The sequence below is a fragment of the Mycobacterium gallinarum genome, from assembly GCF_010726765.1.
In the GTDB taxonomy this organism is placed as follows: domain Bacteria; phylum Actinomycetota; class Actinomycetes; order Mycobacteriales; family Mycobacteriaceae; genus Mycobacterium; species Mycobacterium gallinarum.
Map to the genome: position 1 here is coordinate 1 of NZ_AP022602.1, position 211,674 is coordinate 211,674.

At 65.1% G+C, this 211,674-nt stretch carries 202 protein-coding genes and 7 pseudogenes; 102 read left to right on the forward strand and 107 right to left on the reverse strand.

The window, feature by feature from the left end:
* Window positions 1-657: 657 nt before the first annotated feature.
* From G6N42_RS29860 to G6N42_RS29885, 6 genes and pseudogenes are all read left to right on the forward strand, one after another.
* Window positions 658-1,104: pseudogene (locus tag G6N42_RS29860) on the forward strand (prevent-host-death protein).
* A 2-nt stretch (window positions 1,105-1,106) separates the two neighbouring features.
* Window positions 1,107-1,449 (forward strand): annotated as a pseudogene (locus G6N42_RS29865) (hypothetical protein).
* Between the two features lie 1,138 nt (window positions 1,450-2,587).
* Window positions 2,588-2,833, forward strand: a complete 246-nt coding sequence (locus G6N42_RS29870) for a hypothetical protein (protein ID WP_163738611.1) — start codon at window positions 2,588-2,590, stop codon at window positions 2,831-2,833.
* Window positions 2,830-3,189 carry a type II toxin-antitoxin system PemK/MazF family toxin gene (locus G6N42_RS29875; protein WP_163738614.1) on the forward strand — a complete coding sequence of 120 codons (360 nt, stop codon included), beginning with the start codon at window positions 2,830-2,832 and terminating at the stop codon, window positions 3,187-3,189. The genes G6N42_RS29870 and G6N42_RS29875 overlap by 4 nt, the downstream gene beginning before the upstream one ends.
* A gap of 20 nt (window positions 3,190-3,209) precedes the next feature.
* The gene (locus G6N42_RS29880; RefSeq protein ID WP_163738617.1) at window positions 3,210-3,713 is read left to right on the forward strand and encodes a hypothetical protein; all 504 of its coding nucleotides are present in this window, start codon (window positions 3,210-3,212) and stop codon (window positions 3,711-3,713) included.
* Window positions 3,706-4,407 carry a hypothetical protein gene (locus G6N42_RS29885; RefSeq protein WP_163738619.1) on the forward strand — a complete coding sequence of 234 codons (702 nt, stop codon included), beginning with the start codon at window positions 3,706-3,708 and terminating at the stop codon, window positions 4,405-4,407. The genes G6N42_RS29880 and G6N42_RS29885 overlap by 8 nt, the downstream gene beginning before the upstream one ends.
* A gap of 137 nt (window positions 4,408-4,544) precedes the next feature.
* Here G6N42_RS29885 and istB (G6N42_RS29890) read toward each other — a convergent pair whose 3' ends face one another.
* Both istB (G6N42_RS29890) and istA (G6N42_RS29895) read right to left on the reverse strand, forming a co-directional pair.
* Window positions 4,545-5,360: an IS21-like element helper ATPase IstB gene (gene istB / locus G6N42_RS29890; protein ID WP_163738622.1), complete on the reverse strand. Its 816-nt coding sequence runs from the start codon at window positions 5,358-5,360 to the stop codon at window positions 4,545-4,547.
* Window positions 5,357-6,616 (reverse strand): annotated as a pseudogene (gene istA, locus G6N42_RS29895) (IS21 family transposase). Before istA (G6N42_RS29895) ends, istB (G6N42_RS29890) begins: the two are co-directional and overlap by 4 nt.
* 138 nt (window positions 6,617-6,754) lie before the next feature.
* Here istA (G6N42_RS29895) and G6N42_RS29900 point away from each other — a divergent pair.
* The 4 genes from G6N42_RS29900 (at window position 6,755) to G6N42_RS29915 (ending at window position 9,140) form a co-directional block, all read left to right on the forward strand.
* The gene (locus tag G6N42_RS29900; protein WP_163738625.1) at window positions 6,755-7,066 is read left to right on the forward strand and encodes a hypothetical protein; all 312 of its coding nucleotides are present in this window, start codon (window positions 6,755-6,757) and stop codon (window positions 7,064-7,066) included.
* A 73-nt stretch (window positions 7,067-7,139) separates the two neighbouring features.
* Window positions 7,140-7,598 (forward strand): hypothetical protein, encoded by a 459-nt coding sequence (locus tag G6N42_RS29905; RefSeq protein WP_163738628.1) that lies wholly within the window; start codon window positions 7,140-7,142, stop codon window positions 7,596-7,598.
* Between the two features lie 291 nt (window positions 7,599-7,889).
* On the forward strand, window positions 7,890-8,396 hold the full coding sequence (locus G6N42_RS29910) for a hypothetical protein (protein WP_163738631.1): 507 nt from the start codon (window positions 7,890-7,892) through the stop codon (window positions 8,394-8,396).
* 237 nt (window positions 8,397-8,633) lie between these two features.
* Window positions 8,634-9,140, forward strand: a complete 507-nt coding sequence (locus G6N42_RS29915) for a hypothetical protein (RefSeq protein ID WP_163738634.1) — start codon at window positions 8,634-8,636, stop codon at window positions 9,138-9,140.
* Window positions 9,141-9,179: 39 nt separating this feature from the next.
* Here the strand turns inward: G6N42_RS29915 and G6N42_RS29920 are convergent, their stop codons facing one another.
* The 3 genes from G6N42_RS29920 to G6N42_RS31380 form a co-directional block, all read right to left on the reverse strand.
* On the reverse strand, window positions 9,180-10,187 hold the full coding sequence (locus G6N42_RS29920) for an ATP-dependent DNA ligase (RefSeq protein WP_163738637.1): 1,008 nt from the start codon (window positions 10,185-10,187) through the stop codon (window positions 9,180-9,182).
* A gap of 434 nt (window positions 10,188-10,621) precedes the next feature.
* Window positions 10,622-11,137, reverse strand: coding sequence for an MPT63 family protein (locus G6N42_RS31035; RefSeq protein WP_174262313.1), 516 nt, complete (start codon window positions 11,135-11,137; stop codon window positions 10,622-10,624).
* 148 nt (window positions 11,138-11,285) lie between these two features.
* Window positions 11,286-11,747, reverse strand: a complete 462-nt coding sequence (locus G6N42_RS31380) for a hypothetical protein (protein WP_232076817.1) — start codon at window positions 11,745-11,747, stop codon at window positions 11,286-11,288.
* Window positions 11,748-12,364: 617 nt separating this feature from the next.
* On the opposite strand from G6N42_RS31380, the gene G6N42_RS29940 reads away from it, so the two are divergent.
* A complete protein-coding gene (locus G6N42_RS29940; RefSeq protein WP_232076819.1) occupies window positions 12,365-12,772 on the forward strand; it encodes a hypothetical protein in 408 nt (135 codons plus the stop codon).
* 122 nt (window positions 12,773-12,894) lie between these two features.
* Window positions 12,895-13,194 (forward strand): hypothetical protein, encoded by a 300-nt coding sequence (locus G6N42_RS29945; protein WP_163738640.1) that lies wholly within the window; start codon window positions 12,895-12,897, stop codon window positions 13,192-13,194.
* Window positions 13,195-13,278: 84 nt separating this feature from the next.
* Here G6N42_RS29945 and G6N42_RS31385 read toward each other — a convergent pair.
* Together G6N42_RS31385 and G6N42_RS29955 are read right to left on the reverse strand one after the other, a co-directional pair.
* A pseudogene (locus G6N42_RS31385) lies at window positions 13,279-13,506 on the reverse strand (helix-turn-helix domain-containing protein); the annotation flags it as partial.
* Entirely contained in the window at window positions 13,490-14,689 is a 1,200-nt protein-coding gene (locus G6N42_RS29955) for a hypothetical protein (protein ID WP_163738642.1), read from the reverse strand. The gene G6N42_RS29955 and the pseudogene G6N42_RS31385, both read right to left, overlap by 17 nt.
* Window positions 14,690-14,791: 102 nt before the next feature.
* On the opposite strand from G6N42_RS29955, the gene G6N42_RS31390 reads away from it, so the two are divergent.
* The 5 genes from G6N42_RS31390 (at window position 14,792) to G6N42_RS29975 (ending at window position 17,470) form a co-directional block, all read left to right on the forward strand.
* Window positions 14,792-15,622: a ParB/RepB/Spo0J family partition protein gene (locus G6N42_RS31390; RefSeq protein ID WP_232076822.1), complete on the forward strand. Its 831-nt coding sequence runs from the start codon at window positions 14,792-14,794 to the stop codon at window positions 15,620-15,622.
* Between the two features lie 161 nt (window positions 15,623-15,783).
* A complete protein-coding gene (locus G6N42_RS31395; protein ID WP_232076824.1) occupies window positions 15,784-16,374 on the forward strand; it encodes a hypothetical protein in 591 nt (196 codons plus the stop codon).
* A gap of 271 nt (window positions 16,375-16,645) precedes the next feature.
* The gene (gene nrdH, locus G6N42_RS29965; RefSeq protein WP_163738645.1) at window positions 16,646-16,897 is read left to right on the forward strand and encodes a glutaredoxin-like protein NrdH; all 252 of its coding nucleotides are present in this window, start codon (window positions 16,646-16,648) and stop codon (window positions 16,895-16,897) included.
* Between the two features lie 31 nt (window positions 16,898-16,928).
* Window positions 16,929-17,216 (forward strand): hypothetical protein, encoded by a 288-nt coding sequence (locus G6N42_RS29970; protein WP_163738648.1) that lies wholly within the window; start codon window positions 16,929-16,931, stop codon window positions 17,214-17,216.
* An 11-nt stretch (window positions 17,217-17,227) separates the two neighbouring features.
* Complete coding sequence (locus G6N42_RS29975; protein WP_163738652.1) at window positions 17,228-17,470, forward strand: hypothetical protein; 243 nt, start codon at window positions 17,228-17,230, stop codon at window positions 17,468-17,470.
* A gap of 115 nt (window positions 17,471-17,585) precedes the next feature.
* Here the strand turns inward: G6N42_RS29975 and G6N42_RS31525 are convergent, their stop codons facing one another.
* Entirely contained in the window at window positions 17,586-17,720 is a 135-nt protein-coding gene (locus G6N42_RS31525; protein ID WP_286201669.1) for a hypothetical protein, read from the reverse strand.
* On the opposite strand from G6N42_RS31525, the gene G6N42_RS29980 reads away from it, so the two are divergent.
* On the forward strand, window positions 17,710-18,021 hold the full coding sequence (locus tag G6N42_RS29980; protein ID WP_163738655.1) for a hypothetical protein: 312 nt from the start codon (window positions 17,710-17,712) through the stop codon (window positions 18,019-18,021). The two genes, G6N42_RS31525 and G6N42_RS29980, sit on opposite strands and share 11 nt — an antisense overlap.
* A 135-nt stretch (window positions 18,022-18,156) precedes the next feature.
* Here the strand turns inward: G6N42_RS29980 and G6N42_RS29985 are convergent, their stop codons facing one another.
* Window positions 18,157-18,660, reverse strand: a complete 504-nt coding sequence (locus tag G6N42_RS29985; protein WP_163738657.1) for a hypothetical protein — start codon at window positions 18,658-18,660, stop codon at window positions 18,157-18,159.
* Between the two features lie 332 nt (window positions 18,661-18,992).
* Complete coding sequence (locus tag G6N42_RS29990) at window positions 18,993-19,466, reverse strand: hypothetical protein (protein WP_163738660.1); 474 nt, start codon at window positions 19,464-19,466, stop codon at window positions 18,993-18,995.
* 393 nt (window positions 19,467-19,859) lie between these two features.
* On the opposite strand from G6N42_RS29990, the gene G6N42_RS29995 reads away from it, so the two are divergent.
* The 4 genes from G6N42_RS29995 to G6N42_RS30010 all read left to right on the forward strand — a co-directional run bounded on the left by G6N42_RS29995 (window position 19,860) and on the right by G6N42_RS30010 (window position 23,120).
* Entirely contained in the window at window positions 19,860-20,981 is a 1,122-nt protein-coding gene (locus tag G6N42_RS29995) for a tyrosine-type recombinase/integrase (RefSeq protein ID WP_232076826.1), read from the forward strand.
* Complete coding sequence (locus G6N42_RS30000; RefSeq protein WP_163738663.1) at window positions 20,971-21,303, forward strand: helix-turn-helix domain-containing protein; 333 nt, start codon at window positions 20,971-20,973, stop codon at window positions 21,301-21,303. Before G6N42_RS29995 ends, G6N42_RS30000 begins: the two co-directional genes overlap by 11 nt.
* Window positions 21,304-21,431: 128 nt before the next feature.
* The gene (locus tag G6N42_RS30005; protein ID WP_232076829.1) at window positions 21,432-22,763 is read left to right on the forward strand and encodes a hypothetical protein; all 1,332 of its coding nucleotides are present in this window, start codon (window positions 21,432-21,434) and stop codon (window positions 22,761-22,763) included.
* A 129-nt stretch (window positions 22,764-22,892) separates the two neighbouring features.
* Window positions 22,893-23,120, forward strand: a complete 228-nt coding sequence (locus G6N42_RS30010) for a hypothetical protein (protein WP_163738666.1) — start codon at window positions 22,893-22,895, stop codon at window positions 23,118-23,120.
* Between the two features lie 46 nt (window positions 23,121-23,166).
* On the opposite strand, the gene G6N42_RS30015 is transcribed toward G6N42_RS30010, so the two are convergent.
* The 6 genes from G6N42_RS30015 to G6N42_RS30040 form a co-directional block, all read right to left on the reverse strand.
* Window positions 23,167-24,168, reverse strand: coding sequence for an alkylmercury lyase family protein (locus tag G6N42_RS30015; RefSeq protein WP_163738670.1), 1,002 nt, complete (start codon window positions 24,166-24,168; stop codon window positions 23,167-23,169).
* Window positions 24,165-24,572: a MerR family transcriptional regulator gene (locus G6N42_RS30020; RefSeq protein ID WP_163738673.1), complete on the reverse strand. Its 408-nt coding sequence runs from the start codon at window positions 24,570-24,572 to the stop codon at window positions 24,165-24,167. Before G6N42_RS30020 ends, G6N42_RS30015 begins: the two co-directional genes overlap by 4 nt.
* A gap of 67 nt (window positions 24,573-24,639) precedes the next feature.
* Window positions 24,640-25,440 (reverse strand): arsenite methyltransferase, encoded by an 801-nt coding sequence (gene arsM / locus G6N42_RS30025; RefSeq protein WP_163738676.1) that lies wholly within the window; start codon window positions 25,438-25,440, stop codon window positions 24,640-24,642.
* Window positions 25,437-25,790, reverse strand: coding sequence for a hypothetical protein (locus G6N42_RS30030; protein WP_163738679.1), 354 nt, complete (start codon window positions 25,788-25,790; stop codon window positions 25,437-25,439). The genes arsM (G6N42_RS30025) and G6N42_RS30030 overlap by 4 nt, the downstream gene beginning before the upstream one ends.
* 115 nt (window positions 25,791-25,905) lie before the next feature.
* A complete protein-coding gene (locus tag G6N42_RS30035) occupies window positions 25,906-26,811 on the reverse strand; it encodes an alpha/beta fold hydrolase (protein ID WP_163738682.1) in 906 nt (301 codons plus the stop codon).
* The gene (locus G6N42_RS30040; RefSeq protein WP_163738685.1) at window positions 26,808-27,185 is read right to left on the reverse strand and encodes an ArsR/SmtB family transcription factor; all 378 of its coding nucleotides are present in this window, start codon (window positions 27,183-27,185) and stop codon (window positions 26,808-26,810) included. Before G6N42_RS30040 ends, G6N42_RS30035 begins: the two co-directional genes overlap by 4 nt.
* A 174-nt stretch (window positions 27,186-27,359) precedes the next feature.
* Here G6N42_RS30040 and G6N42_RS30045 point away from each other — a divergent pair, with 174 nt between their 5' ends.
* From G6N42_RS30045 to G6N42_RS30075, 7 genes are all read left to right on the forward strand, one after another.
* Window positions 27,360-28,145 (forward strand): MerR family transcriptional regulator, encoded by a 786-nt coding sequence (locus G6N42_RS30045; RefSeq protein WP_163738688.1) that lies wholly within the window; start codon window positions 27,360-27,362, stop codon window positions 28,143-28,145.
* Window positions 28,142-28,441 (forward strand): mercuric ion transporter MerT, encoded by a 300-nt coding sequence (merT, locus tag G6N42_RS30050; protein WP_232076831.1) that lies wholly within the window; start codon window positions 28,142-28,144, stop codon window positions 28,439-28,441. Before G6N42_RS30045 ends, merT begins: the two co-directional genes overlap by 4 nt.
* Window positions 28,442-28,514: 73 nt before the next feature.
* A complete protein-coding gene (locus G6N42_RS30055) occupies window positions 28,515-29,087 on the forward strand; it encodes a redoxin domain-containing protein (RefSeq protein WP_163738691.1) in 573 nt (190 codons plus the stop codon).
* A 22-nt stretch (window positions 29,088-29,109) separates the two neighbouring features.
* Entirely contained in the window at window positions 29,110-30,012 is a 903-nt protein-coding gene (locus tag G6N42_RS30060) for a cytochrome c biogenesis CcdA family protein (RefSeq protein WP_163738694.1), read from the forward strand.
* Between the two features lie 104 nt (window positions 30,013-30,116).
* Window positions 30,117-31,106 (forward strand): arsenic resistance protein, encoded by a 990-nt coding sequence (locus tag G6N42_RS30065; protein ID WP_163738696.1) that lies wholly within the window; start codon window positions 30,117-30,119, stop codon window positions 31,104-31,106.
* 198 nt (window positions 31,107-31,304) lie between these two features.
* A complete protein-coding gene (gene mobF / locus G6N42_RS30070; RefSeq protein WP_163739081.1) occupies window positions 31,305-37,142 on the forward strand; it encodes a MobF family relaxase in 5,838 nt (1,945 codons plus the stop codon).
* Window positions 37,143-37,256: 114 nt separating this feature from the next.
* The gene (locus G6N42_RS30075) at window positions 37,257-38,678 is read left to right on the forward strand and encodes a type IV secretory system conjugative DNA transfer family protein (RefSeq protein ID WP_163738699.1); all 1,422 of its coding nucleotides are present in this window, start codon (window positions 37,257-37,259) and stop codon (window positions 38,676-38,678) included.
* A 65-nt stretch (window positions 38,679-38,743) separates the two neighbouring features.
* Here the strand turns inward: G6N42_RS30075 and G6N42_RS30080 are convergent, their stop codons facing one another.
* Genes G6N42_RS30080 through G6N42_RS30130 form a run of 11 tightly spaced genes read right to left on the reverse strand, consistent with a single transcriptional unit; the run spans window position 38,744 to window position 50,754 of the window.
* Window positions 38,744-40,384, reverse strand: coding sequence for a serine/threonine-protein kinase (locus G6N42_RS30080; protein ID WP_163738702.1), 1,641 nt, complete (start codon window positions 40,382-40,384; stop codon window positions 38,744-38,746).
* Window positions 40,385-40,391: 7 nt separating this feature from the next.
* Entirely contained in the window at window positions 40,392-41,045 is a 654-nt protein-coding gene (locus tag G6N42_RS30085; protein ID WP_163738705.1) for a hypothetical protein, read from the reverse strand.
* Between the two features lie 2 nt (window positions 41,046-41,047).
* Window positions 41,048-42,838, reverse strand: coding sequence for an AAA family ATPase (locus G6N42_RS30090; RefSeq protein WP_163738708.1), 1,791 nt, complete (start codon window positions 42,836-42,838; stop codon window positions 41,048-41,050).
* 3 nt (window positions 42,839-42,841) lie between these two features.
* Window positions 42,842-44,923, reverse strand: coding sequence for a hypothetical protein (locus tag G6N42_RS30095; protein WP_163738712.1), 2,082 nt, complete (start codon window positions 44,921-44,923; stop codon window positions 42,842-42,844).
* Window positions 44,920-47,463, reverse strand: a complete 2,544-nt coding sequence (locus G6N42_RS30100; protein ID WP_163738716.1) for an ATP-binding protein — start codon at window positions 47,461-47,463, stop codon at window positions 44,920-44,922. The genes G6N42_RS30095 and G6N42_RS30100 overlap by 4 nt, the downstream gene beginning before the upstream one ends.
* Window positions 47,447-47,824 carry a hypothetical protein gene (locus G6N42_RS30105; RefSeq protein WP_163738719.1) on the reverse strand — a complete coding sequence of 126 codons (378 nt, stop codon included), beginning with the start codon at window positions 47,822-47,824 and terminating at the stop codon, window positions 47,447-47,449. Before G6N42_RS30105 ends, G6N42_RS30100 begins: the two co-directional genes overlap by 17 nt.
* A gap of 2 nt (window positions 47,825-47,826) precedes the next feature.
* The gene (locus G6N42_RS30110) at window positions 47,827-47,964 is read right to left on the reverse strand and encodes a hypothetical protein (RefSeq protein ID WP_163738722.1); all 138 of its coding nucleotides are present in this window, start codon (window positions 47,962-47,964) and stop codon (window positions 47,827-47,829) included.
* Complete coding sequence (locus G6N42_RS30115) at window positions 47,961-48,242, reverse strand: hypothetical protein (protein WP_163738725.1); 282 nt, start codon at window positions 48,240-48,242, stop codon at window positions 47,961-47,963. Before G6N42_RS30115 ends, G6N42_RS30110 begins: the two co-directional genes overlap by 4 nt.
* 58 nt (window positions 48,243-48,300) lie before the next feature.
* Window positions 48,301-49,230, reverse strand: coding sequence for a conjugal transfer protein (locus tag G6N42_RS30120; RefSeq protein WP_163738728.1), 930 nt, complete (start codon window positions 49,228-49,230; stop codon window positions 48,301-48,303).
* A 1-nt stretch (window position 49,231) separates the two neighbouring features.
* Window positions 49,232-50,347, reverse strand: coding sequence for a discoidin/SUN/FTP domain-containing protein (locus G6N42_RS30125; protein ID WP_163738731.1), 1,116 nt, complete (start codon window positions 50,345-50,347; stop codon window positions 49,232-49,234).
* Complete coding sequence (locus G6N42_RS30130; RefSeq protein ID WP_163738734.1) at window positions 50,344-50,754, reverse strand: hypothetical protein; 411 nt, start codon at window positions 50,752-50,754, stop codon at window positions 50,344-50,346. The genes G6N42_RS30125 and G6N42_RS30130 overlap by 4 nt, the downstream gene beginning before the upstream one ends.
* A gap of 115 nt (window positions 50,755-50,869) precedes the next feature.
* Here G6N42_RS30130 and G6N42_RS30135 point away from each other — a divergent pair, with 115 nt between their 5' ends.
* Window positions 50,870-51,244: a helix-turn-helix domain-containing protein gene (locus G6N42_RS30135; RefSeq protein ID WP_163738737.1), complete on the forward strand. Its 375-nt coding sequence runs from the start codon at window positions 50,870-50,872 to the stop codon at window positions 51,242-51,244.
* Window positions 51,234-52,016, forward strand: a complete 783-nt coding sequence (locus G6N42_RS30140) for a hypothetical protein (protein WP_163738740.1) — start codon at window positions 51,234-51,236, stop codon at window positions 52,014-52,016. Before G6N42_RS30135 ends, G6N42_RS30140 begins: the two co-directional genes overlap by 11 nt.
* 71 nt (window positions 52,017-52,087) lie before the next feature.
* Here G6N42_RS30140 and G6N42_RS30145 read toward each other — a convergent pair whose 3' ends face one another.
* From G6N42_RS30145 to G6N42_RS30250, 22 genes are all read right to left on the reverse strand, one after another.
* Entirely contained in the window at window positions 52,088-55,483 is a 3,396-nt protein-coding gene (locus G6N42_RS30145) for a helicase-related protein (protein ID WP_163738742.1), read from the reverse strand.
* Complete coding sequence (locus G6N42_RS30150; RefSeq protein WP_163738745.1) at window positions 55,480-59,445, reverse strand: hypothetical protein; 3,966 nt, start codon at window positions 59,443-59,445, stop codon at window positions 55,480-55,482. Before G6N42_RS30150 ends, G6N42_RS30145 begins: the two co-directional genes overlap by 4 nt.
* A gap of 412 nt (window positions 59,446-59,857) precedes the next feature.
* A complete protein-coding gene (eccE, locus tag G6N42_RS30155; RefSeq protein ID WP_163738748.1) occupies window positions 59,858-61,405 on the reverse strand; it encodes a type VII secretion protein EccE in 1,548 nt (515 codons plus the stop codon).
* A complete protein-coding gene (gene mycP, locus G6N42_RS30160; protein ID WP_163738752.1) occupies window positions 61,402-63,063 on the reverse strand; it encodes a type VII secretion-associated serine protease mycosin in 1,662 nt (553 codons plus the stop codon). The genes eccE and mycP overlap by 4 nt, the downstream gene beginning before the upstream one ends.
* The gene (eccD, locus tag G6N42_RS30165) at window positions 63,060-64,577 is read right to left on the reverse strand and encodes a type VII secretion integral membrane protein EccD (protein ID WP_163738755.1); all 1,518 of its coding nucleotides are present in this window, start codon (window positions 64,575-64,577) and stop codon (window positions 63,060-63,062) included. The genes mycP and eccD overlap by 4 nt, the downstream gene beginning before the upstream one ends.
* A complete protein-coding gene (locus G6N42_RS31400; RefSeq protein WP_232076834.1) occupies window positions 64,574-66,412 on the reverse strand; it encodes a MinD/ParA family ATP-binding protein in 1,839 nt (612 codons plus the stop codon). Before G6N42_RS31400 ends, eccD begins: the two co-directional genes overlap by 4 nt.
* Before the next feature lie 121 nt (window positions 66,413-66,533).
* On the reverse strand, window positions 66,534-67,490 hold the full coding sequence (locus G6N42_RS30175; protein ID WP_163738759.1) for an ESX secretion-associated protein EspG: 957 nt from the start codon (window positions 67,488-67,490) through the stop codon (window positions 66,534-66,536).
* Between the two features lie 13 nt (window positions 67,491-67,503).
* A complete protein-coding gene (locus G6N42_RS30180) occupies window positions 67,504-67,797 on the reverse strand; it encodes a hypothetical protein (protein ID WP_163738762.1) in 294 nt (97 codons plus the stop codon).
* Between the two features lie 37 nt (window positions 67,798-67,834).
* Complete coding sequence (locus G6N42_RS30185; RefSeq protein ID WP_163738765.1) at window positions 67,835-68,137, reverse strand: hypothetical protein; 303 nt, start codon at window positions 68,135-68,137, stop codon at window positions 67,835-67,837.
* A gap of 79 nt (window positions 68,138-68,216) precedes the next feature.
* A complete protein-coding gene (locus G6N42_RS30190; protein ID WP_163738769.1) occupies window positions 68,217-69,593 on the reverse strand; it encodes a PPE family protein in 1,377 nt (458 codons plus the stop codon).
* Between the two features lie 4 nt (window positions 69,594-69,597).
* The gene (locus G6N42_RS30195; protein ID WP_163738772.1) at window positions 69,598-69,897 is read right to left on the reverse strand and encodes a PE domain-containing protein; all 300 of its coding nucleotides are present in this window, start codon (window positions 69,895-69,897) and stop codon (window positions 69,598-69,600) included.
* Between the two features lie 187 nt (window positions 69,898-70,084).
* A complete protein-coding gene (locus G6N42_RS30200) occupies window positions 70,085-70,495 on the reverse strand; it encodes a helix-turn-helix domain-containing protein (protein WP_163738775.1) in 411 nt (136 codons plus the stop codon).
* Complete coding sequence (gene eccCa / locus G6N42_RS30205) at window positions 70,488-74,642, reverse strand: type VII secretion protein EccCa (protein WP_163738777.1); 4,155 nt, start codon at window positions 74,640-74,642, stop codon at window positions 70,488-70,490. Before eccCa ends, G6N42_RS30200 begins: the two co-directional genes overlap by 8 nt.
* 5 nt (window positions 74,643-74,647) lie before the next feature.
* Window positions 74,648-76,126: a type VII secretion protein EccB gene (gene eccB / locus G6N42_RS30210; protein WP_163738780.1), complete on the reverse strand. Its 1,479-nt coding sequence runs from the start codon at window positions 76,124-76,126 to the stop codon at window positions 74,648-74,650.
* 161 nt (window positions 76,127-76,287) lie between these two features.
* Entirely contained in the window at window positions 76,288-77,286 is a 999-nt protein-coding gene (locus G6N42_RS31405; RefSeq protein WP_232076836.1) for an EspK C-terminal domain-containing protein, read from the reverse strand.
* 2,391 nt (window positions 77,287-79,677) lie between these two features.
* Window positions 79,678-80,352 (reverse strand): hypothetical protein, encoded by a 675-nt coding sequence (locus G6N42_RS31410; protein WP_232076838.1) that lies wholly within the window; start codon window positions 80,350-80,352, stop codon window positions 79,678-79,680.
* Between the two features lie 82 nt (window positions 80,353-80,434).
* Window positions 80,435-80,839 carry a YbaB/EbfC family nucleoid-associated protein gene (locus tag G6N42_RS30225; protein ID WP_163738787.1) on the reverse strand — a complete coding sequence of 135 codons (405 nt, stop codon included), beginning with the start codon at window positions 80,837-80,839 and terminating at the stop codon, window positions 80,435-80,437.
* Entirely contained in the window at window positions 80,836-82,632 is a 1,797-nt protein-coding gene (locus G6N42_RS30230) for a hypothetical protein (protein ID WP_163738790.1), read from the reverse strand. Before G6N42_RS30230 ends, G6N42_RS30225 begins: the two co-directional genes overlap by 4 nt.
* Window positions 82,633-82,643: 11 nt before the next feature.
* On the reverse strand, window positions 82,644-82,943 hold the full coding sequence (locus tag G6N42_RS30235; RefSeq protein ID WP_163738792.1) for a DUF2694 domain-containing protein: 300 nt from the start codon (window positions 82,941-82,943) through the stop codon (window positions 82,644-82,646).
* A gap of 7 nt (window positions 82,944-82,950) precedes the next feature.
* Window positions 82,951-83,265: a type VII secretion target gene (locus G6N42_RS30240; protein WP_163738796.1), complete on the reverse strand. Its 315-nt coding sequence runs from the start codon at window positions 83,263-83,265 to the stop codon at window positions 82,951-82,953.
* Window positions 83,266-83,298: 33 nt separating this feature from the next.
* Window positions 83,299-84,915: a DUF4226 domain-containing protein gene (locus G6N42_RS30245; protein ID WP_163738799.1), complete on the reverse strand. Its 1,617-nt coding sequence runs from the start codon at window positions 84,913-84,915 to the stop codon at window positions 83,299-83,301.
* The gene (locus G6N42_RS30250; RefSeq protein WP_163738802.1) at window positions 84,915-85,058 is read right to left on the reverse strand and encodes a hypothetical protein; all 144 of its coding nucleotides are present in this window, start codon (window positions 85,056-85,058) and stop codon (window positions 84,915-84,917) included. Before G6N42_RS30250 ends, G6N42_RS30245 begins: the two co-directional genes overlap by 1 nt.
* 326 nt (window positions 85,059-85,384) lie before the next feature.
* On the opposite strand from G6N42_RS30250, the gene G6N42_RS30255 reads away from it, so the two are divergent.
* From G6N42_RS30255 to G6N42_RS30265, 3 genes are all read left to right on the forward strand, one after another.
* Complete coding sequence (locus tag G6N42_RS30255) at window positions 85,385-85,834, forward strand: hypothetical protein (RefSeq protein WP_232076840.1); 450 nt, start codon at window positions 85,385-85,387, stop codon at window positions 85,832-85,834.
* A 243-nt stretch (window positions 85,835-86,077) separates the two neighbouring features.
* Window positions 86,078-87,256, forward strand: a complete 1,179-nt coding sequence (locus G6N42_RS30260; RefSeq protein ID WP_232076842.1) for a helix-turn-helix domain-containing protein — start codon at window positions 86,078-86,080, stop codon at window positions 87,254-87,256.
* 123 nt (window positions 87,257-87,379) lie between these two features.
* Window positions 87,380-87,700, forward strand: coding sequence for a hypothetical protein (locus G6N42_RS30265; protein ID WP_163738804.1), 321 nt, complete (start codon window positions 87,380-87,382; stop codon window positions 87,698-87,700).
* Here the strand turns inward: G6N42_RS30265 and G6N42_RS30270 are convergent.
* Window positions 87,659-88,603 carry a DUF2637 domain-containing protein gene (locus G6N42_RS30270; protein ID WP_163738807.1) on the reverse strand — a complete coding sequence of 315 codons (945 nt, stop codon included), beginning with the start codon at window positions 88,601-88,603 and terminating at the stop codon, window positions 87,659-87,661. The genes G6N42_RS30265 and G6N42_RS30270 overlap by 42 nt on opposite strands.
* Window positions 88,604-88,846: 243 nt before the next feature.
* Window positions 88,847-89,101: a hypothetical protein gene (locus tag G6N42_RS30275; RefSeq protein ID WP_163738810.1), complete on the reverse strand. Its 255-nt coding sequence runs from the start codon at window positions 89,099-89,101 to the stop codon at window positions 88,847-88,849.
* Window positions 89,102-89,216: 115 nt separating this feature from the next.
* Here G6N42_RS30275 and G6N42_RS30280 point away from each other — a divergent pair, with 115 nt between their 5' ends.
* The 5 genes from G6N42_RS30280 to G6N42_RS30300 all read left to right on the forward strand — a co-directional run bounded on the left by G6N42_RS30280 (window position 89,217) and on the right by G6N42_RS30300 (window position 94,742).
* Entirely contained in the window at window positions 89,217-89,546 is a 330-nt protein-coding gene (locus G6N42_RS30280) for an ArsR/SmtB family transcription factor (protein WP_232076845.1), read from the forward strand.
* 816 nt (window positions 89,547-90,362) lie between these two features.
* Complete coding sequence (locus G6N42_RS30285) at window positions 90,363-91,079, forward strand: ParA family protein (RefSeq protein WP_163738814.1); 717 nt, start codon at window positions 90,363-90,365, stop codon at window positions 91,077-91,079.
* Entirely contained in the window at window positions 91,079-91,981 is a 903-nt protein-coding gene (locus G6N42_RS30290; RefSeq protein ID WP_163738817.1) for a ParB/RepB/Spo0J family partition protein, read from the forward strand. Before G6N42_RS30285 ends, G6N42_RS30290 begins: the two co-directional genes overlap by 1 nt.
* A gap of 466 nt (window positions 91,982-92,447) precedes the next feature.
* Window positions 92,448-93,593 carry a lysozyme family protein gene (locus tag G6N42_RS30295; RefSeq protein ID WP_163738820.1) on the forward strand — a complete coding sequence of 382 codons (1,146 nt, stop codon included), beginning with the start codon at window positions 92,448-92,450 and terminating at the stop codon, window positions 93,591-93,593.
* Between the two features lie 66 nt (window positions 93,594-93,659).
* Window positions 93,660-94,742 (forward strand): VldE C-terminal domain-containing protein, encoded by a 1,083-nt coding sequence (locus G6N42_RS30300; protein WP_163738823.1) that lies wholly within the window; start codon window positions 93,660-93,662, stop codon window positions 94,740-94,742.
* A 21-nt stretch (window positions 94,743-94,763) separates the two neighbouring features.
* On the opposite strand, the gene G6N42_RS30305 is transcribed toward G6N42_RS30300, so the two are convergent.
* A complete protein-coding gene (locus G6N42_RS30305; protein WP_163738826.1) occupies window positions 94,764-95,420 on the reverse strand; it encodes a helix-turn-helix domain-containing protein in 657 nt (218 codons plus the stop codon).
* A 386-nt stretch (window positions 95,421-95,806) separates the two neighbouring features.
* Here G6N42_RS30305 and G6N42_RS30310 point away from each other — a divergent pair, with 386 nt between their 5' ends.
* The 9 genes from G6N42_RS30310 to G6N42_RS30350 all read left to right on the forward strand — a co-directional run bounded on the left by G6N42_RS30310 (window position 95,807) and on the right by G6N42_RS30350 (window position 109,848).
* Window positions 95,807-96,190, forward strand: a complete 384-nt coding sequence (locus G6N42_RS30310) for a WhiB family transcriptional regulator (protein WP_163738829.1) — start codon at window positions 95,807-95,809, stop codon at window positions 96,188-96,190.
* Window positions 96,191-96,532: 342 nt separating this feature from the next.
* Window positions 96,533-96,799: a hypothetical protein gene (locus tag G6N42_RS30315; protein ID WP_163738832.1), complete on the forward strand. Its 267-nt coding sequence runs from the start codon at window positions 96,533-96,535 to the stop codon at window positions 96,797-96,799.
* On the forward strand, window positions 96,796-97,305 hold the full coding sequence (locus G6N42_RS30320) for a hypothetical protein (RefSeq protein ID WP_163738835.1): 510 nt from the start codon (window positions 96,796-96,798) through the stop codon (window positions 97,303-97,305). Before G6N42_RS30315 ends, G6N42_RS30320 begins: the two co-directional genes overlap by 4 nt.
* The gene (locus tag G6N42_RS30325) at window positions 97,302-97,556 is read left to right on the forward strand and encodes a hypothetical protein (protein ID WP_163738838.1); all 255 of its coding nucleotides are present in this window, start codon (window positions 97,302-97,304) and stop codon (window positions 97,554-97,556) included. The genes G6N42_RS30320 and G6N42_RS30325 overlap by 4 nt, the downstream gene beginning before the upstream one ends.
* 14 nt (window positions 97,557-97,570) lie before the next feature.
* Window positions 97,571-98,332: a hypothetical protein gene (locus G6N42_RS30330; RefSeq protein ID WP_232076847.1), complete on the forward strand. Its 762-nt coding sequence runs from the start codon at window positions 97,571-97,573 to the stop codon at window positions 98,330-98,332.
* Between the two features lie 131 nt (window positions 98,333-98,463).
* Entirely contained in the window at window positions 98,464-103,818 is a 5,355-nt protein-coding gene (locus G6N42_RS30335) for a helicase-like domain-containing protein (RefSeq protein ID WP_163738844.1), read from the forward strand.
* Window positions 103,819-104,109: 291 nt separating this feature from the next.
* Window positions 104,110-107,502, forward strand: a complete 3,393-nt coding sequence (locus tag G6N42_RS30340) for a serine/threonine-protein kinase (RefSeq protein ID WP_163738848.1) — start codon at window positions 104,110-104,112, stop codon at window positions 107,500-107,502.
* A complete protein-coding gene (locus G6N42_RS30345) occupies window positions 107,499-109,268 on the forward strand; it encodes a S1 RNA-binding domain-containing protein (protein WP_163738851.1) in 1,770 nt (589 codons plus the stop codon). Before G6N42_RS30340 ends, G6N42_RS30345 begins: the two co-directional genes overlap by 4 nt.
* 73 nt (window positions 109,269-109,341) lie before the next feature.
* Window positions 109,342-109,848 carry a hypothetical protein gene (locus G6N42_RS30350; RefSeq protein WP_163738854.1) on the forward strand — a complete coding sequence of 169 codons (507 nt, stop codon included), beginning with the start codon at window positions 109,342-109,344 and terminating at the stop codon, window positions 109,846-109,848.
* Window positions 109,849-109,932: 84 nt separating this feature from the next.
* Here G6N42_RS30350 and G6N42_RS30355 read toward each other — a convergent pair whose 3' ends face one another.
* Together G6N42_RS30355 and G6N42_RS30360 are read right to left on the reverse strand one after the other, a co-directional pair.
* Entirely contained in the window at window positions 109,933-110,973 is a 1,041-nt protein-coding gene (locus tag G6N42_RS30355; protein ID WP_163738857.1) for a hypothetical protein, read from the reverse strand.
* Window positions 110,974-111,275: 302 nt separating this feature from the next.
* On the reverse strand, window positions 111,276-112,127 hold the full coding sequence (locus G6N42_RS30360) for a DUF4226 domain-containing protein (RefSeq protein WP_163738860.1): 852 nt from the start codon (window positions 112,125-112,127) through the stop codon (window positions 111,276-111,278).
* Between the two features lie 130 nt (window positions 112,128-112,257).
* On the opposite strand from G6N42_RS30360, the gene G6N42_RS30365 reads away from it, so the two are divergent.
* Window positions 112,258-112,527, forward strand: a complete 270-nt coding sequence (locus tag G6N42_RS30365; RefSeq protein ID WP_232076849.1) for a hypothetical protein — start codon at window positions 112,258-112,260, stop codon at window positions 112,525-112,527.
* A 15-nt stretch (window positions 112,528-112,542) separates the two neighbouring features.
* Here the strand turns inward: G6N42_RS30365 and G6N42_RS30370 are convergent, their stop codons facing one another.
* The 6 genes from G6N42_RS30370 to G6N42_RS30395 all read right to left on the reverse strand — a co-directional run bounded on the left by G6N42_RS30370 (window position 112,543) and on the right by G6N42_RS30395 (window position 117,663).
* Window positions 112,543-114,345: a winged helix-turn-helix domain-containing protein gene (locus tag G6N42_RS30370; RefSeq protein ID WP_232076852.1), complete on the reverse strand. Its 1,803-nt coding sequence runs from the start codon at window positions 114,343-114,345 to the stop codon at window positions 112,543-112,545.
* 170 nt (window positions 114,346-114,515) lie between these two features.
* The gene (locus tag G6N42_RS31415) at window positions 114,516-114,806 is read right to left on the reverse strand and encodes a thermonuclease family protein (RefSeq protein ID WP_232076854.1); all 291 of its coding nucleotides are present in this window, start codon (window positions 114,804-114,806) and stop codon (window positions 114,516-114,518) included.
* Between the two features lie 193 nt (window positions 114,807-114,999).
* Window positions 115,000-115,389 carry a type II toxin-antitoxin system VapC family toxin gene (locus G6N42_RS30380; RefSeq protein WP_163738869.1) on the reverse strand — a complete coding sequence of 130 codons (390 nt, stop codon included), beginning with the start codon at window positions 115,387-115,389 and terminating at the stop codon, window positions 115,000-115,002.
* Window positions 115,386-115,631 carry a type II toxin-antitoxin system Phd/YefM family antitoxin gene (locus G6N42_RS30385; protein ID WP_163738872.1) on the reverse strand — a complete coding sequence of 82 codons (246 nt, stop codon included), beginning with the start codon at window positions 115,629-115,631 and terminating at the stop codon, window positions 115,386-115,388. The genes G6N42_RS30380 and G6N42_RS30385 overlap by 4 nt, the downstream gene beginning before the upstream one ends.
* A gap of 408 nt (window positions 115,632-116,039) precedes the next feature.
* Window positions 116,040-116,405: a hypothetical protein gene (locus G6N42_RS30390; RefSeq protein ID WP_163738874.1), complete on the reverse strand. Its 366-nt coding sequence runs from the start codon at window positions 116,403-116,405 to the stop codon at window positions 116,040-116,042.
* Between the two features lie 67 nt (window positions 116,406-116,472).
* Entirely contained in the window at window positions 116,473-117,663 is a 1,191-nt protein-coding gene (locus tag G6N42_RS30395) for a helix-turn-helix domain-containing protein (RefSeq protein WP_163738877.1), read from the reverse strand.
* Window positions 117,664-117,967: 304 nt separating this feature from the next.
* Here G6N42_RS30395 and G6N42_RS30400 point away from each other — a divergent pair, with 304 nt between their 5' ends.
* Both G6N42_RS30400 and G6N42_RS30405 read left to right on the forward strand, forming a co-directional pair.
* Window positions 117,968-118,198: an OTU domain-containing protein gene (locus tag G6N42_RS30400; protein ID WP_174262314.1), complete on the forward strand. Its 231-nt coding sequence runs from the start codon at window positions 117,968-117,970 to the stop codon at window positions 118,196-118,198.
* The gene (locus tag G6N42_RS30405) at window positions 118,195-118,500 is read left to right on the forward strand and encodes a type II toxin-antitoxin system PemK/MazF family toxin (protein WP_163738880.1); all 306 of its coding nucleotides are present in this window, start codon (window positions 118,195-118,197) and stop codon (window positions 118,498-118,500) included. The genes G6N42_RS30400 and G6N42_RS30405 overlap by 4 nt, the downstream gene beginning before the upstream one ends.
* Window positions 118,501-118,565: 65 nt before the next feature.
* Here G6N42_RS30405 and G6N42_RS30410 read toward each other — a convergent pair whose 3' ends face one another.
* The 5 genes from G6N42_RS30410 to G6N42_RS30430 form a co-directional block, all read right to left on the reverse strand.
* Window positions 118,566-119,603: a tyrosine-type recombinase/integrase gene (locus tag G6N42_RS30410; protein ID WP_163738884.1), complete on the reverse strand. Its 1,038-nt coding sequence runs from the start codon at window positions 119,601-119,603 to the stop codon at window positions 118,566-118,568.
* 461 nt (window positions 119,604-120,064) lie between these two features.
* On the reverse strand, window positions 120,065-121,411 hold the full coding sequence (locus tag G6N42_RS30415; RefSeq protein ID WP_163738887.1) for an MBL fold metallo-hydrolase: 1,347 nt from the start codon (window positions 121,409-121,411) through the stop codon (window positions 120,065-120,067).
* 23 nt (window positions 121,412-121,434) lie between these two features.
* A complete protein-coding gene (locus G6N42_RS30420) occupies window positions 121,435-122,220 on the reverse strand; it encodes a sulfite exporter TauE/SafE family protein (protein WP_163738890.1) in 786 nt (261 codons plus the stop codon).
* A gap of 37 nt (window positions 122,221-122,257) precedes the next feature.
* On the reverse strand, window positions 122,258-122,668 hold the full coding sequence (locus G6N42_RS30425; RefSeq protein WP_163738893.1) for a DUF302 domain-containing protein: 411 nt from the start codon (window positions 122,666-122,668) through the stop codon (window positions 122,258-122,260).
* Between the two features lie 34 nt (window positions 122,669-122,702).
* A complete protein-coding gene (locus G6N42_RS30430; protein WP_006246851.1) occupies window positions 122,703-122,972 on the reverse strand; it encodes a metal-sensitive transcriptional regulator in 270 nt (89 codons plus the stop codon).
* Window positions 122,973-123,152: 180 nt separating this feature from the next.
* On the opposite strand from G6N42_RS30430, the gene G6N42_RS30435 reads away from it, so the two are divergent.
* Window positions 123,153-123,293, forward strand: a complete 141-nt coding sequence (locus G6N42_RS30435; RefSeq protein WP_163738608.1) for a hypothetical protein — start codon at window positions 123,153-123,155, stop codon at window positions 123,291-123,293.
* On the opposite strand, the gene G6N42_RS30440 is transcribed toward G6N42_RS30435, so the two are convergent.
* A complete protein-coding gene (locus G6N42_RS30440) occupies window positions 123,290-124,003 on the reverse strand; it encodes a DUF1326 domain-containing protein (protein WP_163738896.1) in 714 nt (237 codons plus the stop codon). The two genes, G6N42_RS30435 and G6N42_RS30440, sit on opposite strands and share 4 nt — an antisense overlap.
* A 273-nt stretch (window positions 124,004-124,276) precedes the next feature.
* Window positions 124,277-124,849, reverse strand: a complete 573-nt coding sequence (locus tag G6N42_RS30445; RefSeq protein WP_232076858.1) for a copper resistance CopC family protein — start codon at window positions 124,847-124,849, stop codon at window positions 124,277-124,279.
* Window positions 124,850-125,112: 263 nt separating this feature from the next.
* Here G6N42_RS30445 and G6N42_RS30450 point away from each other — a divergent pair, with 263 nt between their 5' ends.
* The 3 genes from G6N42_RS30450 to G6N42_RS30460 are packed head-to-tail and all read left to right on the forward strand — an operon-like array spanning window position 125,113 to window position 127,111.
* Window positions 125,113-125,307 carry a hypothetical protein gene (locus tag G6N42_RS30450; RefSeq protein ID WP_163738901.1) on the forward strand — a complete coding sequence of 65 codons (195 nt, stop codon included), beginning with the start codon at window positions 125,113-125,115 and terminating at the stop codon, window positions 125,305-125,307.
* A gap of 26 nt (window positions 125,308-125,333) precedes the next feature.
* Window positions 125,334-125,744, forward strand: a complete 411-nt coding sequence (locus G6N42_RS30455; RefSeq protein ID WP_163739103.1) for a hypothetical protein — start codon at window positions 125,334-125,336, stop codon at window positions 125,742-125,744.
* A complete protein-coding gene (locus tag G6N42_RS30460) occupies window positions 125,741-127,111 on the forward strand; it encodes a hypothetical protein (protein ID WP_163738904.1) in 1,371 nt (456 codons plus the stop codon). The genes G6N42_RS30455 and G6N42_RS30460 overlap by 4 nt, the downstream gene beginning before the upstream one ends.
* Window positions 127,112-127,477: 366 nt before the next feature.
* Here G6N42_RS30460 and ctaE read toward each other — a convergent pair whose 3' ends face one another.
* Window positions 127,478-128,071 carry an aa3-type cytochrome oxidase subunit III gene (ctaE, locus tag G6N42_RS30465; RefSeq protein ID WP_163738909.1) on the reverse strand — a complete coding sequence of 198 codons (594 nt, stop codon included), beginning with the start codon at window positions 128,069-128,071 and terminating at the stop codon, window positions 127,478-127,480.
* 291 nt (window positions 128,072-128,362) lie between these two features.
* Here ctaE and ripC point away from each other — a divergent pair, with 291 nt between their 5' ends.
* Window positions 128,363-129,457 (forward strand): peptidoglycan hydrolase RipC, encoded by a 1,095-nt coding sequence (gene ripC, locus G6N42_RS30470; protein WP_197905592.1) that lies wholly within the window; start codon window positions 128,363-128,365, stop codon window positions 129,455-129,457.
* Here ripC and G6N42_RS30475 read toward each other — a convergent pair.
* Window positions 129,454-130,686, reverse strand: coding sequence for a L,D-transpeptidase (locus G6N42_RS30475; protein WP_163738912.1), 1,233 nt, complete (start codon window positions 130,684-130,686; stop codon window positions 129,454-129,456). The genes ripC and G6N42_RS30475 overlap by 4 nt on opposite strands.
* Window positions 130,687-130,888: 202 nt before the next feature.
* On the opposite strand from G6N42_RS30475, the gene G6N42_RS30480 reads away from it, so the two are divergent.
* The gene (locus G6N42_RS30480) at window positions 130,889-131,617 is read left to right on the forward strand and encodes a TlpA family protein disulfide reductase (protein ID WP_434059634.1); all 729 of its coding nucleotides are present in this window, start codon (window positions 130,889-130,891) and stop codon (window positions 131,615-131,617) included.
* A gap of 133 nt (window positions 131,618-131,750) precedes the next feature.
* Complete coding sequence (locus G6N42_RS30485) at window positions 131,751-132,680, forward strand: cytochrome c oxidase assembly protein (RefSeq protein WP_232076880.1); 930 nt, start codon at window positions 131,751-131,753, stop codon at window positions 132,678-132,680.
* A gap of 65 nt (window positions 132,681-132,745) precedes the next feature.
* Here the strand turns inward: G6N42_RS30485 and G6N42_RS30490 are convergent, their stop codons facing one another.
* The gene (locus tag G6N42_RS30490) at window positions 132,746-133,450 is read right to left on the reverse strand and encodes a DUF305 domain-containing protein (protein WP_163738918.1); all 705 of its coding nucleotides are present in this window, start codon (window positions 133,448-133,450) and stop codon (window positions 132,746-132,748) included.
* A gap of 69 nt (window positions 133,451-133,519) precedes the next feature.
* Between G6N42_RS30490 and G6N42_RS30495 the strand changes: the two genes are divergently transcribed.
* The gene (locus G6N42_RS30495; protein WP_163738921.1) at window positions 133,520-133,723 is read left to right on the forward strand and encodes a hypothetical protein; all 204 of its coding nucleotides are present in this window, start codon (window positions 133,520-133,522) and stop codon (window positions 133,721-133,723) included.
* A gap of 121 nt (window positions 133,724-133,844) precedes the next feature.
* Here the strand turns inward: G6N42_RS30495 and G6N42_RS30500 are convergent, their stop codons facing one another.
* The 3 genes from G6N42_RS30500 to G6N42_RS31420 form a co-directional block, all read right to left on the reverse strand.
* The gene (locus G6N42_RS30500) at window positions 133,845-134,789 is read right to left on the reverse strand and encodes a M56 family metallopeptidase (protein ID WP_163738923.1); all 945 of its coding nucleotides are present in this window, start codon (window positions 134,787-134,789) and stop codon (window positions 133,845-133,847) included.
* Window positions 134,786-135,172, reverse strand: coding sequence for a BlaI/MecI/CopY family transcriptional regulator (locus G6N42_RS30505; protein ID WP_163738926.1), 387 nt, complete (start codon window positions 135,170-135,172; stop codon window positions 134,786-134,788). Before G6N42_RS30505 ends, G6N42_RS30500 begins: the two co-directional genes overlap by 4 nt.
* A 101-nt stretch (window positions 135,173-135,273) precedes the next feature.
* Complete coding sequence (locus G6N42_RS31420) at window positions 135,274-135,930, reverse strand: M23 family metallopeptidase (protein WP_232076860.1); 657 nt, start codon at window positions 135,928-135,930, stop codon at window positions 135,274-135,276.
* A gap of 800 nt (window positions 135,931-136,730) precedes the next feature.
* Here G6N42_RS31420 and ctaD point away from each other — a divergent pair.
* The 3 genes from ctaD to G6N42_RS30525 all read left to right on the forward strand — a co-directional run bounded on the left by ctaD (window position 136,731) and on the right by G6N42_RS30525 (window position 141,873).
* The gene (gene ctaD / locus G6N42_RS30515; protein ID WP_163738932.1) at window positions 136,731-138,476 is read left to right on the forward strand and encodes an aa3-type cytochrome oxidase subunit I; all 1,746 of its coding nucleotides are present in this window, start codon (window positions 136,731-136,733) and stop codon (window positions 138,474-138,476) included.
* A gap of 92 nt (window positions 138,477-138,568) precedes the next feature.
* Window positions 138,569-141,151, forward strand: coding sequence for a heavy metal translocating P-type ATPase (locus tag G6N42_RS30520; RefSeq protein WP_163738934.1), 2,583 nt, complete (start codon window positions 138,569-138,571; stop codon window positions 141,149-141,151).
* Between the two features lie 2 nt (window positions 141,152-141,153).
* Window positions 141,154-141,873, forward strand: coding sequence for an adenylate/guanylate cyclase domain-containing protein (locus G6N42_RS30525; RefSeq protein ID WP_232076865.1), 720 nt, complete (start codon window positions 141,154-141,156; stop codon window positions 141,871-141,873).
* Between the two features lie 24 nt (window positions 141,874-141,897).
* On the opposite strand, the gene G6N42_RS30530 is transcribed toward G6N42_RS30525, so the two are convergent.
* Window positions 141,898-142,836, reverse strand: coding sequence for a L,D-transpeptidase (locus tag G6N42_RS30530; RefSeq protein ID WP_163739116.1), 939 nt, complete (start codon window positions 142,834-142,836; stop codon window positions 141,898-141,900).
* Between the two features lie 177 nt (window positions 142,837-143,013).
* Here G6N42_RS30530 and G6N42_RS30535 point away from each other — a divergent pair, with 177 nt between their 5' ends.
* Both G6N42_RS30535 and G6N42_RS30540 read left to right on the forward strand, forming a co-directional pair.
* On the forward strand, window positions 143,014-143,784 hold the full coding sequence (locus G6N42_RS30535) for a cytochrome c biogenesis CcdA family protein (protein WP_163738940.1): 771 nt from the start codon (window positions 143,014-143,016) through the stop codon (window positions 143,782-143,784).
* Between the two features lie 46 nt (window positions 143,785-143,830).
* Complete coding sequence (locus G6N42_RS30540; RefSeq protein ID WP_163738943.1) at window positions 143,831-145,753, forward strand: bifunctional copper resistance protein CopD/cytochrome c oxidase assembly protein; 1,923 nt, start codon at window positions 143,831-143,833, stop codon at window positions 145,751-145,753.
* A 96-nt stretch (window positions 145,754-145,849) separates the two neighbouring features.
* Here the strand turns inward: G6N42_RS30540 and G6N42_RS30545 are convergent, their stop codons facing one another.
* The 5 genes from G6N42_RS30545 to G6N42_RS30565 form a co-directional block, all read right to left on the reverse strand.
* Complete coding sequence (locus G6N42_RS30545) at window positions 145,850-146,509, reverse strand: DsbA family protein (protein ID WP_163738946.1); 660 nt, start codon at window positions 146,507-146,509, stop codon at window positions 145,850-145,852.
* A 203-nt stretch (window positions 146,510-146,712) separates the two neighbouring features.
* Window positions 146,713-147,294 carry a hypothetical protein gene (locus G6N42_RS30550; protein ID WP_232076867.1) on the reverse strand — a complete coding sequence of 194 codons (582 nt, stop codon included), beginning with the start codon at window positions 147,292-147,294 and terminating at the stop codon, window positions 146,713-146,715.
* Between the two features lie 14 nt (window positions 147,295-147,308).
* Window positions 147,309-147,650, reverse strand: coding sequence for a DUF3703 domain-containing protein (locus G6N42_RS30555; protein WP_163738949.1), 342 nt, complete (start codon window positions 147,648-147,650; stop codon window positions 147,309-147,311).
* A gap of 81 nt (window positions 147,651-147,731) precedes the next feature.
* Window positions 147,732-149,843, reverse strand: coding sequence for a heavy metal translocating P-type ATPase (locus G6N42_RS30560; RefSeq protein WP_163738952.1), 2,112 nt, complete (start codon window positions 149,841-149,843; stop codon window positions 147,732-147,734).
* Window positions 149,836-150,219, reverse strand: coding sequence for an ArsR/SmtB family transcription factor (locus tag G6N42_RS30565; protein ID WP_163738957.1), 384 nt, complete (start codon window positions 150,217-150,219; stop codon window positions 149,836-149,838). The genes G6N42_RS30560 and G6N42_RS30565 overlap by 8 nt, the downstream gene beginning before the upstream one ends.
* A gap of 181 nt (window positions 150,220-150,400) precedes the next feature.
* Here G6N42_RS30565 and G6N42_RS30570 point away from each other — a divergent pair, with 181 nt between their 5' ends.
* Together G6N42_RS30570 and G6N42_RS30575 are read left to right on the forward strand one after the other, a co-directional pair.
* Entirely contained in the window at window positions 150,401-151,162 is a 762-nt protein-coding gene (locus G6N42_RS30570) for a serine hydrolase (protein ID WP_163739122.1), read from the forward strand.
* A gap of 298 nt (window positions 151,163-151,460) precedes the next feature.
* Window positions 151,461-152,129, forward strand: a complete 669-nt coding sequence (locus tag G6N42_RS30575) for a DUF305 domain-containing protein (protein ID WP_163738960.1) — start codon at window positions 151,461-151,463, stop codon at window positions 152,127-152,129.
* 9 nt (window positions 152,130-152,138) lie between these two features.
* On the opposite strand, the gene G6N42_RS30580 is transcribed toward G6N42_RS30575, so the two are convergent.
* Window positions 152,139-153,329, reverse strand: coding sequence for a sensor histidine kinase (locus G6N42_RS30580; RefSeq protein WP_163738964.1), 1,191 nt, complete (start codon window positions 153,327-153,329; stop codon window positions 152,139-152,141).
* Window positions 153,326-154,072, reverse strand: coding sequence for a response regulator transcription factor (locus G6N42_RS30585; RefSeq protein ID WP_174262315.1), 747 nt, complete (start codon window positions 154,070-154,072; stop codon window positions 153,326-153,328). Before G6N42_RS30585 ends, G6N42_RS30580 begins: the two co-directional genes overlap by 4 nt.
* Window positions 154,073-154,644: 572 nt before the next feature.
* On the opposite strand from G6N42_RS30585, the gene G6N42_RS30590 reads away from it, so the two are divergent.
* Both G6N42_RS30590 and G6N42_RS30595 read left to right on the forward strand, forming a co-directional pair.
* Window positions 154,645-154,854, forward strand: coding sequence for a hypothetical protein (locus tag G6N42_RS30590; protein WP_163738971.1), 210 nt, complete (start codon window positions 154,645-154,647; stop codon window positions 154,852-154,854).
* Window positions 154,854-155,774, forward strand: coding sequence for a M56 family metallopeptidase (locus G6N42_RS30595; RefSeq protein WP_163739125.1), 921 nt, complete (start codon window positions 154,854-154,856; stop codon window positions 155,772-155,774). The genes G6N42_RS30590 and G6N42_RS30595 overlap by 1 nt, the downstream gene beginning before the upstream one ends.
* A 321-nt stretch (window positions 155,775-156,095) precedes the next feature.
* On the opposite strand, the gene G6N42_RS31425 is transcribed toward G6N42_RS30595, so the two are convergent.
* Window positions 156,096-156,248 (reverse strand): hypothetical protein, encoded by a 153-nt coding sequence (locus tag G6N42_RS31425; protein WP_232076885.1) that lies wholly within the window; start codon window positions 156,246-156,248, stop codon window positions 156,096-156,098.
* On the opposite strand from G6N42_RS31425, the gene G6N42_RS30600 reads away from it, so the two are divergent.
* Window positions 156,183-156,716: a winged helix-turn-helix transcriptional regulator gene (locus G6N42_RS30600; RefSeq protein WP_232076881.1), complete on the forward strand. Its 534-nt coding sequence runs from the start codon at window positions 156,183-156,185 to the stop codon at window positions 156,714-156,716. The two genes, G6N42_RS31425 and G6N42_RS30600, sit on opposite strands and share 66 nt — an antisense overlap.
* Window positions 156,717-156,774: 58 nt before the next feature.
* Here the strand turns inward: G6N42_RS30600 and ripB are convergent, their stop codons facing one another.
* Window positions 156,775-157,437 (reverse strand): NlpC/P60 family peptidoglycan endopeptidase RipB, encoded by a 663-nt coding sequence (gene ripB / locus G6N42_RS30605; RefSeq protein WP_434059635.1) that lies wholly within the window; start codon window positions 157,435-157,437, stop codon window positions 156,775-156,777.
* A 475-nt stretch (window positions 157,438-157,912) separates the two neighbouring features.
* Between ripB and G6N42_RS30610 the strand changes: the two genes are divergently transcribed.
* Window positions 157,913-158,488 (forward strand): MPT63 family protein, encoded by a 576-nt coding sequence (locus G6N42_RS30610; RefSeq protein ID WP_163738977.1) that lies wholly within the window; start codon window positions 157,913-157,915, stop codon window positions 158,486-158,488.
* Between the two features lie 84 nt (window positions 158,489-158,572).
* Here G6N42_RS30610 and G6N42_RS30615 read toward each other — a convergent pair whose 3' ends face one another.
* Window positions 158,573-159,325 (reverse strand): AraC family transcriptional regulator, encoded by a 753-nt coding sequence (locus G6N42_RS30615; RefSeq protein WP_163738980.1) that lies wholly within the window; start codon window positions 159,323-159,325, stop codon window positions 158,573-158,575.
* Window positions 159,326-159,442: 117 nt separating this feature from the next.
* On the opposite strand from G6N42_RS30615, the gene G6N42_RS30620 reads away from it, so the two are divergent.
* From G6N42_RS30620 to G6N42_RS30635, 4 genes are all read left to right on the forward strand, one after another.
* Window positions 159,443-160,351, forward strand: a complete 909-nt coding sequence (locus tag G6N42_RS30620) for a sterol desaturase family protein (protein WP_163738983.1) — start codon at window positions 159,443-159,445, stop codon at window positions 160,349-160,351.
* A complete protein-coding gene (locus G6N42_RS30625; RefSeq protein ID WP_163738984.1) occupies window positions 160,348-162,078 on the forward strand; it encodes an amidohydrolase in 1,731 nt (576 codons plus the stop codon). The genes G6N42_RS30620 and G6N42_RS30625 overlap by 4 nt, the downstream gene beginning before the upstream one ends.
* A gap of 276 nt (window positions 162,079-162,354) precedes the next feature.
* Window positions 162,355-163,110, forward strand: coding sequence for a L,D-transpeptidase (locus tag G6N42_RS30630; protein WP_174262317.1), 756 nt, complete (start codon window positions 162,355-162,357; stop codon window positions 163,108-163,110).
* Between the two features lie 81 nt (window positions 163,111-163,191).
* Window positions 163,192-166,368 (forward strand): multicopper oxidase family protein, encoded by a 3,177-nt coding sequence (locus G6N42_RS30635; protein WP_163738987.1) that lies wholly within the window; start codon window positions 163,192-163,194, stop codon window positions 166,366-166,368.
* A gap of 42 nt (window positions 166,369-166,410) precedes the next feature.
* Here the strand turns inward: G6N42_RS30635 and G6N42_RS30640 are convergent, their stop codons facing one another.
* The 4 genes from G6N42_RS30640 to G6N42_RS30655 form a co-directional block, all read right to left on the reverse strand.
* On the reverse strand, window positions 166,411-167,784 hold the full coding sequence (locus G6N42_RS30640) for a hypothetical protein (protein ID WP_163739134.1): 1,374 nt from the start codon (window positions 167,782-167,784) through the stop codon (window positions 166,411-166,413).
* Window positions 167,785-168,177: 393 nt separating this feature from the next.
* The gene (locus G6N42_RS30645) at window positions 168,178-169,041 is read right to left on the reverse strand and encodes a L,D-transpeptidase (protein ID WP_163738990.1); all 864 of its coding nucleotides are present in this window, start codon (window positions 169,039-169,041) and stop codon (window positions 168,178-168,180) included.
* Between the two features lie 421 nt (window positions 169,042-169,462).
* Window positions 169,463-170,206, reverse strand: coding sequence for a hypothetical protein (locus tag G6N42_RS30650; RefSeq protein WP_163738993.1), 744 nt, complete (start codon window positions 170,204-170,206; stop codon window positions 169,463-169,465).
* Window positions 170,207-170,426: 220 nt separating this feature from the next.
* On the reverse strand, window positions 170,427-172,445 hold the full coding sequence (locus G6N42_RS30655) for a heavy metal translocating P-type ATPase (protein WP_163738996.1): 2,019 nt from the start codon (window positions 172,443-172,445) through the stop codon (window positions 170,427-170,429).
* A 99-nt stretch (window positions 172,446-172,544) separates the two neighbouring features.
* Here G6N42_RS30655 and G6N42_RS30660 point away from each other — a divergent pair, with 99 nt between their 5' ends.
* A complete protein-coding gene (locus G6N42_RS30660) occupies window positions 172,545-172,904 on the forward strand; it encodes an ArsR/SmtB family transcription factor (RefSeq protein ID WP_163738999.1) in 360 nt (119 codons plus the stop codon).
* Window positions 172,905-173,042: 138 nt separating this feature from the next.
* Here G6N42_RS30660 and G6N42_RS30665 read toward each other — a convergent pair whose 3' ends face one another.
* Both G6N42_RS30665 and G6N42_RS30670 read right to left on the reverse strand, forming a co-directional pair.
* Window positions 173,043-174,119 (reverse strand): cation diffusion facilitator family transporter, encoded by a 1,077-nt coding sequence (locus G6N42_RS30665; RefSeq protein WP_163739004.1) that lies wholly within the window; start codon window positions 174,117-174,119, stop codon window positions 173,043-173,045.
* Window positions 174,116-174,538 (reverse strand): ArsR/SmtB family transcription factor, encoded by a 423-nt coding sequence (locus tag G6N42_RS30670; RefSeq protein WP_163739007.1) that lies wholly within the window; start codon window positions 174,536-174,538, stop codon window positions 174,116-174,118. The genes G6N42_RS30665 and G6N42_RS30670 overlap by 4 nt, the downstream gene beginning before the upstream one ends.
* A 165-nt stretch (window positions 174,539-174,703) precedes the next feature.
* Between G6N42_RS30670 and G6N42_RS30675 the strand changes: the two genes are divergently transcribed.
* The 6 genes from G6N42_RS30675 (at window position 174,704) to G6N42_RS30700 (ending at window position 181,124) form a co-directional block, all read left to right on the forward strand.
* Window positions 174,704-174,916 (forward strand): heavy-metal-associated domain-containing protein, encoded by a 213-nt coding sequence (locus G6N42_RS30675; RefSeq protein ID WP_163739010.1) that lies wholly within the window; start codon window positions 174,704-174,706, stop codon window positions 174,914-174,916.
* The gene (locus G6N42_RS30680; protein WP_163739014.1) at window positions 174,913-175,884 is read left to right on the forward strand and encodes a DUF8832 domain-containing protein; all 972 of its coding nucleotides are present in this window, start codon (window positions 174,913-174,915) and stop codon (window positions 175,882-175,884) included. The genes G6N42_RS30675 and G6N42_RS30680 overlap by 4 nt, the downstream gene beginning before the upstream one ends.
* A gap of 41 nt (window positions 175,885-175,925) precedes the next feature.
* Window positions 175,926-178,229 carry a heavy metal translocating P-type ATPase gene (locus tag G6N42_RS30685; protein WP_163739017.1) on the forward strand — a complete coding sequence of 768 codons (2,304 nt, stop codon included), beginning with the start codon at window positions 175,926-175,928 and terminating at the stop codon, window positions 178,227-178,229.
* Window positions 178,230-178,237: 8 nt separating this feature from the next.
* Entirely contained in the window at window positions 178,238-178,513 is a 276-nt protein-coding gene (locus G6N42_RS30690) for a YHS domain-containing protein (protein ID WP_163739020.1), read from the forward strand.
* Between the two features lie 70 nt (window positions 178,514-178,583).
* Window positions 178,584-178,913 (forward strand): metal-sensitive transcriptional regulator, encoded by a 330-nt coding sequence (locus G6N42_RS30695; protein ID WP_163739023.1) that lies wholly within the window; start codon window positions 178,584-178,586, stop codon window positions 178,911-178,913.
* Window positions 178,914-179,000: 87 nt separating this feature from the next.
* Complete coding sequence (locus G6N42_RS30700) at window positions 179,001-181,124, forward strand: heavy metal translocating P-type ATPase (RefSeq protein ID WP_163739026.1); 2,124 nt, start codon at window positions 179,001-179,003, stop codon at window positions 181,122-181,124.
* 1,568 nt (window positions 181,125-182,692) lie between these two features.
* On the opposite strand, the pseudogene G6N42_RS31430 reads toward G6N42_RS30700, so the two are convergent.
* Both G6N42_RS31430 and G6N42_RS30705 read right to left on the reverse strand, forming a co-directional pair.
* Window positions 182,693-183,124: pseudogene (locus tag G6N42_RS31430) on the reverse strand (SRPBCC family protein).
* 323 nt (window positions 183,125-183,447) lie between these two features.
* Window positions 183,448-184,992, reverse strand: coding sequence for a fused MFS/spermidine synthase (locus G6N42_RS30705; protein ID WP_163739029.1), 1,545 nt, complete (start codon window positions 184,990-184,992; stop codon window positions 183,448-183,450).
* 101 nt (window positions 184,993-185,093) lie between these two features.
* Between G6N42_RS30705 and G6N42_RS31435 the strand changes: the two genes are divergently transcribed.
* From G6N42_RS31435 to G6N42_RS30740, 7 genes are all read left to right on the forward strand, one after another.
* Window positions 185,094-185,225: a hypothetical protein gene (locus G6N42_RS31435; RefSeq protein ID WP_434059636.1), complete on the forward strand. Its 132-nt coding sequence runs from the start codon at window positions 185,094-185,096 to the stop codon at window positions 185,223-185,225.
* A 649-nt stretch (window positions 185,226-185,874) separates the two neighbouring features.
* A complete protein-coding gene (locus G6N42_RS30715; RefSeq protein WP_163739032.1) occupies window positions 185,875-186,336 on the forward strand; it encodes a prevent-host-death protein in 462 nt (153 codons plus the stop codon).
* A gap of 2 nt (window positions 186,337-186,338) precedes the next feature.
* On the forward strand, window positions 186,339-186,686 hold the full coding sequence (locus G6N42_RS30720; RefSeq protein ID WP_163739035.1) for a hypothetical protein: 348 nt from the start codon (window positions 186,339-186,341) through the stop codon (window positions 186,684-186,686).
* Window positions 186,687-187,831: 1,145 nt separating this feature from the next.
* Window positions 187,832-188,077, forward strand: coding sequence for a hypothetical protein (locus tag G6N42_RS30725; RefSeq protein WP_163738611.1), 246 nt, complete (start codon window positions 187,832-187,834; stop codon window positions 188,075-188,077).
* Window positions 188,074-188,433 carry a type II toxin-antitoxin system PemK/MazF family toxin gene (locus tag G6N42_RS30730; protein ID WP_163738614.1) on the forward strand — a complete coding sequence of 120 codons (360 nt, stop codon included), beginning with the start codon at window positions 188,074-188,076 and terminating at the stop codon, window positions 188,431-188,433. Before G6N42_RS30725 ends, G6N42_RS30730 begins: the two co-directional genes overlap by 4 nt.
* A 20-nt stretch (window positions 188,434-188,453) precedes the next feature.
* Window positions 188,454-188,936: a hypothetical protein gene (locus G6N42_RS30735; RefSeq protein ID WP_163739038.1), complete on the forward strand. Its 483-nt coding sequence runs from the start codon at window positions 188,454-188,456 to the stop codon at window positions 188,934-188,936.
* A 265-nt stretch (window positions 188,937-189,201) separates the two neighbouring features.
* On the forward strand, window positions 189,202-189,651 hold the full coding sequence (locus G6N42_RS30740; RefSeq protein WP_163739042.1) for a hypothetical protein: 450 nt from the start codon (window positions 189,202-189,204) through the stop codon (window positions 189,649-189,651).
* 105 nt (window positions 189,652-189,756) lie between these two features.
* On the opposite strand, the gene istB (G6N42_RS30745) is transcribed toward G6N42_RS30740, so the two are convergent.
* Window positions 189,757-190,602 (reverse strand): IS21-like element helper ATPase IstB, encoded by an 846-nt coding sequence (istB, locus tag G6N42_RS30745; RefSeq protein ID WP_163739045.1) that lies wholly within the window; start codon window positions 190,600-190,602, stop codon window positions 189,757-189,759.
* Entirely contained in the window at window positions 190,599-191,858 is a 1,260-nt protein-coding gene (gene istA, locus G6N42_RS30750; protein WP_163739048.1) for an IS21 family transposase, read from the reverse strand. The genes istB (G6N42_RS30745) and istA (G6N42_RS30750) overlap by 4 nt, the downstream gene beginning before the upstream one ends.
* Before the next feature lie 139 nt (window positions 191,859-191,997).
* On the opposite strand from istA (G6N42_RS30750), the gene G6N42_RS30755 reads away from it, so the two are divergent.
* The 4 genes from G6N42_RS30755 to G6N42_RS30770 all read left to right on the forward strand — a co-directional run bounded on the left by G6N42_RS30755 (window position 191,998) and on the right by G6N42_RS30770 (window position 194,384).
* Complete coding sequence (locus G6N42_RS30755; RefSeq protein ID WP_163738625.1) at window positions 191,998-192,309, forward strand: hypothetical protein; 312 nt, start codon at window positions 191,998-192,000, stop codon at window positions 192,307-192,309.
* Window positions 192,310-192,382: 73 nt separating this feature from the next.
* A complete protein-coding gene (locus tag G6N42_RS30760; protein ID WP_163739050.1) occupies window positions 192,383-192,784 on the forward strand; it encodes a hypothetical protein in 402 nt (133 codons plus the stop codon).
* Between the two features lie 347 nt (window positions 192,785-193,131).
* The gene (locus G6N42_RS30765; RefSeq protein WP_163738631.1) at window positions 193,132-193,638 is read left to right on the forward strand and encodes a hypothetical protein; all 507 of its coding nucleotides are present in this window, start codon (window positions 193,132-193,134) and stop codon (window positions 193,636-193,638) included.
* Between the two features lie 77 nt (window positions 193,639-193,715).
* On the forward strand, window positions 193,716-194,384 hold the full coding sequence (locus G6N42_RS30770) for a hypothetical protein (protein WP_163739054.1): 669 nt from the start codon (window positions 193,716-193,718) through the stop codon (window positions 194,382-194,384).
* Window positions 194,385-194,423: 39 nt separating this feature from the next.
* On the opposite strand, the gene G6N42_RS30775 is transcribed toward G6N42_RS30770, so the two are convergent.
* The 3 genes from G6N42_RS30775 to G6N42_RS31440 form a co-directional block, all read right to left on the reverse strand.
* On the reverse strand, window positions 194,424-195,431 hold the full coding sequence (locus G6N42_RS30775) for an ATP-dependent DNA ligase (RefSeq protein ID WP_163738637.1): 1,008 nt from the start codon (window positions 195,429-195,431) through the stop codon (window positions 194,424-194,426).
* A 33-nt stretch (window positions 195,432-195,464) separates the two neighbouring features.
* Window positions 195,465-196,382, reverse strand: a complete 918-nt coding sequence (locus G6N42_RS30780) for an MPT63 family protein (RefSeq protein ID WP_163739057.1) — start codon at window positions 196,380-196,382, stop codon at window positions 195,465-195,467.
* A gap of 148 nt (window positions 196,383-196,530) precedes the next feature.
* Window positions 196,531-196,992 (reverse strand): hypothetical protein, encoded by a 462-nt coding sequence (locus tag G6N42_RS31440; protein WP_232076817.1) that lies wholly within the window; start codon window positions 196,990-196,992, stop codon window positions 196,531-196,533.
* 479 nt (window positions 196,993-197,471) lie between these two features.
* Here G6N42_RS31440 and G6N42_RS30795 point away from each other — a divergent pair, with 479 nt between their 5' ends.
* Both G6N42_RS30795 and G6N42_RS30800 read left to right on the forward strand, forming a co-directional pair.
* On the forward strand, window positions 197,472-198,017 hold the full coding sequence (locus G6N42_RS30795) for a hypothetical protein (RefSeq protein ID WP_163739060.1): 546 nt from the start codon (window positions 197,472-197,474) through the stop codon (window positions 198,015-198,017).
* Window positions 198,018-198,134: 117 nt separating this feature from the next.
* Window positions 198,135-198,434: a hypothetical protein gene (locus G6N42_RS30800; protein ID WP_163738640.1), complete on the forward strand. Its 300-nt coding sequence runs from the start codon at window positions 198,135-198,137 to the stop codon at window positions 198,432-198,434.
* Here the strand turns inward: G6N42_RS30800 and G6N42_RS30805 are convergent.
* Together G6N42_RS30805 and G6N42_RS30810 are read right to left on the reverse strand one after the other, a co-directional pair.
* A complete protein-coding gene (locus G6N42_RS30805) occupies window positions 198,415-198,672 on the reverse strand; it encodes a helix-turn-helix domain-containing protein (RefSeq protein WP_163739062.1) in 258 nt (85 codons plus the stop codon). The genes G6N42_RS30800 and G6N42_RS30805 overlap by 20 nt on opposite strands.
* A gap of 61 nt (window positions 198,673-198,733) precedes the next feature.
* Window positions 198,734-199,933 (reverse strand): hypothetical protein, encoded by a 1,200-nt coding sequence (locus tag G6N42_RS30810; protein ID WP_163738642.1) that lies wholly within the window; start codon window positions 199,931-199,933, stop codon window positions 198,734-198,736.
* A gap of 102 nt (window positions 199,934-200,035) precedes the next feature.
* Here G6N42_RS30810 and G6N42_RS30815 point away from each other — a divergent pair, with 102 nt between their 5' ends.
* From G6N42_RS30815 to G6N42_RS30830, 3 genes are all read left to right on the forward strand, one after another.
* The gene (locus G6N42_RS30815; protein WP_163739065.1) at window positions 200,036-201,616 is read left to right on the forward strand and encodes a ParB/RepB/Spo0J family partition protein; all 1,581 of its coding nucleotides are present in this window, start codon (window positions 200,036-200,038) and stop codon (window positions 201,614-201,616) included.
* Between the two features lie 271 nt (window positions 201,617-201,887).
* The gene (gene nrdH, locus G6N42_RS30820) at window positions 201,888-202,139 is read left to right on the forward strand and encodes a glutaredoxin-like protein NrdH (RefSeq protein WP_163738645.1); all 252 of its coding nucleotides are present in this window, start codon (window positions 201,888-201,890) and stop codon (window positions 202,137-202,139) included.
* Window positions 202,140-202,468: 329 nt separating this feature from the next.
* The gene (locus G6N42_RS30830) at window positions 202,469-202,711 is read left to right on the forward strand and encodes a hypothetical protein (protein ID WP_163738652.1); all 243 of its coding nucleotides are present in this window, start codon (window positions 202,469-202,471) and stop codon (window positions 202,709-202,711) included.
* 115 nt (window positions 202,712-202,826) lie between these two features.
* Here G6N42_RS30830 and G6N42_RS31530 read toward each other — a convergent pair whose 3' ends face one another.
* Window positions 202,827-202,961: a hypothetical protein gene (locus G6N42_RS31530; protein WP_286201669.1), complete on the reverse strand. Its 135-nt coding sequence runs from the start codon at window positions 202,959-202,961 to the stop codon at window positions 202,827-202,829.
* On the opposite strand from G6N42_RS31530, the gene G6N42_RS30835 reads away from it, so the two are divergent.
* Window positions 202,951-203,262: a hypothetical protein gene (locus G6N42_RS30835; protein WP_163738655.1), complete on the forward strand. Its 312-nt coding sequence runs from the start codon at window positions 202,951-202,953 to the stop codon at window positions 203,260-203,262. The genes G6N42_RS31530 and G6N42_RS30835 overlap by 11 nt on opposite strands.
* Before the next feature lie 135 nt (window positions 203,263-203,397).
* Here G6N42_RS30835 and G6N42_RS30840 read toward each other — a convergent pair.
* Both G6N42_RS30840 and G6N42_RS30845 read right to left on the reverse strand, forming a co-directional pair.
* Window positions 203,398-203,900, reverse strand: a pseudogene (locus tag G6N42_RS30840) (hypothetical protein).
* Between the two features lie 301 nt (window positions 203,901-204,201).
* Window positions 204,202-204,699, reverse strand: a complete 498-nt coding sequence (locus tag G6N42_RS30845) for a hypothetical protein (protein ID WP_232076875.1) — start codon at window positions 204,697-204,699, stop codon at window positions 204,202-204,204.
* Between the two features lie 1,308 nt (window positions 204,700-206,007).
* Here G6N42_RS30845 and G6N42_RS31655 point away from each other — a divergent pair.
* From G6N42_RS31655 to G6N42_RS30865, 4 genes are all read left to right on the forward strand, one after another.
* Window positions 206,008-206,217 carry a tyrosine-type recombinase/integrase gene (locus G6N42_RS31655; RefSeq protein WP_350310140.1) on the forward strand — a complete coding sequence of 70 codons (210 nt, stop codon included), beginning with the start codon at window positions 206,008-206,010 and terminating at the stop codon, window positions 206,215-206,217.
* On the forward strand, window positions 206,207-206,539 hold the full coding sequence (locus G6N42_RS30855) for a helix-turn-helix domain-containing protein (protein WP_163738663.1): 333 nt from the start codon (window positions 206,207-206,209) through the stop codon (window positions 206,537-206,539). Before G6N42_RS31655 ends, G6N42_RS30855 begins: the two co-directional genes overlap by 11 nt.
* Before the next feature lie 330 nt (window positions 206,540-206,869).
* Window positions 206,870-207,997: a hypothetical protein gene (locus tag G6N42_RS30860; RefSeq protein ID WP_232076877.1), complete on the forward strand. Its 1,128-nt coding sequence runs from the start codon at window positions 206,870-206,872 to the stop codon at window positions 207,995-207,997.
* Window positions 207,998-208,126: 129 nt separating this feature from the next.
* The gene (locus G6N42_RS30865; protein ID WP_163738666.1) at window positions 208,127-208,354 is read left to right on the forward strand and encodes a hypothetical protein; all 228 of its coding nucleotides are present in this window, start codon (window positions 208,127-208,129) and stop codon (window positions 208,352-208,354) included.
* 46 nt (window positions 208,355-208,400) lie between these two features.
* Here the strand turns inward: G6N42_RS30865 and G6N42_RS31445 are convergent.
* From G6N42_RS31445 to G6N42_RS31460, 5 genes and pseudogenes are all read right to left on the reverse strand, one after another.
* Window positions 208,401-208,732, reverse strand: a pseudogene (locus tag G6N42_RS31445) (alkylmercury lyase family protein).
* A gap of 165 nt (window positions 208,733-208,897) precedes the next feature.
* The gene (locus G6N42_RS31455; RefSeq protein ID WP_232076879.1) at window positions 208,898-209,398 is read right to left on the reverse strand and encodes an alkylmercury lyase; all 501 of its coding nucleotides are present in this window, start codon (window positions 209,396-209,398) and stop codon (window positions 208,898-208,900) included.
* A complete protein-coding gene (locus G6N42_RS30875; RefSeq protein ID WP_163739067.1) occupies window positions 209,395-209,769 on the reverse strand; it encodes a MerR family DNA-binding protein in 375 nt (124 codons plus the stop codon). The genes G6N42_RS31455 and G6N42_RS30875 overlap by 4 nt, the downstream gene beginning before the upstream one ends.
* Before the next feature lie 99 nt (window positions 209,770-209,868).
* Complete coding sequence (gene arsM, locus G6N42_RS30880; RefSeq protein ID WP_163738676.1) at window positions 209,869-210,669, reverse strand: arsenite methyltransferase; 801 nt, start codon at window positions 210,667-210,669, stop codon at window positions 209,869-209,871.
* Between the two features lie 9 nt (window positions 210,670-210,678).
* Window positions 210,679-211,674 (reverse strand): hypothetical protein (locus G6N42_RS31460; RefSeq protein WP_434059637.1); only part of this gene is annotated, 996 nt, incomplete at its 5' end.

The window sequence follows — 211,674 nt, forward strand, 5'->3', positions numbered from 1 at the left end:
CGCACCGTCGGAGTCATAAGCACCTGGCCAAAGGCTACGGATGGGCCGTCTAATGAGTTGTCTCCTCGCCTCGATTTGGATGGAAGCGAGGAGGGCACCCAACTTTCGGCTTTGCAGACCTCTCTTCAGCCACTCCTCGCGGGGCCTCACCATCCGAGGCACAAGCCGTCTAGGAGTCAACCCACGGTCGTGGGCGACAGGTATGAGGCGAGCGATCTCGGATCGGTGCTCGGTGATCAGCCGTCAGGAATGTGGTCCTGGCCGGTAGAGCCACAGTTGTGGGAGGGCCCTGTACCGGTCGTGTGAGGACTGCCGCCAGGACCTGATGGCGGCCCATAACCGGCTCTCGAAGCTATTGCTGCGCAGGGGCATCGTCTACTACGGCGGGACGCCCATTAGATGGCGACATTTACCGGTAACTCGCCGTATTCGATTCCGCCGTATTCCCGCATTGGGCTGGTGGTCAGAGGTTTTGGGAACGGTTGGTGATTATCTAGTTGAGTGCCAGTACGGCGGCACGTATTGACTCCTGGTGAGGTTGGCGGCCAGGGGAGTTGATTGTTTGCTAGTGGAACGACGGCCTTGGACCTGTCGGTAGATTAGGGAGGCCGTGGGCTGCACATTGGACTTCCGAACATTTCCGAATACCATGGCGGCATGACTACGACAGCTCTTCGCGCCTCCACGCGCGCGGACCTGAGCAAGCACTCCGCTGAGGTGTTCGCCGAGGCTGAGGACCACCCGTGACGGTGACCCGCCGTGACGAGGCGCTCGTGCTCATGTCGCAGCGCGGAGGGTCGCGCCCGCCTGCTCGAGTTCGCCGCGCAGCTCATCGGCGTAGCTGTGGACGACGACGGTCCGCTCGCCGAGCGGATGTCACGGGCGTTTCCGTGGATGCTCGCGCTGTCCCTGGAGGACCGGGCCACCTGCGCTCAAGCCCTCGTTGACGCCGCTCGGGCGTCGTTCTCCACCGACCAACCGCACTTGGCGCTCGCGGAGCTGACCTCGTGGCGGGAGACTGCGACCGCCATCGCCGCTGGTCTCGGCCGTGCCGACCTGGATTGGTTGGACTCTGACGATGATGAGCTTGTGGAGCGGCCGTAGCGGTGGCCGGCAAGCGCGGCGAGCTCGTCCCTCGTCCTCCGAAGAAGATGGAGTACGAGATCCGCTTCGCGACCACCAACGCCCGCAGGGGTGGCAGGACCTCGCCGCGACGATCCGGAATCCGGCCGAGGCCTGGGACTTTTGACCCGGACGCCCCTGGCTAAGACCCCGTCGAACTACCCGTTGCGCGGCGAGCTCGGCACGATCACTCGCGGGGACAAGGTCCATGAGCGTTGGCAGCACAAACCGACGATCAAGGGCACCGCCCGCATCTGGTTCTTCGTCGACGGCCGTACGGTGTACTTGGAGCAGGTGCACACCAGTCACCCGAATGAAACGAAGTAGGGCGACACGCGACACATCGGATTCCGCCAAATCTATTGTGAAAACCGCCAGATGGATCGAGACCAGACAGACACCGTCGGGTGAAAACAATTGGGGGGCAGCGCAATAGGATGTTATCTACCGGTAAACCGCCGTATTCGACTCGGCCGTATTCGTCGTGCGATCGGTGCCGTCGTGCTTGCCCACGACCGTTAGGTGACATAGCGCGCCCCAGTTGAACAGCGAGTTGGGCATGCGCTCCTACATCATCACCAGCCCGTTCGCCGCAGCGATGGCGCTGAGTGGCATCCGATCGCTCCCTGGGGCCAGCACTCGGCGGGGCCGGAACGCATTTCCGCAGCGAGGAAGTTCGGACGCGCAACCTCGCCGGCGCTTGGTATCCGTCGCGACGCCGCTTGTTGTCGCAATCTGCCTGGCGATGGCTCCATACGGAATGGCCTAACCGAAATACGCCCCCAGGAATACGGGCCTCGGGGCCGTCCTCGATCCCGATCCCAACAATGTCTCCGAGAGGACGGCATACGAGAAGGCGCTCGCAGCTCAGTTCGTAACCGAACGCGAGGTCGCTCGTTGCTCGACCGGATGAACCTGCTCGATGGGTCGGCGATCAACGACCCTGTCTACGCATCTCGCTGATTGCGGCATCAAGCGGCCGCGCTACGACCCACCCGCTCTCGCACCCTGCCGTCAACCCGAATACCACTGGCCAACAGCAGCATTCGGTCAATAGAAGCGACGGTCGCACCGGCGGGCGGCGGCAACCGGTTGATTCATCAGATGAAAACGGCGGGATCATTCATGGATAATAGAGATTATCCATGAGAGTGGAAAGTGTTGGTGCACAGCAGGTTTAGAGACTCGGGAACCGTCACAGTGACGTAATTGCCCCGCGGGAGGAATGCCGTCAGGCTCGGATTTGAAGACTTTTCGGTCCTTCACGCGGCCGCTCTCGGTCAGTGTCGCATCGCGATCGACAATCATTTGCTAACGGCCCCGAACGCGCGGTCGCTACAACGACGGACGCATCGGGCGAGCGCAGGCGGCAGCGCCCGGATGCCCGCGCCCTACTTGACCATAACGGAGCTTATCGGTATACCAAAAGTATCCATAACAAGGATACCTCTGATAGACTAGCCGTATGGCGGAACTCACGACGATCAAGGTGTCCAAGCCGTTGCGCGAGCGCATCAGTGCCGCCGCAGGACAAGAAGACGCCACGGTGCAGAAATTTCTGGAGCAGCTCATGGACGAGCACGATCGACACAAGCGCATCGCGGCTGTGGCCGAGGCCATCCGCAGCGCCGACGAACCGGCGCTGGCCAGCTGGCGTGCGGAAACCGCCGACTGGGCCGCGGTCGACGTCGACACCGAGGCGAATCAGTGAATGTTCCCGTGCTGCCCGGCTCGGTGGTGTGGGTCGACCTGAACCCCACCGTGGGCCGCGAACAAGCGGGGCGCCGGCCCGCGGTCATCGTCGCCTCGTCGGGCTACTTGGACGCCGTCACCGAGTTGGCCATCGTAGTTCCCGCCACAACCACTGACCGCGGCTGGCCGCAGCACGTCCAGCTCACTGGCCCCACCCTGGCGCTGCCCCGCCCTACCTACGCGATGACCGAACAACCACGCACCATCAGCCGGCAACGGATCGCCAGCGTGGCCGGGACGATCGACAGCAGCTGTCTGGCCTCAATACGTCGGTGGCTCAACGACTTCCTCAATGACGACGTTTTGTCACCGTGACGAATATAGAAGGGGTCGCCATGACTGTCCCACCGCCAATGGTCCTGGTGGAACTCACATTCTGGGGCTCGCATGAGCCGATCTACTGGCCGGTCGAGCGGTTGACCGAACACTTCGGGTGGTGTCCCGGCGTCGAACCCGACGCTCGGGGCGAATGGCATTACGCGCCACGCTGGTGGCTGTTGTGTCACATGTGGATCGACGAGTTCGGAAAGCCCGCGGCGCGCCGGATTGTCGTCGTCGAGCAGGCGCTACCGCCCAGCGACCTGATCGATCGGCCGTCGCTGGCGGTCGACCCCGAAAGGGTGCGCACCTTCGCGGCCTGGCTTGAACAGCAACGTGATTGGTCATCCCACACGGCATCCTCCGACCTTTCGGAACTACCGGCTGAGATCCGAGATGAGATCGACCGGTTTTACGCCTCTCAAACCTCTGGGAGATCCCTGCGCGAGGTGCTCTTAATCCGTCACGACCGCAGCTTGACCCCGCTGAGGATTCATGAACTCCGCAATGGATATGAGTAGTTTTCTTCGTGCCCGGGCAGATCACTTCCCGCCCTCCATCGACGCCCGCGGATTTCTCGAATTCGGTGCTCCCCGAATGCATTACGAGAGCCGCGATTCCTGGTCAGGAACGGTGTCGTGCTGTCTTGACTGGCGCGCGGAACTCTCGCTCTCTGCACTCGACGCCGCCGCTGGTGCTCCCGACGTCGTTGTGGGCTCCGTGGACTTCCTGCTCCTGCGCCTAGGCTATGAGCCGGCGGCACAGGTGTTGGCGCTCTACGGCGACCAGGCCGAGGCATTCAGTGAGCTTTTCGACGGGGAATGGCTTGCCCCCGACCTCGATGAGAACGACACCCTCACCGCTGGCATGCCGATCAGCGTGGCGCTGCTGGTCCTCGACGCCACCGTAGATGACACGGTGGAAGCTGGCGACCTCCGCGCCTGGGCGGTGTCGCAAGTCGCCTACACGATGCTGCCCACCACCGCAGGGCTCCTGGCGATGTCGTCGTTTGCGCCGCCGGCATCCGAAGGCCGACCCGCACGCCGGCTCGTCTCGACCGACCGCGTCGACCCGGACTGGCCGCGCGTCGGCTGCATCAGCATTCCTGGGCACCCGCAGTTCTTTGGGCAAGCAACCGCGTACACATATCTCGACGACGCGCGGGCCTCGCTGGACATCTGTCGCGAACAGACCATTCGCGTCCCCGTGGTCTGACTCGGTTCCCAATTTGGGTGCCAGGGAAGGATCAACCATCCCGAGTTTCATGCACCCTCGGGGTTCTGCGAGCCGGCTGTCAACGACGGTCGAAAATTGACCCCTTTACGACGGTTGAAAATTGACCCCCTTGGTGTTCATTCTTCGGTGGTCGATCCCGGGACGCGCCCGAGATCTCGGTCTTTGATGCGGTAGGAGTCTCCTTTCAGGGCGATCACTTCGGCGTGGTGGACGAGGCGGTCGATCATGGCGGCGGCCACGACGTCGTCGCCGAACACTTCACCCCACCGGCCGAACGGTTTGTTGGAGGTGACGATCAACGAGGCTCGCTCGTATCGGGACGACACCAACTGGAAGAACAGGTTGGCGGCCTCGGGCTCGAATGGGATGTAGCCCACTTCATCGACCACGATCAGCGGGTAGCGGCCCAGCCGGACGAGTTCGGGTTGCAGCCGGCCGCTGTGGTGGGCCTCGGCTAGCCGGGCCACCCATTCCGACGCGGTGGCGAACAGCACCCGGTGCCCGGCTTGGCACGCCCGGATCGCAATCCCGATCGCGAGGTGGGTCTTGCCGGTGCCCGGCGGGCCGAGGAAGACGACGTTGTCCTTGGCGATGACGAAGTCCAGGGTCCCCAGGTGGGCGACGAGGTCTCGTTTGAGGCCACGCGCATGATCGAAGTCGAACTCCTCCAATGACTTTCGTGACGGGAATCGAGCCGCCCGGATACGGCCCTCACCGCCGTGAGATTCCCTGGCGGAGACCTCGCGCTGCAGGCACGCCACCAGGAACTCCTCGTGGGTCCAGGACTCGGTGCGAGCCCGCTCGGCCAGCCGGGTGACCGCCTCGCGCATCGTGGGGGCCTTCAGGGCGCGGGTCAGGAAACCGATCTCGGCGGACAGATCGCGATGGCTCGACGAGGTGGCCGCGGTCTTGGTCGTGGTCTTGGTGGTCATGACACCAGCCCGCCGTCGCCCAGATCGATTCCCAACGCTGCGTCGTAGTCACTGAGCAGCCGCTGCTCGACCATCACCTGGTCGGTGGGCTCACCAACCGGGCGCAGAGCGTTGATCCTGTTATGGCGCAGCATGTTCGCCGCCACGCGATGTTCTGGGTCGGTGACGGTCTGATGCCACGCCCAGACCCGTTCGTGATCGGCGACGGTCGTGCCGTCGCAGAACACCCGCACCCAATCCAAATCCGCGGTGACCTCGATGCGGCGCCCGATCACTGCGGGTGCACGGAGTAGTCATTGGAGTCCAACCGCACGTAATGATCACGCGCCAACCGCGTGGAGTTACGCCAGCCCACCTGCGGCGCCACCGGCGGCAGGGTCAACATCGCCTGGCGGTCCGCGCCGATCCGATCCGTGGGTGCACACCCCAGCACCCGGCGCCGCCGCCCGTTGACCACGTGCAGCCACGCGCCCAGCTGGTGGTTGAAGTCCCCCGGACCGGTGAAGGTGCGGCCGGGCAGAAACGACCGCTCCAAGTAGTCATGGGCCCGTTCGATGATCCCCTTGTGTTCCGGTTCGCGCGGTTTGAGCACCACCACCTTGGTGCCCAGCACCCCGCGGAACCCCCTGACAGTCCCCGGTCAACTCGGTGCGACCGGACCGCCACCGCCCGATCGCGCCCTCGCCGTCCCAGACCAGGGTCCGTGGCACCGCGCCCAGGGCGCTGATCAGCTGCCACCACCCGGTGAACAGATCCTCGGCACGCCGCGACGGCAACAGGATCGCGGCAAGCCACCGCGAATAACCCAGCACCATCGTCAGCACCGGCAACTGCGTCGGTGAACGTCTCTGCCCGTACCCGACCGGGATCGTGGTCGGAGGAAACCACAAGTCGCACTGCGCGATGTCACCAGCGTCATAGATCGTGCGCCCCGTCGGGTCCGGCGGCAGATACGCCGGACGCAACTCGCGCACCCGTTCGTTGAACACCGTCATCCCGCGCGTCCACCCGACCCGCTCAGCGATCACCGAGGCCGGCATCGTCGGCACCACGGTGAGTTGAACACGGATCGCGGCATCGAACTCATCCACCGCCGACCCCATCGGCTTGCGCTCGTACTTCGGCGGCCCCTCACTGGCCAACGCCGTGCGCACCGTATTCCGCGAGATCTTCAACGTCCTGGCGATCAGCTTGATCGGTAACGCCTCCGCTCGATGCAATCTGCGGATCTCAGCCCAGTCCTCCACTGACAACAACTCCTTCTCCTCTCGGCTCACAAGCCGAGACTCAGACGAAGGGGGTCAAAATTCGGGCGTCGACACGGGGTCAGTTTTCAGACGACGCCGACACCGGCCGGCTGGCTGGCGTCGAGTTGATCGTAAGAAGGGGTCACAATGGGATGGGATGCGATTCCTGGAACTGAAACCCGCGCTCGGCCGCGCCTATCGATCACCGCAGCACTCCAGCGTGAATACCCCAACGCCATCGCAATCGACGCGAGTGTGGCCAAGGGGCGCGCTTATCTCGCACTCCGATGCGACGACGGCGAAGTCCGACCCATGTACCTACTGCTTGACCGTGAGGGCTTCAAGCACTTGTTTGATCCAGGTGACGACCCTGTGTACTCCAAGGACTATCCCCTCGACGAGTCTCCTATTCGCTGGCCAAGGAAGGTGGCCCAGGCGCTCACGACCTGGGAATGGTGAGGTGCGCAGCCAGCAGGTGAACATCGACGATCCAGTCGAGTACCGAGAAGTCCGGTAAAGGTCGAAGAAGACGATGGCCCACCGATTTGTGATCCGCCGACTGGGCTCGCTGCCCTGGCCGCCCGGCCTGGGCAAGAACGCGGGCCCGAGCCACCCCTACAAGCAACTGGAGCGCCGGCTACGCGCCCACCTCGGCAGCGACCGCCATTACAGCGCTGCGGCCCACAAACACGCCTATCTGACGGGCGATCCCGAGTATCGACGGATCGTTCTGCACGCGCTCTGTCAGATGCCGTGGGCCGCGGGCCTGCTCGATGACGTCGAGGCGGCGACCGCTCTCTCACGGTCAGCGCCGCTGCTCGATCGACCGATCGCCGTCGATTCGCAATGGGACGATTGGGCCCGTCCTCATTGCCTCGCTGTGGGCCTATCGCGCGCCTGGCTGGCAAGCCCGCTTCGGGTCTGCAATCAGATGATTACAGACGGCCGACATCACCTCACTTACTTGCGATCACCGCCCACCCGACCATGAAGTCTTGGTACGCCTAGACACCTAGACCCGTCCGCGGAAGCGCTCGACGACGCCGAGCCTTGGCTGCGCCGCTCCGTCCCTCACGGGCACCGCGAGTGCTACCTCGCTGAGCTCCTCGGAGACGCGCACCGGCGAGCTCTCCGGCGGCGGTGGTCCAATGACCGATCGTGCGTTCGGTTCGAGAGCGCACATATGGCACGCCGCGGTGGAGGGCCGCGCAGAACTCAGCGGCGCGCCCTAAGCGGCGTGTATTTAGGCGTGATTTACGGCGCATCCTGACATCGTTGCGGCATGGTCAACATCAGCCCTAGCCGCATGCGCTCGGTGAGCGAGGCGCGGAACGGGTTCAACTCTCTGATTGCAGATGCCGGCGACGGCTTAACGACTCACGTCGTGAAGGGTTCTGCCGTAGTCGCGCACATCTTTCCGCCAGACGCGCCAGTGCTTGATGATCCACTCCTGAGAATCGCCATGATCTCTGCGCTGGCCGAACAGGAAGCTGCTGCAATCGCCGAATCAGAGTGGTACGAAGGCAAACTCGCTCACGCCGGAGACCCAATGGGCCGCCTGTTGGCCTGGGCGTGGCGCACCGATCCCAAACTGTGCATGCGCGCACTCGCGCATTTCCACAAGGTTCTTCAAAGCGCCGTAGGTCACCCAGTGGGGCTCGGCGCAATATGGGGTGGCGTGAGCACTGCCCTGCGGGTGAGCCTCGACAGTGGCGAAATCGCTGCGGCATTCCGTTACCTGGACCGCCACTATGACGATTACTACTCCCTTCCCCTTAGCGACCTCTAGACCCAACGGCGATCCGTTGCCGCCATAGTGACGAAATATGTTGTTAAGTCGATGTTTTCACGGAGGTGCTTCCCGCGATGACCTATCCGTTCCCGAACCCGAGTGCGGAACTCGGCCAGATAAACTTCCGCTTGTATTACGGCGAGGTCCTGCGGCAAGCGTTGCAAAGCTCGCGACGGGGAGCTCGATCACCGGTGGCGCCAGAACACCGCACACAGCAGCGTTCTCGCTGGTCTGGTGACCGGTGCCGACCCGTACGGCGTCCACGCGGCAGTCGTGACGGCAATCAACGAGATGCCTTCAGCGGCCTGGGAACCCGGACACTCTCCGGGATGGCGAGCAGCACTGGACAGTTGGTTTGACGACGCCCGCGCAGCACTTATTGAGCACCGTACGATGTCGCTAGCCCAACATGCCACCTCTGCGAAACTCGGCGCGTCCATGCCGGTAGCCGCACGAGTCGCCACCTCGCCGTCCGTTATCGACGCTATTGCGCTTATCACGCGCAGCGACGCCATGAATGATCAGACTGCCCGACAATCGTTGTCGACATTTATGGTGCAGCGCGACATGCTCACCGCCTCATACATGGCGGCCCTATGCGCTGGCGGCGTGAACTCCGATTGGCGGTCATGGCTCGAAGCCCGCATCAAGAATTGGGACCACAGTATGGCCGCAGAAAACGCCAGAAGGACTATGCGCCAAGACCATTCCTACCTAGAGCGGTTACCGCCTTACTGGTGACCGTGCATGCCCCGGCTGGCAGTGCGAAAGCACGGTGGCTCAGGCCGCAGTCGGCACCCGCGCGCTGGAACTCGCGACATCGCGGAGTCCCTTCCACGACGGGTGACGCAGCCAGCGGCCCGGCGTGTACTCGCGATAGGCGATCTCGCCGACGTATCGCGGAGCCACCCATCGCACGCCAGCGACCGCCGCCGGGTTACTCACCGGCGGGTGCGAAATCTCGATGGGATCGAGTAGCTCAAACAGCCTTCGCCGCTCACGCTGGCTCATCCCGGTGCCGACTTGGCCGACGAGCAGCAGATCGCCGCTGTCGTCGTATCCGGCCACCAGCAGCGTGCCGACACTTCCGCCCGCCGAGCGTGTGTCGATGTGTCCTACGATCGCCAGCTCAGCGGTAGCGCGCACCATCGTTTTCACCCACAGTGGGGATCGGCCGGGTCGGTACGGTGAGTCCAGGTGCTTGGCGACGATGCCTTCCATCGCGTTGGCCGCGCACACTTCGAGCATGTCGGCCGGCGGCACATCCACCCAGTGCCGGGGAACGGTCATGGCCGGCGACTGATCAACGACCATGACCGCATCGAGGATTTCCCGGCGGCGGCCGTAGGGTTCGCCGGTGACATCGACACCATCGATGGCCAGGACATCGAAGGCTAAGAAGCGCGTAGGCATCTCGCGGACCAACTCCGCGCTGGGTCGTCGCTGTTGCGGCCACCGGCGCTGTAGCCGAATGAATGACGGTCGCCCGTCGCTGCCGACCGCGACGATTTCGCCGTCCAAGATGACGCGGCGACCGCCGACCGCGCCGCGGATCCCGGCAAGTTCAGGGAAAGTCCGCGACACCTCCGCGCCATTGTGAGTAAAGACAGCAAGTCCGTCGTCGTCGAGGACCACCAGGCCGCGCTGCCCGTCGTACTTCACTTCAACAGCAAAATCATCCCCGGTGGGCGGGCGGCCCAGGGTAGCCAGCATCGGCACCGGAGCCTGCCGGCGCAGGCCCCTAGTTCTGCCGTTCTCCACCACACCGAGGTTACGCAGGCCCCTCATGTGCCCTAAGGCATCGCCGCGGCTTCTGACACGTCAGGGCACTGGCACAGGCGTCGTCGTGACTGGCGAGACGGGCGCGGCCTCACTCGCGGACGGCGCGGCTGGCGGGACCGTAGCCGGCGACAGAGGTGTGCCAGCGCTGCCAGCGGGCACCGTGGTGGGCACTGCCGGCGCAACAGCCGGTGCTGGCGGCCCAGTCGGCACGGGCGTTCCTGCGGCGGTGCCGGGTGTGGTTGCCGGAGTCGGAGCCACCCCGGGGGTGGTGCCCTCCGCAGGAGGCAACGGAGTCCCCGCGCTACCGGGCAGCGGGGTACCGAAACTAGTTGTTGGCAAGGGACTTTCCGGATTACTCGCGGGTGCCGGTGCGATGGGTGTTTCACCCTCCGGCGATTCCGCCGCTTCAGCGGGTGCCATGTCCTGTGAACGGCCCGGGTTCAAGACCGGGCCGGGGCGATAGGAGGGGGAACTCCCTGCTGGCGGTGCGGCAGGGTTACCCAGATCGCAAGGTCACGAGCGCCGTCGTTGTAGACCAGGCTGTCAGGCTGAGCGCCCGTGACGTCGAAGTACAGCGTGCCGGTAGTGTGCTGCCCCTGGGCGAGGGTGGCGGGATTGACGCCCTGAGGCGTGGCCGCGCCGAAGAGGACGCGGTAGGTGTCTCCGTTGCGGGCGCGGGCGTTGAAGTTGGACACGATCGGGGTGACCGAACCCGCGATGGCGGTGTCGGTGGCGGTGGCCTCCCACAGCACGCCACGCACTGGGTAGGGGATGACGTCGCTACTAGGCTTGAGATCCTTGACCGTCCACGCTTGCACGACCGGACCGTGAACCAACTCGGCGGACTGCCCCAACGGCACCAGGGTCGGAGATGGGTTGTCCGCGTGTGCGATTGGTGCACTCAAGACGGCACCGGCGACCGCCGCGGTCGTGGCCAATACGGTCGTCAACTTCACGTGGTCGGCTCCTTCTGTCGGCTAAGACGGTAGCGCGTACCGGGCCAAACATACGCCGAGCGTGGCCTCAAGCTATCAGCAGCGCCGCGAGCTCGCGCTGAGCTGGTCCATGGACCGCGCCAGAATTCTCCGCGCATTGTCAAAGTGCTCAGATTGCAATGCCCGGCTCGTTACGCTCGGGCTCGACGTGCTGCCGACGCGCAGAAGCTTCGACAGTCCTGTCGAGCATCCGCCCGTAACCAATCACTTGACGTGCTGCGGCTCGTTCGTCGTCGGAAATGTCGCGATGGCGCGTCGCTTGGCGGGCCTTACTCACTGCCGTCCGAGCCAGCTCGCGCCGGCGTTGTGGATCGGTGTTGTTGCGAGCCTCCACGAGGATCGCTCGAGACTCGCGCAGCAGGCTGCGGGCGGTCAGGGTCATGGCCTCTTGCGTCAGCGCCACTGCCCGTTCGCGATCGGCGCGGCTCACTGCGTTGTCCAAGGCCACTTCTGCGGCGGTGTCGGCGGCCGATCTGGCGTACTCACCCTGCCGGTGCGGGTCGGCTTCGGATAATGCGATCTGCAAGTCGCTTTCGGCGCTCTGCAGACTCGCTGGTCCCGGTGTGGTCATGGCTGGGACGCTACGGAGAGCGCCGCGGCGGAGTCCACCACCAGAGGCACATTCGCGGCCCACCCCATTCTCGGGAAGTGCAGGGCGCGTTTGCATACAGGGCTTTCCTGCAGGAAGCCAAGTCCACCACCAGGCAGCTTCGCGTCCAGAACAGCTCGGCACTCCCGGTCAGCTGAGTCCAGGACCGCCGGCTGAAGGAACTTGCGTCGGCTGTGGCTGTGGCCGGCGTGCGGGTGAGGAGGGGCAGCTTGCATGCAGGCCCGTCTCCAGCGGGGGCGCCAGCGCCGCGCCACTCTGTTCAGAGATTCTCCCCCTTTGCTCGACGCGGCGGCGTACCCGGTGGTCGAGAAACGAAAGGCCCTGACACGGAGGGTGTTTGGCGTGAAGTGACACGCATGAAAGGTCATTAAAAGTGTTGCTAGACAGTGCTTTTCACGATAGACTGTTGCTTATAAGCAACATCCACTGAAAGGCAGTCTGATGAAATCTCGTTCCGCCGAAGCCCATGTGACCCCCGCCGCATTGGTGAGCCACACGATCGTCCGAGTACAGGGTGAGCAGAACGGCGACATCGCCGTAAATCACGCCTGCTCCCCCAACGCCCGTCTACGGCTGCAATGGGGTGGACTGCTCATGACGATGCTGTCAGCGCAGGCCGTGCAGGGCGTACTGGAGGGGTTCTGCGCGGCACGATCGGCGATGACGCTCATCCCCCGACAGATCCCGGCGCCCGCCCGGCGACGGCCGAGCCCTTCGCATTGCCGACCGTGGCCATCGACTGGATGCGCCGACCTGCCTATGCGGTCGTGCCCCGACAGGAGCTGTCGCGGGACCGCGCACGCCAACTCCGCTGGCTCGACCTGCACATGGGACCAGTCACGTTCCAGATCCTCGATCAGGCTGGTGGTATCAGCGCCGTGGAACTGTTGACCACGGCCCATCGCACCGGGGTGCAGGTCTTCCTTGACGGCCCGGACTTCGCCGCAGATCCCCGCGAACGGGACTACGCGCCGCCGAACGGCTAGCAGTTATCCACAGCCGCGCCGAGCCGGGTCTGTTTATCCACAACCGTGGAGGGCAGGCCCGGCTTTTGGCGTTCAGCCGCTCACAATCGGGCCCAGGACACCGACGCAAGGGAGACAGCACAATGACCGTTCTTTGGTCACTGGCGATGATAATCGACGGCCGCGTCGACACGATCATCGACACCGCAGAGGGCCACGAAAACGCGGTGACGGCCGTCCTGGCCGCCACACTCGACGCCATGCATGACGCGCGGATCGATGAGTTGCCGCAGGCACCGCGCTACGAGCTGCGGGCCGATGGCGACCTGGTGGCACTCATTCGGACGGGCACCGACGAAGCTGGGCGTGCCGACCACGCCGAGGCCGCCGCACTGATACAACGCATCGAGGCGGCGCGCAGCCTCAGTGTGTCGCCTCGCTGAGCGGCTGCGTCTGCAGCAGGACCGCGGGTCGACGCCAAGGCCGCGGGCCAGATGGACCAGCACCACTACGGTCGGGCTCTTGCGGCCGCCCTCAATGTGATTGAGGTGGGGACGGCCGATGCCCGCACGCTCGGCAAGCTGGGCCTGCGTCAGGCCGGCGGCGGTGCGGTGTTCGCGGATGGCCGCACCGAGTGCGGCGAGGATGAGCGAACCGTCATCGGAGGGTGTCGCCTCCATGCCCATCCCCTTTTGGCGTTGCCCAAAGGCTACACCGGCGGGGTGGACGTGGGTGTACTCAGAACAGCACAGCATCGGTCGTCGCCTCCTGCCACCACGCTTCGAAACCCGGTCGTTGCTTGCTGTCCACTACGGCCGGGCACACGACGAAGAAGTGTTGCAACGCCGGAAGCTGATCGTCCCTCTCACGCAGGACCTGGCGCACGATCCCATCCGCACCGATTTGTCGCTCACCGGCGTGGCTGCCAAGCTCCTCGTCCATCTGCCTGCGCGAGCCACGAGCCACGGCCCGCACCGAGCGCGCAGTGATACCGCGGCCTTGGGCCCGGCTGGAGGACCTGCGGGTGAGCCGGCGGACCTCGTAAACGGCGTGTTCACACTCGTCGAGCATCGCGTCGAAGCGGGCCCGCACCTGGGTCAACCCGGCGGAGGCCACCAAGTCTGCCGCAGAGCTGCCCTCGATGAGGGTTTGGCGTTCGTTGAGGCTGCGCGCGACGTGCTCGAGGAACAGGGCTTGAGCACCCTTCTCTGGTTCGCGGCGCCACCGTTGGACAACGCTGCTTCGCCCGGCTTCGGTGCGCATCGCGAACGGGCAGTATCCGCACGCTGACTTCGACCAGCGGCGCCCAGTGATCTCGGCAATGAAATCGGAGCAGCGTGTTCTATCCCAACCCCAGTCGCGCAGCGGGTACCAGCCGGTGCGGCGGTCGGTGTTGAACAGCGCGTCCTTGACGGCCCGGGCGCCCTCATGACTTTCGAATCCCACGACGTGGCGATAGCGACGTCCGGCCGTCACCGCAGCGATGATGGGATCCAGGCAATTGCCTTTGGCGTGGATGGAACACATGCGCGTGCCGCCGATCTGCGGAACCGTTCCGGCCGAAAGCATTTCGTCTGCCAATGTGTAGGCGGCGCTGTACAAGCGCGTGGGCTCGATGGAGTCCTGCAGGACCGCGACGCCATCCCCGTTTGCGGTGGTCTTGCGCTTCGATCGGCCGACCTGGATGAAACGAACCCGATGACGACGCAATTCGGGAAGCACGACTTCCTCGACGTCGCTGATCGTCTGTTCGAACTCTCCCCCGGTGTCGGCCGTGACGACGATGAGGTCTTGCAGGTCGAAGTCTCGGCTGGACGGGTCGGTAAGCCAGCGGAGCAGGATCGCGGTGGAATCGACGCCCATGCCGTAGCTCATCACCACCGTTGAGCCGCAGTCGGTTTCAGCGAAGCCGGGGAGCTGGTCGAGGCTCACACTCATCGGGAATCGACCCTTCTCATCAAACAAATGTGTTGCCTATAGGCTACATCATGGTGTAGCCTATAGGCAACAGGTTCGACCGACTGAGAAAGGAACCCCCCGATGACCACCATCGCCACCCCCGAGCTTCTTCACCTGCACCCCAACGACATTGAGATCGAAGACAACGTTCGACTGGACCCCCGACTGGATCGCGAGTTCCTCGCCTCCATTGAGGAACACGGAGTCCTCGTCCCCGTGCTTGCGGTGCGGATCGACGGGCAGGACAAGCCCTTCGTGCGCGAGGGACAGCGCCGCATCCAGGCGGCCCGCCAGGTCGGCTTGACCTCAGTGCCGGTGTACGTACGCACCCTCGACGGCACCGACACCGGCGTTCGCGCCCAGCGTGTCATCGAACAGATCGTGGCCAATGATCACCGCGCACCGCTCACCGAAGCCGAGCGCGCTCGGGGTATCAACCAGCTGCTGCTAGACGGGGTGTCGCTCACCAAGGTGGCCAAAGGACTGTCCACCACGAAGGACGCCGTCGCCGCAGCCAAGGTCGCCATCGAGTCCGAGAAGGCCATGAGCGCTCTGGACACCGGGCAGCTCAACCTGGTGGAGGCCACCAGCTTTGTCGAGTTCGACGGCGACGACGCGGCCCAGGCCGAGTTGATCAAGGTGGCCGGCACCGACCAGTTCGACCACCGCGTCGCTCAACTGCGTGCCGAGCGCGAAGACCGACGCCGCTACGAGGAGAAAGCAGCAGGGTTCACAGCGAAGGGCTACACGGTGCTGGATCGCCGCCCAGGCTGGTCCGACAAGGCCTACATCCCGACCAACTACCTGCGGGACGCGGAGGGTAAGACCCTGACCGACGAGACGATCGCCGCGATGGACCCCCCAGCACTGGGCAGTCGTCCTCGAAAGCGAAGAAGTGTTCCTCGACGTTGAGACCGGCGAACCGGTAGATGAGCACGACATCGACTTCGAGACCGCCGACGATCCCACCCTGGAACCGGCCGAGGGCTACCGGCACATCCGAACCGTTACCGAGACCACCGCGTGGAGCCCGGAGTACTACTGCTGCAACCCGCGCGGCGCCGGGGGTCACCATGCCCGACTGGGCGGCTCGCCAGTACGGCTTCGACGCCGACCGCCTCGCCGATGCCAGCGACCCTGACGGTGCAGCCGACCGCGAGCGGGCTCGCCAGGAAGAGGCCGAGAAGGAACGCGCGGAACGCCGCAAGCTCATTGCCTTGAACAAGCTCGGCGAAGCGGCGGCGATCGTGCGCCGCGAGTGGGTGCGCGACAAGCTGCTGTCCCGCAAGACCGCACCGAAGGGCGCGGCCCTCTACCTCGCTGATGTGATTGTCAACCGGCCCGATTTGTTCAACGACTACCACGGCCAGAAGCTCGCGCCCGAGCTGCTCGGCCTGGCCGATAACGAGACCGCGAAGATGGCCGTCGCCAAGCTGCCGGCCACCGGCGACGGCCGCGCGCTGGTGATCCTGCTCGGAATGGTGCTCGCCACAACTGAGGCCCGGACGGCCAAAGACGCCTGGCGCGCACCCCAAGAGATCACGAAAAAGTATCTGACCTGGCTTTCTGAGGTCTGCGGGTACCCCCTCAGCGACATCGAGCAGGTGATCCTCAGCAAACGCAAAGCCGACACCGTGTACCGACAGGCTTGCAAAGAGGACTAGCGGCCGACGAAGGCCCCGGGAGTAGCTGGGCTCCCGGGGCCTTTCGTCCGTTCGGGTAAAGAACAAACGCCAATAATAGAGAATTGCAAGAATGGTTCCTAGTGCGAAAACAGAAGGGGTCCTAGTGCCATTAATAGCGTTCGCCAATAAGGTCTAGTCACCGCCGAAAGTGGGCGCTCTAGTATGCTCTATGCGTTGCCGAATTAACGTTCAGCAATTAGAATCGAAGCTACAGAAAGAACCCGCAATACCGACGATTAAGGAGCGCGAAATGAGCACCACCGCCACGGTCACCGTCTACACCAAGCCCGCCTGCGTCCAATGCAACGCCACTTACAAGGCGCTCGGCAAGCGGGGCATCGCCTACGACGTCGTGGACATCAGCACCGACCCCGAAGCCCGTGACTTCGTGATGGCCCTCGGCTACCTCCAGGCCCCCGTGGTGGTGGCCGGCGACGACCACTGGTCAGGTTTCCGGCCCGATCGGATCAGGGCCCTCGCCCACGCCACCGCCGCCGCATAAGACCCCGCCACAGAGCCGACAGGAGCCACCCATGTACACGTTGACCATCGACGAGCACGGCCGCGACGTAAGCACGCAGCACGACACCCCAGAAGCCGCCCAGGCCGCCCTGCACGCGTACCTGGTGATCTCGGACTACTACCACCGACCCACTCAGCTCAGCGCCACTCACACGGCGTTCGAGCTCCTCTCCCTCGCCGAGGCACGGCCCCGCGTCGTCGGCGTGGCCACCATTGAGCCCTACTCCGAACTCGACGCCCGCCGCGACCTCAAGACCGTCTTCGCCGCCGCCAGCCCCATCCACGCACTCGCGTCTTAAGGACCCCCGGAATGACAACCGTCTTCCTCGCCAACGTTCGGACCGCCGTGGAGGCGACGGCCATCGCCGAGACCGCCGACAACGCCGCCAGACTCGCATGCGAGAAGGCCATGGAGTACTTGCAGAGCGTGCATGGAGATTTGGGATACGACGACCCCATGCTGGTCGGGCAATACTTCGGAGTAGACGTGCTGGCGTTCGAGGTTGGCGGCCCGGCACAGTTCACGCGCCGCTCCACGCTGCTGGCGCCCTAACCCACCGACGTCCGCATGGCCTACTACCTCCTCAGGGTCGACGAGCTGCCCTAACCCCCACGGCATGGGAGTGCGATGGCCAGAGATGGGCGGGCCATCCAACTGCCCGATGGAGCTAGCACAGCTGAAGGCAGTCCTGGGCACCGATCCCGGGCAGGACGGCTACCGCGAGCTGTTCGGCGACCCCGCCATGGTTGGCCGCCGCCAGAGCTGTCACGTACACGAGGGCGTGGACCATCGTGCTGGCCACGGTCCAGAACTTCCTTGCGCCCTTCCCGGCAACGGCCGATCCCGTCGTCATCGAACACGCGAGTCTCGACGATCCACGCATCGCCGGCCTAGCCGATGCTGATCGTCGCCTGGCGCGCTCACTCGTCCACGCGCGAGAACACATCAAGTACGTCGTCAAACGATCCGGCTCGGCCGTGCTGGACAGCGGGCAGCACCGCAACTGCTGGGCGCGCACAGCCGAAGTCGCTGCGATGCCCGTGTGGTTCGACGCCGCCACTGCGGCACCGCCGCGCGACGCGGTGCTCCTGCAGCGAGGCTAAGCGCCGACGCGCGACATCACCGCCGCACACCCCCTCCAGCCCTCCAGCCCGGCGCTGCGACACCGTGCCCCACACCACCCAGCTCGGCACACCCGGCGACATGTTTCACCGGACCTCGACGAGCTCTGGCCGACCTCACCACAGCGTGGCTTGGTCGCCCAGCAGGGCCGCCTGCACCGCAGCGGCATCCCAACCGTGGCGCACCGCTTCGCGCAGCGCCACCGAGCGTTGCCTACGAACGCCGCGACTATCGAAGCGTCGCACCGCATATCGGCCGCCGCCACGGCGCATCCGCGCCATGCGTTCCATGTTGTCGCCCTGCGACCCCGACACGACGTGCTGGCGGGGATCTGTCACCGCCGCGACCTTGACGCACACTGGGTTGTCGCACTCGTGGAGCCCAAGCACCCCAGCGGCCACCACACCGGACACGATGGCCAACGCGTAACGGTGCGGACGAACGCACAGACCCGAGCCCGCTCGAGTGAGGTAAAAGCGACCGTAGCCATCGGCGCCGATCGCCCCGGTCCAAATGTTGCAGTCCGAAGCCGTTGGCCCACAGACGACATGGCTGTGAAAGCGCGCGATCTCAGCAGCGTGCACACGCCGATCAACGATCAGCTTCCCTGCGCTTCTCATGGCCGATGAACCTAGCCGTCGACACCGACATTCAGAGCGTCGACCGCGGCCCGCTCCCCCGGTGCTGTGAACGCACTCCCGAGCCGCACCGCTGTGCGGTCATGCAACCGCCGCATACCGAGCGACCGGAGCCGCGATGCCCAGATACCCTGCGACGCAATCAACGAACGCCTCTCGCCGCATGATGCGCAACCGGCTAGCGCGGCCGCGGCGCGGCCGGCGGAGCGGCCGGTCGACATCACGCCAGGCGCACGGGCCGACCGGCGCCACCGGGGCGCGCTCCCCCCGTGCACCGTCGACCTCGCCTCACCACGGCGCAACGCCCGCACCATTCACGCCGAGACGGCATCGGCCGGCGGCTCGCCGGAGTAGGGGCCAGCAGCCTTCAACGGCCCGCCATCCACACCACCCCCGCCTAGTGCATGCGAACCGCCCCCGGCCGAGGGGTTCTCGGGTTTCGGAGCATGCCGCGCCATGGTGCGAACAACTCCGATCCCCACGTCTGTCCGCGCGGCGATCGTCGTCAGCGTCTCACCGCGGCCCTGCATGCGTGCGATCGCCGCGCCGGCTTTGGCCCGATGGACAGCCACCCGCTTCGCGGCTTCCGCGTCGACCTGCGCGCGCAGCTGAGCCAGGCGCTCCTTCTTCCAGGACTCGACCTCGGCGATCTTGCCGACCGCCACGAGAAAGTCCGCGGCGTCGTCGATGTTCGCCTTGTCCCGCGCGGCGCGAGCCTCGTTGGCGCGCCGGGTCGCCTCATGCGCCCGCTTCCGGGCCTCAACCTTCGATATCCGTGGTGCTGTCATGGTCGGGACCCTAAGAGCCGACAGGCCGACCGGGCCACCACCACAGCCACATTCGTCATCCCTCAATTTTTTCCGTCGCTCCTGCCGCACTACCGCCGCTACCCTCACCACACCGCCGCCCGCTCCTCTCGCCACCACCGCACAGCCCCCTCCACCTCTCTGCCTTGACCCCCCTTCCACAGCCCACCGACAGACCACACACCTCTTGCACTCAGGAAAAGACTGCCGCGAATCAACTCAGAGTGGACGGAGCCTGGTGGTGCATCGGGGTGGGTTCCTCGTGGGCACTTTAGTCACGTTTCCGTTTGGCCTGGTGAATCAATAGCGTCGGGGACGTGGTAACTTTCCGTTGTCAATGTCCACTTTAAGTTTACGTCCGCAGTGGAGGTCGGAGTGAGTGTTCCGGGTTCGGCTCACTTGGTTCTGGCGCCTGGTGTGGTGCATCTGAATGAGCCGGCGGCGGTGTTCGAGGCGATGCTTTCAGGATGGGGGCGCCAACAGAAGTCGAGACTGCTGGCTGACGCCACGATCGAACCGCGGATCGCCTTGCTGCGAAGGTTCACTGCGTTCGCCGAATCGCTGCCCTGGGACTGGACGGCCGGTGACGTCGAGGACTTCACTGCCAGTTTGATGTCCGGCACCGATCGTCTAGCGCCGTCCACGATCCGCGGCTATCACCTGACGTTGCGGATGTTCTGCGACTACCTTCTCGACGGCCGCTACGGCTGGACCTCCCAGTGCGAGCAACGGTTCGGCAGGATCCCGTCGCAGATCTGTCACGACTACAACACCGCCGCGCATCTGGTCGAGTACGAGGGCAAGCCAGCCCGGCGACCGTTCTCCTACGACGAGGTGGAAACCTTGTTCGGCTTTCTCGATGACCGCGTCGAGACGGTCGCGCGGTCGGGTCGCAAGGGCGCGTTAGCGGCGCTGCGAGACGCACAGATGATCAAGACGGCCTACGCATTCGGGTTACGCCGCCGGGAACTGTGCTTCCTGGACGTCGTCGATCTGCGTCCGAACCCGCGGATGCCGGCGTGGGGAACGTTCGGTGCCGTCCACGTCCGTTACGCGAAGTCCAGCCGCGGCAGCAACCCGCGGCGTCGCACCGTGTTGGCCGTCCCGGAGTTCGACTGGGTGATCGACGGACTGCGCCAGTGGGTCGAGCAGGCCCGGCCGCTGTTGAGTCCCGGACCGCGTGAGGAGCTGTGGCTGACCGAACGCCAGCAGCGGGTGTCAACGAAGACGATGGACAAGCGGTTCGCGTTCTTGCGGGGGCAGGCCGGTCTGCCGAAAGACCTCACCTTGCACTGCCTGCGGCACTCCTATGTCACCCACCTGATCGAGTTCGGCTACCCGGAACGGTTCGTCACCGAACAGGTCGGGCACTCCTATGCCTCGACCACTGCGATCTACACCTCGGTGTCGAACGATTTCAAGACCAAGACCCTGCAGGCGGCGCTTCGTCGCGTCTACGGATCCACGACGACAACCGGGAGCCGGAATGAGCACTAGAACGGTAATCCGTTGGAACCTGCGCCAACTGATGGCGGAGAACGGCATGTTCGCGACCACCGACCTGGTCGAGCCGCTGCACGAGCGTGGCGTGGAGATCTCCCGACAGATGGTTCACCGGGTTGCGACGAAACCGCCGCAACGGATCAATCTCGACTTGCTGGCGGCCCTCTGCGACATCTTGGCGTGCACGCCCAACGATCTACTCGAGCTCGCCCAGGAACAGATCCGCGAGGCGCCCGCGGTCAACGACAGCGGACCCGGGATTGGCGACCTGCGGCCGATCCGCGCCAAGATCCGCCGCCCCGGCGACAGTAGGTGAATCACTGCGTCTGCTGGGAGTGCGGAAGCACCAACGGCTTGAGTCGACTCGCGCATGGGCGGAGGATCTGCATCGGCTGTCGCCGGCGACGGCACTACCACCCCGAAGCCTGCCCGCAGTGTGCCGTCGTGCGGCCGCTGGCATGGCTGCGCGGCGAGATCGTCGTCTGCGCGTCGTGTGCCGGTGTCGAGTCGATCTTCGCGTGCCGTGACTGCGGCCGCGAGGAACACCCGTACGGCGACAGTCGGTGCGCTCGCTGCTTCCTGCGCGAACGGCTCACCGACCTGCTAACCGACCCAGCGACCGGTCAAATCCATCGCCGGTTGCGTCCGGTGTTCGACGAATTGGTGAACTCCGAACGCCCGCAGACCGGACTGTGGTGGCTGCGCAAGAAACCCGGTATCGGTCCGCAACTGCTAGGCCAAATGGCGTGCGGCGCGCTCGAGATCAGCCACGACACCTTCCGCGCCCTGCCCTCGGATCGATCCCACGACTACCTGCGCAGCCTGCTCGTCGCGGTCGGCGTCCTGGATCAGATCGAGATCCGAATCGAAAGGATGCTGCCCTGGATCGAGAACGTCGTAGCCCAACTGCCCTTCGAGGACGCCGCCCTGATTCGCCGGTTCGCTCACTGGCATGTGCTGCGGCAGATGCGCAAAGCCGCCCGCGAAGACCGATTGACCAAAACCATGGCCGACGCGTGTCGCCGACGTATCCGCGTCGCTATCGAGTTAGTGGCCTTCCTCGCCGCTCACGACGCCAGTGCGGCCACCGCGACCCGGGATCTGTTGGAGCGCTACCAGGCGCACGTCGGCAGGACACTTGGCCACGAATACGCCTTCGTGGTCTGGCTGCGCGACTCCCGGATCAACACTAAGCTGACCGTTCCCGATGTCCCGCGGCCGCCGCCGGCAGTGACTGTGTCCGATGCGCAGCGCTGGGCGGCCGTCGAGCGTCTGTTGCACGACTCGACCTTGCGCCGCTACACCCGCATTGGCGGTCTGCTCACTCTGCTTTTCGCTCAATCCCTTTCGCGCATTGTGGCGATGCGAACGAGTCAGGTCACCATCACCGATGACCGGGCCGTGCACGTCACCTTCAGCTCGATTCCAATTCAGATGCCTCCCGTCCTCGACGATCTGATTCGCGAACACCTCGAGCACCGAGGCAAGAGCCTCTACGCCTCCCGCGAGACCGGATGGCTGTTTCCTGGCGGTAACCCCGGCCGCCACCTTGCCACCGAAAACATCCGGTCCCAGCTCGTCGCCATCGGCATCAAACCCTACGAGAACCGCAAAGCCACTCTCTTCCAACTCGCCGGCGACATGCCCGCACCCGTCCTGGCCGAGCTCATCGGGATCACCAACAACAACGCCGCCGCCTGGGCCACACTCGCCGCCCGCGACTGGACCGAATACATCGCCGAACGAGCCCAACTTCCTTCTACCCGTAGGCGGTGACGGTGGTGCACGCCTTCGGTTTTGATTCGGTTCAGGGTTGCTTGGATGCCTCGGGGCGGAGTTGTAACCTTCGGTGTCGGGACCGCCGCTACGATCCCGACGTCGGACCGCGTGGGCAGGAGAAGCACGATGGCAGGGTTCAAGATGGATCCGAACTTCGAGAAGAACGTCACCAAGCAAGTCGCGAAGAATATGCAGAGCGACATCGATGCGGTCTTCCGGCAGCACAAGGGCCAATCGGTCGACGCTGTGAAGCGGGCGCTGCAGAGGAAGCTCGGCACCGCCCTCGTAGAACCTGCCCTCACCACCGTGGCCGAATCGATCAGCCGAGGCGAAAAGGTCACGCTGAAGCTCTAGCGCCTGGTTGGCGTTGGCCCGTACTCCGATGCGGTTTCATGTGTCGTCAGCTGTTGAGCAAGCCGCGGAAGATGGTTTGGCCGAGACGCGCGGCCTCGGAGAGTCCCAGAATTCCGCCCACCACGTGGGGATTCAGATCCGCCCACGCGTGGGTGGATGGGCGATCGGTGAAGAAGTTGAGGTAGTCGCAGCAGGTGTCGGCCGAGGGGCCCGTTCCGGATCGGACGCCGACGAAGACCACTGCGGTGCTGGGCTGCCCGATCGGCTCGCCGCGCTCGACAGTGATCGTGATGGGATTGCCGTTAACGGGGTCCGAGGACTCGATCACCGTGTCGGTGTCGAGCATGAAGGCGATCCCGAGAGCGTCGACCGCGCACATCGAATATGCCTCGCCGCCATGGGCGAGGCGGACCCGGTGGCGAGTCGGAACAGCGGAGAACGGGTAGGCGACCTCGATGAGTCCACTGGTGCCGAGCCGGATCACGTCCGAGGCATGTAGTCGAGTCAAAATCTCCTCCACTGGTGACTCGAAAGGCGATGCTGCGCTAGCGAGTTCGGCCATCGAGGGCGCAGCGCCGTGCTTGGCGAAGGCTCGCAGAATGCACTGATGCACGGCGGTCTCGCCAGGATCGCTGGGCGCGGCTCGAAACCGCGCTGAACCCAACGAGGCGGCCGCCGAATCGGCCCCGGCAGCCGGGGCGCAGCAGGCATCTGCGGTGTGATCGGCATCGTCGCCGGCTCGGGCAGTAAGGCCGAGTGCGTCTCGCAGGGCAGCCACTGACGGCGCACCGGCTACGGCGCCGCGCTCGTCGCGGTAGAGCCTGCACGACAGACTGGGTGGTTCGCCGGCCACAGCGAACGGATCACAACCGTCCACTAGCAGCGTCGGCGAGCCCACCATTCCAGCCGCGGTAGCGTCCTGCGGGTCATCGATCACCCGGTGGACCAGCGTCACCTCGGTGGTCTCCCCGGCAAGTGCCTGTTCGAGCCGGCGCTGCAGCACCGCAACATTCGGGCAGTCGGGAACCTGCAGAATCTCCAGTCTCATTGGTGCCCTTCTTCGTTGGTGTGCAATGACGACAGCATCGGGCAGCGCCGGTCGCGACGGGGAAACTCGCAGGTCGACACCAATTCAGCGAGGGAATCCCTCACGCGGTTGAGGTCGAGGATGCGTTGCGCGAGTTCCTCCATCTTGACCTCGGCAAGGATCCGTACCTGGTCGCAGTCGTCGGGACCGCCGTTGGCCAGGTGGAGCAGCTCATCGATCTCATCGAGACTGAATCCCAGCTCTTGGGTGCGCTTGACGAACCGCACCACCTCGACAGCACTGTCGGGATACGCCCGGTAGCGCCCTACCGATCGAGGTGGTTCGTCCAGCAAGCCGCGCCGCTCGTAGTAGCGCAGCGTCTCGGCGTTCACCCCGGCCAGTGCGGCAACCTCACCACGTCGCATACACCCATTCTCAACCCTGTACCTGGGTACGGAGTCAAGGTACTTCAGCGCCGCTGCGGCTCGACCGCTACTGCGGTTTGGTCGCTCGGATGATGGTGGAGTGCAGCCCCTCGGTGACGGTGTGGCTGCGGGTGAGGGTGATCTCGGTGAATCCCGCATCAGCAAGATCGCTGGTGTATTCAGCGGCGGTCAGCGCGCCTGCGATGCAGTCGGCGTGGGTGCCCAGGCGGGCGCGGTCCTCGGTGGTGAGGTGATCGTCGGCGACCAGGTCGCTGATGCCGATGCGGCCGCCGGGTGTCAGGACGCGGTAGATCTCGCCGAATACGGCGGGTTTGTCCGGGGAGAGGTTGACGACGCAGTTGGAGATGACGACGTCGATGCTGGCGTCGGGCAGCGGGATCGCTTCCATATGGCCTTTGACGAATTCGACGTTGGTGGCACCGGCAGCCGCGGCGTTGGCCCGGGCGAGGTCGAGCATCTCGTCGGTCATGTCCAGGCCGTAGGCGCGGCCGGTGGGCCCGACCCGGCGGGCCGACAGCAGCACGTCGATGCCGCCGCCAGAACCCAGATCGAGCACGGTCTGGCCCTCGTGGAGTTCGGCGACGGCGGTGGGGTTGCCGCAGCCCAGGCTGGCCAGCACCGCGTCGACGGGCAGTTGGTCCAGGTCGATGGTGTCGTATTGGCTTGCGCCCAGGCCGGACTCGTTCGGGGCGATCACCGAAGCGTTGAGGTGGCTATCGCTGCCGATGGTGCTGGTGGTGCCGCAGCACGCACCGGTGTTCTTGTTGATGACGGCCAGCGCGGCAGCTGCGTACTGGGCGCGGACCTGGTCGAGGATGCTGTCGGCGGCTGGGGTGTGATCGGTCATGTGTAGTCCTTACTTCTGGGCCGTTGTCGGTGTGGAGTGTCGGAGCAGCGCGCGGGTGATGAGGGAAGGCCGATTGCGGCGGGAAGGATCCAGAAAGTGCTGCGCGGCAGCAGGTTCCACACCGGCAGTTTGGGCCCGTTATCGACATAGAAGGTGGTCAGCAGCGCGATGTAGGCGATGCCCATGGCAGCGATGTGGTGGCGTATCCAGCCATGCCAGCGGATCCGGCGTGCGGTGAAACCGGTCGCGGCGGCGAGCAGGGCGATGCTGCCGGGGATGAGCAGGTAGGCGGTGTGGGGACGCGCGGCCACGATCCCCAACGCGGTGGCGAACACGATCCCGATGGCCACCAAAAACACGTGTCCGCTGCGGGGTGCCGACCAGCCTGCTTGGGGGCCAACATGGCGGTCAGGCCGGCGATGACCGCGGTAAGGCCCGCTGCGATGTGGATTGCGATCACCGCGGTCAGCATCGCGGCGCGTCCTTCGGGCCGGATCGGGTTGTGGTGGTGAGGAATTCGCGAATCAGGCTGGCGATGTGATCTGGCTGTTCCTCCATCAGCAGATGCCCGGTTGCGGGCAGCGTTTCCACCCGCGTGGTGCCGGGGATGTCGGCGGCCAGGCGCCGCGCCCAGACGGGCGGGAAATGGACGTCGCCTTCGCCCCACAGGATCAGCGTCGGGACCTCGATCTTGTGTAGTGCGTCGGCGAGGTGGTGGGTGTGGGCTTGATTGGCGGGGTCGAGTTGGGTGGCGAGAAATCGTCGGGTCTTGGCCCGCTTGTGGGCGGTGGCGAGGTTGGCGGCGATGTAGCCGTCCACGAGGTCATTGGTCAGCACGGAGCGGTCGTAGACGGCTTTGCCTTCTCCCAGTGCCCACCGAAACAGTGGCCGCCGCGACCAGGCCCATAACACCAACGGCCCGATCACCGGCAGTTGGGTAACACGAATGAACGGCAACTCCTCGGCGGAGGGCCAGTTGTCGTAGGCCTCGGCGTCGGCCAACACCAGCGCGGACACCCGGCCGGGGTGGTGGATGGCGATCAGTTGCGCGATGGCGCCGCCCTGGTCATGGCCGACGATCGCAACCCGCGCAAGGCCCAGCCGATCCAGCAACCCAATGATGGCATCGGCTTGGGCCGGAAGGCTCCAGTCGGCGCCGGCGGGAGTTTCTGTGTCTCCGAGTCCGAGCAGATCAGGTGCAACACAGCGGAAGTGTTCGCTCAAGCGAGGAATCACGTTGCGCCAGACGAATTTCGAGAACGGGCAGCCGTGCAACAGCAGCAGCGGCGGACCGTCGCCGCCCGAGTCGCAATAGGCCACCGAAGCGGAGCCAACATCGAGTCGACGCGCTACGGGTGCGGTGGTGGTCACGGCCGGGCCGCGCTTTCCTCGATTAGGCACAACGCCAAGTCCAGCACTGCGGGAATGCACGGGTCGGCGATCGCGTACCAAATCCGGGCGCCGTCTCGGCGTGTGGTCACCATGCTGCGATCCGAGAGTCGCTGCAGCTGATTGGACACTGCCTGCACCCGCAGACCCACCTGTTGGGCCAGCTCACCGACGGTCACTTCACGCTCGCGGTGCATCGCATGCAGCAGCCGCAGCCGGGTGTCGTTGCCCAGCACCTTGAACAACCCGACCACCTCGGCCGCCTGCTCCGGCGTCACCAGCGGCCGGTCGGCAAGGGCCGGCTTGCCCGCCGCTCCCGCCGGACCCGTCGCAGCACACTCGGTCAATCTGCTCATCATTCCACTATTACACTAGATCATGTAGTTATGGAAGATCTAAAGTAGCCCGGGTTCGTAGGAAATGAAGCGTCCCGCGAGTGATGTGAGGTCCGGTCCTTGGGTCGCTGGCGTCGATGTGTGGAGGATTCGTGCTTGACCTTCGACTCCACTTGAAGGTTTACGGTCTGTGGTGTGAGTAGTTATCGCATTTCGCAGTTGGCTGAGCGGTCGGGCGTGCCGGCGACAACGCTGCGGTTCTATGAGAGCGCAGGCTTGTTGTCGGCCCAGCGCACCGCTTCGGGGTACCGCATCTATGACGATGCTGCGGTGGACCGGCTGGCGTTCATTTCCGCGGCCAAGCTACTCGGCCTGCCGCTGGAACAGATCCGGGATCTGTTGGGGGTGTGGGAGCAAGGTGTGTGCGCGCACGTCCGGGCCAGGCTGTTGCCGTTGGTGGTTGCCGGGATCAGCGATGCCGAACATCGGATCGCCGAGTTGAGTGCGTTCAGTGCGCACTTGTCCCGGGTTCACGAGGACTTGCTGGCGCCGGCACCCGAGGGTGCGTGCGGGCCGGGTTGCGGGTGCGTGCCGGCGGCTACCGGACCGGTTCTCCTCGACTTGTCGTCACGGGCGGACCTGGGATCATCCGCTCTGCCGAGAGCGGGTGTCGGCGACGGGCAGGAGGTTGCGGTGGCCTGCACGCTGTCGGGGGCGGAGCAGACCGGACGTGTCGACGAGTGGCAGCGGCTGCTGACCTCGGCTACGGGCCGCTCACAGATCGCCGACGGTGTGCGGCTGGAGTTTCCCTGTGATCCCGACCTTGTCGCTGCGGTGGCCCGGCTGGCCGCCGCGGAGCAGAAGTGCTGCGCCTTTTTCGACTTCACGCTGCACCTGACTGCTTCGACGCTGGTGGTGACCGTGCGCGCCCCCGAAGCCGCCGGACCGCTGATGGCCGAACTGTTTGGTGTTTCGGCATGAACGAGTCGCAGCGGCGTGCCCGCAGGTGGTCGGGCGCCGGCGCCGCGGTTGTGGCGGCGTGTGCGCTGTGTTGCGCCGGCCCGCTCCTTGCCATCCTGGGCAGCATCGGTATCGGCTCCGCGGTCGGCGCCATCTGGCTACCCGGGCTGGCCGCGCTCACCGTCGTAGCGGCCATCGGCGCCCTCTGGCTGCGCCGACGCCGACGGGCGTCGATCTGTCAGGCGGGGCGCGTTGATGTCAGCATGCCCACCATCGGAAAGCCGGGCTGGGACACCGCGCCGACTCGACATCTGTGAGCACCACCAGCGGGACTCGCACCTTACGAGTCGCCCGCATTCACCCAGTTACCCACTCATTGCGGAGGTCTTCATGTGCTCATCTCGCTTCGTCGTGACGGCGGTTGCGGCCGCCCTGGCGTTGACTGCCTGCGCAAGCACCGGCGGCGACCCAGCCCCGGCCGCGCCCCCCGTCGCGTCGACGACGCAAGCCTCCGTGGTGTCGCCCCCGGTTGTCACGACACCAGTGGCCGCCATACCGGAGCAGTTGCAGTTCAGTGCCACGACGGTCGACGGTGCCCCGTTCGACGGCGCGTCGCTGGCCGGCAAGGACGCCGTCCTGTGGTTTTGGGCGCCGTGGTGCGGAGAGTGCCGCCGCGAAGCACCCCATGTCGCTGCCGTGGAGTCAGCGACCAAGGGCCGGGTCGCGTTCGTCGGTGTCGCCGGACTCGGCCCGGTCACCGACATGCAGTCATTCGTCGAGACCTACGACGTCGGGGCGTTCCCGCACATCGCTGATGCCGACGGTGCGGTGTGGAAGAGGTTCGGGGTCATCCAGCAGCCCGCGTATGCGTTCATCGATGACTCCGGTGAGATCACCGTGGTGCGCGGAGAACTCGGCGAGCAGGGCTTGACCGAGCGGGTAGCCGAGCTGAGCGCCAACTAGTGGATCACGGACGCCTGAGTCGATGACCGAGACGCTGTCGTTCGCCCTGGCCGCCGGTGCGTTGGCGGCGATCAACCCGTGCGGTTTCGCGATGCTGCCCGCCTACCTGAGCTTGTTCATCGCGACCACTCCCGACACCACCCGGCGGGCAACACGGCTGGCGGCGCTCGGCCGGGCATTGACGGCGACGGCGGCCATGACGGCCGGGTTCCTGGCGGTGTTCGGCACCTTCGGGCTCATCCTCGCTCCGGTCGCATCCGTCGTGCAGCGGTGGGCGCCGGCGGTCACCGTCGTGATCGGGGTCGCGCTGCTGATATTGGGCGCCGTCATGCTCACCGGCCGCGAACTGCTGCTGCGCACCCCGAAGCTGCAGTCGGCCATCAATCCCACGGCCGGACTGCGGTCGATGGCGCTCTACGGCGTGTTCTACGCGATCGCGTCGCTGGGTTGCACCATCGGTCCGTTCCTCGTGGTGACAACGACGACCTTCAAGTCCGGTGACCTCGCCCTGGGTGTGGCCGCCTACGCCGCGTATGCCGCCGGGATGGGTCTGGTGGTGGGTGTCCTGGCGGTCGGCGTGGCACTGGCACAACAGTCCGCGGCGCGGGTGCTGCGCCGCGTGCTGCCCCACGTCCCCCGCATCGCCGGGGCGCTGCTGGTGATCGCCGGTGCATACGTCGCCTGGTACGGCGTCTACGAGCTTCGGGTGTTCGCCGGCGGTAACCCCGACGATCCGATCGTCGCCGCCGCCGCACACATCCAGAACGGGCTTGTCTGGATCGTCGACTGGGTTGGGCCAGCAGGGTTTGCTACCGTCCTGCTCGTTCTGCTGCTCACCAGCGGTGTCGCGGCCGTGATCGGCCGCCGCCGCGCCAGGAACAGGCAACGCACGCGCGCCGAGCGGAACGCGATCGCACCTGCTTAACTTTCACGGCCCCCGTCTGCCGTGTCGATTGACCGGGACTCCCACGACGGTCCTCGAAGAGCGTGTCAAGGCCCAAGGAAGAGAAGGAAATTCGCGGAATGCGTATGCGACGAACGGATCTGATAGCGAGGCTGGAACGCCATCAGGTCGCCCTCTACGTCGCGGCGATGGCGGCTGGCGGACTGCTCGGTTGGGTTGCGCCCGCCGCTGGGCCGAGTTTGGAACATGCCATCAATCCGGTGTTGGCTGCGTTGTTGTACGTGACGTTTCTGCAGGTGCCCGCAGCCGAGCTGGTCCGCTCGCTGCGAGCGGGCCGGTTCCTCGGCGCCGCCCTGTCGATCAACTTCGTCGTGGTGCCACTGGTCGTCGCCGCACTGTTCAGCTTCCTGCCCGCCGACCAAGCGATCAGGGTCGGAGTGCTTCTGGTGCTGCTGACCCCGTGTGTGGACTACGTCATCGTGTTCACCGGACTGGCCGGCGGGAGCAGTCAACGATTGCTGGCCGCAACCCCGTTGCTGCTAATTGTTCAGATGCTGCTGCTGCCGCTGTTTCTCTATCTGTTCATGGGATCCGGGCTGGCAGACGTCGTCGAGGTCGCCCCTTTCCTGGAGGCATTCCTAGTTCTCATCGTCATACCGCTGTCCCTGGCCTGGTTGACCCAGGCATGGGCCGCCCGCAAACCCGCCGGGCAGAAACTGGCAACCGGTGCTGGCACGTTGATGGTGCCGCTGATGATGGCGACCCTGCTGATCGTGGTCGCCTCCCAAGTCCCGAAACTGGGCGACAGCCTCGGCGACGTCCTGCGGGTCGTGCCCTTCTACGTCCTGTTCCTGATCGTGATGGCCGGAGCCGGCCTGCTGGTCGCACGTCTATTCCGACTGGACGCCGCTGACGGCACGGCCATCGTGTTCACCGGCGCTACCCGCAACTCGCTCGTCGTCCTTCCACTGGCATTGGCGCTGCCCGACAACCTGGCCCTCGCCGCAGTCGTGATCGTCGCCCAAACCCTCGTCGAAGTCATCGGCATGGTCATCTACGTCCGCACCATCCCGCGACTGCCGTGGCGCAACGAACGCGCACAGCTCGCCGACTAACTGCCGGGACCGGGACCGCATTACCGCCGCAATGCTAGATAACCAGCACCAGGCCCCCCCGGATTCGACCCACCCGAATACGACCCCTGCGCCAGTACCCGCCGTTTGAGACTTTTCTAAGAACCTCCGGTTTGGTGGTGGCTTCGCCACCCGGCGAGTTCGTAGCGTGCGGCGCATGCGGACGCGTGCGTGCGCGTCATGGTGATGACGTTGCACAAGCTGACCGCCGGGGACGGATACCTGTACCTGGTGCGGCAGGTCGCTGCCTCCGATAGCACCGAGCGTGGCCGCTCCACGCTGGCCGACTACTACTCGGCCAAAGGTGAATCGCCCGGTCGGTGGATGGGTCGGGGCTTGGCCGCTCTGTCTGACACCGGCCGCTGCGAAGCCAGTCCGCAAGCCCGCGAGGAGATTTGGACCGTCGATGAGGGATCGGGCGTCGGCGAGGCGCAGATGCGCGCCCTCTACGGATTGGGTCTGCACCCCAACGCCGAGCGCATCGAGACCTACGTCATCGGCCGCAGCATGGGCTCGGGGCGCGCGGCCAGCCGACTCGGGCGTGAGTTCCTGGTACGCGACGGCGAACCGGAGTACGCGCGGCGTCTGGCGGTGGCCTTCCGCGACCACAACGCCGAGAACGGCGCACACTGGAACGCCACCATCGCCCCGGAGATCCGCGCGCAGATCCGCACCCGCGTGGCTGTGGAGCTGTTCGCCGAGGAGTACGGCCGCCCGCCCGCCGATGATCGCGAACTGTCCGGATTCATCGCTCGCAACACTCGCGCCCGCACGACCGCCGTCGCCGGATACGACCTGACGTTCTCGCCGGTGAAATCAGTGTCGGCGTTGTGGGCCATCGCCCCGCTATCGGTGGCCGAGCAGATTGAAGCGGCCCATGATGCGGCCGTCGCCGACGTGCTTGAGTGGCTGCAAGATCAAGCCACCTTCACCCGCACCGGTGCCGGCGGCGTCGCCCAGGTCGACACCGAAGGACTCATCGCCGCAGCGTTCACCCACCGCGACTCACGCGCCGGCGACCCCGACCTACACACCCACGTCGCGATCTCCAACAAGGTGTCCCACGTGGACGCCAACGGCGTGCGCCGGTGGCTCGCCCTGGACGGTCAACCGCTGCACCGGGTGACGGTCGCGGCCTCGGAGTTGTACAACACCCGCCTCGAAGCCCACATGATCGACAGGCTCGCCGTGTCGTTCGTCGAACAGTCCCGCGGACTAGGGAAGCGGCCCGTCCGCGAGATCGACGGAATGTCACCAGAACTGATGACACGGTGGTCGAGGCGGCGGGCCGCAATCAAGGCGCGCACAGCCGAGCTCGCCAAGCAGTTTCAAGCCGATCACGGCCGCGAACCAACCAACACCGAAATCATCGCGTTGGCCCAGCAGGCGACGCTGGAATCGCGCGAGGCCAAACACGAGCCGCGCTCGCTGGCCGAGCAGCGCCACGTGTGGCGCACCCAAGCCGTAGAAGTCCTCGGGCGAGACGGGCTGCATCGCATGTTGGCCGGTGTCCTGGCCGGTCCCGACCGAACCCGCACCACGCCCGTCGTCGACCATGAATGGGTCGCGTCGCGTGCTGGCGAACTGATTGCCGCGGTGTCGGAATCGCGGGCCGCTTGGCAGCGTCACCACGTGCGTGCCGAAGCGCTGCGAATCGCTCGGTCGCACGGCGTGGCGCACGATGTCGCATTGATCGAACGACTCACCGATACCGCTCTGTCAGAAGCGTTTTCGGTGCCGCACGCCCGCATCGTCGACACCGAGTTGGGCGAGCCTGTCGCGTTGCGTCGCCGCGACGCTGCCAGCGTCTACTCCCGCCACGGCGTGGCGCTCTACACCAGCCGCGACACACTGGCCGCTGAGCGGCGCATTCTGGCCGCGGTGCATCGCTGCGACGGCCGCGCCGCCACCGCCGCCGATGTCGAACTGGCGCTGGCAGATTCGGCGGCGCGCGGACGCACACTCAACCCCGGCCAGGCCGCTTTGGTCTCAGAGATGGCGAGCACCGGGCGCCGTGTCGCGCTCGCGCTCGCGCCCGCTGGAACCGGCAAGACCACGGCCATGGCGGCGCTGGCGCATGCGTGGCGCAGCTCGGGCGGACACGTCATCGGTTTGGCCCCGACAGCCGACGCGGCGATCGTGCTCGGGGCCGACCTGGGCGCCACCACCGACACCCTCGACAAGTACGTCTGGTCAGCCGATCCGGACAAGGCCGCGGCCTCCGGCGTGCCCGACTGGTTTAAGCGGGTCGGTCCCGACACGCTCGTCATCGTTGACGAGGCCGGCAAGGCCGCCACGGCCGGCCTGGACGCGATGATTACCGACGCGCTGCGCAAGGGCGCGAGTGTGCGCCTGGTCGGTGACGACGGCCAGTTGTCGTCCGTCTCGGCCGGCGGTGTTCTGCGCGACATCGCCGAAGCCACCGACGCGCTCACGTTGAGCGAAGTCGTGCGATTCAAGTCACCGGCCGAAGCCGCCGCCGGGCTCGCGCTGCACGACGCAGACCCGGCAGGCATCGGCTTCTACATCGACCACCAGCGCATCCACGTCGGCACCGACGAGACCGCCGCCGACATGGCCTATCAGGCATGGCGGGCCGACCTGGCAGCCGGCGCAGATTCCATCCTGCTCGCACCGACCAACGATGTCATCAACGAGCTCAACGCCCGCGCCCGCGCTGACCGGCTGGCCGCCGATCCCGACGCGGCCACCGCGGCCACGGTGGTGCTGGCAGATCAGCTGCACGCCAGCGTCGGAGACACCATCCGCACCCGGAAAAACAATCGCCGAATCACCATCGGGCGCAGCGATTTCGTGCGCAACGGCTACCGCTACACCATCACCGAGGTCCTCACCGATGGCAGCGTGAAAGCCCGCCACCTGCGTAGCGGACGCATCGTCACGCTGCCCGCCGACTACATCGCCGAACATGTCACGCTGGGCTACGCGGCCACCATCGACTCCGCCCAAGGCCTGACCGCAGGACGGCGCGATGCCAAGGGCACCTGCCACATCGTCGGCTCAGACATGCTGACCCGCCAGCACCTCTACGTCGCGATGACGCGCGCCACCGACGAAAACCACCTTTACCTGTCCACCGCCGAAGGCGATCCCCACCGGCTGCTCTCCCCCAAGGCCACCCACCCTGACACCGCCGTCGATGTCCTGACCCGCGCCCTGGCCCGCGACGGCGCCCAGGTGTCGGCGACCACCGCAGCCCGCCGCGCCGAGGATCCGGCGACGCGGCTGCAGGCTGCGGCCGACATGTTTTACGACGCCTTGGGTGTGGCAGCCGAAAATCAGCTGGGAGCAGGTGCGCGGGATCGGTTGGACGTCATCGCTGATGACGTAATCCCCCGGCTGAGCCAGCGCGAGGCCTGGCCGGTGCTGCGGCGCAACCTGTCTGTCCTGGCGCTCGGCGGCGCTGATCCCCGCGAGCTGCTGACCGTAGCGTTGGCCAAGGGCAGTGTCGATGACGCCGCCGACCCCGCCGCGGTCCTCGATCACCGCATCGATCCCGCCGGCACCCACTCCGCCGGCATCGGGGTGCTGCGCTGGCTTCCCGCCATCCCGCCGGTGCTGGCCGACGATCCGCACTGGGGTGCCTACCTGGCCCGACGCGAGCAACTGGTCCAAGGCCTGGCCGAGCAGATCCGTGAGCGGGCGCGGGCATGGACCAACGCGACCGCCCCCGCCTGGGCGCGGCCGCTGATCACCGTAAATCCGGCACTGACCGCCGAGATCGCGGTGTTCCGTTCCGCCACCGGCGTCGAGGACGCCGACACCCGTCTCACCGGCGCGCGCCAGTACCCCGTGCGGACCCGCGCCGTGCAGGCCACCCTGCAGCGCTACGCCGCCGCAGACATCGGCCGGCGCAGTGCCGACACCACCCGCTGGAACGACCTCATCGACGCCATCGACCCGCGCCTGCGCGCCGATGCCTACTGGCCACAGCTGGCCGCCCAACTCGCCCAGGCCACCCGCACCACCGCCGACCTGCGGCAGATCATCACCACCGCTGCTCGCCAAGGCCCGCTGCCTGACGAGCTGCCCGCCGCCGCACTCTGGTGGCGCATCGCCGGCGCCCTGTCCCCGACCGCCACACTTGCCACCACGCATTCGCGACTGCGTCCGGCCTGGATCACCGACGTCGACGCCGCGTTCGGGGCCGCGCTGACCGAGACCATCACCTCCGATCCGGCCTGGCCCGGGCTGGTCGCCGCGATCAGCGCGGCAGACCCGGCCACCTGGACCCCGCGCGACCTGCTCCACGTCGCCGCCGAACACCTCGCCGACGCCGACCACCCAATCCCCCCGGGCGACTACGCACGCTTGATCACCTACACCGTCGATGCGTTCACCCACCGGCTGCAAGCGCGTCTCGGCATCGACGTCGAAGACCTGCCCACCCCGGAGGACGCTCCACCGCACCCCGACGAGGAAGCACTGTTCCCGCCCGACCCTGAAAGCCCCTTCGCCGACATCGACCAAGCCCCTCCCTTCGACGACCACTTCGACGCCGCCCCGCCCGATGGCTCATTCGAATACACCTCCGAAGAATTCGGAGATTTGCAATTCGAAGATCTCTCAGCAAACCGCCCTGTACCCGAATTAGGCATCACCATGAATTTGGTCACCACGCTTCAGAAGGAATACCGCGAGGTTTGCGAATCAATCAAAAGCTTGGACGCGGAAATTCGCGCAGGAAATGGGCCCGCTATGCGCGCTGCGGCCGACGAGCTGTTGCAGATGCGCCGCCAAGTCGACGCCGATCGACCCTACGGCCACGCCGTCACCGCGGTGATGGAGCAGTGGGCCGATGCCGACACCGCCTACAACGACACCCTGCGCCTGATCGAGCACGCCCGCACTCAGCTCGACCTTCTACGGGCCAACCCCGATGCCGACGAACTCGACATCGCCTCAGCCCAAGCCGATCTGGCCTTCCACACCCGCCGCCTGCCCGAACAGCCACCGTCGCATCAGTTTCACCAGGCCTTCGCCGAGGCGCAGGCTGCGCGTACCGCGGCCGCCGGCGGCCACAAGATCGTCACCGAGCACGACATCGCCACCGCACGCGGCGACGCCGAGCGCGCGGACCTAGCCGCCCGCGCGCAGCTGCGCGACCGCCGCCAGGCGCTGCGCCGCGAGCTCGACCGCGCTGAGCGCGACGTCGCCGGTGCCTTCGCCGCGGCCCAGACCACCACCTCCGACACTCTCGAGCAGCTGCTGAAATCGGCGCGCTCCGAAGTTGCCCTGCTCCAGGTGGCCGGCGACGCCGACCACACCCGTACACCCTTGCTCATCCCCGCGGCGGCCCTCGCAGCGCACGAGCCCCACACCGCCGACCGACTCAAATCCTTGGCCGCGCAGCCCTATCGGCTCGTCGTGATGCGCGCCGACGTCACCGACCGCGAAACCGGTGCGGCGCTCTACACCCTGCGCGGCACGGCCAACGCCAACGGCCGCAAAGTGCTCTGGCTCTCGACCACCGACACCAGCGCGGCGCCCGCCCGCGAGGCTGAGCTGGCCGACACCATCACCACCGCTTCTCGCGCCGAGCGCCAAATCAGCGACCAGCAGTGGGCACTACCGCCCGGAGCAATCGTCATCATCGACGACCCCGCAGCCGCCGAACCCAACCAGCTGGCCACCATCGCCCGCCACGCCGCAGCCGCAGACGCCCGAGTCATCCTCCTGGACTCCAGCAACAGTCGCGGCCCCAGCTCGCCGGCGCTGCGGCTGCTCACCATCTCCCTGCCGTGGAACACCACCCTTACAGCCACCCCGTCAGGTTGCGTAGATCCGCTGCTAGACGCCATTCCAGCCGTCACGTTGGCCGATCGCCTCGGCCGCACCCACCTCAGCGAGTCCTGGCGTCACGTGCTCACCCAATACGACAATGCCGCCCGCGGCGTGCGCGGCGCTCAACGCCGCCACCTCGCCGTGGAATGGCGCACCCCCGACGCCGCGGTGGAGGGACCCGAAGACACCCTCGGCGCTGGCATCGATGACTAGCTTTGCTACTCCGTAACCATGAGGCCGTAGCCCGGCCTGGTGCACCACAGCAACTATCAGCCAATCTCGCGCTGGTGGTGGACTCGGGCACGTACCTGCCGCCACGATGACCCCATGAGCATGCGTCCCGAGCCATACAGCCCCTACTGCGGGCTGGTCGTCAACGACGGCGGGCAACACGAAAGGGTCATGGGTGCACCTCATTTGGCGATCAGCGCGCCCACCCGTACCGGCAAGACCCGACGTCTGCTCGCGCCGGCAGCGGTCATGCACCCCGGCCCGTTGGTCGCCGTGTCCAGTAAGGAAGACCTCGCCGAGCTGGTGCTGATGCGCCGCGGGCTGGGCCCCACCGGTGTCATCGACCTACGTCCGGAAAAGACGCTCATCTGGCCCCAGGGAGTGCGCTCCATGGTCAGCGATCCCACCATGTCCATCACGTCAGCCGATGAAGTCCTGACTGTGGCCGAAACCATGCTGGCAACCTCCGGTGTCGGCTTTGGTGGAGCGTCGAGCGGCCAGACGGTGGCGGCCGGCGGTTTGTGGGAGTCCACTGCCAGCCGCCCGCTGGCCTGCCTTCTCTACGCGGCCAGCCCCCAAGGCAATAGTCAGGGGATGCCCTGGGTGCTCGAAGCGGTCGAGAACCTCGGCATCGAGGATGAGGAGGAGGGCGGAAGCGGCACCCAGTTGTCGCTGCAAGCCGCCCCGTCCTGGGTGACTGCTGCCGCATTATGCCCGCATCCGATGCTGGCCGACCCGATGCAGCGGGTACTGACCTTCAACAGCCGCATGCGTGACAGTGTGGCGATCACCGTGTCCAAGGCGGTGACACCGTGGGTGCGCCTCGGGCTGAGCGCCACCGAGCATCTCGATCGCCTCAGTGCCGTCGACCAGCTCAGCATCGACGCGTTCGATGTCTCGATGCTTGATGACCCCGATGCCAGCTTGTTCGTCATCGCCCCCAACACCGGTACCGTCGCAGGCGCGGCGGTGGCGCTGATCGACTCGATCATCCGCCACTTCCGCAGGCGCACTGCCCAGCACCAGCTCGAACATCGGCTGCTGCTCGAACTGGACGAGGTGTGCAACTCCTGCCCGCTGCCGGCGCTGCTCAACTACGTCGGCGAGTCGGCCGGCCTGGGCGTCAACATCATGGCCACCGTGCAGGCCTCCAGTCACTTTGATGTCGTGTACGGCCCGAAGTACGCCGACGCGCTGCGCGACATCTTCCCGGGCACGGTGGTGATGTACGGAGCCCATGAGCGACACCTGCTCGAACAGGCCTCACACTGGCAAGGGCTGGCCACTCGTCGCACCGAGTCCTACGAGCCCAGCGGTGGAAGCCGTTCGCAGTCTTCGCAACTCGGCGCCATAATCGACTGGCAGGAACTACTCCCCCAGAGCCTCGAAGAGGCTCAGCTGCTCCTCCGTGGGACCGCGGGGCGCCGTGTCCAGATCCCAGACTGGAGCGAATTCCTCACCATCTATGACGGCGCGATTGAGGCCCGCAGGCAGCGGACGGCGAAGGCATCGGCGTAAGCCGTCCGGACCTTTGAGATGTTCAAGTGCGGATTCAGCCCAGTTGAACAGGGCGCGTGCCCGGGCTATGAGTGCGTGGACCACCACGCGTAGAGAGCCTCCAGCGTGGTGCCCGGCGCGTCGGCTCGAACGACGCCCAGCAGAAGCTTTTCGTCGTTGGTCCAGGCCACGAGGGGGTTGCCCGCTTGCAACCCGCAGAACAGTGTTCCTCGAACCACGGTGGGGCTGTCGTTGCGCCGCCATGGCCCGGGTGACTGAATGTTGGGCGGGCAGATGACCGCAGCAGAACGGTTTACGGTGTCGTTGAAGGCCGCGCGTAGAGCGGCGGGCTCGCGGCTGAGCGTGTAGGTCGACGACGTGGGACCGCCAGAGTCGGTGTTGGGGCCGCAGGTCACCGCCGCGGTCACGTCAGAGGCAGCGGGCAGTGGTGTGCATGCACCGCGCGGATAGCCCGGGGGCAGCAGACGTGCCAACGCGGCCGGGACCGAGGGGGGCGACGACGTGGCGGGTGTCGTCGATGTCGCCGCAGAGGGTCGGTCCGGCTCACTTGCCGGCCACAGCAGCGTCGCCCACAGGATGGCAGCGGTGGTTGCGACGACGGCGAACACCGCCCACAGGATGACGATGGGGCGCTGCACACGTGGTACCCGCCGCGGCACGGGGGTGACCCGGATCTGTTCGTAATAGCTGCGGCCAATTTCAGCGGGTCTGGCAGACAGCGGATTAGATGGAGCGGTGATGGCGTGTCGCGCCTGCTCGCCTTGAGATGCCGAAGAGTCGGCACCTTCGGTGAGGGAGTTCGCCGCCGCCGCGGCGGCCGCGGCGAACTCTCGCGCCGAGTCGAATCGCTCGGCAGGATTCTTCGCCAGGGCTCTGGCCATCACGACATCCAGCTGGCGGGTCGCCTCTGGCAGGTGGTCGGAGATCTGGGGTGGCGTCTGGTGCAGGTGGGCGAGCGCTAGGGCGGTTGTTCCCTCGGCGCTGTGAAACGGCTGCTTGCCGGTCAGCAGCCGAAACAGCGTGCATGCCAGTGAGTAGATGTCAGCCCGGCCATCAACGGTGTCACCGGTGATCATCTCGGGTGCGGCATAGGCAAGGGTCACCGCCAGCGTCGAGTCGTCGCCGGGATCGTCTGGGCCACCTGCTGCCCTGGCCACCCCGAAGTCGCTGAGCAGGACCTGCTCGTCGTCGTGAGAACCGTGCGCTAACAACACGTTTCCTGGCTTGACGTCGTGGTGCACGACGTTGCGCTGGTGAGCGTAGTCCAGCGCCTTGGCGACTTCACCGACGATGCGGATGGCCCGCGGGGCGGTCATGGTTCCGGCCTGCAGCGCTGCCTCGGCATCGGTGCCGGCGACGTACTGCATGGCGATCCACAGTTGGCCGTTCTCGGCTTCGCCGCGGTTGTGGATCGAGACGATGTTGGGGTGGTTCAGCAGTGATGCGATGTCGGCTTCGCGCACGAACCGCTCGCGGAATGCCTCGTCGCGGGAGAGGTCGGCGCTGAGTACCTTGAGCGCGTCGCGGCGGGGCAGGGTCGGGTTCTTGGCCAGGTACACCGTTCCCGTGGCGCCGGTGGCCAGGACCTGCTCAATCCGATACCCCGCTACCAGGGAGCCCACCGCGAACATGAACACAGCATCGCCTATTGGTGGGTTTGCCCGGCCGGTGAGGTCGGGCGTGTCCGATGCTGTCTGGCCGGTCATGTCGACGTCAGCGGCGGCCGCGCCGCCCGAACAGCGTGTGCAGACGGGCCAGCGCTCCACCTTTGGCCGGGCCGTGCGCCTCGGTTGGCGAGTCCGACCCGACCACCACGTGCGCCGACTGGATCACCTCGCCGTCCGCGCCGGTGGGGATGGACTCTGCAACGGTCTGCCCCTGGGCGGTCAGCGATCCGACGAGCTGGTCGTGCAGACGGTCGGCACCAAAGCCCCACCAGTCGTCCACCGCGGCCAACACTCTGCTGTGGGAGGGCGAAGTGGGCCGGGCCGGTGGCGGGCTGTCGGACTCGGGTGTCCATCTGGTGATCTGAGCCAGCCAGGGTTTCCACTGGCGGGTCAGCTCCTCCACGCTCTGGTCGAGGTCGGGTTGGCTCTGCACAACCTGATAGAGCGCCTGGATGAACGCCGCGCCGGGCAGGCCGTCGACATCGGGCCCAGCAACCGGGCACGTGCGGGCGAACGCGACCACTGAGCGTGTCACGGCGAGCTGGGCGTTGAAGTCCGCGCGCAGGGAGTTCACCGGTGCGCCGGCGTGGCGCTCGGCGGCTTGGGCGACGTCGCGGTGCAGTTGCTCACTGATTTTCGTCCACCGCTGGTAGGCGACCTCGATGGTCCTCAGCGCGGCTACTTCTGCCTCGCGGGCCATGCTCAACCCTGCTCGCGGGTCTGGATTCCTGCGCTGACGAGGACTTCCCGGAGGGCGTCGGTCATGTCGGCGCCGACGACGGTGCGCAGCAGGTCCGAGTCGGCGGTGGCCAGGTCGATTGACGGGTCGGAGACAACCCGAGCTTTCATCTTCTCGACCGCCTCGGACATGACGTTGCGCACGTAGCGGCCGTTGCCGGCGATGTCGATGAGGGTTTCAGCGGGGTTCTCGGGGTTGTTGGTTGGGGTTGCGGTGAGCCAGCTCGTGTAGCGACCGAAGATGTCGATCGCCTCGGGGTGGACCAGCACGCGATAGTTCTGCGCGAACATGGCGGCGATCTGGCCCAGCTCGTCGGCACTGTAGGAGCTGAATTCCAGTTGGGTGGGGAACCGTGACCGTAGACCGGGGTTGGCCGAGAGCAGTCGGTTCATGCCGTCGGCGTAGCCGGCCAGCGCGATCATGGTGTCGTCGCGGTGGTCCTCGGCGAACTTCATGATGATGTCGAGCGCGATCCGGCCGAAATCTCGTTCATTGTCGGCTTGGTAGAGCGTGTACGCCTCGTCGACGAACAGGACCTTGCCGCGAGCGCTGGTGAGCATGGCGCCAGTCTTAGCTTCGGTATCTCCGATCACTCCGCCGACGAGATCCTTGCGCGAGACCTCGATGCACTCCGGGGAGTCGAGGATTCCCAGGCCGAAATACATCTTGCCCATCACCCGCGCGATGGATGTCTTGGCCGTTCCCGGCGGGCCGACGAGGGTCATGTGCAGGGCGTTGCGCTGGCCGACCCCCTCGCCGCGCGCGGCCATCGCCCGGTCGTAGATTTGCACGTTCTTGAGTTTGTTGACGTGCGCTTTCACTGTGCCCAGACCAATGAAGGACTGCAGGTCTCGCTCAGCCTCCTCGAGGACGGCTTCGGCGGCATGGGCCTGTTCGGCTTGGCGCAGCTCCTCAGTGGTCGGCCCGGACTGCGGATCCCAGCGACTCGTCCGGGCGGCGATGGCCTCTGCGGTGGTGACCGGGGGCGCGTAGGTGGGGTCCGCCAGGGCGGTCGAGGCGTCGGGCAGCATCCGGCCGCCGACGCTGGCCTTGCCTAGCTCTACACGTGCGTCATTCTCGCGGCCCAGCCAGCGCAGCGCGTATCCGCGGTACAGGGCGGCGAACGCGCCGGCGTATGGGCTCACCTGATCAGTGGGCACGCCTTTGAGCAGGACTAGTCCGGCGTCGAACTCGCCGAGGCCCACGTGAGCAATGCCGGCCATCAGGTCGGTCGCGGCATCAACCACCCGCAGGGTCCCGGTGACTGGCCGAGCTGCCCAGTCCAGGACGTCGGTCCAGCGCTGGGTGACGTAGTGCAGGGTGGCGCCGAGGCAGCGCCAGATGGGTGTCTGGAGAGGCTCTCGTGAGGTGTCGTAGGACTCCAGCAGCTTCTCGGCGGTGTCGTAGTCCTTCTCGGTCAGCAGGGCCGCGATATAGGCCAGCGTGATCGACGCCGCCGTGTAGGGGAACACCTCGATGAAGCCGGGCGAGGGCACCGACGCCTCCAGGGCAGTGTCCTGCAGGCCCAGGCGGCGAGTCTCGCGGTGCACGGTGGCGCTGGTTTCGTGGGCGTGGCGCAGTGTCTCGCTGTAGTGATCACCGGTGGCGATCAGGCCCAGCCAGGCATCGCACATCCCGGGGTCCATGCTGACCGCCCGCCGAAACCGCTCGCGCGCGGCGGTGGAGTCAGCCGGACTGCCGAGCAGGCCCAAAGCTTCGAATCCAGCGTCGAGGTAGTCGCGCGCAGTGCTCATCGTCTATGACCCAATCTCTCGGGGTGGTCGCGTCGGTTGGGCAGCACGGGGTGCCGCGGTGTCGTTCTGACGGGGCTCGTCGATGTCAATTGTCCCTGCTGGTGCAGTGCTGCCGCGCGCAGGCTGAGACCCGGCTTCTGCCGAACGTCGGGGCGCCTGGCCCGTGCTGCGACTGGCCAAGGTGGGCGCCTGAGCGGGCTCACGGGCAGATGAGGAGGTGGCGGCGGCATCCGGGCGGTGCTGACGTAGCGGGGCCGGCGAGGAGTCGCCGCCAGACCCTTGGGCGGCGGGCTTCGATTCCGAGCCGCTGGTGTTCTTCGCGGTTTTGAGCACATGCCCGGCCGTGCTGGCGACACCGGCCGCCTTGGCCGCCGCGGCGACGGGAACGGCCACCTCAGGGGCGGCCACCTTGACCGCGGTCAGCGCGGCTGTGGTGGCCGCGGACTTGGCGGCGGCTTTGGTGGGTGTCGTTCCGCTGCTGGTTGCCCCGTCACCGGCGACTCGCTGTGTGCGCACTGTGCTTGACGAGCGCGGTTTGAACCACTCCATGCCGGGCGTGCGGCGAGTCGGTGAGCCGCTGCTGTCGTCCTGGCCGCCTGCGGTGTCGTCGCGATCGCGCCGTCCCAGGCGCGCGCTCGCCGCTTGCGCCTTGTCGCGGTAGGACGCTGCTTCGTCTCGGACGGCGCCGGTGCCGGCGTGCCACGCGCCGCTGACCTGTCGGCCGATGGTGCCCATGCTGTCGGTGTGAAAGGAGCGGTCGACGAAGCGGAAGCCCAGCCACAGGACCCCTGCCGCCACGGCCATGATCAGCACCCGCGGAATCGCTGTTGCGGTGGATGTGCCGAAGGCATCGGTGGTCAGTACCCAGGTGATGCCGATCGCGGAGACGGCGAGGTAAACCTCGAACACCATCAGCTGGATGACGTGCATGAAAAGCTCTGTGCCGCAATGCTTGGCGAAGCGCAGTGCGCGTCCGAAGCCCAGCATGCCGATGAGGAAGGAAGGGCCGACCAGGATGCCGAAGTACAGCGACTTGATGCCGACCAGCATCGCCGACAGTCCGACGTAGAAGTAGAAGAAGGCCACCACGATCGCGACCAGAACCAGCAGCAGACCGATGGTGGCGTCAGAGCCGCCGAGGCGCTGGGCGTAGGCCAGGGCTTGCGGAGCGCCGCAGTTGGCCATGGCGTGCGCCGGGCCGGGACCATCGACGCCACCAGCGCCGATGATGGCCGCGTTCCACGCTTGGCGGCATCCGCCGACATCATCGACGACCATGCCGAAGTTGAGGACCTGCAATGGATGTCGCACGCCGGCGGTCACGACGTTGGCCATCAGCGCGTCTAGTTTGGCATCCAGCGAGGCGCCGGACGCGAACGGTGCCCCGGTAGCGGCCTGGGCGATTTCCAGTCCGGTGCCGCGTCCCAGCGCCAGCAGGCCGTGCTCGCTGTAGAGGTCGCCGATGGGATCGGAGAACACCGTGGCCAGCAGCACGGCTAGGACGAGGGCGGTCCCCAGCATGGCCCACCCCCGGCCAGGGTGTCCTCGCAGTATGTGATACCCGGCGACGGTGACGCACACCGTAATCGCGATGGGAGCCAACATCATTGAACTGACCAGTGAGCTGACCGCGCTGTAGAGCGGCAGGCCCACGGTCGCGATGGCCACCAGCCATCCCGTGGATAGCGCGAAGCGCAGAAACCACAGCGCGGCGGCCATGATGAAGATGAAGGTCCCGGCGATCATGCCCAACCACCATGCGGCCGTGGCATTGTCGACGGCGCGCTCCATGGCCGCGGCCATCCACGGCATCCACGTGCTCGGGTCGATCATCGATATCTCTTGACCGTTGTTGGTGGCGGCCTCACGCACCGAGACCATGGACAGGAAGTAGAAGGCGATCGGCACACCATCGGTGTCGCGCAGTCCCGTCCAGCCCAGCGCTGCCGAACCGCCGGCGGCCACGGCGTTCGGCGCGCACAGCAAGGCGACAAAGGACAGCGTGTAGGTCAGCGTCATCGTCACGACGGTGCGCCGTGCGCGTGGGTGGTCGGCCAGCCACAGGGTGAGGGCACCGGAGGTCATGCGACAACCTCTTGAGGTGGTGTGCTGTCGACGTCGGCGGCCAGCTGCGAGGTGGGGGCACCCAGGAAGCGGCAGCGGGCCCGCCGACCGCGCTCGTCGACGATGAACCCCTCCCCCATCCGTGAGGGATGGACTTTGCCGAAGGTGTCGTCGTCGCTGTCTTCGTCGTCGGCTGACTCGGCTGGGCTGGTGTCCTCGTAGTAGGACTGCACCACTTCCGGATACAACTCGGGATCTACACCGGCCCACTCCAGCGTCTTGGTCGCCAGTTCCTCGTTGCGGATCGCGAACAGCCACTTCTGAGTGATGAATTTGTCCCCCATGCGCGCGAAGTCGCGGTAGTCCTGGGAGACCAGCCAGATACCGGTCGCGTGCTTGCGGCCTTGGCGGGTGATGCGGTGGGCGGTGCGAGCACCGGCGGGATAGGCCATCAGCTCGGCAGCCTCTTCGAAGATCATTGTCGAGAACTGCTCGCGGTGCAGAAACTGGTGGCGCTGCACGGTGTCGATGATCAGCCCATAGATGGCCATACCCGCGCGAGCCCCCTTGGGCAGCTTGTCGTAGAGGTGTGGGTTGAGAATGTCGTCGGCATCGGGCAGGCCGAGCCGGTTGGTCAGCCAGATCGTGGCTAGTGATTGTGACGGCGAGTACGCCGGCAGGGTTTCGTCAAAGATGGCCCGCGCCGCCGGCTGGGTGGCCCAAGCGTCCAAGCGCGCGAGCAGCATGTCGTTGTTGGAGTCGGGTTGTGCTCGCAGGTAACCGATTAGCGACCGCATCGAGTGAATGCCTTGGGCGTCACGCATCTGTGGACTCACCAGAAGGGTGAACCGGTTCTCCATGTCGCTGTCGGCGGGAACGCCGATCATCGGCAGGATGTGGTCGGCGGCCACCTCGCCGGCCTTGTCAAAGGGAAACATGCGCAGCGGGTCGAGGCTGAACCGCGAATTGCCCAGATCGATCACCGTCGTGTGGGTGACGTTGCGGAACGCCTGGGCCCATTCGCCGTGGGTTCCGGGATCGAACACGTCGACCTTGCCGCCGCGCAGGACCACTTCAATTCCAGAGAGTTTGGCGCGGTTGGATTTACCTGCTCCCGGGTCACCGATGACGATCAGCCCAGTGTTCTTGTGGCGGCGAGCGCAACCTTCCGGATCGTGCAGGATCAGACTGCGCCGCAACGTGTTCTGATTTTCCGCCAGCGGGGTGCCTCGGGAGTCACCAACGCGCGTCGAGATGAGCGGCGTGAAGCGGCCCCACAGGTGGGCCGACGTCGGATCGCGGAACTCGTTCAGGTGGGCGTGTTTCTCGCTGCCGGGGTTGAACGCGGCCCACAGCTTGGACTGCGCCCCCCGCCACCGGCTGACAGCAATCTCGGCCTGGTCAAGTTCGTGGCGGACCTGCTTCACCGCGTCCTCGCACATTTCCACGGTGGGCGCGCCCACGGCGATCAGCGTGGCCACATCGAGCTCTCGCTCGCTGGGATTGGCCTTGATCGCAGCGTTGTACTCGCGGGTGTTGGCCAGCTTGATATCGAGTTCGTCGTCCTCGTCGATCATGCGGCCCCGCTGGCGCATCTGGTCTTTGATGTTCTTTGCCGCGCGCGCGTTGAGCGCCTCGGCGCGCTCGGGACTGCGCACCGTGACGTGCTGCATCCAGTCAATAGAGGCTTCGGTGTCGACGTTATCGAGCGCATACAGGTAAGCGGCCTTGGTGAACCGCAGGCCGGTGTCGGGAAAGTGCGTGATCGGCAGCAGCGCCTGATAACTCCACGGCCCTTCAGGATTGTCGGCGTCATAGAGGCGCACGATGGGGCGCATTGTCGGCCACCACGACGAGCGCACGGCATTGGCGCCCTCGTCGACGCCCGGGCGCACGAAATGGGCCGCAGTGAGCCGATCTGGCCCAGCCGCGGCGGGCGGCATCGGCTCGCGCAGCACACCGCGAAAGACGTTGTGGCGGTGCTGCCAGAGAATCTGCAGTGGGCTGGCCGGTCGGATGCTGAACTGTTGGGGCAGGGAGGCGACCACTTCGGCGGCCAGGCGCGCATAGGCGGCTACCGACGTGTCGGAGTCGACGTCGCGGCCGACTACCCAGTCCTTGGCCTTCGTGGCGGCTCCGGTCGCGGTGCGACCCGCCCGGCCGCTGTCGACCGGAAAAGTCAGCCAGCCTCGCCTTCGCTCCTCCAGGAACACCGGGGCGCCCGCGGGTGCCGCGTCAGGGTTGAAGGTGGGTTCCCACAGCCGGCAGTGCTCCACCCAGCCCGGGTGGTGGCTGTGGTTGCCAACGATGTTGCGCATCAGTCGATTCGGGTCGGTGGTGTCGAGTAGCCCGGACAGGGACCATCCCGAGGGCAAGGCGCGGGCCAGGTTGCGGTAGAACCGGCTGCCCCGTTCATGGGTGCGAAGCGGACGCAGCACAAGCGGCAGTCCGTCGATGAGGTAGTCGGCATACACCCCGCCGCGGGTGAAGCGCAGATTGCCGATCACCGCCAGCGGCGGATCGAAGAGATGATCGACGCGCGGGTCAGCGTTGCGGGCCATGACCGCTCCTAGCCGGCGGCCGTGCCGCGCACACGTGCTTGGGCAGAATCGACGACAGCGCGAAGCTGGCGCGAGCGGCCAGCGACGGCCGCCGCTTGGGCAGCACCATCCGCAGAATCACCGTCACGACGACCGCCGCCACGGCAGCGCCACCGAGTACCGCGAATCCGGCACCTTCGTGGGTGCGGAACCACCACAGTGCGGGCAACATGATCATGCCGATCGCGATGAGTTCGGCGCTGCGATAAGGGCCGCCGGGCAGGCGATTTCCGGTCGAGGACTCCCCCGCGTAGATCGGAACGTCGCGGATCCCGGTGAAGACCTTCGCGGGCTCCCCGGTGGAAACCTCGTTGTTGGGCATGCTCAGCTCTCTTCGTGGTGGCTGATGAGAATGCGTCGGCTGTTCGCGTCGTCGATCAGCCCGGTCATGTTGTGAATCGGTGCGGCGGGGACGAGGAAGCCGAGCAACGAGACGCCCAGTCCACGCATTCGATGCGTCATCGCCCGTAGACGGACACGATGCCGCGCTGCTCCAGTTCCTGATTGCCCGACTGCTGGAAGCCAGCGACGTTGGCGATGATCAGCGACAAGATGATGCCGCCCACCACCGCGCCGATGGCCGATCCGATTCCCTGCTTGAAACCGTTGCGCAGGCCGACCGCGATGCCCAGCGCCATGGCGGCGAGACCGCCGACGACTACCACGATTGAGAAGATCTCTTGGGACATGCCCACGATCCCCTGTGCTGCCAGAACCGTTGTGTTCGAGGCGATATTCATCGTTGTTTCCTTTCAGGGTGATGTTGGATGGACTGATCCGGTGGCGTTGTGCCAACAGCTACGAGTGCGGTCGTCGCGTGCCGGCGGCGACGGGGGTCGGCGGGGCCTCAGGGTCGATTGCCGGAACCACGTCAATGGCGGCTACCGACCAGGCGCCGCCGGTGGCGCGCAGCGTCAGCGGGTACTCGAGCGGGGTGGTGGTGTAGTCGGCGGCTCGGGCGCTGACCGTCACCCAGACCCGCAGCTCGCTGCCTTCGGCCGGGGCCTCCGGCACCGGCTGCTGGGCTCGGATCGAGGTAACTGTTGCCGTCGAGTAGGCGCGCAGCGGCCCCAGCCCCGAGTCGACAGTGACGAACCGTTCGATGCCGTTGGCCTCGGTGAGGTAGCACGTGACAAAGCCGCTGATCACCGCTGCCAGGACGGCATCGTTGGTGATGGTGACCGGATAGTCTAGTGACACGTCGACCCCCGGCGGTGGCGGGTCGCGGCGGGCTGGTTTGGCCATCGCCCGCGGCGCGGCACCGTTGTAGACACTGACCGGGAGCTGGTAGTAGCTGCGCACGGGAGGCGCGTTGGTGTAGGACTGCTCGGTGACGGCCACGATGACGCCGTAGGTCGCGACGCCGGGCGTCGTTTGGCCGACGAAGGTCGCAGATGCTGCCTGCGCCGAGACGATCAACGGGGACGTTGTGGGCAGCGACATGTCGGTGCTGTCGGGGAAGCAGCGCGCCACCTCGCCCGCCCGGCTGCTGCTGGCCGTCAGAAGCACTGTCACGCAGTCGATCGCGTAGCTTTCCACCAGCGCGGTCTCGTTGCCTACCGAGCGAGCGGTCACCGCCACTGGTGTCTCATCGGAGGGGAACACCCACCGCCACACCGTGGATGCACCGCTGATGACCGAGCAGACAACCAGGACCGTCACGATCACCTTGGCGCTGCCCTGGCCAGTCGTGGTGAGCCGTCGCCGCCAGGTGTTGGTCAGCTGCATGTCAAACCGCCTTGTGTCCAATGATTTTGATGCTTGACACGGCGAAAGTGCCGTCAGCCGGATCGCGCGAGGCCGTACCCCCGGCCAGGACCGGGGCTGGTGCCGACGCGGACCCGCCCTGGTTGCCGCCGAGAATGTCGCCCAGGATCGAAGGTCCGGCGCTCGGCGGCGTCGGTGCCGCGGTCGTGTTGGTCGGTGCGATCGCCGGCGGGCGGCTGGTTTCCTGGATGATCACCGTGATTTTCGAAGCCAGCACGCCGGGGCGGATGGATTCCACGGCTTCGCCGCGGACATTGCCGGTGTTCTGGTTCTTCACCGTGCGGTCGGTGTCGTTGAACTGCCACTGCACCCGAGTAACCACGCGATGCTGCAGCCACGGGTCAGGCTGATCAGGGCTGACCGCGGTCTTGCTGACTGCGCCCGGCACGATGGACACCGCGGTGATGACGAACGTGCGGCCCAGGTCAATCTCCAGGACCTGGCCGTCGACCGATCGCAGACAAACCCACGGAGTTGTGGAATTGGGGTCGGCCACGGACTGCGCTGACGTGGACCCCGGTGGGCAGTCTGAGGAAGCCGTAAAGGGCAGTGGCCCATCGCTATTCGGTGGCGGGCTGGGCGGAGGCACCTCAACCACGCGGGGTGCGACGGGCGCGGCCGCCGGCCCGGACGGCTCTGTGCTCGGAGAGTTGGCCATCGTGACGACCAGGGTGATGATGGTGCCGAGGACGGCCGCTGCGCCGAACGCGGCGAGCACCCACGGGGTGTACCGGCGCGGCGGCGGATCCTGGGAGCGGGAGTCGGCGTCGGTGGGAGTGCTGTCTAGATCGACTACCGACCCGCCGACGTCGAATGGCGAATCGAGCAGCAGGTCGGGCCGGGAGCCGTCGTAGTCGTAGTCATCCTCGGCATAACCAAGCGGCGATTCGTCGCCGTCGTCGTCGAACTCTGCGGACGCGAGATCTTTTGGGTCAGTGTGCACTTCATCGTCGGCCGCAGGAGGAGACGATCGTGAACCGCTCTCGGCCCCGAAAGTGTTATCGCGGTCGTCGTCATCGTGAACAGTGACCGCCCCGATTTTTTTCAGCCACTCGTCGTTGTCGATACCGCGCGTCATGGCCGCCGGCCCCGGGCGGCGCGAGACGGGCGACTCCCAGCGCGTGCATGCCGAACCTGCGTTCCCGCTCCACGAGCAGCGATCGTCGGAATCGCATCCAGGTCCTCGACTGCGGGCGTCCCCCACCGCAGATGCAGTTCCTCAACGGGCGCGCTCTCAGCGCTCGGTAGCGCCGCGGTGACAGGCGCGGCGGCCGGTGCCTGTGTGGGCACCGTGGGGTACGGCGCCCACGGCTCGGTGCGAAAGGCCCGTCCGCTGCTGCGCCGCCGGACCAGGCGCAGCACCAGGGCCGCGAGCGCCACCACTGCCAGAAGGGGAGCGAGCTGCACGAGTATCTGGACGAGCACGGCCACGACGACGGTCAGCCCGACCGCCACCCCCGCCGCCACCGTCAGCACGATCTTCACGTCTATCCTCCTCGATTCGGCTAATGCTCAACTCTGTGACTGAACCGTATCTATTAAGGACCAAATGTGTCCACACTCATGGACGACTAAGGGCGAAACATGATTCTGTTAGCGCATGGAGGCACCAGAGCAGGGCATTGAGCGGTTGGACCACTTCGTCACCGAGCGGAGACGAGCATTGGGTATCAGCCGCGCACAGATGTTCGCCCGCGGCGGCCCATCGCCATCGACCATGAACAAAGCCCTCACCGGGGACCGGGGACTGTCTCGATCCACCCTGGAGCGCATCGACCGCGCACTGGGATGGGCGCCGGGCTCGGCCGAGACCGTGATGCGCGGCGGCACTCCCACCTCACGCATACCGGCGCCGAGCGATGCGCCCTGCCCCGCGCACGAGCACGTAGTCACAGTCCTGGAAAGCATCCGGACGCAGCTGCACACCGCTGAGCAGCTCGTCGAGGATCTGCTCGGGTCCGGCCATGCCCGCTGAGGTGTTCGACGAAGAACGCCGGGCCTGGATCGCCGCCCGCGCCGGCATCTGGATGTTCCAGAAGCGCCGTGCCGAGCTACTGGGCAAACGCATCCGCGCGCGTAGCCGCGCCAAGGTGGGTGCCCGACCCGACCCCCACGATGATCAAGTGACTCCACCGCTGATCTTCCGCACGTCCTCCACCACGACTGGGGCGCTCGAAACCGGTGTCGCCGCGGTCCTCGCCGCGGCCGCACCGATCGGCTGGCCACTAGGCCGAATGCTCTATGCCGTGATCATCGGGCTGATCCCCGAGCGCCTCCAGGCCTATCCGATCGCGGCGCTGATCTGGGCCGCCATCCTCAGCGGCGCCCCCTTACCCGTTCTTTATGACCCCAGTCCTTCGCTGGCCAGCACCCTGCTCATCCCATGGCTGCTCGCTCAAGTCCCGGCCACCTTCGCTTCCGCCGCGGCCTACGGAGTCCTCGAAGGCTGGCTGGCGATCGACGGCTCCAGCGACTGGTGGCCATTGACCCCCGCCCAGCGCGATGTCGACGACACTCTGATCCTGGGTCCTGCTCCCGTGTCGATGCCGACCCTGCTCGATCCCGCCCCATCTGCTGACGGCCGATCGCCGGACGCTCTCCGCGTTCCGCGTCGCCGACCTGCACCAGTGAACTGGATACGGCTGGCCATCCCCGCGGCCATTGCGGCGATCGGAAGCTGCTGGTACGTCGCGGCCGTAGCTGCAGCCCTCGCTGCGTTTCCCGGCCAGGCGCTGGCCGCGACTTAGGCCCAGTGGCCCGCGCACGCACATCAAGGTGATCGCGACGAGTGGCGACCATCAAGTCACGTAAAGCTCAATTAGGACCCGATCAGAGAACCTGCATCGTCTGAGCCCACGTCCACCACAACCTGCGATGAGGACTCTGGTTGATCGGTCGGCGGCACCAACGCCATCCAGCAGACCAGATGCACATCTTCATCACGAATCTCAGGTAGCGGATCCGGTGGCGGCGGAGGCTCTAAACCGAGTTCGTCGACGAGTTCAATTATTCGGGTGGCCCTCTGCTGCGGGTGCTCAATTGACATGGCGAGCCGGAACAACCGCAGAATTCGGTCCGCGTACGGTGCCTCGAGCGCCTCCACGGCACGATCGAGATCCTCGATCTGCACCGTGGAGGCGTGATCCTGCACCGTCTGCGACGCCCGCCGCATCACCGGGGGCACGACCGGAGCGATATTCGCGGGATCGGCCAGAAAATTCCATCGCTCCACAACATGATCTCGGGCGACGGCCCACGCCTCGAACGCCCCCTCATACATCTGCGGCGACAGGTCGCGCGGGGTGTCCCACTCATCGCGCGGCCGCACCCGGTCCAAGCACGCCAACGTGTCCTCGACGACCTCAGCTGGGGAGTCCCCGAAAGCTGGCCGGACGTACCGAAACTGAGGTGTGGGGTGATCAGCGACCCGCACACAAAAGATGTAACCAGGCAGCCCGGCCGGCACCGCCATGCCCGAACCGGAACCCCACGGCAGCGCTGCGATCGTCTCAGCTAAGTCGGTGTTGTCCAACGCCTTTCGCAATTCCTGCCGATACTCCTCACCGGACAGGGCGCTGGCCCCCACGCCACCAAACTCGAAGATGCTGGCATCCCCGGCGCGCAACCGCTCAATCTCATCGCGTGTTTCAGCGAACGTCAGATCCGATGTCGCCGACCCGGGCAGGATCTCCCCTACGCCCACCGCGGCCGCTGCTTGCTGAATCTTGCGGTGCAGACGCTCCTCAAGTCTCAACAGATCGTCGAGGCGACGGTCCGGAAACACGCACCGCATGAACACCTCGGTGTGCCGTGATCCGATGCGGTCGATGCGCCCGTGCCGCTGCACCAGGCGCATCGGATTCCACGGCAGGTCGTAGTTGATGATGTGCCGGGCCTGCTGAAGATTCACGCCCTCAGCCAGGACATCGGTCGTTACGAGGATGTCGTACCGATTCTCATCGGTGGGTGCATCGGTGGTCGCCGGCGCGAACCCCCACAACTGATCCCGCTTATCGGTATCGCTGCCGTGCAGCGACGCGATCCGGTCCTGGTACACCGCCAACCGTTCATCGGTCTGAGCTACCTCACGGAGCCGCCGCTCAATCCAATCAACCGTGTCGGCAAAGTAGCTGAAAATTAACACCTTCCGCTTGTCGCGGGTGTCATCCTCCCCGACTCCCTCAGATGCGGCCTGCGCGGCGATTAACGCGAGCTCATCGATGACCGCGTTCAGGTTCGGGTCAGCCCCACTGGTTACCGTGGCTGCCTCCGTGGCAAGGCTCCTTAACAGCGCCCGATCGTGCTCTACATGCGCACGCAGCGACGCCACGTCATAGTCGCCGGCATTCTCCAGATCCTCGGCGTGTACCCGCATGAACTCTTCAACGAGATCGCTATCATCGGAATCGGTTGCCGCCCACTCCCGTAACGCCACGCCGGCCGCCACTTTCCCGGCCGCCAGCAGCTCCAAAAAGCTGTCGTGGCTGGCCGCCATCTTCTCGCAGGTCCGGGCGAACGCGTACGGCGACGACTCGAATCGTTTCAGCAGACCCGACCGCAGCAGCCCGGCCAACTGGGCCTCTCGGGCCGCGATCCCACCCGGCCCGTATCGCGATGGCGCATACCGCGCCAACGTCAAGACTTCCGGATGAAGCTCCGGATTCGGCGGGTGAGCATCGTCGACATCTAGTGCGGCGGCGAACCGGTCGAAGAATCCCGGCAGTACCGCATCAAGATCGTAGGTGACCTTGTGCACTCGTGGAGTCGGGAATGTAATCGGTACCTCGGTACCCCCGATGCGGACCGTATCGGCTGGATAGAACCGCTTTACGAACGGACGGGTCCGCCGCACTGCGACAGCGTCGAGAATGTCGAACAGATACTCAGGCGACAGATCGTCAGGGTTGAGCGCCATCGCCCGCCCGAAATGATCACGCAGAGAGGGGATCCCCAAATCAGCGAACACCGCATCGTTGCGCAGGAAGTACAACAGCAAGTAGTAAAGGTCCCAAAGGCTGTTGTTCACCGGTGTCGCCGTCAACAACACCAGATCCTTCCGGTAGCGCCCAGCTAACAGCCGGCGGATGGCCTCCGCCCTCCGTGTCGCCGGGTTGCGCGCGTTGTGAGCTTCGTCGACAACGATCAGCGCGTAGTCGTCGGGATCCTGATCCAGAATGAAGCCGGATGCCTCCGGGTTGAGGCGCTGATCGCCCACCAGGTCATCGAACGACCGCAACTCGATCGGCAGATTGAAGTCCGAGGCGAAACGGCGCCACGGCCCGTCCCGCAGGGTCGCCGGCGCCACCACCAGCACCCGCTGACGTCTCGCGATCGCCGCATCTTCAATGAGTTTGCCTGCCAGGAATGTCTTGCCCAGGCCGACCTCGTCGGCGATCAGCACACCCCGACGCTCAGTGAGAATGCGTCGCGCCCGCCATAAGCCGTCACGCTGAAATGTCGTCAAATGGATGGTTCCACCGGCGCTGTCATCCGCTTCGGCGCTGATCTCGCCGCCGTAGCGCTCCCACAGCATCCTTAGATAGATCAGCTGCGGCGGGTGCGCCTCAAATCTCGCGTCGTAGAGGGCTGCCAGGTCGAAAGGCTCAGCCACATCCCATAATTCGTCGAACCACTGACGAACCTCGGTGACCGTCTGCGGGTGATACTGACCGAGATTGAGCTCGATGTTGCGCGCCAAGCCCGCATAGGTGAAGTTCGACGATCCGGCGACGACACCCTCGTCGTGATCTGTGATGGTCAGATACGTCTTACCGTGCAGGAACCGGTCAGTGAGCCGACGCACCTCGACATGATCGTGGCGCAACCACTCCACTAGCTGCCGTGCGTGCTTGTCTGAATCCCGGCTGAAACCAAGCAAATCTCTGGCCTGCGCAAGATCGCGGCCCTGCCCTTCTAGGGCGCGCCGCAATTCCGCTGCGCGGGCCCGCGCCGGCGCAGCGGGCTGGTTGAGCCTCCGCGGCGCCGGCGCCGGATCGGGCTCGGCCCCCAGCAGTAGCCGTACCCGATGCGGGTGGTCCAGCTCCTCGGCCAGCAGCTGGTAGCCGCCTACGTTGAAGTACGCCGAGGCGATCAACAGCTCGTATGGATCTTTGAGCGTGCGGCGCAGATGCGCCAAATGCGCGTTGATCGCCCCGGCGACCGTTTCACCGTCGCGGTTGACCAGAAACGTCGGCTTCGGCGTCGGCTGAGTCATCGGGTCGCCTCCAGGATCGCGGTGCGCAGCGGCGCCGGGCAGGCCGCGGCACCATCGGAGAAGTCGCTGAGAAGGGTGCGCATCTGATCGGTCTGGAGGCCGAACCCGGCGGCAGCTAGCGCCTCCAACTCGACCCGGGCCGCCACCGGGTCGCCCTCGGTGGTCGGCAGGACCCGATCAGCTGCCAAGGTGTCTTGGCCTTGCTCCCGCAACAATGCCGCCGCCAGCTCGGCTGCCCGCTCAATCTGCTCAGCAGACCAGTCGGGTAGTCGGACATTGTTGACGACCGGGGCGGTGACATGTCGATCGACGAATCGACGAACCCACCAATCGCAGGTGAACGTGTTGAGGAACCCCAACAGCGCCAGCAGCTCGGCCGTGCCTGTGCCGCCAGCGTGCTTCACCGCGTGCACGTAGCCCTTGTTGTGCACAAACCCCGCCCGAGGTAGCGCCGTGGCGATCATCGTGCGCGAGTCATCGTTGCGCGACGGGTGCCGCATGATCACCACAGGGTGCGACTCATCAAACCCGGCAACACCATCAACAGCGGTGACGCCGTTGGGTAATGCTGCGGGATCGGAGATGAACCGCTGGAATGCGATCGTGTCGTCGATGCCGTAGGCCACGACGTGCCGCGTCATCAGAATCCGCCAGGCCCCGTCGCTGTCGGTGTCGCTGCTGAATCGACGCTGCGGGCCCGACGACCGGAAGTCGTAGCGGGCATCATGGCTTCCGCTCACCCAGCCCTTATCCGACGACAGACTGTGGTGCGCCTGCATCGTCTCGAACACCGGACGATCGGCCGCCGAGTTGAGCCACGGAACCACCATCGTGTCGCTGAGCTCGTTGAGATCCTTCGCGTTTAGGGTGAGCCCACCGCCGCTCCCTGCAGACCGCAATGCGGCCTGAGTAGCCAGTCCTGGCCAGATCAGCACCGTGGCGGACTCGCCGGTGCGATGCCTTCCTATGAAAGCGACCGCCGTGCTGTTGTGCACATCGTCGAACAGCCAACCAGCCTTATTACGGGCCTGCGCGACCGTCGTCGCGGAATCCGTCAGCAGCGCTTCACGAATCCGGCTCCACCCACCCAGCAGAAGACTGTTGGCCGGCAACACGTATCCCAGCGCCGCACTGCGGTGCAGCAACGTCAGCGCCCGCTCGGTGAACAGCTTCGCGAAGTCATAGTGACCGCGGCCCCGCAGTGGGTACGACCGCTCCACATACCCCTGGAAGCGTTCCCGCTCAGCCTTCTCGCGCGCCTCCACCACCGCGTCCGCCGGCCGTTCAACACGCAACTGCTCGATCCGGTTGGCCCGCTGTGACTGTGGCAACGCGTTCAGACCGGGCATCCGCGTCACCCAAAACTGTTGCGGCTCGAACAGAACCTTGTCCCACGGCGGATTTCCCAGCAGGCAGTCGAAGCCCGGCCGCTCCCGCAGGAAGACCTCGGGGAACACCACCGGGAAGTGCAGCGCCGCCACCTCCTCGGCCGCTGCCCGCGCCCCAGCCGCCTCGGCAGCAGCGCGGATCGACTCTTCGTCGACCGACACCGGCGGGGCTGTGTCCTCCAGCCGCGCCGCGATCAGCACATCGAACAGCAGAGCGGCCGGCTCGACGGCGGCCAGAGCGTTGTGGTGGGCCTGCTGAGCGGCGTGCACGTCGGCAACGGTCGCATCGTCGATGGTGGCCAGCCGCGCCAGGGCCGCCGCGCCGCGCTCCAGGAACTCGGTGATCTCGTCCCGGTAGAGTGTGGGCGCGTCGTCGTCGTCGCCGGCAAGCACTCGCAGGGCGTCGTCGATCGACGCGATGCCGATGAGGCTGTTGCCGGTGACGAGGTTGTGATCCAGAAATGACAACGGCAGACCGGGTACGAACGTGTGGATCCAGATCGCCAGCCTGGCCAGCTCGACGGCGATGACGTTGCGGTCTACCCCGTAGATGCAGCGCCGCCCCACTTGACGGCGTAGCAGCGCGGTCATCTCGATTTCCACCCCGTCCGCGAGTTCACCGAGAGCGTTGAGGGCGGCGGTGCGCAGCGCATCTAGATCAGCGGTCACCGTGGGAATGGGATGCAACGCCAGGAACGCTGAGAGCCGCGCTTCGATGCGGTCGACCGCCGCGACCAGGAAATGCCCGGAGCCCATCGCGATGTCGGCACATCGAAAGTCGAAGAACGCTTTCGCTGCCGCGGCGTCATCGCCGGCGTCGACCAGCGTCTGAATCCGGTCCAGATGTTGCGTCAGCGCGGGCTCCAACGCCTGATCGAGCAGGTGCTCCACCCCGAACGGCTTTGTGAAATAGCTGCCGGTGGCTTTACGCTCGCCCGATTTGTTGTGGAGGTAGACCGCTCCGGCCGCCACCTCCACTACACCCCGCTCGCCGGCTGGGACGAAGTTGCCGTCGCCATCGACGCTCAGGTCTGTGGGCGCCAGCGACAGCTCCGATTCCAGCAGACCCTCGTACAAGGTGCCGAACTCCCGCACCGACAAACTGCGGAAGTCGACTGGCCCCAGAAGATCGTCGCCGTCATCGGGGACATCAATCAGCAGCGCCGCCAGCGCGGGTCCAAAGTGAGCATTGCTCAAGCGGATATCCTGCAGCGCCGCGCCCGCGGGATTCGTGGCCGGATCGGTTGAGAACAGCCCGCCGTTGTACGCCGGAACCCCCCAGCCCGGGTTGCCCAGCCGCACCGCATCCCAGAGCTGGACGACGTCCTCCCATAAGTCGAAGTTGTCGTCATCAAAGCTGAGCGCGTCACGATTGGCGTCCTCAGCTAGCCGCCGCGCAATCCGCTTGAGACTGTGGTCGGCGTAGCGACTGTTACTACGGTAGGGCAGCAGATCCTTGTCCTCGCCGTACGCCACAAACAGCAGGCGGAACAACACATTTAGCGTCTGGTCGTACGCCGCCACGAGCTGCTCCCGAGACGGCGTATCCGTCAACGACGCTGCAACGCCCTCAGCAAGCGCCGGCACCGCTTTGCGATACACGCGATCACGCAGTCGGGTCGCCAGATCCGACGCGAAATCCGCTGAGCTGTCCAAGATCTGATCAAAAGATCCGCCGACAGTGAGGGCATCCGCCGAGAACAACAACTGCAAGAACCCGGCCCGATCCTCAGGCACCAATGCAAGATTGGCCTCGATGAAAGTCTGAGATGGCCCTCGCCGGCCAACCCCGACATCGGGCTTTACCGCATACAGTCGAATCTCTGGACCCCGTGTCAGCACTACCCAAGGCAATTGCTCACGGCTCGCCAACGCCAGCGCATGCGACACCGGTGAGACACCCTCGAACCGCATCCCGGGCGCCTCGAATGATTCGCCCTCGTCGAGGAACACCGCCACCGCCCGCCGATCCCGCCCAGCAGATAACAGCGATGTATTCGTGCCCAGGTGAGTGACCGTGAATCCCAATGCCTTCACCAGATCATGACCACGCTTGCGCAACGCCGCCCGACTCGCGGCCGTCGCCGCCTCCCAATCCGCGCGCAGCGGCACCCCGTAGCGCAACTCATGCGACGCCAGTAGTCCCGAATTGACTATGCCCGGTAGCTCCGAGTCCAGCTCCGGAAGCAGCCGCAGCAGGCAACGCTGAGCGGCGTGGCGCGTCGGCTCCGCTAGCGCCGCCGTCGATAACCGCTCGATGCGCGAGATATCCAGGTCGAAGTACACCGGCGGGTTTTCCCCCGCCGGCCCACAGACAGCCACAGCGATGCCGCCGGCATCGGGGTAGCCCACCACCAGCAGGACCGGAGATGGCCGGCCACCGTGTCGCACAGTCCACGCGCGCCGCATGTCAGCAGTCGTCGGCCGCTTCGCCGCTTCACCCACAGCGACCTCAAGCCCATAGTCGGCGTCCTGGAGAAACACCTGCCCCGCATTGATCGCCGCCGGCAAACCTTCCGCAGCCATCCAGCGCCGCGGCTCACGATCAGCCAGAAAGGTGTCAAACCAGGCCATGAGCCACCCCATTCTGCCGAGCAGTACGCGCCACCACGCCCGCCGAAAGCCGCCTCGACATATCGCAACGTACTAGCAGGGCCGCCCGGCTACGCGACAACCACGCCGCCGCCGAACCCCCTTCGCCGAGCAACCACCGGCTACCCATACCGACCGCAGCCTCGCGGCTGGACGTTTCGGCGAGGCGGGCGTCAGCGCGGACCATCAGCCGCCTCTACGTGGCATTGTCGCCTATCTGTGGCACACCTCGCGGCGCCGGCACAAGACCGAACGTCAGTCGTCAGAGGTAGTCATCCTCGACCGCGTCCGCCATTCCATACGCGGTCCGACACGGGGTTCTGCCTTGAAACGGCGGCTCGCCAAAACCTCCTTGCAAATCCCTGACGGAACGGTAAACCCACATTCATCAGCATCAATTCAGGAAGGTCTGTTCGTTGCGGAACGTCACCGCATCCAGGCGCGCAGTGAACCGTTCGGTTTCGATGCGGATTCGACCGTTGCGCTGGGTGATGCGCACATCGGGCTCGACGGAACGAGGTCCGGCGCCGACGCTGATACTGACGAGCGCACCGGGATAGGGATTGCTGGACCCGTTGTGCACCACCACAGTCGGAGGCCTCGGCGGCTGCGCGCGAGGGTCGGTCGTGTTCCATATCCGCGACGAGGCCGCGGCCATGGCCCAGCGGCGGCGCGGGTCATACACCGCGACAACTTCACCGCTGGCCGAAGCGCGACGAATGAGTTGGCGGACCGCGAGATCGTCGTCGGCATCGATGACGATGCGGGTCGGCCCGCCCGGGTCACGCAGCGGCATGAGCAACAGGGCGTCGTCCACCTTGCCCAGCATGACCCCCGATGAGCCGATGGCCACGGCGGCGTCGAGATCGGCGGTCAGCGTTCGTGCCGGCATGCCGCTGATCCGTTCAGCACCGGGTAGCAGCGCTGACAGCGCCCACCACTGGCGACCGGTGTAGCGGTTGAGGATGACCGCCGGCGGTGTGAGCAGCGGCTGCGCCGTGGTGAACCGCACCGTTGCCGACACGGTGATCCCCTCGCTCGAGCGCCGCAGGTGCAGCGCCAGCAGCGTGTGCTCTGAGGCGATCGCCCACATGTCGTCGAGGCGGTCCGCCGTGAGGTCCTCGGCGCTGAGGTAGTAGCTGGTGACGTGGGTTCCGCGGTGGGTGAGGTCTTTCCACCCTTCGCGGAAGGTGCTCTCGATGTCTTCCTTGCTGCCGCCGTGCATGTCAAGAACCGCCTGGCGCATATCGGCGGCCGTCATCGGTTCTGCGCGGCAACCACTTTGGCGCAGAGCCCGCGTGATGCGACGAGTGACCGCCGCGACCGCGGCCGCGGCGTCGCTACGCCACATCAGTCCGGCAGTGGTGTCCGGTGAGCGGGTATCCATGCGGATCACCAGCATGGTGCTGCGCTGCCCGGCCGCGGGCCGGTCGGCCAAGAGCTGGGCATAGAACTGACCGTAGTTGTCGCTGGCCGTGCGGCGGCCCTGCGCGATCACATCGACGTCCACCCCGAGCCCAAAGCGCTGCATCTGCTCGGCAATCACGCTCAGCGGCAGCGTATTCGGGGTCTCAGCGCCTTGCGGTCGCAGCAGGGTCGGGATGTAGGGCCGACCCCATACGTTGACCATCGTCACAAGGGTGTGCTCGTCGAGGTGCACACCCAGCAGCTGACCATCGCTGTCGACGTCGACGAACTCGCCGGTCTCGACACGGTGTTCCTTATGGCGCAGCCGCCCGATGGACCGCGTGAGCCACCGCCAGGGGGTCAGCCGTGCGGCTTTCACCATGAACAGCAGCGCCCCCAGGGCCGCGCCGCCGGCTGCACCGGCCCACCAGGGCCCGCCGAAGGCAACAGCGATGGCCGTGCCGAGCAGGGCAAGGATTTCGGTGGGCAGTGCGGCGCGAAGATCGGCGCGCGCGCTCCAGATGCGTTCCTTCATCGCTGATGCTTCCTTCGCCAGACAGTTGTCCCCCACAGCACCGCGCCGACCAGTACCACGCCAGCCCCGATCTGGGCGGCCAGCATGCGCGCGGGGCGTGGATCCGGGGGTGGTGGGGGCGGCGGTACGTGCAAGGGCGCTTCGGTGGGTGTCGGCGCCTTGGCAGGTGCCGGGGGGACGTCCCACGTCAACGCTGCCAGCGGGTCGACCACGCCGTGGCCGACTACGTTGTCGCGCCCCCCGGCAGGGGCGTGCGCGGTGGCGGTCAACCGGTGGATGACCTCGGCCGCGGGAAGCTGCGGGAACTTCGCCCGCACCAGAGCTGCTACGCCAGAGACGTAGGCCGCTGAGAACGAGGAACCGATGATGGGTTTGAATTTGTCCTCGTCGATCGAGGCATTGATGACGTTGCCCGAAGTCGACAGTCCCACGATGTCAGCCCCCGGCGCCGCGAGATCCACCCACGGCCCGTGCAGCGACGCGGCTTGGCTCATCAGCGGTGCGCCGGAGTTGTCGGTGGCCGACACCGCCAGCACGTACTCGTCGAACCAGGCCGGTGAGGCGATGGTCACCACGTCGTCCCAGCCGGACGCCCCGGTCGCCGGTGGCGGATTCTGGGTGCATCCCTGTGTTCCCGCGTTACCTGCTGCGGCGACAATCACCACGTCTCGATCAACGGCTGCATAGCGAAGGGCCGCGCCCAAGACTGCTTGGTCGGTCGGCTTGGTCACCGGTATGCAGGACACCAGCGAGATGTTGATGACCCGCGCGCCCAGGTTGGCGGCATGCACGATCGCGCGCGCCAGCGTGTTGATGTCGCCGGTCCTGCGGGTCTGCTCCTGGTCCTGATCCAGACGCGGGTCTTTCAAACCGAAGTTCTGCGAGCTTTGGCGGATCGCCAGAATCACGGCATCCGGAGCGATGCCGATCAGACCATCAGGTCCACCGGTAGGCGGCGGCACCTGCGGACGGGGAAGCTGCGGCGCCTGCGCGACCGAGCCGCCGGGACCCCACGCCGGTGGCGGCCCGGGCGGCCCCGGCGGCGGAGGCGGGGGTTCTACTGGCGGCGGCGGAGGCGGCGGCTCGGTGGTGGTCTTGGTGATGGTGACAGTCGGCGGCGGTGGTGGCGGCGGAATCGGTTGCGGCGCAGGCGCTGCCGGAGGCGGCGGTGCAACCTGCGCACCAGCCGGACGAACCGGCAGCGGACCGCCCGAGGGCGCCGCGCCGATCAGCGACGCGACCAGAGTGCCATGTGCATCGCAGTCAGACAGCCCGTCGCCATACTGACCCATCACGTAGTCACCGCCTGCCACGAGATGGGGCAGGCGCGGGGACGGCGCAACTCCGGTGTCAATGACCGCGACGACGACTCCAGCGCCGGTCGACTCCTGCCACGCCGCCGGCATATCCAGCAGCGCCAACGCTGGGGGCAGCTCGCGCAGATCGCTACCCGGAAGGACGCCGGTCAGCGTGCAGGCGCGTGTCTGCTTCATCGGCCAGTCCGGGGCCGGCGCCGGGTCGGGCGGGGGCGGCCCCGGCGGCACCACCGGCGGTGTGATCGCCCAGCTCGCTCCCATGCTGGTGGCGGCGAGCAGCGCAATCGTGCCCGCCAGTCCGGCCCCGGCACGCACGCGGGCGCCAAAAGGCTTGCGGCTCATATCCCGTGCCTGACCGCGTTGCGGATCACCGGGTACAGGTTGAGCAGCCACAGCGCCCAGGGCAGCAGTGCCAGCAGCAGCACGTACTCGATCATCTCCACGAACCGTCGCATCGGAGCGGTGTATTCACGGAAGGGCACAACGAGTGCAGACAGCAATCCCATTACCGCGAGGACGAGGGTGACCGCGACACAGATCAACGCCACCTTGAGGCTGGTGGCATCGCTGGCGGCGTAACGGCCGATGGCAACCGCTGCTGCACCCACGCCAGCGACCATCAGCGTGACGGACTGGTAGCGGTCCACGAACGAGCGCGAGCGAAGCACCAGAATCACGCAGACCGCCCCGACAAAGGCGGTGTAGCGCCATCCACCGGGCTGGCCGGGCACCACCGCGTAGCGCGCAGCCACAACGGTCACCACCGCGAGGCCGATCATCATCCCGGTCAAGGTGTTGTTGCCGCGCATCACCCATGCACGGACTTGTTCGGCGGTGGCCACCCCGGTCGGGCCGACCGGGGACACAGTGTCGGCGGGCTGGCCGGGCAGCCGCTCGAACACCCCGCGGTTGGTCACCGAGGGAAACAGCGGGGTCGGCACGCCTGAGGCAGCGACGGCTGTGCTCGTGGCCCAGGTGACGGCAACGATCACCGCGATCAGCGCGATGACGGCGACGCGTTCTGGGCGGACCTCCCAGGTGGAGGCCGCGACGACGGAGGCCGCGAAGGCGAACACGCTCACGGTCAGGATCGCGGCGACGGCCACGACGTGGCGCCCCCATATCGTTGCGAGCACGATGACACCGGCGATGACCGCGACAAGCGGCGCAGCGAGGTGCCAGAGACCTGGAGTGCCGGGCAGCGACATGGCCGCCGCGGCGGCCGCGGGAACGAGAGCGACCCAGGACAACGCGTGCCCTGCTGCGCGGCGCTCACGGCCCGCCGCAGTCTCGGCGTCGGCCTTGGACAGTCCACGGGCGGCAGCTACAAGGACCACCAGCATCGCCCAGGCTGAGGCTGCGCCGATCCAGCCATACGGCGCGTCGGTGCCCCCGATGCTCCACCACCAGTTCACCAAGATCAGGCACGCCCACCCCACGACGCCGGCAAGGAGCCAACTGGCGACTTTGCGCCCCATGTCGGGCGTCAGGGTGGCCAGCAGTTGATTGGCCGCGCGAGCGATGGCGGTCGAAACCATTTCCGTCACCGGTTCGTAAGTTTCGGCCGAGGCCGCCGGCAAGAGCCACAACTGCTCGCCGTCGAGCACGCCACACTCGTCCAGCGTCTTCTGCGGGTCCAGCGGCTGCGCGTCCGCTCGGCACAACCGGTAGCTCTGCTCGGGATCAAGCAGCGGACGACCCCGTTCGCGCAGAACCTCGTTGACGCGCGCCACCAGGTCCTCGGTCACCGCAATCAGCGCCACCCCGGCGGGCAACGAGTAGTCGATCTCGAAGTCCTCCCCCACCAGGAGCGCGACCCTGCACAGCGCCGGGGTGGTTGGCTCGGCGGGACTCACTGCCCGTCCTCGCTGCTGTTAAAGCCCGTTGCCAGCCGAGCGGTGATCTCCAGGTAACGCCGGCGGGTCTCCGCGCGCAGCTCATTGATGTCAATCACCCCTGCCGAAGCGATGTGAGGGTCGAACGGAACCACGAAGACGCGCTGTGGACTGACCCACCGGGAGAACTTCTCCACCAGCGAGTCGACCAGCTTGCGATGGGCTTTCCCCTTATCGCCGCGCACATCGTTGATGACGACCACGGTGCGCTGCAGCAGCCGGTGATAGCCGGCCTGATAGGCCCAATCCATCAGTTCGGCAGCACCTTTGGCGCCGTCCGGCGCCGTCGAGGCCACCATGATCAGGGCATCGGCACGACCCATCAGACCTGGAAAGACCTGGTGGTCGACGTCGGTGCCCGAGTCGCTGATCAGCACGCTGTAGAAGCGTTGCAGCACCGTGTGCGTGTCGGTGTAGACCTTGGCGGTCAGCGGCGGACGATCGCTCTGGTAGCGATTACCCAAAACATCCAAACCGGCAGCCTCGTTCATGCCGACGTGCGAGCGAATATCACTGTAGCCGTGCAAGTTCCGGTCAGACAGCACGTCCTTATAGGAGTTCGTGGCCTTGGGGTCGATCCGATCGGCCAGGTTGGAGGCGCGATCGGGGTTGGCGTCGATCGCAATAACCTTATCCTTGCGCAGCGAGGCGAACGTCGACCCGATCGACGCGGTGGTCGTCGTCTTACCCACGCCGCCCTTGCCGCCCAGGACAACGATCGAATAGGTGCCTCGCAGGTGGCCGGCCACAGTCGCGTTGAGGTTGCGCAACAGCTGCTCATCCGGCGACTCGCCGGTGTTGATGAGCTTGAAAGTGCCGTAGTAGAGCCACTTTCGCCATCCTCGTGACGAGGGAATCTTGCGAGGCGCGTTGAGCTCGGATGCAGAGATCTGCTCACTGCGCAGCTCTGCGCCACCGGTCCCGGCGCTTTGCGACCAGTCCCACTCCGGTGGCCGCGGCCCGCTGGGCGCGACCGATTCAGCGGGCGGCAGCTCCGGCCCACGCGCGGGCCAGCCTGGCGGCAGGGTTGACCGCGGTCGCAGGCCGGGTTGGGGGCCGCCGCCCTGGGCGGGCCACCCGGGAGGCGGTGGTGGTGGTGTCGCGTTGGGGCCCAGCGCATTTCGCAGCACGTCGCGGGACAGAAACTGTGTTCGTTCTTCGGGAGCCACCGGGCGAGGAGCAGGCCGACCTGGCGCTAGTTCCTGCCGGTCGGCGTCCCCCCCGAAGGATGACGGTTGTCCGCTGGGCCGAGGAGCCCATGCCGGCGGTGGTGGCGGCGCTGCGCGACCCTCGTCTGGATGGTGCGGCCCGTCCGCCGGGGCCGCCGGTCCAGCGGTGTGCGGCGCCCCGCCGATCGGCTCGTCCGCCGTGAAGCCATCCGGCCGGTTATTCATCTCCTGGATGGGGCTGGCGTCGCCGCTTTCGTTAAGGCCCTCCACCTCTGGTGCGTCCGAAGATGCAGGCGCCGTGGGGATGTCAGGTTGCGAAGGTGACTCGGCGTCGGTTCCCGGCGCGCTGTTCTGCCACGGCGGCGGCGGGTTGTAACCCGTCGTCTCGAGGGGTTGCCCCCAACTGCCGCCCGCGCTGATGGGTGGATCGACGTGGTGCCTGCCGCTCGCCGGGTCGCCCTGCGGCCCATCCGCAGCAAATCGTGGCTGCGGATAGCTGGGGGATGCTGGCGGCGGTGTGTCGCCCGGTCCGGCGGCGTCTGGCGCATCCGCGTGCGCCTCGTCATCTTCGTCGCGTCCCGTGTTGTTCAGTGCGTCGAAGAACTGTTGATCTCTGGACTCGGTCATGTAGCCCGCCCTCCTGCCGATTTCCACCGGGGAGCACTCGAAGGCTCCTCGAATCGGTGAATATCACCGTCGCAGAAAGACTACCAACCACATATTTCAGGCGTCCACGACGTTAGGCACATCAGTGTGCGTGAAATGTCTGAATTCTTTGGTGGTGCTGCCATCCAGCACCGCTGGGCAAGTCCTTCAAGACGTCGCTGACGGCGCGGCCGGTCCGGGCCGTGGTGCCCGGGAACAGCATCGTCCAACGCTGCTGGTCATCAGTGGTGCTCGACGAGATGACCACCCGACCCATCAGGGAGTCGACGACCATCGCTCCAGTAGCGGCAAACTCGGGGCCGTCCAGTGAGTATTGGGTGGCGCCGATGGCCGCGCGAACGGCGCCGGTGTCGGATACTGCGACGATAACGCGAGCCTGGCGGGCGGTTAGGCCCAGCTTGAGAAGCTCCCCAATCACGTCGTAGCCCTGCGGGTCGGCCTGCCAGCTGCTCAGCACCGATTCCAGGCGCTCGGCCTCGATGTTGATGCCTTCGAATTCGGCCGGAAGCTCATCACCGAGCAGGTCGTTGACAGCCTCAAAGACTGTCGTGTCACCCTCCAGGGGGCTGATGGTTACTTCGTCAAGTGGTTCATCACCGCTTCGCCACACGCGCGCTGCGACAACCCATTTGCCGTCGCGGCGACAGAGAACCGCTGTGCGAGCGGCAGATTGGTGTGCGCGCCATGCGCGTAGCGCCGCGGCGGCGGCGAGCGGCTCTTTGAGCGGATCCGCCGGCGGTTTGAAGATTTCGGGGGGCCCGGTGAGGCGCTCGGATCGCTCGTCCGGGCGGGTCACCATGATCGACACGTCAATATCGCATCGGCCCAGGGTCAGAAGCCATTCCTGCACGTCGGGGTCGAGGGTGCGCCCTTGGCACACCCCCGCCTCCTCGAGTACCTGCAGTCCTGGATGCGATGCCAGCATGGCCTCGGTGTCGCCCACTGGCCGCACCCGCAGTGCTGCGGGAAGTCGGGTGATACCCGAGAGCGCAGCCGTCAACCACAAGCCTTCGGAGGTGGTCGACAGCTGCGCTCCCATGGTCAGTCCTTGCTCAGATTCCGACGAACCGGGCGGCGTTATTCGCGTCGCCGACATCGGTGTTGTTGACGGCACCGCTCTGCGCACCGCCGTGGCGCCCGATGGTCTCGAAGACCTGCTCGTAGGCCATCACAATCGACCGCTGAGCCTCGGCGTAGGCATTGGCACCCTTGTCGGTCCAGAACTCCTGAGTCTGGGCGAGCACGTTGAGTGCCTGATCCTTGAGACCATTGAGATGTGCGACCAGGCCGGCCTGCGCGGCCACGTGGTCAGTCATCTTCGCCTGGTCGTACCGCATCATGTCCATGTGGGTTCTCCTCTGAAAGTTGTTGTCGGTAAGGGGGTTACGCTTGGGTGGCGACGCTGGACAGCTTGGCCTGGTTCTCGGCCTCAACGCGGTCGTACTCGTTGGCGCCGATCTGCATGGCCTGGATCACCTGATCGAAGCGCGACGAGACGTTGCGCCCGGTCGTTGCGACTTCCTCGGTGGTCTTCATCGACGCGACGGAGGCGACGCCCATGAACGCAGCACCGCCGAGGTCCTGGTTCATCGTGACGTAGCGACCCAGCGCGTTGAGCGTCTGGTTCTTGATCTCGTCGAGACCACTGGCCGCATTGCGCAGCTTGGTTGAGTCAGTCTGGAACATGTCCACTTCCTTTCGTTTCCCGCAAGGGATGTCTGTGCCTGTTTGTCGTCATGTGTTGTGCCGGTTGCCGCCGAGCAGATCACCCTCCCCCGTCTGTGTAGACCACGCCATTGGCGGTCAGGATGGGGATCGCGTCAGCGTCGTCGAGGACCACCGATAGCGACGTGTCGTCCTCGCCGCGGCTGGCGCCCTGATCGCGGCGCTGCCCGGCCTGGGCGGCGCCCATCGGCATCATCCCGGGCATACCGGAGCCGATCGGCGCACCCGACCCCATGGCCGGCATGCCTGCGCGAGCGGCCGCTGTGGGCTTGTTCTGCCCAGCTGCCCCGGACCCGTCCGCCGCAGCGGCCGGTCCCCACCAGGCCGAGGGCATCCCAATCGGGCCTCCACCCATGCCGGCACCGGCAGGTTTGGTCAGAGCGGCCGACACCGGGCCGCCGCCAGAGCCGAAGCCGCCGCTGACGCCGCTCATCGACGACGCGAGATTGGCGCCAGGCGAGCTGGCCGACAGTCCGCCGAAAGGTCCACCGCCCATGCCGCCCATCGACCCCATGAGGCCGCTGAGCTGTCCACCCATTTGCATGGGTGCCTGCGCGAGCTGGCCCAGTGGCTGGGTCATCCCCTGGGCCATCTGCGGCAGCGAGCTGGCCATGCCCATCATCGACTGGCCGGAGCCGAGGAGTTCGCTTCCACCCGGCTGGGCCAGCTGCGGGGTCCCCGTCGTGCCCACGTCGCCATCGGCGCCCGACTGGCCGGTGCCCGCGCTCGTAGCTGCTGACAGCGCGGCGGGTGCCGCCGAGGAGACCGCCTGGCCCGCAGCCTGCAGCGGGGCGCTGAGGCCCTGCACTGACGCTTGGACGCCGGTCTGTACCCCTTGCGCCCCCATACTGGCCATGCCTGCGGCCAGCCCAGCAGGATTCGCGCCGGTCACCAGCGGTGGCCGCAGCGGGACGCTGAGACCCGAGGCGATGCCGGCCGCGGCGGTGGAGTACCCGGTCATCGCTGTCGCGTTCTGCGCCCAGAATTCGCCATACTCAGCGTCGGCCTCCCAGATGGCCGGAGTGTTCTGCCCGATGATGTTGGTGGCTACCAGCACTGCTTCACGGACGCGGTTTGCGACGACCACCGGATAGGGAATGGTCGCGGCCACCGCCGTGGAGTGCGCGGCCGCGGCCTCGCTGATCAGGCAGCTGGCCTTCTCCGCATGCGCACCCGCCTCGATCTGCCACTCCGATTTGGGGACGGCTGCCGCCATCATGGAGGTGCCACCCTGGCCCCACCAGCTGCCGGCAGCGGTCGTGGCGGCCGTGGCCATCATCTGCGCGCCCTGCTGGATGTGCGTGACTCCAGCAGCCTGGTAGCCCGCCACGACCGACGCCATGGCCGCGGCGCCGGGCCCCGTGGTCAGCCGGATGGCGTTCGTCTCGGGCGTCAGGCCCCAATATTGGACGGGCATGTGTTCAGAGCAGCAGCGAGGCCTGGTTGACGGCCTCGGTCGCGACAGACGTCACCCCGGAGATCGCGACGTCGCCAGCGAACATTCCCCGATCCGTGACGTTGACTCCGGTCTGGGCGAGGAACTGTGCGTTGTGCGCCTGGATGGTGGAAGCCAGAAGCGCGGAGACCTCCTCACTTCCCATCGGGACGACGGCGGTCATGGCCGGCGTGGAACCGGCGAGCACACCCGCGGTGGTCGCGGTTCCGGTCGCTTCAGCTACGGATTGAGCAGCAACCCCGACAGGGTCGACAAAAAAGGTCACGATGAGCCTCTCCCTAAGACGCTAGGTACCTGATACGCCGAGACTAGAGCGGTTCGGCTGTGGCTGCCACCAGCGCAGCCACCTTTTTTGTCAACTCTTTTGGTATTCGCCGTTCGTCCGCCCGCACCTCGGACATTTCGTCACTCGTCATTATTCCAGCTACCGACGCATGGTCCGGACACTTGTTTCAGCGGGTACGTGCGGCCAGCTGAGCTGCGGATTCCGCCATGTCCCCGATGACCTGCAGTCGCTTACTGAGAGTGTCGGCGGCCGCGGATCCGGCCCGGGCTTCCTGCGCGATCTGCGTGAGCTGCTCAACCAGCACTTTCGTGGTTCCGCTCTGCGGATATTCGGTATCGGAGCGCAAAGTGGGTTCTGCGCCGTCCAGAACAGTGCCGAAGCTGCCCGGGGTCCAGCCGAGTGCGGCTTCTATCCGCCCTCGGGTGACTTCCCGGCCCGGGATTTTCCCACGGTTGATCAAGTCGGTGATCGTGGAACGGCCCACCCTGGCGATCTTGGCCAGATCCATCTTCGACAAGCCCAAGTCCAGCCTTGCTGCATCAACGGCTGCGCCGAGCCGATGTCCTGGATCACTCAAGGGGCAGCACCTTTGCGATTTGCGCGGGGGCCGACAGGCGGTCGGTCACGTAGATCCCTCGACCCACCGGCTGCCTGGCTGCGCGAACGCCTCTGATCAGCTCGCCTTCCAAGCGGGCGCCGTCCATGACCACGGTTGGGGCGGTTTGGGCGATGAGCTTGCCGGCCAGTGGGGACGACATCGCCGGTCCCCACGGGAAACGGCGTCCGACGATCAGGTGCAGTCCGACTTCGCGCGCGCGGTTGATGTATTTGGTCAGTCCGTCTACTGCGGTCCCTTGGGCGCTGAACATATTGGCCTGACTCCATCCCGCGACGATCTGCTCGTCGTCGATGAGGACGAAGATCTCCGGTCCCGACCATGAGCGCGTGGCCTGGGCGAGTTCCTCCTGTCCGGCGCGGCCGCGGGGCATGCGCGGAGCCAGCAGCGCGTCGATGTGTCGGGTCATTGCCCGCACGTCGTCCTCGTAGTAGGTGTAGCCCTCGGACTCCACGCCGTCTTCGCCGATGTAGCGGCCCAGGTGTGGGCCTTGCACCACGCGGACCAGGGCATTGCCCGGGTCGATGACATAGATCTGGGCTTCGTCGGGTCGGTAGCACCGCATGATCGATCGGGCGACGGCTGCCAGGGAATTCGACAGGCCGCACTCGGGATTGCCTATGAACAGCAGGTGAGGGTTGCGGGTGAAGTCGGCTTCGGCGGCGACCAGACCCACCTCGGAGATGCCGAAAGGCACCACACCAGGGCGCGCCTCACGTTGGGCGGCGAAGACCTCGTCGACACTGACCGTGCCCGGAAGCATTCGGACCTGTGCGACCTGATCGACACCGGTCAGCTTGATGATCACCTCGGCGGCCTCACGCGGGCCGACAGTCCTGCCGTCTGGTGCGGTCAGGATGGGCAGTGCGGTCTGGAAATGATATCCCGCCATCGACGTGCCCCTACCGCTGATGGTCTCGGTCCGCGTTTCCGCGTTCTCGTCATCGGGATCACCGAGCAGTTCTCGCTTACCGAACGGAACCTTCTTGGCGACATCGCGGTTGTTCTTCGACGGATCGTCTTGGCTGCCAAGGGCCAGTTCGACATTGAGGGTGAAAGTATTCGACATCCAGGATGGGAACCCGCCAGCAATCCAGCCGGCGGCGGCCACGATTGCGCGAACACCCAGGCTGTTGCCGCGCTCCATGATCACGCCGAGGTCGGATAGCAGATCCTCGCCGAAGGTCGTGCGGAACTGCTGCCATCCGTCGATGACCAGAAACACCTCGCCGAAGGCGTCATCGGGTACCGGGCCGGCCTCACCGCCGAACTTGCGGGCCCGGAAGCTTTCCATGCTCAGGCCGAGCCGGCTGAATGCCTCCTCACGCTCCTCGACCAGCAGCTTCATCTCCGCGATCGTGCGCTGCACTCGCTCGCGGTCCCCCGCCCGGGCGAACGAGCTCACATGGGGAAGCCCTTCAACCTCGTTGAGACCCGGACCGCCCATCGCGACCACGACGAACTGCACCCGCTTCGGGTGATACATCATGGCCGCGCCGGTGATGATCGTTGTCAGCGCGGTGGTCTTGCCGGAACTCTGCTGGCCGATGACCGCGCAGTTGCCCGAGGAGAAGTCCAGGGCGTACACGCGCTGCGCGTGCTGGAAAGGACGGTCTTCGATCCCCACCGGGAATTGCAGTCCGGCGGTGTGTCCGTAGTCCTGGTGCCACGGCTTGCGCCGCAGGCGGCGCACCAAATCCTCGACGGGCACGGGCTCAAGCGGCGGCAGCCACATCTGGTGGACCGGAACTCTGGTCTGCTCGCGCAGAGACCTGATGGAGGCTTCAAGCTCCCGGATCGGTTGCCCGTCCGCACCAAGCACGGTGTCGGTGGATTCCACCGGGGCCGCTGACAGCTTGGGCGCGGACGTGATCGCGGCCATGGGTGCGACGGTGAACACCTCGGGGGCCATATATCCGGCTTGGGTGCGCACTGCCTCGGCGACCACCCGCCGAGGCGGATGGTAAACCTTGCGCGCGAACGCAGATTGGAAGCGCACCAACCGATCCCGGCCCTGCACACGCAACAAGCCTGCACCGGCAGGCTTTTCGGGCAGATGCTTGGCTTCGTCGGTGCCGATAATCGCCATCGACTCCCCGGCGTCGAGGGTGCGCAGCCCCACGCGGATCGGGATGTTGGCCATAATGCCTGACTGCATCTCATGCCCGAGACGCTGGGAGCCCAAGATCATCTTCACGTTCAGAGCGCGACCCTGGCGGCCGATCTCGTCGATGATCTTCTTCGACTCGGGTGCTTCGATGAACATCTGCGTGAACTCGTCGATGACGATGATGAGCGCGGGAAGCGGCTCCAGACGGTGCCCCAAGTGGATCCGGCGGTACTCGTACTCGGCGACCTCGCTGATTGCCGCCCGGTCAAGCAGCGACTTGCGGCGCTCAAGTTCGCCATTGATGACGTCGCCCATGCGTTCAATCCACAGTGAGTCGTCTTTCAAGTTACCCATGGCGGCAACAACATTGGGAAGTCCGGCCACCATGTTCGCCGTCGTCTTGCCCTTGAAGTCGAAGAATGCGAACACCAACGTCTCCGGCGAGTGGGTCAGGGCCGCCGACAGGATCAACGTCGTGAGAAATGACGACTTACCCGAGCCCGTAGTGCCGGCGATCACCATGTGGTGCCCCATACCACCCTCATGGGTCTCTTTGAAGTCGATGTAGACCGGAGCCCCGGTCGGATCGACACCGACCGGGAACTGCAGCCACTTCGCACCCCACGAATTGTCCTCGAACGGAGGGCCGGCAAGCGTAGACGCCCACAGCTTTTCCACGTCCAGATTGCCCGGGTCGTCGATGCCGATGATCTTGTAGAGGTCGGCGTCAACGGAGGCGTCGTCGATGAGGCTGCGAGAGCGCTCGCCCTCCACGCGATAGCGGGCCATCTTGCGGGCCAGCACCCGCGCGCTGGCCAGGTCCATCGAGTCGGGGCGGCAGAACCATTGGCCGCGATGGGTGACCTCAGCCTCCGAAACGCAAAACGTGTTGGCGTCTTCGAATCCCAGCCCGCGCCCCGGCTCATCAGAGAGAGCCAAGAAGGTCACTCCCGCCACACCGCCGGCACGGGTCAGCGTTTCCCAATGGCGGTCGTCACCGCGACGGCGGCGATCGTCGATCACCAACCAATGCGGCGTCGTGGTGGAATTCGTGCGAAAGGCGTCGCGGCCATGCAGCTCCGTGCCGACCGCAGCGTCCATCTGTTCCCCGGTGGTCCACACCATCCGGGTAGGACCGCCACGGTCCCGCAGCGTCGGGTGCGCACAGTGCGGCAGCCACTTGCACCATTCCCAGCGCGCGGTGTCGTCGGTGACGATCATGATCTTGAAGTCCCGGGGTGAATGCGCCACAGCGGCTTGGCAAATCAGCGCGCGCGCCAGCCCGTACACCGGTTCCATGCCGTCACGGCCGATCAGCGCCATACCGGCAATGTTGCGCAGCAGCAACGGCTTCGGCGCGTTCTGCAGCTTGCTTTGCGTCTGGAGAAACGCCGAAGAAGCGTCGTAGGTGACCGGCTCGTAGTCCTCGCGGCGGCCCAGCTCGTTGGTCTCCAGTTCCTTGACGACCTTCGACGTGCCCAGCCCAACGCGTACCTGGCTGTAAAAGACTTTCAGGACGGGATCATTTGGCGTGCGGCACCACATCCGCGCCGACCCGACCAACCCGGACAGCAGCGCCGGCTCGGGATGCAGATACTCGAACTGCGCGTGTTGGGCCCGGGCGGCGTCTTGTACCTTGTCCCGCGTCTCATCGAGGGTCATCGCGTAGTCGCGCAGCGCCTGCTCCATCTGCGGACCCGAGAGCTGCTTATCGCCGCCGCCACCGCGATTGGAGAACATATAGGACCCCATCGAAACGATCATCATGATGGGGAAAAGCAAGGTCATCATGCCCATCGTTCCGCTGCGCAACCCGGGCTGAGACAGCATCAGCGCCATGATCCCGAGGAACGCGACACCCATGACCACCGGCAGGATGATCGCGGCCTTGCTGCGGGGCACCGGGCGCGGTGCCTCCAGCGGTTCGGGAACCGTTTCGCGCCCACCCATCGTCGGGGGCACCTTCACCGAGCCTTGGCGGGGCTTCACTGTTGCCATGCGGTCTACCGTCCTTGTTCGGTGATCGGGGCCGCGGAACCGGCCAGCGTGTCATGCATCGTCATCGCCGCCTGCTTCGACAACTCCGGGCCGGGAGGCCACACCCGCAGCAGTGGCCACGGCGCCAGGCGCGGAGCGACATTCTTGAGCCCCAGCGCCTGCAGTGCTTCATCGTCGAAGGGGACGCCGTAGCGCGCCCCGGATTCGCTGACTAGCCACAGGGTTTCGCGACGAACAGAGTCAGCACTTGCGCCGGTGGTCGACACCCACGTTGCCGGATTGTCAGCCAATAGAACCTGATCGGCGAGCTTGCCCTGGTCCTCCCTGCCGACGACGAGCGGAACGAGATGAGCCTCCTGCTCGGCCGTCACCGGTAAGGCTCGGCCGACGAGGAGCCGCTGGCGGGCCTGTCGATCCGTTGCACCCCGGTCCCAGGCCACACACAGCACGGGGTCGGCACGCCAATCCACGACTTTGAGCGGCTCCGCGGGATACCCGGTCACGTCGAGCACCTCGCGCACCGGGACATCGCCCAACACGTCCGGCGAGATGCGAGGTGGTTGCGACACCCCGAATGATTCACGTTGGCGCAGCATGGCCGCCACGACCGAGGACACCGGCTGCACACCATTGGCGAGTACGACGTAGAACTGATCCTTGCCCGAGGCCACGTCCTGAGACACCACCACCGAGCCATTCATCAAAGGGGTGGGCGTGCCCAGGTTGACCGTGCTGGGTTGGCCTGCCCCCGCCACCGCCGGAACGACCAGAGGACGACCAGCCGGCAGGGCGTCGACCATGGCCTGGGAGAGATCGACCGGCGCGCCGGCCTCCTCCAGGCCCAGCGGCTCCACAACCGCCCTATCGGAAAGGTCAACCGGCATCCGCACACCATTGGTGATGACATACGCCTGCTCATTGAAGGCGCCAAGAACGGCGGTATCGGCACCAACCTCGCGGGCCCGATCGCCCAACGTCAGCTCGCCATTGATCCCGGTGACCACCGGGCGCCCGCTCATCGACTCTGACGCCGTGTCGCACACCGCCCAGCGCGACACCTCCGGCGTCAGTACCGGAGGCGGCTCGGTGGGGGCGCCTTCGATGCCGACCAACGGTCCCCGCGGCCACTTGGCGAGGTCGTCGGGACTGACAAACGTCGGCTCGGCCCGGTCCCCAGCGATGAGCCATGCCGAGACCAAGTTGAGAGCCGGGTGCAGCCGGCCGTCCACTGACACGAAGACCGTGCCGAGTTTGCGGTCGGCCACAATCTTGGAATCATTGACCAAGCCCGCGGGCCGCAGCCAACCCACCACGAGCGCCCCAACCATCACCAGGACGGCGAGCAGCGCCGAGATCATCAGCATCAATCGCTGCGTGCGGATCCGGTCGGTCTGCATGCGCACCGACCGGCGCTGAAACGCAAATCCCAGCCGCCGGCGCAAGAAGTAATGACCCCGCACCTGTGTCTTGGAAGCCAGATTCATCGGCACTCCAGAACCGTACCGTGCAAAACAACGAGTCAGCCACCACCGCAGCCAAATTGACTGAGAAGGACTTTCATCGACGTTGCTGAGTCGGCGGTTCTGGCACGCCTAGCGGGGCGCGTCCCCGCGGCGTAGCAGACCCGGATACGGTCCGACATAGTTTACCCAGCGGCGTGCACAAGGTCCTCTTCGACACTGGCAAGCGACTCAACGATCAGATCGCGGATGTGGACGTTGCCGGCGGCCGCCGCGGCGTAGCACATGTCGGGCAACGGCAGCGGACGTGTAGCCCAACCGCCGATTAGCTCGGCGGTGCGCGCCACCATCCAGTGCGCGCGATAGCGCGCGAGTTCTTCAATGGTGTCGCTCGGGTCAGCCTGACCGACAAAGCCTGGCCGGAAGATTGAGGTGACGGTGTTGAAGTCCTTAGCCGCCGCGTCGTACTCAGCCCACTGCTGCGGGCTTGGATCCCGGTCTCCGCCGCGCGTGAGCCAGATCTGGCGAACGGGATTGGGGATCCCGCCGTCCACAGCCACGGCCTGGGTGGTCGCCGTGTTCATCAGCAGGGCACTGGCGGCCGCCACGATTCTGTCTTGCAGCATGGGGTCGGCATCCATTACACGCAGTAGCCGCGGATACACGTCAGGCCATAACGCCGCCAGCCGGTGCTCGTGCATTGCATCCATGCCGGGCGCAGCGGTCTGCTGGCCGGGTTGAAGCAGCGGATTCGTCTGTCGCGTGCAAGACGGCGGATGCTCCACTCCTGCATCACGCAGCGACGTTAACGGCCCCGTGGTCGCAGCCGCGACCAGACGCCAGCCCATCTCGGCGCGCAGCTGCGCATACTCGATGAGAACTCGCGCCGGATCAGCCCAGCCGAACCACAGTTGCCGAAAATGGTCGTCCACCAACGGATCTGTCGCCAGTACACGAGCCGAGCGCGGGACGAAGACACCCGCGGGAATGTAGCTAGCCCCATCATTGGATGTGATAACGGTTTCAGTGCCGCTTGGTGACCGGAAGACCCCCACCGCCCACTCGATCGGGTAGCCGACCGCCTGAGCGGAATGTTGCAGCTTCCACGCCAGCTCCTTCGCGGCCGCCGCATCAGCCGATTCCCGCCGTTCGCGCGCCGCAGCCGTTTGGCCCGCTGCAACCACACTCGCCGGAATCAACGTCGCCCCCGCCCCGGCGCTCGATGGCGGCGGTGACGCCGATGGTGCATTGCTACCAGCGGCGAGCGTTGCGGCCGGGACCGTCGCTGCGGGAGGCGGCACAGCGCCGGCCGGTGGACCCATCGAGCCGGGCGGAAGCATCATCGGGGCTGCGCCGCCGGCGCCCATGCCAGTCGCGGTAGGAGCAGCAGCGGCTGGACCAGCCGGGGCAACCATGCCCGGCTGAGCTGCGGCCGGCGACATTCCACCGCCTGCAGCGGCCGACACAGGTGTGGCCGACGCCCCGTGCCCTCCTGCCGTCAAGGCCGATGACGGACTCGGTGGAGCCGCCGGGGGCGCGGAGGGCATCCCGCCACCGATGCCAGCCCCTGTCGACAACCCTTGGGAAAACGCGGCCGCAGGTGATCCAGCGCCTGTGCCCGAGCCCGGAACCCCTCCAGCACTGGGCAATCCGCTTCCGGCGCCAGGCATTTGACCCATGCCGCTACTCAGCGGATTCGATCCCATTCCCGGCACTCCGCCGCCCCCAAGGCCGCCCGGCATCTTCGGCATACCACCGCCCGAACCAAGCCCGCCCCCGCTACCCATGCCGCCCATCGACGGCATACCGCCACCACCTAGCGGTGAGGCCGCTGGGCGGGGCGACGTCCCACCAGGGGTCGCCTGAGTAACGGGCACCCCAGCAGCGTTGATTGCTCCGGTGCTTGAGTCGCCTGCCGCAGAACCAGTACCCGCCTGGGCTACTGGCGTGCCGCTGCCATCGTCTAGGGCGACAGATTCTGGCGCCTTGGCTTCATCGAGATCAGGCTTTGAGGTAATTCGGTAGGGGTCGTCCTCTTGAGCAATACCCGGAGAAGTGTTGGTGTCGGCCGGATTTGGGGGTGGGGCGGTGGCGACGTCACCCATGTTGCCTAGCATGCTCACAGCGCGGGTGTGCTCCGGGCTCGCTTGCAGCGAGGTGTGCTCCGCGAGCGCAGCAGTAACGCCCGCTTCGGTCTGATAGAGAGCCATCCCATGGTACTTCGCAACTATGACTTCGGCCTGGCCGGGCAGTCTTGAGGTTGAGATCTCCTCCTCTGCCTCGCTTACACGCTGACTTTGAGCCGCTGTGGTCTGTCGAATGGCGGCAGCGATCTCGCCAGCGGCGCTGGCCGCCTTCACATGCCATTCATTGACCGTTCTCACTTCTTCGGCAATCCGCGACCCTGCACTGTGCGCCTCGTCAAATCCTTTGGAATCGGCGACGCCTCGAAATAGGTTGTTGTTGCGCGTAATTTCCTGGTGGACGCCCTCCCACTTAGTGGCTTCCGCCTGGTGCATCTGTTGAACACCATCCCAGACCGTAGCGTCCGGCGGCACCATCTCAGGTGTCACGACCAGGCGCCCGTGCAACCCTCCCGTAGCTGGCATTTACCGGAGCCCGCACGCACTTGTAACCGGATCTACCAAGCTGTTCCCGCGCTGCACCGCTACTTCCGCTGCATCCCACGACCTTTGAACCAAAGCATGCAACTCATCGAGACTAGCGGTAATCCATTGCTGAATTGGTTCGACAACTTCGTTCGGTGTGGCGGGCGATAGCTGAGTGCGGAGGTAGCTCAAGGCCGCGACCCGCGTTCGCTTTTCGTCAAGAAGCGCACCAGCGCTGGTAGGAGCTTGGTAGTCCCGATTCATACCGAGTGCAGAAGCGCTAGCTTTGCTTGCTTGCGCCGTAATGCGTGCCGCTCTATCCCACGCGGAGCAAGCGGTGTCTTTGGCGGCCTGTATTTCACTGGAGCTGTACGCCGTTGGGGGTGATGGCTCAACGTTCACGGTGCGCTGTGCGGGATGTGGGGGTGTGATCAAGGCCATCGCGGTGACCGTCGCTGCGGCGGCCGCCAAGGCTAAAGCGCCTGCAGAGACCAGCACCCCGGCGCGTCGCCGCCGACGCGCCGCACGCTGAGCGGGTGGCCCACCCGCGTTTCGGGAGGGAGGTGTGGTCGGCCCATCGGTATGAGGGGTCTGCTCAGCGGTTGACGTCGCGTAAGTAGTCATGTGCGAAGCCCAGGGGGCAGAAGCGTTAATGCCTGCCTGTTCTCTTCATCGATTCCGTCAAGGTGCTGGACGGCTTCACTTCTGAGCCGATACAGGGCTTCGATCCGCCGGGTCGCGTGCGCTGCAAGCGCTTCGCTGGTTGCCTGGTTCTCTGCGACTGCTGCCGATAGGCCTGCCCACATTGCCCCAGCGGGGGCGCATACTGCACCGGCCGAGGTGCCTGAACTTCCTATGTCCGCCGCTGCTGATGCCGCGACAGCAGAACCTGAGCTATTAAGGCTCTGTGCGGCAACGGTTTCAAGATCTAGCGGCTTATTCACCGAAGGCATGTGCGTGTTCCCCTCATCTGCAGGCGGCGGTAATTCGGCCCATAGCGGTCTGGCTTTGCTGTGCGGGTAGGTTGCGGTCCTGGCCGCTGGTGTCGGCGGCCAGGACGGCGAGCGTGGCATCGATGTAGTCGCCCATCGGGTCGGCGATCTCGCGTGGTGTGGCCGGCGGGGTGTGCAGGCGCAGGTACTCCATTTCGACCAGGACCACAGCTTGCTCGTTGGCGAGTGCGGCTCGGTATTCCGGGCTGTCGCGGTTGGGTAGCGCCGCTACGAGCGGAACCGAGGCTTCGTAGACCGCGGCGACCACCGACTTAGCCGCGGCGCACGCCTCGTCGCGGGCGGCGCTGACTTCCTCGGAGCTGTAGCTGGGTGCAGAGGGCGTCACTGACGTGGTGACCGGCGCTGGATCGGGTCGCGTCCACGCGAGAGCACCCATCACCACCGCCGCCAGCGCAAGCACGACTGCGCCACCCGAGAGCACCCACACCGACTTCGGCGTGCGTTCACGCGGCGCGGCGGCCGGCGGCGGCATGAAAGGGGCTGGATGGGGTGGCTGAGGAGGCATCACACCGGTGGGGGTGCCCGGGGGGCCGCCCATGGGCTGGTGCTCAGGTCCGCGAGGAGGGGCCCACGGCGAGCCGGGACCCGCTGCAGCGGGTCCGACCTGCGGTGACGTGCCCTCATTCATGCATCAACCGTAGCGCCGATAGCCGACATGTGGCTACCGGCACGGCCTGATTCGCCATAACCGTCTAGGAGCGGGCCCTGCATTACTGGAGGTTGTCGAGCAGCTTGGCAGCCTCTCTGGCTGCCTCTTCTGCGTTCTGCTCGATGACTTCACGCTCGGCGTAGGCGTCGGCAACCGCGGCCTGCAGCGTCGTGCTGATCACCCGCTCGAGTCCCTCATTTGTGTAGCGGGTCGTGCATCCTGGGGCCAGCGACAACGACATGAGCCGCCCGTGGTGATTGACCGACAGCTGGACGTCACCGTCGGCGCTTTCCATATGCACGTCGATGCTGGCCCACTTCTTTCGAAGATTCCGCAGGGTCTGCTGAACGCGCTCGATCGTCGCGACGTTGCGGGCGACCAGCTCGGCGTCCGATTCGTAGGCGGCCGGGCGGGCACCGTTAGGTGCGGCCGCCGGCTTCGCGGCGGATCCGTAAGCTGCGGTCATTTCGCATCCCCTTCGGCGTCGGGTGGCATCGTGACGCGGCGACGCGGACGACCGGGCGCAGCTTGGTCACTGGGCCCCGCTTGGGTTGCGGCGTTGTCGACGGTGGCGGTTTGGCGGCGCTCGACCTCACCTTTGACCGGTTCTCCGTTCGGAATGGAGGGGATCACCACCGTCTTGTCCGGTGGTGGCTTCTCCCGGTCGCCGCCTGCGCCGCCGCCAGCGCCCATGCCGCCCATCATGGGCGGAATCATTCCCATGCCACCCATGCCGGCGCCGGCCGGTACGGGTGAGCTGGGCGGGCTCACCGCTCCGCTGGTCGCGGGCAGGACCGGCGCGCCGGTGGGCGCCGATGCAGCGGCCAGCGCGCCACCGCCTGGAGGCAGGGAGGTGTCGAGCCCGGCCGGCTCCATGCCGCCACCGCCACCGCCACCGCCTCCGCCGCTGCCTAGACCGCCGCCGAAGTCAGAAAGTCCCGCGTCGTCGAGAGCGCTATCGAGCCCGAGGTCAGGTTTCTCCTGCAGGCTCGACGCCGCTCCTTGCATGACCTGCTGAGCGGCGCCCATGAGCTGCTGCGGAACACTGGTCACTGCGCCCATGGCACCGCCGAGAGCACCGGCCAGCATTGAGGGGACCATCGCCGCCATCGGCAGCATCTGCTGCATCGGGTCACCACCCATTGGTGAGGCGCCCTCTGCGCCGGCCAGCAGGGGATCCGCTGCGGGATCGGCCAGCGGGTCGGCCAGGGGATCTCTGCCCGCGGTGGCGTCGCCAGTCGCGGCGCCGGTATCCGACGATGTGCCTGTGCCGGGCTGATCTTCGGTCTCGCCGGGCTTGCGCTCCCCTGGTTGTCCGGCCCCTTCGCTGGGCGCGCTGGCCCCGTCGTTCACGATGTCGGTGACCACCGGCGGCGGCGGCGGAGCCTGGGGCAGCTCAGATAGGTGATAAGACACCCCGGTCGTCGTGGCCTGGGTATCGAGCTGTTGCAGGTGATTGCCATACCGTACGAACTGGTCTGAACCCATGAGGCCGCCGGTCTGCATCATCAGCATCTGCGCCCGAGTGAGCGACTGCCGGGTCTCGGTGAACTGCTGGGTTCGCGGAGTTTCCTGCTGGACGCGATCGAAGCGGCCACCGTGATCCTGCGCCGCTTGTGCGACCGTGGCGGAATGGGAAGCCATCTGATCGGCCCACGACGCGAATCTATTCAGCGAGGCCATTAATTGCGGTCCGGTCCGCCCAGTGATGCCTGCCGCGACGGCGCTCTCGGCATTGCGGGCGGCGACAGCACAGGCTTCAAAGGCGCTCTGGTAGGCACAGCACGCGCTATGAAACGTCGCGCCGGTACTGCTGCTGCCCGCCTCGATCAGCCCAGCGGTCGCCTCGCCGGGGCGCGGAGCCATCGGCGCGATCGGCGTCTCAGGTGCCACCGCGTCGGCCTTGACGGCCGCCGGGGTCGCCGCTCCACCCACCGGTCCCGCAGGCCCACCGCCCACAACCAGCGATGCTGCGTTGGCGGCGTCGATTTCAGCCATGTTCGTGCTCACCGCCGCCACGGCCTGCGCGGCAGCAGTCAGGACTGCCGCGCCGTCCAATGCCCGACTGGACAGCACTCCCCCATGCTCGGAGAGGCGGGCCGCCGCGGTGGTCGACACCTCGTCTGCCGCCAACGGGGCGTGAACGGGGGGTGCGGCAGCCAACGCCGCCAGACTGCCGGCGGCCGAGGTCATCGTCGCCGCGACAGTGGCCATCCCGCCGTAGGACACATCAAGGCGTGGCCCCCCACTGCTTGGCATGTCTCGCCCCCTTAAAAGTCGATCGTCATCGCGAACGCGGCCACCTGGTCCTCGGTGGGCAGAAATGAGCCCACGTTCTCCACATGGTTGCCTTCCATCTCCAACCGCAGCGCCAACTGCGATCGCAGGTAAGCCAGGGTATTCAGTCGGATGATCCTTGCCGCCAACTCCTCGTCGGCGAGATCCATCGCCTCCGGCTCCAGCTGCACCCCGACTGAGGCGCCCTGACGGTCGACAGAGACGATGATGGATTCATCGTGGCTGGTCGCCTCGAAGACCTCCACTGTTGTCTGCTGCGCGGACTCCAACACCAGCCCCCTAAGTATCGGACGGACTGATCGTCACGCGCGCCCGGTTCTCGGCCTCGACCCGCTCGTACTCGGCGGCCGAGGCCAGCAGGGCATCCCGCATCTGCTCATGACGATGCTGCTCGCTGGCCAACGCAGCGTCGCGTCTAGCCGCAACATCGTTGACCGACGCCTTGACCTGGTGATACAGCGGACCCAAGGTTTGCGCCTCGGTCGTCATGCGCTCATTGTCGGCGCGGGCAGCCACGATCTGGTCGATGGCCTGCGCGTGCACCTCAGCGCGACGGCGCAGCTCAGAGGGATCGACCTGTACAACCACACTCATAATTTAACCCCGTTCGTCTGTGGATGCGGACACCTATTGAGCCCCCGCCAGCACGGTTGCTGCCGGACCTGCGGGAGCTGTCTGGACCTGCGGACGTGCCCAGCCCAGGAAATTCGGCCCGGTCGGCATCTCCTCAACAGGGGTGACTTGTCCGTTCAACCAGACCTTGCCGTCGCCCAGCGCCATCACCCGGTGATCGGTGAACTGGGCATAGTCCATCAGCTTGAGCTGACTGGGCGAGACCGGCTCGTTGACCGGGGCGCCCGGAGGAAGCACCGTGATCTGGGCCTGCCCCGCCGCGTCGTCGAGACTGGCGCCTTCGAGAACAAGGCGGCCTGCATCGGCCAGCTGCGGGCTGTCGGCGGTGACGGTCGACCCATCGGGCAGCTTCACCGACACGTCGGGCCCGGGCTGCGCAGGAGGAACCTGCCCAGTCTCGGCGGCTACCGGTTGAGGCTGCGCGCCATCGGCGGGCTTGGCCGCAGCAGGCTCGGTCGCCGACGCACTCTCGTCCTCGTCGGTGGAGGCCGCGTCGTCGGCCGTCTCCTCAGCGCCGCCCGGCCCGGGACTCTCGGATGTGGCCGCCAGCGGATCATCCTTGAGCGCCTCGGCGGGATCTTCAGGAGTGCGCGCGGCGGCTTCCTTGATCGCGCCGCCGATCGCACCGCCCAGGTCGCCAAGCCCCCCTCCCCCGCCGAAGCCGCCGCCCATGCCGGGCATCATCGATCCCATCGCGCCCGGGAGCCCAGACAGTGCACCCATCGCCGGGCCGGCCAGCCCACCAAGGCCCGCCATCAGCGGATCGGAGGCCAGCCCGCTCAACAGTGGATCACTGGCCAGCGGGTCACCGGCCCCTGTACCAGCGTCCGCCGGTGCCGATCCGCCCGCCGAACCGCCTGTGCCGCTACCGGTTTGGCCGCTGCCGCCCGCCGGGGCCTGGTCCGTGGAGGAGCCGGTACCCGTGCCGGCCGAATCCTTCACCGCGTCATAGCGCTGGTTGAGCGCCTCGAGCACTTCGGCCTTGGATTCGGCGTCCATACTTTGAGATGAGACGATGCCCAGGATCTCCTGAGTCTTGCTCTGCAAGAAGTCATTCAGCTGCTGCTGCCCGGCAGGGGTATCCAAAGTTGGCCCCAACTTGTGAATTTGGTCCACCAGTGCCGACTGCAGCGCCCGCAGCTGCGCCTTGCCCTCCTCAGATCCTGTCTTAGCGCCCAACACCGCATCCACGAGTTCCTCGTCGGCCTCGGCCAGCGCGGTCGTGTTCTTCGCCAACGCGTCATCAACACGCTGAGAGGCCTCCGCAGCGCGACCCGAAAATCCGTCATCAGCCGGAGCCGGGGTCTGGCCGGGCGCGGCTGGTGGGGCATCCACACTGGCAGGCACGGTCGCCGGCGGTGCGCCAGGCGGGTGAACGAGCTTTCCCCCGTCGAACAGCGTGGGATTGTCGAGCCGCAGCGCCCCCAGGTACTTGTCATCGAGGTTTGTCGGCAGATCCCTGTTGATCAGCCATTCCTCGGGATGGAACTTCGCACGCTGGTACATGTCGTTGAGCGCGGCGAAGTCCGCGTCGTTCAGTGTTCCGCGCCAGTCGGGCTTGAAGCGCAGGATGTGGTCGATGGCCGCGACGACCTCGGCCGCAGTGGCCATCAGCGGCCACCAGCTTCAGCGCCGCCGCAGCACGAGGCAGTCCTGTCGGCGACAGAGACCTGCTGACTGGGCGGCGTGCCCGACAGCTGATCAGCTGCGTCGGCGAGCATTGCAGCCAGCAGATGCGCCACCAAAGAGTTCATGAATCGGACGATAAGAGCGCGAGCCATCAAGGGTCCACCACCACAGCCACATTCGCTGGCAATCTCGGTGCCCGAGACCTCACGATCACGATCTGGTCTCCGATCTTCGGCGTGTCGGTGGCTTTTCTGAAAGAGCGTGCGTAAAGATCTGCGCACCGGAATGTCGCACCCACTCGGGTCACGACCAGCGTGTCCTGGCGGTTAATCCGCCGCTTGCGTGCGAAACTTCGGTCAGTACCACCAGCAACAGGAGGCGCATAAGTCGCAGATTTGCGACTTATGCGCGATGCCGGGCGACCATGCCCGGCCCGACATGGTGGAGAGGAGTGAGCACTTTGACCGCATCGGAAACGGCCCAGTCGGCCAGTTCACGGGGCCGACCACATCTCGGTCCGCGCACTGTCGTCACCGCTGCGCTTGGGCCCGGACTGGAGCGACTGGTCGATGGTGCCCGGGGCACGTTGGATCGCTCGCCATTTCTGGCCGACCTGTTGTCCTGGCATGTTGGGCGAGCAGACCTCATCCGCCATCGCCAACTCGCTCTCGCACTGCAAACTGGCAACCCCGACGCCATCGTCCCGGCGCTCTCCACCGGAGGAACCAGGCATTGCACGGTGCGCGTGCATCCAGCCGTCGCCGCCGAACTGGTGATACGCGCAAAGGAGCTTGGGCTACCTCGTGCGGTTTACAACGCGCATGCCATCGCTGAGCTGCTCGGCTCAGCGACCATGCCTGTCCCAGCGACGACAGAGGAGGGTCTGCCCTTGGCGATGTGACCAGTCTCAGCGCCCCGGGCCAAACGTGCTCAGTTCTGTCGTGGGTGACAGGCCCCGGCGCAATACGCCCACATCTTCATAGGCGCTAAACAGCCGCCAAAAACGACTGTGCCCCCCGGCGGCAACCGGAGGGCTGGTCGTGGCTAAAGCGCCACTTCCCCGAAGGGACTGTCTTCGATGGACAGCTCTCACGGTAGCGCATGCATTGACACGGGTCCAGATCTGCGCACCGTGTTTCTCCGTATGTCCACCCCAGCTGTGGACAATTCGCCGCGCTCGTATCGCGGCTGCAGCACGACGGTGCGTCGACGCGGCACCATCCGCACAACCCCGGTCGCCGACGTCGTGGCTATCCGCCGCGGCCGCCGCATGGCCGGCCGCGAGGTGCCCTCCCCTACCCAGTTCGTCAACCTCGAAATCGAGCCCGACGCCCATTCCGGCGTCGCGTGCTGGAGCGGTGGCCCCACACGCTGGGCACAGGTCACCGTGGCGTGCGCCTACGACCAGCAATACCCGCAGATCCGTGAACAGATGACGGCCCCGGTCTCCAAGCGCGCCGTGGTGACCATCGCCGCCGAAATGGCCCGCTTCGCTGACCGCAGCACCGGGCGCAACTGCCGGCCGAGCGTGGCGACGCTGGCGACACGGACCGGTTTCTCGGAACGCACGGTCCAGCGGGCCCGTGAGTGCCTGCGACTTCTTGGCGTTGCGACCGAGGTGGTACGCGGCCGCCAGCGCACATATGTGGAGCGGATGGCGTCCTGGCGGATGGGTGATCGGTCCCGTGGCTGGGCCTCAGTCTGGGCGCTGCATGACAACCAGCAGGTCAACCGGGTTATCCACAAACTGACACCCCATCTGGAACGGTCCCCACTTAGGACGGCTATCTCACCTTGGAAGAGACTGTTTACTACCCACGCGGGCGCCGGGGGCGCCCGGCAAGGCGTCGCTACGCGCCGCCGAAGCATCGACCACCAGGGCCAAGCGCTAGCGAGGCGATGGCGGGCACATCCCAAGGCTCCTCCGTGGTCGAGTCAGTACAGCACGGCAAGTTGGGCTGCGCTCCTGGCCGCGCCGGCACGTGCAGGCTGGACTGCCGAGGACCTCAACGGGGCGGTGTCGGACTGGCTCGTCGGAGGGCACCGCATTCCCGACTCTCCGTCACGGCCGATCGGGTTGATGGGCGCGATCTTGGCGGCCTATACCGCCCACAACGAACTCTCGGTGCGCCCCACGGTGTACGTCGAGGCCGCCGCAGCCGCGGCCGCTACGGAGCGAGCTGAGCAGCGTCGCCGCAGCGCAGAAGATCACGAAGCGCACGCCCGGGCCCGCGAGATCGGCCGCCAGGCCTTGCACGGCCCAGGACGCGCAGAAGTCGCCGACGTGCTTGCTGCGATCAGAAAGCGCAGGGGGCATCGATGAGACCTGGTCCTCCGCCGAGGCCAGCAGCTGAGGCCTTTACGCAGGTCACAGCATCGCCCGGCTCGTCTGCATCCCCGCCTCCTATCGTTCTGGCCACCGACAATTCCGACGAAGGAACTCCGAGTGCGAACACAATTTTTTGTCACCGATGGCCCGCTGGCCACAACCATGTCCGAGTGCTCGGAAAGCTACTTCCGCGAACACCTCGCGGCAGGCACCGGCGGTGTGCGCGTGGTGCGCCGCGGCGGCGTCACCGACCTGATCGCCGGCAGTCGCTATCTTGATGCGGGAACCGCCATCCGCCCCGAAGTCTGTGGCGGCGCGCTCCAAGTGATCTATCTTGGGTGTGGTCGTCGTCGAATACGACGACTGGACCGGCTACGACACCCTCACCGCGGCGGACTACCCCCTTGGCGCCTGATGCCCCTGGGTGGCGGCGACTGACGGCTTTGCGGCCGGCCGTGCGCCGTCCAGGGCCTGGTGCTCGTCGGTGCGCTCGTCAAGCACCGCCTTGGCGGCATCGCGAATCCGGGCCACAGCGTCGTGGCGCAGCCCCAGCTGTTGACCGATCTGGCGAAGCGGCAGCGACGGCTGGGTGTCGTGAAGCATGCGCAGCGCATCGGCGATCTTGGCAGTGGGATGCGACAACATCTGGCCGCGTTCATGAATCGCCGCGGCCACCGCATCCCAGCGCTCGAGGCGCTCGGCCGCCAGAGCGAGCGCCTCGTCCTGTCGCTGGGCTCTCTCATCAGGGCGCTCGTAGGGCGTAAAACGCCACAAGATCGAAAGTGCGTGAGTGACAAGGACGAGCGCTATGGGCGGCACGCACGCAATCGCGGCGGCACCCCAGGAACCCAACGGTTGGTCAGGCAGGTTGGCGTTGGGCAGCATCGCGTGCACTGCGTTGCCTGCCACACTCACCGCGGCGCCCGCCCCTAGGAGAGCCCAGAAGTAGCGTCGCGGCCCCCGCTGCTCGGGATAGGCCGAGAACGCCACCAGGGCCATAGTGGCAAGCACAATCGTGCCGTCCACGATCACCGGCCACAGCCACGCAAGCCTTCCCGGCCACACTGTGCGAGCCGCCAAGTCGGCCAACGACGAGAATGACAGTACGAAGCTCAACGCGGCGATGAGCACCGTGATGCCAACAGCGGTCGCCCGCGTCATGCGGACGAGGGACAGCCGCGCAGCCTGTTGCGCCCGGCGGTCGCGGGCCGGCTGCGCTGCCGACATGTCGACGGCCGTCGTTTCCCTCGGAGTTGGGAACGGTCGGCTCGTCGCGACCTCGACCAAAGGTTCGGCGCTTCCAGAGGCGTCGCGCGCGGCGTCGGTAATGAGTGCTGTCATCGCTTGCCCGCCTCCATGGCCCGTGAGTTGGTCACCGAACAGCAGCCTCGGAGCGGACATGTACTCGCAACAATCGCGTACCGGGCTGCCATAGGGCAGCATTCCCGACAGGCTTCTCAACTGTCCACGACCAGAGACGGATTCGCGAAGGCCCGCCTCAACTCAAGCCTTTCGTGGCAGGTACCGCAGAGCCACTCCCCCAGCGGCGCTGCCAGCTGCGTAGTCCCGAACGTGATAACTGACCTAGGAGGCCTTCACGGCCTGCGCGGGGGCGTCATCGTGATCGCAAAACTCGTGCGCCCGCTGAATCAGATCTTCGACCGCCGGGGCGAGCAGTTCGGCAACCTTGACCCCTTGAGCCTCGGCATATCGTGTGAGCGCTGAGTGGTCCTCTTCGCTGACGCGTTTTGCAACAAGCTTGGACGACGCGCGGTTCTCCCGGTGCCGCCAGTTGCGACGCCGCCCGGTCGTATCCTCACCCGCACTGATGTCTGCCATCAGACGCTCCGCTCAGTCGTCCCCTGCACGTGCACACTGCCCTGAGCAGGGATTACAAGATTCCAATAACAGAATATCAGTAACAAGAAACCCGTAACAGAAATCCTGTAATAGCATGTCAGGCGTGTCGTACGCACAATCGGCGAGAGTGCAGAAGCTCTCCACGGTCGTGTTCGGACAGAAGCATCGACTCGCCACCATGGCAGCGATTGCCCAGGGCGATGGCCTCGTCAACCCCACCGACCTCGCGATCGAACTGGGCTTTCCTGCGCAAAGCGCCGTTCAAATTCCGCTTCGAGACTTGGCAGAAGCCGGCCTCATCACCCGCCAAGACGGGATGGGGCGCGTGTACTACCGCAGAAATGCCCACCCGATTTGGGATGCGGCACTGGAACTACTGAAGGCAGCACTGGTCGAGGAAGCTGCCGCCGACCCGGTGTCCTAAGCTGCGCTGCGTCAGCGGGGAATCTCGCAAACGTGCGAGGCCGGGCCTTTCCGCGGGGCCCGAGAAGCCCACCTCTACGGGACTTCGATGTCGGCACCGCGGCCTACGTCGTCGCCCGGCGCCGCTCCCCTGCTGCCAACCTTCGAGAGTCCACCCTCATGACCTCCCCAACACTGAAAGTTTCAGCACTCCCCCAGTCGCGGCGTCGGCGCGTCGCGCGAGCGGAAGGCGCCCGGCAAGGGGGATCGCCAAGGATGGCTCCGCTGGCCGCTCGGTCCGCCGCCCCGTCACGCCTCCCTCATCGGCGTGCGAGCCAAGTCGCCGAGCGAGAACCGAAAAGGTGGCCGCTAAACCGCGCGACCCCGAACCGGAGTCGGGCAGCCAAGGCCCAGTGTTGGCAGCCGCCCGCTCCCCCGCGGCGTGAGCCGGTATTGCCGGGCATGCGCCCCCGACGCGAGCCGGCTGCGCGACGACTCCAAGGGAACTATCAATGGCACGCACTCCGTTGGATCGGGTGCTCGCCGCAGTCCAGTTTTCCGCGGAGAACACTGGGCCGCCACCCAGTTTTCCGCGGAAAACTGACCTATACTCGCTGGTCACAGGCACTCTGGCGGCTTGTGGGGAAGCTCGAGGTGCCGGGTTCCCCGTCGAAGGTCAACGAGCACCCAACCCCAGTTTTCCGCGGAAAACCGCGATTGTTACTAGCTCTTACGCGTGTCGCCGCAGCGATTTAACGGGCCCGCCGTAGTCTCTCAGACGTCTGTTCCCAAGCCGCCGCATTCGCGGCTCCGATACGTTCAAGGGACCTCAAACGCAATGACACGAGTAGTCACACTTCTCAACCAAAAGGGCGGTGTCGGGAAGAGCACCGTTGCCGTCAACCTCGCTGCAGTACGAGCGGAGCACCTCAGTCAGGGTCTGGCCGACGACGCCGAGTCCCCCGTCGCCGCGATTTCGATCGACCCGCAGGGGTCCGCTGCGTGGTGGGCAAACCAAGTTGAAGACCTCCCTTTCCACCTCATTCAGGCGCACGACGATCCACTCGATTGGCTCGCGCAGCTCAACAATTTGCCCACCATCGCGGAGGTATACGTCGACACCGCCGGCTGGTTCGATCTGGACCCCGACGGGTCTGGAGACGGCCTTGGCTCTGGGCACTCCGCCGATGCCCTCAGGACCGTTCTCGACGTGAGCGACGAGGTGCTCGTTCCGATCTTGACTGAGCCGCTCTGCTTCGACCCGACAGCGCGAACCATCCGCAAGATCCTCGAACCGAGACAACTTCCCTACCGCGTCTTCATCAACAACCACGACAGCCGCGATGGCACCTACTGGCTCAACGAGACGAAAGAATTTGTGCGCGGCCGCGGCTGGCCCCTAGCCGAGACCGTGATTCGCCACTACAAGATTCACACCAACGCCTCCAATGAAGGTGTGGTTGTGACTCAGTACAAGAAGACGGGTAAGGCGGCGATCGCAGCTGCCGACTTCTACAACCTGGCCGATGAGCTGATGTCGACGGGAGTCCACTGATGAGCCGCGGGGGAGTCAAGAGCTTCGCCGGGCTGGCAGAAGCGGTCGGCGAGAAGTCCTCAGTTGACGGAGCGGGAGCCGCTTCCTCAATCATCCCGAGGGCCGGCCAATCGCGCTCAGTCCCGCTGCGCGAGCTCGTGGGAAATCCGCACAACCCGCGCGACACGCTAGGAAAGCTCGACGAGCTGGCCTCCATCGTCGATCACCAGTTGCAACCGGTTGTCGTAGTCACCAGACACGCATACCAGCAGCTGTATCCAGACACCGCGATAGATGCGCGCTGGGTAGTCATCATCGGCAACCGGCGTCTCGCCGCGGCGCACAAGTTCGGCCGGCCCGAACTGGATATCGTCATCAAAGACGACCTCGCCAAAGATCGGGCGACCCTGCTCACCGCCGTCATTGCAGAGAATGTCGACCGGTCCGGGTTCGACGTCATCGAAGAAGCCCGTGCCGTAGAGAGTCTGGTGGGGGAGTACGGCAGCGCAGACGCCGCCGCTGACCACCTCCACAAAAGCAAGACGTGGGTGTCCCAACGTCGAGCACTCCTCAAGCTGGCCCCGGAGCTGCAGGAGGCGACCCGTCGCGGCGATCTGGCAATACGCGAAGCCCGCGACCTGGCGCGCGTGCCTCTGGAGCAGCAGGTGGCCCGATGGAAGAACAGCCTGTCAGACGCTGACGCCGACGAGGCAAGCAAGGGCGCAGACGCGAGCGAAAAGGACTCTTCGAATGAGAGGCACCGCCGCGGGGAGGCTTCACCTACCCAGACGCGCGCAGTAAGCCGAGCGCTTCGGCGGTTCGACACCGATCCGCATGCTCTCGCAGTTGCACTACATGGGCACCTCGGCGATGCGGGTTCACGGACTCTCGTGAGTCAACTCAGGAAGCTCGTAAAGCAGTAGCGGTTGGTCAGCCGCACCACAGCGCGCTCCAGCCGCCCCGCGGCCGCCTCAGTTTTCCGCGGAAAACTGACCACCGGAATGTGTTGTTCTCCGCGGAAAACAGCGCGCCGCCGGGGACACGTGTTCGGATCTGGATTGTCGAGTAACGCTGTGTGTCAACACTTTTGGGTTCCTGATCGACCCCATCGGATACCAATAGAGGCGTCGCGCCACAGCGCGGCCACCGGCGGCGGTCGGCCGCCTCTCGGACAGCACCGACGAGCCATGACGGCCCGGGGAACTGGCGGACCTATCGGAGCCCAACTTGGCGGTCGACATCCGCAATCGGGGCGGCGACGGCGCGACTCAGTCGGCGGCGCGAGGCAGCGCAACCCGCTTCGCTGCCGGGTTAACCGAGCCGGGCTCGCAACCTCAATGTGGGGTTGGTGGTGGTCGTTGGTGCTGGTGGTGGGTGATACTGCCGGTCATGTCCTTGCAGGGCCTGGTTGATGCCACGGCGACGGCGCTCGGTGGTGCCCGGGAGCTGTACGGTCAGGCTGCGCAGGCGTCGGGGCTGCCGTCGACGAGCGGGTTGCAGAGCCTGAAGACCGATCTGAGGGCGTCGGTGGACACGGTGCCGGCGACCTGGCGCGGCGCTGGGGGAGAGGGGTACAAGCTGACCGGCGGCAACGGCGTCGCCGCGTTGGACAACGTGGTCGGTGCCGATGCTCGGGTGGGTCCGCAGGTGGTGGCGGCTTCCAACGAGTCTCGTGATGGCCGGTCGGGGATGAACGGTGTGGTCAGCGACACCCGGGCCGGGGTCAATGCGATCGCGCCGAGTACCGACACCCCAGCGGGTAAGACGGTGCTGGTCAATCACCTGGAAGGCCAACTCGACCGCGCCAAAACCCTGCTCACCCGCTCGCAACAACGCGGCCAGATGCTGGCCACATTGATCCGATCCGCCGGCTCCGGCTACGGCGGCCTCCCGATGGGCGGCGGCGGCATGCCGATGGGCGGAGGCATGGGGATGCCGATGGGCGCGATGGGCGGCGCGATGTCACCGCTGGGCTCGCTGTCCGCGCTAAGCGGGTTGACCGGCAAAATCCCAGGCCTGTCGGGCTCCTCGTCACCGCGACGGACGGCCTCCACCCGCGGCGCCGTCCCGGCATCGTCGGCAGCCAAGATCCCGGTGGGAGAGGTCAGCTTCGCCGGCCGAGGCACCTTCCCCAAGGGGCCAGCGGCGATGTCGGAGGCCATCTACGCAGCGCTGGACGCTCGCGGTGTCACCGACCCGGTGGCCCGGGAGAGATGGCACGACGGCTACATGACGCTTACGGGCCGCGAGAGCGGCCACAACGCCAGCGTCGTCAACCTGTCTGACTCCAACGCCCACGGCACCCAGATGTCCGATGGCGCCCCCGCGAACAGCTCGCGCGGCCCAGCGCAGTGCATTCCCAGCACCTTCGCCGCCTATCACCAGCCGGGGACCTCGACGAGCATCTACGAACCGGTCGCCAACATCGCCGCCTCGATGAACTACGTGATGGAGCGCTACGGGGTCGATCCTGATGGAAGCGATCTCGGAAAAGTTAGCCAAGCTAATTCAGCAGCAGCTCCGCGCGGCTACTGACCGAAATCGAGCGATTTTGGGGTTGGTGGTGGTCGTTGGTGCTGGTGGTGGGTGATACTGCCGGTCATGTCCTTGCAGGGCCTGGTTGATGCCACGGCGACGGCGCTCGGTGGTGCCCGGGAGCTGTACGGTCAGGCTGCGCAGGCGTCGGGGCTGCCGTCGACGAGCGGGTTGCAGAGCCTGAAGACCGATCTGAGGGCGTCGGTGGACACGGTGCCGGCGACCTGGCGCGGCGCTGGGGGAGAGGGGTACAAGCTGACCGGCGGCAACGGCGTCGCCGCGTTGGACAACGTGGTCGGTGCCGATGCTCGGGTGGGTCCGCAGGTGGTGGCGGCTTCCAACGAGTCTCGTGATGGCCGGTCGGGGATGAACGGTGTGGTCAGCGACACCCGGGCCGGGGTCAATGCGATCGCGCCGAGTACCGACACCCCAGCGGGTAAGACGGTGCTGGTCAATCACCTGGAAGGCCAACTCGACCGCGCCAAAACCCTGCTCACCCAGTCTGAACAGCGAAACATCGCGATGGCGAACATGATTCGCGCCGCTGGTGGCGGTTACGGCGGCCGCCCGATGGCAGGCGGCATGCCGATGGGCGGAGGCATGGGCATGCCCATGGGCGCGATGGGCGGCGGATCACCAATGAGCGCCTTAGGCGGCCTCGACGGTCTCGGCGGCCTGTTCACCCCGATCGCCAAAACGGGTCGGACCGGGAGATCACCGTCCGGCCAACCCGGGGCGGCCAATGCTGTGCCGGGCATGCCGGGGCTCGACCGCCCCGGGCTGGCCAACGAGTCTCGCCTGCAGAAGTACACCCGCCGGCTCAGCCGCGCGATCACTGCCGCCTTCCCTGAAATCACCGACATCGGTGGGTACCGCCCGGATGCGCTCAAGTGGCACCCCTCAGGGCTGGCCATCGACGTCATGATCCCGCAATGGGATACCCCCGGTGGCAAAGCGCTCGGCGATCGCGTGGTGCAATTCGTCCAGGCCCACGCTCAAGAGCTCGGGCTTGATCACGCCATCTGGCGCCAAACTCAGCACAACGCTGACGGCAGTTCCTCGGGAATGAGCGATCTAGGCTCGGCCAACGCCAATCACTTCAACCACGTCCACATCGCCAGCATTGGCGGCGGCTACAGCGGCTACTGAACCCGATCGGCTCGCGAACTGTTACCCGAGCGATTCTGCGGCCTTCTGGATAGATTCGCGACTTTCGTGCACCTCACGCATGACGGCGATCGCGTCATCGAAGGATTCGGCGTCGGGCAGGCTGGCCGCGATCAGAGTTTCCAATTGCCGCATATTCGCATCGAGCGCGTTGAGCGCCGCAGCGCGTGTGCCCGGATCTCTCAGCTCGCTGGTCAGTACCTCCAGACACACCGAGGTGATGGCCACCACGGCCGAGGCGATCGAGAGCGCTTGACCGTACTGCGTGGCGCTGCGCATCCCACCGGCTGAGGCCAGACGCTGTTGGAAGGCTTCAGTGCGATCCGGGCCGGTGTCGCGATCGCGCGGCGGGATCTTCGGCGGGGCTTCGCCATCTCGGATGGCCTGGAAAGTGCCGCGCGGCCACTGCAGCGCGTCTTCAAGTTTGGGCACGGTGCTTACTCGAGGAGGGCCGGCGCCACGTTCGAGCCTGGTCGCCGTGCCGAGTGACACCCCGGCCAGCTCAGCGAGCGCTCGCTGGGATAGCCCCAGTTCAGCGCGGCGACGCGCAACGCAGTCCCGCAACCTCGCCAGGGAGGAATCGAGGGCATCGCCGCTGGCAGGCGCGGTTTGGCCCGCCTCGCCGTCGATGTCGCCGTCCACACTCAAAGTGAACCACATGCAGTCTCAACAGACACGTATCTGACTACGTGCCTATTCCGCAGCTATGACCCCGTGCCGAGTCAGACGATTGCGCCATAGATACACAACTAAGGCGCAATATGTCCGCCGGCGTCGACCACCTACGACGAATTTTTTGGGTCGGCCGAGGCCGGCGAGGACGTCAGCGCCCGCGGTGACTAGAAGTCCGTATCTGCAGTTAAAGGCTAATTCATCAGCGAAGGTTGCGGCCTGGCTGGTGTGCGGAATCGTCCAGCTGTCGGCGTGCGCGTCGGACAGTTGAAGATTTGTGCTGCACAGATGCGTCTGAATGGGGTTATGATCACCAGATGCTCAATAAGGGCACAACTAAAGACCAAATAACGCCCAACTCTGGAGGTGGCATCATGACGCATCTAGTGGCCAATCCGGTCAAGATGGAAATCAACGGGCTGTGCAACTACTCGGCAGATCCAGAGGACTGGTTCGACTACCGCAAGACCAAGCAGTGCAAGCGGATCTGCGGCAACTGCCCGCTGCGGCAAGCGTGCGCCCGCACGGCCCTGGCGTTGGGGGCCACCGATGGAGTGTGGGCCGGTGTTGATCTGCCCGGGGAACACGCCACGGTCGAGGAGCACGAGGTTGCCCGCCGGCAACTGGCCATGGTGGTCGCTGCCATGGATCACCAGCCTGAGTCCCACCGCCTGCGCTGCCTGGCGATCCGGGAAGCGATGCATAACGCCGCGTTCCCAGGTGCCGGAGCCTTCGTCGCGGAGACCGCCAGTGCCTAGTTCGGGTCCGAGGACCTGCACCAACCGGATCCTGCGGGACTACCTCGTCGCTGCACTGCGCTGTTCGGCGGACCCGCTGACCACAACGCAGCTACGCCAGGGAGCGCCGACCGTAGCCGTCCAGGGAAGCGCGCGCCCGCTGCCGCCGACCCAGGAGACCATCTACCGGCTGCTGCGCAGCCTCCAAAACGACGGTGTCGTCACAACGATCGAAACAGCCGACTGTCGACGCGCCTGGGTTGCGGCCGCCGACTCGGCCGCCATCCGTGAAATTGCCGCCCTGGATGCGCTATTCACTGCGCCCAGCGCCGCAGCCGCTCATCGACCTTCGAAGTTCGATCCATGCCGGCGACGCCGCTGACCGCAGAAGTGCTCGCCGCACTAGAGCGCATCGGCTGCCCCGTCAGCACCACGGACGTGATGCGGTGGCTCAACCGCGACCGGGACACTCCGCTCGTCGTCGACCAGGTGTATCGCGCCCTGGAGGCGCTGCGGGCCCGCGGCGCCGTGCAGCGACTCAAGACGGCGAGCAACAAGCGGGTCCGCTACTGGACAGTCGCCGCCGGCGGAGGCTGCAGCTGCGGAGCAACTCAACGAGGCGCGTCATGACGGACACCGGCGCCCGTGACGAGGAAGCACTGTCGCTCGCGGCCTGGCTGCGCATCCTGCTGTCCGGGCGGCCACACCAAGTCATCGGTGACGACCCCACCAACCCCTATCTGCTGCGGTGGTTCCTGATCCCGCGAAACCCGATCGTCAACATCTACCGGCACCGCTTCTGCCAGTCCGATCCCAGTGTCCCGCACGATCACCCGTGGCATTTCGCCTCCCTCGTGCTGCACGGACGCTACCGAGAAATCGGCGAGCACCGCACCATCGTGCGCCGACCCGGATCGGTAGCTTTCCGCCGTGCCAGTTCCCGGCACCGAGTGGAGCTGCTCGGTCGCCCCGTCACGACGGTGATCATCACCGGTCCCCGTTGCCGGCGATGGGGCTTTTGGTGCCCGCGACCGGTCGGAGCACCCGCGTTCGTTCTTTGGCAGCAGTTCGGGTCCGGCGGATGCGGTGAGTACCTCACCTTCGAGAACCCAGAGACGAGGAGCCGGACCGGATGATCACCAGCATCGACGCGAGTCGCCGAACACCGCCCTGCCCCCAGGAACAGCAGCGTCCGGCCGAGGCGCCCGCCCTCGTGCGGGTGCTCATCATCGGCCGTCGCCGACGCGCACTGTGCACATGCGGCTGGGTCGGCCGGTGTCGGCTGCTGCATTGCCGCAGCGTTCTAGACGCGCTCATGCACGCAGCACATTTCGGATGCCAGCCCGCTGTGCCGCTCGTGGACGTCGACATCGGCCGCCGGCCATGACGCCAGGGGTGCCGATGGGCATCAACGATCGGCGGCTACGGGCGTTCTTCGCCGTCCGCGGCTACCCAGACCCCGCCACTGTCAGCCAGGAGAGGACAATATGGGCCGCAACAGAGCGCCGGACCCGAACCAGCCGGATCTGTTCAGCATCCTCGACGAGGCAGGCGGTGACGGTGATCGATCCGGAGATTCTCAAGGCGGTGCAGACCGTCTACTCGACCGATCTGAGCCTGCCCGAGGAATGGACCCCGCAGCGTCGCAACGAGTTCCTGACGGCCGAGGCGGACAAGATCAGCTCGATGGCGGCCAGCATGGCCGAGGAACTCTGGGAGAAAGCCATCGCGGTCTGGAGCCGCCAGCGCAACGGCCAGACCCCCAATCACGCGACCAAGGTGGCGCTGCTGCAGGCAGCCCGGGCGCAGGCAGCGCAGACGGTGCTGAACAACGAGTTGTACGAGCTGATCGAGACCGACGAGAACAGGCCGGAGTGGGAGGCCCCCGACCCGACACCGGACCCAGCGCACCTCAGCTGGGAGCAACGGTGGACGAACCCGGCTCATCAGAGCGAGCCCAGCGAGGACCTCGAAGCGCTGATCGACCGCCTGTGGCCGGCCCCGGACTTTTCGGGTCCGTTTCGGATCAAGGCGGGATACCTGACGTCGGCCCGGGCCGAGGACGGCCTGGCACTACCCGCCCACCCCGAGGACCCTTTGACCGCCGAGCTGGCGCAGATGATCTACCGCGACCTGCGCGCGGACGGGCTACCCGAGCGGTAGGCCCCCAGGTCTCCCTGTTCGACGACCTCGCCGACGAGCAGGCCGACGACGCCGCCCCCGCAGTCGGCGCAGACCTCAGCACCGAGCCACTCGCAGCCGAAGACACCGACACCGCGGCGGCGGGCCCGACCGTGGCCAGCGACACCGCAGAGGCCTCACCGGCACAGCCAGCAGCCGCGGCCGAGGAGTTCCGCAGCGCCGCCGACTTCCCGGCTAGCACCGAGGTCCTGGTCCCGTCCGGCGCCAAAGCGCGCGCCCGCGCCAACATCGCCGCCATCGAGCTCGTACACACCCTGCGCGACGCCGGTCGCCCGGCGACCCTGCCCGAGCAGCGCATCCTGGCCGCCTGGTCGGGATGGGGAGCCATTCCACAGGTCTTCGACCCCCGCGCCGAGGACTTCACCGCCGAACGAGCTCAACTCGCCGGCCTGCTCACCCCCGAGCAGTATCGTCGCGCCCAGGCCTCCATCCTCAACGCCCACTACACCGACCCCGCCGTGGTGTCGGCGGTCTGGGATGCACTAGGCGCCGCGGGGTTCTCCGGCGGGCCGGTACTTGAACCAGGCTGCGGCAGCGGCACATTCATCGGTCACGCGCCCGAAGGTGCCACCGTGGTCGGTGTCGAGGCAGACGACATCACCGCGGCTATCGCCGCGCTGCTCTACCCCTCAGCTCAGGTCCGCCACGAAGGATTTGAGACCACCCGCGTCCCTGAGGGCAGCTTCACCGCCGCGATCGGCAACGTGCCGTTCGGGCGTTACGCCTTGACCGATCCGCTGCACAATCCGCGCCGACACAGCATCCACAACCACTTCATCGTCAAATCGTTATCTCTGGTGGCCCCCGGCGGATACGTCGCCGTTCTGACCAGCCGCTACACCATGGACTCGGTAAAAGCGACTGCGCGCCAAGACATTGCCCAGCGCGCCGACCTCATCGGTGCATTGCGGTTGCCATCGCAAGCGTTCAGCCGAGTCGCCGGCACCGAAGTCGTGACCGACCTGCTGATCTTCCGTCGCCGCGAACAGGAAGCACAGGTCGATCCCGACGCCCTGGACTGGATCAACACCGAAGACACCGATCTCGTCGACCCGGGAACCGGCGACGAGGAGCGGGTGCCCGTCAACGCCTACTTCCTCAACAACCCGCACCGCGTCTTGGGCGCCACCGAGCTCGGCCACGGTCTGCACGGCTCACCCCAGCTCTACGTCGCCGGCGCCACCGGAGGCGACCTGGCCGACCAGATCCGCCGTCACCTCCAGCCCATGATGGCGGCCGCGGTGGCACGTGGCCTCGGCCTGACCGCCCGCAGCGAGGACCTCTCCGGCGGCTTCGCCGTGGACTTCGCGCCGGGTCTGCGCACCCACGCCACTCAGGTTGACGATCCGCCCCTGTTCACGCTGCGATACAACGCCTCCACACGCAGCATCGACTTCTGGGCCGGCCATGGATGGGAGCCGAACAAGACACCGAAAACCCTCGTCGAGGAAACCAAGGAACTGATCGCACTGCGCGATGTTGCCACCGCGCTCATCGCCGCCCAACGCGACGGCGAGCCCGAGCACGACCGCGATCAGCTGCGCGCTCACCTAAACACGCTGTACGACAACTACGTTCGAAAACGCGGCCCGGTCAACCGCTTCGAGTGGGTGCAGCGCAACGCCACTCAAGCCCTACACGACAAGCGCATCACCAAACTCGAACAAACCTGGCGCGAGCAGGAAGGCACCACCGGTCGCCCCTACGACGGACCCGTGCCCACCGAGCTGGTCGAGCAGTGGGAGACCGAGGCCTGGCAACCACCCGAGCCGTTCAAAAAGTTCCGCCACCTCGAAGGCGGCATGCGCTACGACCCCGGCTGGGCGGTCGTGTCCGCGCTGGAGGATTTCGACGAAGAGACCGGAACTGCCACCAAGGCACCGATATTCACACGCGACGTACTCACCGCTCACATCGAGCGTGCCACCGCCGACACCCCTGAAGAAGCCCTGGCGATGAGCCTCGATCGGACCAGGCGCGTCGACGTCGACCTCATCTGCGAGCTGCTCGGCGTCGGAGAAGACGACACCCGCGCCCTGCTCGACGGCCTGGTCTATCCCAGCCTCGACGATCCCGAAGAGCTGGTCCCAGCTACCACCGCCCTGTCAGGCAATGTGCGCTCCAAGCTCGCCGCCGCAATCGAAGCCGCCGACACCAACGCCGTCTATGAGCCCTACGTCGCGGCGCTGCGCGAGGTGCAGCCCGAGCCACGCGAGGCCGAAGACATCAAGGTCCGCCCGGGCGCACCGTGGATTCCCGCCGCCGTCATCGCCGCCTTCGCCGAAAAGACCTTCGGCATCAATGGTGTTACGGCCGAACACATCGGCGGCCGGTGGACGGTCGACGTGGCCAGCTACAAGCGCCACGGCCGGCTGATGACCGACGAGTGGGGCCTGCAGAAGCGCAACTTCGACGCGGCGAGTCTGCTCGAAGCGGTCTGCAACTCCAAAGCCGTGGTCATCACCACCGAAGAAGGCGACGTCGACGCCCAGGCGACCTTCGCCGCACAAGCCAAATGTGCCAAGATCACCGAAGAGTTCACCCGCTGGCTCTGGTCGGACGACGAGCGCCGCGACACCCTGGTCGCCGAGTACAACCGGCGTTTCAACTCACTGCGCGCCCCCGTGTATGACGGCAGTCAGCTGCGGCTGCCGGGCCTCTCCGATCACTTCACCCCACACCCCTACCAGCGCAACGCCGTCGCCCGCATCACCAACGAGCCCTCCACCCTGCTCGACCACGTGGTCGGTGCAGGCAAGACCGGCACCATGCTGATGGCAGCGATGGAGCTGCGCCGCCTCGGCCTGGTCCGCCAACCTTGGATTGTGGTGCCCAACCACATCATTGAGCAGGTAGGGCGCGAGGCCAAGCAATGGTATCCGGCGGCCAACGTCCTGCTGGGATCCTCGGCCACCACCGCGGAAGGGCGCCGGCGGTTCATCGCCCAGAGCGCCGCCAGCGACTGGGACATAGTGATCGTGCCGCAATCGGCGTTCACCGCCATCAACGTCTCCAATGACGTGCGCACCGCCTACGCCGAACGCCAACTCGACGAGCTGCGCGCCCAGTTGCAGAACGCAACGGTCGAGCGCAGCCAAAAGGCCATCATGCGGGCCATCAAGACCGCCCAGGCGCGCCTGGAGAAACTGATGGCCGCCGAAACCAAAGACGTCGGATTGCGTTTCGAGGAATCGGGCTGTGACTACCTCCTGATCGATGAAGCGCACATGTACAAGAACAAGCAGCGTGTATGCAACATCGACGAGCTTTCGTGCGCGACAGCCGCGCAGCGCGCCGAAGACCTCAGCCTCAAACTCGACGTCCTGCGCGAACGACGCCACGACGAAGCGCGGGCCCGCGGCATCCCCGAGCACGCCGTCGTCGAACGCGTGGCCACCTTCGCCACCGGCACCCCCATCGCCAACTCCCTCGGCGAGCTGTGGGTGATGCAGACCTACCTGCGCCCCGACCTCCTCCAGGCCGCCGGCGTAGCCGATCTCGGCGATTGGGGAGCGGCGTTCACCGCGACCCACACCAGCATCGAAGTCAACGCCACCGGCACCAAACTGCGGCCCGTTACCCGCGTCGCCAAGTACACCAACCTGCCTGAACTGCTGGCGCTGTCGAACGCATACACCGACGTCGTCACTCGCGACCAAGTGCCCGTGGCGCTACCCGAGCTGCGCACCGGGGCCCGCCAGATCATCAGCCTCCAGCCTGACGTCGAGGTCGTCGACTTCATCGCCGACCTGGGCTGGCGCGCCGACCATCTCGACGCCCGAAAGCCCCAGCGCGACAACATCCTCAAGATCAGCAACGACGGCCGCAACGCCTCCCTGGACCCAAGGATGGCCCACCTCGGCGCTCCTGAACACAGCCGGGCCGCCGAGGTCGCCGAACGCGCCATGGGGGTGCATCGCCGCCTGGCCGATGGCCAGTACCGCGATCGCGACACCGGCGAGCTGCTTCCCGCCCGCGGACCGCTGCAACTGATGTTCTGCGACCGCGGCACTCCGTCGAAAGATCCACGCCAGTTCACCATCTACCAAGCCATCAAAGATGAACTTGTCGCTCGAGGAATGCCCCCCGAGGCCGTCCGGTTCGTCCACGAGGCACGCAACCCGGCGCAACTGAAAGCCCTGTTCGCACAATGCAATCGCGGTGAAGTATCGGTTCTCATAGGCAGTACCGAAAAGATGGGCACCGGCACCAACGTGCAGTCACGACTGGCCGCACTGCACCACGTCGACGTGCCCTGGCGGCCGGCCGACCTCGAGCAGCGCGAAGGCCGGATCCTGCGCCAAGGCAATCAAAATGACGAGATCGACATCTTCAACTACGTCACCGAATCCAGCTACGACACAGTGATGTGGCAGCGGGTCCAAGCCAAAGCGCTGTTCATCGAGCAGATGCGCCGCAACGAAGTCCTGGACTCTGAGATTGAGGACCTCGGCGGGGGAGACATCGGCGCCGCAGCGGCCGAAACCAAGGCCATCGCCACCGGCGATCCCCGGTACCTGCGCCAGGTCGAACTCGACGACACCGTGCGACGCCTGACCGCCCTCGACCGGGCACACCAGCAATCAGTACGCAACCGGGACTGGCAGGTCCGCGTCCTCGAACGCGCGATCCCGGCCAAACAGGCCGACATCGAGGCCCTCGCACCGGTAGCGCGTGCCGCGCAGGACCGCGGCGACACACCGCACCGCATCGTCGTCGGCGCCAACACCTTCACCGACCGGACCGAGGCCGCCGCCGCCCTCACGCTGGCGTGCCGCCGCGCCTACATGGCCGGCAAGGACCGCGGCGCCTCCCGCTACGAGCCGATCGGTGCCTCCATCAACGGTGTCGAGGTCCTGGGCGCCCGCGACCTCACCCACGACATGCTGCTGCTGCGGCTGGACGTGCCCTCGCGCACCACCGAGATCGACGGCGCAGAACTGCTGGCCGCCGGATCCACACTCGGACTCGACGTCTCCGGGCCGAAGCAGCACGGGCTGCTGCGCCGCGTCGAAAACCTCTACACCGGACTGCCCGACCACCACATACGTCTGCAGCGCGAACAGGACCGCCAGCGCGAGGAACTCGATGACCTGCTGGCCAATCCGCCGGCCCCCTTCGAGCAGCGCAGCGAACTGGAAGCCAAGCAGGCCGAGCTGTCAGCGCTGACATTAGAGCTGCGGATGGCTGCCGAGAGCCCCGAGGCCAAGGCCCGAGCCGAGGCCGCCAGCAAGCGTATGAAAATGCGCGGCCGCGAACCCGGGTGGAGCTTGACACTCAATCCCACCCCAGCCCTGGTCGAAGAACTCGGCTACCCCAACGCCGACGCGATGCGCCGCGCCGTGCGTATCCGGGAACGGATGGCACTCGAACACCACAAGCGCGATATCGCTGTCCACGACCAGGACCGCACCCGCGACGAGGACAGCCCCGGGCTAGGCCACTAAGTCGGTTCCGCAGCAGGGCGCGGGCGGTAATGCTCGTCGAGCGCTTCTAGATCATTCGCTGGCAGCGTTGACCTGGACTTTTGCAACGACCATTAACAAGCTCTGACGACACGCCGAAGTCTTGTCAAAGTAGGCAAGGCGTGTCCTGTCAATCTTCGTTGCATATCTACAGCAATTGCTGCTGCTGCTGGTAGTGCGCTGCTGCGGCGGCGTCTCTGGCGTGCGCATGTTGGCGACTTGTCCGCAGCGTTGGTTATCGTCACGAAACCAGCGATGCGGGAGGAGACGGGCGTGGGGCGTGTAGTCGCTGACCGCTATGCCGAGATCGAGAACACCCGCCGGGTCGGCGGTCAGTCTGAGGTGTTCCAGGCCGCCGACCTCCATCAGGGCGGTCGCCAGGTCGCGGTCAAGATCGTGCCCTCCACTGCCGATGACATCAACCGGATCTACTTCGAACGCGAGACCGCCGCGTTGCGCAAGCTCAGCCACCCCAACATCGCCTCGCTGATCGACAGCGGCACCGACCCTGGGCAAGGGGTGTATTACGTGGTGCTGGACTGGGTCGACGAAACCATCAGGGATTGGCTGTCGGGCTTTCCGGAGCCGCCGGGCTGGGACGACATCGCCGAGGCCGTCGCCCTTCCGCTGGCCTCTGCGCTGGCCCACTCGCATTCGATGTCGGTGCTGCATCGAGACATCAAGCCGGGCAACGTGTTATGGAACGGGTCGACACCGCTGCTGGCCGACTTCGCGCTGAGCAAGATTAAAGACCAGGTCGCCGCCGCGGGAGACGCCACCGTAGTCGGGATGGCCACGCCGCCGTGGGCGCCTCCCGATCAGGCCTCGCGCGGGTCGGCCCGCTTCGACGTCTACGGGTTAGCGGCGACGCTGCTGCAGTGCGTGAGTGGGATCCAATTGCGCGACTACCCCGACATCAGCCGCGCACTCGACGACGCCGATGTCCCCCGGGACGTGCTCGAGCTGCTGCGTGACGCGCTCAGCGCCGACCCCGACCAGCGCCCGGCCGACGGGCAGGTGTTTCATCTCGCGCTGCAAACCATCCAAACACGGCGAGGTACCCGCTGGCACAAGCAGAAAGAGATCGCGTTCGATCTATCGGGTTCGGCGCGGCGGGCCCTGGAAGCCGGCGGTGACGGGCGCAGCGCTGAGGCGCTGATCGCCGCGCGCCTGGGCACGGCCACCTACGCGGTTCCTCGCCTGAAGAACACCGACACCGGGGGCGCCGCGCTGACCGCCGAGGAGTTCCGCCTCGTCGGTGATCAGCTCGAACTGGTGCTGGCATTCAAGACCTCGCAGAAACTGGTGTGTATCCGGGGCGAGGTCAAAGACTTCGAGCACCTGGAGGTTTGGCGCCGCCACGAGCACGCCGTCACCCTCGACGGCCGCGACTTCGCCTGGACCGCGTCACGGCCGGCCAACCCGCATCAATCCGCACTGGCCACTGACGAACTACACACGATCTTGGCCAAAGCGGTCCAAGACGCCGGCGACAAGGTCAGCGACCGGTTCAAGCAGATGCGACTAACCAACTGGTCGAAGTTGATCGACGCCAAGGAGCAACTGGAAAAGCGCCTCGAAGAACCGATCCGCTATCGGCGGGTCGGACGATCGGGTACTGAGTTCGAAATCGAAGCCAGCACAGCGCAAACCGGGGCGATCCTCGATCAGGAACGCATCGCGCGGCCACTGGATGAGCCCAACGCCCGCGGCATACCTACGAGGATCGTCGACGTCGACGGCCAAGGCCTCACCGTGCAGGTCATCCGGCCCGGCGCCGATCTGCCCGCCAATGGCGTCCTGGTCCGTGACCGCACCCCATCCCATGCCGCCATCCGCCGGCAAAAGAGCGCGCTGGCGGCGCTGCGTGAGGGCAGCGCGGCCCGCCCGCATCTGCGGGAGCTGGTGTTGGACCCGTCGCTGGCCGCTCATCCGCAGCCCGTCTCCTTCGAGCCGACCTTCCCGGATCTGGATGACGACAAGAAGGCCGCGGTGGCCAAAGCGCTCGGGTCCAGCGACCTGTTCCTGGTCGAGGGTCCGCCCGGCACCGGTAAGACGTCGTTCATCTGTGAACTGATCAACCAGTACCTGGCCTTACGTCCCCATGACAAAGTGCTGCTGGTCAGCCAGATGCACGTGGCGATCGATAACGCCATCACCCGCCTCCACGACTCCGGGGTCACCTCGGTCGTGCGGTTGTCCAGCCGCGACGACAACGTCGACCCCGAAGCGGTGCACATGCTGCTGTCCAACAAGCTGCGCACCTGGGCAGCCCAGGTTGCCGACCGTGCGCGCGCGGGTATGTCGGCGCTGGCTCAACGGGAAGGCGTTGCCGTCGAGCACCTTTCGCTCGCGCTGAACGCTGAAGAGGCATCTTCAACGCTGCGCCAGCAAGCCCAGACCGCTGAAGTGCTGGGCCCGCTTGATGACGACGACCGGCTCGACAACGAGGACCTGTCCGAAGAGCGCGCCGAGCTGCTGGCCGACTATCTACGCGCCACCGATCGCGCCGAGGACGCGATCACCGCAGTGAGTGCTGCGGCAACCGAATTGGGCATCCCGCTGGGCAACCAGGTGGGCGAGGCTGAACTGCAGAGTCTGGTCGCCGATCTGCTCGGCGGGGGGCGCGCCGATCATCGTCTGCGTGAACTGATGCGCGCCCAAGGGGATTGGCTGGCCAGCCTCAACGACCCCAGCAGTGCTGAGCCGATGTTCCTGCCCACCCAAAGTGTCGTCGCCGGAACATGTATGGGCTTCTTGGCCAACAGACATATCCAGGAGATGCAGTTCGATCTGTGCATCATCGACGAGGCATCGCGGGCGACGGCACCCGAGCTGCTGGTGCCGATGACGCGCTCCAAACGGTGGGTCATGGTGGGCGACACCAAACAGCTGCCACCGATGGTGGAGGAGGTGTTCGAACACCGCGACCTCGTCGACACCTTCGACCTCGACCAGACCTTCCTGACGTCGTCGCTGTTCGACACCCTCATCGGGGAGGCGCCCGCGGAGTGCAGAACAAGCCTGGTCACCCAACACCGCATGGCCGTGCCGGTCGGCGAGCTGATCTCCGACACGTTCTATGACGGCACGCTGATTCACGATCCGGCGCCGGTCGTGGATCCCGACACCGTCGACCCCGCCGACCGGCTGGTGTGGTTTTCCACCAGCCGACGAAGCAACCGCCACGAGGAGAACAAGCACGCCGGCAGCTCCAGCTCCTCAAACAAACTCGAAGCCGAACAGGTCGCCAAACTCGTCGCGCGTCTCGACGCCGAAATCAGCGCCGGGGCGTACCGCCGCCGCGACGAACACCCGCTGGAAGTGCTTGTCCTGTCCGGGTATCGAGGCCAGTGCACCGAAATCGGACGCGCGTTGCGCCGGCTGACGCTGACCAACATCGAGCCCCAGATCAAGACCGTGGACGCCGTCCAAGGCCGCGAAGCAGACGTCGTCATCTTCTCGGTGACCCGAAGCAACCTGGCCGGCGAGCTCGGCTTCCTGGGCGAGCGGTACCAAGGCCGGATGAACGTCGCGCTCTCTCGCGCGCGCGAGGCGTTGTGGATCGTCGGCGATTCCGACTTCAGCGCCGGCAAGGAAGGACCCTTGCGGCGGGTGCTCGGCCACATCGCATCCTCCGATGCCGGAAGGATCGAATACCTGTGAGCCGTGACATCTACGCCGACGCTGCGCGCCGCAACGCCTACATGCTGCCCGGCCACGTTCTACTGGCCGCCGAGCCGTCGGCGATCCCGGTGTCCACCTTGACCGTTGACGTGCTGGCGGAGCAGGCCGAGGAGCTCGAGGCGTCATCGAAGTACGCGCTGCGCGCCATGCTCAACGGCGTAGACACCGTCGAGGACCTTCAGCTGTTCCTCGGCTTGGATGACGGCGACACCGCGCGGGTCGTCGCCGCGCTGCTGGTGGCCGAGTTCATCGACTACCGGCCCCCTCCCGAAGGCGGAACCCGCCGTCTTTCACTGCTTCCTACCGGACAAGAAGCCGCCCGCGACGCCCACATCCGCCGGCCCCGATCGACGGCGATCCAAGTGGTCTATGACCGGCTCGCCGACACGGTCACCGAGTGGAAGAAGAACTCGCTTCGCCGCGCAATGCAAGCCAAGTCCGATCCCGGGCGCATCCTGATGCCGCCGGCAACGAGCATGCCGGTCAGCCTGGAGAACCTCAGCATCGACGCGGTGTCATCGGCGCTCGGGTCGCGCGGCGAGAGCGTGCGCATCCTGGGCGTCAGCGGGGTCACCGAGAACCGCAACTACTACCACGACGCAATCCTGCTGGTGTTCAAGGACATTGACTCCAATACGCTGCGGCTCGGCGTGGAGATCGACGGCGTGTGGAGCGAACCGCACGCCGCTGCACTCGAGGCGATCGGCGCGGTCGAACGGCTCGGAATTTCGGCCGCCCCGGTCGAGGACCCCCACGAACCGGTCGGCGACCCCGGCCAGCGGCTGTCCCGAGACGAAGTGATCGCGTTGCAGACCGCGATGATTGGCACCGAACAGGCCGAGGACGCCGATGTGCTCAACCGCTCTGCGATTCGATGGCTCGGTGTCTACGAGCACCCGATACGCTTGGATGACGCCCTGTCCAATTCCAAGCGCCGCTTGCTGATTATCAGCCCGTGGATCACCCGGTCAGTCGTCGACGCGCAATGGGTATCCCGTGTGGAGGCGCTCGCGCGCAAGGTCGACGTCACCATCTTTTGGGGTTTCGGCGACAACGAGAAGACCGACCGCACCGCGATCGCGGAGCTGCACGCCGCCGCACAAAGAGCGGACCGGTTGGCGATCGTCAAAGTGGACGACACGCACGCGAAAGTCCTTGTGGGTGATGATTTCTACATCAAGACTTCGTTCAACTGGCTGTCGTTTCGTGGCGACCGATCGCGCAAATACCGGCAGGAAGAGGGCGACCTCGTCCAGGACCAGGTGCTCGCCGACGGCGCCTACGACAGGTACATGACCGAGAATCTCGGCCACGCTCTTGAGGTGATCGGCACCCTGCCTGCGCAGTACCGCGCCCTAGTCGGCCCGGGTGTGAGCACCCGCGCGGCTGCGCCGCCGTCGGCGCAGAAGAAAGCCACCCGGCCCGCGGCCAAAGCGCCGGCGAAATCCGCCGCCCGCGAACGCGGGCCGCATAAACAATCCCCGCGGGCCGACTCGCGCAAGAGGGCCGCGCTGCGCAGCCTCGCTGTGGGACAAACAATGTCGGGCGCGGTGACGAACGTCACCGATTTCGGGGCGTTCGTTAACCTCGGCGACTGCGATGGCCTGATCCATAAGACACGCATGGGCAGACGGCGCAACGACCACCCCTCAGATGTCTTCACCGTCGGCGACGAGGTCTCGGTCATGGTCGTCTCGGTCGACCTCGAACGTGAACGCGTCTCCCTGGCACTCAACACCCTCTAACCAGCACCACCCGCCTGCTTTGGGAGCGGGACCTGTCGGTGCGCGTAGTTATCGTTTGCGCGAGGAGGCAATCGTGGCCAAGAAGCGCCGGCGAACCCGAACTGTGACAGGTGTGCGGTACTGGCATGCCGGCTGGAGCGGCCGCCGCGTCGGCGACCTCTTACTACCGGTCGCGCGCCAGCAAGGTGTGTACGCCGACGTGCTGCGTATGTCGGTTGTGGAGAGCCGCAAACGCACCGCCGACCCTGACCTTGCCTCCGGCCGGATCTACGACATGAACAAGATCTACGTCACCACCGACCGCGACTTCGCTCACGCCTGGGCTGTCTGCGTTCCCGACCCGTCGCTGGTACCGATGCTGCAAGCGCTCTACCGGGTGGGCCAGCGTGCCTACTACGAGGTCGAGTTGCTCGACGCCGACGCCAACCCGCTGCTCACCGCGCCTGAGCCCGACCCGGACTACCCGGGCGGCGGCTCCTACCAAGCCGATCTGGCACGGGTTGTCGCGATCCACCGCCCGCACATGTCTTACACCGTCGGGCAAATCCATATGGCCCGGATGGCCGGCGATCGCGTCTAGATCACCATCGCGCCAGGCCTTGTGTGCTGGGCTTCAACACCAATCCGGGTCAATCGCGACGCTGAAATCGCTGAGCGCCGAGGTCTATTGGAACTGTGGCGTGAAGTAGAGAAGCATGGGCACTTGCGCGCTTCCTGGAATGACGCCATCGAAGCCCTTGGCTCCGATCGCGAGTCCAGCTTCGCTGTAGAGATTGGCCAATTCGGAGGCCGGGTTGAACCCGTATGTGTTCGTACATCCCCCTGAAACTGCTGGGAAGCAGATTTTGGCTGGGCGATCGGCTGGCACCATGCGAAAGGGGCGGTCGGATGTGAAATGTACGGTGCTCCAAATCTGGTTCGGCACTGTATTGGACGAAGCGACGGTGCCCACGATTCGTGCGTCAGTGCTGGGGCAGGAGGAGAGCAAGACTCGTGCAACGGTGTCCCTGGCAGTGGTGTCCAGGTTTCGGTCACCGGTGTTGATCACATAAAAGCGCACGCGATAGGTTCTGCCGGGAACAACTGGTACTCGCTCGTAGTAGCCGTTTATCCCCGTGTATTCAGCGTCGTTGGCGGTCAGCATTCGTATTCGAAGATCCTCGATTGGATCATCGGGGTCTCCCGGCGTGCCGAGAATGACGTTGTCGAATGCGGGCACCGCACCGTTTGGCCAGCTGCGGCCGATTGGGTTCGCCGAAATCAGAGGCCGATCGGGGCCCCAGTCAGTTGCAAATGTGTTGGTGGCGTCCTCACACGTGGGCGGGGGCGGCCCCGGAGGTGGGGCGGGCGGCGCTTCTGCGTCGCCTTGTTGCGGCTGGGAGAAAATTGCGGTGACCGGTTCCCAGGCCAAGGCCAGGCTCGTCCCGGCGGCGAGGACGAGCAGAACCGCGCACAGGGCGGCAAACAATGGTTTGGACACACGCGCTTTGAGGATCTTTTTCTCGAACATCCGCGCCAGAATGGTGAGGCAGGCAATCCAGAGGGCAATGGTGCCGCCGACGGCGGTGACTATGGGCATACCGAGGTGGTGCGCATACCAGATGACCAGGGTGCAGCTCACCAGAAACAGAACCCAGAGTATGAGCTTTCGGCGTACGTCCTGCTCATCGGCTTCGGTTGTCTCGCCCGGCATTCCGTCGGACACCTATTCCCCCTTTGGTCTGAGCTCTGTAGCCCCGACGACGCCGCGGGCTGTGAAGTATAGATTGCCTGGCGCCTCGTGAGCTCGTAAGCACGGCCACGGTGCGCTGGCCTCACGTGTGTGCCTGGCGAGGTGTTCTCGGTAGTCGGCAGCTAACTGTCGCTGTGTCGTTTTGAGGCCGCGTGAGGGAAGGTTTGCCGCCCACAGGCATGGTATGGAGCCGTAATAAGCTCAAGGCGCGTCGCGGTGCCATAACACTTGTTTTGTTCGTGCTGCTATGGGGGCATGCGGTGCCGCTGTGATGGCTACAGGATGCTCGGGGGTATCGCGGGCCCAACATTCGGGCCGGCGCCCGCGCCGCCGGGATCGATCGGCTCCCACTCCTCGGTTTCGCCGTCCCAATCCCACGGATCGGTCGCCGCGGCGAACTGATGGCCGACCGTCTGAAAGTTCGACGCGAGCCGCGCCGACATTTCCTGGGCATTGCTGGCGACCTGCTTGGCCTCGGAGGCCTTACGGTCGAGGAACTCGGCGAGCTGCTCACGGCCGGCGGGAGTACCCAGGCTCGGTTGCATGGCGGCAACACCCAGCTGGATCTCCTGCTGAATCCGCTGCAGCTGCGCCTTTGACTGCGCATCGGCGGTGTGCGTGTCGGTGATGTTCTGTGCCAGACCCTGATCAGCCTGATTCAATGCCTCACGCGTTTTCCGCAGCGCGGCATCGGTCGCGTCGGCTTCCTCAGCGCCCTTACCGGACCAGCCAGCCGGCAACACCGAACCCGGGGGATAGGGACGGTGGTCGGGCACCCACACACCCGACCCCGGCGGGGACTCGGTGTAATTCGGTCCATCCCGATACGCCGGCGGACCCAGCTCACCCGGCTCTTTGAGGATCACGCCGCCATCACCGTGGATACCGTCAAGGGTGGAGCGCGGCATCCCCGAGGAGGTATTCATGTCCTGCTCGGGGATGTAGGGCGGATACTGCGGAACATCCGGGGAGGGGTCATCCCAGGTCGGGATCTGCGGGTAATAGCTGGGCGGCGGGTACGGCGGCAGCGTGGGGTCCGGCGTCGGCGTCTCCAGCGGCGGATTGAGGCCGCCCAGACCGCCGATACCCGTCATCAGGTCGTTGACCTGCTGTTGCCAGAAACCCACGCCACCGAAGATAAGCGCATCGCCTATGCGCTCGCCACCAGCCAGGCAGATATGAACACCCCAAGGGCGCATAATCGAACGTATGTTCGCCCGATGGAGCAGTTCCGCCGAATATCCGACCCTGTTTTCGATGTCCCGACCAGTTTGGGTCCACACAGGCCGGGCCCTGCCGGCGAGCGGGGCGCGGATGGACGAGCTGCCGCTATGGGTTCGCAGCGGTGGCCTACTCATCGAGCCGCGGATGCTCGGCCGTCTGGTGGCGTGGCTGAGGCGCAGCGATGGGGGATGGGTCGCGGTCGTCGAAGTCGATGTGTCGAGCCCGAACCGCCGCTCGTGCGCTACCGCGACTATGTGGCTTCCTGCGGGTGATGTCAGCCCAGTCGACGAGCAGTCCGCGTAGCCCGGTCGGCGGCGCTCAGTTGGCGTCGTCGTCGAACACGGCGGCTAGCTGGTCATCTCCGCGGCGGCGAAGGACCGCGCCGACGTCTTCTTGGCGACAATTCAAGGCGGTCGCGAGCGCTGCGGCGGGCTTGCGAACCGCGTGGCCGAGCAGCTTCTGCAACCGCGCCGTCCCCTGGTCTTCAGCTCCGACGCGGAGCACGTCCAGTGATGCACCGGCGAGCCGGAACACCAGCACCAGTGTGTCGCCAGCGCTCGCGTCCACGGCCGCGGCATGGGCGCGCAGCGAGCCGATGCTGACTCCAGTTGTCGACGCGAGCTTCCAGGACATTGTGACTGGCCCGTGCGGGCTGGCGAATATTCGTTGCTGACCCGGGGAGACACCAACGGCGTCGGCCACTGCGGTGTGCACGGTCTGACCCGACCCGCGTAGGACCTCTGCCGTGACGAGCACAGCTACGCGAATTTCGTTGGCCCCGTTGCGGAAAGCACCGCGGGCCGTGTTCAGCGGCGGCACCGCCGGCCATCCATCAGCCTTGGCCCGCCGGCGTACAACGCCGTCTTCAACGACGAATGCCAGAGTGCCTATGTAGGCCCGGATGGATGTTTCGGCGACGTCCGGATATCGCGCTCGAAGCTCGTTGATCACCGCGGTGACGCTGGCTTCGTCGCCGGCGGCGTCGAGGCGTTCGCCGATCGCATGCACGATGTTGACGTACTCGGGAACGTCCCACGCCTGCAGCCCCCATGTACTTCGGCTGGTGCGAACGAACCGGTCATCCTGGGAGAGCACCGCACTGACGCGCTCGAGGCTGGTGCCTGCGGTGTCGCCGGTTCTGATCGTGGCGAGGATGGCTTCGGCGGTCGCGGGGGTCCCGAGGATCTGAAGCGCGGCCTCGGTCATGTTGGCGGCGGTATCACCTTTCCACCGCACCCACACGTCGCCGAAGCGGCGCAAATCTTTCTGGCCTTGAAGGTAAGTCAGGGCTACCTCGGTCGGTAGTCCCAAGCTCGTCAGCGCGTGGAGCAGGGTGTCGGCGGTGGGGGCAGCCTGGGCGCCGAACACCGCATCGACGGCGGCGAGCACCTGCCCCCGCCCTCCGGCAGGCGTGGAGGTGTCCTCCAGCCAGCTTCCGCGGCGCGAATAAGGGCCGGCGACATGAAGAAGGACCCCGGCGGTCTGAGCGATAGGTTCTATGCCCAGAGAACGAAGTTCGGCGTGGACAGCCTCCACGGGAAGATACGGGCCCAACCGTCGCCGCAACCGATTGGCGTGCTCGCCAACCTCCTGGTGTGCCGGATCGGTGAGCAGCTCTGCGAACCGCGCCCGCGCCCGGCGTAGGTTGCGGCTCACAGAGACCGCGTGCACCCCCAGGCGTTCGGCCACCACGTGCTGAGGAACCGGGTCCAGAGCCCACACCTGTGCCGAAAGGATCTCGCGGTCGAAATCGCTGAGCTGGCCGACCAAGCGCGCCACCGCGGCGTCGGCTCCGACCCGGCCGGCGACGCGTGTATCTCGCTGGACCTGGACCGCTCGCTGCGCAGCTTCGATCAGCGCACGGACCGCCGCGGCGCCCAGCTTGGGGCGCGAAAGCAGTGCCTGCGGAGTTTGGTCCGCGACATCGGCCCAGCGAGGGAAGTCCTCGGCGTAGGCGCCCAGCCGCCTCGGTAACCGGGCGTAGGGAATGGTGAACGAGCCGATGCTGTCGAAGCCCGCAACAAGATCACGCAGACGGGTGCTCAGGATCGCCTGGTTGCGCCACCAGTCCGGATCGCCAAGCTCATCGAGCAGACCCAGCCCGGCTTCCGGGCCGCTCATGATCCTCGTGACTGAAAGTTCGTTGACATAGAGGCGGTTGATCAGAGTGGAGCCGTTTGGGTGTTGCCGAAACACGGCGGGCCCCATAGCCCGCGGCCGGCAGCGCGCGCCTCGTTCTCGGCGGCCGCGATCTCGGGGTGGCGGCTCACCGGCTTGCCGTCGTACACGTACTAGCGCGCCATACCCGCCGCCACGGCGGTGACGGCGAAGTCGCGTCCGTCAGCCAATTCGACGTAGGCCAATGTGCGGCCGTAGCGGTCGTGGGTGTCCTGAGTGGGGTCTGCACTAAGGATGATGCGTTGTCCGGTCAGGGTTTCGGTGGCGAAGCGCTCGGCTTCGGGCCCCCAACAGCCGATAGACCATCCCGGCCGGTGAACTTCGGGCGAGTCGATGCCCAGCAGTCGGACACGAAGTCGGCCGCGGCTGTCGTCGCGGACGTCGATAGTGTCCCCGTCCACCACGCGAAGGACCGTGGCCGTTGGTGGAGCTGGCGTAGCTTCAGCAGCGTGGGAACTAAGAGGGGCGCACGCACTCAGCGCCGTGATGAGCGTGCATGCGAGGCCAAGTAGAACGCCGACCGCGCAGACGCGCAGCGCCGCAAGCGGTTTCGACTCGTACGCTGCAGTCATCGTCTCCTCCGTGCTCACAATCGCGTCAGGCTTTCAGTGTCGGGGTCAGCGCGGCATCCAGGATCTTCGCGTCACGGCTAGCGAGAGTGAGGTTGCGACGCAGCGCTTGGGCAACGATCACCCGATCGAAAGGGTCCCGATGATCCCAGGGAAGTCGCCCGGCAAGGATCGCATCGTCGGAATCGATCGGCAGGTCATCGACGCGCATTGCTTCCAGCTGCCTCGGCCAGGTCGCCAACAGCGTTGAGCCGTCAAGCCGTCCTAGCCGAGTTTTGATCGCAATCTCCCAGGCTGACGCGGCGCTCACCCAGACAGAAGTGGTGGGGTCGCCCAGGTGTGCGAGCGCTTCGGGATCCAGCGTGGTCGGTTCCCTGAGCAGCCACAGCAAGATGTGGGTGTCCAACAGGATGTTCACGGCGACTCGTCGCCCTCCCAGCGGGCAAGCTCGGCATCCGGCAACGGCTCGTCAAAGTCCTGAGGGAAGGACAGGTTCGGCATTTGGCCGAACTGTCGCGGGGTCGGGGTAGCAGGCACCAATCGTGCGACATCGCGACCGTGATTGGTGATGATCACCGTCTTTCCGGTCCGCTCGACGTCGGCGAGTAGCGCGTTGAGCCGATTCTTGGCATCAGTGCTGGAAACCTTCTCAACGGTCATATCGATCAGTGTACCGCTGATAACGCCTTTCGCGCTAGCTGCAGTAGCGCGTTTGGTCGATGGGATGTCGGCGGCACCAGCGACAATGGCCCTATGAGCGACGATGGCGCTGGTCGGCACGTGCGGCAGGCCCCTCGCAAGCGGAATGGGGAGCTGTCCGTGGGCGATTTCACGATGCTGGTCCGCGTGCCCGGCAAGCCGGCCGCAGTGCGGGTGTACACCGACGACGGAACGCGACGAGGCCGCCCGCTACGCAGCGGACTACGGGGGAGTCGTTGTCCCGCTGCCGCTTTCGACACCGTCCGGCTAGCTCGGTCGCACACTGGGGGAGTAGGTCCACGTCGGCGACTTCCGTCGTCGCGTCCGGGATGGCGTTACGTTAAGCGGTGGTTCCGCTGAGGTCTGTCCTCAGTGCTCTTGCTGCGCAGGCTTTAGCGCGCAGGCAGCGCCACCCCCCGATGCGCCGTCCGGTACAAACGCCTCGATGGCGGTGCGGCCGCAGACGCTGCACTCCTTGCGAACCGGTCCGCGCCGCGGCGTGTGGCTGGGTGTTCTGCCCAGGGCTTGGGCGACCAAGCCGCACACCAGCATCGCCAAGAAGACGCACATCACGATTCTGCCGACGATCGGCATTTCGGCGAAGTCGGCGACGCCCCAGGCGAGCTGCCAGGCGGTGTAGCCGAATATGACGGCGGGGGCTAGTGCCCACAACGCTTCCCGTGCGCGGCGCGGAGCAGTTTTCGGCTGGTCGGGTTCGCAGCGCTCTATGCCCATACGCTGATTATGGCCGGTGAGTACGACATCGCGGTGCACCAAGTTGGATCGTTTGGCTAGATCGGGTTCAGTCGCCCCCGTGGTCCGTTCCTTCGCGGCGAAGGGATGCTTCGGCGCGTTCCAGTAGGGTGCCCGGCATCGAATCAGGTGGGGGAGTCGCCGCGATCGCGGCCGCGATGGCGGTGTCGATCGCGCCCGTGCTCCAACCCTGGGCTGGCGTTTCCGGTGCTTGATCCCACGGGGTGTCGAGGTCGACGGTCACGGTGACCGGGACGGGCAGATGGAGGGGGGCCAGCTGCTCTCGTACCGCATCGGCGAGCCGATTCCCGTAGTCCGCCAAGTCGGCTCGCTGCTGCGCCGCCAGGCGATCTTGGAGAACGCCTAGGGCCTCGATGGCGTCCTCTTGGGCTTGCTCTTCGGCGCTGAGCGGCGTGGGGTTTTCTCGCTCGGCTGCCTGCCATGCCTCGATCTGTTCAACGGTTGGTGGCGGTGGGGGAGAACCGGGCCTGACCTCATATCCGAGGTCGATTGCCCACTGGTAAAGCTGGGGATCGGCATCACCGGAGTACATGATGCCGGGGCGAATCGCGTTGACGCGACGTTCGATCTCGGCTTCGGCGGCGTCCATTTCCTCGAAATCGTTCGACGAATCATGGTCGAACAGAATGCGTTCGGGGTTCAGGACGACGTTCACGGGTTCGGTGCGGTGGCGCCATAGATCCCATTCGTCGTGTCCGACCGCGGCGCGCAGGGCGTCGCCCACCACGGAGGCCTCCCAGGATCCAGGCCGACCGGCCAAAATCGTGTCGATGCCGCCGGCGTTGGCTGCTGCGCCGGCCAGGGCCTCGGTCACGAAGGCGGCCCAGTCGATCGGTAGCGCCGAGCGTGGGTCGGGGTCGGGTTCCCATTGACCTGAACTCGTTTGGCGCATGGGCTGATTGGTGAGGCGGCTGGCTTCGGTGAGTACGCTGATGGCGTCGTGGAGCACCTCGTCGTGGGGCCGCGGGATGGCGGCCTGGTCGTCGGTGAGGTACCCGGTGTCGAATAGTGCCGCCGAGAGGACCTCGCGATACGGGCGGCCGATAACGCGCGCCACCGCAGCAAGATTCGTGCGGTCCGGCAGCCGGCTCACACCGTTGATTCGCCACTTGCGCAGATTCTCGCGGCTGACACCGATACGACGCGCCAGCTCGGCCTCGCTGACTCCATGCGCGTTCCTGTAGCGGTCGATCAGCTCCACGAGGCGAGGGGTTGCCATACCGCCAAGCATTCTGAGAAACTGCGCTGATGTCAAGTATCAGTATGCGCAACCGCCAACTTAGAGTTGACATAACGGATGTTACATTGCATGCCAGTCCGAGCGACTACCAAAAAGCGGCGGCTTAGAGATCTCGCCACTTGGAGCAAATGACAGCATGCCGCCGCTCTGACGAGATGTTGTCACGTGACAAAAGCAGGTTCGTCCCTTACCGACTATCCAAAAAGTCCCTAGGTGGATTTCTTGGGGCTCACTGCAACGTGTCCTGTCTGGCATCGCTAGCGTCCAGTGCTAGCATGATGCAGTGGCAAGAATGATCACGTTGCGTTTGTCCGATACGGCGTACGAGTCCGTCAAACGATATGCCGACGAAGATCAGCTGTCGATGAACTCCTGGATCGAGAGCCTCCTCGATATTGAGGATATGCGGCGTCGGTGTGCGGCACACGATGAGTGGATGCGAGCACACCCCGATGCAACGGCGTTCAGCGAGGCGTGGGCAGACCGCAATCTCGATGAGTTAGCGGAGCGTTGAGCCACTCCCCGCGGCGGGGCGACATCTGGTCAACCGACGCCGGTGTCAGCGTGCTTGTCATCTCCTCCACCGTGTACAACGAGATTCCAAGTGAGCCGACAGTCATCGTCGTGCCGGTATTCGCCACCGAGCCCGACACCGGATTTGGCGTGGATCTAGGCGAGAGTGACTGGGCTGCACCAGGACTGGTCACTAGCATGCGCAAGACCAGACTAAGCGCACGCCGCCGCCGGATTGATGTCCAAGCCCTCACCGACATCAATAACATGCTCTTCAAGATTCTCGCGACGCCGGATCGGTGACAGGGTCTCGGCTTGCATTCCGGAGCCGAGCCTCGGTCGGACAGACTGCCCAGAAACCGCAGGAGCTACTGTTCCCGCTGCTTGTCGATCAGGCCGTACAGCGGGTTCTTAGCGGCTGCTGCGCGGTTCTGCGTTCCCGCGCCATCGACGTAGCGCTGCGACGTCACCATCGACTCGTGTCCGAGAAGCTTCATCAGCGCGTAGACGCTGACGTTGCCGTTCGCGAGTTCGGTGGCGAACGTGTGCCGGAAGCCGTGCACCAGAACCCCCGTCGCGCGTTGGCTGTTCAGCCCTGCCTTCTTGAAGGCGCGCAGCACTCGGTACTGCAGGGTGCCCCGGGTGATGCGTAGACCGTCACTGCCGACGAATAGTGGGGCCATGGCGGGCCAGGCGGCCAGTCCGTCGTCAGTGAGCCGCCGGCGTTTGACGCTGGCTGGAAAGCGGACCGCCCTAGATTTTAGGTAGCCCTCGAGTTCGTGAATCAGTGCGAATTCCACCGGTATTCGGCGGTCCTTGTTTCCTTTGCCCCGCACATGAAGGACACCGCCGTCGTCTGTCGGTCGGACGTCGCCGATGTTGGCGCGCACAAGCTCGTCTGCGCGCAATCCGGCGAGCACCGCCGTCAGCACGATCATCCGGTCGCGTTCAGCCCAGTCGGAGTGACGCGCGGAACCGTGGTCTCGGTCGATCACATTCAGCAGTTCGGAAATCGTTTCAGTTCCTAGCCCTTTCGGGAGTGTCTTCGCCACTTTGGGTCGGCCAATCAGCGGCATCGGATTGCCCGTGATGAGCTCGCCGGTATAGAGGAAGTCGCACAACGTGTTCCAATTTGACCAGCAGCGCCGGATAGATGCCGCCTCATGGGTGTCGGCATATTCCGCGAAAGCCGCCCGCATCGCATCCTTCGTGATAGCGGCTGGCGTCAAGTGCCTGACAATCCCGGGATCACCGGCTAGCAGGGTAGCGATTGCAACGAAATCCTGTCGGTACGCCTTGGTGGTATGCGGTGAGGGCTTGCGGATGGCTCGATCCGCCAGAAACGCCAGAAACCACCCGGGGTAGGGCGATTCATCATCATCAAGGCGGCCCGGCACCGGTGTCATGAAGCAATAATCGCACATTTGATGGATAACGAATGTTATCCATCAGTTTTGGTTGTTCATAGGTTCTGATGTCCATCTGACGGTGACTCTGCAGGATCATGGCGGGGCACCGCTCGATGAGGATGACCCTGATTGTCGTGCAGGAGCCGTCCGCGTACTTGGGGCCTCCGCTCGCCGGGCTGCCCTCAGGAGCATCAGGAGATGATCGATCTCGACGCGCTGAGTCGGGCCGATGCGTGCAGCGGGCGGGACTCTCATAGTCCGAGATGAAATCACGTGTGCAGCGCGGGCGACGTCGGCTTGGCTTGGGCAGTGTTGAGCCTTAACCTCGACGGCCGACGGCTTGCCGATGGATTACAACCCGCCGCCGGGCTGCGGTTGCGGAGATCACACTCGCATCCTGGGGCCCCGGCCACTCCCGATGATTCTGCGAGAAAAGTTGTGCGCCGGGGCCGTGCGCTTTAGGCGGCCACGCCGAGTTTCGTTGCACTGTCGAAGGTGTCGTCGACCAGCACGACGGACCGGGCCCGACGATCGAGCATGGACGCTGCGATCGATGCTCGGTATCCGGACCCGCAGTGCACCCACACTTCGCGGCTGGGCACCTCCTCGAGCCGGTCAGCGAGTTCGTGCAGGGGGATGTTGATCGCACCGGGGATGTGGCTGTCGTTGTGTTCGCCCTCCTGGCGGACGTCTAGGACGGTGACGGGGCCGTCTTGTAGGGCAGCGGCCAGGCCACCGAAGTCTGCGACACGATAGGACCTCAGCGGGGTGCCGTTGGCCATCACTGATACGTCGCCGACCGCGGAACCAGTGACGCTGTCGACACCGATCCGGACGAGTTCACGTCGAGCATCGGCGATCTGCTCCCTATTTGCCCCGATCAATGTCAGCGGGGCACCCCATCGGAAGAGCCATCCGAGGTAGGTGACGAAAGACGTGGACAACTCAAATCCGAGGCTGCCGTCGAGGTGACCGGCGGCGAAGGCGGTGCGGCTGCGTAGGTCGACAACCCACTCGCCGTTGTCGATGCGGCGACGCAGTTCGGCGGGGTCGACCGGCTCGGGCATCGAGAGGTCCACAGGTGCCGGGCCCCTCGTGTTGATGACGCCCATGTGGGCGTAGTAAGCGGGATAAGCCGACAACCCGGCGATCAGTTCGTCGACGTAATGCTGCTCGTCCTGCGTCAGAGCGGGATTGTTGTTGCGCTGTTCGGCGATGGTCGACGAGTCACCGCTGCTGGGCGTGGCCGAGCAGAAGCTGCCGAACCCGTGGGTGGGGTAGACCTCGGCGTCGTCGGGGAGTTCATTGGCCAGGCGCCGCACAGAATGGAATTGGGCATGGGTGAGATCGTCGGTGTGTGCGGGGCCGAGGAGGTCGGTGCGTCCGGTGGTGCCGTGCAGCATCGAGCCGCCGGTAAACACCCCGACCGCTGAGCCGGTGCGGTCGCGGAGCACGTAGCTCATGTGGTGGTGGGTGTGACCGGGAGTGTGGACAGCCTGTAGCTGGATTGACCCTGCGTCGATGACGTCACCGTCCGCGATGGCGCGGCGCTGGTATTCGACGTCATCTCCGGCGGGGACTATGTATTCGGCTTCCACGGTTCGGGAGAGTTCCAGTCCGCCGGTGACGTAGTCGTTGTGAATGTGGGTTTCTAGGACATGGGTTATCCGGACACCGCTGTCGCGGGCCAGGTCGAGGACGCGGTCGATGTCGCGTTGCGGGTCGATGACGACGGCGACGTCGCCATCGGTGACCATGTAGCTGCGGTCGCCGAGTCCTGAAGTTTCGATGATGGACACCTTCATGAGGTTCTCCTCCTTGGTTTTCGTTATTGGGCTGCGTGTTGCAGCAGTGTTGTGTCGATGACGACGTAGGCAGCGACGATGAAGACGAGGTACGCGAACCAGTGGCGCAGCCGGTCGGTGTTGAGTTTGGTGCCCAGTTGCCCGGCTATCAGCGACCCGACGATGGCGGTGCCGACGAACGCCGCCGTGATCGCCCAGTTGATCTCGGCGTCGCGCAGGTGAGCCACAACACCGCCCGCCGAGTTCGCGGCGATGATGACCAAGGAGGTGCCGATGGCTAACGACATCTCGACCCCGAGCATCAGCACGAGGGCGGGGATGATCAGGAATCCACCACCGACGCCGAATAGCCCGGTGAGCAGACCCACACCGAAGCCGGTCGGGATGGATCGGGGTGCGCAGCGCCGCCAGTTGATCCCTTCATCGCCGACTTCGCATGCGGTGCCTGTGTCACCGGTGTCCCGCAACATCCGTATCCCGGCTGCCACCATCACGGCGGCGAAGCCGATCATGATGGCCGCCTCGGGGAGGTGGTCGCTGATGACTGATCCGACGAATGTGGCCGGGATGCCGAATAGCGCGAAGATTCCGGCCAGTCGCCACTGCACCTGGCCTGCGCGCACTTTCGGGACGGCACCGAAGGCGGACGCCACGCCGACCACGATCAACGAAATCAGGATTGCTTGCGAGGTGCCAAGTCCCAGGGCGTAGACCAACGCTGGTACGGCCATGATCGATCCGCCGCCACCAAGGAGTCCAAGTAGGACGCCGATGACAGCGCCGACGACGAGCGCGAGGGCGATGGTCATTATCGTGTGCAGTCGTAGAGTCCGCTGGATTCCTGGCCTACTCCGCAGCATCCTCGCTGAGGGATTTGATTGCGGCCTGCAATTTGGTGGCGGCTTCGTCTGCGACTGCGCGCAGGCCAGGTTGATCGGATAGCTGGACCATCACCTGCGGGTCCATCGCGTCAATGATCACCGTGTTGTCCGAGTCCACGTCGGTGCGGACGGCGACGTTGCAGGGCAGCAGCAGGCCGATTTGCCTGTCGGCGTTGACCGCGCGGTGCGCTAGCGGCGGATTACACGCGCCGAGAATGAGGTAGTTCTCCATGTCTTCACCTAGCTTGGCCTTTAACGTCGCCTTCATGTCGATTTCGGTGAGGACCCCGAAACCCTGATCCGACAACGCCTTACGGGTGCGCTCGACGGCGTCCTCGAACGAAGTGTGCAGTGTGGTCGACAGTGCGTAACTCATGTCATTCTCCTGAGCTTTAGTGGTGTAGTGGGCTTTACGCGAGCGCGAGGAACAGCTTCTCCAACTCCGCTTCGGTCATTGGTTGTGAGTTCTCGGGGGTCTCACCGGTCAGGCATTGCCGCAGTCCGGTGGCGACGATCTTGAACCCGGCCTTGTCCAAAGCCTTGGACACTGCGGCCAATTGGGTGACGACGTCCTTGCAGTCGCGGCCTGATTCGATCATCGAGATCACGCCCGCGAGTTGACCGTGCGCACGGCGTAGCCGGTTCAGCACTACGCCGATGGCTTCTTCGTCTCCGACCATCGCCAACTCCTTATACCCACGGGGGTATTGTTACCCTCGGTGTAAACATACCCCCACGGGTATTTGTGTCAAGTGCCGAGAGACGCATCCCACAGTGCGTACCGCTCGGGGATGTAGGAGTAACGATGTGTCGAGCAGTGACTTGCAGGGTGTGCGGCAAGCAGACATGAGCAGGATCCGGTGAGCATGTCGACCAATCGATGCGAGGTGTGCCAGCGGCGCAGCGGTGCATGGGACATGAAGTCCTCTCCGCCGCTGGACCCGCTGGCGGGAATCACACCCGACGCCGGAAGCGCCGGGGTGGACCGTTCACGGGGTTAGACCTGGCACTTGCAAGATGACTCGCTTGCTGTGAACGAGTCGCTTGTTGACGGTGCACTGGTGTCCGGTCGCCAGTCGAACGGGAAGTGCTTGCTCGAGCCGGCCCGATGTGGACGTGACCAGTCGAAGCCCGTCGCCTCGTCTTTCTCGACGACGCCCCACGTGGCGACCTGTCCCGGACCGACCTCCGCGCCCGGGGCATTTGTTGTGGTGACCCGCCGGTCAGGATCGGCTGTCGGCCCAGTAAGCGCCGCAACATGCAGGTCGACCTTTCCCGGAATTTCGGCCTTCCAGTAAGCCAGATCATCAGCGGCGTCGAATGAGATCGGGGCATATGCGATCCCGCGTAAATCCTCGATAAGAGAGGCGAATTGAGCTGGCCAGCCGCCCTCCTTCCCGGTGAAGATGCGTTCCAGGGCGTCCCGTTGCGCGGCGTCAGCGCGTTCGTCGATGTAGAACATGAGTCGCATCTTGGCGTTCGGGTCACCGATCCACATGTTGCCGGTGAACTCGCCGAGGGATATGACGTTCAATCCGCTGAGGTCGACGCCGCCCAAGTGGCCGTCGCGTACATGCCAGACGAGGGTGAACAGGCAGTCGCCGTGCGTCGGCTCTTGGGCGAAGCTGCAGGGGCATGGCAACCTGCAGCTGCAGACATCGAACCAGTCACCCTGAAGATGCCAGTCGATAGTTGTCGTCGTGGGTGTCATCGCGCTCTCCTTAATATACCCCCGGGGGGTACCCGGAGTACCTGAACCGTAGCGACGCGACAGGCAGAGCGCAAGTACCCCTAGGGGGTATTACCGTTAGGATGAAGATCGTAGGTACACGCCGTTGTCAGGGCAGCCAGACAACAGGGTTTCGTGTTCGCCTGACCGCCTCAAGCGGCCCGAATCTCCCTTGATCGTCCCTGGATTCTCGATGGGGGCACGCCTCTGTTACCGCAACGGCTAGCGACGCACGAGCCGGTCGTTCGCTAACGCTCAGGATGGGTCCGTCGGGTCCGGGGATAGCGTCGCTTTGTCGATCGTGACGGTCTTTCGTCTCTGTCTCCGCGACTGCCAGAACGCGATCACTCCGCCCAGGGCCAGGCCCGCGACAGCTGCGGTTATCACCGTCGTCCTGGTGTCCGATGTGGCAGGAGTTGACGCGGACGGCGGCGACGCTGCGGTGCTTGGTGCGACCGGGGCCGGCGTGGAGGTGGGCGGGGGCTCCTCGGAAACGCCGGCGATCGTGAAGCTATAGGAGCCGGTGACGGGATGGCCGTCTGCTGAGACCACCCGGTAGCCGACGGTGTAGACGCCGTTACCTGGCCGGTCTGGCCCGACGGCCGAGGTGAGGCGCTGTCGCTCCACCTGTGGGGAGCCGGATATCCAATTGCGACCGTCAGCGCTGCTTACGACGACACTCGCGAACTGCGGACTGATGTCCTCGTTGAAGGTCAACACGATGGCAGCCGGCGGCGTCGTGACGGTCGCGTCGCTGGCGGGGTCAGAACTAGCGAGCGCGGTGTGCGCCGCAGCGATTCCAGTCCCAGATGACCAGAGAATCAGCATCCCCAGGCTGGCAACGATAGTGCGCAAAGGTAGTTTCACAGTCCTCATCTCGGTTGGCGCCGACGGTGACACCTCGCGACGCTCAGCACACCCGAGTGTATGTTTCGGACACCTACGTATGGGGATGGTACGTACGGAGGTGGCCGGTACATGCAAACGCGTTGCCGCGATGCTGTCGTCTATCAATGGGGGGCCGAGCCGATGTCGAGACCTCGACTCATTCGCCGTCGCGGAGCGCGAGCTGGCTATCAGGATGCATCCCCATGAGCGTGCTAGCCGCAAGCGACGTATCGTACGTCGCCACCGATGTCGGGCTGTGGATGTCGCTGCCTGCTTTTGGTCCGGCGTTCGTGGTCGTAGGTGTCGTCATCTACGTGGTTCGGCGGGACAGGCGCAGAAACCCTGTCGCCGCCGACCGCGTGAAAGAGTCGGAGGAGGAAAGGAACGATGCTGAGTGAGCGTCAGGGCGCCACATGTCGTCGTCATGGTTGCAGCGATCCTCACAGGCGCATTGGGCGGCTGTGGTTCTCCCAGCGATCCGGCCGCGACGCCCGCCTCCGACTCGTCATCAAGTTCTTCTACCAAGTCGCCCGCTACATCGACCCCGCCGTCCGCGGCGGCCGTTGACGGCACGATCGTCGACATCGACATCGCAGGTGGAATTGTCACGCCGACGAACGGTCAGGCGCAGGGCACAGTCGGCAAGCCGATCGTTCTGAAGGTCGACAGCGACGTCTCGGACTCACTGCATGTCCATGCAGTGCCTGAGCACACTTTTCAGGTCGAGCCTCGGCCGGGCCAGCAGTTCGAGTTCACGGTTGACGTTCCGGGCCAGGTCGACATCGAGTTACATGACCTCAATCGCACGGTCGTGACGATTCAAGTTCGGCCGTGACACCTGCGCTGAGCGTGGACGTGCTGGCGCACGGCGTAGGCGGTTCCACAGACCTTCCGGTGCCACTGTCGTTCGCGTTGATAGGCGCTGCGTGGGCGTTGACCGCGACTTTCGCTGTGGTCGCATTGGCTTGGAAGACACCACGTTTCGACCCGAACAAACCGGGACGCGAACTACCGACGTGGATTACCCGCTCCGTGGACTCTGTGGTGCTGCGATGGATGGTGTCGCTGGCAGCGCTGCTCTTCGCGGTATGGGTGGTCGTCGCGGCGGTCTTCGGACCCGACGGTAGTGAGAACGCCCTACCGGGGGTGTTCTACGTGCTGCTCTGGGTTGGGCTGGTGGCGGTGTCGGTAATTGTGGGCCCGGTGTGGAGAGTCATTTCGCCGGTGCGCACGCTGTATCGATTGCTCTGCGGGAGGCGTCGTGAGTCATCTGACCGGCTCACGTTGCGTGATTATCCAAAGTCGTGGGGGTACTGGCCGGCGGCATTCGGTCTCTTGGCTTTCGTTTGGCTCGAACTGGCCAGCCCGGACCCCGGCTCGCTGACGGCGATCAAAGCGTGGCTGCTCTCTTACACGGTCCTAATGTTGTTGGGCGCCTGGGCCTTCGGTTCGCGCTGGTTCGCCCGGGCCGACCCGTTCGAGGTCTACAGCATGGCAGTGTCGCGGCTCGCCCCATTTCGGCGCAGCCCCGTGACCGGCCGGATCACGGCGATCAGTCCGATGGACCACTTACCGACCATGCCGATTCGTCCGGGAAGCGTAGCTGTCCTCGCGGTGTTGCTTGGCTCCACGGCCTTCGACAGCTTCTCGCAATCACCTGTGTTCCGTAATTTCGTCGATCGGCACGCGGCCTCGTTACCGGTGTTCAGCGACGCGTGGGCGGCGTCTGTGCTGCGAACTGTCGGTTTGGTGGTGTTCGTGTCCGTTGTCGGCGTGACCTTTTGGGCTGCCGCAAGGGCAACTGGCGGAGTGGGCCCGGACCGCCGCCGGCAACTACCCGGCGAACTGGCTCACTCGTTGATACCGATCGTCGTCGGCTACATCTTCGCCCATTACATCTCCTATCTGGTGGAGCGTGGTCAGGAGACGATCGTCCGGTTGGCCGATCCGCTGGGGCGCGGGTGGCAGCTGCTCGGCCTGGATTCGACCGATGTGGTGTACGTGCTGTCCCAGCACCCTTCGGTGCTGTGGACTATCAAGGTGTCCTGCGTGGTGATAGGCCACATCGTGGCTGTGATCGCCGCGCACGATCGAGCGCTGCGGCTGCTTCCGAAGCAGAATCAAATCAGCGGACAGCTCGCGATGATGCTCACCATGGTTGGATACACCTTCACCGGCTTGTATCTGTTGTTCGGGGGTTAACGACGATCGGCGGGGACGCTGATGCGCTTCGGGTGAGGTGGTGGCGTTCAGTCTTGCCGGCCCGAAGCAAGATAACCGCGATGGCAATCAGACCCAAGAGCGCGCCCCCCAGGATCCACAGCGCAGGGCTCGCGCCTTCGGGTTGTTGCCCGCTGTGAGAGTCGTCGTAGGAGTGCTTGGTTGGGGTGGGGACGGCAGGGCTTTGCGAGGTTGTCGTCGATGCAGACTGCGCCGAAGGTTCCGCAGCAACAGAAGGCACAGCATTCGAGATCAGTCCAATGAGTACGGCGCCGAACACAAGCATGATGGCTTGACGAACGCGGCGACGGCTGACTCCTCGATGGGGCGGGTGCGGCGTTGCGGTCATCACCGCACGAAGTAGATGGTGGCAAAGAGTGCGATCCAGACGATATCCACAAAATGCCAGTAGTACGAGACGACGATCGCGGCCGTCGCCTGGGCCGGGGTGAACTTGCTCATCCGCGTGCGCATGAGCAGAAAGACGAAGGCGACTAGACCGCCTATGACATGCAATCCGTGGAAACCAGTGGTCAGGTAGAAGACCGAGCCGTAGGCGCTACTCGAGAGGGTGGTTCCTTCATGCACCAGGTTCATGTACTCGTAGCCCTGGCCGAGTACGAAAAAGAAACCCATGACGAAGGTGACGAGATACCACCGGCGCAGGCCGAATACGTCGCCACGTTCGGCGGCGAAGACACCCATCTGACAAGTGAACGATGAGGCGATAAGTACCAATGTCACTGGTACCGCGAGCGCCAGGTTCAGTTCGGTCGGCGGCGGCGGCCACTCGTCAGCCTGGGAACGAGCGGTGAAGTACATCGCGAAAAGGCCGGCAAAAAACATGAGCTCACTGGATAACCACACGATGGTCCCGACGGAAACCATGTTGGGTCGATTCAGGGAATGAACCCGGGCCGTTATGGCGGTTCCACTTGTCATAGCCGTCCCTCGAGCGAGTTCACACGTGATCTACTGAGTCACTGCATACTATTGCATATAGTAGTTTGCGGTATCGACGATCTTGATGCCGCTGACCATGAGGGACGAAACACCATCCGCTAGTGCGCCTTTGGCCGTATCGAGGGGTCGCGTCAGGCGCCAAGTGTGGTCTGGGCGACGCCCGGCGCCTCCTGCGAGAATGGACATTGGACGCCTTCGCTCGTAACCTTTCTGTGACCTACGTAGTTAGACCATAGATGGCCCTGCGGTGTGAGGATCTGTGCTTTGAAGATGGACCGCCCTGGCGCGATATGCCGATCGGCGGGTGCTCTCGTCGTGGCGATCGTGCTTGCATTGACGCTCGGCAACTCGACGGGCACCGGCCGGGCCGACCCAGCCGCTGATGCGTTGGCCCGCATGACGGAGCTGTCTCGGGAGGCCGAGCGAACCTCGGAAGCCATCTACTCCGCCGAGCTCGACCTCGAGGCGAAACTGGCAGCACAACGCCAAGCCGAGGAGCGCCAGCGCGCCGAAGCTGAGGCCTTGTCCGCGGCGCGAGCAGATCTGCGCAAGTATCAGGACATCGTGGACCAGGTGGCGGCCGCGTCTTACATGGGAGGTGCGACCAGCGGCATCAGCGCTGCGCTGGCCGCAGAGTCTCCGCAAAGCTTGCTCGACGAACTCTCCTTCGACCGCCTGATGGCCACCCAGATGTCGGACCGCGTCGCGGCCTATCGCGCCGCATCAACCCGTGCCGAGAGTGCTGCCCGCGCGGCCGAATCTTCGGCGCTCGGTGCCAGGACGGCAGCAGAACAGGCGTCAGCGGTCCGTGCCGGTCTGCAGGCCGAGCAGAGTCGGCTGCGCACCCAGATCGCAGACGTCGAGGCTCAGTACAGAGCATTGACTCCGGATCAGCGTGCCGCATTGGCGGACCCTGGACCGGTGCCGCCTCAGCCGCCGCCTGCACCAGCGGGGGACCCCGCCATCGTCGCGTTGCCTGAGATGGGACTGCCGCCGGTCGCGCCGGGACCGACCGGCTCGCCCGAAGGTGCGGCGGTCGTGCAGGCCGCGTTGACCCGCGTCGGATCCCCGTACTCCTGGGGCGCGACCGGACCGAACGCATTCGACTGCTCAGGACTCATCAAGTGGGCATTCCTACAGAACGGCAAATCGCTGCCTCGGTCGAGTCAAGCCCTGGCCGCCGGTGGACAGCCCGTGGCCACGTCCGACGTCCAGCCCGGTGACATCGTCACCTTCTATTCAGACGCCTCGCATGCGGGAATCTACATCGGAGACGGGAACATGGTGCACGCCTCGACGTACGGCACTCCCGTCAAGGTGGCGCCGATCTCGTCGGCTCCGATTTACAACGTTCGACGCTACTAACCAGTTACGGTGGCGTTTCCCGCTTTCCATTGGTCCCAAGGGATGTTCCAGTCGCCGAGTCCGTCAGTACCAGAAAGGGTGGGCCCCACCGTGTTGACGACCTCGACGATGTCGCCGCGTTTGGTGTTGTCGTAAAACCATTTGCCGTTCTCCGTACTGGCGTTGAGGCAGCCGTGGCTGACGTTGGCGCGCCCCTGGCTGCCGACCGACCATGGGGCGGCGTGGACGTAGATCCCGCTGTAGGACATCTGGGTGGCCCAGTTGACCTCGGTTCGGTAACCGTCAGGTGAGTTCACCGGCACGCCGTAGGTCGAAGAGTCCATCACCAGAAATGAGTATCGATCGCCAATGACGTACGTGCCGTTGTCGGTGGGCGTCTTGTCCTTGCCCATGGAGATCGGCATGGTTTTAACGACATTGCCGTTGACCCGCACGGTCATCGTCTTGGTGGTGTCGTCAGCGGTTGCGATCACCTCGTCGCCGATGGTGAAGCGTGTGGAGGCATCGTCCTGGCCAAACAATCCTTGACCTAGATCAACCCCGTAGGCCTTAACTTGGACGTCGACCGACGTTCCCGGCTTCCAATATTGCGCTGGCCGCCAACGAACCTCGCGATCGTTCAACCAGTAGAACGCGCCCTCAACAGGAGGATTCGTAGTGACGATGATCGCCTGCTGAGCAGCGAGACGGTCAGGAATGTTCTCGTCGAAGCGCACGGCGATGGGCTGCCCGACGCCCACGACTTCGCCGTCGTTGGGTAGCACATACGGCATCGTGAGGTTCTGCGGCGAATGGGTCTCGAAGGTAGCACTGGTCTGTGCCACCCCACCCAGCCCACGCGCTTCCGCGTTGAGCGTGTACTGCCGGTTGTAGCCCAGCGGTTCGGCAGAACTCCACGTGACACCGTCAGGACTCATCTCGCCGGCGACGACACGACCCTGCTCATTGACCAATGTCACTGCCCCCAACACCCCGGCGTCGGCGGTAACGGTCACCGGTGACTCAACCGGAACCCCGATCGCGCCATCAATCACGGACGCCTGCACCTTCGGCACGAGCAAATCGCCAAAGGGTGTGCCCTTGTCGATGATGGCCTGGGGCAGTTGCGGCGGCGTCGAACCGCCGCAGGCGCCAACCCCCAGGACAACGCCGGCGATTGCCAGTAGCACCAACGTCGTCCACCCGAGGCCCCTGCGCCGATGGATGGCCGCGGAGCCGATCCGCCTCATTGTGTTTATCCCGTCATTCGCCATGAACTCGTGTCGTTACCATCGTACGTAGTCTGTCCGTAGAACGTGTTTTGTCGACGGACCACGAAGCATTGGGTGTGACGTCGAGTGCCTCGAGGTAATTCTGGCGATGACGCACGTCACGCGTGGCAATCTCCCGGGTCGGATCGCGCGACCCGATTCGCGGCAGGGTTGGAAGAAGATGAAACGTGAGATAGGTCATCCGCAGGTTTCTGCATTACGTCCCCCGAGGATCGACGCGGACGATGAACGTGTGCGGGGCCGAGGCCGAACCGCATCCGTTTCTTCGGCGATACGACGACTCGTTATTGCGGGTGTTAGTGCGGTGCTGCTTGGTGCCGCAGTGTCCGGGTGTTCGAGTGGCGACGACGCGGTCGCGCAGGGTGGCACGTTCGAATTCGTTTCGCCAGGAGGGCAAGTCGATATCTACTATGACCCGCCGCAAAGCCGGGGTAGTCCCGGACCGATACGCGGACCTGACCTGTTGGACCCGAATCGCACGGTGTCCGTCGATGACTTCGCCGGTCAGGTGGTGGTGATCAACGTGTGGGGGCAGTGGTGTGGTCCATGTCGAACCGAGATGCCGGAATTGCAGACGGTGTACGACGCGACCCGCAACGCGGGAGTCGCTTTTGTGGGCATCGATGTCCGCGACAACAACCGCCAAGCCGCGGTCGACTTCATTGTTGACCGCAAGGTCACCTTCCCATCGATCTATGACCCGCCGATGCGCACGATGATTGCCCTGGGGGCCAGATATCCCACCACCGTGATCCCATCGACGATCGTGTTGGATCGGGCGCATCGCGTCGCCGCGGTGTTTCTGCGGGCGCTGCTTGCCGAGGATCTTGAACCCGTGGTTCGACGCCTTGCCGCCGAGCCCGCCACCGACATCGGGTCGCCACGGTGAACGGTGACCGCGCCGCGGTCTCTGTCAACCTCTTGAGCCGGTCGATGTCGGGGCATTGCGCACAACCTCTCTGTTGGGAGGACCCTTGATTGGTCAAGTGGTGCTTCCGACGTCACCGCCGTCGATATCGGCGATGCTCGGCTGGTTGCCGCCGCCGGTCCCGTTACTTCCAGTGGTGGCAGCCGCTCTGGCGGTGTGGTATCTGCTCGCCGTTCGGGTCGTCAGGTCGCAGGGTCAGCAGTGGGCGTGGACGCGAACCGTGAGCTTTCTCGCAGGGTGCATCGCCTTGGCGGCGGTGACCGGGCTTGCCATCGACAGCTATGGCTACCGCTTGTTCAGTGCCTTCATGTTTCAGCACCTCACGCTGTCGATACTCGTCCCGCCTCTGCTGGTGTTAGGTGCACCTGGCCGGCTCCTGCTCAGGTCGACACCCCATCGCGGCGCTGGGCGTTACGTCTTGATCGTTGTTTTAGGCGCGCTGCGTTGCCGGGCGAGCCGGGTTGTGTTGCACCCCGGTTTCACCATTCCGGTGTTCCTTCTCAGCTACTACGGTCTTTACCTGTCCGACCTCTTCGACGCGGCGGCGGCCAGTGTTGCCGGTCACGTCGCACTGCAGGTGTTCTTCCTTGCCAGCGGCCTGCTCTTCATCCTGCCGATCCTGTCGACCGGTCCGCTGCCGGTCCGGCAGAGCAACTTGGGTCGATTTTTCGACATATTCGTCGAAATGCCGCTGCACGTTTTCATCGGCGTGATCCTGATGATGGCACCGCGGGCGCTGACCGACACGTTCGCGCAACCTCCGGCGAATTGGAACGTCGACCCGGTCGCCGATCAGGCGGTTGCCGGCGCCTTGGCGTGGTCATACGGCGAGCCCGTCGCGCTATTGACCACGTTGATCTTCGCCATCCGCTGGCGTCGTGATGAGGAGTCGGAGTCGGAGAAGAGGGAAGCCGACGTCGAACGCGGCGACGCGGAACTGGCTGCGTACAACGCATTCCTGCGCGGACTGCACCAGCCGCCACGAACCATCGGGGCGCAAGGCGTTGGCAACGAGCACAACTGACGCTCAATGTCGGCAACGCTTGGGAGTGCATCCCGGCGCCGTGACGCACGTCGCTGCCGGAGCGTTCAGCGTTGCAGTGCCTCCATGACAGAGGTCTCGGCCTGCTGACTTTCGACGAGCGATCGGGCAATGGCCATCGCATCGGGGTGTGACCCTGATTGAAGTTCATCACGCGCGGCAGAGATCGTGAACTGGTGCTGCTTGATCATCAGTTCGAGGTACACGTCCGCCGCGCGCGCTTGGGCCGCATCGGTCAAGCGGCGAAAGTCTATCTCGGTGGCTAGGGGGTGTTCGCCTGGCCGAACGGGAAGGTTCGGTGCGCCAGTTGGAGGAGCTGAGTCCGCGCTCATGGGGGCGAATCCCCAGTCCAGGAGAAGCGCCTGCAGCTCATCGGTGCGGCGGGAGCTGCTGTCGGTGATTCGGCTTGCGATGTCGACGATTTCGGGCGCGAGACCGTCCTTGACGATAGCCAGGTTGCTCAACGCGATAGCTTGTGCGTTGTGGTCGATGATGTCGCGTGCGAATAAGACGTCGAACCGGGTGTGTGCTTCTTCGGCGGTGACAACCGAGGTGTTTGAAGGACGTTGCGCCGAAACGCCTTCTGTCTTGCCACATCCCGCCACGGCAATCGTGATCAGAAGTCCGAATGCGACGGATATCACGCGGAATGGGCCACGAATACGAGTGGTCAGTTCGAGCGTACGCAGCACATCAGCTGGTTCACGCAAACATCGGCAAAGGGTCCCGTGACCGCGTTCTTCGTAAGCCATCACCACACCTCGTATCGGTTGACCCATGAAGCGATGGTCACATACGTAGTGACATAGTAGATTGGTGCCGTGAAGAGCGCACTGTCCGTGTCCTGCGGCGGGCCGCGGTGGAGTTGGGACCGACAGCCCCGAGCGCTGCAGAGGGGACGACTGGCTCGCCGATGGATCGTGGCTGCCCTGCTGCTGGCCTTGGGGTTGGTGGTGGTGGCCTTACTCATGGCCGATCCGACCTCCACTGACCTCGCCGTTGCCGCGGGACTCTCGTACTTCTAGACGCGTAGAGCCAAGCGTCCTCCGTTATGGTCGCATCCTCGACCGCAATGCTGGTGTGCAGCAAAGCATTCGAGGCGCGCCGGGCAGAATAGCGATGGACCGAGTCGGGTGCGCTAGCGGGTCACGCGAAGCAGATCAATACACCCGACAGTGATAATGCGACGATGGCCAAGGGGGTAGCGGCCATCGCCGCGACCGCACCGCTGAGCGTGAGGTGGGTTTGGATTCGTGCGAATCCCTTGGGTGGATCCGATAACCGCTCGGCGCGGGCGAGCACGGCAACGCCGGCGGCAGCCAAACCGTGGGCCGGCGTGTGGGCGCCTGAAAGGGTCAACAGACCCGCCAGGAGAGGCTGACGACCGTGTCGCCGCGCGGCGGCGTCATCGGCACACATCTCCAGCAGAGAACTGATGTGGGTGGCTGCGCTTGTGAAGAGCCCTATCTTGGGCAGCGCGGTGGTCAGTCCGCGCATCGCGGCGACGACATAGGCGTGGCGCCCGTCGAGGTGAGCACGCTCATGGGCGACGACGGCCGCCAGTTGTGCTTGATCGAGTGCAGCGAGAGCAGCCGTGGTCACGACGATCGCCGGTGGACGGCCCGCCACGCAGTACGCCGCACGCTCGGATGCCTCGAGGAACACGACGTCGCTGCCGTCTGAACTACCGACCAGGCGCACGGCGTCTGCGTGCGCGAAGGTGTGCCTGCGCATGCGACTCAGAGCGCGGCCGACTCGAACGCAAACTGCCAGCAGGCTCCCGGCAGCGATGGCCACTGCGGCTGTTGCCACTATTCGGGCCGGCCACCCCGCGTGCCCGACGAGAATTGCATGGAGACGCTCCAGACAGGACACGAGCAACGCGTCAGGGCTGTCCCAGTGCCCGGCGGCCTCGATGAGTAGCAGCGCTATAGCAGCAATCGAGCAGCCGAGTACGGTAACGACGGCCGTGAGCCAGGCTGCTATCGCCAGGCGTGGAGCACCGCCATCGGCGGTTATCCGGGCCAACAGCTTCGGTCCGATCGATAGGACTGCCACGACGTAGAGCAGCAATGCCGCCGTGACGGTCATCGCCGACCAGACTTACGGGCAACGCGCCGCAGCGCAGCGCGCAAGTCCGCCGATTCCTCCGCGTCGATCTGTGCCACGAAATGACTGAGGACAGCCTCCGATCGGCCTCCGCCGCTCAGGGCTTCGAGCATCAGACGGGCGCTGTGTTCTTCTCGAGTCAGGGTTGGTCGATAACGGTAAGCCTTACCGTCACGTTCCCGCGACAGCCAGCCCTTGCCATGCAGATTGTCCATCGTCGACATCACCGTGGTGTACGCGATGTGGCGTTCGGTGCTCAATTCGTCGAATATCTCCCGAACCGTGGTATCGGTCTCAGGATCACGATTCCAGAGGCGATCCATGATCGCCGCCTCGAGTTCTCCGAAGCCACGCACCCGCGCCATGAAGGAACCTCCTGAACTAGTCAGTAGGTAGCTTACGGTGCCGCAGCATCTGACGCTGAATTGTGGTCTGCGTAGACCTCGTCAATTGTGCAATCCACCGGCTACCGGCTGGGCACCCCGCGCTCCTGCAACCACGCCATCGGGTCAGTCTTGTCTGATCCGTTGCGGTGGACCTCAAAATGCAGATGCGGACCTGTCGAGTTGCCACGATTGCCCATGGTGGCAATCTGATCGCCAGCCATTACACGTTCGCCTTCTTGCACCGTCGCGGTGTCGATATGACCGTAGAGCGTGACCGTGCCATCCGAGGCGCGGATCTTGACCCACATGCCGTAACCGGCTGTCGGCCCGGAAGCGACCACCTCGCCATCGGAGGCGGCATAGATCGGCGTGCCGACGGCGTTGGCGATGTCGAGCCCAGCGTGCAGGGAGCCCCACCGGGTTCCGAATCCCGACGTCAAGATGCCCCGGGCCGGAAAGACGAACTGCGGGCGTCGCATTCGCGCCTCTCGCTGAGCACGCTCTTGGGCGAACGCCGCTCCGCGGGCCAACTCTTCTTGGTGGACCGCGGAGTCGAAACTGCTGGCTACTTGGACGATTTGCATTCCCGCCGCATCCGGTAGGGAAGCGCTTTGCGCTGCGGTGGCGTCCGCGATCAATTTCGGATCAGCCTGCACTTTCGACGCTTCCACCATCGCATTCGCTCCCGCGGCTATGGCCCCAGCAGCAACACCCGCGACGACGAGCCGGCCGTGCACTGACCCAGCGCCCTCGGGCCTTTTCCGATGCGTCGCGGGTATTCGACGGTGCGCACCGGCCGACGTTGCCCGTTGGCCAGTTTGTGGAACGTGTACGCGTGCAGGGCCAGTGGAGGCGGGGCGAGGAGGTCGCGATGTACGCGTAGGCGCAAGTAAAAGTAGTGGCCACTCGTCGGTCAGGTCGTTCAGATCGTCGAGCTCGGGTGCGGTCAGTACCTCGACGTCGGTGACGAAAGGACTGCCATTGACCGTTGAATCGGCCGCCGGGCTGAACTCATCGACAGGGATGATCTCAGTGACTTCCGCGTCCCACAGGTATCTGCGTGGCGCGTTGGGCCGCGCGGTCCGGCGGTGTGCCACCAATCGAGACGTTCCTTACCGTTACCGGTTCGTTATCAGTTGGCGAGACGCTAACCGAACGCTCACGATTCGGCAAGCCTACGATTGGCGCTTTCCGCGCGCCCATCTACTTCGGCTCCGCATGCGTCGACCACCCGCAGCGCCGAGACCAGCTATCTCTTAGAGCAGCCTGTCGTATGAGATACACGTACGTACGTAGTAAACAAGTGTTTGGCAAACTCGATCTCGATACGACGTCGGTCGGTCTGCGGGAGGGCCGGAGCGGGTGCGAGTACTCGGCACCCGCCCCAGCGGGACACCCGTTGTGCCGGGTGATGTGGCCTACCGGTGGTCGGAGTGTTCAACTACACCGATTAGTACTAGATTGCTCAGTAGAACAATCTACTGATTTAGTCCGTAGATTGCACATCTTGTCGTCGAACTAGTAGCGGGAGAATTCGTTGGTCGCCGAAGCGCCGCCTGTCGGAGAACTCGAGGCACGCCGCCCCTTCCCGGCCCGCGTGGGACCCAAAGGCACCTTGATCTACAAGCTGGTGACGACCACCGATCACAAGCTGATCGGCATGATGTACGTCGTCACGTGCTTCGTATTCTTTTTCGCCGGCGGGCTGATGGCGTTGTTCATCAGGACCGAATTGGCGATACCGGGTCTGCAGTTCCTGAGCAACGAGCAATACAACCAGCTGTTCACCATGCACGGCACGGTGATGTTGCTGTTCTACGCGACACCCATCGTCTTCGGGTTCGCCAACCTGGTGCTACCGCTGCAGATCGGCGCGCCCGACGTGGCGTTCCCGCGGCTCAACGCGTTCTCTTTTTGGCTGTTCCTGTTCGGTGCGCTGATCGCCATGGGGGGCTTTATCACCCCGGGCGGCGCCGCCGATTTCGGCTGGACGGCCTACACGCCGTTGTCCAATGCCATCAGTAGTCCGGGCGCCGGCGCGGATTTGTGGATCATGGGCCTCATCGTCGGCGGGTTGGGCACCATCCTGGGCGCGGTCAACATGATCACCACGGTGGTCTGCATGCGCGCGCCCGGTATGACGATGTTCCGGATGCCGATCTTCACCTGGAACATCCTGGTGACGTCGATCCTCGTGCTGGTCGCGTTCCCGATCTTGACGGCCGCACTCTTCGCATTGGCGGCAGACCGTCATCTCGGCGCGCACGTCTACGACCCAGCCAACGGTGGTGTGTTGTTGTGGCAGCACTTGTTCTGGTTCTTCGGCCACCCCGAGGTGTACATCATCGCGCTGCCATTCTTCGGCATCGTGTCCGAGATCTTCCCCGTCTTCAGTCGTAAACCGATCTTCGGTTACACCACGCTGATATATGCGACGCTGTCGATCGCGGCGCTTTCGGTGGCGGTCTGGGCGCACCACATGTACGCCACCGGCGCGGTCCTGCTGCCGTTCTTCTCGTTCATGACGTTCCTCATCGCGGTACCCACCGGTATCAAGTTTTTCAACTGGATAGGCACGATGTGGAAGGGTCAGTTGACATTCGAAACCCCGATGCTGTTCTCGGTGGGCTTTCTGGTCACCTTCCTGCTCGGTGGACTTTCGGGGGTGTTGCTGGCCAGCCCCCCGCTGGACTTCCAAGTGACCGACAGCTACTTCGTGGTGGCGCACTTCCACTACGTGCTTTTCGGCACGATCGTGTTCGCGACCTACGCGGGCATCTACTTCTGGTTCCCGAAGATGACGGGCCGCCTGTTGGATGAGCGGTTGGGCAAGCTGCACTTCTGGCTGACGTTCATCGGCTTCCACACGACCTTCCTGGTGCAGCACTGGCTCGGTAACGAAGGCATGCCGCGCCGCTACGCCGACTACCTACCCACCGACGGCTTCACCACCTTGAATGTCATCTCCACGATCGGTGCGTTCATCTTGGGTATCTCGACGCTTCCGTTCGTGTGGAACGTGTTCAAGAGTTGGCGCTACGGCGAGCCGGTCACCGTCGACGACCCGTGGGGCTACGGCAACTCGCTGGAGTGGGCCACCAGCTGCCCGCCGCCGCGGCACAACTTCACTGAGCTACCCCGAATCCGTTCGGAGCGGCCAGCTTTCGAGCTGCACTATCCGCACATGATCGAGCGGATGCGCGCCGAGGCGCACGTGGGTCGCGCTCATGGGCCAGACGACGGGGACGTTACGCGCCTTGACGGTGAACATGTCCGTACCTGATTCGGCACAGTGGAGCCGATGCTGGGCACTGCGCGACGCGCCTGACTCGCCGCGGATGTTCAGCCCTAGGTATTGACTCAGCACATGCATACATGCGTATAGTCGCATGCATGATCCGTCGCGATGAGTGCGATACGAACCGCGATGCCGACCGTCGTCGGGCGAACGAGACATTGGCGCTCGACCTGGCAAACCTCTTGCCAGGCAGTGACGACCGTTGCGCAGACCGTCTGACGCGCGATTTGGCTGCTAATCCGTTGATCGACGAAGTCCACGTCATCGACGGCGGGACGCTCACGCCGCGCCTGTGCGTGCATTACGACGCTGCCGCAGCGACGGCAATCGATGTGCAACGACGGGCTTGGCAGGTCGCCGAAACCATCAGTTCGCATTATGGCCACCTGCGCTGGTTGCTGACTGGAACCGCAGAGGACGAAAGGACGAGAACGGCACTGGTCGACCGATTGACCACGATGCCCGGCGTCGTCGCCGCAGCAGCCACGACGAACTCACTCGAGGTGGAGTTCGAGCGATCCTCGGTCACCGCTCAGGAATTGGTCGACGTGATCGCCGCGGTCGCGGGGCCGGACACCACACCTGCGGCCGTCGCTGAGACCGACCATGCCATGGGCCACGGCGAAGACGACGGGGAGCACACCGGGCACCAGCATGAGCACGGTGGCATCTTCGGCGAGCGCACCGAACTGATCTTCGCGGGTCTGGCGGGGACGCTGCTCCTGGCGGGTTGGCTGCTAGCTACCTTTGCCGACACACCGCGGTCCGCGGAGTTGGTGGTCTACTGCCTGGCCTTCTTCTTCGGTGCGTTCTTCACCGTGCAGGAAGCCTTCGCCAGTGTTCGGCAGGGTCGGTTCGAGATCGACTTCCTGATGCTGGTATCGGCCGCGGGTGCGGCGGCGCTCGGTGAAGTCGCCGAAGGCGCGCTCCTGCTGTTCTTGTTCAGCGTCGGCCACGCGCTGGAGGGCTACGCGATGGGCCGCGCCCGCCGGGCGATTGAGGCGCTCGCCGAGCTCGCTCCCAAGACTGCCCTGGTCCGACGCGGCGGCACGGGCGACACCGTGGAAGTGCCGGTGGGCGACCTGCGTATCGCGGATATCGTCGTCGTGCGACCCAACATGCGGCTCGCTGCCGATGGCTTCGTCGTGGCTGGTGCCAGCAGCATCGATCAGGCCCCCGTGACCGGGGAAAGCGTTCCCGTCGACAAGAATCCGGTTCCGGACGTGGCGGCCGCTGCGGCGTCACCCGACCTCATCGACGCGTCATCGCGGGTGTTCGCCGGCACGATCAACGGCGCCGGCGCCATCGAGATCCAGGTGACCCGGCTCGCCGATGACTCCACCCTGGCCCGAGTCGTCCGGTTGGTTGCTGAAGCGCAGACCAAGACCACCTCCACCCAGCGCTTCACCGACCGGTTCCAGCGCATCTTCGTGCCGACGATCCTCGTCGGAGTGGTCCTGCTGCTGTTCGCCGGTTTCGTGGTCGATGAACCGTTCAGCGCCACCGTTTATCGCGCACTCGCCGTCCTGGTGGCCGCCAGTCCGTGTGCGCTGGCGATCGCCACGCCGAGTGCGGTTCTGTCGGCGGTGGCGCGTGCGGCCAGAGCCGGAATCCTGATGAAGGGCGGCGCTGCGCTGGAGGAGTTGGGCCGCGTCGATGTGCTGGCTTTCGACAAGACCGGCACCCTCACCGAGGGCAGGCCCAAGATCGCCGACGTCGTTGCGAGCGCGGACGGCGATGAGGTGGAACTGCTCACCGTCGCCGTCGCCGTTGAGGAGCAGAGCGATCATCCGCTGGCCCGTGCCATCGTCCGAGACGGTCGCGAGCGCCTTGCTGGGAGGACGGTACCCCGCGCGACGGACGTGCGAGCCCTGACAGGCCGCGGCATCGTCGCGTCTGTCGACGGGGTTGAGGTCCGCATCGGCAAGACCGAACTGTTCACCGACGCCGCCGAGCAGCCGCCGGCCCATTTGGCGGGCGAGGTGGAGCGCCTCGAACAGGCCGGCCGCACCACAATGCTCGTCCGCGCAGGTCAGCGTTGGCTGGGTGTCATCGGACTGATGGACGTCCCTCGGGCAGAAGCGTCGACGGTCATCGCCCGTCTGGCCGAGATCGGGGTCTCGAACACCGTGATGTTGTCGGGAGACAACCAGCGGGTGGCCGACGCCGTCGCAGGCGAAGTCGGTGTCGCCTACGCCCGCGGCGACCTGATGCCCGAGGACAAGGTGGCCGAGATCGCCGCGCTGCGCCGGCGTTACGGCCGCGTGGGCATGGTGGGCGACGGCGTCAACGACGCGCCCGCCATGGCGGCCGCAAGCGTAGGCATCGCGATGGGCGCGGCCGGTTCCGACGTTGCCTTGGAAACCGCTGACGTCGCGCTGATGGCCGACGACTTGCGGGCGTTGCCATTCGCAGTGAGCCTGAGTCGGCGCTCCTCACGGGTCATCAAGCAGAATTTATGGGCAAGTCTCGGGATCGTCGCGGTGCTCATTCCGGCGACGATCTTCGGATTGGGCATCGGCCCTGCGGTGCTCATTCACGAGGGCTCGACACTCATCGTGGTCGCCAATGCGCTTCGGCTCTTAGGGATGCGGATACAACCTGTGGGAGCACCAGAACCGAGCGTCAAGTCCGACGCGAGCCTCCTGCAGGATCCGTGATGATGTTCAGTGCAGCAGCCAGATTCGAGCACGCCGACGTCGAAGCAGCCGTCGTCTTCGTCGACATGTCTGGCTTCACCGCGTTCACCGAAGCCCACGGCGATCACAGTGCTGCACAGCTGGCAGAAACATTCACCGCCTCAGCCACCCGGGTTCTCGGCCCCGGCGACGAACTCATCAAGACCATCGGCGATGCGGTGCTGGTGGTGTGTGAGAATCCGACTACGGCAGTGACTTTCCTCCGACGACTCACCGCCGAGATCGGTCGCATCCAGGGCTTTCCGATGCTGCGGGCAGGTATCGCCGCTGGCCCCGTGGTGAAGCGGAACGGAGACGTCTTCGGTTCGACAGTCAACACCGCGGCGAGGCTCGCTACCGTGGCGCAGGCCGGGCAGATCGTCGTCAACGACGGTGTCGCATCCGCACTTTCGGCAGCCGATCTCGCTGCGATGACCGCGTTGGGATCGTTGGCGCTGCGCAACATCGGATCGTCTATTGACGCATTCGCCCTCGACATTGGTACTCATCACCAAGAGCATGTGGATCCGGTCTGCCGGATGCACGTCGCGACGGGCGCCCCAGAATTGACGATCACACATTCGGGCACGTCGTACCGATTCTGTTCAACCGCCTGTATGCAGCAGTTCGCCCAGCGCATCGTCGGTGACACCGCCTCGCCTCCTGACTACGAGGGGGCGTGGTCATTGTCATTGGATCGGTGAGACGCGAGACCCATTGCGCGCGTGTCAGATCTGCCAGTCCTGCGCGCCGTCGTTCTCGTTGTACACGCCGACCGAGTTCTTGACCACGACCGGGTCGCCGCTGCCGAAGGTGTCGTAGAACCATTGGGCGTTGGCCGGACTGAGGTTGGGGCAGCCGTGGCTGACGTTGCGTTTGCCTTGGTCGGCCACCGACCAGGGTGCGCCGTGAACGAAGATGCCCGCGTTGTTGATGCGCACCGCATCTTTGACCTTGAGCTTGTAGCCCTCGGCGGAATCGATGGGCACGCCGTAGGTCGAGGAGTCCATCACCATGTCGGCGAACTTTTCGAGCACGTAGTAGGTGCCGTTGGGTGTTTCATAGCCCGGCTTACCCAAAGACACCGGAATCGTCTTCTCAAGCACGCCGTTGCGCATCACCTCCATTTGGAGGGTCGCGTTATCGATGGTCGCCACCAACGCGTCACCGGTACGAAAGCTCGATTTCGTTCCACCAGCGTCGATGGTGACCGTGGTGTTGGCGGGCCAGAAGTCGATCGGGCGCCACCTGAGTTGAGTCGCGCTCATCCAGTAGAACTTGCCGGGAACCGGGGGGTTCGACGAGACGTGGACGGCCTGCTCGGCGAGAGGCCGGTCGGCGATCGCCCGCGGAAAGTTGATGATGATGGGTTTCGCCACGCCAACCGTTGAGCCGTTCACCGGGTTGAACGTGGGGGCCGCGAAAACTGGCGGCCCGAGGTACGGTGCCGGATTCTGGCCGGCGGGTGGGTCTAGAGTCGTCGGCGCCGACCCGAGGGATGGCACGAAAGGGTTCGACGACGTCGGTACGGGGATCCCCAACGGGTCGCCGGGCGTAGGCACGGGTACCGGCGGTTGGGCGGACGCCGACATCGCGGTCAGAAGTGCCATCGCCGCGAAGAGGGATGTCAACATCGCGACGACTGGCCTCAGCGGCGGACACCGCATACAGGTCTTCTCCCATCCACTGGTCGCCGTCAATACGTCAGAGGACGTCGACGCCGCCGAGTTGCTACGTAGTTGCATAGTAGATGATGGTGCGGCGCACACGAGATCGTGACTGCTGTGACCTACGTAGTAGATGTGGGAGTTCAGGACAGGTGGATGTGAAGAGTGTGAAACGCCGTGACTAGTTTCACGGAGATCGCCACGTCGGGACATGTGCTGTTGGCCGTGCTTGTCTCGGTATTGGCGGGGCTGGTGTCTTTTGCATCGCCGTGCGTCGTTCCGCTGGTACCCGGGTATCTGTCCTATTTGGCGGCCATTGTCGGCGTCGACGACGAGGCACGTGCCCAGCGGCAAGTCGGTGCGCGCTTGCGGGTTGCAGGGGCCGCGGGTTTGTTCGTGGCTGGCTTCACGGCGGTGTTCCTGATGGGTACTGTCGCGATCTTGGGTCTGACATCGACGGTCATCAGCAACGGGTTGTTGTTGCAACGCGTTGGTGGGGTCATCACGATCGTGATGGGTCTGGTGTTCATGGGTGTCATCCCTGCACTGCAACGCGAAGCGCGTTTCACGCCGAAGTCGCTGTCAACGCTGGGGGGTGCACCGCTACTCGGGGCGGTCTTCGGGCTCGGCTGGACTCCTTGCTTGGGTCCGACGCTCACGGGCGTCATCGCAGTGGCCTCTGCCACCGAAGGGCCGAGTGTGTTTCGTGGCGTTTTGCTTGTAGTCGCCTACTGTCTGGGGCTGGGCGTCCCGTTTGTGCTGTTGGCGGTCGCATCCGGGCGCGCGGTTAAGACCTTGGGTTGGCTTCGTCGAAACACGCGACGAATTCAAGTTTTTGGTGGTGTGCTCCTCGTCGTCGTCGGCATCGCCTTGCTGACCGGATTGTGGAATGAGGTGGTGACGTGGGTGCGCGATGCGTTCGTCAGCAACACCACACTTCCGATATGACGGTGCGAGAGCGGCTTTCTGCGCGGACGGCGCGTAAGACGTGACGGTGACTTCCGTTGCCGCCAGGCGTCGCCGCGCGGTGTGGCCAGTGTTGCTCGGTGTCGCATTGGTGGCGGGCGTGACCGCCGCGGCGATCGGCGCCCTCGTGTTGGACGACGCGCTTGAGGTGACTGGGCTCAGAGATCCTGGGCCGATCACCACCTACGGGCTGTCCTTCCTGCGCGCCGCCGGTGAGATCGCTGCGATGGTGGCGATCGGACACTTCTTGTTCGCCGCCTTCCTCGTGCCGCCACAAACCGGTGGAGTGCTCGACGTTGATGGGTACCGGGCGGTGCGGGTCGGCGCGGTCGCTTGTGCGGTGTGGGCGATGTGCGCTGCGCTATTGGTAGCGCTGACCGTCTCCGATGTGTCGGGGGTGCCCTTGACTGAGCTGACACCCCTGGATGTTTGGTCGGCGGCCGACCTTGTTGAAACCACTGCGGCGTGGCGCACCACCTCGATCCTGGCAGGAGTCGTCGCCGTGGCGAGTCTGACGGTGTTGCGGTGGTCGTGGACACCTTTCTTGTTGGTGGGCGGCCTGGTGACTTTGGTGCCGGTCGCCGTGACGGGGCACTCTTCCACGGGCGGTTCACACGATATCGCGACCAACAGCCTGCTCATTCATTTGATTGCCGGGTCGTTGTGGGCAGGTGGACTGCTCGCCCTACTCGTACACGCCCTGCGCGGTGGCAGTTATACCGATGTCGCCGCCCGGCGATTTTCGGGTCTGGCGCTTGGATGCTTCGCCGCGATGGCTGTCAGTGGGCTGCTCAATGCAGCGGTCCGGATCGACGTGTCGAACCTCTGGGATAGCACCTACGGCCTGTTGATCGTGGCGAAGGTGGCAGCGCTTGTTGGACTCGGTGTCATTGGGTGGCGCCACCGACGATCGTCGATCCGCGCGCTGCAGCTCGATCCGACTTCACGTCGACCGCTACTGCGGCTCGCGCTCGGCGAGGCTGCCCTGTTCGGCATCGCCGTCGGCGTCGCGGTCGGGCTTGGTCGCACTCCGCCGCCCCCCACGCCGAGCGAACCCTCACCGGCTGAAGTTGCCCTCGGATTCGACCTTCCCGAAGCGCCGACGATCGCAGGAATGTTTACCGAATGGCGGTTCGACCTGATTTTCGGTACAGCGGCGGTCGTCATGGCCTGCATCTATCTCGCTGGGGTGTACCGGCTGGCCCGCCGTGGGGACCCGTGGTCGAAGCGACGCACCACATCGTGGCTGATCGGTTGCGTCACAATGCTATTCGCTACCTCGTCGGGACTGGGCATGTACATGGCGGCGATGTACAGCATGCACGCCATCGTTCAACTGTTGCTCACCATTGTGGTGCCGGCGCTGCTCGTTCAGGGCGCGCCTGTGACGCTGGCACTAACGGCGTTGAGAGCAGCCGAACCCGGGGCTGCACCCGGGCCACGCGAATGGGTTCAGGGCGCGTTGGACTCACCGTTGACGCGTCTGCTCACCCAACCGTGGACGGCACTGGCGATACTCGCGGTGGGCGTCTACGGGTTATGCATTGCTGGCGTCTTCGACATCGCAACTAGCGAACACGCCGCCCACATGGCGACTATCGGCTACTTCCTGTTCAGCGGCACACTGCTTTTCGCTGTCGTCAGCGGCGTGCAGCCAGCGCCGCGGCTGATGCCCCAGGGGTGTCGAGTTGCATTGACGTTGTTAGCGCTGTCACAGTTCGTGTTCGCAGGGATTGCGGTAGCGAGCATGCAGGGTGTCCTCGGTGAAGCCTTCTATCGTTCGTTGAAGCTGAACTGGCATACGAACCTTCTCAGCGATCAGAGATTGGGCGGTGTAATCGTCTCAACCAGTGGTGCTTTGGCGATGCTGACGGTCATCGTGATCCTGACCGTGCAGCGTATCGGTCCCCTGAAAAGGGACAACGGAGTTGCGCCGACCACAAAAGCCTGAAGTTGACGAGCGCGTCGCACACTGCGTACCGGAATGCATAACGCAGCGACCACATCTTCCACCTACGCGCACGGCACGCCGACCATCCGATTGCGGCTACTCCTTCAGTGCCTTTTCAACCGCCGCCGATAAGTCTTCGTAGCTTCTGAATTCCACTTCGTTTCCGTTGAGGAAGAAAGTCGGGGTGCCCTGGACGCCGAGGGCCTGACCGTCGGCCACGTCCACGTTGACACGGTCGAGCGTGGCGGGGTCGTTGTAGGCGGCGTCGAACGCGGCCATGTCGAGCCCTAGTTCGGTGGCGAAGCCGCGGAAGGTGGAGTCGGCCGGGGTCCGCTGTTCGCCCCATTGGCTCTGGGTTTCATACATCTTCTTGTACATCGGCTCGAACTTGCCCTGCTGAGCGGCTGACTCGACCGCACGCGCTGCTCGCTCGGCGTTGAAGTGAGACGGAATGGGGAAGTAGCGGATGACGAAGTTGACACGGTCTCCGTACTCGGATCGCGCCTGCTCGACCATCGGGAATGCCGCGCGGCACGCCTCGCATTCGAAGTCGAGAAACTCGACGAGGGTGACATTGCTGTTCGGCGCGTTGTTGAGGCGGCGGCTGTTGTCCCGGACCAGTTGACCTACCTCGCCGCCCTCGGCCTGCGCTGCGGCGGGTGTGTCCTTTTTCTGGACCGAGAGGTAGACGCCGGCCCCGATTATCACGGTAATGACGGCAAACGCGGTCAGTAGAACGCGTGTGATGGGTGCCATCTGAGTACGTCCTTCTTTCAGAGAGCGTCTGTTCTGCGCTGGGGCGGCCACCTGCGGTGGCGGCGCGCCGGAACGGACGTGAGGATGTGCATCTCGCGTTCGACTATATACGTAGGAAGACCGTAGACGTCCCGCGTGACCCACATGAATGCCTCGAACCGACGCGGAAGCGGCGGTTTTCCGAGAGCTCCTCCGCCGTCGCCCTAGGTGATGGATGGCGCCTGAGCGAGACGCCACATACCCCACCACGCGACCGGAGCCAGCGCGAATACGCTCCACATTCCGGGCACGTAGCCGGCCCCGGCCGGATCCAGCCACGGAAAGACCAGGAAGTGTGCCAACTCGGTCAGGCCCATTGAGGCGAAGAAGGTCCACGCGAGATAACGGCCGATCGGCCGACGGCGGTGCATGAGAACCGGAACCAGCAGCCAGGCGCCGGCCGAAACAACGACTAGCAAGATCACCGGGACCGAAGTCACCGGAGGAGTCGGCACGCCTGTGACCGTCGCCAGGAAGGCGAAGAAGTCCATCTGTTTTTCTTCGACGCGGTGAATCACGAACAATGCCAACGCGATCCAGTAAGGGGCGCGGATGTCGGCCCAGCTACCGCCATTCGGCCACACCAGCCACAGGAGCAGGCCGCCGACGAACCCGGCGGTGAAGATGAGCATCGTCGCCAGCCCGAGCGCCCAGTAGCCCACGCCCAATGTCGCGACCGTCAGCGCTACTGCGGCAGCGACGGACGGCGCGGGCATCGCACCGCGGTTCGACTCCGTGACAGCCACCGTGGTCGTGCCCGTCAATTGTCCACGAGCGAGGCGAGGTCGTCCGGTATTGCCATCGGAGTCATGAGGCCTGCATCGACCCTGCCGGTGTTGCCCACCGGATACCGTCCGCTCAGCGATCCGGGCGCAGCGACGATGAGGCGAACCACCTGGCCCAGCGCTTCGCGACGGTCTCGTTGGCGCAGGGCGAGCGACAGCATCGCAGCGTGGTTGCAGGTGTGCAGCCAGGGATCGGGTTGAGACACGATGTGGGCTCGTTCCAGATGTCGCCATCGTTGCTCTGCCGACGGTGCGAGCTTCGCGGCGGCCATTTCCCGCCGGTAGCCGTCGCGGGCCGGGACACTGATGCGCGTCATGCCGCCACCGGCCAATCACGTTGAGCAATAGACAATTTCGCAGCGATGACTGAACCATGCGGCCGTGATTTCACGTGGTGCTCACTTCTGGAAGTGTGTCGACTCATGGCGTGACTCCTCGGGTTCGATGGGGCGGCAGCACGCGCAGTCCTCGCCGCAGGTATGACGTTGAGCTGGGGGCGCCGGTGCGGGGAATGCCGGCGGAGCGCAGCAGGCGTCGACGGGCGGAGGGGGCGGGGGCAGGGTGCCGTGTTGCACCGCGGTTGCAGCGCGCAGCGGTGCAACGTCGTCGGGCAGTGGCTGGGTGCGTGCGGCGCGGATCGCGTTGAGGATGACGAGCACTTCGGCTACCTCGTGGATGAGCACCACGGTGGCCAATCCAAGAACACCGAAGGCGGCGAGGGGGATCAGGATGGTGATGATCGCCATCGACAATCCGATGTTCTGCAGCATGATTCGACGGGCGCGGCGGGCGTGGGCGAGAACCTGGGGGAGGTGACGCAGGTCCTCGCCCATTAGCGCGACGTCGGCGGTTTCAATGGCGACGTCGGTACCCATCGCGCCCATCGCGATGCCGATGTCGGCGGTGGCCAGTGCGGGTGCATCGTTGACGCCGTCGCCGACCATCGCGATGGGCCGGCCGCCGGATAGTTCGGGCAGCAGGCGCGCTTTGTCTTCGGGCAGCAGGTCGGCGTGCACGGCGGTGATGCCGGCAGCTTCGGCTACCGCTCGAGCTGTGCGAACATTGTCGCCGGTGAGCATCGCTGTCTTGATGCCCAGTTCACGCAGTTGCCGGATGACTTCGGGGGCTTCGGGCCGCAGTTCGTCGCGGACCGCGATCGCGGCGATGACGGCGGCGTCGCGTTCGAGCAGGACCACCGTTGCCCCTGCCGATTGAAGGCGGGTGACGTCGCCGGCGAATTCCCCGGGCGTGATCCAGCCGGGCTTACCCAAACGGATGGTGGATCCTTCGAGGCGTCCGCTGATGCCGTGGCCGGCGAAGGCTGTCACATCGTCGGCGGCCGCGACGCCGGGGGCCGAGGCGGCGACGATGGCTTGGGCCAGAGGGTGCTCGCTGCGAGATTCCACCGCGGATGCCATCTGCAGGGCTTCGGCTTCGGTGACCCCGCCGGCGGTCACGGTCTCGACGACCTGGGGGCTGTTCCGTGTCAGTGTGCCGGTCTTGTCGAGGGCGATCACGGTGATGCGTCCGAGTTCCTCGATCGCGGCGCCACCCTTGACGAGAGCGCCCTGTCGACTGGCGGCGCCGATGGCGGCCACGACGGTCAGGGGCACCGCGATGGCCAGAGCGCACGGTGACGCCGCAACGAGCACCACCAGCGCGCGTTCGAGCCACAACACCGGATCGCCAACGAGCGCGCCGATTCCGGCGACTGCCGCGGCGAGAACCAGGATCGCCGGGACGAGTGGGCGGGCGACCCGATCGGCCAGGCGCTGGCCCGCGCCCTTGCGTTCCTGGGCCTGCTCCACGATGTGAACGATGCGGGCCAAGGAGCTGTCAGCAGCGGCTGCGGTGACGGTGACTTCGATGGCCCCGCCGCCGTTGATTGCTCCAGCATGCACGACAGTGCCTGGTCCGGCTTCGACTGGAACCGATTCCCCGGTGATCGCCGACAGATCCAGGCTGGTACGACCGGAGGTGATGACGCCGTCGGTGGCTGCGCGGTCTCCCGGCCGCAAGACCATCAGGTCGTCTACCACCAATTCATCTGGCGTCACGCCGGTTTGACGTCCCTCGCGGATCACCGTCACCGTAGGTGGTACCAGCGACAGCAGGGCGCGAAGACTTCGGCGAGTACGCGTCACCGCGTAGTGCTCAAGTCCCTCAGCAATGGAGAACAGGATTGCAAGGAGCGCTGCCTCGGCGACCTGCCCCAGTGCCACGGCGCCGATCGCGGCGATCGTCATCAACGTGCCCACCCCGAGGCGGCCGTGCCGAAGGTTGCGAACGGCGCCGGGTGCGAAGGTTAAGGCCCCAACGGCAACTGCCGCCAATTCAGCTGCCAGGCTGACCGTTTGAAGACCACTTCGGTCGAGCGCCCAACCGGCAAGCAGCAACGCCGCCGCCACGGCAGCCAATTGCAGCTCTCGAACATGCCACAACTTGTCCGGCCCCGAGTCGGGCTCGGCGTCGGCGTCCTTGCCCACAGGCCCGCAACACGCATCAGACATGACGAACCTCGGCAGGCCGGCGGCCTGTGTGTCCGAAAACGGCTTCGGTCAAGGACCGGCCGCGATCGGTGAGCTGATACATCACCATCCGGGCTTGCCGCCGGGACGTCACGAGACCGGCGACTTTGAGCTGACGCAGGTGATGCGACACGAGGTTCTGCGATTGGCCGACCACCCAAGCCATGTCGCACACACACAGCTCATCGCCTTCGAGAAGGGCTGATGCGATGGTCAGCCGGGTCGGGTCACTCAGAGCCCTGGCCGCGGCGGCCAAGACTTCGGCCTCCGCCAACGACGGGAGCAGGGCGCGAATCCGCTCGGCGTGCGGCAAGTCCAGACACAGCAGTTCGCACCGATCGATCGACGGTTCGGTCATCAGCACATACTAACGTATGTTGATATGTCGTAGTAGGGGCATTTCGATGTGCCGCCCCGTCGATCGGCACCTACGTAGACGAGCAGTAGGAAGCGGCGTAGGTACGGCGTGCCTTCGGCCATGGTGCGTACTGGCCTGACAAGCTGGGCCTGTGAAGGCGCTCGCGATCGGGCTTGTCGCACTGGTGGTACTGGTCGTGGCTCCGACGCCCGTCGCCAACGCCAACATGGCCCAGCGCATCGCGCAGGCGAACGCCTACCTCGCCACCCGTCCCGGCACCATTGGCTATGTCCTCCGCGACCGCACGACCGGACAGGCGCACCGCAACGAGGCGGCCGGCACCATGATGTGGACCGCGTCCACCATCAAACTCGCAATGGTGGTGGACCTGCTGACGCGGGCGCGCACTGGTCAGATCAGTCTGACCCCAGCCGACAGCCAACTCATGGCCGACATGATGCATTCCTCCGACAGCAAGGCCGCTGACACGTTGTGGGAACGCTACGGCGGACCCGACAACATGGCGTTCAACCGCAACTTCCCCAACTACGGAATGACCGGTCTGCAAGCGCAGCAGGGGTTCAGCGCCACCTACCCCTACTGGGGATTCCAAAAATCCACGAGTGATGACCTGGACCGGCTGATGAACTACACCCTCACCAAGCTGCCGCCGGCCCAGACCGCGGCCATCGTGTCGGAGATGCAGCACCTCGACGCAAACCAACAATGGGGAGTGTGGGGAGCGGGCGCGGCCATGACCCCCGGCAACAAGAACGGATGGTCACAGGAGCAGGGGGGCTGGGTGGTCAACAGCGTTGGTTTCGCCGGCCCTCAACAGCGCTACACCCTGGCGATCATGAACTCACTCAACGGTGAGGGCGGCTATGACGACGGTGTGGAGACCACGACGCGCCTGGCTCAAATTCTGCTATCGCCGACCTAGCGCAGACTTCTCACCGTGCTTGCAACAAGCACGACAACTCCCATGCGGACGACTAGTTCGTTGCCGATTGTCACCAAAGCGACTGCTGCACTCGGGATTCAATGCCGTACACGCGACTGGCAGCGGCATGACTCCTGAGAGTCACAGTGGTCGCCGCTGGTGGAAGTGGTCTTTATCAAATCTTCATCGGAAGTCGAACCGACCCATACTTGGAATCCCGAAGCTGGAGGGTAACCGGCGGCGATAGCCCGTGTCGGTGTACGCATGAGGTCAATGGAGTGATCGGGAGGGATGTGCGATGCAGCACAAGCGATATGGATTCGGACTCGCGGCGGTGGTGGCGTTGGCCCTCTTCTCGAGCGCCTGTTCGAACACGAACAGCGAGACCCAGGGTTCCGCAGCCGCCTCTGCCCCGTCGCCGGTTTCCACCAGCGCTGCTGGCAATGACACGCACAACGACGCCGATGTGACGTTCGCTCAAGGCATGATCCCACATCATCAGCAGGCAATCGAGATGAGCGACATGCTCCTCGCCAAGCAGGGCGTCGACCCTGAAATCGTGTCGCTGGCCAACCAGATCAAGAGCGCGCAAGGTCCGGAGATCGAGCAGATGCAGGGTTGGTTGCAAGCGTGGGGCGCGTCGTCCACACCCGCGCCCACCAGCAGCGGGATGCCCGGTCACGACATGCCCGGCGACGGTGACGCCAGTCAGATGCCGGGTATGGCCGGCGGCGGCCACGGGATGATGTCTGAGGGGGACATGGCTGCCCTGCAGAATGCACAGGGCGGCGATGCTGGCCGGTTGTTCCTGACACAGATGATCGAGCACCACAAGGGTGCAATCACCATGGCCCAGCTCGAAATCGACAATGGGCAGTTCCCCGCGGCGGTGGAAATGGCACGGACCATCGTTTCCAATCAGCAAGAGGAAATCACCACCATGCAGGGGATCTTGGAAAATCAATGAGCCGATTCGCTAGTCGGCGTGTGCGGTCAACGTCGTGCCAACCGGTGCGGCATCCTCTCGCGGGCGCGCAATCGGCAGAGCGACGGTGAAGGCTGCGCCAGTGCTAAGCCCGCCGCTCGTCACGGAGATGGTTCCGCCGTGCGCTTCGACGAGCGCTTTGGCGATTGCGAGCCCTATGCCAGCGCCGCCGTGTTCACGATCACGGGCTGCGTCTGCCCGGTAGAACCTCTCGAATAGACGTGGCAGGTGCTCGGCTGTGATTCCCTGGCCGCTGTCGATGACCGCTATAGCCAACCGGTCCGCCTCGCGAAAGCAACTGATGTTGACTGATCCTTCAGAAGGTGTGTGGCGCAACGCATTGTCGAGCAGGTTGCTTACTACTTGCGAAAGCCGCTGCTCATCACCCCACAGTCGGGGAAGGCCATCGGCAACTTGGACGTGGAGCGCCACCTTCTTAGCGTCGTAGCGGTCCTGCACCGCCGCGGCGCAGCGGCGAGCCAAGCGTTCGACGTCGATGAAGCTGTACGACATCGAGACCGAACTCTCTTCGGCCTTGGCGAGAGAGGCCAGGTCATCGGAGAACCGCACAAGACGCCCTGCCTGGTCACGCAGCATGGTTGCTGTCTGCGGGGTTAGCGTGCGTACCCCGTCTTCGAGCGCCTCGATATAGGCGACCAGCACTGCTATAGGAGTACGAATTTCATGGGCCAAGTCGCCGAACAGTTGCCGTCTGGTCGATTCAACCGACTGCAGCCGGGACGCCATCTGGTTGAAGGCAATAGCGAGTGCGTCAAATTCATCGCCGAGCCGGGGAGATGACACCCGTGTGTCGTAGTGACCTTCAGCGACGGCGGTAGCCGCTGCCGCGACTTCGGTTATCGATCGCTGCAGCCGCCGGCTGGCGTACCAGCTCACCGCCAGAGCAGCCAGCGCGGCCACCGCTACGGCGCCTCCCAATGAGATGGCCGTGGCGTATCCGTACGCTTCTTCGGCGTGGAATTGCTCGACGGAGTCCGCAGCGACTCCGGCTCGATGCAGATGCTCACGAAACAGCGGCGGCCCCACAACGCCCGCCACGATCGAAGTCGTCGCTGCGCCAGCGGCTAAGACGATGGCCTGAGCCGCGAGCAGGCGTAGGCCGATGCCGGATCGGCGCCACCGGCCTCGCCGAGACCGCCGGGCGGAGGCTGTGCTGGTCACTTCCCCGTTCCCATCCGGTAGCCAACCCCCCGCACTGTGGTGATGTAGCGCGGCCGCGCGGCGCCGTCACCGAGCTTGCGTCGAAGATGTCCGATGTGGACGTCGACGAGGTGCTCGTTGCCGACCCATGGACCGTCGCGAGTGATCTCGAGAAGTTGTCGCCTCGTCAGCACCACACCGGGGCGACCTGAGAGAGCTTCGAGGATATCGAATTCGGTGCGCGTCAACAGAATCAACTCATCGTCGATGCGTACCTCTCGGGCCGCCACATCTATGGAGAGCAGTTCGAAGCGCCGCACCGGTGCGCTGTCGAGGACTGGGGCCGAGCTGGTGATCGGTACCGCGCGTGGTCGCCGCAACATGGCCCGGATGCGTGCTACGAGTTCGCGTGGGCTGAAGGGTTTGGTCATGTAGTCGTCGGCCCCGACGGTAAGACCGAGGATGGTGTCGATCTCCGTGTCCCGAGCGGTCAGCATCACGACATAGGCGTCGGAGAAGGTGCGCAGCTGTCTGCACACCTCTAAACCATCAATTCCTGGCAGGCCTAGGTCGAGGATGACGACGTCGGGGTCGAGTTCACGCGCCACCGCGATGGCGTCGACACCGTTGTCGGCGACGATCGCCTCGAACTGCTCGCGTTGCAGATAGCTGGCTACCACCTCGGCTAGCGGTACTTCGTCGTCCACCACCAAAGCGCGATAGCCCTTCGCAGGCTTCGATGGCGTCCCTGTCGGCTGCTGCATGCCACTTATGGTGCCCGCTCGCCGGTGAAGAGACACTTGCTTGCACATGCGGGCTCGATCTTCAGCAGATCTTCATAGGACAAATACCGCGTCACTAGATGACTGCGCAACGATGAGTGTCATAGGAGGAGCCCTCGATGTCGTGGATGGACACTTGTCGCAACGCGCTTGGATGGCAGGTCTGGCTGCTACTTTGTGCGTCCGTGGTGGTGCTTTGGGCTGGCGCCATCGCCGGCGCTATCGCTCTACTTAGTTCGTCACCTCGACTTGATAACTCAGACGACGCGCCCCGCCGCGACGCTTTGACCCGACCGCATGGCGGCGGTGCCGACGCCGACATGATTGGCACGGACCGGTCACGCTGATTCGCCGAATGTTTCGCAATGTACTGCTAAATCACCAGATTCAAAGCGTCGCCACGGATGCGAGCTCCAGGCTGCGCCAAAGGATCCGGCGCGGATGACGCAACGCTGCACGTACCAGGAAATCCACCTGTGGACCGCTACATTAAGGAATGCAGTTGAGTCGCGAAGCGAGTGGCCAGCTCGCCATCGAGAGCAGGAGGTGGCGACGTGGAACGACGTGGGTTCGGCGACCTCGAAGCGGTGGTCAAGGAGCCTCTCCGGGTGTACTCGGATTCCGTGACAGTGCGCGAGTCCTTCGAGGCGCCGTCGCGCCGCCGACAACTCGCCTACACGATGGGGATGTCCTCTTCCGCTGATCAAATGAGCAAGAAGCCCTGCGTGCAACTCAAGGCGGAGCCGGACAAGGGCCGGCGATGATGACCACGGCCATGTGGCTTGTGCTCTACGGCGGTGTGCTCGCGTGTCTGGCGCCTCCCGTGCTGCGGCGGATGACCAGCAGCGGAATCAGCCCTTACATGGGTGTCGCTGCTTGGCTCGTCACGATTGGCGCCACGCTCATCGCCTGGGTTGTGGCCCTGGCGCTGGTACTCATCGCCGCATCGGACAGTATCCAACAGCCCTCCGCAGTGACCCTGTGCCTGGAGCTGTTTGGCTTCTCGGACCACACCCCGCTGCCAGGACGGATCGGAACAGTGGCACTGGCGATTAGCGGCCCGCTGGCGCTGTGCATAGTCGGGATACGGGTGGGCCGCTCCATCGCGGGACTTCGCGCTCGAAGTCATGAGCATGCACACGCTGCGCGGATCATCGGAAGGCCAACAGGCCATCCCAACATGGTCGTCATTGAGGCTGCCCGGCGTGCCGCTTATTGTGTCGTCGGGCGCCCGAATGCCATTGTCGTTACCTCCGCCGCGATGAGTTCCTTGGACCGATCGCAGCTCAAAGCGGTTCTGGCGCATGAGGATGCGCACATCGCGGGCCGACACCACCACATTCTCATGGTGCTGCGGGCGCTGTCCACGACACTGCCTAGACTCCCGCTGTTCGCGATCGCCAACGATTCGGTCGCCGAACTGCTGGAGATGTGTGCCGATGACGCTGCTGCACGTAAGGTCGGCACGCGCCCATTGCTCGATGGGTTGCTCACCCTTGCCGGCCACCACGCCCCGTTACCGGAAGGTTTGGCTGCGGCGGCAACGGCAGTCGTTATTCGCGCGATGAGGCTGGCAACACCCACGCGAAGTCACACTCGATGGCGGCACCGGTTCTCCCTCGGCGCAGCGATGACAGCGATGCTTACGATGCCCGCGCTCATCCAGGTTCTCTGCCACCACTAATCGGCACACGTCGCGGGATGGATCCCTTCGGGGGCCGCGAAATCCGGCACTTGCCTGCGGGATGGACGCAGCATGGACGACACGCTATACGTATCTACGTAGTAGATACGTATATTGCCGTTACGATAGCCGTCTGCGGGATGGTTCTTGCTATTTAATCGAGAGCGCTTGCCATCGCTGACGCATACGAGCTAGGAGCCTCACACGACTATCGAGATTGGTCACCGAGCCAGCGACTCACCGAGAGATGTTGCCGCCGGGCGCATCCGCCTGCTGCTGCTGGAGCCGCGGCACATCTACGCGGCTAATCTGACACAGAGGCTACGCGCGCACGAATTCGCCGTTGAAGTCGTGCACTCCGAAGCAGCTGCACTTGACGAGCTGCGAAACGGCGACCCTGACGTCGTGATGGTGTGCATAGGAACAGATGGACCGGGTGCCGCCGTGCTGGACCGTGTTCGGCAGTCGGCTCACGTCGGCGTCGTAGCCGTTACCGACGCAGATGTCAGACCGTTACTTTCGAATGTCGCACTCACATCTGAAAGGAAGATCGAGGGATTGAACACTCGTATTCGTAGCGTGCTGAGAAACAACCGAATCGGTACGCAGACAACACATCGCGGCTGGAATGGCGAAGCGATACGACCGCGCAAAATCGCAGATCTAGAGGTTGATGTGGTGTCACGTCGCGTGTTCTTGTGCGGTAATACGGTGGCGGTCACTCGTATCGAGTTCGCCATTCTCCATGCGCTTTCAGCATGCCCAGGAGAGCCTGTGACGTCTCGGCAGCTAGCAGAGTTCGTGTGGGGGAGATCCGTCACCGGTGGCCGATCCTCGCTTGGAGTGCACATTGGCAGACTCCGTCGCAAGTTGGGTGAGGACTCAGCGTCTCCTCGTTACCTGCGCACAGTGCGTGGGGTGGGTTACTGCCTCGGAGGCTGAAACGGACGTGAAAGGACATGAGGTCCTGGCCAAAAAGGGGGCTGGGGACACTTGCCTGTCACGTCTCGATGATTCGAACGACGTATGGTGTCATGCCAGCCATGCGCACCGGGGAGACCTTGATGGGAACACCAGTCTGCTGCGCTTCGATCATCTGACCTCCACCGAGGTAGATGGCTTCATGCTGGCTGCCGCCCGGTCCCCAGAACAATAGATCCCCGCGCTTGGCTTGCGACGGCGGCACCTTACGTCCGGCGTCGTACTGGTCTCCGGAGTAACGCGGGAGCAGGACCCCCACACCGGCGAATGCGTACCGTGTCAGTCCGGAGCAATCGAATCCGACGGTGTCCGCGCCGGAGTCGATACCGCGACTAGGCCCATTAAGGCTTCCCCCACCCCAGGAATACGGGACGCCGATTTGCGTTCCGGCTCGCCTAATGACGGCCTCGATGGCCTGCGCGCCGTACACGCGGCTGCCGCGCACGCTCGCCTCAGGGGCGGCAGCAGCAGGAGGACTGAGAATCCCCAAGCTGGTCAGAAACTTGCGGCCCATCTCCATGGTTGTCTGCGTCGCAAGGGCACTTGCTTGCAGCGAGGCGTTCGCGATGGCCACTGGGTCACCCGGTGCGCCTGCGCTCCGAAGCATCGGAAGCAGCGGATCCCATGGTCCAGCAGTAGGTTGCGCTGAGCTCGTAGGCACGAATGTTGCAAAAAGCAACACGCTGAGCCCTAGGACCCAACTGACCCGCCGGATAGTCACATGGCGTGCAGCGGTCGTGCGGCGCTGCGCGCAAGATTGCGTCGAGCGTTTCTGTCGGGCAAGAGAATTCACGCCGACTCTCCTTCGTGCGCCGCGGGAGTCGTTCGCGTCAAGCCAAGGCGCGGCTCACACAACTGGACTGCCCAGTGACGATGTACGTAGCTGATACGTAGAAAAGGCTAACTCACAATCGCCACATTGGTAACAGCAGTCACATAATTACAAGGGTGAAATTCCTCCGTCGGATCTTTATGCCGCTGGTAAGCGCCGGAATTGGGCGAAAGAATAAATTGCGCAGACTCATTCCCAGTTGTGCGCTTGATCGTTGAAGAGCACGTCGATTCACCCCTTTCTAGCCGCTCCAACGGCGCAGACTACTATCGCGCTACGTAGATGAGGGCGTTGATTGGGCGCTCCCCGCAGCAGGAGGAACGATATGGCACAACGAAACGTCGTCATCGTGTTGATGACTGCACTGCTTATCGCCGCCGCGACAGCGCTCAGCGCACCTTCCTCTGCAGCCGAGGCCTGTCCCCACCAGTTCGGCTCACCACAACAACGCGTGGACGCCGCCGGCACCGTCGTCCAAGAATGGACCATCGCAGGACTGCAGAAGTCCGAGGACGTTTTGCCCGGCTATACCCCTCGCGGGCAACTCTGGCAAGCGACCGCCACTCTGCAAGCTGTCAAAGGCACAGTGACGCCGCTCATCCCCAGCTTCTACGCTGCGGCGCCAGGTGGTCAGCGCGTCGGGGTTCTCTGGCAGGCGGCAACCCCACAGGGCATTGCACCGACAACTTTGGCACAGGGGCAATCTTCGACAGGGAAAATCTACTTCGACGTCATCGGTGAAGATCCGATGGGAATCGTTTACAACGACGGGGCGGGCGAATTACTGATGTGGTGCTGCGAGAGCGGTATGACGATGTCCATGCCGATGTCCATGCCGATGGACAGATGCCCGATGTGTGCCGCCAGGGATTGCCCCTGCCCGCACCGCAACATGATGTGAGCCCCGTTCGCAGGTCCTCCCTCCCTCAATCGAGCGCCAGTGCGCCAGGTTCTGGAGGGCGAGCAGCGTCTGAATATTGTTTGGTCAGGCAAGCCGCACGCTGCGGTGGACGTCGATCGGTGCGACGCCGAACATTTCGTGGAACGCCCGGTTGGCGTGGGAGCCATCGGCGAAACCGGCGGCGTGGGCTGCGTCGGTAATCGTTTCTCCCATGCGCGCGACTTCCATCGCTCGGATGAGCCGCGCCCACCGGACATAGGCGGGAAAGGACAGGCCGACATCGCGGGCGAACAGGCGGCCGAGCCGGTCGGCCGACAGATGCACGGCGGAAGCGACGTCGGTCAGTCGAACCGGGCCGCTGAGCAGGTCGGGCATCAATGCAATGGTTGCCGACACGCAGGGGTGCGTGTCGGTCTGCGCGGTGACTGCGCCTTCGGGTCCTAGGAGTTGGGTAATCACGGTATCGGCGGCTGTCGAGAGGTCGTCAGCGTGATTAGCTTCATCTGAAAGGCGCCGAGCCGCCGCCCGCCAGGCTAATGCTCCATCTTGGCTGACGCGGTTTACGAGAGCTCCCACGCGACGTCCGTGTGCTCCTGTGGGATCCAGATAGATCATGATGCCGCTCGCTGGACCAGCGTCAATCGCGTGCAGGACTCCAGACGGAATGATGCCGGCGCGAGTATGAACGCTACGCCCAGATGCATCGGTGAAAAGCACTGATGTGTCGGACGCAACGGCGATCTGAACCGCCGCGTGCGAGTGACCGTGTGCAGCACCAAGCCGGCCGCTGAAAATCAGCCGGCCCGGCTCGATCACGGCTGCCCCCGACCACGTCATTCCCTGAGTATGCCAATGACGGCGCCCGCACCTCGAGCTTCGAATCCCACTGCTCTCGGACAAATATCGCCGGATCTGTACATGCGCTGACGCGCTGTACCTCCAGAGACTTAGGACATGACAAAATCACTTGTCCGGTACGGCTACGTGCCAGTAATGCTAATCGGTATAAATGGCGCCGCTATCGGCCTGGCGCACGCGCCCTGGGCCGAACTGTGGATGGCTGGGCTCATCGTCGCGGCGATCGGGCTGTCCTTCGCGGCCGAACGAGCTCTGCCCTACACCGACGAGTGGAATACGTCGGTCGGTGATACGCGCCGCGACGTCGCGCACGCCTTCATCAACGAGACGTCGCTGCTACTCACCGTGCTTGTGATCCCGCTGATGGCCGCGCTGTCGCCATTCGGTGAACGATGGCCGTCGTCGCTGCCCTTCGTCGTACAAGTCCTGATCGCGATCGTCGTCACTGACTTCGGAGTTACCCTCGCGCACCTCGCCAGCCATAAGGTGGCGTGGCTGTGGCGCTTTCACGCCGTGCATCACAGCGTGAAGCGATTTTATGGATTCAACGGCCTGATGAAGCATCCCCTTCACGGGGCTCTGGAACTCGCCGCGGGCACCGTGCCACTCCTGCTGCTTGGCATGCCGAAGGCCGTGGCCGAGGTGCTCACCGTATGCATTGCGGTCCAGCTGCTGCTGCAGCACTCCAACGCCGACTACCGAATCGGTCCGCTGCGAAAGGTGCTGGCGCTCAATGAAGGACATCGCTTTCACCATCTCAAATGGGCCGGCATCGGCGACGTCAACTTCGGGCTCTTCACCCTCGTCTGGGACCACACGCTGCGCACCTTCTCCTTCGACACGCAACGCCGGTTCAGCAGCGACGACCTCGGTATGGCCGCCAAGCCGAACTACCCCGTCGGGTATCTAGCTCAGCTGGCCGAACCGTTCCGCGCGACCGGGGCCTGCAATCTCAAGGACAACGCCGACGGTGACAACCTGCAGACCGTGGCGACCCAGTCATGACGAGCACCGTCTATACCCACGCCACCGTGATCACCTGCAACCGTGCAGGATCCACCGCTCAAGCGCTCGCCATCGACAAGGGGCGTATCAGCGCCGTGGGCAGCGACCCCCACGTCCGCCGCGAAGCTGGCCCAGACGCTACCGTGGTGGACCTCGACGGCGCCACGGTGATGCCGGGCTTCATCGACACCCACCCCCACCTACTGCACTTCGGAGTGATCGCCCAACCGTTGGTCGATCTAGCCGATGCTGTCGACCACAAAGACATCGCCGCACGCATCACCGCCCGCGCTCAGACAACACCACTGGGGGAGTGGATCATGACGACCCCGGTGGGGGAGCCGCACTACTTTCTGCGGCGCTCGTACCGTGACCTCGCCGAGGGCGTCTTACCCGACCGAGTCGTCCTCGACCGCGCGGCGCCGCACCATCCGGTGTTCATTCAGGCGTGGGCACCAGTCATCCCGAACACCTGCGTTCTCAATAGTGCAGGATTGCAACGCCTGGAAATCCACCGTCGCACCGCCGACCGTGTCGGTGATGTGTGGGTCGAAAAGGACGCCGCCGGTGAACCCACCGGGCGGCTACACGGTGCGGTCACCCTTTACTACAACAACGACGACTATATGAATAGCCTGTTGCGGCACCTACCGCTGTTGCAGCCCAACGCTTTCGAGCCTGGTGTGATACGTGCAATGCGAGAAGCCAACGCGCGCGGTGTCACCACCGTCTACGAAGCCCACGCGATGGACTTCTCCCACATCGAGCTCTATCAGTGGTTGCGCAGCACCGATCAGCTCAGCGTTCGCGTGCAGTGCGCACCGGAAGCGCACATCTACGGCATGCCCGACGACCAACCTGTCGACGGCGACCGCCTGCTGTCCCGCCTTCAGCGCGCCGCTCATTTGGTCGACCGCGACGATGACATGCTGCGCATCGACGGCGTCACCATCGGCCGCGGCGGATCCTGCCACTCCGGCCAATTACTCCTGCGCGAGCCGTACCGGGGACCGTTCGGGGCCATGACCACGGGCCGATCGTTCGTGCCCGCAGACACCGTTGAAAACGTGATGCGGTTCTGCCTCGCGAGCGGCCTGCGCCTGAACATGATGATCGCGGGCAACGGCGAGTTGGACATCTACCTCGACCAGCTCGAGCACCTCAAGGGACCGCTACGCGCAGAGGACCGCCCGTGGATCGTCCAGCACGCCGCGGTCGCCGAACCACACCAGATCACCCGCCTGGCCGAACTCGGTCTGGACCTCACCACCACCATGTCGTTCTCCTGGGGCAAAGGCGAGCTATTCGCTGAGCGGATCGGGGAACACATCCTCGAACATCTCGTTCCGCTGCAGCGCTTCCTGGCTTCTGGGCTAACCGTGGGCTGTGGCACCGACTGGGGCCCCAAGAACGTCTTCGAACACCTCGCCTTAGCAGTCGAACCACGTTATTGCGCGACCGGACGGCGTGCCGCTACCCCCGGGATCGCTCGCACCGATGCCCTCGCCGCGTGGACGAGGACCGCAGCGCAAGTGCTGGGCTGGAGCGACATCGGAAGTCTAAATGTCGGGAACCACGCAGACATGATCGTCGTGGACCGAAACCCCCTCACCTGTCGCATCGCCGACCTGCCGGACACCCGCGTGCTGGCGACAATGCTCAACGGCGGGTGGCTCGCTGATCCCGCGACGGACGGTGCCGAAGTGCCCTCAAAGCCTCTCAAATAACACCTTGCATAAGTAGAACGCTGTGCATGTCGATCGTGGCCGGCAAAAGCGTTGGAGACCGCATGATGGTGTCGCTCATCGAGCTACGACACGCCGGAGCGAGTCGCGCCAAGCCACACTGATCACCCCCGCGAGCCGCCCGCACCCGCGGGCCTCGCCTCGCACCCGACGCTTTCGTTCAGCGTTAGCGCTCCGCGGTGTGTCGAAGCGCGCCATGATACCTACGTAACGGGATAGTAGGTTGTGGCAGGACCGGTGCTCGGGAAGGAAGGCGCAATGATTAAGGGGGTTCGCATCGCGTTTGTCATGGTGAGTGCCGCAGTCATCGCGGTCGGCAGCTCAGCTGCGGTCGGTGCGCCAGTCGCCGCGTCAATGAGCCGTCCCGCGCTTGTTGTGGACATCTCGCCCGGACCTGGCCAGGTGGTCGGAATCGCTCAGCCAATCACGGTGCGTTTCGACGGCCCGGTCGCCGACCGCGCGTCCGCTGAGCGCGTGATTACGGTCGAGTCGCCCATGCCGGTGTCGGGCCGATTTACCTGGTTGGGGGACCGCGTCGTGGAGTGGCAGCCAGAAGGGTTCTGGCCGGCCTATACGCCAGTGACAGTGACTGTGGGCGGCATGTCGACCAGCTTCGAGGTTGGCGCAGCGGTGATGGCCGTCGCGTCGATCTCTGCGCACACGTTCACTGTCAGTATCGACGGCGAGACGATTCGAGAGATGCCGGCGTCGCTCGGAAAGCCTGGCTTCGACACCCCGCAGGGCGATTTCAGGGTGCTGGAGAAGCAACGCAATGTGACGTTCGATTCACGCACCATCGGCATTCCGCTCGATTCACCGGAGGGTTACCTGATTGACGGCGAGTACGGGGTGCGGATTACGTGGGGCGGTGTTTACGTGCATTCGGCTCCATGGTCCGTCGGCTCTCAGGGCAAGGCGAATGTCAGCCACGGATGCATCAATCTAAGTCCCGAGAATGCGGCGTGGTATTTCGAAACGGTGGGCATCGGGGATCCGGTTATTGTGCAGGCTTGATGGCCGAAATCTTATGAGCGCCTAGCGAAGAAGTGTCCGGTTGTGTGGCTATTCAGTTCTGGCCCTAGGAGAGGCAACTTGATGCAGCGCACTTGGACTAAAGCAATCTTGGGCATTGCACTCGCTGTTGCCATGGCGACGACCGCCCTTACCGCGTCTTGCAGCTCCGACGAGGGGTCGGAAGTGTTGACGGGCGTTAACGCGGGTCCAGATGGTAAGCCGGCCCCATTCAAAGAGCCGGTCAGGTTGTCCAGCAAGGACGGCGTCCTCGAGGTGCGGCTGTCGGCGCATCAGGGCACGGTCAGCCTCGACACAGTCAAGAAACCGGTAAGCAGCTTCTTGGTGTTCGGCTATGAGCTGATTCAAGGCACGAGCTCGGACGGATCGACCTCGGGCGACAACATGTACCCTGCCCCGACCTTGCGGGTGGAACCCGGCGAGAGACTTATCATTTACTACGACAACGACTTACAAGGTCTGACCATCCCCGATTTCAACGACCCGGCGATGACACCGGCGGGTGGCGAAGTCCCGATCTACCCGCCGGCACTGACCTCGGCGCCGCTGAATCTGCATACCCACGGCTTACACGTGAGCCCGTCAGGTAATGCCGACAACGTCCTGGTGTCCATACCGGCGGGCATGGGCAACACCTTCGACTACGCGGTGCCCACCGACATGCCCAACGGCCTGTACTGGTATCACCCCCATCGGCACATGGTGAGCGCCCAGCAGGTGTACGGCGGATTGGCCGGCTTGCTGGAAATTGGCCGGCCCGACGGCAATTTGCCCCTGGTGACGAAGAACAACATACCGATTCGCGATATGGCGCTGCAGTACAACTTCGTCTTCGACAGGAAGGGCGGTGGTCACGAGCTGAACAACCCCTACTGGGAGCAATGGGTGAGCACACTCAAGCCGCCGGAAGGCTCGCAACTCGCCGACGGCACCTACTCCCCGAGTCTGGCCCCGGTGAACTTCTCGGAATCAACGAAAGGCGCCGAGTACTTCACCAACTGGTACGCCGGTCCGCTGTCTCCCCAAAATCACAGGGGACAGAATCAGTTCATACCCCAGAATCTGCAGACATTCACCAGTCCATCGAAGACCGTGCCCGCCGACCCCGGGCTACCGGACAATCAGCGCGATGTGCAATTCACTGTCAACGGCCAGTTCCAGCCAGAGTTGAAGGTCAAGCCAGGCCAAACTGAGATATGGGTGCTTGCGAACATGAGCGACATTGCCTACATGCCAATCAGACTGACCGAGACAGCCACAGGCAACCACCCGAAGTTCTCGATCGTCGGGCAGGACGGCAACCCCTACACGCAGGTGCAGCGACCCGTGGACGGCGATGGGACCTATCTCGAGATCCCGCCGGGGTCGCGTTATGCCATCGCGGTGACCATGCCCAAGACGGGCGATCTCGTTGTCGACATGCCGCCGAAAGACGGTGTCAAGGGGATCTCAGAACCGGCTGTCCTGTACACCAATAACGAAACCAAGAACGCTCCGGCCGTGCTGGGGACAGTGACCATCGACCCCAAGTACATCAGCGCGCGAGATGGCTTCTTCACATTTCCTACGCAAATCCTCCTTCGCGCGACCCCCGAGAGCGGCGAGGGACAAACGACACCTTTCGAGCCCGGCCAGAATCTAGGCGCCTACACATCCTTCGTCGACACAGCAGCGATGACGCCCGATATCAAACGTACACTTGACATCTCGGGTGGCTTCGGCAACAAGAAGGCTAGTGACAACGATCCCAAGGCATTCACCTATGAGTTCGAAGACAACATCTTCCCGTACGTCCCGTTGATACAGCCGCGGCTCAACTCTGTCGAGGAATGGTCGATCACCAACTACAACAACGACGGACACCCGATGCACATCCACGTCAATGATTTCCAGGTGATGGAAGTGGTGAACCCCCTCGCGGGAACCAGGACCGGCGTCCAGCCGTGGGGGTTGGACAACGCCAACGTTCCTCCGCCCGTGATCGATGAAAACGAGAACCCGCTCGTGCCCGCGTCATTGACGTTGCGCTCTAAATTCACTGAGTACAAGGGAACTTTCGTCATACATTGTCACCGGTTGAATCATGAGGACAACGGACTGATGGCGATCGTCAACGTGATTCCCGAAGTGTCGACATATGCGGTCGCCCAGCCTGGATCACCAGGCAAACCTGCAACGGTGCGGATACACGACGGCAGCGGTGACAAAGTGCTGGGCTTCGTAACCCCGTTCCCCTCCTTCGAGGGCACTCCTTCAGTGGCGATGGCCGACGTGAATGGCGACATGATTCTCGACCTCATAGTCGGCACGGGTGGAGGTGTTGACCCCGAGGTGGTGGTCTACGACGGCAACGACGCCGCCGACGGCCGATTCACGTCGGAAATCACGCGATTTGCGCCCTTCGACGCCGGCTTGCGAGGCGGAGTCAACGTGGCTGGCGCAGACATCGACGGAAACGCGTTGGCCGACAACATCATCGTGGGAACGGGTCCAGGCATCGAATCGCAGGTGAAAGTATTCTCATCCGATCTCCCCGCGGAGAGGGACCAGGCGCCCGACGTGTTCTCCGCCTTCACACCGTATCCCGGCTCGAAATCCGGTGTCTCTGTCGCTACGGGAATGGTGGAGCTAGGGTCCGGCCGGGAAAGCATCGTCGCGGCTCCCGGGCCGGGAGATGCTCCGCAAGTCAAGACCTTCCGTTTCGACCTGTTTAAACCGACAGCGAGATCGCAGGCCAATGGCACCGCCACAGAGCATTCAGGCAAGCCGAACGAGCCGAGAATAACCTCACAGTTCATGGCCTACGACGAGAACTACACGGGCGGAGTGTCATTGACTACCGGATGGGTAGTCGGGGCTGAGGGTGGCGCCAAGAGCATCATTACCGGTCAACTGGCCGGGGATGGCACCGTGCGGGTCTGGTCCACTGGTTCGCGTTTGGACGGCCAGCCCGCCTCGTATCTCAGGAACCCGAATGACCACGAGGGACCTCTTGAGTATGCCCAGATCTCATCGTTCGCGCCGTTCAACGACGGCGCGGACGGAGTGACAGTCGCGACCAGCAGCACCCCCTACGGCGCGGATCTACTCCTTAGTGGCGGGGTGACCGGCGGCACCGAGGTACGCAAGTATGGGCTCGTTCCCGCAGGGCCGGGCATGACGACCGTGGTGCCCAAATTGTTGACCACGCTTCCGACTCTTCCCGACGTCTCTGGCGCGGTCCCCATGGCGGGTCGCTAGGTGGACTTACGAAGAAGTGCCGGTGCGCGCCGTCGCAGAACGCTAGGCGCCAAAGAGTAGGTAGAGGCCGAGGAACGAATACCCAACCATGGTCAGCAACAACATCAGCTGCCCGGTCAGTTGGTGTCCCGCTGGCAACACTTGCAAGGCTTTGTCGTGCGCGGCAACAACTCCGGCGATGTGACCCGCAACAACGCAAAAAACTTTGATTGTTGACAACGCCGCGGGATGAAGCGATAGCCAATAGTTCGCATCCCAGGCATCCAACCCGAACAGTTGCCATCCGTTGTCCAGTGGGTCGGCCAGAAGGAGTACCGTTTCCTGGCCGCGCTCAATGAGGTACGACAGGTAGTGGGCAAACACGTAGCCCACGACGATGGGAATCAGAGTATGCGCCATTTGCCCGGGAAGTTGGCGGCGCTGTTGCCGGTCTATCCCGCCAGCGGCCCGGGCTGCTACCCAGAACGTCACTGCGACACTAACAATGAACGACAGTAGGCCGGCCGTGCGTAGCAGCGTGCCGCCGACGACTGCAGAGACGAGCGGGAAGGAGGCCTCGTGGTCGTAGACGAAGTTTTCGACCGGCGGCATCGCGGAGAAGCTGTCGAACGCGGTGGATCCCAGGAGCACGGCAAGCACGGCCAGCAGTCCCGGCCGCACGGGCATCGACGGCAGGTGGTCAAGCGGATTGCCGACAGCGATCAGACGGGTGCCGGTGTTACGCCGCAATGGCGACAGCCGCGAAACCACCACGCTGTACACCTCGAAGGGGTCCGCGCGGGCGAACCACCGCTGCCCGTATAGCAGTGCGCCACCCATCATCACCGCGACGTAGACCACGAGCCAGATCTTGATAGCGGTCAGCGTCCCGTAATTTGGGCTCGCCAACTCGAGCCAAACGAACGCGAACAAACCAAGCGCTGCGGGCCAGTACCCCCACTTCGTAGGATAGTGCAGCTTGCGAGCCGACCCGTTCCCGAATTTCCTTTGACAGCTATCGATTAGGCGATAGACGGTTCCCGTCGGCGAGACGACCCGCCACACCGGCCCGATGGCGAGTGAAACTGCCACCAGCCCCACCCACAGCAGGACATAGAAGACTCCCCGAAGAGGGTTCAACGCATCCTGCGGTCCAACTACCGTCGCGACTGCGACCCAGGCTGTGAACAGCAACGCGCCGATCGCGGCGATCCAGCGAATCGCCTGTGAGTCCACGGTGTGCGTCACCCACGCCGGTAGCGCACGGCCGGACTTTGCGGGATCGAAACGGGGCTTTCTCCACCCAAAGGCCAAGATCACGAAAGTGAACGTCAGTGCCGATGTCGCGCCGATCAACACCAAAGACATCGGCACCGGGAGATCGGAGGGTCCGCCGACACCGTGTGCTAGGATCGCCGCGTCCTCTGCCCAGATCATAGCCGGACTTGCAAACCAGTAGCTGTGCAACATAAGTCGTGCACGTCGATGCGGCCACAGCCAAGGCGATCATGGGTCAACATGAACACCTGCCCCGGGTGGACCTGCACGTTGAAGGTGTGTTTCCGGCATTGAAGTGAATGCAGTTGATCGGCGCCATCGCCGTGGGCCTGTAGCACGACGCGGATGCCGCTGTGGCCGTGTCCGCGGTTGTGATCGCAATGATCGCTGCCTCGGCCCGACGGCGCGAATGCGATGGCGAGACAGTGGCATGGCCCCGCATGCCGACACACGTAGGGCCTGCGGACGATGAATGCACGGTTGGTTAGCGTCTGCACGGCAACTACGCATGAGGCGTGTCCGGGGGGCACACCATCTGAGCGTGGAGCCTCGCTAACCCGTCACGACCCGGGGTACTTCAATGCTGTTCTCCTGCACAATTATTGGATCGCCGACGTTCACCGTATTGAAATACCACTCCGCGTCCTCAGTGCTCAAGCCGATACAGCCATGGCTCACATTCTCGTACCCGAGTGAATTTACAGCCCACGGCGCTGAATGCACGAACAGGCCGCGAGCAGTGAAACGAATGGCGTACTCCACGTCAAGCAGGTAGCCGTCCGGCGAGTCGATAGGGATGCCGACGCTGCTCGAATCCATGACTATGTCGCGCTCCCTCGCCAAGACGGTGTAGGTACCCACAGGCGTCGGATATGCGGGCCTACCCATCGAAGCCGGGAACACGCCGGGCTTTCCCCAGTTGGCCCGGTGGTGTGGCGAAGGCAGTTCTGACGGCGGTACGCCATCGATGGTCACTGTAAACGTCTTGTCTGCGACATTGGCAACGCCAATAACTGCGGCACCTGTCTGGAAGTTGGTTAGCGGGATGTTGCGTACCGAAAGGGCGATCGCGCTGTGGGCAGGCCAGAACTGGTCGGGAACCCATTGCACGACGTTGTCGTCGACCCATTCGAACTTGCCGGTCATCACAGGCGACGATTCAATGTCGATGGCGCGCTCCGCCTTACGCTTGTCGGCGACCGGCGCGCTGAACGTCACCACGACGGGCTGTGCTACTCCGACGACATCGCCCTTCGCCGGTCGTACCGAAGCAATAGGCGGGTGGTAAAAGGGTTTCGCCGTCGCGGAAGGTAAGTACGACGGGCTCGCCGCCAGGACACTGTTTCCGGGCGGACCCGAAGCCACAATCGCATTCATCGCGATCGCTGCAAGAGCACACAGAACAACCCCACGCATAGCCTACGTTCCTTCGAAATTACAATGGTGTCAATTCGATCGTAGAGCGGCGGGGTCGATTCGATGTGTAGGTGCGCCTTCGCAATTCGGTCAAGGATCAGTCACGCTTCGGCCACAGCGAATGAAATCGACCATGTTGCTATCGTGGCCTCGCCGACGAATATACGTATCTACGTGGTAGATACGTATATTGTTCGGAAGTAGCTGCTCTCGAACCAAGGCTGCTGCGATCTGCAGAGCTTTCGGTTTCAGTCATGCTGCTCTGGGTTACACGGCAGCCGCCCAATCAGCTTAGCGCGGCGAGTCGCCTCCGAGGCCGGACGATCCGCAGTGTGGGCGTGCGGCATAACTGGGAAGAGCGCTCTCAATCTGACCACCCAGATCGACCGACAGCCACGACCGGTCATACGGCGCTGCTTGCTTAGTGATGACCACCGGCAGTGCTGTGTGACGGATCGGTGGGGGGCGGCGGATCGACAAGCGCCGGTGCAATGTGCGGCGGAGTCACCTCGGCGTTGAGGGGAGCGTTTTTTTTTGGTTGGTTGTCGTGATGGCCGTCTTCGTGACTGCTCATCGAGGGGCGAGAATCGTGTTCTGCGCCGGCCGAGGCGTGGTGGTCGTTCAGGAACCCGGAAGCCACACCCAGCGTCGCCGCGGCAGTGATCACGGCACTGCCGCCGCCCAGCACAATCGCGTTGCCGAAAACCGATATCGGCTCTGCTCGGGGGCCTCGATACCACACCCAACCTGCTCCCATGACGACGTAGCACTCGAGCAGGAGTACGCAGAGACCCGCGGCCTCTATCACTTCGGGTTCACCGGCGTTCGGGCCGAAGGGCGCCCCCGCTGTCCGAGACAACGCCCACAGCGCAGCGGCACCGCCATTGGCCACGATCCCGGCGGCCAGCACGACCCTAGTCGGCCGAACCAACACCAGGAGCGCCCAAGCCAGCTGAAACAGAGCGATTGAGGCGAAGAAAAGTCCAGCCGGCGTCCACTCTTGCCAGTGCGCCGGCAGGACAGCGAAGTGAATCACCGCTGCGCCCAGAGAAGAAACCGTCGCGAGGCGAGCAGCCAGCCTGCCGTCGGTCTTCGTCGCGATCTTCCGTGTCACTCGTCGAATGATGGCATCGCCCGCCCAAATGTTGAGGAGGCGACACCACATCTCAACCGCACCGAGATGGCTCCGTCATCATCTCCGGATCACGGGCGGTGGGACCTGAAGACGTATCGAGTCGAATGCAGAAGCGGCCGTAGCTACGTCAAGGCCGTGGTACGGCGATCATCGCCACGCGGATTCGATTCGTCAGCCCCAGGAAACGGGATCGTGCGCGGCGAAGGTCTCAAGCCTTGGCTCGGAGTTGCGGCTGGCTGCGTGCCTTGTGTCACAACGTTTGTGACACGAATCGCGGTGACCGCGTATCGGCGCGGCGAACTGGCCCTTTCATGGTTGGCCAGGCGGCCTCACGTAGTAGTCGGAGGCCGTTGAGTCCGACGAGGATGGTGGAACCTTCGTGGCCGGCAACTCCCAGCGGAAGCGGCAGATGGCCGAACAGATCCCAGGCCACCAGAACGACGATGAACGTCGCCGCGATGGTCAGGTTGGCGATCACCAGGCGACGGGCCCGGCGCGCCAGCGCGATGACTGCTGGGATGGTGGACAGGTCGTCGCGGGTGATGATGGCATCGGCAGTGTCCAACGCGAGGTCTGAGCCCGCACGGCCCATCGCTGCCCCGATAGTAGCGGCAGCCATTGCGGGGGCGTCATTGATGCCATCGCCGACCAGCATCACCTTGGCTCCGTTGGCTTCGAGTTCACGCACGGCGTCAACTTTGTCCTGCGGGAGCAGCCCGGCGCGGACATCGGTGATACCCACGTGAGCGGCGAGTGCGGCAGCGGCCCGCGGGTTGTCGCCGGTGAGCAGAACCGGGCGCGCCCCAGTCAACGAAATCAAGCCGGCCACCGTGTCCGCCGCACCCTCGCGTACCCGGTCGGTGAGGCCGAGTACACCAGTCACGATTCCGTTGACGCGGATGACGACCGCGGTGTGACCGGTCTGTTCAAGTTCACCCACCAAGTCAAGTGCCACGGCGTGATCCGCGGGCAGCAGGGTGGGTTTGCCGACCTCGACGAGGGTGTCGCCCACATGGGCGCGGACGCCGTGCCCGGGGGTGGAGGCAAAATTCTCAACAGAATCCAGCGTCAGGCCGGCTTGACGCGCAGCGGAAACGATGGCGCGGGCCAGCGGGTGTTCGGATGGACGCTCGACCGCGGCCGCCAGCGCGAGCAGTTCGGACTCGTCAATGGCGACGCCGGATGCTCGGCGGATCTGTGTCAGCTGCGGTGAGCCTTCGGTGAGCGTGCCCGTCTTATCGAATGCCACATAGGTGATGGTGCTGAGCTTTTCAAGCACGACAGCGGATTTCACCAGCACGCCGTGGCGGCCGGCGTTGGCGATCGCCGACAGCAACGGCGGCATGGTGGACAGCACCAGCGCGCACGGGGAGGCGACGATCATGAATGTCATCGCCCGCAGCAATGTGGACTGCAGATCGGCGCCCGACAGCAGCGGAATCACGAACAAAGCGACTGTGGCGATCACCATGCCGACCGAGTAGCGCTGCTCGATCCTCTCGATGAACAACTGCGTCTTTGCCTTGCTGGCACTGGCCTCGGTGACCATCGCGACGATGCGCGCGATAACCGTGTCCGCTGCCGGGCGCGTCACCCGCACCCGCAGGGTGCCGGTGCCGTTGACGGTACCGGCGAACACCTCGTCACTGGGCCTCTTATCTGCCGGCAGGGGCTCGCCGGTGATGGTGGCCTGGTCGACCTCACTGGCACCGTCGAGGACCGTTCCATCGCCGCCGATGCGTTCCCCGGGCCGGATAATCAACACGTCCCCCACGTCGAGTACCGCGGTGTCGACCACCTCTTCACCGGTTCCAGTGATGCGGGTGGCGGTCTCCGGCGCCAGGTCGAGCAGCCCCCGCACAGAGTCCTCGGTGCGTTTGGTAGCCAGAGCCTCCAGCGCGCCTGAGGTCGCGAAGATGACGATGAGCAGAGCGCCGTCGAACACCTGCCCGATCGCGGCCGCACCGACCGCCGCGACCACCATCAGCAGATCGACATCAAGTGTCTTGTCCCGCAGAGCTTTCAGCCCAGCCCACCCCGGTTCCCAGCCGCCAGTGGCGTAGCACGCCAGATACAGCGCCCAGTACAGCCACGGCGGCGCCCCCGCCAGCTGCGCGATCCCGCCCACCACAAACAATCCGGCTGCAGTCAGCGCCCACCGCACCTCGGGCAGCGACCAAGCGCTCGACCGCGGTTTCTGCCACCTGTCTGCCTCGTCAAAGGAAGCAGTTAGTCCTTCAGGATCGGCAGCCCGCACGCCAGTACTCATCCCGCAACCATACCTGCGTGTACACGCAAGTTCGCAACTACTAATACAGGCATACAGTTGTACAGCTGACCACACGGATCCGGAGATATGCTTGCCGCTATGCACACCTCGCTGCCGGACTTTCAGATGCCCAACGAGGAACAAGTCCACCTGGCCGCGGAATCGTTCCGCATGCTCAGCGATCCGACCAGAATCAAAGTGCTCTGGGCGCTTCTGCAAGGCGAGTCCTCGGTGGCCTGCCTCGCCGAGTTGGCCGATGTGGCCCCCACAGTTGTCAGCCAACATCTGGCTAAGCTGCGGCTTGCCGGTCTGGTCAAAGGTCGTCGCGAAGGAACCTTCGTGTACTACTCCGCGGCCGACCAGCACGTTCATCGCCTGCTCAGCCAGGCGCTGTTTCACGCGGACCACATCGACACACACGCCGGCGACGTCTTTACGAACGCGGCAACCACCCGATAGCTTCAGCAACTCCGCCGAGGTGACGCCAGCTCACGCAACGCTGCCAAAACCCCGCCCTCATAACACCATTTGCGACGTGGGGCGCCACCAGCCATGCGGCGGTGCACGCCAATTATTGGCGCGAGCGTGGCATCACCGTCATGACACGGCAGAGTCAGGTGCGCCCAGGCGCTGCACTTCTCGCTGGTGCGTCTGCGCTGGATACGCATGGATCAGGCTTGTGCCGACCTTCGGCACGGCGTGAGTCAGGGTGTATTCGGCGCGGTGGGCAATACCGTGGGCTTGAGTGAGACTGACGCTGGGGTCGATGTCGAGCTCGGCGTCGGCATGGAGGCGGTGTCCGATCCATCTCATCTTCACGCTGCGTACTGCCAGGACTCCCGGTTCGGTGGCCAGCGCAGCTTCCGCGGCGTCAACAATGGTGGGGTCGACACCGTCGAGGAGCCGCCGGAACACGTCGCGCACGGCGGTGCGCAGCACTGCGAGGATGGCGATGGTGATGAGTATTCCGATTACAGGATCGGCCAGCGGGTAGCCCAGTGCGACCCCGCCGGCGCCGAAAAGTACTGCCAGGGAGGTGAATCCGTCCGTGCGGGCGTGGAGGCCGTCAGCGACCAGGGCGGCCGAGCCGATACGGCGGCCGACACGGATGCGGTAGACAGCGACCAGTTCGTTGCCGATGAACCCGACGAGCCCGGCGGCGGCGACCCAGCCGACGTGCTCGATGGCGACCGGGTTGAAGAGCCGACGAACTGACTCGTAACCGGCGATGGTGGCAGACAGCGCGATCATGGCGATGACGAAGAGGCCGGCGAGGTCTTCGACGCGGCCGAATCCATAGGTGTACCGGCGGGTGGCGGCACGGCGACCGAGCACGAACGCAATCCATAGGGGGATGGCGGTCAGTGCGTCGGAGAAGTTGTGAATGGTGTCAGCGAGCAACGCCACAGAGCCTGAGATGACCACGATGACGATCTGCGCAATCGCGGTGAGGCCCAGTGCGACGAGGCTGATCTTGACCGCCCGGATTCCTGCCGCGCTGGACTCGAGTGCGTCGTCGATGCTGTCGGAGGCATCGTGACTGTGCGGTGCAAAGACCTCCCGCAGGGCGGCTTTGGCTTTTCCGCGCCGCCCTGACGCATCGTGGTGGTTGTGGTTATGGTGCGAATGACCACGACCATGGCTATGGCCGTGTTGGTGCGAGTCGTGCGTCATGCGCCGAATCCCGTACGTTTCTCGACGCCGGCTTGCGTGTCTGCGGTTTGGTGCAGCTCTCGCAACTCTGCGGTGTCACGGTGGTGCCCGGGCGTTCCCGGGCCGGCGTGCTCAGCGTTGAACACGGCATCGGTGACCAACTGCCCGATGTGGTCGTTTTCCAGGGCATAGAAAATCGTGGTGCCCTCGCGGCGAGTGCGGACCAGCCGGGCCATCCTGAGCTTGGCCAGGTGTTGGGAGACCGAGGGAGCCGGCTTGCCGATGTGCTCGGCCAATTCGTTGACCGACATCTCACGGCCCACCAATGCCCAGAGCACTTGGACGCGGGTGGCCTCGGCCAGCATCCGAAACACCTCGACCACGAGGGCGGTCTGATCGTCCGGTATCCGCCGCCGAGGGCCACCGCTATCTGCATTCATACGTAGATAGTAGACCAGCACGCCGCTTGCGCCGGCATTGCAGCCGGGCGTGGACGTATGCGGGCGCAGCGGAACCGATTCTTGCCGCATACCCTCTGGGGGTATATATTAGCGTACACATACCCGGTAGGGGTATTGCCACCGATGCAGATGGGAATTTCGGTTATGAGCACGCTCAAGTACGCCGTCACAGGAATGACCTGCGGGCACTGCGAGCTGTCAGTGCGGGAAGAAGTCAGCGAGGTCGCCGGTGTTCAAGACGTCAAGGTCAGCGCCACGACGGGCACCCTGCTCGTGACCTCCAGCAGTCCCGTCGATGACGCGCAAATCCTGCGTGCGGTCGATGAGGCCGGCTATTCGGCGGTGCGTGTCGCATGAACGCCGCGGGACGGTTGGCTGCTTTTGGTGCCGGACTGGTGGTGGCGTTCACGGCTGCGTACGTCACCGCCGCGGCGGTCGTCCCCGAGACCGCGCCAACCGCTACACAGAACCTCGGCGCTGAGCCCGCTTCTGATCACAGCGCGCCAACCGAGCAGGCGTTGCCAGTATCCCCGCTCTCCGATGATCCGCCTGGGTTGTCGCTCGCCCAAGACGGATACACGCTCGGCGCGGTACGGGCACCCGGAGCCGCCAACGATCGGGGCAGTTTGAGCTTCACCATTGCTGGTCCCAGCGGTACGCCGCTGCTGGACTACGCGACGGTGCACGACAAGCAGCTGCATCTCATCGTCGTCCGTTCTGATGGTCAGTACTTCGCGCACGTACACCCGGTCTTGGATCAGGCGACCGGCATGTGGTCGACGCCCTGGATGTGGAAGGCCGCCGGCACCTACCGGGTGTTCGCAGATTTTCAGCCCACCAAGGCCGGCAGCGCCAAACTCACGCTCACCCGCACGGTCGACGTCGCCGGCGAGATGACCACGTCACCCCCGCTGACCACACGCACCGTGGATGAGATTGCCGGTTACACCGTGGAACTCGACGGTGCGCTCACCGCAGGCGTCTCGAAGCTGGTCACAGCGAAGATCACCCGTGACGGCGAGCCGGTGACGACACTGCAGCCCTACCTGGGGGCATATGGCCACCTCGTCGCTCTGCGTGAAGGTGACCTGGCGTATCTGCATGTGCACCCCGAGGGTGCTGAGCCGGTGGGGGACCGCACCGGTGGGCCTGGGGTGTCGTTCGCTGCGACCGCACCCACCGCGGGTCGCTACCTGCTCTACCTCGACTTCAAGGTCGCCGACACCGTGCACACCGCCACGTTCGTCATCGACGCCGCACGCGGCGACGCCAATCAACCAGTGCCGGAACCGTCGCGCGGCCCCGGCCATGCCGGCGGGCACTGACGACCTCCGTCCACCTAGGAAGCTGAAAGGCATTGGCACACATGACGACATCGACACCCGTGTCCGGCCCGAGCGTTGAGCTACGCATCGGAGGAATGACTTGCGCCTCCTGCGCCAACCGAATCGAGCGCAAGCTCAACAAAATCGATGGTGTCGCGGCAACGGTCAATTACGCGACTGAGAAGGCAACCGTCACGGTGCCTGACGGATACGATCCCGCGCTACTGATCGTTGAGGTGGAAAGCGCCGGATACAGCGCCGCGCTACCGACACCGGAAAAGCCCGCCCCGCCGGGGGCGACAGGCGAGACCGACGACCCCGACATGATATCGCTGCGCCACCGGTTGACCGGTTCGGTGCTGTTGTCGGTGCCGGTCATCGCGATGGCGATGATCCCCGCGCTGCAGTTCACCTATTGGCAGTGGGCCTCGCTGGTGTTGGCTGCGCCGGTGATCGTCTGGGCGGCGTGGCCGTTTCACCGCGCCGCCTGGGCCAATCTGCGCCACGCCACGGCGACGATGGACACACTCATCTCCCTGGGCACTTTGTCGGCCTTCCTGTGGTCGCTGTACGCGCTGTTCTTCGGGACGGCCGGCACCCCAGGAATGAAGCATCCGTTCGAGTTGACACTGGCACCATCTCACGGCGCCGCCAACATCTACCTCGAAGTCGCCGCTGGCGTAACGACATTCATCCTTGCTGGGCGTTATTTCGAGAAGCGCTCCAAACGGCAGGCCGGTGCGGCGCTGCGTGCCCTTCTAGAGATGGGCGCCAAGGAAGTGTCCGTGCTGCGCGACGGCGCGGAATCGAAGATCGCCGTCGAGTACCTGGTGGTGGGTGACGAGTTCGTCGTGCGCCCGGGGGAGAAGATCGCCACCGACGGGGTGGTGGTATCGGGGACATCAGCGGTCGATGCCTCGATGCTGACCGGCGAATCGGTCCCCGTGGAGGTCGGCCCAGGTGACACCGTGGTCGGTGTAACCGTCAACGCCGGCGGGCGGCTGGTGGTGCGCGCCACCCGCATCGGTTCCGACACCCAGTTGGCGCAGATGGCCCAACTAGTAGAGAACGCACAAACGGGCAAAGCCCAGGTCCAGCGGCTGGCCGACCGCATCTCCGGTGTCTTCGTGCCGATCGTCCTCGCGATCGCGGTCATCACACTCGGTGCATGGCTAGGCGCGGGCTTCCCGGTCGCGGCCGCCTTTACCGCCGCGGTGGCGGTCCTCGTCATCGCCTGCCCCTGCGCGCTCGGTTTGGCCACACCGACGGCACTATTGGTGGGCACCGGTCGCGGCGCGCAAATGGGCGTGTTGATCAAGGGCCCGGAGGTGCTGGAGTCCACCCGCAAGGTCGACACTGTGGTGCTGGACAAGACCGGCACCGTCACCACCGGCCAGATGACCCTGGTCGACGTCATCACCGCCCCGGGAACAGAACGTATGGACCTGCTCCGGCTGGCCGGGGTAGTGGAGAACGCCTCAGAGCACCCGATCGCCCAAGCCATCGCTATCGCCGCCACCGAAGAAGTCGGGACGCTACCCACCCCTGAGGATTTCGCCAATGCCGACGGTAAGGGCGTGCAGGGCGTCGTCGACGGCCACGCCGTCGTCGTGGGGCGCGAGTCACTGCTCGCCGACTGGTCCCAGCACCTGAGCCCGGAGTTGGTGCAGGCGAAAGAAGCGGCCGAAGCGCAGGGCAAGACGGTGGTCGCGGTCGGCTGGGACGGTCAGGCTCGCGGCGTACTCGTCGTCGCGGATACTGTGAAACCGACCAGTGCGCAGGCGATCTCACAGATGCGTGAGCTTGGCCTGACGCCTGTGCTGCTCACCGGGGATAACGAAGCCGTCGCCCGGCAGATCGCCGCCGAGATCGGCATCGACACCGTGATCGCCGAGGTGATGCCGAAAGACAAAGTCGACGTCATCGCCCGGCTGCAATCCGAGGGCAAGACGGTGGCGATGGTCGGCGATGGCGTCAATGATGCGCCCGCCCTCGCCCAAGCCGACCTCGGCCTGGCTATGGGTACCGGAACCGACGTCGCGATCGAAGTCTCTGACATCACCTTGGTACGCGGCGACCTGCGCAGCGCCGTCGACGCGATCCGGCTGTCCCGCAGAACACTATCGACGATAAAGACGAACCTGTTCTGGGCGTTCGCCTACAACGTCGCCGCCATACCGGTCGCAGCACTGGGCATGCTCAACCCCATGCTCGCCGGAGCGGCGATGGCGTTCTCCAGCATCTTCGTCGTAGGCAACAGCCTCCGACTGCGCGGCTTCAAATCCACGTCCCCATCCTCTGCCCCTACCACTGAACCCCTACTGCACCAACCCCTACCGCATTAAGGAGACCCATGTCCAACAACAGGAACCTGACGTCGAGCTGCTGCTGCAGCGGCTCAACACAAGACCTCGACACGACGGTCATCAATCCTGCGACCACGAACCTCCTCGACCCCGCGACGGACCAGGCAACATGCCCGGTGATGCCCGGCACGCCGGTGAATAAGGCGGCCGCCGAAGCCGCAGGCCTGTTTCGCGACTACCGAGGCCGACGGTACTGGTTCTGCTGCAAAGGATGTGGACCGCGGTTCGACCGCGACCCCGACAAGTACGCCAGCGCGCCGTGACTGACATTCCACACGCCGGCCGCCGAGCGCACCGCGGCGGCGAACCCGCTCACAGACCGAGGGATCTGCCATGACTCACGTCGACGATGCTGACCACTGCCCAGCATCGGGTTCGGTCAACCACGGCTACATCACCGATAAGGACAAGTACCTCAAACGCTTGAAACGTATTGAGGGCCAAGCCCGCGGCATCAGCCGGATGATCGAGGAGGAACGCTATTGCATCGACATCCTCACTCAAGCCGACGCACTCACCAAAGCCCTGCAAAGCGTCGCGCTGGCACTGCTCGACGACCATATCCGACACTGCGTTCGAGACGCGGCGGCCGCCGGGGGACCGGCCGCTGACGCCAAACTCACCGAAGCATCCGAAGCCATCGCCCGACTCGTGCGGTCATGACCTACACCGCGGCGCACCGACACCGCCGCCTTGCTGCTACACACCCCGTGCGAAGCGAACACGTGAGACTCCTCAAGGAGAGACAACATGGCTAACCACGACGAGCACGCCGTAGCGACATCGCACAGCGGCGTTCACGCCGACCATGGCGGCCACGGCGAGCACACCGCTCAGGAAACCAACGTCCACCACGACGACCATGCTGACCACGGGGGCCATGCCGGCCACGGCGCCGATCATGTTGCTCAGTTCCGGAAGCTGTTCTGGATCAACCTGATCATCGCCATCCCGGTCATCGCGTTCTCGACCATGTTCGCGATGCTGCTCGGCTACGCAGTGCCCGACGTCCCCGGCGGCCGCTGGATCGCGCCACTGCTGGGCACGGTCATGTACGTCGTGGGCGGTCGCCCCTTCCTCACCGGCGCCGTCAGCGAAATCCGTTCTCGCAAACCGGGAATGATGCTGCTCATCGGGCTGGCCATCACCGTCGCCTTCTTCGCGTCCTGGGGCGCCAGCCTGGGCGTGCTCCATCACGAACTGGAGTTCTGGTGGGAACTGGCGCTGCTGATCGTGATCATGCTGCTCGGCCACTGGGTCGAGATGCGCTCCCTGGCTCAGACCACCTCCGCACTGGACTCCCTGGCCGCCCTGCTTCCCGACGAAGCCGAGAAGGTCGACGGGGACCGCACCATCACCGTGTCACCCGCCGACCTGCAGGTCGGGGACCTGGTGGTCGTGCGACCCGGTGGCAGCGTCCCCGCCGACGGCAGAATCGTCGACGGGCGCGCGGACATGGACGAGTCGATGGTGACCGGTGAATCGCGGCCGGTGGCCCGCGGCGTCGGGGATGCGGTGACAGCCGGAACCGTGGCCACCGATTCCGGGTTGCGGGTCGAAATCACCGCCACCGGGGACGACACCGCCCTGGCGGGAATCCAGCGCCTGGTGACCGAAGCGCAGAACTCGTCCTCGCGAGCCCAGCGCCTCGCCGACCGGGCGGCGGGCTGGCTGTTCTGGTTTGCCCTGGGGAGCGCCGCGATCACTGCCGCGGTGTGGTCGGTTGTCGGAGACCCTGACGCCTCCGTTGTCCGGGCGATCACCGTGCTCGTCATCGCTTGCCCTCATGCGTTGGGGTTGGCGATACCACTGGTGGTGTCGATCGCCACCGAGCGAGCCGCGCGGGGCGGCGTGCTGATCAAGGATCGCCTCGCCCTAGAAGGCATGCGCACCGTTAACGCCGTGCTCTTCGACAAAACCGGCACCCTGACCAAGGGCGAGCCCACCGTGACCGCGATCGAGGCTAGCGGTGACCTGGAGGAGGGCACCATGCTCGCCCTGGCCGCCGCCGCCGAGGCCGACAGTGAACACCCCCTGGCGCGGGCGATCGTGAAAGCCGCCGAGGAGCGAGGACTCACCGTGCCGCGCGCCAGCGGCTTCTCGTCCTCTCCGGCGGTGGGCGTCACCGCCACTGTTGACGGGCACGAGATCCGGGTGGGCGGCCCTCGCCTGCTGGACGAGATCGGCGGACAGGAAGTCAACGCCGCCACCGTGTGGCGCGAGGAGGGTGCGATCATCCTGCACGTCGTACGTGACGGGGTTGTGCTCGGCGGGCTGCGCTTGGCCGACCAGATCCGCCCCGAGTCGCGGGAAGCCGTCGATGCGTTGCACAAGCTCGGTGTGGAGGTGGTCATGATTACCGGTGACGCCGAAGCGGTCGCGCAGGCGGTAGGTCACGAACTCGGCATAGATCGGGTGTTCGCCGGCGTGCGACCGGAGGACAAGGCGTCGAAAGTTGCTGCGCTGCAACAGGAGGGCAAGAAGGTCGCGATGGTCGGCGATGGCGTTAACGATGCGCCCGCGTTGGCGCAGGCTGACGTTGGCATCGCGATCGGCGCCGGCACAGATGTTGCCATCGCCTCTGCCGGTGTGATCCTGGCCAGTTCGGACCCGCGCTCGGTGCTGTCGGTCATCGAATTGTCGCGTGCCAGCTATCGAAAGATGAAACAGAACCTCTGGTGGGGGGCGGGCTACAACCTCATCGCAGTGCCATTGGCTGCCGGTGTGTTCGCACCGATCGGGTTTGTGCTGCCGATGTCAATCGGCGCGATTCTGATGTCTATGTCGACGATCGTCGTGGCGCTCAACGCGCAACTGTTGCGCCGCCTCGACCTGAGCCCTGAGTCAAGCACCCGCGCAGTCCTCGACCGCTGATTCCGCGTGAACCGCTGAAGGCTTGTTCCGTTGTCCGCGCCGAAGGGAATCAAGCCTCACGCAGGACTGCGTTGAGACGTCAACCGCCGTGGTCATGATCAAGCCGTGACCGTCCTGTGACGGAACTGTAGGTGGCGCCGGGGCCGACTGCGGTGCAGGCGCCGTCAGCTCGTCGGCCACCTCGCTCACCGCCGGCGGAACGCTGGACTCTGGACGGCCAACGACGTCGTGGCTGTCCACCGGCTCGATTGCCGTGCCAGGGTGGCTATGGCATCGATGCCACATCGATGCAGGTCGGAGCCCTCGGACCGCGATGAGTCGGGTGAACTCCACGTGCCGCGTGATGAACGCGCAAATTTCCCTAGCCAACCTGGTCCTACGACCCACCCGCTCTCGCACCCTGCCGTAAACCCGAATACCACTGGCCAACAGCAGCATTCGGTGCACAGAAGCGACGGTCGCACCGGCGGGCGGCAGCAACCGGTTGATTCATCAGATGAAAACGACGGCGGGACTAATCATGGATAACAGCGGTTGTCCGTGATGCGGCTCGCGCGAATGCCGAAGGACCCACGATCGATCGAATCCCCCGCGTACATGACCGGACGAAAACCTATTGCGAGCGGGTGTCGTCGTCAGGGCTTGTCGGCAGCTGCGTCGGGTCGATGAAGTCGGGGGCCATCCACGGCGCACGGCGCAGCTGTCTGTAGTCGGTCGCCGAGCCTTCGAGGTAGTCGCTGAACGCTTTGTCGATCGCTTCTGGCCCAGGTGATCCCTGCTGGCCACGGGGGTCGGGTAGTCGTCTCGCGGTTCGAACAAGTCGTGATTGGCACTGGCAAGTCGTGATTGCCACTGGCTCCTATCGGCTGCAGGTCGAACAGTTGCTCGGCAGTCAGTGCGAAGTGCGGCCGACCGTTGGGCGCGGCCTGCTCGCGCCATAGAGGCCCGCAGCTGCGGGCTGGATCCGGCGTCGCCGCGAAAGTGCGCTCGCGCACCCACCTGGTCGGCGGCCTTCCAGAGCTTGTCGAGCTCATCACCGGTCAGCCCGCGTGCGCTCGTCTTCCACTCTCCGACGACAAGCCCTGCACTGCGCAGAATGATCAGGCCGTCGGCGGTTGCGTCTCTATCGCCGGCCGAGAGATGGACACCATCCTCGATGGTGATGGCGGCGAAGCGGAAGCAGTCTAGTCGCCAAGATTGACAACGCCTTTGCTGCACGAATCGCCAGCTAGGCTTCCGGCATGCGTTCGTACTATTCGAGGTGGAGGCATCCGACTAGGAGGGACCTCGGCGCTACAGTCCTGGTCTGTGGCCTGGTGTTGCTAGCCATCATCTGGGGAATCCACGAAATGCGGAAGCAGTCGCAAGAGGCCAAGTACGAAAGTTGCCTTCGTGAAGCCGAGACCAAACACGTGTTCCCCCTGGCCAGCCTCGACGAGATTGACGCGTGTAAAGAAGAGGCGGGCCTCAATTAGCTGAGGTGGTCACAGCCGTTCCGCTGCATTGGTAGTGCTAGACGCCGAATGGACCCACGGTCCAAACCGCCAGCGAACGGTGCGATCCTTCGCCTAATAAGCGCGCCCGACTCCGTCGGCGACGGCTCGCCAGGCGGGGCCGTGGCGATCGACATGGCGATGCTCCAACTCCACCCGAGTCCGATCGTCGGACTCGGCCGATAAAGCGCACCTCGACCTCACTAGTCTTGGCCGGATCGGTTTCCAGCTGCCAGGTCGGGCCAATGTCCCATGAGGACACGACCCGCGATGGCGGCTCATAGGCCAGAACACGCGCCCACTTGCAGAGGCTGCGGTCAATCCCGACGTCGTAGATGTGTCCGCCGACTCGCGGCTCGAAGACTGTCTCGGCAATCGGGACCGCCAGCAGGTTTGTGGTCGCGTGGCTTGATGGCATCGAACTTGGTGGTGAACAGCGAAACGTACGCTAATACCGGTGCGGACAACGATGCTCTTCCGGACAGACTCTGCATCTTCTGACCTCATCCGTGATGCCCTCTCTCGTCAGCGATCGACTTGTATGCGTCTAAGGCCTTGGCCCAGAACACGTCTAGCTCCGCCCTGACGTCCTCGATGCCTTTCGGGTTCAACTGATAAAGCCGGCAAGTGCCGACCGCGCGATCTGCGGCCTCCGCCGATAAGTCATTTGAGAGTGGTTGCGAGAAAACCAAATTCGACATCTGTCCGACTGATATCAAGGGCGGCGACATTCCCACCGGATTGAAGCGGTCGCAGATCTGTACGTCGAAATTGCGGCGATGACCGACGCCGAAGTGTTGGACGCACTGCAAGCGTCGCAAAAGTGGTGCCTAGCCTCGACGGCTGTTCGGTGGGCGGTTGGGTTCGAGGAGCTGGTCGACGGGAGCGTAGTCGTCGTTGAGGGTCTCGGCGTCGCCGATCCAGTCGGTGAGGACTGCACCCGCGATGGTCGCCCACGGTAAGTCTTGTAGGTCTAGCGACTTCTCAATGGCTTGAGGCCCGACGGGTCGGTCGGAGGCCAACACGACGAAGTTGCCGCCGTCGGCTTCGCTCGTTAGATCGATGCCGAGGTCGTTGGGTTCGCCGAGAAGAACAACGTGGTTAAAGACGCTTGCAAGAGTGGCGACTTCGGCGCGCGCAAACGCGATGTCCGCATAGTCGATGAGATTGGCGATATAAAGCCCATCGGGTTTCAGGACTCGATGGATGTCGGTCATGGCTTCCAAGGTTGTGAGGTGCCAAGGCACGCTCACGCCTCCGAAGGCATCGCCGACGACGAGGTCCCAGCTGTCTGTTTCGAGCCTGCGGAGTCCGAGTCGGCCGTCTTCGACGCGGACCTGCATTCCGCTCTCTGAGCTGAGACCGAGCTCCGCAGAGTCGACCCGAACGACGCCGGCGTCGATTTCCGACACCAAGTTCCTCGATCCGGGACGGGTCGCGGAGAGGTACCGCGGGAAGGTCAGCCCACCGCCGCCGAGGTGGTATGCCTCCAGAGCGCTCCGACCGGGAAATGCGCTGTCGACGATCGCGGCGAACGCCTTCACGTAAGCGAATTTCAGCCAGGTTGGGTCCTCAATGTCGACGTAGGAATGTCGAACACTGTCCAGGACGAGAGTGCGGCCGCTCGCACGGTCCGGATCCGCGACGACTCGTACGCAGTGGTACTGGGTTTCCGCATCGCAGCCACCCGGGGCGATATACGCGGCGAGGCCGCCGATGACCGTCGCCAGCGTGAGACCGATGACGTCGACGCGGTTCCACCTGTGGATTCGCCACTGAATCACGATGCCGCTCAACACGAGTGCTGCTCCGAGCCCGACCAGGATGGTGCTGACTGGTAGCCGTGAGACAAGGACGAATCCGGTCAGCACCGTGCCAGCGATCGCTCCGAGGGAGCCGACTCCGGACAGCGACCCGACAACGGTCCCGGTCTGGGTGAGGTTGGTCAGACGCAACTTAGTCACCATCGGCGTGATCGATGACAGCAGTGCGCCAGGCAGCAGGATGGTCAGCGATGCCACCAGCAGCAATGTGGACGGCGCCCATTCGGCCGCCCCCCGCACGGCGGCCGGAGTAAAGGCCACAATGACCCCTGATGCCCCAAGCGTCTGCCCGATGAGCCGTCGGGGAGCGACGCGATCGGCGATTCGTCCGCCGGCCCAGGACCCGAGAGCGATGGCAGAAAGAGCGATGCCGATCACCAGCGTGCTCGTCTCCAGCGTCAACCCGAGGTACGGCGCCAGCAATCGCAGGGCAGTGATCTCAACGACCAGGACCGCAGCCGAAGAGCCGAACGCCAGCACCGCTGCCGTCCGGGCATCCGTACCGGGAATCAATGCCGTCGGAGACGGTTCGTCGGGGGAGGAGTCGCTCACGTCACCGTCCTCCCAAGCCGTCGAGACGGCGTGACTACGGGAAAGCGGTCCTATTTGTACCGCATCGCCCGATCGAAGTGCCTTAGTTTACCTATCTAGCTATGGATGCAGATAGTTCGGCGGCGCGAGCGCCTATCGGCAACAAACAAGTGCTGTGGACGCTGGTCGATGTGCAGCGATCAGTCAACGAGCTCGCCGAACTGATCGCCAAGCCTGCACCGTCGGAGTCATAAGCACCTGGCCAAACTACGGATGGGCCGTCTAATGAGTTGTCTCCTCGCCTCGATTTGGATGGAAGCGAGGAGGGCACACCAACTTTCGGCTTTGCAGACCTCTCTTCAGCCACTCCTCGCGGGGGCGCACCATCCGAGGCACAAGCCGTCTAGGAGTCAACCCACACGGTCGTGGGCGACAGGTATGAGGCGAGCGATCTCGGATCGGTGCTCGGTGATCAGCCGTCAGGAATGTGGTCCTGGCCGGTAGAGCCACAGTTGTGGGAGGGGCCCCTGTACCGGTCGTGTGAGGACTGCCGCCAGGACCTGATGGCGGCCCATAACCGGCTCTCGAAGCTATTGCTGCGCAGGGGCATCGTCTACTACGGCGGGACGCCCATTAGATGAAAACGGCGACATTTACCGGTAACTCGCCGTATTCGATTCCGCCGTATTCCCGCATTGGGCTGGTGGTCAGAGGTTTTTGGGAACGGTTGGTGATTATCTAGTTGAGTGCCAGTACGGCGGCACGTATTGACTCCTGGTGAGGTTGGCGGCCAGGGGAGTTGATTGTTTGCTAGTGGAACGACGGCCTTGGACCTGTCGGTAGATTAGGGAGGCCGTGGGCTGCACATTGGACTTCCGAACACATTCCGAATACCATGGCGGCATGACTACGACAGCTCTTCGCGCCTCCACGCGCCGCTCCTCGGACCTGAGCAAGCACTCCGCTGAGGTGTTCGCCGAGGCTGAGGACCACCCCGTGACGGTGACCCGCCGTGACGGCGAGGCGCTCGTGCTCATGTCGCAGCGCGAGGCGGAGGGTCGCGCCCGCCTGCTCGAGTTCGCCGCGCAGCTCATCGGCGTAGCTGTGGACGACGACGGTCCGCTCGCCGAGCGGATGTCACGGGCGTTTCCGTGGATGCTCGCGCTGTCCCTGGAGGACCGGGCCACCTGCGCTCAAGCCCTCGTTGACGCCGCTCGGGCGTCGTTCTCCACCGACCAACCGCACTTGGCGCTCGCGGAGCTGACCTCGTGGCGGGAGACTGCGACCGCCATCGCCGCTGGTCTCGGCCGTGCCGACCTGGATTGGTTGGACTCTGACGATGATGAGCTTGTGGAGCGGCCGTAGCGGTGGCCGGCAAGCGCGGCGAGCTCGTCCCTCGTCCTCCGAAGAAGATGGAGTACGAGATCCGCTTCGCGACCACCAACGCCCGCAAGGGGTGGCAGGACCTCGCCGCGACGATCCGGAATCCCTTGGCCGAGGCCTGGGACTTTTTGACCCGGACGCCCCTGGCTAAGACCCCGTCGAACTACCCGTTGCGCGGCGAGCTCGGCACGATCACTCGCGGGGACAAGGTCCATGAGCGTTGGCAGCACAAACCGACGATCAAGGGCACCGCCCGCATCTGGTTCTTCGTCGACGGCCGTACGGTGTACTTGGAGCAGGTGCACACCAGTCACCCGAATGAAACGAAGTAGGGCGACACGCGACACATCGGATTCCGCCAAATCTATTGTGAAAACCGCCAGATGGATCGAGACCAGACAGACACCGTCGGGTGAAAACAATTGGGGGGCAGCGCAATAGGATGTTATCTACCGGTAAACCGCCGTATTCGACTCGGCCGTATTCGTCGTGCGATCGGTGCCGTCGTGCTTGCCCACGACCGTTAGGTGACATAGCGCGCCCCAGTTGAACAGCGAGTTGGGCATGCGCTCCTACATCATCACCAGCCCGTTCGCCGCAGCGATGGCGCTGAGGTGGCATCCGATCGCTCCCTGGGGCCAGCACTCGGCGGGGCCGGAACGCATTTCCGCAGCGAGGAAGTTCGGACGCGCAACCTCGCCGGCGCTTGGTATCCGTCGCGACGCCGCTTGTTGTCGCAATCTGCCTGGCGATGGCTCCATACGGAATGGCCTAACCGAAATACGCCCCCAGGAATACGGGCCTCGGGGCCGTCCTCGATCCCGATCCCAACAATGTCTCCGAGAGGACGGCATACGAGAAGGCGCGCTCGCAGCTCAGTTCGTAACCGAACGCGAGGTCGCTCGTTGCTCGACCGGATGAACCTGCTCGATGGGTCGGCGATCAACGACCCTGTCTACGCATCTCGCTGATTGCGGCATCAAGCGGCCGCGCTACGACCCACCCGCTCTCGCACCCTGCCGTCAACCCGAATACCACTGGCCAACAGCAGCATTCGGTCAATAGAAGCGACGGTCGCACCGGCGGGCGGCGGCAACCGGTTGATTCATCAGATGAAAACGGCGGGATCATTCATGGATAATAGAGATTATCCATGAGAGTGGAGCGGAAGTGTTGGTGCACAGCAGGTTTAGAGACTCGGGAACCGTCACAGTGACGTAATTGCCCCGCGGGAGGAATGCCGTCAGGCTCGGATTTGAAGACTTTTCGGTCCTTCACGCGGCCGCTCTCGGTCAGTGTCGCATCGCGATCGACAATCATTTGCTAACGGCCCCGAACGCGCGGTCGCTACAACGACGGACGCATCGGGCGAGCGCAGGCGGCAGCGCCCGGATGCCCGCGCCCTACTTGACCATAACGGAGCTTATCGGTATACCAAAAGTATCCATAACAAGGATACCTCTGATAGACTAGCCGTATGGCGGAACTCACGACGATCAAGGTGTCCAAGCCGTTGCGCGAGCGCATCAGTGCCGCCGCAGGACAAGAAGACGCCACGGTGCAGAAATTTCTGGAGCAGCTCATGGACGAGCACGATCGACACAAGCGCATCGCGGCTGTGGCCGAGGCCATCCGCAGCGCCGACGAACCGGCGCTGGCCAGCTGGCGTGCGGAAACCGCCGACTGGGCCGCGGTCGACGTCGACACCGAGGCGAATCAGTGAATGTTCCCGTGCTGCCCGGCTCGGTGGTGTGGGTCGACCTGAACCCCACCGTGGGCCGCGAACAAGCGGGGCGCCGGCCCGCGGTCATCGTCGCCTCGTCGGGCTACTTGGACGCCGTCACCGAGTTGGCCATCGTAGTTCCCGCCACAACCACTGACCGCGGCTGGCCGCAGCACGTCCAGCTCACTGGCCCCACCCTGGCGCTGCCCCGCCCTACCTACGCGATGACCGAACAACCACGCACCATCAGCCGGCAACGGATCGCCAGCGTGGCCGGGACGATCGACAGCAGCTGTCTGGCCTCAATACGTCGGTGGCTCAACGACTTCCTCAATGACGACGTTTTGTCACCGTGACGAATATAGAAGGGGTCGCCATGACTGTCCCACCGCCAATGGTCCTGGTGGAACTCACATTCTGGGGCTCGCATGAGCCGATCTACTGGCCGGTCGAGCGGTTGACCGAACACTTCGGGTGGTGTCCCGGCGTCGAACCCGACGCTCGGGGCGAATGGCATTACGCGCCACGCTGGTGGCTGTTGTGTCACATGTGGATCGACGAGTTCGGAAAGCCCGCGGCGCGCCGGATTGTCGTCGTCGAGCAGGCGCTACCGCCCAGCGACCTGATCGATCGGCCGTCGCTGGCGGTCGACCCCGAAAGGGTGCGCACCTTCGCGGCCTGGCTTGAACAGCAACGTGATTGGTCATCCCACACGGCATCCTCCGACCTTTCGGAACTACCGGCTGAGATCCGAGATGAGATCGACCGGTTTTACGCCTCTCCAAACCTCTGGGAGATCCCTGCGCGAGGTGCTCTTAATCCGTCACGACCGCAGCTTGACCCCGCTGAGGATTCATGAACTCCGCAATGGATATGAGTAGTTTTCTTCGTGCCCGGGCAGATCACTTCCCGCCCTCCATCGACGCCCGCGGATTTCTCGAATTCGGTGCTCCCCGAATGCATTACGAGAGCCGCGATTCCTGGTCAGGAACGGTGTCGTGCTGTCTTGACTGGCGCGCGGAACTCTCGCTCTCTGCACTCGACGCCGCCGCTGGTGCTCCCGACGTCGTTGTGGGCTCCGTGGACTTCCTGCTCCTGCGCCTGGCTATGAGCCGGCGGCACAGGTGTTGGCGCTCTACGGCGACCAGGCCGAGGCATTCAGTGAGCTTTTCGACGGGGAATGGCTTGCCCCCGACCTCGATGAGAACGACACCCTCACCGCTGGCATGCCGATCAGCGTGGCGCTGCTGGTCCTCGACGCCACCGTAGATGACACGGTGGAAGCTGGCGACCTCCGCGCCTGGGCGGTGTCGCAAGTCGCCTACACGATGCTGCCCACCACCGCAGGGCTCCTGGCGATGTCGTCGTTTGCGCCGCCGGCATCCGAAGGCCGACCCGCACGCCGGCTCGTCTCGACCGACCGCGTCGACCCGGACTGGCCGCGCGTCGGCTGCATCAGCATTCCTGGGCACCCGCAGTTCTTTGGGCAAGCAACCGCGTACACATATCTCGACGACGCGCGGGCCTCGCTGGACATCTGTCGCGAACAGACCATTCGCGTCCCCGTGGTCTGACTCGGTTCCCAATTTGGGTGCCAGGGAAGGATCAACCATCCCGAGTTTCATGCACCCTCGGGGTTCTGCGAGCCGGCTGTCAACGACGGTCGAAAATTGACCCCTTTACGACGGTTGAAAATTGACCCCCTTGGTGTTCATTCTTCGGTGGTCGATCCGGACGCGCCCGAGATCTCGGTCTTTGATGCGGTAGGAGTCTCCTTTCAGGGCGATCACTTCGGCGTGGTGGACGAGGCGGTCGATCATGGCGGCGGCCACGACGTCGTCGCCGAACACTTCACCCCACCGGCCGAACGGTTTGTTGGAGGTGACGATCAACGAGGCTCGCTCGTATCGGGACGACACCAACTGGAAGAACAGGTTGGCGGCCTCGGGCTCGAATGGGATGTAGCCCACTTCATCGACCACGATCAGCGGGTAGCGGCCCAGCCGGACGAGTTCGGGTTGCAGCCGGCCGCTGTGGTGGGCCTCGGCTAGCCGGGCCACCCATTCCGACGCGGTGGCGAACAGCACCCGGTGCCCGGCTTGGCACGCCCGGATCGCAATCCCGATCGCGAGGTGGGTCTTGCCGGTGCCCGGCGGGCCGAGGAAGACGACGTTGTCCTTGGCGATGACGAAGTCCAGGGTCCCCAGGTGGGCGACGAGGTCTCGTTTGAGGCCACGCGCATGATCGAAGTCGAACTCCTCCAATGACTTTCGTGACGGGAATCGAGCCGCCCGGATACGGCCCTCACCGCCGTGAGATTCCCTGGCGGAGACCTCGCGCTGCAGGCACGCCACCAGGAACTCCTCGTGGGTCCAGGACTCGGTGCGAGCCCGCTCGGCCAGCCGGGTGACCGCCTCGCGCATCGTGGGGGCCTTCAGGGCGCGGGTCAGGAAACCGATCTCGGCGGACAGATCGCGATGGCTCGACGAGGTGGCCGCGGTCTTGGTCGTGGTCTTGGTGGTCATGACACCAGCCCGCCGTCGCCCAGATCGATTCCCAACGCTGCGTCGTAGTCACTGAGCAGCCGCTGCTCGACCATCACCTGGTCGGTGGGCTCACCAACCGGGCGCAGAGCGTTGATCCTGTTATGGCGCAGCATGTTCGCCGCCACGCGATGTTCTGGGTCGGTGACGGTCTGATGCCACGCCCAGACCCGTTCGTGATCGGCGACGGTCGTGCCGTCGCAGAACACCCGCACCCAATCCAAATCCGCGGTGACCTCGATGCGGCGCCCGATCACTGCGGGGTGCACGGAGTAGTCATTGGAGTCCAACCGCACGTAATGATCACGCGCCAACCGCGTGGAGTTACGCCAGCCCACCTGCGGCGCCACCGGCGGCAGGGTCAACATCGCCTGGCGGTCCGCGCCGATCCGATCCGTGGGTGCACACCCCAGCACCCGGCGCCGCCGCCCGTTGACCACGTGCAGCCACGCGCCCAGCTGGTGGTTGAAGTCCCCCGGACCGGTGAAGGTGCGGCCGGGCAGAAACGACCGCTCCAAGTAGTCATGGGCCCGTTCGATGATCCCCTTGTGTTCCGGTTCGCGCGGTTTGAGCACCACCACCTTGGTGCCCAGCACCCCGCGGAACCCCTGACAGTCCCCGGTCAACTCGGTGCGACCGGACCGCCACCGCCCGATCGCGCCCTCGCCGTCCCAGACCAGGGTCCGTGGCACCGCGCCCAGGGCGCTGATCAGCTGCCACCACCCGGTGAACAGATCCTCGGCACGCCGCGACGGCAACAGGATCGCGGCAAGCCACCGCGAATAACCCAGCACCATCGTCAGCACCGGCAACTGCGTCGGTGAACGTCTCTGCCCGTACCCGACCGGGATCGTGGTCGGAGGAAACCACAAGTCGCACTGCGCGATGTCACCAGCGTCATAGATCGTGCGCCCCGTCGGGTCCGGCGGCAGATACGCCGGACGCAACTCGCGCACCCGTTCGTTGAACACCGTCATCCCGCGCGTCCACCCGACCCGCTCAGCGATCACCGAGGCCGGCATCGTCGGCACCACGGTGAGTTGAACACGGATCGCGGCATCGAACTCATCCACCGCCGACCCCATCGGCTTGCGCTCGTACTTCGGCGGCCCCTCACTGGCCAACGCCGTGCGCACCGTATTCCGCGAGATCTTCAACGTCCTGGCGATCAGCTTGATCGGTAACGCCTCCGCTCGATGCAATCTGCGGATCTCAGCCCAGTCCTCCACTGACAACAACTCCCTTCTCCTCTCGGCTCACAAGCCGAGACTCAGACGAAGGGGGTCAAAATTCGGGCGTCGACACGGGGTCAGTTTTCAGACGACGCCGACACCGGCCGGCTGGCTGGCGTCGAGTTGATCGTAAGAAGGGGTCACAATGGGATGGGATGCGATTCCTGGAACTGAAACCCGCGCTCGGCCGCGCCTATCGATCACCGCAGCACTCCAGCGTGAATACCCCAACGCCATCGCAATCGACGCGAGTGTGGCCAAGGGGCGCGCTTATCTCGCACTCCGATGCGACGACGGCGAAGTCCGACCCATGTACCTACTGCTTGACCGTGAGGGCTTCAAGCACTTGTTTGATCCAGGTGACGACCCTGTGTACTCCAAGGACTATCCCCTCGACGAGTCTCCTATTCGCTGGCCAAGGAAGGTGGCCCAGGCGCTCACGACCTGGGAATGGTGAGGTGCGCAGCCAGCAGGTGAACATCGACGATCCAGTCGAGTACCGAGAAGTCCGGTAAAGGTCGAAGAAGACGATGGCCCACCGATTTGTGATCCGCCGACTGGGCTCGCTGCCCTGGCCGCCCGGCCTGGGCAAGAACGCGGGCCCGAGCCACCCCTACAAGCAACTGGAGCGCCGGCTACGCGCCCACCTCGGCAGCGACCGCCATTACAGCGCTGCGGCCCACAAACACGCCTATCTGACGGGCGATCCCGAGTATCGACGGATCGTTCTGCACGCGCTCTGTCAGATGCCGTGGGCCGCGGGCCTGCTCGATGACGTCGGGCGGCGACCGCTCTCTCACGGTCAGCGCCGCTGCTCGATCGACCGATCGCCGTCGATTCGCAATGGGACGATTGGGCCCGTCCTCATTGCCTCGCTGTGGGCCTATCGCGCGCCTGGCTGGCAAGCCCGCTTCGGGTCTGCAATCAGATGATTACAGACGGCCGACATCACCTCACTTACTTGCGATCACCGCCCACCCGACCATGAAGTCTTGGTACGCCTAGACACCTAGACCCGTCCGCGGAAGCGCTCGACGACGCCGAGCCTTGGCTGCGCCGCTCCGTCCCTCACGGGCACCGCGAGTGCTACCTCGCTGAGCTCCTCGGAGACGCGCACCGGCGAGCTCTCCGGCGGCGGTGGTCCAATGACCGATCGTGCGTTCGGTTCGAGAGCGCACATATGGCACGCCGCGGTGGAGGGCCGCGCAGAACTCAGCGGCGCGCCCTAAGCGGCGTGTATTTAGGCGTGATTTACGGCGCATCCTGACATCGTTGCGGCATGGTCAACATCAGCCCTAGCCGCATGCGCTCGGTGAGCGAGGCGCGGAACGGGTTCAACTCTCTGATTGCAGATGCCGGCGACGGCTTAACGACTCACGTCGTGAAGGGTTCTGCCGTAGTCGCGCACATCTTTCCGCCAGACGCGCCAGTGCTTGATGATCCACTCCTGAGAATCGCCATGATCTCTGCGCTGGCCGAACAGGAAGCTGCTGCAATCGCCGAATCAGAGTGGTACGAAGGCAAACTCGCTCACGCCGGAGACCCAATGGGCCGCCTGTTGGCCTGGGCGTGGCGCACCGATCCCAAACTGTGCATGCGCGCACTCGCGCATTTCCACAAGGTTCTTCAAAGCGCCGTAGGTCACCCAGTGGGGCTCGGCGCAATATGGGGTGGCGTGAGCACTGCCCTGCGGGTGAGCCTCGACAGTGGCGAAATCGCTGCGGCATTCCGTTACCTGGACCGCCACTATGACGATTACTACTCCCTTCCCCTTAGCGACCTCTAGACCCAACGGCGATCCGTTGCCGCCATAGTGACGAAATATGTTGTTAAGTCGATGTTTTCACGGAGGTGCTTCCCGCGATGACCTATCCGTTCCCGAACCCGAGTGCGGAACTCGGCCAGATAAACTTCCGCTTGTATTACGGCGAGGTCCTGCGGCAAGCGTTGCAAAAAGCTCGCGACGGGGAGCTCGATCACCGGTGGCGCCAGAACACCGCACACAGCAGCGTTCTCGCTGGTCTGGTGACCGGTGCCGACCCGTACGGCGTCCACGCGGCAGTCGTGACGGCAATCAACGAGATGCCTTCAGCGGCCTGGGAACCCGGACACTCTCCGGGATGGCGAGCAGCACTGGACAGTTGGTTTGACGACGCCCGCGCAGCACTTATTGAGCACCGTACGATGTCGCTAGCCCAACATGCCACCTCTGCGAAACTCGGCGCGTCCATGCCGGTAGCCGCACGAGTCGCCACCTCGCCGTCCGTTATCGACGCTATTGCGCTTATCACGCGCAGCGACGCCATGAATGATCAGACTGCCCGACAATCGTTGTCGACATTTATGGTGCAGCGCGACATGCTCACCGCCTCATACATGGCGGCCCTATGCGCTGGCGGCGTGAACTCCGATTGGCGGTCATGGCTCGAAGCCCGCATCAAGAATTGGGACCACAGTATGGCCGCAGAAAACGCCAGAAGGACTATGCGCCAAGACCATTCCTACCTAGAGCGGTTACCGCCTTACTGGTGACCGTGCATGCCCCGGCTGGCAGTGCGAAAGCACGGTGGCTCAGGCCGCAGTCGGCACCCGCGCGCTGGAACTCGCGACATCGCGGAGTCCCTTCCACGACGGGTGACGCAGCCAGCGGCCCGGCGTGTACTCGCGATAGGCGATCTCGCCGACGTATCGCGGAGCCACCCATCGCACGCCAGCGACCGCCGCCGGGTTACTCACCGGCGGGTGCGAAATCTCGATGGGATCGAGTAGCTCAAACAGCCTTCGCCGCTCACGCTGGCTCATCCCGGTGCCGACTTGGCCGACGAGCAGCAGATCGCCGCTGTCGTCGTATCCGGCCACCAGCAGCGTGCCGACACTTCCGCCCGCCGAGCGTGTGTCGATGTGTCCTACGATCGCCAGCTCAGCGGTAGCGCGCACCATCGTTTTCACCCACAGTGGGGATCGGCCGGGTCGGTACGGTGAGTCCAGGTGCTTGGCGACGATGCCTTCCATCGCGTTGGCCGCGCACACTTCGAGCATGTCGGCCGGCGGCACATCCACCCAGTGCCGGGGAACGGTCATGGCCGGCGACTGATCAACGACCATGACCGCATCGAGGATTTCCCGGCGGCGGCCGTAGGGTTCGCCGGTGACATCGACACCATCGATGGCCAGGACATCGAAGGCTAAGAAGCGCGTAGGCATCTCGCGGACCAACTCCGCGCTGGGTCGTCGCTGTTGCGGCCACCGGCGCTGTAGCCGAATGAATGACGGTCGCCCGTCGCTGCCGACCGCGACGATTTCGCCGTCCAAGATGACGCGGCGACCGCCGACCGCGCCGCGGATCCCGGCAAGTTCAGGGAAAGTCCGCGACACCTCCGCGCCATTGTGAGTAAAGACAGCAAGTCCGTCGTCGTCGAGGACCACCAGGCCGCGCTGCCCGTCGTACTTCACTTCAACAGCAAAATCATCCCCGGTGGGCGGGCGGCCCAGGGTAGCCAGCATCGGCACCGGAGCCTGCCGGCGCAGGCCCCTAGTTCTGCCGTTCTCCACCACACCGAGGTTACGCAGGCCCCTCATGTGCCCTAAGGCATCGCCGCGGCTTCTGACACGTCAGGGCACTGGCACAGGCGTCGTCGTGACTGGCGAGACGGGCGCGGCCTCACTCGCGGACGGCGCGGCTGGCGGGACCGTAGCCGGCGACAGAGGTGTGCCAGCGCTGCCAGCGGGCACCGTGGTGGGCACTGCCGGCGCAACAGCCGGTGCTGGCGGCCCAGTCGGCACGGGCGTTCCTGCGGCGGTGCCGGGTGTGGTTGCCGGAGTCGGAGCCACCCCGGGGGTGGTGCCCTCCGCAGGAGGCAACGGAGTCCCCGCGCTACCGGGCAGCGGGGTACCGAAACTAGTTGTTGGCAAGGGACTTTCCGGATTACTCGCGGGTGCCGGTGCGATGGGTGTTTCACCCTCCGGCGATTCCGCCGCTTCAGCGGGTGCCATGTCCTGTGAACGGCCCGGGTTCAAGACCGGGCCGGGGCGATAGGAGGGGGAACTCCCTGCTGGCGGTGCGGCAGGGGTTACCCAGATCGCAAGGTCACGAGCGCCGTCGTTGTAGACCAGGCTGTCAGGCTGAGCGCCCGTGACGTCGAAGTACAGCGTGCCGGTAGTGTGCTGCCCCTGGGCGAGGGTGGCGGGATTGACGCCCTGAGGCGTGGCCGCGCCGAAGAGGACGCGGTAGGTGTCTCCGTTGCGGGCGCGGGCGTTGAAGTTGGACACGATCGGGGTGACCGAACCCGCGATGGCGGTGTCGGTGGCGGTGGCCTCCCACAGCACGCCACGCACTGGGTAGGGGATGACGTCGCTACTAGGCTTGAGATCCTTGACCGTCCACGCTTGCACGACCGGACCGTGAACCAACTCGGCGGACTGCCCCAACGGCACCAGGGTCGGAGATGGGTTGTCCGCGTGTGCGATTGGTGCACTCAAGACGGCACCGGCGACCGCCGCGGTCGTGGCCAATACGGTCGTCAACTTCACGTGGTCGGCTCCTTCTGTCGGCTAAGACGGTAGCGCGTACCGGGCCAAACATACGCCGAGCGTGGCCTCAAGCTATCAGCAGCGCCGCGAGCTCGCGCTGAGCTGGTCCATGGACCGCGCCAGAATTCTCCGCGCATTGTCAAAGTGCTCAGATTGCAATGCCCGGCTCGTTACGCTCGGGCTCGACGTGCTGCCGACGCGCAGAAGCTTCGACAGTCCTGTCGAGCATCCGCCCGTAACCAATCACTTGACGTGCTGCGGCTCGTTCGTCGTCGGAAATGTCGCGATGGCGCGTCGCTTGGCGGGCCTTACTCACTGCCGTCCGAGCCAGCTCGCGCCGGCGTTGTGGATCGGTGTTGTTGCGAGCCTCCACGAGGATCGCTCGAGACTCGCGCAGCAGGCTGCGGGCGGTCAGGGTCATGGCCTCTTGCGTCAGCGCCACTGCCCGTTCGCGATCGGCGCGGCTCACTGCGTTGTCCAAGGCCACTTCTGCGGCGGTGTCGGCGGCCGATCTGGCGTACTCACCCTGCCGGTGCGGGTCGGCTTCGGATAATGCGATCTGCAAGTCGCTTTCGGCGCTCTGCAGACTCGCTGGTCCCGGTGTGGTCATGGCTGGGACGCTACGGAGAGCGCCGCGGCGGAGTCCACCACCAGAGGCACATTCGCGGCCCACCCCATTCTCGGGAAGTGCAGGGCGCGTTTGCATACAGGGCTTTCCTGCAGGAAGCCAAGTCCACCACCAGGCAGCTTCGCGTCCAGAACAGCTCGGCACTCCCGGTCAGCTGAGTCCAGGACCGCCGGCTGAAGGAACTTGCGTCGGCTGTGGCTGTGGCCGGCGTGCGGGTGAGGAGGGCAGCTTGCATGCAGGCCCGTCTCCAGCGGGGGCGCCAGCGCCGCGCCACTCTGTTCAGAGATTCTCCCCCTTTGCTCGACGCGGCGGCGTACCCGGTGGTCGAGAAACGAAAGGCCCTGACACGGAGGGTGTTTGGCGTGAAGTGACACGCATGAAAGGTCATTAAAAGTGTTGCTAGACAGTGCTTTTCACGATAGACTGTTGCTTATAAGCAACATCCACTGAAAGGCAGTCTGATGAAATCTCGTTCCGCCGAAGCCCATGTGACCCCCGCCGCATTGGTGAGCCACACGATCGTCCGAGTACAGGGTGAGCAGAACGGCGACATCGCCGTAAATCACGCCTGCTCCCCCAACGCCCGTCTACGGCTGCAATGGGGTGGACTGCTCATGACGATGCTGTCAGCGCAGGCCGTGCAGGGCGTACTGGAGGGGTTCTGCGCGGCACGATCGGCGATGACGCTCATCCCCCGACAGATCCCGGCGCCCGCCCCGGCGACGGCCGAGCCCTTCGCATTGCCGACCGTGGCCATCGACTGGATGCGCCGACCTGCCTATGCGGTCGTGCCCCGACAGGAGCTGTCGCGGGACCGCGCACGCCAACTCCGCTGGCTCGACCTGCACATGGGACCAGTCACGTTCCAGATCCTCGATCAGGCTGGTGGTATCAGCGCCGTGGAACTGTTGACCACGGCCCATCGCACCGGGGTGCAGGTCTTCCTTGACGGCCCGGACTTCGCCGCAGATCCCCGCGAACGGGACTACGCGCCGCCGAACGGCTAGCAGTTATCCACAGCCGCGCCGAGCCGGGTCTGTTTATCCACAACCGTGGAGGGCAGGCCCGGCTTTTTCAGCCGCTCACAATCGGGCCCAGGACACCGACGCAAGGGAGACAGCACAATGACCGTTCTTTGGTCACTGGCGATGATAATCGACGGCCGCGTCGACACGATCATCGACACCGCAGAGGGCCACGAAAACGCGGTGACGGCCGTCCTGGCCGCCACACTCGACGCCATGCATGACGCGCGGATCGATGAGTTGCCGCAGGCACCGCGCTACGAGCTGCGGGCCGATGGCGACCTGGTGGCACTCATTCGGACGGGCACCGACGAAGCTGGGCGTGCCGACCACGCCGAGGCCGCCGCACTGATACAACGCATCGAGGCGGCGCGCAGCCTCAGTGTGTCGCCTCGCTGAGCGGCTGCGTCTGCAGCAGGACCGCGGGGTCGACGCCAAGGCCGCGGGCCAGATGGACCAGCACCACTACGGTCGGGCTCTTGCGGCCGCCCTCAATGTGATTGAGGTGGGGACGGCCGATGCCCGCACGCTCGGCAAGCTGGGCCTGCGTCAGGCCGGCGGCGGTGCGGTGTTCGCGGATGGCCGCACCGAGTGCGGCGAGGATGAGCGAACCGTCATCGGAGGGTGTCGCCTCCATGCCCATCCCCTTTCCTTGGCGTTGCCCAAAGGCTACACCGGCGGGGTGGACGTGGGTGTACTCAGAACAGCACAGCATCGGTCGTCGCCTCCTGCCACCACGCTTCGAAACCCGGTCGTTGCTTGCTGTCCACTACGGCCGGGCACACGACGAAGAAGTGTTGCAACGCCGGAAGCTGATCGTCCCTCTCACGCAGGACCTGGCGCACGATCCCATCCGCACCGATTTGTCGCTCACCGGCGTGGCTGCCAAGCTCCTCGTCCATCTGCCTGCGCGAGCCACGAGCCACGGCCCGCACCGAGCGCGCAGTGATACCGCGGCCTTGGGCCCGGCTGGAGGACCTGCGGGTGAGCCGGCGGACCTCGTAAACGGCGTGTTCACACTCGTCGAGCATCGCGTCGAAGCGGGCCCGCACCTGGGTCAACCCGGCGGAGGCCACCAAGTCTGCCGCAGAGCTGCCCTCGATGAGGGTTTGGCGTTCGTTGAGGCTGCGCGCGACGTGCTCGAGGAACAGGGCTTGAGCACCCTTCTCTGGTTCGCGGCGCCACCGTTGGACAACGCTGCTTCGCCCGGCTTCGGTGCGCATCGCGAACGGGCAGTATCCGCACGCTGACTTCGACCAGCGGCGCCCAGTGATCTCGGCAATGAAATCGGAGCAGCGTGTTCTATCCCAACCCCAGTCGCGCAGCGGGTACCAGCCGGTGCGGCGGTCGGTGTTGAACAGCGCGTCCTTGACGGCCCGGGCGCCCTCATGACTTTCGAATCCCACGACGTGGCGATAGCGACGTCCGGCCGTCACCGCAGCGATGATGGGATCCAGGCAATTGCCTTTGGCGTGGATGGAACACATGCGCGTGCCGCCGATCTGCGGAACCGTTCCGGCCGAAAGCATTTCGTCTGCCAATGTGTAGGCGGCGCTGTACAAGCGCGTGGGCTCGATGGAGTCCTGCAGGACCGCGACGCCATCCCCGTTTGCGGTGGTCTTGCGCTTCGATCGGCCGACCTGGATGAAACGAACCCGATGACGACGCAATTCGGGAAGCACGACTTCCTCGACGTCGCTGATCGTCTGTTCGAACTCTCCCCCGGTGTCGGCCGTGACGACGATGAGGTCTTGCAGGTCGAAGTCTCGGCTGGACGGGTCGGTAAGCCAGCGGAGCAGGATCGCGGTGGAATCGACGCCCATGCCGTAGCTCATCACCACCGTTGAGCCGCAGTCGGTTTCAGCGAAGCCGGGGAGCTGGTCGAGGCTCACACTCATCGGGAATCGACCCTTCTCATCAAACAAATGTGTTGCCTATAGGCTACATCATGGTGTAGCCTATAGGCAACAGGTTCGACCGACTGAGAAAGGAACCCCCCGATGACCACCATCGCCACCCCCGAGCTTCTTCACCTGCACCCCAACGACATTGAGATCGAAGACAACGTTCGACTGGACCCCCGACTGGATCGCGAGTTCCTCGCCTCCATTGAGGAACACGGAGTCCTCGTCCCCGTGCTTGCGGTGCGGATCGACGGGCAGGACAAGCCCTTCGTGCGCGAGGGACAGCGCCGCATCCAGGCGGCCCGCCAGGTCGGCTTGACCTCAGTGCCGGTGTACGTACGCACCCTCGACGGCACCGACACCGGCGTTCGCGCCCAGCGTGTCATCGAACAGATCGTGGCCAATGATCACCGCGCACCGCTCACCGAAGCCGAGCGCGCTCGGGGTATCAACCAGCTGCTGCTAGACGGGGTGTCGCTCACCAAGGTGGCCAAAGGACTGTCCACCACGAAGGACGCCGTCGCCGCAGCCAAGGTCGCCATCGAGTCCGAGAAGGCCATGAGCGCTCTGGACACCGGGCAGCTCAACCTGGTGGAGGCCACCAGCTTTGTCGAGTTCGACGGCGACGACGCGGCCCAGGCCGAGTTGATCAAGGTGGCCGGCACCGACCAGTTCGACCACCGCGTCGCTCAACTGCGTGCCGAGCGCGAAGACCGACGCCGCTACGAGGAGAAAGCAGCAGGGTTCACAGCGAAGGGCTACACGGTGCTGGATCGCCGCCCAGGCTGGTCCGACAAGGCCTACATCCCGACCAACTACCTGCGGGACGCGGAGGGTAAGACCCTGACCGACGAGACGATCGCCGCGATGGACCCCCAGCACTGGGCAGTCGTCCTCGAAAGCGAAGAAGTGTTCCTCGACGTTGAGACCGGCGAACCGGTAGATGAGCACGACATCGACTTCGAGACCGCCGACGATCCCACCCTGGAACCGGCCGAGGGCTACCGGCACATCCGAACCGTTACCGAGACCACCGCGTGGAGCCCGGAGTACTACTGCTGCAACCCGCGCGGCGCCGGGGTCACCATGCCCGACTGGGCGGCTCGCCAGTACGGCTTCGACGCCGACCGCCTCGCCGATGCCAGCGACCCTGACGGTGCAGCCGACCGCGAGCGGGCTCGCCAGGAAGAGGCCGAGAAGGAACGCGCGGAACGCCGCAAGCTCATTGCCTTGAACAAGCTCGGCGAAGCGGCGGCGATCGTGCGCCGCGAGTGGGTGCGCGACAAGCTGCTGTCCCGCAAGACCGCACCGAAGGGCGCGGCCCTCTACCTCGCTGATGTGATTGTCAACCGGCCCGATTTGTTCAACGACTACCACGGCCAGAAGCTCGCGCCCGAGCTGCTCGGCCTGGCCGATAACGAGACCGCGAAGATGGCCGTCGCCAAGCTGCCGGCCACCGGCGACGGCCGCGCGCTGGTGATCCTGCTCGGAATGGTGCTCGCCACAACTGAGGCCCGGACGGCCAAAGACGCCTGGCGCGCACCCCAAGAGATCACGAAAAAGTATCTGACCTGGCTTTCTGAGGTCTGCGGGTACCCCCTCAGCGACATCGAGCAGGTGATCCTCAGCAAACGCAAAGCCGACACCGTGTACCGACAGGCTTGCAAAGAGGACTAGCGGCCGACGAAGGCCCCGGGAGTAGCTGGGCTCCCGGGGCCTTTCGTCCGTTCGGGTAAAGAACAAACGCCAATAATAGAGAATTGCAAGAATGGTTCCTAGTGCGAAAACAGAAGGGGTCCTAGTGCCATTAATAGCGTTCGCCAATAAGGTCTAGTCACCGCCGAAAGTGGGCGCTCTAGTATGCTCTATGCGTTGCCGAATTAACGTTCAGCAATTAGAATCGAAGCTACAGAAAGAACCCGCAATACCGACGATTAAGGAGCGCGAAATGAGCACCACCGCCACGGTCACCGTCTACACCAAGCCCGCCTGCGTCCAATGCAACGCCACTTACAAGGCGCTCGGCAAGCGGGGCATCGCCTACGACGTCGTGGACATCAGCACCGACCCCGAAGCCCGTGACTTCGTGATGGCCCTCGGCTACCTCCAGGCCCCCGTGGTGGTGGCCGGCGACGACCACTGGTCAGGTTTCCGGCCCGATCGGATCAGGGCCCTCGCCCACGCCACCGCCGCCGCATAAGACCCCGCCACAGAGCCGACAGGAGCCACCCATGTACACGTTGACCATCGACGAGCACGGCCGCGACGTAAGCACGCAGCACGACACCCCAGAAGCCGCCCAGGCCGCCCTGCACGCGTACCTGGTGATCTCGGACTACTACCACCGACCCACTCAGCTCAGCGCCACTCACACGGCGTTCGAGCTCTCTCCCTCGCCGAGGCACGGCCCCGCGTCGTCGGCGTGGCCACCATTGAGCCCTACTCCGAACTCGACGCCCGCCGCGACCTCAAGACCGTCTTCGCCGCCGCCAGCCCCATCCACGCACTCGCGTCTTAAGGACCCCCGGAATGACAACCGTCTTCCTCGCCAACGTTCGGACCGCCGTGGAGGCGACGGCCATCGCCGAGACCGCCGACAACGCCGCCAGACTCGCATGCGAGAAGGCCATGGAGTACTTGCAGAGCGTGCATGGAGATTTGGGATACGACGACCCCATGCTGGTCGGGCAATACTTCGGAGTAGACGTGCTGGCGTTCGAGGTTGGCGGCCCGGCACAGTTCACGCGCCGCTCCACGCTGCTGGCGCCCTAACCCACCGACGTCCGCATGGCCTACTACCTCCTCAGGGTCGACGAGCTGCCCTAACCCCCACGGCATGGGAGTGCGATGGCCAGAGATGGGCGGGCCATCCAACTGCCCGATGGAGCTAGCACAGCTGAAGGCAGTCCTGGGCACCGATCCCGGGCAGGACGGCTACCGCGAGCTGTTCGGCGACCCCGCCATGGTTGGCCGCCGCCAGAGCTGTCACGTACACGAGGGCGTGGACCATCGTGCTGGCCACGGTCCAGAACTTCCTTGCGCCCTTCCCGGCAACGGCCGATCCCGTCGTCATCGAACACGCGAGTCTCGACGATCCACGCATCGCCGGCCTAGCCGATGCTGATCGTCGCCTGGCGCGCTCACTCGTCCACGCGCGAGAACACATCAAGTACGTCGTCAAACGATCCGGCTCGGCCGTGCTGGACAGCGGGCAGCACCGCAACTGCTGGGCGCGCACAGCCGAAGTCGCTGCGATGCCCGTGTGGTTCGACGCCGCCACTGCGGCACCGCCGCGCGACGCGGTGCTCCTGCAGCGAGGCTAAGCGCCGACGCGCGACATCACCGCCGCACACCCCCTCCAGCCCTCCAGCCCGGCGCTGCGACACCGTGCCCCACACCACCCAGCTCGGCACACCCGGCGACATGTTTCACCGGACCTCGACGAGCTCTGGCCGACCTCACCACAGCGTGGCTTGGTCGCCCAGCAGGGCCGCCTGCACCGCAGCGGCATCCCAACCGTGGCGCACCGCTTCGCGCAGCGCCACCGAGCGTTGCCTACGAACGCCGCGACTATCGAAGCGTCGCACCGCATATCGGCCGCCGCCACGCGCATCCGCGCCATGCGTTCCATGTTGTCGCCCTGCGACCCCGACACGACGTGCTGGCGGGGATCTGTCACCGCCGCGACCTTGACGCACACTGGGTTGTCGCACTCGTGGAGCCCAAGCACCCCAGCGGCCACCACACCGGACACGATGGCCAACGCGTAACGGTGCGGACGAACGCACAGACCCGAGCCCGCTCGAGTGAGGTAAAAGCGACCGTAGCCATCGGCGCCGATCGCCCCGGTCCAAATGTTGCAGTCCGAAGCCGTTGGCCCACAGACGACATGGCTGTGAAAGCGCGCGATCTCAGCAGCGTGCACACGCCGATCAACGATCAGCTTCCCTGCGCTTCTCATGGCCGATGAACCTAGCCGTCGACACCGACATTCAGGCGTCGACCGCGGCCCGCTCCCCGGTGCTGTGAACGCACTCCCGAGCCGCACCGCTGTGCGGTCATGCAACCGCCGCATACCGAGCGACCGGAGCCGCGATGCCCAGATACCCTGCGACGCAATCAACGAACGCCTCTCGCCGCATGATGCGCAACCGGCTAGCGCGGCCGCGGCGCGGCCGGCGGAGCGGCCGGTCGACATCACGCCAGGCGCACGGGCCGACCGGCGCCACCGGGCGCGCTCCCCGTGCACCGTCGACCTCGCCTCACCACGGCGCAACGCCCGCACCATTCACGCCGAGACGGCATCGGCCGGCGGCTCGCCGGAGTAGGGGCCAGCAGCCTTCAACGGCCCGCCATCCACACCACCCCCGCCTAGTGCATGCGAACCGCCCCCGGCCGAGGGTTCTCGGGTTTCGGGCATGCCGCGCCATGGTGCGAACAACTCCGATCCCCACGTCTGTCCGCGCGGCGATCGTCGTCAGCGTCTCACCGCGGCCCTGCATGCGTGCGATCGCCGCGCCGGCTTTGGCCCGATGGACAGCCACCCGCTTCGCGGCTTCCGCGTCGACCTGCGCGCGCAGCTGAGCCAGGCGCTCCTTCTTCCAGGACTCGACCTCGGCGATCTTGCCGACCGCCACGAGAAAGTCCGCGGCGTCGTCGATGTTCGCCTTGTCCCGCGCGGCGCGAGCCTCGTTGGCGCGCCGGGTCGCCTCATGCGCCCGCTTCCGGGCCTCAACCTTCGATATCCGTGGTGCTGTCATGGTCGGGACCCTAAGAGCCGACAGGCCGACCGGGCCACCACCACAGCCACATTCGTCATCCCTCAATTTTTTTCCGTCGCTCCTGCCGCACTACCGCCGCTACCCTCACCACACCGCCGCCCGCTCCTCTCGCCACCACCGCACAGCCCCCTCCACCTCTCTGCCTTGACCCCCCCCTTCCACAGCCCACCGACAGACCACACACCTCTTGCACTCAGGAAAAGACTGCCGCGAATCAACTCAGAGTGGACGGAGCCTGGTGGTGCATCGGGGTGGGTTCCTCGTGGGCACTTTAGTCACGTTTCCGTTTGGCCTGGTGAATCAATAGCGTCGGGGACGTGGTAACTTTCCGTTGTCAATGTCCACTTTAAGTTTACGTCCGCAGTGGAGGTCGGGTGAGTGTTCCGGGTTCGGCTCACTTGGTTCTGGCGCCTGGTGTGGTGCATCTGAATGAGCCGGCGGCGGTGTTCGAGGCGATGCTTTCAGGATGGGGGCGCCAACAGAAGTCGAGACTGCTGGCTGACGCCACGATCGAACCGCGGATCGCCTTGCTGCGAAGGTTCACTGCGTTCGCCGAATCGCTGCCCTGGGACTGGACGGCCGGTGACGTCGAGGACTTCACTGCCAGTTTGATGTCCGGCACCGATCGTCTAGCGCCGTCCACGATCCGCGGCTATCACCTGACGTTGCGGATGTTCTGCGACTACCTTCTCGACGGCCGCTACGGCTGGACCTCCCAGTGCGAGCAACGGTTCGGCAGGATCCCGTCGCAGATCTGTCACGACTACAACACCGCCGCGCATCTGGTCGAGTACGAGGGCAAGCCAGCCCGGCGACCGTTCTCCTACGACGAGGTGGAAACCTTGTTCGGCTTTCTCGATGACCGCGTCGAGACGGTCGCGCGGTCGGGTCGCAAGGGCGCGTTAGCGGCGCTGCGAGACGCACAGATGATCAAGACGGCCTACGCATTCGGGTTACGCCGCCGGGAACTGTGCTTCCTGGACGTCGTCGATCTGCGTCCGAACCCGCGGATGCCGGCGTGGGGAACGTTCGGTGCCGTCCACGTCCGTTACGCGAAGTCCAGCCGCGGCAGCAACCCGCGGCGTCGCACCGTGTTGGCCGTCCCGGAGTTCGACTGGGTGATCGACGGACTGCGCCAGTGGGTCGAGCAGGCCCGGCCGCTGTTGAGTCCCGGACCGCGTGAGGAGCTGTGGCTGACCGAACGCCAGCAGCGGGTGTCAACGAAGACGATGGACAAGCGGTTCGCGTTCTTGCGGGGGGCAGGCCGGTCTGCCGAAAGACCTCACCTTGCACTGCCTGCGGCACTCCTATGTCACCCACCTGATCGAGTTCGGCTACCCGGAACGGTTCGTCACCGAACAGGTCGGGCACTCCTATGCCTCGACCACTGCGATCTACACCTCGGTGTCGAACGATTTCAAGACCAAGACCCTGCAGGCGGCGCTTCGTCGCGTCTACGGATCCACGACGACAACCGGGAGCCGGAATGAGCACTAGAACGGTAATCCGTTGGAACCTGCGCCAACTGATGGCGGAGAACGGCATGTTCGCGACCACCGACCTGGTCGAGCCGCTGCACGAGCGTGGCGTGGAGATCTCCCGACAGATGGTTCACCGGGTTGCGACGAAACCGCCGCAACGGATCAATCTCGACTTGCTGGCGGCCCTCTGCGACATCTTGGCGTGCACGCCCAACGATCTACTCGAGCTCGCCCAGGAACAGATCCGCGAGGCGCCCGCGGTCAACGACAGCGGACCCGGGATTGGCGACCTGCGGCCGATCCGCGCCAAGATCCGCCGCCCCGGCGACAGTAGGTGAATCACTGCGTCTGCTGGGAGTGCGGAAGCACCAACGGCTTGAGTCGACTCGCGCATGGGCGGAGGATCTGCATCGGCTGTCGCCGGCGACGGCACTACCACCCGAAGCCTGCCCGCAGTGTGCCGTCGTGCGGCCGCTGGCATGGCTGCGCGGCGAGATCGTCGTCTGCGCGTCGTGTGCCGGTGTCGAGTCGATCTTCGCGTGCCGTGACTGCGGCCGCGAGGAACACCGTACGGCGACAGTCGGTGCGCTCGCTGCTTCCTGCGCGAACGGCTCACCGACCTGCTAACCGACCCAGCGACCGGTCAAATCCATCGCCGGTTGCGTCCGGTGTTCGACGAATTGGTGAACTCCGAACGCCCGCAGACCGGACTGTGGTGGCTGCGCAAGAAACCCGGTATCGGTCCGCAACTGCTAGGCCAAATGGCGTGCGGCGCGCTCGAGATCAGCCACGACACCTTCCGCGCCCTGCCCTCGGATCGATCCCACGACTACCTGCGCAGCCTGCTCGTCGCGGTCGGCGTCCTGGATCAGATCGAGATCCGAATCGAAAGGATGCTGCCCTGGATCGAGAACGTCGTAGCCCAACTGCCCTTCGAGGACGCCGCCCTGATTCGCCGGTTCGCTCACTGGCATGTGCTGCGGCAGATGCGCAAAGCCGCCCGCGAAGACCGATTGACCAAAACCATGGCCGACGCGTGTCGCCGACGTATCCGCGTCGCTATCGAGTTAGTGGCCTTCCTCGCCGCTCACGACGCCAGTGCGGCCACCGCGACCCGGGATCTGTTGGAGCGCTACCAGGCGCACGTCGGCAGGACACTTGGCCACGAATACGCCTTCGTGGTCTGGCTGCGCGACTCCCGGATCAACACTAAGCTGACCGTTCCCGATGTCCCGCGGCCGCCGCCGGCAGTGACTGTGTCCGATGCGCAGCGCTGGGCGGCCGTCGAGCGTCTGTTGCACGACTCGACCTTGCGCCGCTACACCCGCATTGGCGGTCTGCTCACTCTGCTTTTCGCTCAATCCCTTTCGCGCATTGTGGCGATGCGAACGAGTCAGGTCACCATCACCGATGACCGGGCCGTGCACGTCACCTTCAGCTCGATTCCAATTCAGATGCCTCCCGTCCTCGACGATCTGATTCGCGAACACCTCGAGCACCGAGGCAAGAGCCTCTACGCCTCCCGCGAGACCGGATGGCTGTTTCCTGGCGGTAACCCCGGCCGCCACCTTGCCACCGAAAACATCCGGTCCCAGCTCGTCGCCATCGGCATCAAACCCTACGAGAACCGCAAAGCCACTCTCTTCCAACTCGCCGGCGACATGCCCGCACCCGTCCTGGCCGAGCTCATCGGGATCACCAACAACAACGCCGCCGCCTGGGCCACACTCGCCGCCCGCGACTGGACCGAATACATCGCCGAACGAGCCCAACTTCCTTCTACCCGTAGGCGGTGACGGTGGTGCACGCCTTCGGTTTTGATTCGGTTCAGGGTTGCTTGGATGCCTCGGGGCGGAGTTGTAACCTTCGGTGTCGGGACCGCCGCTACGATCCCGACGTCGGACCGCGTGGGCAGGAGAAGCACGATGGCAGGGTTCAAGATGGATCCGAACTTCGAGAAGAACGTCACCAAGCAAGTCGCGAAGAATATGCAGAGCGACATCGATGCGGTCTTCCGGCAGCACAAGGGCCAATCGGTCGACGCTGTGAAGCGGGCGCTGCAGAGGAAGCTCGGCACCGCCCTCGTAGAACCTGCCCTCACCACCGTGGCCGAATCGATCAGCCGAGGCGAAAAGGTCACGCTGAAGCTCTAGCGCCTGGTTGGCGTTGGCCCGTACTCCGATGCGGTTTCATGTGTCGTCAGCTGTTGAGCAAGCCGCGGAAGATGGTTTGGCCGAGACGCGCGGCCTCGGAGAGTCCCAGAATTCCGCCCACCACGTGGGGATTCAGATCCGCCCACGCGTGGGTGGATGGGCGATCGGTGAAGAAGTTGAGGTAGTCGCAGCAGGTGTCGGCCGAGGGGCCCGTTCCGGATCGGACGCCGACGAAGACCACTGCGGTGCTGGGCTGCCCGATCGGCTCGCCGCGCTCGACAGTGATCGTGATGGGATTGCCGTTAACGGGGTCCGGGACTCGATCACCGTGTCGGTGTCGAGCATGAAGGCGATCCCGAGAGCGTCGACCGCGCACATCGAATATGCCTCGCCGCCATGGGCGAGGCGGACCCGGTGGCGAGTCGGAACAGCGGAGAACGGGTAGGCGACCTCGATGAGTCCACTGGTGCCGAGCCGGATCACGTCCGAGGCATGTAGTCGAGTCAAAATCTCCTCCACTGGTGACTCGAAGGCGATGCTGCGCTAGCGAGTTCGGCCATCGAGGGCAGCGCCGTGCTTGGCGAAGGCTCGCAGAATGCACTGATGCACGGCGGTCTCGCCAGGATCGCTGGGCGCGGCTCGAAACCGCGCTGAACCCAACGAGGCGGCCGCCGAATCGGCCCCGGCAGCCGGGGCGCAGCAGGCATCTGCGGTGTGATCGGCATCGTCGCCGGCTCGGGCAGTAAGGCCGAGTGCGTCTCGCAGGGCAGCCACTGACGGCGCACCGGCTACGGCGCCGCGCTCGTCGCGGTAGAGCCTGCACGACAGACTGGGTGGTTCGCCGGCCACAGCGAACGGATCACAACCGTCCACTAGCAGCGTCGGCGAGCCCACCATTCCAGCCGCGGTAGCGTCCTGCGGGTCATCGATCACCCGGTGGACCAGCGTCACCTCGGTGGTCTCCCCGGCAAGTGCCTGTTCGAGCCGGCGCTGCAGCACCGCAACATTCGGGCAGTCGGGAACCTGCAGAATCTCCAGTCTCATTGGTGCCCTTCTTCGTTGGTGTGCAATGACGACAGCATCGGGCAGCGCCGGTCGCGACGGGGAAACTCGCAGGTCGACACCAATTCAGCGAGGGAATCCCTCACGCGGTTGAGGTCGAGGATGCGTTGCGCGAGTTCCTCCATCTTGACCTCGGCAAGGATCCGTACCTGGTCGCAGTCGTCGGGACCGCCGTTGGCCAGGTGGAGCAGCTCATCGATCTCATCGAGACTGAATCCCAGCTCTTGGGTGCGCTTGACGAACCGCACCACCTCGACAGCACTGTCGGGATACGCCCGGTAGCGCCCTACCGATCGAGGTGGTTCGTCCAGCAAGCCGCGCCGCTCGTAGTAGCGCAGCGTCTCGGCGTTCACCCGGCCAGTGCGGCAACCTCACCACGTCGCATACACCCATTCTCAACCCTGTACCTGGGTACGGAGTCAAGGTACTTCAGCGCCGCTGCGGCTCGACCGCTACTGCGGTTTGGTCGCTCGGATGATGGTGGAGTGCAGCCCCTCGGTGACGGTGTGGCTGCGGGTGAGGGTGATCTCGGTGAATCCCGCATCAGCAAGATCGCTGGTGTATTCAGCGGCGGTCAGCGCGCCTGCGATGCAGTCGGCGTGGGTGCCCAGGCGGGCGCGGTCCTCGGTGGTGAGGTGATCGTCGGCGACCAGGTCGCTGATGCCGATGCGGCCGCCGGGTGTCAGGACGCGGTAGATCTCGCCGAATACGGCGGGTTTGTCCGGGGAGAGGTTGACGACGCAGTTGGAGATGACGACGTCGATGCTGGCGTCGGGCAGCGGGATCGCTTCCATATGGCCTTTGACGAATTCGACGTTGGTGGCACCGGCAGCCGCGGCGTTGGCCCGGGCGAGGTCGAGCATCTCGTCGGTCATGTCCAGGCCGTAGGCGCGGCCGGTGGGCCCGACCCGGCGGGCCGACAGCAGCACGTCGATGCCGCCGCCAGAACCCAGATCGAGCACGGTCTGGCCCTCGTGGAGTTCGGCGACGGCGGTGGGGTTGCCGCAGCCCAGGCTGGCCAGCACCGCGTCGACGGGCAGTTGGTCCAGGTCGATGGTGTCGTATTGGCTTGCGCCCAGGCCGGACTCGTTCGGGGCGATCACCGAAGCGTTGAGGTGGCTATCGCTGCCGATGGTGCTGGTGGTGCCGCAGCACGCACCGGTGTTCTTGTTGATGACGGCCAGCGCGGCAGCTGCGTACTGGGCGCGGACCTGGTCGAGGATGCTGTCGGCGGCTGGGGTGTGATCGGTCATGTGTAGTCCTTACTTCTGGGCCGTTGTCGGTGTGGAGTGTCGGAGCAGCGCGCGGGTGATGAGGGGAAGGCCGATTGCGGCGGGAAGGATCCAGAAAGTGCTGCGCGGCAGCAGGTTCCACACCGGCAGTTTGGGCCCGTTATCGACATAGAAGGTGGTCAGCAGCGCGATGTAGGCGATGCCCATGGCAGCGATGTGGTGGCGTATCCAGCCATGCCAGCGGATCCGGCGTGCGGTGAAACCGGTCGCGGCGGCGAGCAGGGCGATGCTGCCGGGGATGAGCAGGTAGGCGGTGTGGGGACGCGCGGCCACGATCCCCAACGCGGTGGCGAACACGATCCCGATGGCCACCAAAAACACGTGTCCGCTGCGGGGGTGCCGACCAGCCTGCTTGGGGGCCAACATGGCGGTCAGGCCGGCGATGACCGCGGTAAGGCCCGCTGCGATGTGGATTGCGATCACCGCGGTCAGCATCGCGGCGCGTCCTTCGGGCCGGATCGGGTTGTGGTGGTGAGGAATTCGCGAATCAGGCTGGCGATGTGATCTGGCTGTTCCTCCATCAGCAGATGCCCGGTTGCGGGCAGCGTTTCCACCCGCGTGGTGCCGGGGATGTCGGCGGCCAGGCGCCGCGCGAACGGGCGGGAAATGGACGTCGCCTTCGCCCCACAGGATCAGCGTCGGGACCTCGATCTTGTGTAGTGCGTCGGCGAGGTGGTGGGTGTGGGCTTGATTGGCGGGGTCGAGTTGGGTGGCGAGAAATCGTCGGGTCTTGGCCCGCTTGTGGGCGGTGGCGAGGTTGGCGGCGATGTAGCCGTCCACGAGGTCATGGTCAGCACGGAGCGGTCGTAGACGGCTTTGCCCTCCCAGTGCCCACCGAAACAGTGGCCGCCGCGACCAGGCCCATAACACCAACGGCCCGATCACCGGCAGTTGGGTAACACGAATGAACGGCAACTCCTCGGCGGAGGGCCAGTTGTCGTAGGCCTCGGCGTCGGCCAACACCAG

Coding starts and splice junctions, on each gene's coding strand:
- G6N42_RS30695 (WP_163739023.1), top strand. CDS start 178,584: ATGACTCACGTCGACGATGCTGACCACTGCCCAGCATCGGGTTCGGTC.
- G6N42_RS30640 (WP_163739134.1), bottom strand. CDS start 167,784: ATGATCTGGGCAGAGGACGCGGCGATCCTAGCACACGGTGTCGGCGGA.
- G6N42_RS30415 (WP_163738887.1), bottom strand. CDS start 121,411: ATGAAGGTGTCCATCATCGAAACTTCAGGACTCGGCGACCGCAGCTAC.
- G6N42_RS30485 (WP_232076880.1), top strand. CDS start 131,751: ATGCTCGGCTGGTTGCCGCCGCCGGTCCCGTTACTTCCAGTGGTGGCA.
- G6N42_RS29985 (WP_163738657.1), bottom strand. CDS start 18,660: ATGAGAAGCGCAGGGAAGCTGATCGTTGATCGGCGTGTGCACGCTGCT.
- G6N42_RS30505 (WP_163738926.1), bottom strand. CDS start 135,172: ATGGCGCGGGTGCGTGGCTTCGGAGAACTCGAGGCGGCGATCATGGAT.
- G6N42_RS30625 (WP_163738984.1), top strand. CDS start 160,348: ATGACGAGCACCGTCTATACCCACGCCACCGTGATCACCTGCAACCGT.
- G6N42_RS30090 (WP_163738708.1), bottom strand. CDS start 42,838: ATGAGCACTGCGCGCGACTACCTCGACGCTGGATTCGAAGCTTTGGGC.
- G6N42_RS30445 (WP_232076858.1), bottom strand. CDS start 124,849: ATGCTGATTCTCTGGTCATCTGGGACTGGAATCGCTGCGGCGCACACC.
- G6N42_RS30055 (WP_163738691.1), top strand. CDS start 28,515: ATGTGCTCATCTCGCTTCGTCGTGACGGCGGTTGCGGCCGCCCTGGCG.
- G6N42_RS30455 (WP_163739103.1), top strand. CDS start 125,334: ATGGTTGCAGCGATCCTCACAGGCGCATTGGGCGGCTGTGGTTCTCCC.
- G6N42_RS30490 (WP_163738918.1), bottom strand. CDS start 133,450: ATGGCTTACGAAGAACGCGGTCACGGGACCCTTTGCCGATGTTTGCGT.
- G6N42_RS30525 (WP_232076865.1), top strand. CDS start 141,154: ATGTTCAGTGCAGCAGCCAGATTCGAGCACGCCGACGTCGAAGCAGCC.
- G6N42_RS30665 (WP_163739004.1), bottom strand. CDS start 174,119: ATGACGCACGACTCGCACCAACACGGCCATAGCCATGGTCGTGGTCAT.
- G6N42_RS30680 (WP_163739014.1), top strand. CDS start 174,913: ATGAACGCCGCGGGACGGTTGGCTGCTTTTGGTGCCGGACTGGTGGTG.
- G6N42_RS31400 (WP_232076834.1), bottom strand. CDS start 66,412: ATGACCGAGTCCAGAGATCAACAGTTCTTCGACGCACTGAACAACACG.
- G6N42_RS30310 (WP_163738829.1), top strand. CDS start 95,807: ATGACGCATCTAGTGGCCAATCCGGTCAAGATGGAAATCAACGGGCTG.
- G6N42_RS30285 (WP_163738814.1), top strand. CDS start 90,363: ATGACACGAGTAGTCACACTTCTCAACCAAAAGGGCGGTGTCGGGAAG.
- G6N42_RS30390 (WP_163738874.1), bottom strand. CDS start 116,405: ATGGGCATAGAGCGCTGCGAACCCGACCAGCCGAAAACTGCTCCGCGC.
- G6N42_RS30615 (WP_163738980.1), bottom strand. CDS start 159,325: ATGACGTGGTCGGGGGCAGCCGTGATCGAGCCGGGCCGGCTGATTTTC.
- G6N42_RS30330 (WP_232076847.1), top strand. CDS start 97,571: ATGGGCATCAACGATCGGCGGCTACGGGCGTTCTTCGCCGTCCGCGGC.
- G6N42_RS31455 (WP_232076879.1), bottom strand. CDS start 209,398: ATGAGACTGGAGATTCTGCAGGTTCCCGACTGCCCGAATGTTGCGGTG.
- G6N42_RS30585 (WP_174262315.1), bottom strand. CDS start 154,072: ATGCAGCAGCCGACAGGGACGCCATCGAAGCCTGCGAAGGGCTATCGC.
- nrdH (WP_163738645.1), top strand. CDS start 201,888: ATGAGCACCACCGCCACGGTCACCGTCTACACCAAGCCCGCCTGCGTC.
- mobF (WP_163739081.1), top strand. CDS start 31,305: ATGGTGATGACGTTGCACAAGCTGACCGCCGGGGACGGATACCTGTAC.
- G6N42_RS29990 (WP_163738660.1), bottom strand. CDS start 19,466: ATGACAGCACCACGGATATCGAAGGTTGAGGCCCGGAAGCGGGCGCAT.
- G6N42_RS30685 (WP_163739017.1), top strand. CDS start 175,926: ATGACGACATCGACACCCGTGTCCGGCCCGAGCGTTGAGCTACGCATC.
- G6N42_RS30280 (WP_232076845.1), top strand. CDS start 89,217: ATGTCAGGCGTGTCGTACGCACAATCGGCGAGAGTGCAGAAGCTCTCC.
- G6N42_RS30180 (WP_163738762.1), bottom strand. CDS start 67,797: ATGGACATGATGCGGTACGACCAGGCGAAGATGACTGACCACGTGGCC.
- G6N42_RS30095 (WP_163738712.1), bottom strand. CDS start 44,923: ATGACCTCCGGTGCCCTCACCCTGTGGCTGGCCGACCACCCACGCGCA.
- G6N42_RS31390 (WP_232076822.1), top strand. CDS start 14,792: ATGACCACCATCGCCACCCCCGAGCTTCTTCACCTGCACCCCAACGAC.
- G6N42_RS30250 (WP_163738802.1), bottom strand. CDS start 85,058: ATGAACTCTTTGGTGGCGCATCTGCTGGCTGCAATGCTCGCCGACGCA.
- G6N42_RS29970 (WP_163738648.1), top strand. CDS start 16,929: ATGTACACGTTGACCATCGACGAGCACGGCCGCGACGTAAGCACGCAG.
- G6N42_RS30560 (WP_163738952.1), bottom strand. CDS start 149,843: ATGTCTGATGCGTGTTGCGGGCCTGTGGGCAAGGACGCCGACGCCGAG.
- G6N42_RS29920 (WP_163738637.1), bottom strand. CDS start 10,187: ATGAGGGGCCTGCGTAACCTCGGTGTGGTGGAGAACGGCAGAACTAGG.
- G6N42_RS30135 (WP_163738737.1), top strand. CDS start 50,870: ATGGAGGCACCAGAGCAGGGCATTGAGCGGTTGGACCACTTCGTCACC.
- G6N42_RS30810 (WP_163738642.1), bottom strand. CDS start 199,933: ATGAGTGTGAGCCTCGACCAGCTCCCCGGCTTCGCTGAAACCGACTGC.
- eccE (WP_163738748.1), bottom strand. CDS start 61,405: ATGAAGGAACGCATCTGGAGCGCGCGCGCCGATCTTCGCGCCGCACTG.
- G6N42_RS30290 (WP_163738817.1), top strand. CDS start 91,079: ATGAGCCGCGGGGGAGTCAAGAGCTTCGCCGGGCTGGCAGAAGCGGTC.
- G6N42_RS30040 (WP_163738685.1), bottom strand. CDS start 27,185: ATGAGCAGATTGACCGAGTGTGCTGCGACGGGTCCGGCGGGAGCGGCG.
- G6N42_RS30320 (WP_163738835.1), top strand. CDS start 96,796: ATGACGGACACCGGCGCCCGTGACGAGGAAGCACTGTCGCTCGCGGCC.
- G6N42_RS29955 (WP_163738642.1), bottom strand. CDS start 14,689: ATGAGTGTGAGCCTCGACCAGCTCCCCGGCTTCGCTGAAACCGACTGC.
- G6N42_RS30545 (WP_163738946.1), bottom strand. CDS start 146,509: ATGGCACCCATCACACGCGTTCTACTGACCGCGTTTGCCGTCATTACC.
- G6N42_RS30475 (WP_163738912.1), bottom strand. CDS start 130,686: ATGAGGCGGATCGGCTCCGCGGCCATCCATCGGCGCAGGGGCCTCGGG.
- G6N42_RS30845 (WP_232076875.1), bottom strand. CDS start 204,699: ATGACAGCACCACGGATATCGAAGGTTGAGGCCCGGAAGCGGGCGCAT.
- G6N42_RS30450 (WP_163738901.1), top strand. CDS start 125,113: ATGAGCGTGCTAGCCGCAAGCGACGTATCGTACGTCGCCACCGATGTC.
- arsM (WP_163738676.1), bottom strand. CDS start 210,669: ATGACCGATCACACCCCAGCCGCCGACAGCATCCTCGACCAGGTCCGC.
- G6N42_RS30240 (WP_163738796.1), bottom strand. CDS start 83,265: ATGAGTGTGGTTGTACAGGTCGATCCCTCTGAGCTGCGCCGTCGCGCT.
- G6N42_RS30620 (WP_163738983.1), top strand. CDS start 159,443: ATGACAAAATCACTTGTCCGGTACGGCTACGTGCCAGTAATGCTAATC.
- G6N42_RS30080 (WP_163738702.1), bottom strand. CDS start 40,384: ATGACCGGCCAGACAGCATCGGACACGCCCGACCTCACCGGCCGGGCA.
- G6N42_RS30270 (WP_163738807.1), bottom strand. CDS start 88,603: ATGACAGCACTCATTACCGACGCCGCGCGCGACGCCTCTGGAAGCGCC.
- istB (WP_163738622.1), bottom strand. CDS start 5,360: ATGACCACCAAGACCACGACCAAGACCGCGGCCACCTCGTCGAGCCAT.
- G6N42_RS30630 (WP_174262317.1), top strand. CDS start 162,355: ATGATTAAGGGGGTTCGCATCGCGTTTGTCATGGTGAGTGCCGCAGTC.
- G6N42_RS30755 (WP_163738625.1), top strand. CDS start 191,998: ATGGGATGGGATGCGATTCCTGGAACTGAAACCCGCGCTCGGCCGCGC.
- G6N42_RS30385 (WP_163738872.1), bottom strand. CDS start 115,631: ATGACCGTTGAGAAGGTTTCCAGCACTGATGCCAAGAATCGGCTCAAC.
- G6N42_RS30115 (WP_163738725.1), bottom strand. CDS start 48,242: ATGAATATCGCCTCGAACACAACGGTTCTGGCAGCACAGGGGATCGTG.
- G6N42_RS30555 (WP_163738949.1), bottom strand. CDS start 147,650: ATGACGCGCATCAGTGTCCCGGCCCGCGACGGCTACCGGCGGGAAATG.
- G6N42_RS30530 (WP_163739116.1), bottom strand. CDS start 142,836: ATGCGGTGTCCGCCGCTGAGGCCAGTCGTCGCGATGTTGACATCCCTC.
- G6N42_RS30425 (WP_163738893.1), bottom strand. CDS start 122,668: ATGAGTTACGCACTGTCGACCACACTGCACACTTCGTTCGAGGACGCC.
- G6N42_RS30110 (WP_163738722.1), bottom strand. CDS start 47,964: ATGACGCATCGAATGCGTGGACTGGGCGTCTCGTTGCTCGGCTTCCTC.
- eccB (WP_163738780.1), bottom strand. CDS start 76,126: ATGAATCTGGCTTCCAAGACACAGGTGCGGGGTCATTACTTCTTGCGC.
- G6N42_RS30595 (WP_163739125.1), top strand. CDS start 154,854: ATGACCACGGCCATGTGGCTTGTGCTCTACGGCGGTGTGCTCGCGTGT.
- G6N42_RS29975 (WP_163738652.1), top strand. CDS start 17,228: ATGACAACCGTCTTCCTCGCCAACGTTCGGACCGCCGTGGAGGCGACG.
- G6N42_RS30010 (WP_163738666.1), top strand. CDS start 22,893: ATGGCAGGGTTCAAGATGGATCCGAACTTCGAGAAGAACGTCACCAAG.
- G6N42_RS31395 (WP_232076824.1), top strand. CDS start 15,784: ATGCCCGACTGGGCGGCTCGCCAGTACGGCTTCGACGCCGACCGCCTC.
- G6N42_RS31380 (WP_232076817.1), bottom strand. CDS start 11,747: ATGACCACACCGGGACCAGCGAGTCTGCAGAGCGCCGAAAGCGACTTG.
- G6N42_RS30175 (WP_163738759.1), bottom strand. CDS start 67,490: ATGGGAGCGCAGCTGTCGACCACCTCCGAAGGCTTGTGGTTGACGGCT.
- G6N42_RS30520 (WP_163738934.1), top strand. CDS start 138,569: ATGCGTATAGTCGCATGCATGATCCGTCGCGATGAGTGCGATACGAAC.
- G6N42_RS30670 (WP_163739007.1), bottom strand. CDS start 174,538: ATGAATGCAGATAGCGGTGGCCCTCGGCGGCGGATACCGGACGATCAG.
- G6N42_RS29900 (WP_163738625.1), top strand. CDS start 6,755: ATGGGATGGGATGCGATTCCTGGAACTGAAACCCGCGCTCGGCCGCGC.
- istB (WP_163739045.1), bottom strand. CDS start 190,602: ATGACCACCAAGACCACGACCAAGACCGCGGCCACCTCGTCGAGCCAT.
- G6N42_RS29910 (WP_163738631.1), top strand. CDS start 7,890: ATGGTCAACATCAGCCCTAGCCGCATGCGCTCGGTGAGCGAGGCGCGG.
- G6N42_RS30610 (WP_163738977.1), top strand. CDS start 157,913: ATGGCACAACGAAACGTCGTCATCGTGTTGATGACTGCACTGCTTATC.
- G6N42_RS30600 (WP_232076881.1), top strand. CDS start 156,183: ATGGTGTGCATAGGAACAGATGGACCGGGTGCCGCCGTGCTGGACCGT.
- G6N42_RS30370 (WP_232076852.1), bottom strand. CDS start 114,345: ATGAGCGGCCCGGAAGCCGGGCTGGGTCTGCTCGATGAGCTTGGCGAT.
- G6N42_RS30015 (WP_163738670.1), bottom strand. CDS start 24,168: ATGAGACTGGAGATTCTGCAGGTTCCCGACTGCCCGAATGTTGCGGTG.
- G6N42_RS30075 (WP_163738699.1), top strand. CDS start 37,257: ATGAGCATGCGTCCCGAGCCATACAGCCCCTACTGCGGGCTGGTCGTC.
- ripC (WP_197905592.1), top strand. CDS start 128,363: ATGGACCGCCCTGGCGCGATATGCCGATCGGCGGGTGCTCTCGTCGTG.
- G6N42_RS30020 (WP_163738673.1), bottom strand. CDS start 24,572: ATGCGACGTGGTGAGGTTGCCGCACTGGCCGGGGTGAACGCCGAGACG.
- G6N42_RS30725 (WP_163738611.1), top strand. CDS start 187,832: ATGGCGGAACTCACGACGATCAAGGTGTCCAAGCCGTTGCGCGAGCGC.
- G6N42_RS29885 (WP_163738619.1), top strand. CDS start 3,706: ATGAGTAGTTTTCTTCGTGCCCGGGCAGATCACTTCCCGCCCTCCATC.
- G6N42_RS30410 (WP_163738884.1), bottom strand. CDS start 119,603: ATGACACCGGTGCCGGGCCGCCTTGATGATGATGAATCGCCCTACCCC.
- G6N42_RS30500 (WP_163738923.1), bottom strand. CDS start 134,789: ATGACCGTCACGGCGGCATTGCTGCTCTACGTCGTGGCAGTCCTATCG.
- G6N42_RS30700 (WP_163739026.1), top strand. CDS start 179,001: ATGGCTAACCACGACGAGCACGCCGTAGCGACATCGCACAGCGGCGTT.
- G6N42_RS30760 (WP_163739050.1), top strand. CDS start 192,383: ATGGCCCACCGATTTGTGATCCGCCGACTGGGCTCGCTGCCCTGGCCG.
- G6N42_RS29905 (WP_163738628.1), top strand. CDS start 7,140: ATGGCCCACCGATTTGTGATCCGCCGACTGGGCTCGCTGCCCTGGCCG.
- G6N42_RS30800 (WP_163738640.1), top strand. CDS start 198,135: ATGACCGTTCTTTGGTCACTGGCGATGATAATCGACGGCCGCGTCGAC.
- nrdH (WP_163738645.1), top strand. CDS start 16,646: ATGAGCACCACCGCCACGGTCACCGTCTACACCAAGCCCGCCTGCGTC.
- G6N42_RS30645 (WP_163738990.1), bottom strand. CDS start 169,041: ATGCGTGGGGTTGTTCTGTGTGCTCTTGCAGCGATCGCGATGAATGCG.
- G6N42_RS30100 (WP_163738716.1), bottom strand. CDS start 47,463: ATGGCCCGCAACGCTGACCCGCGCGTCGATCATCTCTTCGATCCGCCG.
- G6N42_RS30190 (WP_163738769.1), bottom strand. CDS start 69,593: ATGCCCGTCCAATATTGGGGCCTGACGCCCGAGACGAACGCCATCCGG.
- G6N42_RS30855 (WP_163738663.1), top strand. CDS start 206,207: ATGAGCACTAGAACGGTAATCCGTTGGAACCTGCGCCAACTGATGGCG.
- G6N42_RS30770 (WP_163739054.1), top strand. CDS start 193,716: ATGACCTATCCGTTCCCGAACCCGAGTGCGGAACTCGGCCAGATAAAC.
- mycP (WP_163738752.1), bottom strand. CDS start 63,063: ATGAGCCGCAAGCCTTTTGGCGCCCGCGTGCGTGCCGGGGCCGGACTG.
- G6N42_RS31435 (WP_434059636.1), top strand. CDS start 185,094: ATGGATGCAGATAGTTCGGCGGCGCGAGCGCCTATCGGCAACAAACAA.
- G6N42_RS30305 (WP_163738826.1), bottom strand. CDS start 95,420: ATGTGGTTCACTTTGAGTGTGGACGGCGACATCGACGGCGAGGCGGGC.
- G6N42_RS29870 (WP_163738611.1), top strand. CDS start 2,588: ATGGCGGAACTCACGACGATCAAGGTGTCCAAGCCGTTGCGCGAGCGC.
- G6N42_RS30150 (WP_163738745.1), bottom strand. CDS start 59,445: ATGGCCTGGTTTGACACCTTTCTGGCTGATCGTGAGCCGCGGCGCTGG.
- G6N42_RS31410 (WP_232076838.1), bottom strand. CDS start 80,352: ATGAATGAGGGCACGTCACCGCAGGTCGGACCCGCTGCAGCGGGTCCC.
- G6N42_RS30575 (WP_163738960.1), top strand. CDS start 151,461: ATGCAGCACAAGCGATATGGATTCGGACTCGCGGCGGTGGTGGCGTTG.
- G6N42_RS30655 (WP_163738996.1), bottom strand. CDS start 172,445: ATGAGTACTGGCGTGCGGGCTGCCGATCCTGAAGGACTAACTGCTTCC.
- G6N42_RS30140 (WP_163738740.1), top strand. CDS start 51,234: ATGCCCGCTGAGGTGTTCGACGAAGAACGCCGGGCCTGGATCGCCGCC.
- G6N42_RS30230 (WP_163738790.1), bottom strand. CDS start 82,632: ATGCCAAGCAGTGGGGGGCCACGCCTTGATGTGTCCTACGGCGGGATG.
- G6N42_RS30105 (WP_163738719.1), bottom strand. CDS start 47,824: ATGCCCAACAACGAGGTTTCCACCGGGGAGCCCGCGAAGGTCTTCACC.
- G6N42_RS29945 (WP_163738640.1), top strand. CDS start 12,895: ATGACCGTTCTTTGGTCACTGGCGATGATAATCGACGGCCGCGTCGAC.
- G6N42_RS30145 (WP_163738742.1), bottom strand. CDS start 55,483: ATGACTCAGCCGACGCCGAAGCCGACGTTTCTGGTCAACCGCGACGGT.
- G6N42_RS30565 (WP_163738957.1), bottom strand. CDS start 150,219: ATGACCGAACCGTCGATCGATCGGTGCGAACTGCTGTGTCTGGACTTG.
- G6N42_RS30775 (WP_163738637.1), bottom strand. CDS start 195,431: ATGAGGGGCCTGCGTAACCTCGGTGTGGTGGAGAACGGCAGAACTAGG.
- G6N42_RS30865 (WP_163738666.1), top strand. CDS start 208,127: ATGGCAGGGTTCAAGATGGATCCGAACTTCGAGAAGAACGTCACCAAG.
- G6N42_RS30480 (WP_434059634.1), top strand. CDS start 130,889: ATGAAACGTGAGATAGGTCATCCGCAGGTTTCTGCATTACGTCCCCCG.
- ctaE (WP_163738909.1), bottom strand. CDS start 128,071: ATGACAAGTGGAACCGCCATAACGGCCCGGGTTCATTCCCTGAATCGA.
- G6N42_RS30805 (WP_163739062.1), bottom strand. CDS start 198,672: ATGGAGGCGACACCCTCCGATGACGGTTCGCTCATCCTCGCCGCACTC.
- G6N42_RS30295 (WP_163738820.1), top strand. CDS start 92,448: ATGTCCTTGCAGGGCCTGGTTGATGCCACGGCGACGGCGCTCGGTGGT.
- G6N42_RS29880 (WP_163738617.1), top strand. CDS start 3,210: ATGACTGTCCCACCGCCAATGGTCCTGGTGGAACTCACATTCTGGGGC.
- G6N42_RS30260 (WP_232076842.1), top strand. CDS start 86,078: ATGTCCACCCCAGCTGTGGACAATTCGCCGCGCTCGTATCGCGGCTGC.
- G6N42_RS30795 (WP_163739060.1), top strand. CDS start 197,472: ATGAAATCTCGTTCCGCCGAAGCCCATGTGACCCCCGCCGCATTGGTG.
- G6N42_RS30125 (WP_163738731.1), bottom strand. CDS start 50,347: ATGACGCGCGGTATCGACAACGACGAGTGGCTGAAAAAAATCGGGGCG.
- G6N42_RS30650 (WP_163738993.1), bottom strand. CDS start 170,206: ATGTGGTGTCGCCTCCTCAACATTTGGGCGGGCGATGCCATCATTCGA.
- G6N42_RS30365 (WP_232076849.1), top strand. CDS start 112,258: ATGTCCCGACCAGTTTGGGTCCACACAGGCCGGGCCCTGCCGGCGAGC.
- G6N42_RS30815 (WP_163739065.1), top strand. CDS start 200,036: ATGACCACCATCGCCACCCCCGAGCTTCTTCACCTGCACCCCAACGAC.
- G6N42_RS30315 (WP_163738832.1), top strand. CDS start 96,533: ATGCCGGCGACGCCGCTGACCGCAGAAGTGCTCGCCGCACTAGAGCGC.
- G6N42_RS30735 (WP_163739038.1), top strand. CDS start 188,454: ATGACTGTCCCACCGCCAATGGTCCTGGTGGAACTCACATTCTGGGGC.
- G6N42_RS30765 (WP_163738631.1), top strand. CDS start 193,132: ATGGTCAACATCAGCCCTAGCCGCATGCGCTCGGTGAGCGAGGCGCGG.
- G6N42_RS30675 (WP_163739010.1), top strand. CDS start 174,704: ATGAGCACGCTCAAGTACGCCGTCACAGGAATGACCTGCGGGCACTGC.
- G6N42_RS30715 (WP_163739032.1), top strand. CDS start 185,875: ATGACTACGACAGCTCTTCGCGCCTCCACGCGCCGCTCCTCGGACCTG.
- eccCa (WP_163738777.1), bottom strand. CDS start 74,642: ATGGCAACAGTGAAGCCCCGCCAAGGCTCGGTGAAGGTGCCCCCGACG.
- G6N42_RS30000 (WP_163738663.1), top strand. CDS start 20,971: ATGAGCACTAGAACGGTAATCCGTTGGAACCTGCGCCAACTGATGGCG.
- G6N42_RS29940 (WP_232076819.1), top strand. CDS start 12,365: ATGGGGTGGACTGCTCATGACGATGCTGTCAGCGCAGGCCGTGCAGGG.
- G6N42_RS30395 (WP_163738877.1), bottom strand. CDS start 117,663: ATGGCAACCCCTCGCCTCGTGGAGCTGATCGACCGCTACAGGAACGCG.
- G6N42_RS30225 (WP_163738787.1), bottom strand. CDS start 80,839: ATGACCGCAGCTTACGGATCCGCCGCGAAGCCGGCGGCCGCACCTAAC.
- G6N42_RS30420 (WP_163738890.1), bottom strand. CDS start 122,220: ATGACCATCGCCCTCGCGCTCGTCGTCGGCGCTGTCATCGGCGTCCTA.
- G6N42_RS30120 (WP_163738728.1), bottom strand. CDS start 49,230: ATGCAGCTGACCAACACCTGGCGGCGACGGCTCACCACGACTGGCCAG.
- merT (WP_232076831.1), top strand. CDS start 28,142: ATGAACGAGTCGCAGCGGCGTGCCCGCAGGTGGTCGGGCGCCGGCGCC.
- G6N42_RS30060 (WP_163738694.1), top strand. CDS start 29,110: ATGACCGAGACGCTGTCGTTCGCCCTGGCCGCCGGTGCGTTGGCGGCG.
- G6N42_RS30660 (WP_163738999.1), top strand. CDS start 172,545: ATGCACACCTCGCTGCCGGACTTTCAGATGCCCAACGAGGAACAAGTC.
- G6N42_RS30635 (WP_163738987.1), top strand. CDS start 163,192: ATGCAGCGCACTTGGACTAAAGCAATCTTGGGCATTGCACTCGCTGTT.
- G6N42_RS31440 (WP_232076817.1), bottom strand. CDS start 196,992: ATGACCACACCGGGACCAGCGAGTCTGCAGAGCGCCGAAAGCGACTTG.
- G6N42_RS30830 (WP_163738652.1), top strand. CDS start 202,469: ATGACAACCGTCTTCCTCGCCAACGTTCGGACCGCCGTGGAGGCGACG.
- G6N42_RS30085 (WP_163738705.1), bottom strand. CDS start 41,045: ATGGCCCGCGAGGCAGAAGTAGCCGCGCTGAGGACCATCGAGGTCGCC.
- G6N42_RS30065 (WP_163738696.1), top strand. CDS start 30,117: ATGCGACGAACGGATCTGATAGCGAGGCTGGAACGCCATCAGGTCGCC.
- G6N42_RS30185 (WP_163738765.1), bottom strand. CDS start 68,137: ATGTTCCAGACTGACTCAACCAAGCTGCGCAATGCGGCCAGTGGTCTC.
- G6N42_RS30440 (WP_163738896.1), bottom strand. CDS start 124,003: ATGACACCCACGACGACAACTATCGACTGGCATCTTCAGGGTGACTGG.
- arsM (WP_163738676.1), bottom strand. CDS start 25,440: ATGACCGATCACACCCCAGCCGCCGACAGCATCCTCGACCAGGTCCGC.
- G6N42_RS30275 (WP_163738810.1), bottom strand. CDS start 89,101: ATGGCAGACATCAGTGCGGGTGAGGATACGACCGGGCGGCGTCGCAAC.
- G6N42_RS30690 (WP_163739020.1), top strand. CDS start 178,238: ATGTCCAACAACAGGAACCTGACGTCGAGCTGCTGCTGCAGCGGCTCA.
- G6N42_RS30430 (WP_006246851.1), bottom strand. CDS start 122,972: ATGGTCGGAGACGAAGAAGCCATCGGCGTAGTGCTGAACCGGCTACGC.
- G6N42_RS30245 (WP_163738799.1), bottom strand. CDS start 84,915: ATGGCCACTGCGGCCGAGGTCGTCGCGGCCATCGACCACATCCTGCGC.
- G6N42_RS30325 (WP_163738838.1), top strand. CDS start 97,302: ATGATCACCAGCATCGACGCGAGTCGCCGAACACCGCCCTGCCCCCAG.
- G6N42_RS30300 (WP_163738823.1), top strand. CDS start 93,660: ATGTCCTTGCAGGGCCTGGTTGATGCCACGGCGACGGCGCTCGGTGGT.